We start from the raw sequence: 225145 nt of genomic DNA, 5'->3' as shown, positions 1-225145 counted from the left end.
CGAAGGAACTGCTGTCGCCCGTCCGGCGCGGCACCGCGCGCTTTTACACCTATCGCGACCGCGCGCGGCTGAAGTTGATCCTGCGGGGCAAACGCTTCGGCTTTTCGCTGGAGGATATCCGCCAGCTGCTGGACATGTACGACCGCGACGGCCGCCAGCAAGAGGCCCAACTGCGCCGCACCTTCGAGGTGGCACAGGACAGGCTGGCCCAGATGGAACGCCAGCGCGCCGAACTGGATGAGGCGATTGCCGAACTGAAAGACCAGATCGCCTGGGGAGAGGGCATGTTGGCCGCTTTCCAGAAGGCCGCCGAATAGCGCCGCAAGGCCAGAAACAGAACACGACCGCCCGAATTTCGACCGGAGGAGACCGCCGATGCCCAGCTACACCGCGCCCGTCAAGGACATGCAATTCGTGCTCCATGACCTGTTGCAGATCACCACATCTGATATTCCCGGCTATGCCGATCTGGATGCGGGTTTCACCGCCGCCGTGCTGGAGGAAGCGGGCAAGCTGGCATCAGACGTGCTTGCACCCCTGAACGCGGTGGGGGATCGTGAGGGTTGCGTGCTGGAAAACGGCGTGGTCCGCACGCCCACGGGGTTCAAGGCGGCCTTCGATCAGTTGAAAGAAGGCGGCTGGACCGCGCTGGATTGCGATCCTGATTATGGCGGGCAAGGGCTGCCCTACCTCATGGGCACCGCGGTGGGCGAGATTTTCGTGGCCGCCAACATGGCGCTGAACATGTATCAGGGCCTGACCCACGGCGCCTATTCCGCGATCCATGTGCATGGCACGGCCGACCAGAAGGCAACCTATCTGCCCAAGATGGTATCCTGCGACTGGACCGGCACCATGAACCTGACCGAGCCGCATTGCGGCACCGATCTGGGGATGATGCGCACCAAGGCCGAACCGCAGGCGGATGGCAGCTACAAGATCACCGGACAGAAGATCTTCATCTCAGCCGGTGAGCATGACATGGCCGAGAACATCATCCATCTGGTGCTGGCCAAGGCCCCGGGCGGGGGTGAGGGGACGAAGGGCATCTCGCTTTTCATCGTGCCGAAGTTTCTGGTCAATGCCGACGGGTCGCTCGGGCAGCGCAACAGCCTTTCGGTCGGCAAGATCGAAGAAAAGATGGGCATTCACGGCAATGCCACCTGCGTGATGAACTATGACGGGGCGACCGGCTGGCTGCTGGGCGATCTGCACAAGGGCATGCGCGCCATGTTCACCATGATGAACGAAGCCCGCATCGGCGTGGGCGTGCAGGGCTATGCCGTGGCCGAGGCCGCCTATCAGAACGCGGTCGCCTATGCCAAGGACCGGCTTCAGGGCCGCGACGTGACCGGGGTGAAGAACCCCGCCGGTCCGGCCGATCCGCTGATCGTGCATCCCGATATCCGCCGCAACCTGATGGATCAGAAAAGCTTTGTCGAAGGCGCGCGCGCCTTCACCTTCTGGGGCGCCTCGTTGATCGACCGGGCGCACCGCACCGGCGATGACAGCGCCGAGGGGCTGATTTCGCTGCTTACACCCGTCATCAAGGGCTTCCAGACCGACAAGGGGTTCGATGTCGCCGTCGCCGCGCAGCAGGTCTATGGCGGGCATGGCTATATCGAGGAATGGGGCATGTCCCAATTCGCCCGCGATGCCCGGATCGCCATGATCTATGAAGGTGCCAACGGGATTCAGGCGCTGGATCTGGTGGCGCGCAAGCTGGCCGCGGATGGCGGCAAGCATGTGATGGCCTTCTTTGATCTGGTGAAGACCTTCGTGAAGGAAAACGAAGAGGACACCCGGCTGAAAGCAGGCTTCCTTGACCCGCTGAAACAGGCGTCCAAGGCGATGCAGGGCGCGGGGATGTATTTCATGCAGAACGGCATGAAATCGCCCAATGCGGCGCTGTCGGGCAGCTATGATTTCATGCATCTGATGGGCCATGTCTGCCTTGGCCTGATGTGGGCCAAGATGGCCAAGGCCGCCTATGCGGCGCTGGATGCAGGGGCCGCGGATCGCGACTTCTACGAGGCCAAGATCGCCACGGGCCGCTACTACATGGCCCGCCAACTGCCCGCCTGCGCGATGCATCTGGCGCGGATCGAGTCCGGCGCGGAACCGGTGATGGCGCTGACGGCAGAGGCGTTCTAAGGTTCGGGGGCAACATATCCGGGGGCCACGAATTTTCTGCGAAAATTCAGCCCCCGCGCCCCAGATCAAAGGAGGCCTCATGCCAAAACGCTTTCGCCTGACCCGCCGTTTCCCCGTCGCCATGACCGAGGACGGCTATCGCAAGCTGAAGCGCTTTGCGCAGGAGGCAGGGCTGGATGAGGGTGAGGCGCTGTCGTTCCTGTTCGAGAATTTCGACAGCGTGACGCATACGGAAAACCTGACCCACCGCCTGCGCCTGTTCAATTCGGAACTGGAAGACCGAAAGCGGTAGTGCGGGATGGAGAGGGAGGAATTGGGTATTTGGGCCAAGATGAAAGGGCAAGGTCACGCTGCATCCCGAGCCTGGGGTTTGGCTAACCTTCGGGCGGAATGCAGCGCTTCACCTTGGGCGGTCATCGGCTCCCCAGCCTGTACCGCGAGACAGACTCTGACGCTTAAAGATTAAGGAAATGTTGCTTCATCTTGGCGAAAATACCCTGGGGGTCCGGGGGTGAAACCCCCGGGTGCCGGGGCAGGGAGGGACGGATGACGATGAAGCTCTATTGTTTTGGCGAAAGCGGCAATGCGTATAAATGTGCGCTGGCCTTGACGCTGACCGATACGGAATGGACGCCAGTTTTCGTGGACTTCTTCAAGGGCGAGGCGCGCAGCGACGCCTTTCGCGCCATCAACGCGATGGGCGAGGTCCCCGTTCTGGTGGATGGGGATACCACTCTGTCGCAATCGGGCGTGATCCTGGACTACATCAGCTCCAAGACCGGCAAGATGGGCGGCCGGTTGGCGGCGGAACGGCGCGAGGTGTTGCGCTGGCTGTTCTGGGACAATCACAAGCTGTCCACCCAGATCGGGACGACGCGGTTCCTGTCCAACTTCCTGCCTGCCGACAAGCGGCCCGAAGGCGTGATCCCCTTTCTGCAGGGGCGGCTGAAGGCGGCCTACACGGTGCTGAACGATCATCTGGCGGGGCGGACATGGATGGTGGGCGATGCGCCGACGATCGCTGATCTGTCCTGCTGCGGGTATCTTTATTACCCCGAACCCTACGGCTTTGACCGCAAGGACTGGCCCCATATCGACCGTTGGCTGGATGGCATCGCCGCCCTGCCCGGTTGGAAACACCCCTATGACATGATGCCCGGCAACCCCAGCGACCGGGCATAAGGAGACGACGATGATCGACGCATATATCTATGACACCGTCCGCAGCCCGCGCGGCAAGGGCCGCGCAGATGGGGCGCTGCATGAGCTGACCTCGGTCGCGCTGTCGGCCAAGGTTCTGAACGCGATCAAGGATCGCAACGGGCTGGAGGGGCACGCCGTCGAGGATGTGATCTGGGGCAATGTCACCCAGGTGGGCGAACAGGGCGGCTGTCTGGCGCGGTCTGCGGTGCTGGCCTCCGACCTGGATCAATCGATCCCGGGTTTGGCCATCAACCGGTTCTGCGCGTCGGGGATGGAGGCGGTGAACCTTGCCGCCAATCAGATCCGGGGCGGCGCCGGGTCGGCCTATATCGCCGGCGGGGTCGAGATGATGGGCCGCGTTGCAATGGGCAGCGATGGCGCAGCGATTGCCGTGGACCCGAGCCTTGCGATGAAGACCTATTTCGTCCCGCAGGGCATCAGCGCCGATATCATCGCCACCGAATATGGCTTTACCCGCGACATGGCAGATGCACTGGCCGTGGAATCCCAGCGCCGGGCGGCGGCGGCCTGGGCCGATGGGCGGTTTGCGAAATCCGTCATCACCATCCGCGACCAGAACGGTCTGCCGATCCTGTCCACTGACGAATACATGCGCCCCGGCACGGATATGCAGAGCCTGGGCGCGCTGAAGGCCAGCTTCAAGGACATGGGCGAGGTGATGCCCGGCTTCGACAAAATCGCCCTGATGAAATACCCGCATCTGGAGCGGATCGAGCATATCCACCATGCCGGAAATTCCAGCGGCATCGTGGACGGGGCCGCCGCCGTGCTGATCGGCGATGCCGAATTCGGCCGCGCCTATGGGTTGAAGCCGCGGGCGCGCATCCTGTCGACGGCCAAGATCGGCACTGATCCCACGATCATGCTGACCGGGCCGGTGCCGGTGACAGAGAAAATCCTGCGCGACAGTGGCATGGCGATTTCAGACATTGATCTGTTCGAGGTGAACGAGGCTTTTGCGTCGGTCGTGCTGCGCTTCATGCAGGCCTTTGATGTGGACCCGGCGCTGGTGAACCCCAATGGCGGCTCTATCGCCATGGGTCACCCGCTGGGCGCGACCGGGGCGATCATCATCGGCACCCTGCTGGATGAGCTGGAACGTACGGGCAAGGGTGTGGGTCTGGCCACGCTGTGCATCGCATCCGGCATGGGTGCGGCCACGATCATCGAGAGGGTGTGATGCCAAAGCTCGACCTGTCCGCTGTTCCGGTTAAGACCGGATCGATCTACCCCGCGCCCTATGCGGCGATGATGGAGGGGCGGTCCTCGCTGCGTCTGGGGCAGGCGGGCGGGTTGACGCAATTCGGGGTGAACCTTGTGACGCTGGAGCCCGGCGCGCTGTCATCGCTGCGGCACTGGCATCTGCACGAAGACGAGTTCGTGATGGTGACAGAGGGCGAATGCGTGATGGTCACCGATGCGGGGGAAGAGGTGATGCGCCCGGGCGATTGCGCGGCCTTTCCGGCGGGTCTGGCGGACGGGCATCATTTCATCAACCGCAGCGCGGAGGTGGCGCGGTTCCTTGTCGTGGGCAGCAAGGCCCCGCGCGAGGTGGCGACCTATTCGGATGTGGACCTGATGGTCGAGATGGCGGGGGGGAAGGCCACCTTCACCCACAAGGACGGATCGCCCTATGTGCCGGAGGATGCAGGGAAATGACGGGCCGCTGCGCCAGCCTTGCGGGGGGCCGCGGATGAAGGTCGATCCTGCCCGCGCGCCACGGGACGAGGCCGGGGATGGCGGCCTGTTGCTGCGCCTGTCCGATGCGGGCGGGGCGACGCAATTTGGTGCCTATCTGGACCGCCTGATGCCGGGAGGCGTTTCTTCGCAACGGCATTGGCATGATGCCGAGGATGAGATGGCCTTCATCCTGTCCGGACAGGCTGTGCTGATCGACGATGCGGGGGAAAGCCCGGTCGGGCCGGGGGATGCGCTCTGCTGGCCGCATGGCTGCCCGAATGCGCATCATCTGGCCAATCGGGCGGAGGAGCCCTGCACCTATGTGATCGTGGGCACGCGGGTGGCGGCGGATGTCTGCTATTACCCCGACCTTGGCCATCATCTGGTCAACGGGGCGACGGATTGGCGGGTGGAGGATGCGGAAGGGCGTATCCTGCGTTCCGGCACGCTGCCTGCGGAGCTGCTGAACCTGCCGCCGGTCTGGGGCCGCGACTTCGACCCAACCGATCCGGGGCAGCGCGTGCTGCGCGGCGCGGATGCGGTTTGGGAGGAGGTGGCGCTGGACCATCACCCGATCCTCGGCCCCGGCCCCGGCCCCTATCGCTATCGCCTGCTGTCCGATCCCGGCGGGATCACCCAGTTCGGCGCGTTCCTTGAGGAACTGCCGCCCGGTTCCCGTTCCGGCCACCGCCATTGGCATGAGGCCGAGGATGAGATGATCCTGATGCTGTCGGGCGAGGTGGTCCTTGTCGAAGAGACAGAGACGCCGCTGCGCGCGGGCGATGTGGCCTGCTGGCCTGCGGGTGCGCCCGTCGGGCATCGGCTGGACAATCGCGGGTCGGGCCCGGCCCGCTACCTTGTCATCGGGACGCGCGCCCAGCGCGACCGCATTCATTACACCGACCATGACCTGATCACGGAAAAGGACGGCGCCGCGCGCCGCTATCTGCACCGCGACGGCACCCCTTACGGAGGAACACCATGACCGATTTCACCTATGCCGTAGACGCCGATGGCGTGGCCACGCTGACTTGGGACGTGAAGGCCAAGTCGATGAACGTCATGTCGACCGAGGCGTTCGCCCTGCTCGACAGCCTGATCGACAAGGCCTTGGCCGACCCCGCGGTAAAGGGGATCATCCTGACATCCGGCAAAAGGGATTTTGCAGGCGGGATGGATTTGAACGTCATCGCCCAGATGCGGGCGGGCGGGGCCGAGGCGATTTTCGCGGGCGTGATGCAGATGCACAGCGTCCTGCGCAAGATCGAACGCGCCGGGATGGACCCCAAGACGAAAAAGGGCGGCAAGCCCATTGTCGCCGCCCTGCCCGGCACGGCGCTGGGGATCGGGCTGGAACTGCCGCTATCCTGCCACCGGATCATCGCCGCCGATAACCCGAAGGCCAAGATCGGCCTGCCCGAGATCATGGTCGGCATCTTTCCCGGCGCGGGCGGCACCACACGGCTTGTGCGCAAGATGGGGGCGATGATGGCAGCGCCCTTCCTGCTGGAAGGCAAGCTGAGCGATCCGAAATCCGCCAAGGCGGCAGGGCTGATTGATGAGGTTGTTCCGGCCGAGGAGTTGCTGGCGCGGGCCAAGGAATGGGTGCTGACGGCAAAAGAGGCCGATCTGGTGAAGCCCTGGGATGACAAGGGCTACAAGATGCCCGGTGGTGCGCCCTATCATCCGGCGGGGTTCATGACCTTTGTCGGCGCATCGGCCATGGTGATGGGCAAGACGATGGGGGTTTACCCCGCCGCCAAGGCGCTGCTGTCGGCGGTCTATGAAGGCGCGCTGGTGCCCTTTGACACCGCGCTGAAAATCGAGGCGCGGTGGTTCACCTCGGTTCTGATGAACCCATCCTCGACCGCGATGATCCGGTCCTTGTTCATCAACAAGGAGGCGTTGGAAAAGGGCGCGAACCGGCCCAAGGTGGCGGATCAGACGGTGCGGAAGGTGGGCGTCATCGGCGCTGGCATGATGGGGGCGGGAATCGCCTATGTCAGCGCCAATGCCGGCATCGAGGTGGTGCTGATCGACGCCGCGCAGGAGGCGGCGGATCGCGGCAAGGCCTATTCCGAAGGGCTGCTCGACAAGGGTATCGCGCGGCGCAAGGTGACGGTTGAAAAGAAGGCCGAGGTGCTGGCCCGCATCACCGCCACCACCGATTACGCCGCGCTGGCGGGGTGTGATCTGATCGTGGAAGCGGTGTTCGAAGACCCCAAGATCAAGGCCGAGGTGACGGCCAAGGTAGAGGCGGTGGTGGGCGCAGACTGCATCTTTGCGACCAACACCTCCACCTTGCCGATATCTTCGCTGGCCAAGGCCAGCGGGCGGCCTGCGAACTTCATCGGCATCCATTTCTTCAGCCCCGTCGACAAGATGATGCTGGTGGAAATCATCCGGGGGAAAGAGACGGGCGATGTGGCCGTGGCCAAGGCGCTGGATTACGTCCGCCAGATCCGCAAGACGCCCATCGTGGTGAACGACGCGCGGTTCTTCTACGCCAACCGCTGCATCATCCCCTATATCAACGAAGGCATCCGCATGCTGGCCGAAGGGGTGGAGCCGTCGCTGGTTGAGAATGCCGCGAAACTGGTGGGTATGCCCTTGGGGCCGCTGCAATTGGTGGATGAAACCTCGATCGACCTGGGCGTAAAGATCGCCAAGGCCACGAAGGCCGCGATGGGCGACGCCTATCCCGATGGCGCGGTGGATGAAGTGCTGTTCTGGATGGCCGATCAGGGGCGCATGGGCAAGAAATCCAATGCGGGCTTCTATGCCTATGATGCGGCAGGCAAGCGCGAAGGGCTTTGGGACGGGCTGGCCGCCCAATATCCGGTGGCCGACGACCAACCCGATCTGACCACCGTGCAGCACCGCCTGCTGATGGCGCAGGTGCTGGAGGCCGTGCGCGCGCTGGAGGATGGGGTGCTGACCGATATCCGCGAAGGCGATGTCGGCGCGATCCTAGGCTGGGGCTTTGCGCCCTGGTCGGGCGGGCCGTTCGGCTGGCTGGATATCATCGGGGCCGCGCGTGCGGTGGAAATCTGCGACCGGCTCACCGCCAGCGAAGGCGCGCGCTTCACCGCGCCGCAGATGCTGCGCGACATGGCGGCGAAGGGTGAGGCGTTCTACAGCAAGGGCGCAGGCGCAAAGGCCGCCTGAGCGGGCGGCAGGAACCGCGCGCGTTCGCCCTCGGCAATCAGGCCCGCTACAAGTTGGCGGGCCTCTTTCAACCCAAGCGACGTCATGCCGTCGCCGCGAAACATGTTGGCCGCAGCGTTGCCGATGCCGGCACAGCCCAGCATCAGGCAAGGCCCGGCAAAGACGACCTGTGGCGTGTCAAATTGGAGATGCACCATCTCTACCTCGCGCGGGGCGCGGCGGGTGATGCCATTCCAGCCCAGCAGGGCCAGCGCGGGCACCATGACAAAGGGCTCGCCATACATCTCTTCGGCCAGTTCGCTTTCCAGCATCACCATCTGTGCGGGCAACAGCTCCACCGGGTGATCGTTCGCCATCACGCCCTCGGGCAGAAGCAGCGGCCAAAAGGCCGGGGGCACCCAAGCCGCCTGGGCCGAGCGGAAGACAGCGGCCACGGGCATTTCGCCCTGTTCAAAGGTCAGCACCGGATCGCCGGGTTCCAGATCGCCCGCCTCGACCCAACCATCCGGCGTGGCGAGGGATTGCGAAGCCGGCAGCCCGTCCACCAGAATGGCCGGGACTGCCGATCCACCTTTTGCAACTGATGACTGCACCTGACCTGCCTTCACTCAAGGGTCCACAGCCTGCAACCTGCAGGGGAGATTGGGCAAGCGAGGGGCGAAAGACGGGCATTGCTGCGATAGATTGTGTCGGAAACGGGAACAGTCAGCCCGGATCGAAACCGTATCCAAAGCGCGCGATATCCGCCGCGCAGAGGCGGGCCACCAGCGCGGCATCGCCGTCGCTGTAATAGGGCCGCCAATCCCGCGCGCGCGCGCTGTCATTGGCGCGGGGCAGCGGCGTCAGGCGAAAGCCCAGATGCGTCTCGAACGGGATCAGGTCTTCGTCCAGCCGCTCCAGCCGCGCATAAAGCGTGGCGCGGTCCCGCCCCTGCGCATCGCGCAGATAAGCGGCACAGGGCCATGCGGCAAAGGCGGCCTGCGTGTCGGGATGGTTGAGAAAGGCGCTGAAATCGGTGGTCTTGGCCACCCCCACCGCCGGATGGGCAAAGGATTGGCCCCGCAGCCAATGGTAATAGCTGACCATGCGATCCCAAGGGTTGCGGACAAGCGTCAGGATGAAGAACGCGTTCAGGTCTTCAGGCGTAAGCAGCCCGTCAAGATCGGCCAGCGTGGAATGTTTCCACAGCCGCCCCTTGGCGGGCAACCCCGCCAGCCGCCCCCGCCGCGCCCGCGCCTTGGGCGTGTCGCCGATCAGGATGTCATCCTTCATCGCACGGGCCTCCAGCGCCAATGTCAGCGCCGTGCCCCCGGTCTTGGGGATATGGACAAAGACATAGCGCCGCCCGCGTGACAGGATCACGGCTGCCCCCGGCGGAAGCGGAATTTGAACGCAAATTCCGCGCCGGAAAATGCGCGCATTTTCCGATGCGATTTCTGCGTGCAGAAATCGCCCCCCGGCATCAGTTCACGCGATTGGGCAGGTCGCGCCCGTCGAGATGGGCGATCAGGTTCTCCACCGCCATCATCCCCATATTCTCGCGCACCTCCAGTGCCGCCGTGCCCAGATGGGGCAGCAGCGTCACATTCTCCATCGCCATCAGGGCGGCGGGAACCTGTGGTTCGAACTCATAGACATCAAGGCCCGCCCCCGCGATCCGCCCCTCGGCCAGCGCGGCAATCAGCGCCGTCTCATCCACCACATCGCCGCGCGCGATGTTGATGAAAATGCCCGTGGGCTTCATCGCGGCAAAGGCGGCGGCGTTGATCAGGTGATGGGTGGCCTTACCCCCCGGCACGGCGACCACGACGAAATCCTGCGCCATCGCCTCTTCCATCGCCACCTGCCGCGCGGGAACCCCGGTATCCGTTACGGGGGATCGGTTGTGGAACACCACCTCCATCCCAAAGCCCGCCTGACAGCGCCGTGCGATGGCCTTGCCGATACGGCCCATGCCGATGATGCCGACCGATTTGCCGCTGACATGGGTGCCCAGCATCTGCGTCGGCCCCCAACCCACCCAGTTGCCCGCGCGCAAGATCCGCTCGCCCTCGCCCAGCCGCCGCGCCGTCATCAGGATCAGCGACAGCGCGATATCCGCCGTGGCATCCGTCACTGCACCGGGGGTGTTGGTCACCGCCACGCCTGCGGCCTTGGCAGCCTCAACGTCGATATGGTTATAGCCCACCCCGAAATTGGCCAAAAGCTTGCAGCGGGGGCTTGGGACATCGGCAAAGACATCGGCCTGAAACCGGTCGCCCAGCGTGGGCATCACGGCATCATGGTCGCGCAACGCGGCGCGCAGTTCATCGGGCGTCAGAACCCGCGCCTCTTCCTCTCGCAGGGTGACGTCAAAGCGCGCCTTGGCGGCGGCCAGCACCCGCGCGGGCATCCGCCGTGTGATCAAGAGTTTCATCATTCAGAAAAGCCTCCCCCCCAGCGGGACATCCTGCCCCGGACCGATCAGCACCACCTCACCGTCGGCATCCGGCACGCCCAGCACCAGCACCTCAGACATCACCTTGCCGATCTGGCGCGGCGGAAAGTTCACCACGGCCAGCACCTGCCGACCGACCAACCCTTCGGGCGAGTAATGCCGGGTGATCTGGGCCGAGGATCGTTTCTCGCCGATCTCGCCCCCAAAATCGACCCAAAGCTTGATCGCGGGCTTGCGCGCCTCGGGGTAGGGCTCGGCGCGGGTGATGCGGCCCACGCGGATATCGACCTTGGCGAAATCGTCATAGGTGATGGTCATTTGCCAAGCTCCCGCCCGCGATCCGCCGCCGCCTTCACCGCGCGGACCATCAGCCCCGGCAGTTCCGGCATCAGCACGGCCAGCGCCGCCGCCGTGGTGCCACCGGGTGAGGTGACGTTGACACGCAATTGCGCCGCGCTGTCGGGCGAGCGATGCGCCAATTCCCCCGCCCCGCAAACAGTGGCGCGGGCCAGTTGCATCGCCACCTCAGGCGACAACCCCTCGGCCTCGCCCGCTGCCGCCATCGCCTCGATCAGGTGGAACACATAGGCGGGGCCGGACCCGGACACGGCGGTGACGGCATCAATCTGATGCTCGCCGTCCAGAAGGACCGTCTCACCCACCGCCGCCATAAGCGCCACGGCCAGCGCCATATCGGCATCTGACACATGGGCATTGCGGCACAGCGCGGTGATGCCCCGGTTCACCATGGCGGGCGTGTTGGGCATGGTGCGCACGATGGGGGTCCGGTCGCCCAGTGCGGCCTCAAACGCCGCAATCGTGGTGCCTGCGGCGATCGAGACGAAAAGCGTCGTCCCATTGCCCAGCGCCTGCAAGGCGGGCAGCGCCGCCCCCATCATCTGCGGCTTGACCGCCAGCAGCGCCACGGCGGGCGCAGGCGGAACCCCTTCGTTCAGATGCACGCCGCTGCCACGCAGCCAATCCGACGGGTTGGGTTCAATGACCCAGACCGAGGCCGCAGGCACACCAGCGCCCAACCAGCCCGTCAGCAGGGCCGTTCCCATCTTGCCGCATCCCAGAAGAACCAGCCCGTCTTGGGCCACCCGCTCCAACGTCATTCACCGCCCCTGTCTGTCTTCGCAGGGCAGGTTAGGCGCGACCGTAAGCCTCGGCAATGGCGACCTTCATCGCGTCTGCCGGGGCCTTGTCGCCCCATGAGACAAGCTGGAAGGCCGGATAGAACCGCTCTGCCGCGCCCACGGCGGCGGCGATCAGGCGGTCGATCTGATCGGCGGTCACATATTGCCCGCCCGATAGCAGCAGACCATAGCGCCAGACCATCAGCTTCTGGTCTTCCCAATAGGTGAAGGCCCCGGTCCAGACCATGTCATTGCAGCGGTTGAGCACATCATACAGCGCGCCCATCCGCGCGGCGGGGGGCTCCATCTCGAAGGTGCAGATCAACCGCAGCGTTTCATCCTGCGCCGACCAGGCCAGCGTCAGGCTGTAGGTGCGCCATTGCCCCTCGACCGCCATGGCGATCTGGTCATCGGTGACGCGGTCAAATTCCCAATCGTGATGCTCGGCAAGGGTTTCGACAATGTCGATCGGGTGCAGATCGTCGGTGGTCAGAAAGTCTTCAACGAACGACATTACCCGGCCTCATCATGATGCTTCCTGCGGGGGAATACCCACAAGAAGCTGGGCGTCTGGCAAGGATCAGCGTCTGCCCGACGTGACCTATACTAGATATGGTGTGACAGAAGGGGAAGTCTGTAAAGCGATTTCTGGCGAAATCTTCTGTGGACAAATGGTTCTTAACGGGGCTTTCCGGCCCATGATCGGGCAGGTTGAAAACCCAATCGGTGATCGGCAACCTGCGCGTGTAGCGGCAGCTTTCACACGGTCACTTTGGAAGAAGCCAGGAGTTTCTGGCGGCGCGGGTAGCGCATCCGCACCCAACGCAAAAGGCGGCCCGCAGGCCGCCTTGGTCGCCTTACCCTGACAGGTAACGCTTACTCCGGCTTCTTCTTCGCGGCCTTGGGCGCATCGCCGGCCAGCTTGGCCTCCAGCGCGGCCAGACGGGCTTCAAGCGCGGCGTTTTCTTCGCGGGCTTTCACGGCCATGGCGCGTGCGGCGTCGAACTCTTCGCGGGTCACGAAATCACGGTCGGCCATCCAGCGGTCGATCATGCCTTTCATGGCCGTCTCGGCCTCGGTCTTGGCGCCCTGTGCCACGCCCATGGCGTTGGTCATCAGTTGCGACATGTCGTCAAAGAACTTGCTGCGCGTCTGCATGGCCGCACTCCTTTTGCTTGTCCTTCTATATGGCCCTGATCCCCCCGGACACAACCCTGTCAGGCTGCTTCATCTTGGCACAAATACCCAACTTCCACCGTCACCCCCCGCGCATGGCCACAGAAAAGGGCACGCTCCCTCCCCCGCCGGGGGAGGGCCGGGGTGGGGGTCCGCCCGGCAAAGGGCGCAGTGGTTGACTTCCCGCGCCCCAGCCCGGAAAACCACCCCGTCCGCGTGCAAGAGGCATCATGTCCTATATCCCCTTCCCCGACCTCTCGCCCGAGATCTTTCGGATCGACCTTGGCGGCTTCTCCTTCGCCCTGCGCTGGTATGCGCTGGCCTATATCGTGGGGCTGGTGGCGGGGTGGAAGCTGATCGCGCGGATTGTCAGCACCCCACGGCTTTGGCCCGGCCGCGCGCCGATGACGGCAGAGCAGGTGGAACGGCTGCTGACATGGGTCATCGTCGGCGTCGTGCTAGGCGGGCGGCTGGGCTTTGTGCTGTTCTACCAGCCGGGATTTTACCTGCAAAACCCCGGCCATATCCTGCGGGTCTGGGAAGGCGGGATGTCCTTCCATGGCGGGTTCCTTGGCGTGGTCGTCGCGGGCATCCTGTTCTGCCGCCGCGAGGGCATTCCGATGCTGTCCGCCGCCGATCTGATGGCGGTGGTCGCCCCCATCGGCATCGGCCTTGGGCGGCTGGCCAATTTCATCAATGCAGAACTTTGGGGTCGGCCCACCACCCTGCCTTGGGGCGTGGCCTTTCCGGGTGAGGCGGCGCAAACCTGCCCCGGCGTCGTGGGCATCTGCGCCCGCCATCCGTCGCAGCTTTATGAAGCGATGCTGGAAGGATTTCTGCTGTTCCTCGTGCTGCTGTGGGTCGTCTATCGGCGCGGCTGGCTGGCTTGGCCGGGCCGGACGGCAGGGCTGTTCTTCGCGGGCTATGGGCTGGGGCGGTTCGTGGTGGAATTCGTCCGCCAGCCCGATGCGCAATTCGTGACACCCGGCAATCCGCTGGGCCTTGCGCTGCATATGGGCGGCTATGGGCTGACCATGGGGCAGATCCTGTCGCTGCCCATGATCGTGGCGGGGGTCTGGTTCATCGCCCGCGCGCGGCGCAGCGCGCCCTCCCCGGCATGACGGCTCTGGCGGACCTGCTGATCCGCCGGATCGCGGCCACGGGGCCGCTGACGCTGGCCGATTATATGGCCGATTGCCTGCTGCATCCCGATCACGGCTATTACGCGACGCGCGATCCGTTCGGCGCGGGTGGCGATTTCACCACCGCCCCGGAAATCAGCCAGATGTTTGGCGAGTTGCTGGGTCTGTGCCTTGCCCAGACATGGCTCGATCAGGGTGCGCCCGCGCCTTTCACGCTGGCCGAGCTTGGCCCGGGACGCGGCACGCTGATGGCCGATCTTCTCCGCGCCACCCGCACTGTCCCCGGGTTTCATGCCGCCGCCCGCGTGACGCTGATCGAGGCGTCGGCCACCCTGCGCGGCATCCAGCGCCGGACGCTGGGCGATCATCCAGTCACCTGGGCCGATAGCGTTGAGGCGCTGCCCGAAGCGCCGCTGTTCCTGATCGCCAACGAATTCTTCGACGCCCTGCCGATCCGCCAGTTCACCCGCCAGAGGGAGGGTTGGGCAGAAACGGTGGTGGGTCTGGACGGGGATCGCCTGTCCCTTGGCCGCACGCCGCCTGCGCCATTGGCAGCCCTCGATCACCGCCTGCCCGACACCGCGCCGGGGGACATCGTGGAGATCTGCCCCGCCGCCGCGCCGATCATGGCGCGCATCGGCGGCCTGATCGCCCGCCATGGCGGCGCGGCGCTGGTGATCGACTATGGCGGCTGGCAATCGCGCGGCGACACGTTTCAGGCGTTGCAGGATCACCGCCCCACCGATCCGTTGGCCGCCCCCGGCCGGGCCGATCTGACGGCGCATGTGGATTTCGCGGCCCTCGCGCACGCCGCCCCGCCCGCCCGCGCCAGCCGGATGATCGAACAGGGCGCGCTCTTGCAGCGCCTTGGGATTGATCAGCGCGCGGCGCGGCTGGCAACTTCGCTGACCGGCGCGGCGCAAGAGTCGCATCTTGCGGCGCATCGGCGCTTGACCGACCGGGCGGAAATGGGTTCGCTGTTCAAAGCGCTGGCGGTCTATCCGCCGCATCGGATGCCCCCGCCCGGATTTGACGCCTGACATGCTGGAAAAGATCACCTCTGACGCGCTGCCCGTGCATCACGGCTTTTTCACCCGCAAGGGTGGGGCGTCTTCGGGCATCTTTGCAGGGCTGAACTGCGGCCCGGGATCATCGGATCAGGCCGAGGTGGTGGCGATCAACCGCGCCCGCGTGGCCGAGGCGATGGGTGTGCCGCACGATCACCTTGTGTCCATCCATCAGGTGCATTCGGCAAATGTGGTTCATGTCACCGCCCCCTTGGCCGACCGCCCGCTTGCCGATGGCATGGTCACCGCCACCCCCGGCATCGCGCTGGGTGTGCTGACTGCCGATTGTCAGCCGGTGCTGTTCGCCGATGCAGAGGCCGGGGTGATCGGCGCGGCCCATGCCGGGTGGCGCGGCACCCGCGATGGCGTGCTGGAGGCCACGGTCGAGGCGATGGTCGCCCTTGGCGCGCGGCGCGAAAAGATCGCCGCCGTGATCGGCCCCACGATCAGCCAATCCGCCTATGAGGTTGGGCCCGAGTTTTTTGAAACCTTCACCGATGATGACCGCGACTCTGCGCGCTTTTTCATCGCGGGGCAGGATGGGCGCTATCTGTTCGACCTGCCCGCAATGGGCCTGTCGCGCCTGCGGGCGGCCGGTGTGGGCCATGCCGAATGGACGCGGCACTGCACCTATCGCGATTCGGAGCGATTCTTTTCCTATCGCCGCACCACCCATGCCGGTGAGGCCGATTACGGGCGATTGATGTCGACCATCCGCCTGTGATTGCGGCGAGATTCCGGCAGGCCTTCGCCACGGCATTGTCGCATTTTAGGAAACAATCCATGGCGATTGGCGCGTCATTGGAAACGCATAAATGAAATCAATGGCTTACGCCATTTTAGTCATTTTGGCATCGCCGCCACAATCCGCCCGCGCCACAAGGGTTTGATCCACGCATTTCCGGCCCAAACGCCAAAACCCTGCCGCAAAGCACCGTCAGATTTTGTCTCAACAGGGCGCAACGGCCCAAGGGATGAAAGACGGAGACGGAAGATGAAAAAGGAACGCCGCTGGCTGAAATCGGTCCTCGCTGCCAGCCTCGAGCCGCAGCCCGCCCTGCCCTGGCAGCGCGGCACCCGTCGCCGCCCCGAGGCGGTGAAGACCGCCGCCCCCACGATCAAGCCGCGCGCCATCGCCGCCCGCTGATCCGCCACCCATTCACGCAAAAGGCCGGGCATAGCGCCCGGCCTTTTTGCATCCCAACCAGAGGCGCGCGTCAGGCGCTGCGCGCCAGTCGCGCCTCCAGCACATCAAAGGGAACGCCGGGCTGATCCTTGGCGCAGCGGATCACGAGGCTGGTCTTTACCGTCGCCACATTCTCGGCCTTCAACAATTCACCGGTCAGAAAGCCCTGAAAGGTGGAAAGGTCCGGCGCCACGCATTTCAGGATGAAATCAATCTCGCCGTTCAGCATATGGCATTCGCGGACCAGCGGCCATTGGCGGCAGCGTTCCTCGAAGGTGGCAAGGTCGGCCTCGGCCTGCGATTGCAGGCGGACCATCGCAAAGACCTGCACCTCGAACCCCAGTTCGCGCGCGTCGATATCGGCGTGATAGCCCTTGATATACCCCGCCTCTTCCAGCGTGCGCACGCGACGCAGACAGGGCGGCGCGGAAATGCCCACACGTTTGGCCAGTTCCACATTGGTCATGCGGCCATCAGCCTGCAACTCGGCAAGGATATGACGGTCGATCGGGTCGAGCTTCGATCCGGCCATGGTGCGGCTCCCCTTGTTCCGGTTCTTGAAGGCAGTCCGGATATGGGGCCTAGATAGGCGCGTCGGTGGCCCCGCGCAATATTGTTTCAACAACGCGCAAGAAAAATCGCACACCTTTCAACCAAGTGATCAAAATTGCGCCTTCCGCTGCCGGGGAAAGGCGGGCGAAAAACGGGTGGTCCCCGCCCCTTTCCCCCGCCTGCGGCTTTGCCTATATGGAAGGCCCGGATGGGCATGGGGAATGAAATGGGCACGACGCGGCATACCAAGGTTCTGATCATCGGCTCCGGCCCGGCGGGCTACACCGCCGCCGTCTATGCCTCGCGCGCCATGCTGGAACCGATCCTTGTGCAGGGTCTGCAACCCGGCGGGCAGCTGACCATCACGACCGAGGTGGAAAACTGGCCGGGTGACAGCCATGTGCAGGGCCCCGATCTGATGGTGCGGATGGAAGACCATGCCCGCGCCATGGGGGCCGAGATCATCAGCGATTACATCACCTCGCTTGACCTGCAAAAACGCCCCTTCACCGCGCAGGCCGACAGCGGCACCACTTACACGGCGGATGCCGTGATCCTGGCCACCGGGGCGCAGGCGAAATGGCTTGGCCTGCCGTCTGAAGAACGGTTCAAGGGCTTTGGCGTATCCGCCTGCGCCACCTGCGACGGGTTCTTCTATCGCGGCAAAGAGGTGGTGGTGATCGGCGGCGGCAATACGGCCGTGGAAGAGGCGCTGTTCCTGACCAACTTCGCCACCAAGGTGACCCTGATCCACCGCCGCGACAGTTTCCGTGCCGAGAAGATCATGCAGGACCGGCTGTTCAAGAACCCCAAGGTCACGGTCCTGTGGAACCATTCCGTGACCGAGGTGCTGGGCGATGACACGCCGCTGGGCGTGACCGCCGTACGCGCGCAGAACGTACACACGGGCGAGACGACGGATATCCCCTGCGCGGGCTTCTTCGTGGCCATCGGCCATGCCCCGGCCTCCGAACTGGTGAAGGATCAGCTGGAGCTGCACAATGGCGGCTATGTGGTGGTCGAACCCGGCACGACGCGCACCTCGATTCCGGGCGTGTTCGCGGCGGGCGACCTGACCGACCACGTCTATCGTCAGGCAGTGACCAGCGCCGGGATGGGCTGCATGGCCGCGCTGGATGCGGAACGGTTCCTGGCCGGGCACTGACCAAATTTCTTCGAAGAAATTTGCAAAAGTTTTCGAAAACTTTTGCGCCCGGCGGGCCGCCTGTCCCCACGAACCCTGAACCGGGCAAACGCCCTTCGCCGCAGATGCGGGGCGCTGGAACAGCGTTCCGCGTTGCGACAGAAGCGCAGCATTTCCGCCCTTTTCGTTCGGTTTAACCCTTGTTTGCTGGAAATTCATTCGCCAAGGGCGTAAAGCGCCCGGCGACAGGCGGGGTTCGTCCCGCCCAAGAACACCCACCAGAGGCCCGTTTCAGATGACGCTGTCCAACCTTGCCCCGATCCCGGAGCTTTATGTCTCCCACGACTCCGCCCTCAAGCTTAAGCATGAGGCGGCGAATTTGCCGTCCTGGGATCTGACCGCGCGTCAGGTCTGCGATCTGGAGCTTTTGATGAATGGCGGGTTCTTCCCGCTGAAGGGCTTCCAGTCCGAGGCCGATTATAACGGCACGGTCGAAAACATGCGCACCGCCGATGGCACGCTGTGGCCGATCCCGGTGACGCTGGACGTGTCCGAGAAATTCGCCGAAGGCGTCGCGCCGGGGCAGGACATCGCCCTGCGCGATCAGGAAGGCGTCATCCTTGCCATCATGTCGGTGTCCGACAAATGGGTGCCGAACAAGGCCAAGGAAGCCGAGCATGTGTTTGGCGCCGACGATCTGGCCCATCCGGCTGTGAACTATCTGCACAACGTGGCTGGCCCCGTCTATCTGGGCGGCCCGATCACCGGCATCCAACAGCCCGTGCATTACGACTTCCGCGCCCGTCGCGACACGCCCAACGAATTGCGCGCCTTCTTCCGCAAGATGGGCTGGCGCCGCATCGTGGCTTTCCAGACCCGCAACCCCCTGCACCGCGCGCATCAGGAACTGACCTTCCGCGCCGCGAAAGAGGCCGAAGCCAACCTCCTGATCCATCCCGTTGTCGGCATGACGAAGCCGGGCGATGTGGACCATTTCACCCGCGTCCGCTGCTATGAGGCGGTGCTGGACCAATACCCCGCCTCCACCACGCACCTGTCGCTCCTGAATCTTGCCATGCGCATGGGCGGCCCGCGCGAGGCGCTGTGGCACGCCATCATCCGCAAGAACCACGGGTTGACCCATTTCATCGTGGGCCGCGATCATGCCGGTCCGGGCAAGAACAGCCAGGGCAAGGATTTCTACGATCCCTATGCAGCGCAGACGCTGGTGGCGGAACATCAAAAAGAAATCGGCATCGAGATGGTCGATTTCAAACAGATGGTCTATGTGCAGGAAAAGGCACAGTATTACCCCGTGGACGAGGTGCCGGAAGGGTCCACCGTCCTTGATATTTCGGGGACCGAACTGCGCCGCCGTCTGCGCGAAGGGCTGGAGATTCCGGACTGGTTCTCCTTCCCGCAGGTGGTGACGGAACTGCGCCGCACCTCGCCCCCGCGCGCCAAGCAGGGCTTTACGGTGTTCTTCACCGGCCTGTCGGGTTCCGGCAAATCCACCATCGCCAACGCGCTGATGGTCAAGCTGATGGAAATGGGCGGTCGCCCCGTCACGCTTCTGGACGGCGACGTGGTCCGCAAGCACCTGTCGTCGGAACTCGGCTTCTCCAAGGAACACCGCGACATCAACATCCGCCGCATCGGCTATGTGGCAAGCGAGATCACCAAGAACGGCGGCATCGCCATCTGCGCCCCCATCGCGCCCTACACCGCCACGCGGCGGGCGGTGCGCGAGATGGTCGAGGCTTTCGGTGCCTTCATCGAGGTGCATGTCGCAACCTCGATCGAAGAATGCGAACGCCGTGACCGCAAGGGGCTCTACAAGCTGGCGCGCGAAGGCAAGATCAAGGAATTCACCGGGATCTCCGATCCCTATGAAGCGCCGACACAGGCCGAACTGGTGGTCGATACCGAAGGCGCAGACGTGGATTACTGCGCGCAACAGGTGATCCTGAAGCTGGAAAGCATGGGCCTGATCAAAGCCTAAGCTGAAGCGGACCGAAACAACAAAGCCCCGCAGCGATGCGGGGCTTTTTCATTCGCCAAGCTGTGTGTCGGGATCTTGACGGACATGCAGGATGCGGATGACTTCGATCCCGCCCGGCCCTGGTCGATAGAACACGACGTGGGATGCAACGACATAGCGGAGCAGACCGTGACTTGCCCCCACGCTGCGGCCATGCATTTCACCCAAGGCAAGACGGCGGCATGCCGCGCGGATGGCAAGGGTATAGTCTATGGCGCGTCGCTCGCCCCACCGATCAACGGTATAATCCCAGATACCATCCAAATCCCCGACCGCAGCCGGGGTAAACGCAACCGAGGTCACTCTATACTCCGACCCGTCTCTTTACGCTTCCGCGCTATGAACGCGTCAAAATCAAACGGTTCGGCGGGGCCGGACCTTTCGCCTTCGTCCAGCGCCTCATGCAGGGCCTTCAGCCTCGTCTCGTAATCTTCCAGCATCCGCAGGCCTGCGCGCACCACTTCACTGGCTGATCCATAGCGCCCGGATTCGACCTGTTCGCCGATGAATTGCGAGAAATGGTCACCGATCGTGACCGATGTATTGCGCGGCATGTCCTGTCTCCAACCTCGACACCGCGGCAAAATATACCAACAAGTATTACAGGACAAGCGCGTGCTACGGGCCGCCGCCTGCCACATCAGGATTCCCGACGCCCGCTCTACCGCTCCAAGGCGCCCTTCCCGGCGAGGATCTGCGTGCGAAAGCCCGCGATGCGGCGGTGTCGCGTCTCGGCCGTCTTGGCGGTGGACAGGTTCACCACATAGCTGCGCTGCCGCCCTGGCGTCAGGGCATGAAACGCCTCGGCCAGTTCGCCATCAGCATCCAGCGCCTGCACCAGTTCATCGGGCAGATCGGGCGCATCTGCCGCCTTGGGCGCTTTGATGCCCGCCTCGGCATAACCCATCGCCTCGGCCAGATAGGCGCGGATCGTGGCGGCCCGGGCCATGACCTCTGCGCTGTTGGCAAAGCGCATCACATCAGGGTGCGGCGTGTTCGGCCCCTGCCGTTCCAGCACCCCATCCGGATCGCGCATCAGGGCGGCGTTGAAGAAGGACAGCCGGAAATCCCCCCGCAGCGCCCCGATCAGCGCGACATTGCGCCCCGCATGGATATAGCAGGGGTGGCCCCATTTCACCGTCTCGACCAGCCCCGCACCCCGGCACAGATCGCGCAGCGCCAGCAGGCCGGGCAGCCACTGGCGCACCGAACAATCAGCCGTGTCGAACCGCGCGCACCGCCCGCAGCCCTTGGCGAAATAATCTTCGATGTCGGTGATCATTCCAAACCCCCGAACAGCAGCCTATCGCAGCATTCGGGATCGGCCAACAGCGGAAGGCCGGGCGGGGGCGAACCCCGCCCCCCACGCCTTCAGTGCACGTTCACCGGTGCCATGTCGTTCTGGCGGGCCAAGGCAAAGGCCAGTTCGCGATCCTTCACCAGCGCCAGCCGATCCCCATCTTCGCCATGCAGCGCGTAGATCGTCTTCAGACCCCCGGCATGGGCCTGCACCTCGGCGGGCAGGTCGACCACGTTCACCGGGCGGATATAGACGATCCGCGTCGCGCCTTCGGGAAGGCCTTCATATTTCGCATCCATCCTGACACCTCATTTCCGACCGTTGCGCGACGTGATGGCGATGGTCTGCACCACGGTTTCGGGCACGGCCCGTTTCAGATCGATATGCAACAGGCCGTGTTCCATATTGGCCCCCGCCACCTCGACCCCGTCCGCCAGCACGAAGCTGCGCTGAAAGGCGCGGCTGGCGATGCCCCGGTGCAGAAAGACCCGGTCAACCGGCTCCTCGCCCTGACGGCCACGGATCACAAGCTGGCGATCCTCGACCGTGATGGCCAAGTCGTCCTCGCGGAACCCCGCGACGGCCAGCGTGATGCGATAGGCGTTTTCCGAGGTCGCCTCGATATTGAACGGCGGATAGCCTTCGGTGGATTTGGCGGTGCGTTCCACCAGCCGTTCCAGCTGCTCGAACCCCAACAGGAAGGGATGGGTCCCAAAGCTCAGTTTCGTCATCGGTCATGCCCTTGTTGCAAAGCGACATTGCGGCGGGGCCCCGGTATCGGCAGCCCCGTCACCTTGAAATATGGGGCCGCGGGGGCAGCATCGCAAGGGCCACGGCGCAAAGCCGGCCCGGCGGGGCAAGGCTGCGGAATTCCGCGTTTTTCCGACAGAATCCTTCCCGCAAAGCCAGAGAATCACTATATTGTCCTTAGGCAAGAAGAAGCCCCTCTCGTCCAAGGCAAGGCCATGAACGCGCCCAGCGAAATGAATTTTGAAGACATGCTGCGTATCCGGCTTGAGGTGCTTCGTCGTGAGCATCGCGATCTGGATGAGGCGATCCATGCGCTGGAAACCGCAGGGCGGCCCGATCAGCTTACCCTGCGGCGGCTGAAAAAGCAGAAGCTGGCGCTGAAGGATCAGATCGTGAAGCTGGAAGATCAGCTGATCCCCGACATCATCGCCTGATCGCAAGGCGGGGTTCCCCCCGCCGCCATGGGGACCACGTCTGCCACAGCCGCTTGCCCCCACAGCCCAATCCACTATACCCGCGAAATTCGCACAATCCGGGGGCGCTCATGGCCGTTGACGTTGGAATCATCATGGGGTCGCAATCCGACTGGGCCACGATGAAAGAGGCCGCCGCGATCCTTGATGACCTTGGCATCGGCTATGAGGCAAAGATCGTCTCGGCCCATCGCACGCCCGACAGGCTCTGGTCCTATGGCAAGACCGCCGTGGATCGCGGGTTGAAGGTCATCATCGCGGGCGCAGGCGGTGCCGCGCATCTGCCCGGCATGATGGCCTCCAAGACACGCGTCCCGGTGATCGGCGTGCCCGTGCAGACCAAGGCCCTGTCTGGTGTCGACAGCCTTTATTCCATCGTCCAGATGCCCAAGGGCTTTCCCGTCGCCACCATGGCCATCGGCGCGGCGGGTGCGGCCAATGCAGGGCTGATGGCGGCGGGCATCCTTGCGCTGAACGACCCCGCCCTCGCGGCGCGGCTTGACGCATGGCGCGATGCGCTGTCGGCCTCGATCCCCGAGGAGCCTTTGGATGACTGATCCCCTCGCCACACCCCTCGCCACGGGCGCAACCATCGGCATCCTCGGCGGCGGCCAGTTGGGGCGGATGCTGTCGGTCGCGGCGGCGCGGCTTGGCTTTCGCACGCATATCTTTGAGCCTAGCGCAAACCCACCCGCCGCCCATGTGGCGGATAAGGTAACGACCGCAGGCTATGACGATCTGGCCGCGCTCGCGGCCTTCGCGGCCTCGGTCGATGTCATCACCTATGAGTTTGAGAACATCCCCACCGCCGCGCTGGATGTGCTTGAGGCGACGCATCCCATCCGCCCGAACCGCCGCGCACTGGCCGTGTCGCAGGACCGGATCGCCGAGAAAGATTTCCTCACTTCTCTTGGCCTGACCACCGCGCCCTATGCGGCGGTGAGCAGTCTGGATGATCTGCACCACGCCATTGCCCGGATCGGGGTGCCCGCTATCCTGAAAACCACGCGACTGGGCTATGACGGCAAGGGTCAGGCGCGACTGCGCAGCCTGGGCGATACCGAGTCCGCCTTCGCCGCCATGAATGGTGCCCCTGCGGTGCTGGAAGGCTTCATCGATTTCAGCCATGAGGTCAGCGTGATCGCCGCGCGCGGGCTTGACGGATCGGTCGCCTGCTACGACCCCGGCGAGAATGTGCATAAGGACGGCATCCTTGCCACCACCACCATTCCCGCCCGCCTGTCCCCGTCACAGCGGACCGATGCCATCCTGTTGGCCGCGCGCATCCTGAACGCGCTGGACTATGTGGGTGTGATGGGGGTGGAGCTGTTCGTCACCCGCGCCGGGCTGATCGTGAACGAGATCGCGCCCCGCGTGCACAATTCCGGCCATTGGACACAGAATGGCTGCGCGGTGGATCAGTTCGAACAGCACATCCGCGCCGTGGCGGGCTGGCCCTTGGGCGACGGGTCGCGCCATTCCGACGTCGTGATGGAAAACCTGATCGGGGATGACATCCTGCGCGTGCCTGCCATCGCGCGGGAAAAGAACGCCGCCCTCCACCTCTACGGCAAGGCCGAGGCGCGGCCCGGCCGCAAGATGGGCCATGTGAACCGGATCGTCAGTTAAGCCACCACCCCACCAGCCCCGGCACGATCAGCGCCGTCATCACCGCGTTCAACCCGATGGCGATGCCTGCAAAGGTGCCCGCCACCGGGTCTACCTGAAAGGCCCGCGCCGTGCCAATCCCGTGCGAGGCAAGGCCCACCGCAAAGCCCCGCGCACGGTAATCCCGGATGCCAAGCCCGTTCATCAAGGGCGTCACAACCACCGCTCCGATCATACCCGTCAGGATCACCAGCACCGCCGTCAGCGCGGGATCACCGCCCAGCCCTTCGGTGATGGACATGGCCACCCCAGCCGTCACCGATTTCGGCGCAATCGCCACCAGCACCGCATCCGATGCACCAAAGGCCCAGGCCACACCCAAGGCCGACACCGCCGCCGTCACACTGCCCGCCACCAGCGCCGCCAGCATCGGCAAGGCCGACCGCAGGACCGTCGCGCGATGCTCCCAAAGCGGCAGGGCAAGGGCCACCGTGGCAGGCCCAAGCAGGAAATGGATGAACTGCGCGCCTTCGAAATAGGTCGGGTAATCGGTGCCCGATGCCAGCAGCAGTCCACCGACCAGCACCACGGCAATCAGCACCGGATTGGCCATCGGATGCCGCCCCGCCCGTGCGGATGCCCAATCCGCCACCGCATAGGCTGCCAGCGTCACCGTCAGCCACAGAAGCGGCCCTTCCGTCAGATAAACCCAAAGCGCAAAGTCCGTCGCCATCACGTCTGCCCCATCATCCGCGCCACCAGCCGAAAGGTGACAACCGACACGATCAGCGTCAGTACGGTTGACACCACCAGCGCCGCCGCCAGCGCCAGCCACGCCCCGGCCAGCACCTCCAGATTGCCCACCACGCCCACCCCCGCCGGCACGAACAAAAGCGACAGATGCGCCAGCAGGAACCGCCCCGCCGGCTCCACCCCCGCCAGGACGGGCGGCGAAAACCGGTCGCGCAGCCACAGCACCCCCAGCATCGCGGCCATCCCGATCACCGGCCCCGGCACAGGCAGGCCAAGGCCCCGCGCGACAACCTCACCCAGCAACTGACAGCCAAGAATGACCGCAAGACTTCCGATCATGCCAGTCTCTCCCTTTCCCTACCCAATTCCTTGCGCCCCCTGTTCCATCTCCGCTGTCCAAATATCCCACGGGGGGTGCGGGGGGTGTGAAACCCCCCGCTCCGACAGGGGCCACAAGGCATCAGGCCTCCGGTGTATCCGTATCCGTCTCGCCCCGCTCCAGCCGCTGGCGTGCGGCGGCGGCCAGCTTTTCATAGCGCGCGCGGAAGGCCTCGATCTGGCGTTCCTCAAGCTCTTCCAGATCCATCAGCGCGTTATGCGCGCCCTGTGTGGCCCGGATCAATTCATCCAGTTTCAGCTGGATCGCCGCCGTGTCGCGGTTCTGGGTGTTCTGGATCAGGAAGACCATCAGGAAGGTCACGATCGTGGTGCCGGTATTGATCACCAACTGCCATGTGTCGGAAAAGCCGAAGATCGGCCCGGTCACGATCCAGACCGCGATCACCCCCAGCGCCAGCGAAAAGGTCACGGGTCGCCCGGCGAAGCGCGACACCCGCTTGGACCATTCGCCATAGAAATTGCTCATCTCATTCCACCCCCAAGGTTTCCTCGACCGCCGCGCCATAGCCCAGATCGGGATCGAACCGCCCGGTTTCGAGGAAGGTCATCACCTCGGCGATCACCACCGGGTTCATCATCATGAAAGTGTGGGTGACGGGCAGGATAATGTGATCCGTCATCCCCGCCACCCGCGTGCGGGCGACCGATACCTTGCCGTCATCCGGCCCCGGAATCACGGTGGAATAAATCGGGTTCAGCGACCGGTCTCCCGCGATCACGCCCAGTTCGTAATCCGGCAAAGGCAGCGCCAGCGGCACCGATCCCGCCCCCGTGCCCAATTGCAGGCCCGCAGGCCCGTTCATCCATTCAAAGGCCCCGATCTGGCCAAAGGCATCCACCAGTTCCGACCCCCGGTTCGGCGGGGCCAGCATCACCACACGGCCCATCTCGTCGGGGCGGTTCCGCGCCAGCCAGGCCCGCGCCAGAATCCCGCCCATCGAATGCGTCACGAAATGCACCGGCCCTGCGCCGCATTCCGCCACCGCCGCGCCCACGCGCGGCACCAGTTGGGCAATCGGAAATTCGGTCGAGGGATAGCCCTCGTTGACCACCTGATAACCCTTCCCCTCCAGCGCCGCCGCCATCGGGGCCAGCGACACCTCGCTCCGCGCCAGACCGTGCAGCATCACCACGCAATCGGCCAGCGCGGGGGCGGGCAGGATCAGCAACAGGGGGATCATCCACTTCATGCCGCCACCATAGCCATATCCCCGCCGGATGGACAAATCGCATCTCCCGCGCCACGGTAACGGGTATGAGATACCGCCCCCACCGCATCGCCGCCCGCGCGCTGATCCTGCTGGAAGATCGGCTGCTCCTTGTGAACGCCTATCCCGGCGGCAAATCCGATCTGTGGTGCGCGCCGGGTGGCGGGGCCGAACCCGGCCATTCCCTGCCCGACGCCCTGATCCGCGAGGTGATGGAGGAAACCGGCCTGTCCATCACCGTCGGCCCCCCGGCATTGATCAACGAATTCCACGATCCTGACCGGGGCTTTCATCAGGTGGACCTGTTCTTCCGCTGCACCATCATCGGCGGCCAGATTGATACGCGCTGGAAAGACCCGGAAGGGGTGGTCACCGACCGCCGCTTCTTTTCCCGGCAGGAACTGGAACAGGGCCATATCCGGTTCAAACCCGACAGCCTGCCCGCCGTCGCCTGGGGCAACCAGATGCTCTATGATCCGCTGGAAAGGATCGTGCGATGAGCCGCGCCTTCGTGAAGGAAGGCGACGGCTCGCTTGATCCGCTGCCCGATCTGCCGATCAGCCCCCATCCCAACCACGTCACCCCCGCAGGCCTTGCCGCGCTGCAATCGCGCCTGCTGGAAACGCAATCCCGACTTGCTGCGCTGAAAGCCCGGCCTGACCGGCTGGACAAACTGCCCGAAGCGGCGGCCGAGCGGGACATCCGCTATCTTGAGGCGCGTCTGCGCACCGCCATCCCCATCGACCCCGCCACCCTGCCGCTGACCGAGGTGGCCTTTGGCCTGATCGTCACCGTGGCCGATGAAGACGGGGCCGAACACCGCTTTCAGATCACGGGCGAGGATGAGGCCGACGCCGCGCAGGGCAAGATCACCCCGCAATCCCCGCTGGCCCGCGCGATGCTGGGCGCGCAGCCGGGCGATGTGGTGCGCTGGCGCAAACCCAACGGTTCCGTTGATCTTGAAATCCTGCATATCGGCCACCCATGATCCGCGACCTGCACCCCGACACCGACCTTGCCATCGTCGCCGCCTTTCTGGCCGAGGCGGCGGATTACTGGATCATGGCCGAAGGCGCCGCCCCCGGCCCCGATGCCGCGCAGGAGTTCTTTACCGATGGCCCCCCCGGCCGCGACCCGGCGCAATCGCGCCATCTTGGCCTGTTCCATGAAGGCCGCCTGTCCGGCCTTGCCGAGTTGAGCTTCGGCTTTCCCGATGCGGGCGATGCCTATCTGGGCCTGATGATCCTTGCCCCGCGCCTGCGCAGCCACGGGCTGGGCCCCGGCCTGCTGGCGCATGTGGAAACGCTCGCCCGCGCCGCCGCCGCCCCGAACCTTTATCTCGCCGTGCTGGGGGCAAACACCCGCGGCCGCGCCTTCTGGGACCGGCACGGCTTCCGCCCCACCGGCATCAGCCGCGATGACGGGCGGCACATCATCCATCGCCTCGTGAAGCCGCTTTAGGCAAGCTCGCCCGGGCGACACCGCCCAGCACCAGCGCGGCGGCCAGCGCAAAGCGCCATCCCACCGCCTCACCGATCAGGGCTGCGCCCCCCGCCGCCGCGATCAACGGCACGGTCAGTTGCGCCACCGCCGCCCTCCCCGCGCCCAGCGCAGGCAGCACCGCATACCACAGCGCATAGCCCAACCCCGATGTCACCGCGCCCGACAGCACTGCCAGCCCAACCCCGCGCAGGGACGCCGCGCCGAGATCCACCCCGATCAGCAGGGCAATCACCACCCCCGGCACCAAGGCCAGCGCGAAATTCCCCGCCGTCGCGCCCAGCGCATCCTGCGCGCCGCGCCCGGCCAGCGAATAGAGGCCCCATCCCACCCCCGCCGCCGCCATCGCCGCGAACCCGGCCCAGCCGCCGCCCGCGGGTGCGACAAGCACCGCCAACCCGCCCAGCGCCAGCCCCGCGCCCACCCAGCGCCGCGCCGGCACGCCTTCGCCCGCCAACAGCGCGCCAGTAAACATCGTCACTTGCACCACGCCAAACAGAACCAGCGCCCCGGTCCCCGCATCCAGCCGGCCATAGGCCAGCGAAAACCCGAACAGATAAATCACCAGCCCCGCCACGCCCGCCACCGTAGCCCCGCGCAAGCCCCGCCCGCGCCACAGGACCAGCGCCAAAAGCACCCCTGCCCCCGCCGCCAGCCGGATCACCGCAAACTCCACCGCCCCGATATCGCCCCCCGCCACTGCCATCCGGTTCAGCACCGAATTGGCGGCAAAGGCCAGCATCACCAGCGCCGTCAGCAGGAACAGCCTCATCCCTGCGCCGCCGACGGGGGGGAGGAGGTCGCGAACAACACCCCGCCCAGCGCCACGGGAAAGCCGATCAGGTGGAATACCTCCAGCCGTTCATCCAGAAAGATCATCGCCAGCCCCGCGCCAAAGACCGGCATCAGATGCAGGAACATGACCGATCGCGACGGCCCGATCCGCGCCACCGCCGCGTTATAGGCCAGAAGCGCCACGACAGAGGCAAACACCCCGGTATAGGCCACCGACCCGATCCCCGCCGCCGTCAGCGGCACGGTCTGCCCGCGCGACACTTCCCACAGATGCAAAGGCAGGATGAACCCCGCCCCCATCACCGCGATGAAAAACGTCAGCCCCACCGGCGACAACCCGGCCGGCTTGAACTTCAGCAGTACGGAATACAGCCCCCAGACCACCAGCGCCGCCAGAATCCACGCATCCCCCACATTCAGATGCAGGTCCAGCAATCGCCCCGGCTCACCCCGCGCGATGATATAGGCCACGCCGCAAAAGCTGACGCCGATGCCTGCCGCCTGCCGCGCCGTCAACCGCTCGCGCAGCACGATCCAGGCGATGATCACCATGAAGACCGGCATCGTGGCGCTCACCAGCAGCGCGTTCACAGCCTCGGTCGAATGCAGGCCGATATAGGTCATCGATTGGAACATCGCCGCCGACAGCAGCGCCATCCCCGCGATCAGCGGCAGATGCGCCCGCACCACCACCCAATCGCTTTGCAACCGCGCGCGGGCAAAAGGCAGCAGGATCACCGCCGCCAGCGTCCAGCGCCAGAAGGTCAGGCCAAAGGGCGGCACATCCGCCCGGATCGCCCGCCCCAGCACCCAGTTCCCTGCCCAACAGAGCGAGGCAAGGGCGGCCAGCGCCGCCGCGATCATGAAATTCCGGCTCATGCCGCCAACCTAGCGACAGCGCGGTCCTGCCGAAAGCCCTTTCCCCGTCCAAGGGCTTTGGTCAGGCTCAGGCCGCCTGCACTTCCACCGTCACATGCGACAGCTCGGTGATATGGGCCAGCCGGGCGCGATAGGCATCAGGCGTCTGCGGCGTGGCCGAACGCAGCGCGATGATCGCGCCGTGATGCCCCGGCCCCAACTGCCAGATGTGCAGATCGGTGATGCGGTCGCCCCCTGCCTCCAGCGCCGATGCGATTTCGGACGGCAGGTCTTCATCGGCGGGGATGTAATCCACCAGCACCGCGCCTGCCTCTTTCATCAACCCCCAGGACCAGCGCGCAATCACCACCGCGCCCAGAATGCCAATGGCCGGGTCCAGCCAGTTCCAGCCATAAACCCGCCCCGCCAGCAGCGCAGCAATCGCCAGCACCGATGTCAGCGCATCGGCCAGCACATGCAGATAGGCCGCGCGCAGATTGTTGTCTGTCGCTGCATGGTGGTGATGCCCATGTGAATGCCCATGCCCGTGTCCGTGCCCATGTCCGGCACCGTGCGAATGCCCCTGATGCAGCAGCGCCGCGCAGCCCAGATTGACCACCAGCCCCACCACCGCCACCACGGTCGCCTGCCCGAAATCAATGGCAACCGGGTTGCTCAACCGCATCAGGCTTTCCCAGCCGATCAGCAGCGCCACAATCCCCAGCACCACCGCGCTGGCAAACCCCGCCAGATCGCCGATCTTGCCGGTGCCAAAGGTAAAGCGCGGGTTGCGCGCATTGCGCCGGGCATAACCATAGGACAGCGCCGCAATCAGCAGCGCCGCCGCATGGGTGGACATGTGCCAGCCATCCGCCACCAGCGCCATCGACCCATAGATCGTGCCGGCCACAATCTCGACCACCATCATGGCCGAGGTGATGGAGATCACCGCCCAGGTGCGGCGGGCGTTGCGGTCATGGTCCGCGCCCAGAAACACATGGTCATGCGCGCCATCGACACGCGGCAAGGCTCCGGTCGCCGTGGCGGCGTGGGGGTGGTCATGGTCGTGGTCATGGTCGCCATGGTGGTGGGGATGATCGTGCATGGCCTGTCCTATTTCAAATAGCTGCGCAGCGCGCGCGCCAGCGCGTCGCTGCCCGCGATGCGGGCCTCGGGATCAGCTTCATCCCGGATGTGATGGATCAGATGTTCGTCGATCAACTCGGCCGTCAGCCCGGTGACCGATCCGCGTACCGACGCCACCAGATGCAGGATCGTGGCGCAGTCGCGGTCAGCCTCGACTGCGCGCTCCACCGCTTCGATCTGCCCGCGCAGGCGGCGCACCCGCGCCAGCAGCTTGGTCTTGTCATGGCTCAGATGCGACATGCCACCCCCAAAATACCCATAGGGGGTATAGGTATCATCCCGTTCCGGTCGCCGCAACGAAAAAGGGGCGCACCCTGCGGTGCGCCCCCCTTGTCTGCTAAGAAAAGCAGTCTGCCACGGTGGCAGGGATGATTACATCATCCCGTCCATGCCGCCCATTCCGCCCATGCCGCCAGCGCCACCAGCCGATTCCTTGGCCGGACGATCCGCGATCATGGCTTCCGTCGTGATCAGCAGCGACGCGACCGAGGCCGCATCTTCCAGCGCGGTACGGGTCACCTTGGCCGGGTCGATCACGCCGAACGCGAACATGTCACCATATTCTTCGGTCTGCGCGTTGAAGCCAAAGTTCTTGTCGCTGGATTCGCGGATCTTGCCCGCAACCACAGCGCCGTCCACACCGGCGTTTTCGGCGATCTGGCGCAGCGGTGCTTCCAGCGCGCGGCGCACGATGGCGATACCGGCGTTCTGGTCGCTGTTCGCACCGGTCAGGCCGTCAAGCGACTTGCCAGCCTGGATCAGTGCCACGCCGCCGCCGACAACGATGCCTTCCTGCACGGCGGCACGGGTCGCGTTCAGCGCGTCATCAACGCGGTCCTTGCGCTCTTTCACTTCGACTTCGGTCATCCCGCCGACCTTGATCACCGCAACGCCACCGGCCAGTTTGGCCACGCGCTCTTGCAGCTTTTCACGGTCGTAATCCGAGGTGGTTTCCTCGATCTGGGCGCGGATCTGCGACACGCGGGCCTCGATCTCGGCCTTGTCACCATTGCCGTCGACGATGGTGGTGTTGTCCTTGTTGATCGAGATCTTCTTGGCGCGACCCAGCATGTCGATCGTGACCGACTCCAGCTTCATGCCCAGATCATCGCTGATCACCTGACCACCGGTCAGAATGGCGATGTCCTGCAGCATGGCCTTGCGACGGTCGCCAAAGCCCGGCGCCTTGACGGCGGCGATCTTCAGGCCACCGCGCAGCTTGTTCACCACCAGCGTGGCAAGGGCTTCGCCTTCCACGTCTTCGGCGATGATCAGCAGCGGACGCTGCGACTGGATCACGGCTTCCAGCAGCGGAACCATCGGCTGCAGCGACGACAGTTTCTTTTCGTGCAGCAGGATGAACGCGTCGTCCAGATCGGCGATCATCTTGTCGGCATTGGTCACAAAGTAGGGCGACAGGTAGCCGCGGTCGAACTGCATGCCTTCGACGACGGTGGTTTCCGTCTCAAGGCCCTTGTTCTCTTCGACGGTGATCACGCCTTCATTGCCGACCTTCTGCATCGCATCAGCGATCTGGCGGCCGATTTCAGCCTCGCCATTGGCCGAGATAGTGCCGACCTGTGCGACTTCGGCGCTGTCCTTGACGGGGCGCGAAGCGGCCTTGATGGCAGCGACCACCTTGGTCACGGCCAGATCGATCCCGCGCTTCAGGTCCATCGGGTTCATGCCGGCGGCAACGGCCTTCAGGCCGTCCTTGATGATTGCCTGCGCCAGAACGGTGGCGGTGGTGGTGCCGTCGCCGGCTTCGTCATTGGTGCGGGAAGCAACTTCCTTCACCATCTGCGCGCCCATGTTCTCGAACTTGTCGGCCAGTTCGATTTCCTTGGCAACGGTCACGCCGTCCTTGGTGATGCGGGGCGAACCGAAGGATTTGTCGATCACCACGTTGCGGCCTTTCGGGCCCAGCGTCACCTTCACCGCATCGGCGAGGATGCTGACGCCGCGCAGCATGCGGTCACGGGCATCGGTATCGAAACGTACGTCTTTAGCAGCCATGTGAAAGCTCCTTTGAATGGGTTGGGGAAAGCGGGCGGCGGGGGCTACCCCGCCACATCCATCAGGCGATGATGCCGAGGATGTCGCTTTCCTTCATGATCAGCAGGTCTTCGCCATCGAGTTTGACTTCGGTGCCCGACCACTTGCCGAACAGGATGCGGTCGCCAGCTTTTACCGACGGTGCGATCAGCTCGCCCGAATCCTTGCGTGCGCCTTCACCGACCGAGACGATTTCGCCCTCAGCCGGTTTTTCCTTGGCGGAATCGGGGATGATCAGGCCGCCCTTGGTCTTGTCTTCGCCTTCGATGCGGCGGACCAGCACACGGTCATGCAGCGGTTTGAATGCCATCTGAGAACACTCCCTAGGTTCCAGGTTGAATGAAGATTAGCACTCATAACGGGTGAGTGCTAATGACCGGACAGGTAGGCACAGCCGCGCCGTATGTCAACACCCGGCCCTTCGGGGTGCTGATGAAAATTTGATGACATCTGCCCCGCCTTTGCGCCATGGCCCTTGGCAGGGGAGCGTGGCGGTGCCACCTTTACAGGCCACATCCCTTGCCGGTTTTTCCCATGCCCCGCCCCGTCCTTGCCACCCTTGCCGCCGCGCTGATTTCCGCCTGCCTCGTCGGCAGCGCCTCGGCGCAGGCCGAGGCGGTTGCTGTCGGGGCGCGTTGTGACGGGATCAACCTTCTCGACACCATGGCCGAGGCTGACCGTCGCGCGCTGATCGCGGCCACCGATTCCGTGCCCTATCCGCGCGGGCATCTGTGGCGGGCCACGCGGGGCGATGCGGTGATCCATCTGGTGGGCACCTATCACCTTGATGATCCCCGCCACACGGCCACCATGGCCCGCATCACCCCCCTGCTGGATGCCGCCACGACGGTGATGGTCGAGGCGGGCCCGCTGGAAGAAGCCGCGCTGATGGCCGATCTGGCGCGCGACCCGTCGCTGATGGTGAACACCGATGGCCCCACCTTGCGTGAGGCACTGACCGATCCGGAATGGCAACTGCTGGCCGATGCAATGCGGGCGCGCGGGATGCCGCCCTTCATGGTGTCAAAGTTCCGGCCCTGGTATGTGTCGATGCTGCTGGCCCTGCCCGCCTGCGATATCGGCAGCATGGCGCAGGGCAAGGGCGGGCTGGACGGCATGGTCATCGACTATGCCCAGACACAGGGAAAACCGCTTCAGGCACTGGAATCGCATGACACCGTCTTTCGCCTGTTCGAAGGCATGCCGATGGACGAACAGCTTGGCATGATCCGGTCATCGCTGGCGCTGGAACCCTATGCCGCCGATTACGCGGTGACGCTGGCCGATGCCTATTTCGCGGGGGAATCGCGGCTGATCTGGGAATTGACGCGACAGATGACGCTGCGGATGCCGGGGCAGGATATCGCGCAGGTCGAGGCAGACTTCGCCCAGATGGAACAGGTCCTGATGACCGATCGCAACCGCGCCTGGATCCCGGTGATCGAGGCCGCCGCCAAGGATGGCCCCGTCGTCGCCGCCTTCGGCGCGCTGCACCTGCCCGGCGAAACTGGCGTGCTGCGCCTGATGGAACAGGCGGGCTTCACGCTGGAAGAACTGCCGATGTAGCGGGCACCATCCGTGGGGCGCGGCATCTTGCTGCGTTGCAGCAATACGCCACCGCAGCACGTGACAAGCCAAGCCAGCTTGCCTATAAGCGCGCCAAACCCATCCCCTAGCGTTCAAGGCGTATCCCATGACCACCCTCGTTTTCGGCCACAAATCCCCCGACACCGATTCAACCGGGTCGCCCATCATCTGGGCCTGGTATCTGACCGAAGTGAAAACCACCCCCGCCACACCCGTGCTGCTGGGCGAACCCAACACCGAAGCGGCCTTCGTGCTGCGGCACTGGGGCCTCGACAAGCCCGCGATCATCGCGGACGTGACGGCTGAAGATAAGGTCGTGATCGTCGACACGAACAACCCTGCCGAACTGCCCCCCTCGATCAACGAGGCAAAGATTCAGGGCATCATCGACCACCACCTTCTGGTCGGCGGCATCAAGACCAAGAACCCGATCGACATCACCATCCGCCCGCTGGCATGCACCGCCACCATCATGCACGATCTGATGGGCGATGCCGTCGTGGCCGCTGCGCCCCGGTCGATCAAGGGCGCGATGCTGTCTTGCATCCTGTCCGACACGCTGGAATTCCGCTCGCCCACCACCACCCCGCATGACCGCGCAGTTGCGGAAAAGCTGGCCATTGATCTGGGCGTCGACATGGCCGATCTGGCCACCCGCATGTTCGAAGCGAAATCCGACGTCTCGGCCTTCTCGGATGCCGAACTGCTGCGTATGGATTCCAAGGAATACACCGTCGCGGGCAAGGAACTGCGCGTCTCGGTGCTGGAAACCACCGCGCCCAAGATCGTGCTGGACCGCAAGGACAGCCTGATGGCGTCGATGGTGGGCGTGGCCAAGGAAGACGGTGCCGATCAGGTGCTCCTTTTCGTGGTCGACATCCTGAAGGAAGAGGCCACGCTGCTGGTGCCCAACGATCTGGTCAAGCAACTGGCCGAAGCCTCGTTCGGCTGCACCGTCACCGGCGATACCGTGGTTCTGCCCGGCATCATGTCGCGCAAGAAGCAGATCATCCCGGCGCTGAAACTCTGATCTGACAGCCCTTCCCCGACCCTTTCCCGCTGCCGGGCAAGGGTCGGCGTGGGCGTCACCGCCAAAAGCACAGCCGGAAAGGCCAAAGCATGACCGACCTCATCGCCAGCCTTGCCACCGTCTCCGGCCGATATGACGCGGTGTTCTGCGATCTCTGGGGCTGCCTGCACAATGGCAAGACCCCCTTCCCCGCCGCCGTCGCCGCGCTGCGCGCGTTTCGCGCCAACGGTGGTTACGTCGTCCTGCTGACCAATTCCCCGCGCCCCCGCGCCAGCGTCGCAGCCCAGATCGCCACCATCGGCGTGCCGGAAGATTGCTGGGATGACATCGTCTCCTCCGGCGATGCGTCGCAATATGCCATGCTCTCTGGTGCCGTCGGCCCCCGCGTCCACCACATCGGCGCAGACAAGGACGACACCTTCTTCACCGACCTGCCCACGGATGCCCATGACCCGATCAAGATCACCCGCGTCCCCCTGAAGGATGCGACAGGTGTGGTCGTCACCGGCCTGCGCGACGATCTGACCGAAACCCCCGACGATTACCGCGCCACGCTTTTGATGATGAAGGCCAACGACCTGCCCATGCTCTGCGCCAACCCCGATCTGATCGTCGATCTGGGCGAGCGGCGGCTTTATTGCGCGGGCGCGCTGGCCCAGGCCTATGAGGCGATGGGCGGCACCGCGCTCTATTACGGCAAGCCGCACCCCCCGATCTATGACCTCGCCCGCCGCCGCATGGCCGAACGGACCGGGCGCGAAGATGCCGCGATTCTGGCCATTGGTGACGGGATCAACACCGATATTCAGGGCGGCATCGGCGAAGGGATCGACACGCTGTTTGTCACCGGCGGCATCGCCGCCGCCGCCTTCGGCCCCGATCACGCCCAGCCGGACCCGGCCCTTCTGACGGCATGGCTAGAAGAGCAGCAACTGTCTCCCACCCATGCCATCGCCTTCCTCGGCTGACCGCTCCGCAACAATCTTGCGTGAAAAGTCACGGTTGAGATAAAAAGTTACCCAACGGAATTGCGCCGCACTGCGGCGCAGGCTATGGTCGCGCCAGATCAAAGGGGATTCGGCCATGTTCGCCAGAGCCATCGACAATCAGCCGCGCGGCACGATCTGCATCGAGGATCTCGAAATCGGGATGACTCGTCACCTGATGAAAACCGTGACCGACCGCGACATCGAAATGTTCGCCGAGGTGTCGACAGACCGCAATCCCGTGCATCTGGACGAATCCTATGCCCAAGACACCATCTTTCAGGGCCGCATCGCCCATGGGATGCTGACCGCGGGGCTGATTTCCGCCGTGATCGGCGAACAGCTTCCCGGCCATGGCACCGTCTATCTGGGCCAAAGCCTGAAGTTCATGGCCCCCGTCCGCCCCGGCGATACCGTCCGGGCCGAGGTGAAGGTCGTGGCGATCGATCACGCCAAGCGCCGCGTCACCCTTGAAACCCACTGCGCAGTGGGTAATACGGTCGTGCTGAAGGGCGAGGCGCTGGTTCTTGCGCCCAGCCGCAAGTTCGACTGACGGCCAGGACGACGGGGCAGGCCCCCGCCTCGGGGGAAGATGCGCGTTCACCATCATTGGCAGAACATCGACCACGCCGCCCGCGGTGCCTCTGTCGCCATGGGCAATTTCGACGGCCTGCATCTGGGCCATCAATCGGTGATCGACCTTGCCCGCCGCCCCGGCGCGCCCCTTGGCATTGTCACCTTTGAACCCCATCCCCGTCAGGTCTTTGCCCCCGATGCCCCGCCTTTCCGGCTGATGAATGCCGAGGCGCGGGCCAACCGGCTGGCCAAGATCGGGGTGGATCAGCTGTATCAACTGCCGTTCGACCGCGCCCTCGCCGGCCTCACGCCCGAGGCCTTTGCCCGCGACGTTCTGGCCGATGGCCTTGGCATCTCGCATGTCGTCGTCGGGTCGGATTTCTGCTTTGGCAAAGGCCGCGCCGGCACTGCCGCCGATCTGCGCATCCTTGGCGCGACGCTGGGCTTTGACGTCACCATCGCCCCGCTCGTTGCCATTGCGGGGATCGAGGTCTCCTCCACCGCCATCCGTCAGGCTCTGACCGATGGCCGCCCGCGCGATGCCGCCGCCATGCTGGGGCATTGGCACCGGATCGAGGGCGAGGTGATCCACGGCGAAAAGCGCGGCCGGGAACTGGGCTATCCCACCGCCAACATGTCGGTCGACGGGCTGCACCTGCCCCGCTTCGGCGTCTATGCGGTCAAGGTCGACATCCTGACCGGCCCACAGGCGGGCAGCCATATGGGCGCGGCCAGCCTGGGCGTGCGGCCTATGTTCGGGGAGAACCGGCCCAACCTTGAAACCTTCCTCTTCGATTTCAAAGGCGACCTCTATGGTCAGCACCTGTCGATCGCCTTTGTCGATTTCCTGCGCCCCGAATTGAAATTCGACGGGCTTGAGGCGCTGATCACCCAGATGGACGCCGATTGCACCCGCGCCCGCGCGATCCTCTCGGCACTGTAGGTGAGCGGCGAAACTTTTCCCCGAAAAGTTTCGCCGACTCTCTGCCCAAAATTTTTCCAGAAAAATTTCGGGCCTGCCGCGCCAAAATTTTGCTCGCAAAATTTTGGCGCTCCCCCGCTTCCCTTTCCCCGGCCAAAAGCGCACCTTCGCGGCCATGACAACGAAACTCCGCCCCCGCTTCTGGGAGACTGTCCCCCTCACCAAGATGACCGCCCCGGAATGGGAGGCGCTCTGTGATGGCTGCGGCAAGTGCTGCCTGAACAAGATCGAATATGAAGACACGGGCGAGGTGGATTACACCCGCGTCGCCTGCCGCCTGCTGGATGGCGAAACGTGCCGTTGCAGCCAATATGCGATCCGCCATCAATTCGTGCCCGATTGCGTGCGCCTCACGCCCAAGACCCTGCCCAAGGTCGCCTATTGGATGCCCCGCACCTGCGCCTATCGCTTGCTCCATCAGGGCGGCACCTTGCCCGACTGGCACCCGCTGCGCACCGGTGATCCCGAAAGCACCCATACCTCCGGCAATTCGGTGCGCGGCATGACCGTGCCGGAATTCGAAGTCCCTGAAGAAGAATGGGACGACTATATCATCGACGAGAAGCCCTGACATGTTCTTCGCCTCAGACAATACCTCCGGCGCGCCGCCCGAAGTCATGCAGGCGCTCTTGCGCGCCAACGAAGGCTTCGCCCGCAGCTATGGCGGCGATGACATCATGGCCCGCGTCACCGCGCAGATGCGCGCCCTGTTCGATGCACCCGAAGCCTCGGTCCATCTGGTCGCCACCGGCACCGCCGCCAATGCGCTGGCGCTGGCCACGCTGACCGATCCCTGGGGCGCCGTCTTCTGCCACCGTCACGCCCATATAGCCGAAGATGAGTGCGGCGCACCCGAATTCTATACAAACGGCGCGAAACTGGTGCTGATCGACGGCGCGCATGGGCGCATCACGCCCGACGCGCTGACCGAGGCGCTGGCCACCACCGGAGCATCCGGCGTACATGGCGTACAGCGCGGTTGCCTGTCGCTGACCAATGTCACAGAGGCAGGCACCGTCTACACCCCGGCCGAGATTGCCGCCCTGACCGCCATCGCCAAATCCCACGGCCTGCCTTGCCATCTGGACGGCGCGCGCTTTGCCAATGCGCTTGTGGCCACCGGGGCCAGCCCGGCCGACATGACATGGCGCGCCGGCATTGATGTGCTGTCCTTTGGCGGCACCAAGAACGGCTTGCTTGGGGTCGAGGCGGTGGTGCTGTTCGATCCCACAAAGTCCTGGGAACTGGAACTGCGCCGCAAACGCGGCGGGCATCTCTTCTCAAAGCACCGCTTCCTGTCGGTACAGATGGAGGCCTATCTGACCGATGGCTTGTGGATGCGCCTTGCCGCGCAGGCCAATGCCATGGGGCAGCGGCTGGCGCAGGGCATCGCGGGCCTCAACCACGCCGCGCTGACACATCCGTCGCAGGCGAACATGATCTTTGCCAACTGGGAACCGGGCGGCCACGCACATCTGCAAGCGGCGGGTGCGGTTTATTACGACCTGCGCCCCCTGGCCGATGGCCGCGAAACCGCGCGGATGGTCGCGTCATGGAACACGACCGAGGATCACGTCGACCACTTCCTCGGGCATCTCAAGGCCTGACCCTGCCGTTTCATCTTGGCCCAAATACCCAACTGCGACGGCACCACCACCACAGCGTTTGTCTGATGGCGCCCTACCGCCCCGCCAGATGATCCTCCAACAGGTCCAGCCTGTCCTGCCCCCAGAAACGCTCTTCGCCCACGATATAAAAGGGCAAGCCGAACACCCCGCGCGACACGGCCTCGTCCAGATTGCGGACATAGGTATCGGCGGCCATGAACATGCCTCGGTCGGCAATGGCGGGATCAAAGCCGTTCTCTGCCATGATCTCTTTCACCACCGCATCATCCGCGATATTGCGCCCCTCGGACCAGACCGCGCGGGGAAAGGCCCGCACCAGCCCGGCCAGATCGCCACCCCCCGCCGCAGCCGCCGCGATGATGGCATAGGATGCCGGCGCCGGGTTCACCGGAAAATACGCGGGCTGCAGGTCCAGCTTCATCCCCAACCGCCGCGACCACCGCGCCAACTCCTGCAAGCGATAGGCTTTGCGGCTTTCATGCCGCTCCGCCAGCACCTGCCCACCCGTGCGCGGAAACAGCGCCGGCCCGTCGATCGGGATATAGCGGATCGTCGCCCCCTGCCGTTCCGCGATCTGTTCCAGCCGGTCGCCCGCCAGATAGACAAAGGGCGAAATCACCGCGAAAAAGTAGTCGATCTGCACCATTTGCCCACCCCCGGTTCAGCCTTGGTTTGCAAGACCGTAACGCAGTGATAAGGCGTGTCCAGCGCCGAATCCGTGTCGCATCCGCCCTTGCGTCCCCTCAGAATCCGAAGGCCCCGGAGTCCCAAATGCCCGCCATCACCGAACCGAAGCTGATCTCCGGCAATGCCAACCTGCCGCTTGCCAAGGCCATCGCCCGACGCATGTCGATGCACCGCGGCATGTCGGTCAATCTGGTGGATGCCCGCATCGAACGCTTCAACGATCAGGAGATTTTCGTCGAGGTGTTCGAGAATGTCCGGGGCGAGGATATGTACATCATCCAGTCCACCTCGAACCCGGCCAATGACAACCTGATGGAACTCTTGATCATGACCGATGCGTTGCGCCGGTCGTCGGCGGCGCGCATCACCGCCGTGATCCCCTATTTCGGCTATGCCCGTCAGGACCGCCGCGCCAAGGCGCGCACGCCCATCAGCGCCAAGCTGGTCGCCAATCTGATCACCCGCGCGGGCGTTGACCGCGTGCTGACGCTCGACCTGCACGCGGCGCAGATTCAGGGGTTCTTCGACATTCCGGTGGACAACCTCTATGCCAGCCCGGTCTTTGCACTGGACATCGAACACCACTTCAAGGGCCAGCTGGAAGACCTGATGATCGTCTCGCCCGATGTGGGTGGCGTGGCCCGCGCCCGCGAACTGGCCAAGCGGATCAATGCCCCCCTTGCCATCGTGGACAAGCGCCGCGAAAAGGCGGGCGAAGTGGCCGGGATGACCGTGATCGGTGATGTGCGTGGCCGCAAATGCATCATCGTGGACGATATCTGCGACACCGCCGGAACGCTGTGCAAGGCGGCAGAGGTGCTGATGGAAAACGGCGCGACCGAGGTTCACAGCTACATCACCCACGGCGTCCTTTCCGGCCCGGCGGTGGAGCGAGTGCAGAATTCGGTGATGAAATCGCTGGTGATCACCGATTCCATCGCCCCCACGGATGAGGTCCGCGCGGCATCGAACATCCGCATCGTCCCCACCGCCCCGGTCTTTGCCCAGGCGATCCTGAACATCTGGAACGGCACCAGCGTGTCATCGCTGTTCGAAACCGATACGCTCGTCCCGATCTACGAAGGCATGTATGTGCGCGGGTGATCGGCGCCGATACGGCCCTGTCTGACCACTACAGCAAAGCTGCGTTCAGTTGGCGACGGTGACAGCGGGCGGCCAGGCCCCTGTCACGCGATGTCCCAGTCGTCCTCGTCCCGCACCGGGCCGATGGCTGTCCAATCCGCGCGAATGCGGGCGATGCGCGTGTCGCCCCATGTGCGGAACACCAGCTGAAACCCCTTTTCCGATACATTCTCGGCGGTCAGGTCGGCGCGCATGTTGGTCTTGTGGTCCATGTCCCACAGGGAAATGCCCACCATCACGGCGGGGGGCGCGCGAAAGGCTTCGTTGAAGGTCACATGGAACCGGCTTTCGCGGTCGCCGCTGCCCGTCCACATCACGCCATCCGACGCAAAATCCGAAAACAGGATGCGGCTGCCCTGCAATATCCCGATCCTGCTGGCTGACATGCGCTTCATCTTTGGCTGTTTCATCCGGACTCCGGTCACCCCTTACTTGGTCATGCAACACGCAGGACCACCATAAGAAAAGGCCCCGCCATGACAACGGGGCCTTCACGATTGCATCAGACCTGCGCGCCTATTGGCCCACCGCCGCGCGCATGGCCAGAATGTCGGCGACCAGTTTGTCGGCGCTATCCTTGTCGGCTGACGTGGCGGCGGCTTCGCGCGCCTCGGCCAGCAGACCGTCAAACAGGGCGGCATTGGCCTCTTCCACCGGCACCGCACGTTCGGCCAGAACCGAAACGCTGCTGGCGGTGATGTCGGCAAAACCGCCGGTCACTACATAGGACTTCGCCCCTTCGGCCGAAACCGCCTTCAGAATGCCGGGGCGCAGCGTGGTGATGGTGGGCGAATGCCCCTCCATCGCCGTCAGGTCGCCATCGGCCCCCGGGATCTGAACCTCGCTCGCGGCAACAGAGGCAAGCCTCCGCTCCGGCGAGACAAGGTCGAATTGCAGCGTGCCTGCCATTGGCTTGCCCCCTTATGCCGCTGCCGCAGCAAGACGCTGGGCTTTGGCCACGGCCTCATCAATGTCGCCAACCATGTAGAAGGCGGCTTCCGGCAGGTGATCGTATTCACCGGCGACCACGGCCTTGAACGACGCGATGGTCTTTTCCAGCGGAACCTGCACGCCATCCGAACCGGTGAAGACCTTCGCCACGTCGAACGGCTGCGACAGGAAACGCTGGATCTTGCGCGCCCGTGCCACGGTCAGCTTGTCGTCTTCGCTCAGTTCGTCCATCCCCAGAATGGCGATGATGTCCTGCAGCGATTTGTAGCGCTGCAGGATGCCCTGCACCGAACGCGCCACGTTGTAATGCTCTTCGCCCAGAACCGCCGGGTCCATCAGACGCGAGGTGGAGTCGAGAGGGTCCACCGCCGGATAGATGCCCAGTTCCGAAATCGCACGCGACAGAACGGTCGTGGCGTCAAGGTGCGCGAAGGAGGTCGCAGGTGCCGGGTCGGTAAGGTCGTCGGCCGGAACGTAGATGGCCTGAACCGAGGTGATCGATCCTGCCTTGGTCGAGGTGATGCGTTCCTGCAGCGCGCCCATGTCGGTGGCCAGCGTCGGCTGATAACCCACGGCAGAGGGGATACGGCCCAGCAGAGCCGACACTTCCGAACCGGCTTGGGTAAAGCGGAAGATGTTGTCGACGAAGAACAGAACGTCCGTGCCGGACTGGTCGCGGAACTGTTCGGCCAGCGTAAGGCCGGTCAGCGCCACACGGGCACGCGCGCCCGGCGGTTCGTTCATCTGGCCGTAGACAAGGGCCACTTTCGATTCCGCCAGATTGTCGATCTTGATAACGCCGGATTCCATCATCTCGTGATAGAGGTCGTTGCCTTCACGCGTCCGTTCACCCACGCCCGCGAACACGGAATAGCCCGAATGCACCTTGGCGATGTTGTTGATCAGTTCCATGATCAGAACCGTCTTGCCCACACCGGCGCCGCCGAACAGGCCAATCTTGCCGCCCTTGGAATAGGGGGCCAGCAGGTCGATCACCTTGATCCCGGTCACCAGGATGTTGGACGAGGTCGCCTGTTCCGCAAAGGACGGGGCAGGCTGGTGGATCGCACGCATCGTGGTCGATGCGATGGGGCCCTTTTCGTCGATCGGCTCACCGATCACGTTCAGGATGCGGCCCAGCGTGGCATCGCCCACCGGAACCGAAATCGGCGCGCCCAGATCGCGCACAACCGCACCACGGACCAGACCTTCGGTCGCGTCCATGGCGATGGTGCGCACGGTGCTTTCGCCCAGATGCTGCGCCACTTCCAGAACCAGACGCTTGCCGTTGTTTTCGGTTTCGAGTGCGTTCAGAATCGCCGGCAGCGCGCCGTCGAACTGAACGTCCACCACGGCGCCGATCACCTGCGTGACTTTGCCTTGTGCCATGTTGTCTCTCCGCTAACTCAGAGCGCCTCGGCGCCCGAAATGATTTCGATAAGCTCTTTGGTGATCGCCGCCTGCCGCGAACGGTTGTACTGGATCGTCAGCTTGTTGATCATGTCGCCCGCATTGCGCGTGGCGTTGTCCATCGCCGACATCCGCGCACCCTGTTCGGATGCCCCGTTCTCCAGCAGCGCAGTGAACACCTGCGTTGCAACACCGCGCGGAAGCAGGTCCGCAAGGATGGCTTCTTCGCTCGGCTCATAGTCATACAGCGACGACACGCCGCCGCCTTCGAACTTGGCCGGGATCACCTGCTGCGCGGTCGGGATCTGGCTGATCACCGACTGGAACCGGTTGTAGAACAGCGTCGCCACGTCGAACTCGCCCGCTTCAAAGCGCGCCAGCACTTCACGCGCGATGGACTGCGCATTGACATAGCCCACACGCTTGACCTCGCTCAGGTCAACATGGCCCACGAAATGCGCGGCCAAATCACGCTTGAGCTGTTCCCGCCCCTTCTTGCCGACGGTCAGGATCTTCACCGTCTTGCCCTGCGCCAGCAATTCCTGCGCCCGCACTCGCGCCAGACGCGCGATGGACGAGTTGAAACCGCCGCACAGGCCACGTTCGGCGGTCATCACCACCAGAAGATGCACCTTGTCCGCCCCCGTCCCCGACAAAAGCCGGGGGGCCGATGGGGACTGGCCGACCGATGCCGCCAGCCCCGCCACAACGGCATTCATCCGTTCGGCATAGGGGCGCGCGGCTTCCGCAGCCTCTTGGGCGCGGCGAAGTTTCGCCGCCGCGACCATCTGCATCGCCTTCGTGATCTTGCGCGTGTTCTTGACGCTGCCGATCCGGTTTTTCAGGTCCTTAAGGCTGGGCATCTGCCTACTCCCTCAGGGCCAAAATCAAGCGAAGTCTTTGGCGAACGCATCAAGCTCCGCACGGATGGCCTTTTCCAGGTCGCCCGAAACCTTGCGGTCGTTCTTGGTGATGTCTTCCAGCAGCGCCGCGCCCTTGGTGCGCAGGTGCTTCAGAAGGCCCGCCTCGAAACGGCCCACATCCTTGACGCCGATCTTGTCCAGATAGCCGTTGGTACCGGCAAAGATCACGCAAACGATTTCCGCATTGGTCAGCGGCGAATACTGCGGCTGCTTCATCAGCTCCGTCAGACGCGCGCCACGGTTCAGCAACTGCTGGGTGGATGCGTCAAGATCAGACCCGAACTGCGCAAAGGCCGCCATTTCGCGATACTGCGCCAGTTCCAGCTTCACCTTGCCCGCGACCGACTTCATCGCGTTGGTCTGGGCGCTGGAGCCCACACGCGACACCGACAGACCGGTGTTCACAGCCGGGCGGATGCCCTGATAGAACAGTTCCGTTTCCAGGAAGATCTGGCCATCGGTGATCGAGATCACGTTCGTCGGAATAAAGGCCGACACGTCGCCGCCCTGCGTTTCGATGATCGGCAGCGCGGTCAGCGAGCCGGCCCCGAAATCCTCGTTCAGCTTGGCCGAACGCTCCAGCAGGCGCGAGTGCAGATAGAACACGTCGCCCGGATAGGCTTCACGTCCCGGCGGACGGCGCAGCAAGAGCGACATCTGGCGATAGGCAACGGCCTGCTTGGACAGGTCATCATAGATGATCAGCGCATGACGGCCATTGTCGCGGAAGAACTCTGCCATCGCGGTGGCCGAATAGGGCGCCAGGAACTGCATCGGCGCCGGGTCGGATGCGGTGGCTGCCACGACGATCGTGTAGTCGATCGCCCCGGTTTCCTCCAGCTTCTTCACCAGCTGTGCCACGGTCGAACGCTTCTGCCCGATGGCCACATAGATGCAGTACAGCTTCTTGGATTCGTCGTCGCCAGCGGCCTCGTTATAGACCTTCTGGTTCAGGATGGTGTCCAGCGCCACGGCAGTCTTGCCGGTCTGGCGGTCACCGATGATCAGTTCGCGCTGGCCACGGCCAACGGGGATCATCGCGTCCACGGCCTTCAGGCCGGTCGCCATCGGCTCATGCACCGATTTGCGCGGGATGATGCCGGGGGCCTTCACATCGGCCACGCGACGCTCGGTCGCCGCAATCGGGCCCTTGCCATCGATCGGGTTGCCAAGGCCGTCCACGACGCGGCCCAGCAGGCCGTTGCCCGCGGGCACGTCCACGATGGACTTGGTCCGCTTGACGATATCGCCTTCCTTGATGTCCTGGTCGGACCCGAAGATCACGATACCGACGTTGTCGACTTCCAGGTTCAGCGCCATCCCGCGGATACCGCCGGGGAATTCCACCATCTCGCCGGCCTGGACATTGTCCAGCCCGTGCACACGGGCGATCCCGTCACCTACGGAAAGAACACGGCCCACTTCGGCCACTTCGGCATCCTTGCCGAAATTCTTGATCTGCTCTTTCAGGATCGCAGAGATCTCAGCAGCCTGAATTCCCATCACCCAACCTCTTTCATTGCATTCTGGAGAGCCGCGAGCTTTGCCTTGACCGACGTGTCGATCATGGTCGAGCCCAGCTTGACGACAAGACCACCGATGAGCGTTTCATCGACAGCCACTTTCAGTTTCACATCCTTGCCGACACGCGTCTTCAGCGTCGCGGCCAGTGCCTTGGTCTGCGCGTCCGACAGCGCAGCAGCCGAGGTGACCTCGGCCGTCACTTCGCCCCGGTCCGCCGCGATGCGCGCCAGCACATCAGCCACCAACTGCGGCAGCACGAACAGCCGCCGCTTGCTGGCCATCAGCGCCAGCGTGTTGGCGGTCAGCGCCGACAATTTCATCTTCTTGGCAATCGCGGCAATCGCCGCCGCCTGATCCTCGCGCGATACGACGGGCGAGGCGATCATCGCGCTCAGGTCCGGGCTTACCGCAAGGGCTGCCGCCAGCGCTTCGGCATCTGCCTCAAGCGCCTTCAGTCCCTTGTCTTCCTTCGCCAACTCGAAAAGAGCGGTGGCGTAGCGTGCGGCAATGCCGGAGGAGATCGAAGCTGGTTCGGACACGTCAACCCTTCCGCTGTCTTGGCCCCCGCGCCCGCGCAAAGCTTGCACAGGCCAAGGGCATCCCAGGGCGCAGGGAAGCCCCTGCGTCTGTCAATTCGCGCGGTCTGTAGCAGAGGTCCACCAAGCCCGCAACCGGGAAGGTCGCGCCAACGTGATTGTTCCACGCAGCTTTTACAAAGCCCCGCACCACCCCCGCCCCGCCTGCGGCTTTTTGCATCAGGCAAAGGCGCCGTCCGGCCGCCCCATCCCCATGCCGCAGCGCAGAATCGGCCCCCACTCTGCGGCAAGATGCGATGCGGGACATGGGCGCCCCGCGACAGTGTCACCCGCCCCCACCTTACCCCTTCATCTTGGCCCCAAATACCCCGGGGGGAGGGCGCGGCACGCGACCGGGGGGCTGGCCCCCCTCACGCCCGCAGCGCGCGGCACGCGCGATGCGGGGAAAATGTCTCATGCCGTCCCCGCCTGCGGGGGCGGCATTCCTTTGGATTTCGGGCATCAACATATCGGCCCGCAAGATCACTCGCGCTCGCGCGTCACCCCCGGCATCTGGTTCATCGCGGGTTCAGGCACGCCCTTGCCCACGCCTTCCAGCACCTTCAAAGGCCGCCGCGCCAGTGCACTCAACCCCCCGCGTGTGGGGGCATAGACCTGCTTCGTCGCCTCCACCATCAGCACGCCGCCTGCCAGCCACGGCCCAAAGCGCCGCCCCAGCCCTTCCCAGAAATCCGCCGTCCGCAGCCAGAACCGGCTTTGCGATGGCGGGGTGAACAAGGCCGCGCAGGTGCGTTCCGGCGTGAAGCCGTGCCGCTTCAACTGCGCCTCCAGCTGCGTCATCGAATAGGGGCGGCCAAAACCGAACGGCGTGATATCCCGCCGCGACCACAGCCCAGATCGGTTCGGCACCACGATCAGCGCCTTCCCCCCCGGCCCCAGAACGCGATGCGCTTCTTCCAGCACGGCACTGGGATGTTCCGATGTCTCCAGCCCATGCATCAGCACCAGCCGGTCCACCATACCCGTCGGTACCGGCCAATAGGTTTCCTCACAAAGGACGCTGACATTCTCCATCCCCGCAGGCCAGGGCATCACCCCCTGCGGGCCGGGCATCAGCCCGATCACCCTGCGGCTCTCGGTCAGATAGGGGCGCAAGAGCGGCACCGCAAAGCCGAAGCCCGCCACCGTATGTCCCTGCTGCACCGGCCACAGCCGCAGCACCTGATCGCGGATCGCCCGCTGCGCCACGCGGCCAAGCTGCGTGCGATAATAGAAGTTCCGCAGATCGAGCACATCAAGGTGCATTGCGCTTGGCTTCCCCGCCGGTCCAGTCTGGGCGCAGCATAGCGAAACACGGATCAAAGACCATGCCGCTCGAACTCGTCACCATCCCCTGCCTGTCGGACAACTACGCCTATCTGATCCACGATCCCGAAACCGGCGCAACGGCGGTGGTCGATGTCCCCGATGCCGCGCCGATCCTCGCTGCCCTGGGGGAACGCGGCTGGGCCCTCACCGACATCTGGCTCACCCATCACCATTCCGATCACATCCAGGGCGTGGCCGACCTGCGCGCCGCCACGGGCGCGCGCGTCACCGGGGCGGCTGCGGATTCCCACCGCCTGCCCCCGCTTGATCACGCCCTGCCGGATGAGGCGAGCTTCCCCTTCGGCGGCCATCCCGTCCACGCCTTCCCCGTTCCCGGCCACACCATTGGCCACATCGCCTTTCACATCCCCGCTGCCGCCCTTGCCTTCACCGGCGACAGCCTGATGTCCGCCGGCTGCGGCCGCCTGTTTGAAGGCACGCCCGCCCAGATGCACGCCTCGCTGACCCGCCTCGCCGCGCTGCCACCACAAACGCTCATCTGCTCGGGCCACGAATACACCGCCTCCAACATCCGTTTCGCCCTGACCCTTGAACCCGGCAACGCCGCGCTTATCTCCAGAAGCAATCGGGTGTCAGTGGCGCGCGGAGAAGACCGTCCCACCGTCCCCGTCGCTCTTTCCGAAGAACTGGAAACCAACCCCTTCCTGCGTGCGCATCTGCCCGACCTGAAAGCCGCGATTGGCCAGCCAAATGCCAGCGCTGAAGCCGCTTTCGCCGAAATCCGCGCCCGCAAGGACAGGTTCTGACCAAACTCTGCATCTTGCCGGTCACTTTTTGCGGCAAGCCTGCAGCAAACCGCAACGGAACCCAAAAAACCCTTGAAGTGCGGCGAAATAAGCCGAACTCTGAGGGGCATGAGGCCGCGGTTCGGCGGGCAATCCCCGCGAACCCTGATGAACAGGAGCACCAGAACGTGCCATCGTTTTCAACGACTCTCGAGCAGGCCATCCACGGCGCCCTGGCCCTTGCCAATGCCCGCCGCCACGAACTCGCCACGCTGGAACATCTTCTGCTGGCGCTGATCGACGAACCCGACGCCGCCCGCGTGATGAAGGCGTGTTCGGTCAATCTCGATGACCTGCGCAAGACGCTTGTCGATTTCATCGACGACGATCTGTCGACGCTGGTCACCGATGTCGAAGGGTCCGAGGCTGTGCCAACAGCCGCCTTCCAGCGCGTCATCCAGCGCGCGGCGATCCACGTCCAATCCTCCGGCCGGACCGAAGTGACAGGGGCCAATGTCCTCGTCGCCATCTTCGCCGAACGCGAAAGCAACGCGGCCTACTTCCTGCAAGAACAGGACATGACGCGCTATGACGCGGTCAACTTCATCGCGCATGGCGTGGCGAAAGACCCGTCCTATGGCGAAAGCCGCCCTGTTTCCGGCGCCGATGAAGAACGCCACGAAACCCCCAAGGCCGAAGCCGGCGAGGCGAAGGAATCCGCCCTCTCCAAATATTGCGTCGACCTGAACGTGAAGGCCCTCAAGGGCGACGTCGACCCCCTGATCGGGCGTGAGGCCGAGGTGGAGCGCGCCATTCAGGTGCTCTGCCGCCGCCGCAAGAACAACCCGCTTCTGGTGGGCGATCCCGGCGTGGGCAAGACGGCCATCGCCGAAGGTCTGGCGTGGAAGATCGTCAAGAAAGAAGTGCCCGAGGTTCTGGCCCATGCCACGATCTACAGCCTCGATATGGGCGCGCTGCTGGCAGGCACCCGCTATCGCGGTGATTTCGAAGAACGCCTGAAGGCCGTGGTCAAAGAGATGGAGGATCACCCCGACGGCATCCTCTTCATCGACGAGATTCACACCGTGATCGGTGCAGGTGCCACCTCCGGCGGCGCAATGGATGCCTCCAACCTGCTGAAGCCCGCGCTTCAGGGCGGCAAACTGCGCACCATGGGTTCGACCACCTATAAGGAATTCCGTCAGCACTTCGAAAAGGACCGCGCCCTGTCGCGCCGGTTCCAGAAGATTGACGTGAACGAACCTTCGGTGCCGGACGCCATCAAGATCCTGATGGGCCTCAAGCCGCATTTCGAAGAACACCACGACCTGCGCTACACCGCCGATGCCATCAAGGCGGCGGTGGAACTTGCCGCACGCTACATCAATGACCGCAAGCTTCCCGACAGCGCCATTGACGTGATCGACGAAGCCGGTGCCGCACAGCACCTGCTCCCCGAAGGCAAAAAGCGCAAGACGCTGGGCACCAAAGAGATTGAGGCCGTGGTCGCCAAGATCGCCCGCATCCCGCCGAAAAACGTGTCCAAGGACGATGCCGAAACCCTGCGCGACCTTGAGAAAACCCTCAAGCGCGTGGTCTTCGGCCAGGACAAGGCCGTCGAGGCCCTGTGTTCCTCGATCAAGCTCGCCCGCGCGGGCCTGCGCGAACCGGAAAAGCCCATCGGCAACTACCTGTTCGCTGGCCCCACCGGCGTCGGCAAAACCGAGGTGGCCAAGCAACTGGCATCCTCGCTGGGCGTGGAACTGCTGCGTTTCGACATGTCGGAATACATGGAGAAGCACGCGGTTTCCCGCCTGATCGGCGCACCTCCGGGCTATGTCGGCTTCGATCAGGGCGGCATGCTCACCGATGGCGTCGACCAGCACCCGCATTGCGTGCTGCTGCTCGACGAAATGGAAAAGGCCCACCCGGATGTCTACAACATCCTGTTGCAGGTCATGGATCACGGCAAACTGACCGATCACAACGGCCGGTCCGTCGATTTCCGCAACGTGATCCTGATCATGACCTCCAACGCAGGCGCGTCGGACATGGCAAAGGCCGCCATCGGCTTTGGCCGCGAACGCCGCACGGGCGAAGACACCGCCGCACTGGAACGGATCTTCACCCCCGAATTCCGCAACCGTCTGGATGCGGTGATCAGCTTTGCCCCGCTGGGCAAGGAAGTCATCCTTCAGGTGGTCGAGAAATTCGTGTTGCAGCTTGAGGCACAGCTTCTGGATCGGAACGTTCACATCGAACTTACCCCCGAAGCCGCGCTTTGGCTGGGCGACAAGGGCTATGATGACAAGATGGGTGCGCGCCCGCTGGGCCGCGTGATCCAGGAATACATCAAAAAGCCGCTGGCCGAAGAACTGCTGTTCGGCAAGCTGACCAAGGGCGGTGTCGTCCGCGTGGCGGTCAAGGATGATGCGATCGACCTGCAGGTGCAGGAACCGCAGAAGCCCCGCCTCACGGGCCAGAAACCGCCGCTGCTCACGGCGGAATGATCCGCCACGCGGCAATCGTGACATTGGCCCTCGCCGTTCCGGCGGGGGCCTTTGACTTTGGCCAACCCATCGCCTGCACCCTTGGGGTGGATTGCCATATCCAGAACCATTTCGACCGCGATCCCGGCCCCGGCATGGCGGATGTGGCTTGCGGCCACCTTACCTATAATGGCCATGACGGCACCGATTTCGCCCTGCCCACATTGGCCGCCATGCAGGCGGGCGTGGCGGTGCTGGCCGCCGCCCCCGGCACCGTGCGCGGCATCCGCGACGGGATGCCCGATATCGCCATCTCCGACCCCGCCGCCCCCGCCTTGCAGGGCCGCGATTGCGGCAATGGCATCGCTATCGACCATGGCGATGGCTGGGAAACCCAGTATTGCCACCTGAAACAGGGCAGCCTGCGCCTGCAACCCGGCGATAGGGTGGAAGCAGGGCAGGAAATCGGCCTTGTCGGCCTGTCGGGCAACACGGAATTTCCCCATGTCCATCTGGCGATCCGCAAGGATGGGGTGGAACTTGATCCCTTTGCCCCCGACGCCGCCGCCACCTGCGGCGCACCTGCCGATGATCCGCTCTGGGCAGACCCCATCGCCTATGATCCTTTCGGCTTTACCGCCACTGGCTTCGCCACCGCCATCCCCGAGTTTTCAGCGATCAAGGCAGGCCTCCCCTCCCCCGCCGCCCTGCCCACCGACGCCCCCGCTCTGGTGATCTGGGCCGCCTATTTCGGCCCCCACGCGGGCGACCAACTCACGCTTTCGATAACCGGCCCGCAAGGCGAGGTGATAAGCCAGACCATCGCCATAGACCGCACCCAGGCCCTCGCCTTCCGCGCCATCGGCAAACGCCTGCCCCCCGGCGGCTGGCCTGCGGGGGATTACAGCGGCGCGGTGGTGATGATGCGCGGTGCCGATGAACTGGGCCGTGAAGCGATCACGATCACCCTCACACCCTGACCGCGCGCCCCAAAATTCTTCGAAGAATTTTGCAAATTCCTTCCAAGGAATTTGGCCCCATTCGGCACCAGCGCACGCTTAACCATGAATCGGCCCCGCGCCCTGCCCATATTTGTATGCACAGCCGTCTGCACCACCATCTGCACCGGGCGCTGCACGGCCAAAACCCCGCAAGCCCCTGTCAGAAAAACAGAATTAACGCTCGGTCAGCTTCAATTCGATCCGCCGGTTCTGCGCCCGCGCCGCCGCATCGTCGCCCGCCGCCACGGGCCGGTATTCGCCAAACCCCGTCGCCGCCAGACGCTCGGGCGGGAAGCCAAGGCTTTCCTGCATGTAGCGCACAACCGACAGCGCGCGCCCTTGCGACAGTTCCCAGTTGTCGCTGAACTCCCCCGCACCCGACAGCGGCACATCGTCGGTATGGCCGTCCACGCGGATGATCCAGTCGATCTCGGGCGGGATATCCCCCCTGATTTCATTCAGGATTTCCACCACCCCGGCAATCTGTGCCTGCCCTTCGGGGGCCAGTTCCGCCGCGCCGGGCTGGAACAGCACCTCGCTAGAGAACAGGAAGCGGTCGCCCACCACCCGCACGCCTTCGCGCCCGTCCAGCAGTTCCGACAGCTTGCCAAAGAACTCTGACCGATACCGCGCCAGATCGGCATTTTCCGCCGCCAGCCGCGCCGCCTCGGCCGCTTCCAGCTCTGCCCGCCGCCGCTGCTCTGCCGCCACCTGCGCCAAGGCCGCGTTCAATTGCGTGCCCAGCGATTCCATCTGCACCTGCGCCGCCTCATCCCGCGCCGCGCTCTCGTCCAGGATGGATTGCAACTGTGCCAGTTGCGACCGCAGCGCCCCGATCTGTTCGTTCAGCAGTGCCACTTTCCGCTCTGCTTCCAATGACTTGGATTGCTCCTCGGTCAGCGCGCGCTCTGCCGCCACCAGCGCCGCATCGCGCGAATCCTGCCCTTCGACCGCCCGCGCCGCATCGGTCTGCGCGGCGGCCAACAGCGTCAGTGTCTCCTCCGCGCGCTTCCTCTGTTCTTCCAGCGCCAGCGTCATCGCCGCCAATTCGTCATCCGCGCCGTTCAGCCGATCGCGCAATTCCTCCAACGCCGCCGCATCTACCAGACGCGCGGCTTCCGCCTCGGACAGTTGCGCCTCGGCCCCCTGCGCCCGGCTTTGCAGGCTGGCGATCAGTGCCTCGACCGCCGCCCGCCGCGCCGCCATCAGACGGGCCGCTTCGGCATTGGCATCCACCTCATCGCGCGCCTTGGCCAGCGCAAGCTGCATCGCCTCTTGCTCGGAAATCAGCCTTTTCTGCGCATCTTCAAGCTCTTGGACAGAGGCGGTCAGGTCCGTCACCTGCCCCCGCGCCGCATCGCGTTCGGCCAGCAGCGATGCCACCTGCGCCTCGAAACTCGCGATCCGCCCCTGCGCATCGGCCAGTGCACCCTGCGCGGTGGACAACTGCCCCGTCAGGGTGGTGATCAGCGTTGCCTGCCGCTCCCCCTCTGCCTCGGCGGCGGTGAGCGAGGCGGTCAACTGCCCCACCTGCGTTTCCAACCCCGCCGCGCGCTGGCGTTCCAGCCCCAGCTGATCGGCCAGTTGCGCGATCTGGTCTGTCAGGCTGTCCAGCTCATTCGATTGCGTGGTGATCGTATCGCGCAACACCACCTGCATCACGGTAAAGATGGTCAGCACGAACATCATCACCATCAGCAGCGTCGTCACCGCATCCACAAAGCCCGGCCAGATGATGGATGAATCGCGGCGGCTGCGCAGGGCCATGCCTTACCCCCGCCCGACCGTGCCGCGCGACAATTGCCGGATCGCCGCCGTCAACGCCCCGATATCCCCGCGCAGATCGGCCAGAGATTCCTGCCGCCCGGCCGACATTTCCTCAAGGATTTTCAACAGTTGCACATCAATCGACCGCAAGCGCATCCGGCTTTCGGCATCCGCCCCCATCGCGCCCGATGCGGCATCGCCCGATACTGCCGCGATCAACCGTTCCTGCCCTTCGGCAATCCGCGCCAAGGCGGCGGCCATATCTCCACCCCCGCCCCCTTCGCGCCGTTCGGCCAGCTTGGTGATGGCGCGGGCCAGATCGTCGATCTTGTCCTCGACCATCACCCGCGTGATATCGGATTGGGTATAAAGCGATTGCAGCGCATCCATTTGCGCCTGCACCTGATCCAGCACCGCCGCCATCGCTGCCGTATCGCCACCCTCGCCATCACCCGATGACAGGCTGACCCGCGTGATGGATGACAGCCATTCCTCCAGTTCGCGGAAGAACCGGTTCTGCCCGTGGCCTGCAAACAGTTCCAGAAGGCCGATCACCAGCGATCCCGCCAGCCCCAGAAGCGAGGATGAAAACGCCGTCCCCATCCCGCCCAACTGGCTTTCAAGCCCCGACATCAGCTTTTCAAAAACCTGCAACCCCGTTTCGCCATCCTGGGGGGCGAGCGAGCGGATGGTTTCCACCACCGCCGGAACCGTGGTCGCCAGACCATAGAACGTGCCCAGAAGACCAAGGAAAACCAGCAGGTTGCCCATATAGCGCGTGATATCCCGCGCCTCATCTATCCGCGTCGACACCGATTCCAGAATGGACCGTGACGATGACGCCGATATCTGCATCTTTGCCCCGCGCGAACGCAGAAGCGAAGCCAGCGGCGCCAGCAGGCGCGGCGGCTTGGTCGCATCATGGCCCGGAACGTGGCGAACGAAATCCTCGATCCAGCTGACCGATTGCGCAAGGATCAACACCTGCCAGAAACAGGTCAGCACCCCGAACAGGAACACCGCCGCGATGAACCCGTTCAGCAGCACATTGGCCTGCAGAATTTCGGCCACCTGCGTGTGGATCAGCCATGCCCCGCTGCCCACCAGCACCAGCACGATCAGCATCGACACGATCTGCCGGATCGGTTGGCTGAAGGTTGGTGACGCCTCTGCGCGTGTCTTGTCCATCCGTCCTGCCCGTACCCAGTCTATGTCTTGCCCGCGTTCACCATAACAGGCCAATTGCCCCTGCCAAGCCAGCGCAGATCAGCCTTCCGTCATCAACACGATGGCGCGCACCCTGTCTGCCAGCCAATCCAGATCGGCATCGGCAATGCCAAGCTCGGCCAGATGCGCGGCGGTGGACCACAGGTAATCGCGGTTTGGTCCCCGCCCGCCGATGGCGCGGGCGATGATCTGCGCCTGTTCCTCCAGCGCCAACCCGCCGCAATACTGCACATGGACCGGGTCGATCACATAGGCCAGCGCCCGCACCCCGCGCCCATCCGCCAGCCGCAGGGGCAGCCATTCCTCGACATAGGCCGATGAGATCAACTCCCGTTCGCGCAGCGCGGCAAGGGTGGCGTCCTCTTCCCCCGGTTCCACGCGAAAGGCCACGCCGTCGCAATGCGCACCCCCGGCCCGGTCCAACGCCAGCACCAATCCGGGCGTTTCAACCGTGCCGCGATGGTGGATCGACCGCATGCAAAAGGACCGGTGCCACCCATCCAGCCGCGCCACAGCGCGTTCGGCCACGGCAAAGCCAGGATGCCAGATCAGCGACCCATAGCCGAAGACCCATAACGGTTCCGTCATCCACTGGCCCTCCCTTCACCCCCCCTGTAAACAGCAGGGAAGACGCGAAGAAAAGGGTGCAAGATGCGTGCAGTTTTGGTGATTGTCCTTGTTTTGGCCGGCCTTTGGGGCGGCTACTGGTTCGTGGGATCGCGGGCGATGGATCAGGCGGCGACCGGCTGGTTCGCCGCGCAGCAGGGCCGCCCGCTTCTGGCCGAACAGCAGGGCATCACTGTCTCCGGCTTTCCCAACCGCTTTGACCTGACGGTGACCGCACCCCGGCTGACCGATACCGAAACCGGCATCACCTGGGCCGCGCCTTTCGCGCAGGTCTTCATGATGAGCTGGAAACCCTGGCACGTCATCGCCACCCTGCCGCAGGAACAGACTGTCACCCTGCCGGGGCAGGATGTGACGCTGACCTCCACCCTTATTCAGGGCAGCGTGATCGTCACCCCCGGCACCGCGCTGACGCTGGACCGCACCGCCATAACGGGTGATGGCCTTGCCCTGCGCTCCACCGCCGGGTGGGAGGTGGCGGCCACCTCGGCCCGCTTTGGCACCAGACAGGCCACTGGCCGCGCCCTCGCGCATGAGGTGGGGCTGGAACTGACCACGCTCACCCCCGATGCCGGTTTCCGCATGGCGCTGGCGCAGCGGTCCGATCTGCCTGAACAGATTGATCTGGTCCGTCTGGACACGGTGCTGGGCCTGTCGGCCCCGCTCGACCGCCACGCCGCCACCACCCGCCCAAGGCTGACCGACATCACCCTGCGCGAAGGTCTGATGCGCTGGGGCGATCTGGTCCTGTCGGCGGAGGGCAGCCTGACCCCGGCCAGCGATGGCACGCCCGAAGGCCGGATCGAGATCCGCGTTGAGAACTGGCGTGAACTGGTCCCGGTGCTCATTGCATCCGGGCTGGTGACTGAAGAGTCGTCGCAAACCGTCACCCGCGCGCTGGAGCTTTATGCCCAGCAGGGCAGCGATCCCACGGTGTTGACGCTTCCGCTCAGCTTTCAGCAGGGCCGCATGAGCCTTGGCCCCCTGCCGCTTGGTCCCGCGCCGCGCATCTTCTAGCGGCAGTAAGACCCGTTGCGATGGGTTGCCGTGTCGAAATGCAGGTGATCTTCGTGATAGCCGTCCGATCCCGGCCCCAGCGTGGTGCCGAAAATCCCGCAGGCCGCGCGATAGGCCTGCCGCATCTGGCGGTTATAATTCCCCGCCACCGACAGTTCACGCCCGTCGGATAGGATGAATCCTGAAATATCAATCGCCTTGCCGCGCCCATGTTCGCTGATCTTGGCCCCGCGCACATTGTTGCGGGGGCGACAGATATAGCTTGCCGCAACGCGCAACTCGACAACCTCTTGCCGCCCAAAGGCCGGGCGGACGCCCGCGTTGATCCAATCCTTCAACGCCGATGCCGTGGCGCAATCAATCGTCGCGGGCGTGGTCAGGCGGATGCCATCCACCTGCGTCACCCGCACCGGTTCCGCGATCCCGCAGCCTTGCACCTTTGACGAAATCCGCGCCAGTTCCTCACCCCGGATGGCGCGGTCACCACAGACAAAGCCATCGACCGGCGCAGCGCGTTCGGATTGTTCTTCGCGATCACGGCGCTGGAACAGCCCGCCGAACAGGCCGCCCCGCCGTTCGCGCTGTGCCGCCGGGGGCGGGTTCGCCGCCGCCGCTTCGGTCACCGGGGCCGCCGCTTGCGGGGCCGCGTTGGCCCAGCTTTCCGGGCGCGCCCTTGGCCGCAGCACGGGCAGCGACAGCATCATCCCCGGCTGGGGCGGCAGCGCCTGCGTCTGCGGCAGCGCCTCTGCCGCCAGACGGGGGCGCGGTTTGGGGGCAATGGTGGGGACTGCTGCTGCCGCAACGGACGGGGCCGCCGCTTCTGGCGCCGGATCAATCTGCACGCCGGGGCGCGGCATGGGGCGGGGTGACGTCGTCACCTCTTGCGCGATGGACGCGCCCGCCAGAAGGGAAACCACAACACACAGGAACCCGGCACCGAAGCGCATTCAGCCGCCCTTCGGCGCGACCTGCGCCGCGCGGCCGAAATCGGGCGCGGCCGTATCCTGCCCCGCCTCGATGATCCCGCGCCGGATGGCCCGCGTGCGGGTGAAATAGGCATGCAGATGGTCGCCATCGCCCAGCCGGATGGCCCGTTGCAGGGCGAACAGTTCTTCGGTGAACCGGCCCAGAATATCCAGCGTTGCTTCCTTGTTGGTCAGAAACACATCGCGCCACATGGTTGGGTCCGACGCCGCGATCCGGGTGAAATCCCGAAACCCCGCCGCCGAATAGTTGATCACTTCGCTGTCCGTCACCCGTCGCAGGTCATCGGCCACGCCCACCATCGTATAGGCAATCAGGTGCGGGGTGTGAGAGGTGACCGCCAGCACAAGGTCGTGATGGGCGGCATCCATCTCATCGACGCGTGCCCCCATCCCCTCGCACAGCGCGCGCAGCCGCGCCACGGCCCCTGCATCCGCGCCTTCCGGCGTCAGCAGCCACCAGCGGTTTTCAAACAGCGTGGCAAAACCGGAACGCGGCCCGGAATGTTCGGTCCCCGCAATCGGGTGGCCTGCGATGAAATGCACACCGTCCGGCATATGCGGGGCCACGGCGGCAATCACCGCCTGCTTCACCGATCCCACATCCGTGACCGTGGCACCCTTTGCCAGATGCGGCCCGATCTCTTCGGCAATCGCGCCCATGGCACCCACGGGCACTGCCAGTACCACCAGATCGGCACCCTGCACCGCCTCGGCCGCCGTCGCTGTCACCCGGTCGCAGAACCCGATTTCCAGCGCCGCCGCGCGCGTTTCCGCGCTGCGGGCATAACCCACGATCTCGCCCGCCAGACCCTTGGCCTTCATCGCATGCGCCATGGAGGATGCGATCAGACCCAGCCCGATCAGCGCTACGCGATCATAGATCACGGCCATCACTTCACGCCCTTGAACTGCGCCACCGCATGCGCCACCCGCCGGCAGGACGATTCATCCCCCACCGTGATCCGCAGGCAATGCGGCAGTTTGTATCCCGCCACCCGCCGCACGATCAGCCCCTGCTGCTGAAGAAAGGCATCACAGGCAATCGCCTCATCCTCGGAGGCAAACCGCGCCAGAACGAAATTCGCCATCGATGTGTCCGACGGCACGCCCAGTTCGGCCAGCGCCTCGGACAGCCAGTGCCGCATCCGGGCGTTGTCGGTCCGGCAGCGGTTGACGAAATCCTGATCCCGCACCGCCGCCTCGGCCGCCTCAAGCTGCGTCGACGACAGGTTGAACGGCCCCCGGATACGGTTGAGCACGTCAATGATCGCCTTCGGGCCATAGCCCCAGCCGATCCGCAGCCCGCCCAGACCGTAAATCTTGGAAAACGTCCGGGTCATCACCACGTTGCTGCGCGCCTCAAGGATCGCCAGCCCGCCATCATAGCCTTCGACATATTCCGCATAGGCCCCGTCCAGCACGAGGATCGCCTGACGCGGCATCCCGTCGGCCAGACGCGCGATTTCGGCCAGCGAAATCATCGTGCCGGTGGGGTTGTTGGGGTTGGCGATGAACACCAGCTTTGTCCGCCGGTTGCAGGCCGCCAGAATGGCATCCACATCCGTCGTCCGCTCGCGCTCGGCCACTTCAATCGGGGTCGCCCCCACGGCCAGCGCGCTGATGCGATACATAAGGAAGCCGTGTTCGGTGAACACGACCTCATCCTTCGGCCCGGCATAGGCCTGGCACAGGAAGGTGATGATCTCATCCGATCCCACGCCACAGATCACCCGGTCGGCATCCAGACCATGCACCTCGGCAATCGCGTCGCGCAGGCTGCGGTGATCGGTCGACGGATAGCGGTGCAGCGTGTGAACGCTGCGCTGAAACGCCTCTTTCGCACGATCCGACGGCCCGAACGGATTCTCGTTCGACGACAGCTTGACCACATTGGTCATGCCCGCGACATGCGCCTTCCCGCCTTCGTAAAGCGCGATGTCAAGGATACCGGGCTGCGGTCGGATGGCGTCAGTCATGATTGCGAATGTCCCCTCATGCTGCGGGGTTCTAGCGGCGGGCGGGCGGCATTGCCAGACGGATTATTGCCGCCCCGCACACAAGCCCGCATCACTTTGACGACCGCGCCTGAAGCCAATCCATCAGCGCCAGCAGCACCCCCGACAGAACGAATGTCATGTGAATCACCGTCAGCCACATCAGCGTGCGGTCATCCATCGCAGGCGTCTTGGGATCGCCGATCTCCATGAACCGCTTCAGAAGATGAATGCCCGATATCGCCACGATCGAAGCGATCAGCTTCATCTTCAACCCGCCGAAATCCACCTTGCCCATCCAGCCCGGCCGATCATCGCCCGCGTCGAAATCGAACTTCGACACGAAACTCTCATATCCCGAAAACATCACGATCAGCAGCAGGTTCGCGGCCAGCGTCAGATCAATCAGCGTCAGCGCGACAAGGATCACGGATTCAGCCGACAGCGTCATCATCTGCGGCACATAATAGGCCAACTCGCGGAAAAAGATCACCACCAGCATCAGCAGCGCCACCACCAGCCCCAGATACATCGGTGCCAGCAACCAGCGCGAGGCGAACAGCCCCCGTTCCAGAATGTCTTCCGCAGTTCGCTTCCTGTCCATGATCGCCAACCTGTAACATCCACCACCAAAAGCAAGAGGCCCGCATCGCTGCGGGCCTCCAAAATTCCAGCGCAAAGGCCGAAATCAGTTCTTTGCGTAGTATTCGACGACCAGGTTCGGTTCCATCTGCACCGGATAGGGCACATCGCCCAGGCCCGGGGTGCGAACGAACTTCACCGTCATCTTGGAATGGTCGACTTCCAGATAATCCGGAACGTCCCGCTCAGTCAGGGCGATGGCTTCCAGAACCAGCGCCATCTGCTTGGACTTCTGGCGCACCTCGATCAGATCGCCTTCCTTCACGCGGTAGGACGCGATGTTCACGCGGGTACCGTTCACGGTCACGTGGCCATGGTTCACGAACTGGCGCGCGGCGAACACGGTCGGCACCAGCTTGGCGCGGTACACGACGGCATCCAGGCGGCGCTCCAGCAGACCAACCAGCATCTCGCCGGTGTCACCCTTCACACGCTCGGCTTCGGCAAAAATCTTGCGGAACTGCTTTTCCGTCAGATCGCCGTAGTAGCCCTTCAGCTTCTGCTTGGCGCGCAGCTGCGTGCCGAAATCCGACAGCTTGTTCTTGCGGCGCTGGCCGTGCTGGCCGGGGCCGTATTCACGCTTGTTCACCGGGGACTTCGGACGGCCCCAGATGTTTTCGCCCATGCGGCGGTCAATCTTGTACTTGGCAGAGGTGCGTTTGGTCACCGCTGATCTCCTTCGTAGTTTATGAAGGGCGTTGTCCTTTCCGGGTCTCCCCGGCGACAGGCATCCCCTTGCGAGGGCCACCAACACCAATGAAAAACCCCGGCCTTTCAGCCGGGATCGGTGGCTTATACAGCCAGTCGTCGCAGAGTCAACGCCCCTTGCGCCGCCCCTTACACCACCCCTTACGCGGCGATGTCATGGCGCAGCAACGCGGCCTCACTGGCCGAAAGGTTGCGCCGTGCATAATCGCCATAGGCTTCGGGGTTGATCGCCACCTGCGGCATCACCGCCATCAGCACGTCACGCTGCGCGGGGTCGATCATCTCCAGCGCGGTGTTGGACGGGTGAAAACTTTCCGTCTCTACCCCGTTGGCAAAGACGATGTTGTGCCGCTCCAGCAGGATATGAATATAGGTCACTTCGCGCAGCACATGGTCCACGGTGATCGTGGTGTCATTCAGTAGATCCTCGGCCCGCACCAGCACCTCGGTCGTGCCGAACAGTGTCTGCGCCGCAGCGCCCTTGATCAGCATCCGATGCGCGGGCGACACGATCAGATCGGGATCGGGGCGGTCATTGCCAAAGGCACCGGCCCGGAACCGGATCGGCCGCAGATGGGGCATCGCATAAAGCCGCGCGCCCGACATGCGGCGGCTGCCGGTCCACAACACCTCTTGCGCGCCATCATCCTTGGTCAGCACCCGGTCACCCGGGCGCAGCGACTGAATGAGCTTTGGCCCGTCGGGCGTGGCGATGCGCGTGCCGGGGGTGAAACAGATCACGCCCCCGCCTTCGCGCCCGCCTGCCGCCACCCGCGCCCGGTCGATGGATGTACGCACCACCCACAGGTCGCGATTGGCCGGCGGCACATCGCCCATCATCATGACCAGCCGCGCGCCGCTGTCGGGCACGGGGATGATGGTCAGCGCAAAGCTCTGCACCCCATCGGTGACAATAAATCCCTGATCCGGCAGATCGTCGAATTCCTCGGCCTTTTCTTCGGGCCGATCCTCCGCCGCCTTGCCAACCGCTGATCCGATAAGTCGGCGCACCATGCGCGCCGCACGTTTCTGCATCTCCGCCTTGCCCTCGGCACCTTCCAGAAGCAGCAGGTCTGTCTGGCCATCCACCCGCACCAGTTCCCCGGTCCAGCGCCACGCGGCACCAACCGAAAGAAGGTCAAGCGACGCCCCTTTCACCCCATCAACTTCTGTCTGTGTCCAAGAGATGACGAACGTGCCACGAGAGCCCGTTATCATTGCCTGTTTGCCTGCTCGTTTAGTCTTTTTATGTCTGCAAATGCTAGCATCAGACCCGTGGTCTGACTATGGCATCAGCGCAACAGATGCAAATTCGCATAGGGTCAGAACTGCAACCGCAGATTGATAGACCCAAGCACCTGTTCATCCGGCTGTTCTTCGAATTCTTTGCCCAGCCAGGTCAGGCCGTAAAAGACTTCGCTTTGCGCGCCCTGCCAATGCATCCCGGCCCGCAACCTCCGGCGCGTGTCGGTTGGCGTGATGGCATCCGTGGCAAGGAAGTATTCGCTGTCGTAGACCTTGGCGATATCACCGCCCAGCATCACGCTCAGGCCTTCCACCCGGTCGCCCGCCGCCGCGCGATAGCGCTGTCCGGTCGCGCTGTCGCGCAGCATCAGCGCCTCGGTCGCGAAACCGCCAAAGGTCATGTCGCCGCCCACGCGCACCAGCGTTTCGGCACCCGCTTGCGCCTCGATAAAGGGGCGGACCTGTGCATTCGCGCCCAGCGGCAGCGTCCGCCCGAATTCCGCCGTCAGCGTCAGGAACACGTCATCCGCGATCTGCCCGCCAAACACGGTGGGGTCCGGCAGGCCCAGCAGATCATGCAGGTCACCATGCAGCGAGCTGATCCCCGTCTGCGGCCCCACGATCACCGCATCCATACCGATGCTGGATTCCACCCCCGCCGTTTCAAAATGCGTGTGCATCCCCAACGACAGCGCGCCGACATAGCGGCGGTCCAGCGGGTTTGCGACCACCAGATCCGCCGGGGCGATCGTTTCCAGCCGCATCCGGAATTCCAGAATCTCGCCCGGCCGGCCCGGCAGGCTGCCCGACCAGTTCGGCCCGCGCACCCGGCTCAGGACATAGGAACCCGTGCGCCAGCGGTCCTTGCCATCGCCGATGGCATCATTCGTCAGCAACCGCCCCCAACCCAACGTGACGCGCTCCTGCGCGACAGCGGGCACAGCGACCATAGCGGCGCTGGCAAGTGCGAAAACAAAAGCGGGAACCGCCATAGGGGGCTTGGCCATTATGCATATCCAATCATCAGCCCCCCCAGGCTTGGAAAAAGATTAACCTTTCCGAACGGTCAATTCTAGTGCCATCGGGCAACACCTCCCGCCAGAGTTCGATTCGTCGCGTTCGGGGCGGGTTCGGGGCCGAAATTGCCAGTTTTGGCACGAACCGCCGTTCCCGACAGCAAAGCGCGGCGTTTTGGCGGGAAAATTCGATGATGAAGCCAACAATTTCATATAACGAAATGATGAATTCGTCCTGTCAGAATGACGAATTCGTCATGTTCATCAGTTTCGAACGGCTTTCGTCATCTGCCGCCTTCACGATCCGGAACGCTGTGATAAACGTTTCCGTGATCGCCGCCAGCATGTGTAGTTGGTGACCTCAGTATGTAGCCAAAAGCGCCTGCAGCGCGAAAGGTTCATGTGGGCTGGCGGCGATCATGTTCCCGCTTTTTCAGCCCCGTCCCGCCGCCGCAGCGCCCAGAATGCTGCGCCTGCGGCCATCGTGGCCACGGCCACCGGCCACAACACCGCGCCCGGCACCGCCACCACGCAGCACAACATCACCCCAAAGACCAACCCCGCCACAGGCGGCGTCGCCACCCGCAGCACAGGCCCCGCATTGGCCACCGCTGCCACCGCCACCAGCGCCCGCAATTCCGCCATCGCCGGGGTCAGCCATATAAACAGCGCCCAAAAGGCGATTCCCATCGCGACAATCCCGGCAACCTGGCGCACCCCATCCGCCCCGCGCCCCCAAGGCAGGCCCCGCCGCACCAACGGCAGCGCCAGCAACAGCGCCGCCACCGCCCACAGCACCCAATTGCCCAGAACTCCGGTCACCGCGCCCGCAACCTCGGTCTGCGCGCGGTTCACCGCGCCAAAGGCGAACATGAACAGGATCACCCGCCCCGCCCGCACCAGCCCCGCCACCCGGCTGGGCGATGGCCCCTCCACCGCGCCGCGCAGCAGCATCAGCGCCCCCAGCAGCAGGATCAGCGCATCCCAATCCGCCCCCGGATAGCCCCGGACAGACAGGCCCAACCCCACGGCAACACACAGGATGCCGAACACCCGCGCCCAATCCCGTTGCCGCATCGCCCTTAACCGATCCATCGCCGCCCCGCCTTGGCCATCATCACGCTCAGCACAATCCGCGCCACATGATGCACGGTCACATAGACCACGCTCATCTGCAGGCTCAGCGCAATCAGGCTCATTTCGGCCAACCCGCCGGGCGCAAAGGCAAGAAAGACCGCCGTCAACGGCTCGCCCACCCAAGGCGCCAAGGCCCAGGCAAAGCCAAAGGCCATCGCCAGCGCCACCCCGGCATTGATCACCGCCAGCCGCGCCGCGCGGATCAGCATGCGCCGTTCGATCCCGGCAAAGCGCGCGCCCAGACCGCAGCCCACCACCACCTGCGTCACCCCCACCAGCCAGCCGGGCGGCACCCCATGCACCAGCCCCGCCGCATGGGCCACGGCGGAAAACAGGATCGGCCCGGTCATGATCGCCGCAGGCAGGCGCAGCAACCGCCCCACCCAAACCCCCAATCCGCCCACCGCCAGCAGCACCACCACCTCATAGGCGCTCAGCGGCACCGCCGCCGCAGGCAGCACCGCGCCACTGGCCGACCCAACCGCCACCCCGGTCACGGCAGTAAAGATCAGCGGCACCGCCACGATGGTCAGGATCAGGCGCAGGAATTGCAGCACCGTCATCAGACGGACATCGCCGCCCGCTTCTTCGCCCATCTGCACCGTTTCAATCAGCCCGCCGGGAACCCCGCCAAAAAAGCTCTCCAGTCGGGGCAATCCCCCGCGCGTATAGATGAAATAGGCCACCGCATGGGTCAGCGGCAGAAATAGCAGCAGCGCCAGCAGCGACGGCCACCAGGCCCCCGCCTCGGAAATCACCGCCGGGGTAAAGGCCCCGCCGATAGATACCCCGATCACCGGCACAAAGGCCGACCGCAGCTTCATCGGCAACAAAACGGCCCGGCCAAAAGGCCGCCACCCCGCCGCCGCCACCACCCCCGTCACCAGAAGCGATCCCAGCAGCAACGCCAGCGGCAGATGCAGCAGGCTCGCCGCCAACCCGCCCGCCGCGCCCAGCATCAAGGTCAGCAGCAGCGCCGGATAATCGACGCCCCTCAATCGAGAGAAAAACCTATCCATAAGGTCAGTTGGTGCCGCGCGCGGATCAGGGATGCAACCCCCCTCACCAATGCGGCGGCCTCACATTCGCGGCAGGCCCGTCCCCGGCCATCGCCTCGCGCTCGGCCTCGCGCTCCACCAGCAGCGTCACCAGCCGTGTCAGCCGCTCGATCTCTTTCGCGTGGCTGGCCACCACATCCGACAGATCGTCGACCGCCCGCATCAGATGCGCCACCTTTTCTTCCAGCGCCTTACCGTCTGCCATACCACCCTCCGCCGCTTGCCGACCTTGGCCCCATCCGATACACGGGCCGCGACAAAAAGCGAAGGTCCGACCATGGCACAGCCTGACGCGAAAACCCGCCGCCCCCGCGCCGAAACCCCCAAAGGGTTCCGCGACTATTTCGGTGCCGAAGTCACGGAACGCAAGGCGATGCTGGACAAGGTGGCCGAGGTCTATCACCGCTACGGCTTTGACCCGCTGGAAACCAGCGCCGTGGAAACGGTTGAGGCATTGGGAAAATTCCTCCCCGATGTCGACCGCCCGAACGAAGGCGTCTTTGCCTGGCAAGAGGATGATCAGGACTGGCTCGCCCTGCGCTATGACCTGACTGCCCCCTTGGCCCGCGTCGCCGCGCAGTTCCGCAACGACCTGCCCTCGCCCTATCGCCGCTATGCGATGGGCCCGGTCTGGCGCAACGAAAAGCCGGGGCCGGGCCGCTTCCGGCAGTTCTATCAATGCGACGCCGATACCGTCGGCGCGCCCAGCGTCGCAGCGGATGCCGAGATTTGCGCCATGCTGTCGGACGCGCTGGAAACCGTCGGCATCCCGCGCGGTGACTATGTGGTGCGCGTCAACAACCGCAAGGTTCTGAACGGCGTGATGGAAGTGGCGGGCGTGCTTGATCCGTCAGATCCCGACCGCTTCGCCAATGAGCGCGGCATCGTCCTGCGCGCCATCGACAAGATCGACCGTCTGGGTGATGCAGGCGTCCGCGCCCTGCTGGGCGAAGGCCGCAAGGATGAGTCCGGCGATTTCACCAAGGGTGCAGGGCTGGGTGCCGAACAGGCCGAGGTTGTCATGTCCTTCATGGCCGCCCGCCGCGCCACGGGGCTTGAGACCACCGCGCGCCTGCGCGAACTCGTCGGCCCCTCCGTCATCGGGCAGGAAGGCGTGCAAGAACTCGAAACCATCGCCGACCTCCTCGACCGTCAGGGTTACGGCCCCGACCGCATCCTCATCGACCCCGGCGTCGTGCGCGGCCTCGGCTACTACACCGGCCCCGTGTTCGAGGCCGAACTGACCTTCGAAATCCTTGATGAAAAGGGCCGCAAGCGCAGCTTCGGCTCTGTCGCGGGTGGCGGGCGCTATGACGATCTGGTCAAACGCTTCACCGGCCAATCCGTCCCCGCCACCGGGGTTTCCATCGGCGTGGACCGCCTGCTTGCCGCGCTGCACGCCAAGGGCCGCAGCACCGCCAACACCACCGGCCCCGTCGTCGTCACCGTGATGGACCGTGACCGCATGGCCGATTACATGGCGATGGTGTCCGACCTGCGCAACGCGGGCATCCGGGCCGAGGTCTATCTGGGCAACCCAAAGAACTTCGGCAACCAGCTCAAATACGCCGACAAACGCCAATCCCCCGTCGCCGTGATCCAGGGGGTCGATGAAGTGGGCAAGGGCACCGTCATCCTCAAAGACCTTATCCTTGGAGCGCAAATCGCGCAGAATGCGACGCTTGCAGAATGGAAGGATCGCCCCGCACAGATCGAGATTCCCCGCGCCAAAATGGTGTCCGAGGTAAAGAACATGCTGTTCAGCTTGGAAAAGTTTAAGTGACCGCAAAAGCCGCGATCCGGGCCGAGGCCGAAACCCTCTTCGCCGCATTCCGCGCCGAAGGGGCGGTTCCGGTCGAGGCTGACATCCTGCAACCTTCGGAAACCCTGCTGGACCTGTACGGCGAAGACATCCGCGCCCGCGCCTATGTCACGACCGATCCCCTGCGCGGCGAAATGATGCTGCGCCCCGATTTCACCCTGCCCGTCGTGCAGGCCCATATGGCCCATGGCGCAGACCCGGCCCGCTATTGTTATATGGGCGAAGTGTTCCGCAAACAGGACGTGGCCGGTCCCCGCGCCAATGAATACCTGCAAGTGGGCTTTGAACTGTTCGACCGCGCCGCCCCGGAACAGGCCGATGCGCAGGTCTTCGCGCTCTTCTCCCGCTTGCTTGCGCCCCTGAACCTGCGCGCCGCCACGGGCGATATCGGCATCCTTATGGCTGCCGTGCGCGGCCTGTCCACCACCGACCGGCGCAAGGCCGCGCTCCTGCGCCACATCTGGCGCCCCAACCGCTTCCGCGCCCTGCTCGACCGCTTCTCAGGCCGCGCCCCCCTACCCGCCGCCCGCGCCGCCCTGCTGCAACGCCTTCAACAAGACAGCCCCGAAGCGCTCATCGACGCTGCCGGAACCCTTGTCGGCCTGCGCAGCGCCGAAGACATCGCCGCCCGCGCCCGCGCCCTGATCGACGATGCCGCCACCGCCCCCATCGCCGCGCCGGAAGCCGCGCTTCTTTACGACCTCCTGTCGCTTCAGGCCCCCGCCCGCGCCGCGCTGAACCACCTGCGCGGCATCACGCCCATGCTGCCTGCCATCGCCACCGCCGTGGACCGTTTCGCCACACGGCTCGACGCGCTGGATGCCCTTGGCACAAACACCGAAACCCTCCCGTTCGAGGCAAGCCACGGCCGCACCAGCCTCGAATACTACGATGGCTTCGTCTTCTCCTTCCACGCGGCAGACCCGGCCCTGCCCCCCGTCGCCTCGGGCGGGCGCTATGACGCGCTCACCGCCGTGCTGGGCGCTGGCCGCTCCATCCCCGCTGTCGGCGGTGTCATCCGCCCCGGCCTAGTCGCGCGCCTGAAAGGGGTGATCTGATGCTGAAAATCGGCGTCCCCTCCAAAGGCCGGTTGATGGAGAAAACCTTTGACTGGTTCGGCACGCGCGGCATCACCATGCGCCAAACCGGGAATGACCGCGAATATTCCGGCGCTGTCGAAGGGATCGACGGGATCGAACTCGTCCTCCTGTCCGCGGGCGAAATCCCGCGTGAACTGTCGGCAGGCCGCATCCACCTTGGCGTGACCGGGTCCGACCTCGTGCGCGACAAGCTGGCCGACTGGCCCGCACAGGTGGCGGAACTGGCGCCGCTCGGCTTTGGCCATGCCGATCTGATCATCGCCGTTCCCGTGGCCTGGATCGACGTCGACACGCTGGATGATCTTGATGCTGCCGCCTCTGCCTTTCGCGCCGCGCATGGCCACCGCCTGCGCATCGCCACGAAATACCACCGTCTGGTGCGCGATTTCCTCACCACCCACGGCGTCGCAGATTACCAACTGGTCGATAGCCAGGGCGCAACAGAGGGCACCGTCAAGAACCTGACGGCCGAGGCGATTGCCGACATCACCTCAACCGGGGAAACGCTGCGCGCCAACCACCTCAAGGTGCTGTCCGATGCGCTGATCCACCAGTCGCAGGCGGTGCTTTACCTTGCCCGCGCGGCCGATTGGCCGCAGGCCACGCGCGCCACGCTGGAAACCTTGGCCGCCCGTCTGGGCGTGCCGCTGCCTGCCGATCTCTAGGGCATCTTGACGCAGGCCGTTCGGCACTACCTTCCCCGTGGGTTAACAAAAGGGAAATCCCACATGTATCTTCGTGCCGCTTTTGCCTCGCTCTTCCTCGCCCTTCCCGCCTTCGCCCAAGACCTCGCCACCGGCGATGCCATCAAGGCCGCCATTGCCGACAAGACGGTGCAGGGCTCCATGGTCGAATCCGGGGCCTATACCGAGTTTTACGCCGCCGACGGCACCATCAAGGGCGACGGCTATACCGGCACCTGGACGGTCGAAGGCGATCAGATGTGCTTCAACTATGGCGAAGGGGCCAGCTGCTGGTCGGCCCGCCTGTCGGGTGAAACCGTCACCTGGGTCAAGGATGGCAAGGATGATGGCACCGGCACGCTGATCGCGGGCAACGTCAACAACTACTGACCGCAGATCAGAACCAAGATTTTCTGATCAATCGCGTCCGAAAATTCGTGGTTAACGCGCGCAGCGGATGGTTAATGGGCCACAAAACCCCCGTTCGCTGCGTGCATACCATGTGCTGCACAGCCGTCTGCACCGGCTGCTGCCAGGGCAAAGCCCAAGGTTAATTCAATAATCCGCTTACCTTAACGCCGCTGACGTTAACCTTAACGCAGGCCGATCTCGGCCAGCGCCTGCGCCAGATCAGGCGGCAGCGCCTCTTCACGTTCCCGCCCTTTTGGCAGGTCGCGCGGGCTTTCCGCCGGGTCCAGATAGCGCCAGCCCTGGAACGGGCGGCGCTGCGCGCCCTCGGTTCGGATCACCTCTGCGTCCAGCACCAGCGCGCAGCGCAGAATGCCATCCGCGCCTTCCACTTTCTCAAGCCCCACAATGCGTTGGCGGGCCAGGATCACGCCCTTAATCACCCAATACAGCGATCCACCCGACAGGATTTCCGCCTCGCGCTTGGGCCACATCCGCGTCACATGCACGGCCCGCCCCGCAGGCCAGCGATGCCTCTGGCTCTCCTGCCAGTCGGTCAGATCCTCAACGCTGTCCGCGCCGACACAGAGCTTCAAGATGTTAATATGCGCCACGATTCCCCCGAACCAACCCGCGTGGACTCTAGTCTTAACAAAGCCACCCGCAAGGTTTGACGCACCGCCCCAATAGGCCTATCTTGTGCGCTTCTCCGCAAAGACCGCAAAACCAAGGAAAATCGCATGTCCCGATTCGCTGCACCCATCGCCGAGCAGATCTGGGACATGAAGTACCGTCTTAAGGAAGCGGACGGCACTCCGATCGACGGTTCGGTCGAAGATACGTGGCGCCGCATCGCCCGCGCTTTGGCCGAGGTAGAGGCCGATCCCGCCCATTGGGAACAGGAATTTTTTGCCGCGCTTGAGGATTTCAAGTTCCTCCCCGCAGGCCGCATCACAGCTGGCGCAGGCACGGGCCGCAGCGTCACGCTCTTCAACTGCTTTGTCATGGGCACCATCCCCGACAACATGGGCGGCATCTTTGACGGGCTGAAAGAAGCGGCCCTGACCATGCAGCAGGGCGGCGGAATCGGCTATGATTTCAGCACCATCCGCCCCCGCGGGGCCGAAGTGAAGGGCGTCGCCGCAGATGCCTCCGGTCCCCTGTCCTTTATGGATGTCTGGGATGCGATGTGCCGCACCATCATGTCGGCGGGCAGCCGCCGGGGCGCGATGATGGCCACCATGCGCTGCGATCACCCCGATATCGAACAGTTCATCGAGGCGAAGAAAGACCCCGCCCGTTTACGCATGTTCAACCTTTCGGTGCTAATCACCGATCCCTTCATGGCGGCGGTCAAGGCCGATGGTCCGTGGGAACTTGTCTTTGATGGCAAGGTCTACAAAACACTTCAGGCGCGCGATCTGTGGAACCGGATCATGCGCAACACGTTCGATTTTGCCGAACCGGGCGTGATCTTCATCGACCGCATCAACGCGATGAACAACCTCGCCTATTGCGAAACCATTGCCGCCACCAACCCCTGCGGCGAACAACCCCTGCCCCCTTATGGGGCCTGTCTGCTGGGCTCTATCAACCTGGCGAAACTGGTTAACGGCGCGTTTACCAAAGACGCCACGCTGGACCTGCCCGCGCTCGATCACCTCGTCCGCACTGCCGTCCGGATGATGGATAACGTGGTTGATGCCAGCCGCTTCCCGCTGCCGCAACAGGCACAGGAAGCGCAGGCAAAACGGCGCATCGGTCTTGGCGTCACGGGTCTGGCGGATGCGCTTTTGATGGTGGGCCTGCGCTATGGCTCTGAAAAAGCGGCAGAAATCACCGATGAATGGATGCAGGCCATCGCCCGTGCGGCCTATCTCGCCTCGGCCGATCTGGCGGCTGAAAAGGGGGCCTTCCCCCTGTTCGACGCCGACAAGTTCCTCTCCTCCGGCGCGCTGGCCCATATGCCGGATGATGTGAAATCCGCGATCCGCAAGAAGGGCATCCGCAACGCGCTCCTCACCTCCATCGCCCCCACCGGCACCATAAGCCTTTATGCTGGCAACGTTTCTTCCGGCATCGAACCGGTCTTCGCCTATGCCTATACCCGCAAGGTGCTGCAAAAAGACGGATCGCGCACGGAAGAAGAGGTCGTCGATTACGCCGTCCGCCTGTGGCGCGAAACCCATGGCGACGCGCCCCTGCCCGACTATTTCGTCAACGCCCAGACCCTGCCCCCGCTGGACCATGTCCGCATGCAGGCGGCGGCGCAGAAATGGGTGGACAGTTCAATCTCCAAAACCATCAACTGCCCGGAAGATATCAGTTTTGAAGATTTCCAAGAGGTCTACATGGCAGCTTGGGACCAAGGCTGCAAAGGCTGCACCACCTACCGCCCCAACGATGTGACAGGCTCGGTCCTGACCGTATCCGAGTCGTCGGAAAAGACCCCGGCCGAGGCCCCCGCCGCCCTGCACCAGTCCGGCGACGGGGCCGAAGTTGTGTACCTGTCCGAACCGCTCGACCGCCCCGCCGCGCTGGAAGGGGCGACGTACAAGCTGAAATGGCCGGGATCAGAGCACGCGCTTTACATCACCATCAACGACATCGTCATCGCAGGCCACCGCCGCCCGTTCGAGGTGTTCATCAACTCGAAGAATATGGAACACTTCGCCTGGACCGTGGCCCTGACCCGCATGATCAGCGCCGTCTTCCGGCGCGGCGGCGACATCTCCTTCGTGGTCGAGGAACTCAAGGCCGTGTTCGACCCCCGCGGCGGCGCCTGGATGGAAGGCCGCTACATCCCGTCGATCCTCGCCGCCATCGGCGGTGTGATCGAACGCCACCTGATCGACATCGGCTTCATCGCGGGCGAAGGCCTCGGCCTGAAATCCGACCCCAAGGCCGAAGTGGTTGCCCTCGGCACCCCGCGTGGCAAGTCCTGTTCATCCTGCGGCAGCTTTGAGATGCGGATGGTCGAAGGCTGTATGACCTGCGCCTCCTGCGGCTATTCCAAATGCGGCTGATGGGCGGCTGATCGGCAAGCAGAACTTGCCGATTGCCCGCCGAACTTGGTTTTCCTTGGCCCCCAGAGCGGGCATGCTTGTCACGACAGACTCACGCGTCGTGAAAGGAATGCCCGATGCAGAATGGCGGCCAGCTTCTGGTGCAATCGCTTGTGGCGCTTGGCGCGACCCGCGCCTTTGGCGTGCCCGGGGAAAGCTATCTTGCCGTTCTGGATGCCCTGCACGATACGGGCGGTCAGCTGGATTTCACGCTCTGCCGGAATGAGGGCGGCGCCGCTTTCATGGCCGCCGCCTGGGGCAAGCTGACAGGAAGCCCCGGCATCTGCATGGTCACGCGCGGGCCGGGGGTGACCAATGCCTCGATCGGCATTCACACCGCGATGCAGGATTCCGCCCCCATGATCATCTTCGTGGGTCAGGTCGGAACTGACATGCTGGGACGTGAGGCGTTTCAGGAAATCGACTACCGCGCCGTCTTTGGCACCATGGCGAAATGGGCGACAGAGATCACCCATGTCGACCGGATTCCCGAAGTGCTTTCAAGGGCAAGGATCACCGCCCTGTCCGGCCGCCCCGGCCCTGTGGTGATCGCACTGCCCGAAGATATGCTGACCACCCTTACCGACACCGCGCCGCTGGCCCACGCCGCCACGATCCGTGAACCGGCCCCCGATGCCGCCACGATGGCGGATACGCTGGCCCTGCTGCGCGCATCGCAACGCCCCCTGATCCTGCTGGGCGGCTGCAACTGGACGGATACCGGGCGGCAAGCAATGCAGGCCTTTGCCGAGGCGTCCGATATCCCCACCATCGCCGCCTTTCGCTTTCAGGACCGCTTCGACAACCATTCCCCGGTCTATGCGGGCGAGGCTGGGGTGGGCATGCCGCCCCATGTGAGCAAGCTTATCCTTGAGGCCGACACGATCCTCGCGATCAACGTCCGTTTCGGCGAGATGACAACCGATGCCTATACCCTTCTGGACGTGCCGGTTCCCAAACAGCGGCTGATCCATGTCCACCCATCAGACCGCGAGATTGGCAAGATCTATCAACCCATCCTTGGCATTCAGGCCGGGCCCAACGCCTTTGCAGCCGCGCTTTCCCCGGTTTCCGGGTCCTGGGCCGCGTGGCGCGAAACCGCGCGCGCGGGCTATGAGGCCAGCTTTGACGCCCCCGCGCAGCCGTCGCCGGTCGACATGGTCGCCGTTACCGCCCATCTGCGCGCGATCCTGCCCGATGACGTGATCCTGACGAATGGCGCGGGCAATTTCACCGTCTGGCCCAACAAATTCTTCAAGTTCGGGCGCAAGGCCCGGCTGCTGGCGCCGCAATCCGGCGCAATGGGCTATGGCCTGCCTGCCGCCATCGCGGCCAAGGTTGCCTATCCGGAACGGACCGTGGTCTGTTTTGCGGGCGACGGGGATTTTCAGATGAACTGCCAAGAGCTTGGCACCGCCATGCAGGCGGGCGCGCAGCCCATCGTGTTGATCCTGAACAACGGCACCTACGGCACCATCCGCGCCCATCAGGAACGCAACTACCCGGCCCGCGTCTCCGGCACCGATCTGGAAAACCCGGATTTCAGCGCACTCGCCCGCGCCTATGGGTTCCATGCCGAACGGGTGGACACGACCGCCGATTTCCCCGCCGCCTTTGCCCGCGCGCTGGCGTCGAAAACCGGGGCGGTGCTGGACCTGAACATTTCGGCCGAGGCAATCACCCCGCGGGTGACCCTGTCGCAGATGCGCGCCAACGCCCTTGCGGCAAAGGAAAAATCCTGATGTCCCCCGCTCGCCCCCCCGTCCGGCTTGGTGCCGATATCGGCGGCACATTCACCGATATCGTGCTGGAGGTGGGCGAAACGCTGCATTCCACCAAGATCCTGACCGATTACACCGCCCCCGAACAACCCATCCTTGACGGCATCACCCTGCTATTGGGCGAGGCCGGGCTTACCCCGGCCGATCTGGAAATCGTGATCCACGGCACCACGCTGGCCACCAACGCCCTGATCGAACGGCGCGGCGCGCGCACGGCCTTTGTCACGACTGAGGGCTTTCGCGATGTGGTGGAAATGCGGACGGAAAACCGCTTTGACCAGTACGATCTGAATATCCGCCTGCCCGCGCCGCTTGTCCCGCGTGAGGATCGCTTCACCGTCTCAGGCCGCATCGGGGCCGAAGGGCAGGAACTGGCCCCGCTGGACGAGGCCGCGTTGGCAACGCTGGCCGACCGCATCGCCAAAGGCGGTTATGGGGCGGTGGCCATCGGTTTCATCCATTCCTACATGAACCCCGCCCATGAACGCCGCGCGCGGGATATCATCGCCGCCAAGGTGGGGGTGCCGATCTCCATCTCTTCCGAAGTCTCGCCCCAGATGCGGGAATTCGAACGCTTCAACACCGTCTGCGCCAATGCCTATGTCCGCCCGCAAATGGCCGATTACCTGAAGCGGTTGCAAATCCGGCTGGCAGACATGGGGGCGGGCTGCCCGGTCTACATGATCCATTCCGGCGGCGGGTTGATCGATGTGGACACCGCCGCCGAATTTCCGGTGCGTCTGGTGGAAAGCGGCCCCGCCGGCGGGGCCATCTTCGCCGCCGACGTCGCGCGGCGCTTTGGGCTGGACCGGGTGGTCAGCTACGATATGGGCGGCACCACCGCCAAGATCTGCCTGATCGAAGATTTCGCCCCGAAAACCGCCCGCAGTTTTGAGGTCGCGCGCACCACCCGTTTTGCCAAGGGATCGGGGATGCCCATCTCTATCCCGGTGATCGAGATGATCGAGATCGGCGCAGGCGGCGGCTCCATCGCCTGGGTCGACAGCATGGGCCGCATCCAGACCGGCCCGGAATCCGCCGCATCGGAACCCGGCCCTGCCTGTTATCAGCGCGGCGGTGATCGGCCTGCCATCACCGATGCCGATCTGGTGCTGGGCAAGATCGACCCTGAAAATTTCGCAGGCGGGGCGATCCGCCTGTCGCCCGCTGCAGCCAAAGCCGCCATCACCCGCGATGTGGGCGACCGCCTGTCCTTGCCGGTCGAGGCTGCGGCCTTTGGCATCTGCGAGGTGGTGGATGAAAACATGGCCAATGCCGCCCGCGTCCATGCGGTCGAGAACGGCAAGAATATCGCCGACAACATGATGATCGCTTTCGGCGGGGCCGCCCCCCTGCACGCCGCGCGGCTGTGCGAAAAGCTGGGCATCGACCGCTGCCTTGTGCCGCCCGGCGCGGGGGTGGGCTCTGCCATCGGCTTTCTGCGCGCGCCCTTCGGGTATGAGGCGCTGATGTCCAAGGTGACCCGCCTGTCGCGTTTTGATATCGCGGGGGTCAATGCCATGCTGGCCGACCTCACCGCCACTGCCGAAGGCTTTGTCCGCGCCGGCAGCGCGGGCGTGGTGCATCGCGAGATCACCGCTTTCATGCGCTATGTCGGTCAGGGCTGGGAAATCCCGGTTCCTCTGCCAGACCGACCTTTCACCGCCGATGACATCCCCACCCTGCGAACGGCCTTCCGCGAAAACTATGCCCGCTTCTTCGGTCGCGCCATCGACGGGTTGGACGGGCTGGAGATCGAGGTCGTCACCTGGTCGGTCAAGGCGCAGGATGAACGCCCCGCGCCGCCGCGCCAGACCCTGACCATGGGCAACGGCACCGTTGCCCCGTCGCAAACCCGCGCGGTCTTTGACCCGACCGCTGGCCGTGCCCTGCCCTCCGCGATCCATGACCGCGGCGCCCTTTCACCCGGCGCCCGCATCATTGGCCCCGCCGTGATCGTCGAACGCGAAACCGCCACCGTTGTCACCGCGCCCTTTGATGCGGTGATGCAGGATGACGGCTCCCTCCTCCTCCTCCGCAAGGACGTGACGCCATGAGCGACTCTACGATGGAAATCCGGATGCAGGTCATGTGGAACCGCCTGATCTCGGTCGTGGAAGAACAGGCGATGACCCTGCTTCGCACTGCCTTTTCCACCAGCGTGCGCGAGGCGGGCGATCTTTCGGCGGGCGTGTTTGATCCGCAGGGGCGGATGCTGGCGCAGGCGGTGACCGGCACGCCGGGCCATGTGAACACGATGGCCGAGGCGGTGGGTCATTTCATCGAAGAAATCGGCCGCGCCAACATGTTCCCCGGCGATACCTATGTGACCAATGACCCGTGGAAGGGCACCGGCCACCTGCATGACATCACGATGGTCTCACCCTCATTCCTTGGGGAAACTCTGGTGGGGTTCTTTGCCTGCACCGCCCATGTGGTGGATGTGGGCGGGCGCGGGTTCGGGGCGGATGGCAAGTCGGTCTATGAGGAAGGCATCCAGATCCCCATCATGAAATTTGCCGAACGGGGCGTCGTGAATGCCGATCTGGTGCGCCTGATCCGCGCCAATGTGCGCGAACCCAATCAGGTGGTGGGGGATTTCTATTCGCTGGCCGCCTGCAATGATGTGGGCCATCGCCGCCTTACGGGCATGATGCAGGAAATCGGCCTGCCTTCGCTGGATGCGCTGGGGGAATTCATCTTTGCCCGCACGCGCGCCGCCACGCTGGACCGCATCCGCGCCCTGCCGCAGGGGGCATGGGACAATGTGCTGGATACGGATGGCTATGATGAACCCGTCCGCCTTGTGGCGCGGGTGTCGGTGGCGGGCGATGCGGTGAATGTCGATTTTACCGGCAGCGCCCCGGTCAGCCGCTGGGGCATCAACGTGCCTGTGATCTATACCAAGGCCTATGCCTCCTATGCGCTGAAATGTGTGATCGCGCCGGATATTCCCAACAACTGGGCGTCTTTGCAGGCCTTCACCATCTCGTCCCCCGAAAACATCCTGAACGCGCCGCGCCCTGCGCCCGTGTCCGTACGCCATGTCATCGGCCATCTGGTGCCCGACCTTGTGCTGGGCGCGCTGGCCAAGGCCCTGCCGGGGCAGGTGCTGGCCGAAGGGGCGGCGTCGCTGTGGAACATCCACATGTCGGTGCGCCCGGTGGCCGGGCAGGCCGGGCGGCGGGCCGAGATTTTGATGTTCAACTCGGGCGGCATGGGCGCGCGGCCTGGGCTGGATGGCCTGTCGGCCACGGCCTTCCCGTCCGGCGTGATGACCATGCCGATCGAGGCGACGGAACATACCGGCCCCATCACCATCTGGCGCAAGGAGTTGCGCCCCGACAGCGGCGGCGATGGCGCGCATCGCGGCGGGCTTGGCCAGATCATCGAGATTGAACCCGCACCGGGCCATGAGTTCGACTTTTCCGCCATGTTCGACCGTGTGAACCATCCCGCCAAGGGCCGCGATGGCGGCGGGCCGGGGGCGGCGGGCCGCGTCGCGCTGGATGATGGGACGGTTCTGAAACCCAAGGGCTGGCAGCATGTTCCGGCGGGGAGAAAGCTGATTTTGCATCTGCCAGGCGGCGGCGGCTTTGGCGACCCCGCCCAGCGCAGCGCGGAGGACCGGCAGGCCGACCGCATCAAGGGCTATGTGACGGCACCCGCCACCGGAGAGACCAAATGACCACCCCGCCCTTTGACACGATCCTCATCACCGGTGCCGCAGGCCGCCTTGGCACCCAGCTGCGCCGTGGCCTTGCGCCCCTTGCCCGCCATCTGCGCCTGACAGACCGGGTCGCCATCAACGATCTGCAACCCAACGAATCCGCCTTCCTCGCCGAACTGGCCGATGAGGCTGCGGTTCATGCCATGTGCGAAGGGGTGGATGCCATCGTCCATTTTGGCGGCGCACCGATGGAACGCCCTTGGGAAGAGGTGCTGAATTCCAGCATCCGGGGCAGCTATCACATCTATGAAGGCGCGCGGAAGGCTGGGGTGGGGCGCATCGTCTATGCATCCTCCGTCCACGCCATCGGTTACCATCGGCTGGAAGATCAGATTGATGCAGAAAGCCCCCATCGCCCGGATAGCCTCTATGGCCTGTCAAAATGCTTTGTCGAAGATCTGGGCCGACTATACTGGGACAAGTTCGGGGTTGAGACCGCCGCCCTGCGCATCTTTTCAAGCTTTCCCGAACCGGCGGATCGGCGAATGCTGTGGTCGTGGCTATCCTACGAGGATTGCATCCGTCTGGTGACTGCCGCCCTGACCGCGCCACGCGTGGGGTTTACGGTGTCTTTCGGCATGTCGGACAACGCGGTGAAACCGGTCGATAACCGGCTGGCGGATCACCTTGGCTATTTCCCGCAAGACAATACCGAACCCTATCGCGCTGGGGTCGAGGCGAAGACGCCAATCCCTGATCCCAAAGCCCCCGCCGTGCAACATCTGGGGGGCTGGTTCGTCGATCTGGGCCACCCGGATGATGAGGCCGCAAAATGAAGCCGCATTACGATGTGGTCATCGTGGGCGGGGCCGTCATCGGATCATCGGTCGCCTATTTCCTGACCGCCAACCCCGATTTCCGCGGCTCCGTTCTGGTGGTGGAGCGCGATCCTACCTATCGCTTTGCCTCCACCTCGCTGTCCTCTTCGTCAATTCGCACGCAGTTTTCCAACCCGATCAACGTGAAGATCAGCCAGTTCGGCTCTGCCTTCATCCGTGATTTCGCGCGAACGATGCAGGTGGCAGGCGAGGCACCGCCCGATCTGAACTTTCATCAGGGCGGCTATCTGTTCCTTGCTGCCACGGAAACGCAGGAACAGACCCTGCGCGAAAACCACGATGTGCAGATCGAATGCGGTGCGGATGTGGTGCTGTGGGATCAGGCAGAACTGCATCGCGCCTTTCCGCATCTGAACGTGGATGACATCCGCCTCGCGTCCTATGGCCGGTCGGGCGAGGGGTGGTTTTCCAACACCGGACTGATGAACGGCTTCAAAGCCAAGGCCCGCGCGCAGGGCGCTGAGTACGTGACGGATGAGGTGGTGGGGATCGACCGCACAGGCGACCGGGTGACGGGTGTTCGCCTGAAATCCGGCGCGGTCATCGGCGCTGGCACCATCGTCAACGCCTCTGGCCCGCGTGCGGCGCTGACGGCGCGGATGGCGGGGCTGGATGTGCCGGTGGAACCGCGCAAGCGTACGTCTTTCGTGTTCGACTGCGCGCAAACCCCCGAAGGCAGCGCCGCCGTGAACCATGGCCGCCTGCCCCTGATGATTGATCCGACCGGGGTGTTCTGCCGCCCGGAAGGCCGGTTCTTCCTGACGGGTGCCTCACCCCCCCATGACCCGGCGGTGGATTGGGATGATTTCGAACCCCGCTATGAGGAATTCGAGGAAATCATCTGGCCCGCCCTTGCCGCCCGCTCCCCTGCGTTCGAGGCGATCAAGGTCGTCAACCAATGGGCGGGCCATTACGATTTCAACAGCCTTGACCACAACCTGATCGTGGGCCGCCACCCCGAGGTGCGAAATTTCATCTTTGCCAACGGCTATTCCGGCCACGGCTTGCAGCAATCCCCCGCCGCCGGGCGGGGCGTGGCGGAACTGATCATCCATAACGGCTATCGCACGCTGGACCTGTCCGAAGTCGGGTATGAGCGTATTGTCGAAGGCCGCCCCTTCCTTGAAAAGGCTGTGATCTGAACCCGCCATGACCGATCGCCCGCTCCGCCTGCCCTCGCTCAACGCGCTGCGCGTCTTTCAGGCGGTGATGCAGCATCGCAGCTTTCGCGCGGCAGCGGATGAATTGCTGGTCTCACCTCAGGCCGTCAGCCTGCAGATCAGGGGGCTGGAAGATGCGCTTGGCGTGACCCTGTTCGAACGCAAAGGGCGCAGCATCGAACCGGGCGAGCAGGCGATCCTGCTGGCGCATTTCGTGAATGCGGGGTTTGATGAAATCGGCGAAGGCATTCGCCGCGTCACCCGCAGCACCCAGCGCAACCGCATCAATGTGAATGCCAGCCCCTATTTCGCCACCCGCCATCTGCTGGATCGTCTGGCACGGTTCCGCGATATCCTTCCTGACGCCGATCTGCGCCTTACCACGATGGTCGATCTGCCGGATTTCGCCCGGGATGATGTGGATGTGGCCATTCAATGGGGCTTTGGCGGGTGGAAACCGCATGACTCCAGCCTGCTGTTGCGCGACCTGAAGGTGATCTGCTGCACGCCGGAAATTGCGGGCAGGCTGCACCGCCCTGCTGACCTTTTGGCAGAAACGCTGCTGCACCCGATCCTGCATCACGGGCTTTGGTCCGATGTGCTGGCGCATCTGGGTGTGGCGCTGGCGGTGGAAACCCGCGCGATCCGGTTTCAGGATGCCGCCACGATGCGCCGTGCCACGCTGGCGGGTCTGGGCGTCGGCCTGATCTCCAGCATTGATGCGGGCGAAGACCTTGCCTCGGGACGACTTGTCGCGCCCTTTGGCACCGGGGTCATGGCCGGGATGCCCGCCGAACAGGTGCCGGGCTTCTATCTGGTGGTGCCGAAATCGCACCGCCGCGTGAAACAGATCGCCGCTTTCTGTGACTGGGTCGAAGCCGAGGATTGGGCGACAGAGGGGGTGACACCATGAAACAGGCGCTTGTCACCGGGGCGACGGGCGGCATTGGCCGCGCCATCACCCTTGCCCTGCGCGATGCGGGCTATCAGGTGGCTGCCCTTGGCCGCGATCCTGCGGCGCTTCAGGCGCTGTCGCGCGAAGAAGGCGTCACGGCGGTGCAGGTTGATCTGACCGACCGCGCCGCCCTGCGCGCTGCATTACAGGGGTTAACCCCCGATGTGCTGGTGAACAATGCCGGGATGATGCCGCCGCTCGTGCCCTTCCCGGATATGACCGAGGCCGACATCGACCGCACCATCGCCACCAACCTGACCGCCGTTCTGGCGCTGACGCGGATGATCACGCCGGGGATGCGCGACCGGGGCCGGGGGCATGTCTTCTTTACCGGCTCAACAGCCGGACACGCGCCCTTTGCCAACCTCGCCGTCTATTCCGCGACCAAGGCCGCCATTGGCGGCTTTGCCGGGTCGCTGCGGCTGGACATGGCCCCCTCTGGCGTGCGGGTGACGGAAATCGTGGCAGGCCGCGTGGAAACCGGGCTCTACCGCGACATCCTCCCCAAAGGTCAACGCGCGGCGATGTATGCGGGCGGCGGCGCGGTGCAGCCGCAGGATGTGGCCGCCATGGTCATGGCCGTGCTGGCCCTGCCGCCCCATGTGGATGTCGCCCGGTTCGACATTCTTCCCACGCATCAGGCCACCGCCACAGGGGCCAAGGTAAAGGACCGCTAGCATGAAGGACCTGAGGATTGTCATCGTCGGCGGTGGGGCGGGCCTTGGCGCATTGCTGGCCGATATGGCCGTGACAGAGGGCGCAGCGGGCATCGGGATCATCGACCTGAACGGCGAAGCCGCCGAGGCCGCCCTTGCCCCCGCCCGCGCGGCAGGCATCGCCACCGCCTTTGCCACATGCGACATCCGCACCGCGCCAGCCGCCCATGCCGCCTTTGCCGAAGTGGCGGCCAAGCTGGGCCGCGTTGACACGCTGATCAATTCCGCCGCGATCTACCCGCGCAAACCGATCCTTGAGATCACGGATGCCGATTGGGATGCCTCCAACGCCATCAACGTGAAAGGCAGCTATCACATGATGGTCGCCGCGATCCGCCAGATGCGGGGGCAAGACCTGCGCGGTCCGGTGCGCGGGCGGATCGTCAACATCACCTCGGTCGATGCGTTCAAGGCCCACCCGCAGAACGCCCATTACGCCGCGACCAAGGCCGCCGTCGTCAGCCTCACGCGCAGCATGGCGCAAGAGGTGGCCCCGGATGGCATATTGGTGAACTCTGTCGCCCCCGCCGGGATGGCCACAGACAAGGCCCGCGCGGCAGGGTTCCTGCCGGAACTGGCCAAGGCCAGCCCGCTGGGCCGTGGGGGCGAGCCGCGCGAGATGGCGGAATGGGTGTTGATGGCGGGCGGGCCGCGCAACACCTACATGACAGGCGAAAACATCATCGTGTCAGGCGGCTACATTTACGCCTGATCAGATTTCCTCGACCATTAACACGCCGGGCATGGCCTTGATCGCCCCCTTGATCTGGGGCGTCACGGGATAGGGTTGCGGCAGGATCACGTCGATCTCACAGCCCGTGTCATCCGGCACGCAAATCGTGATCTGCGCCTTGGCCCGCCCTTCCAGCTTGGACAGCAGCGCCGCCACCGACCCCGCCGCCTCGGCCCGGTTCAGGTGGATGCGCAGATCCGATGCCCCCGCTTCGGCGGCCATGGAATCGATGGGCTGCACCGCATTGGCCAGCAACTTGACCGAATCCCCGTCCGGGTCTGCCCGCACCGTCAGCACGATGTTGCGCCCCGGTTCCAGATGATCGCGCGATGCCTCCAGCACGTCCGAGAACACCGTCACCTCATACAGCCCCGTCGGATCGGACAGGGCGACAAAGGCAAACCGGTTGCCCTTGGCCGATTTGCGTTCCTGCCTAGCCGAGACGGACCCCGCCATTTTTACCACGCAAGTGCCGCGCTGTTCAGCCATGCGCGTGACCTCGGCCAGCGTCTTCACATCCATACGCCGCAGGGCACCCATGTAATCATCCAGCGGATGGCCTGACAGGTAGAAGCCAATCGCCTGATGCTCTTGCGCCAGCCGTTCTGTCGCCAGCCAATCGCCGCGCCCGGCCAGACGGGGCTCGGGGATATCCGCGCCCGCCTCGCCAAACAGCGACACCTGCGATGATCCCTTCGCCTCATGGATCGCGGCGGAATAGGCCACCAGCGCATCCAGAGCCTCGAACACCCGCGCGCGGTTGGCATCCAGCGCGTCAAAGGCCCCGGCCCGCGCCAGCATCTCCAGCGGCCGCTTGCCCACGCGTTTCAGGTCGACCCGCCGCGCAAAATCGAACAGGGTGGCAAAGGGGCGTTCGCCCGTATCGGTTCGCCGCGCCTCGACGATCATCTTCATCGCCTCGACGCCCACATTCTTCAATGCGCCCAAAGCATAGACGATCTGGCCGTTCACCACCGTAAAGGTCGCCAGCGACCGGTTCACGCAAGGCGGCACCGTGGTCAGGCCAAGCTTGTCCACCTCGCGCTTATAGACGGCCAGCTTGTCGGTCAGATGGATATCGCAGTTCATCACGGCGGCCATGAACTCGACCGGGTAGTTCGCCTTGAGGTAAGCCGTCTGATAGCTGACCACCGCATAGGCGGCGGCGTGGGATTTGTTGAAGCCGTAATTGGCGAACTTCTCCAGCAGGTCGAACACCTCGCCCGCCTTCTTGACGTCGATATTGTGGGTGGCCTTCGCGCCTTCGATGAACTTGGGCCGTTCCTTGGCCATCTCTTCGGCGATCTTCTTGCCCATCGCGCGGCGCAGCAAGTCGGCCCCGCCAAGGCTATAGCCCGCCATGACCTGCGCGATCTGCATCACCTGTTCCTGATAGACGATGATGCCCTGCGTTTCGGCCAGGATATGGTCGATGGTGGGATGGATGGATTCCAGATCCTTGAGGCCGTTCTTCACCTCGCAATAAGTGGGAATATTCTCCATCGGGCCGGGGCGATACAGCGCCACCAGCGCCACGATATCCTCGATACAGGTGGGCTTCATGCGCCGCAGCGCATCCATCATCCCCGAACTTTCCACCTGAAACACCGCAACCGTCTTGGCAGCCGCGTAAAGCTCATAGGTCGGCGTGTCATCCAGTGGGATCAGGCTGATATCCAGCGTCACCCCGCGCAGGGCCAGCAGGTCCAGCGCGTTCTGGATCACGGTCAGCGTCTTCAGACCCAGAAAGTCGAACTTCACCAACCCCGCCGCCTCGACCCATTTCATGTTGAACTGGGTGGCGGGCATATCCGACCGCGGGTCCTGATAAAGCGGGACCAGCTCATCCAGCGGTCTGTCCCCGATCACCACACCGGCGGCATGGGTGGATGCGTTGCGATAGAGCCCCTCGATCTGTTCGGCATAGGTCAGCAGGCGACCCACCACCTCTTCCTTTGCCGCCTCGCGCAAGCGCGGCTCATCGGCCAGCGCCTTGGTGATCGAGACGGGCTTCACCCCCTCCAGCGGGATCATCTTCGACAGCCGGTCCACCTGCCCATAGGGCAGTTGCAGAACGCGCCCCACATCGCGCACGGCGGCCTTGGACAGCAGCGCGCCGAAGGTGATGATCTGCCCCACCTTGTCGCGGCCATAGCGATCCTGAACGTAAGAAATCACCTCTTCCCGGCGGTCCATGCAGAAGTCGATGTCGAAGTCGGGCATCGACACGCGTTCGGGGTTCAGGAACCGTTCAAACAGCAGCGCATAGCGCAGGGGATCAAGGTCCGTGATAGTCAGCGCATAGGCCACAAGGCTGCCCGCCCCCGACCCGCGGCCCGGCCCCACGGGAATACCATGGTCTTTGGCCCATTTAATGAAGTCGGCCACGATCAGGAAGTAACCGGGGAACCCCATCTTTTCGATGATGCCCAGCTCGAAATCCAGCCGTGCCTGATACTCTTCCACCGTCGCGGCATGGGGGATGATCGCCAGCCGCGCCTGCAACCCCTCATTGGCCTGACGGCGCAATTCCTGCACCTCATCATCGGCAAAGCGCGGCAGGATCGGCGCGCGCTTATGCGCCATAAAGGCGCAGCGCCGCGCAATCTCGACCGTGTTCTCCAACGCTTCCGGCAGATCGGCGAACAGCGCGCACATCTCTGCTTCGGTTTTCAGGTAATGCTGTGGCGTCAGGCGGCGGCGAGGGTGCTGCTGATCGACATAGGCCCCTTCGGCGATACAGATCAGCGCGTCATGCGCCTCGTACATAGACGCCTTGGGGAAATAGACATCATTGGTCGCCACCAGCGGCAAGCCCATCGCATAGGCCATTTCCACGAAACCGCGCTCGGTTGCGGCCTCGGCCTCTGTCAGGCGCCCGCCCTCACCCGGATGGCGCTGCAATTCCACATAAAGCCGGTCCCCGAAACAGGCAGCCAACCGGTCCATCAAGGCCTGCGCCTTGGCGCCCTGCCCCTGTTGAAGGAACCGCCCCACCGGACCATCCGCCCCGCCCGTCAGGCAGATCAGCCCAGACGAATACCGCTCCAACTCCTCGACTGTGACCTGATTCAGCTGCCCGCCCTTGTCCAGATACAGGCAGGAGTTCAGCTTCATCAGGTTCATATAGCCCGCTTCGGACTGTGCCAGCAGCACCACCGGTGCGGGCATCCGCAGCTTTTCCCCCGGCTGGGCCGGATCATGGGCCACCGCCACCTGACACCCCACGATGGGCTGCAGCCCGGCATCCTTGGCCAAAACCGAAAACTCCAGCGCGCAGAACATGTTGTTGGTATCGGTCACCGCCACGGCGGGCATCTCTGCCGCGGCGCAGAGCTTGACCAGTTTCTTGACCGGGATCGCCCCTTCCAGAAGCGAATGTTCGGTATGGACGCGCAGATGAATGAATCGGGGAATGCTGGACATGGTCACAGCCTAGCGAAGCGTCAGGCGCAGGGAAAGGCCGCCCCTTCTTTCGGCAAAAGACGAAACTGCTTCCGCGATATGCAAAAAGGTTCTTCTTGCCATGTGGCAAGGCGGCGGGCTTCACTGATAGAAAGGATACAGGCCCGAACCGGATAACGGGGGGCATGGGGCGCGTGGCCCGCTTTACGCCGCATCGGGCGGCCACGCAAAACGCCTCGAACGGGGAGAAGGCGGCGGGTTGAGACATGGCCGGGATCGCGTTTCTGCTGAACGGAACGCCGGTTTGCGTCACGGGGGAACCCCCGACGCGGACACTTCTCGATTGGCTGCGCGACGGGCGCGGCCTGTGCGGCACCAAAGAGGGCTGCAATGAAGGCGATTGCGGTGCCTGCACCGTGATGGTGACGGATGAGGATGGCAGCCGCGCGCTGAATGCCTGCATTCTGTTCCTGCCGCAACTGGCGGGCAAGGCCGTCCGCACCGTCGAAGGCATCGCCGCGCCGGATGGCACGCAGCACCCGGTGCAAGCGGCCATGGTCACTCATCACGGGTCACAATGCGGCTTCTGCACGCCGGGCTTTGTGGTGTCGATGGCGGTGGCCCATCTGAACGGCCAGACCGACCATGACGATGCGCTGGCGGGCAACCTGTGCCGCTGCACCGGCTATGCCCCGATCATCCGCGCGGCGCAGGCCGCCGAATCCGCCCCCGTGCCGGATTGGATGAAAGACGACAGCCGCTTCATCTTGGCCCAAATACCCAAAGACAACGCCTCCGCAGCCTCCACCCTTCAGGAGAAAACGCCCGGCGGGTCCGGGGGGACGGATGTCCCCTCGGCCTTCCAACCCCAATCCTCGGACGAACTGGCAGATTGGTACCTCGCCCATCCCGATGCCACGCTCATTGCCGGGGCCACCGATGTTGGCCTGTGGGTCACCAAACAGCTGCGCGACCTGAAACCTGTCGCCTTCCTCAACGGGATGCGCGACCTGCAACAGATCGAGGTTCAGGGCGGCATGCTGCATGTCGGCGCAGGCGTGACCATCGCCGCGCTGCGCGCGGCGGTGGCCGCACGCCTGCCCTCTTTCGCGGAACTGCTGCGCCGCTACGCCAGCGAACAGGTCCGCAATGCCGCCACCATCGGCGGCAATATCGCCAACGGCTCGCCCATCGGCGATGGCCCGCCCGCGCTGATCGCGCTGGGGGCGACGCTCCACCTGCGCCGCGGCGATGACATGCGGTCCATCCCGCTGGAGGATTTCTTCCTCGACTACCGCAAGCAGGACCGCCACCCCGGTGAATTCGTGGCCGGGATCAGCTTCCCCGAAACGGCCCCCGCCCTGCGCTGTTACAAGATCTCCAAACGCTTTGATCAGGACATCTCGGCCGTCTGTGGCTGCTTCAACATCACCGTCACCGATGGCCGCGTCACCTCTGCCCGCATTGCCTTTGGTGGCATGGCGGGCATCCCGAAACGCGCCGCCCATGTCGAACAGGCCCTGATTGGCCAACCCTGGACAGAGGCGACAGTTACCGCCGCCCTGCCCGTCTTTGCGCAGGATTTCACCCCGCTCTCCGATATGCGCGCCAGCGCGGGCTATCGGTTGGAAACGGCGACGAACCTGCTGATCCGCTATTTCCACGATCTGAACGGCGCCCCAGTGTCGGTGCTGGAGGTCGCGCCATGACCATGGGAAAATCCCTCCCGCATGACGCGGCCCCGCTGCATGTCACCGGACAGGCGCGCTATGTGGATGACATCCCGCTTCCATCCAACGCCCTGCATCTGGCCTTTGGCCTGTCCAGCATTGCGCATGGCGATATCACGGCGATAGACCTTTCCGCCGTGCGCGCCGCTCCCGGTGTCGTTGCAGTCTGGTCATCGGCGGATTTCGACGAGATGCCGGATTGCAGCCCCTCGGTCCATGACGAACCGCTTCTGGCCACGGGCCGGGTCCATTACCTTGGACAGCCCATCTTCATGGTCGTGGCCGACAGCCACCTAGCCGCTCGCCGCGCGGCCCGTCTGGCCAAGGTCACCTATGCGGAACTCCCTGCCCTGCTCACGGTCGATGACGCGCTGGCGGCCAACAGCCGGTTCGAACAAGGCCCCGTCGTCTGGACAAAGGGCGATCCCGCCGCTGCGCTGGCCTCCGCGCCCCACATGGTCGAAGGCCAGTTCGAGGTGGGTGGTCAGGAACATTTCTACCTCGAAGGTCAGGTCGCCGCCTGCCTGCCGCTGGAAGGCGGTGATGTGCTGATCCATTCCTCCACCCAGCACCCGACCGAGATTCAGCACAAGGTCGCCCACGCCCTGCATATTCCGATGAATGCGGTCCGGGTTGAGGTGCGGCGCATGGGCGGCGGCTTTGGCGGCAAGGAAAGCCAGGGCAACGCGCTGGCCATTGCCTGCGCCATCGCGGCCACCCGGCTGAACCGCCCGGCCAAGATGCGCTATGACCGCGACGATGACATGATGATCACCGGCAAGCGGCACGATCTGCGCATCCTCTACCGCGCCGGGTTTGATGATCAGGGGCGTGTGACGGGGCTGGAATTCACCCACCTGTTCCGCTGTGGCTGGGCGCAGGATCTGTCACTGCCCGTGGCCGACCGCGCCATGCTGCATGCCGACAACTGCTATCACCTGCCGGACATCCGTATCGAAAGCCACCGCCTGAAAACCAACACCCAAAGCGCCACCGCCTTTCGCGGTTTCGGTGGCCCGCAGGGGATGGTGGGCGTGGAACGGGTGATGGATCACATCGCCCACGCCCTTGGCCGTGATCCGCTGGTCGTCCGGCGCGCGAATTTCTATCGCCCGATGGGCCAGCCGGGGCCAGAGTCACACCGGGTGCAATCCACCCCCTATCATATGCCGGTCGAGGATTTCGCCGGCCATGACCTTGTGGCCGAACTGGAAAAGACCAGCGATTACCAGAAGCGCCGGGCCGATATCGCCGCTTGGAACGCCACCAGCCCGATCCTGAAACGTGGGCTGGCGCTGACGCCGGTGAAATTCGGCATCTCCTTCACGCTGACCCATCTCAATCAGGCGGGGGCGTTGGTGCATGTCTATCAAGACGGGTCGATCCACCTGAACCATGGCGGCACCGAAATGGGGCAGGGTTTGTTCCAAAAGGTTGCGCAGGTAGTGGCGGCCGTGTTCGGCGTGGGAACGGACCTCGTCAAGATCACTGCCACGGATACGGCCAAGGTGCCCAACACCTCGGCCACTGCCGCCTCGTCAGGGTCTGATCTCAATGGCATGGCGGCGCAGGCGGCGGCGGAAACGATCCGTACGCGGTTGGCCGATTTCATCGGTGAAAAACATCAGGTCCCCGCTGCCAAGGTTCGCTTTGCCGATGGCGCGGTGCATGTGGCCGGGGAAAGCTATGATTTCGCCCGCGTGGTGATGTGGGCCTATCAGGCGCGGGTGTCGCTGTCGGCCACAGGCTTTTACGCCACGCCCAAGATTGTGTGGGATAGGATGCGCGGCACAGGCCGCCCCTTCTTTTACTTCGCCTATGGCGCGGCGGTGACCGAAGTGGTGATCGACACGCTGACAGGCGAAAACCGCATCCTGCGCGCCGATCTGCTGCATGATACCGGCAACAGCCTGAACCCCGCGCTGGATATCGGGCAGGTCGAAGGCGCCTATGTCCAGGGCGCAGGCTGGCTGACGACCGAGGAACTGGTGTGGGACGGCAAGGGTCGCCTCGCGACCCATGCCCCCAGCACCTACAAAATCCCCGCCTGTTCCGACCGCCCCCGCGTGTTCAACGTGGCCCTCTGGGGCCGCCCCAACCCCGAAAACTCCGTCGGCAAATCCAAGGCCGTGGGAGAGCCGCCCTTCATGCTGGGCATTTCCGCGCTTTATGCCCTGTCTGATGCCGTGGCCGCCTGCGGGGATGGGTCAGTCTACCCCGCACTCGACGCGCCTGCCACGGCAGAGCGGGTGCTGGCCGCCGTGAAACGGGTGCGCGGGCATGTTTGACCTCTCCGCCCTGCAATCCGCCATCGCGGCCCATGGGCCTGTCGCCCGCGTGGTGATTGCCGCCCATGATGGCAGCAGCCCGCGCGAGGTGGGGGCGGCGATGCTGGTCTGGCAGGGCGGGCAATCCGGCACCATCGGTGGCGGCGCGCTGGAATGGGATGCCACGACCCGCGCCCGCGCCATGCTGGCCGCAGGCGGCACGCGGCTGGACCGTGAGGCATTGGGGCCAAAGCTGGGCCAATGTTGCGGCGGCGCGGTTACCGTGCTGACCGAGGTTTTCGATACCGCCAACCTGCCGCAACCAGAGGCAGGCGTCATCGCCCGCAGGGCCGACGGCCGCGCGATGCCCCTATCCGTCAAGCGCCTGCTGGCGCGGGCGCGGGGCGAAGGCGTGGCCCCACGGGCGGTGCTGGTCCAAGGCTGGATGGTGGAACCCCTCGCCCGGGCCGAGCGTGAGGTCTGGATCTGGGGCGCAGGTCATGTCGGCCGCGCACTGGTGGATGTGCTGGCCCCCCTGCCCGGCGTGGCGATCACCTGGCTGGATATCGCCGCCGAGCGTTTTCCCGCAACGCTGCCACCGAATGTGACAGCACGCTCCGCGCCCGATCCGGCAGCGCTGGTGGCAGATGCCCCGGCGCGGGCGGAACACTTGATCCTTACCTTTTCACATGCGATGGACCTGGAACTCTGCCACCGTCTGCTGGGTCACGGGTTCGCCACCTGCGGGTTGATCGGTTCGGCAACAAAATGGGCGCGGTTCCGGTCGCGACTGGCGGGGCTGGGCCACAGCCCGCAATCCATCGCGCGCATCGATTGCCCCATCGGCGACCCCGGCCTTGGCAAACATCCGCAGGCCATCGCTGTGGGCGTCGCAATGGCCTTTCTTCGACACGGAAAAAACAACGCGTCACGACAGGAGAACGCGGGATGACAGGGACAAAGACGGGGACAGAGACGGTTACGAATAAGGAACTTCTGGCCGTCATCGGCGTGACGAAGGCCTATCCCGGCGTGGTGGCCAACAGCGACGTGTCCTTCAGCATCGCCGAGGGCGAGGTTCACGCCCTGCTGGGCGAAAACGGTGCGGGCAAATCCACGCTGGTCAAGATGATCTATGGCCTTGTGAAACCCGACAGCGGCCAGATGCGCTTTCGCGGCCAGCCCTACCAACCGTCGGAGCCAAAGGCCGCAAGGGCCGCTGGCGTGGCGATGGTGTTTCAGCATTTCAGCCTGTTCGAGGCGCTGAGCGTCGCCGAAAACGTGGCGCTGGGCATGGAGAACCCGCCCCCCATGCGCGAACTCGCCGGCCGCATCAAATCGGTGAGCGAGGCTTATGGCCTGCCGCTCGATCCCGGCCGGATGGTGGGCGATCTATCGGCGGGCGAACGCCAGCGCGTGGAAATCATCCGCTGCCTTTTGCAGAACCCCAAGCTGCTGATCATGGACGAACCCACCAGCGTGCTGACTCCGCAAGAGGTGGACATCCTGTTCACCACCCTGCGCAAGCTGGCATCTGAGGGCACAGCGATCCTCTATATCAGCCATAAGCTGGAAGAGATCCGCGCGCTATGTGATGAGGCCACGATCCTGCGGCGCGGCAAGGTGGTGGCAACCTGCACCCCGCGCGACCGGTCGGCGCGCGAAATGGCCGAACTCATGGTCGGTGCGACGCTGACCCCACCCGCCCGCGCCGCCCTGCCCAAGGGCGATACCGCGCTGGAGGTGACAGGGCTTTCCGTGAACTCCCCCATCCCCTTTGGCATGAGCCTGAAGGACGTCAATTTCCGCGTGGCGCGGGGCGAGGTGCTGGGCATCGCGGGCGTGGCAGGCAACGGGCAGGATGAATTGCTGCTGGCGTTGTCGGGGGAACTGCGCACCGACCCGGGCGCCGTGAAGATCGACGGCAAGCCGATGGGGGCCACGGGGCCAAACGCGCGGCGCGCGGCGGGGCTTGTTGCCGCGCCCGAAGAACGGCTGGGCCATGCCGCTGCACCCGACATGAGCCTTGTGGAAAATGCGCTGCTATCGGGCGTGGTGCGCAAGGCGCTGGTGAAGAACGGCTTCATCGACTGGGCCGCCACCGGGCGCTTTGCCGCCGAAATCGTGAAAGATTTCGACGTCCGCACCCCCGGCACCCATGTCGCGGCGCGGGCGCTGTCGGGGGGGAACCTGCAAAAATTCGTGGTCGGGCGGGAACTGTCGCAATCGCCCAGCGTCATTGTCATCAACCAACCCACCTGGGGCGTCGATGCGGCGGCGGCGGCGTCGATCCGGCAGGCGATCCTTGACCGCGCGGCAGAAGGCGCGGCCGTGGTGGTGATCAGTCAGGATCTGGATGAACTGCTGGAAATCGCCGACAACTTCGCCGCCCTGAACACCGGGCGGCTGACAAAGCCGCGCCCTGTCGAGGGGCTGACGATTGATGAGATCGGCCTGATGATGGGCGGCGCGCATGGGATGGAGGTGGCACATGTGGGCCAGTGATCCCCCATCCTTTGCCCGCGCAGGGGGCGGTCGCTGCCTGCGGCAGGTCGACCACCCAAGCCAGAACGTCACCGGGAGAGTGCAATGGTAAGACTGGAAAAACGTCCCTCTCCCAGCGCCTTCTGGCAATGGGCGACCCCGGTTCTGGCCGTGGTGCTGACGATGATCGCAGGCGGCATCATGTTCGCCATCCTTGGCAAGAACCCGTTTGAGGCGATCCGGACCATCTTCTGGGACCCTTTGTTCAACGAACAATTCGCCTCTTATTCACGGCCACAGCTTCTGGTGAAGGCAGGGCCGCTGATCCTGATCGCAGTGGGCCTGTCGCTGGGGTTCCGCGCCGGTATCTGGAACATCGGGGCCGAGGGGCAATATATCATGGGCGCCATCTTTGGCGCGGCGGTGGGTCTGGCGCTTTATCCCATTGAAACGCGCTGGGTATTTCCGCTGATGGTCTTGGCGGGCATCTTTGGCGGCTGGCTTTGGGCCATGATCCCGGCCATCCTGAAGACGCGCTTCAACACCAATGAAATCCTTGTCTCGCTTCTGCTGGTCTATGTGGCGCAGAACATCCTCGCCTCCATGTCCATCGGCCTGTTGCGCAACCCCGAAGGCGGCGGCTTTCCCGGCAGCCGCAACCTGAGCCAGATCCCTTCCATGGCCAATCCGGAACTGATCCCCGGCACGGGCCTGCATTGGGGGGTGATCCTTGCCTTCGTCGTGGTGATCGCCGCCTATATCCTGCTGCAACGCCACATCCTTGGCTATCACATCAAGCTGGCCGGGCAGGCCCCCAAGGCCGCGCGCTTTGCCGGGGTCAGCCCGAACCGCCTTGTCGTGCTGTGCATGGGCCTGTCGGGCGCCTTGGCCGGCATGGCGGGGCTGTTTGAGGTGACGGGGCCGTCCGGCCAGATCAGCATTGATTTCAACGTGGGCTATGGCTTCACCGCCATCATCGTGGCCTTTCTTGGCCGGTTGAACCCCATCGGCATCCTGCTGGCAGGCCTTCTAATGGCGCTGACCTATATCGGCGGCGAACTGGCCAGTTTCATGCTGGGCCTGCCCGCCGCCGCAATTCAGGCCTTTCAGGGGATGCTTCTTTTCTTCCTGCTGGCGGTCGATCTGCTGACGAACTTCCGCATCCGCTTTGGCACCACAAAGGAGGCGCACTGATGGATCTCGGTGGCATCAATCCGGCAATCCTGATCGCCTCGCTCATGGTGGCGTCCGTCCCGATCATCCTTGCCGCACTGGGCGAGTTGGTGGTGGAAAAGGCGGGCGTCCTGAACCTCGGTGTTGAGGGTATGATGATCATGGGCGCGATCTGCGGCTTCGCCACGGCGGTCGCGACCGGCAACCCCTATCTGGGTTTTCTGGGCGGTGCGCTTGGCGCAGCTTGCCTGAGCCTTGTCTTTGCGGTGCTGACGCAGTTCTTCCTTGCCAATCAGGTGGCGACGGGGCTTGCGCTCACGCTGTTCGGGTTGGGGCTGTCCAGCCTGATCGGGCAAAGCTATGTGGGCATCAAGCCGCCGCTGACGGGCACCGTTCCCCTTGGCCCGTTGGCGGATATCCCCTTCTTCGGCCCGGTCCTGTTTGACCATGACTGGATGGTTTATCTTTCCATCGCCGCCTGCGGCGCAGTCTGGGCCGTTCTGAAATACAGCCGCATGGGCCTTGTGCTGCGTGCGGTGGGCGAAAGCCACGATGCCGCCCATGCGCTGGGCTACAAGGTGGTGCGTATCCGCGTGCTGGCGATCCTCTTCGGTGGGGCGCTGGCGGGGCTGGGTGGCGCCTATATCAGCCTGATCCGCGTGCCCCAATGGACCGATGGCATCACCGCCGGTGCCGGCTGGATCGCGCTGGCCATTGTGGTCTTTGCCAGCTGGAAACCCTGGCGTATCCTGCTTGGTGCCTATCTTTTTGGCGGAATCACCGTGTTACAGCTTAACCTGCAGGCAGCTGGGGCCAGAATCCCGGTCGAATACTTGTCGATGAGTCCGTATCTGATAACCATCCTCGTGCTGGTCATCATGTCTTCGGGCAAGGGCAAGGCAGCACTGAACGCGCCTGCCGCGCTGGGACAGAACTTCCACGCCTCACGCTGAGGCATAACGAAACACCGGGGCCAGATGCGCCCCGTAACAGGGAGCAAGAAATGCAGAGAAGAACAATCCTCAAAGGCGGCGCGGCGCTTGGCTTTGCCAGCATGGTCGGCGGCACCGCGGCCTTTGCGCAGGGTCTGGAAAAGGTCAAGGCGGGCTTCGTCTATGTCGGCCCCATCGGCGATGGCGGCTGGACCTTCCAGCACCACGAAGGCGCGCTGGCCGTGCAAGAGGCCTTTGGCGACAAGGTTGAAATCGTCTGGCAGGAAAACGTGCCCGAAGGCGCGGATGCCGAACGTGTGCTGACGCAGATGGCGCTGTCGGGCTGCAACATCATCTTCACCACCTCTTTCGGTTTCATGGACCCGACCAATGCGGTCGCCGCCAAGTTCCCGGACGTGAAGTTTGAACATGCGACGGGCTACAAGCGCGACCATGCGAACGTGTCCACCTATAACGCGCGCTTCTACGAAGGCCGCGCGGTGCAGGGCCATATCGCGGGCAAGATGACCAAGTCGAACAAAATCGGCTACATCGCATCCTTCCCGATCCCCGAAGTGATCATGGGCATCAACAGCTATTACCTGCACGCCAAGAAGGTGAACCCGGCTGTCGAACTGTCCATCGTCTGGGCCTTCACCTGGTTCGATCCGGCGAAAGAGGCCGATGCCGCCAAGGCGCTGATCGATCAGGGCGTCGACGTGATCGCCTCGCACACCGACTCGACCGCGCCTCTGGCCGAAGCGGCCAAGACGAACGGTGCCGTGATCGGCTTTGGTCAGGCCTCCGACATGGCCGACTACAAGCCCAGCCCGCGCGTTTCGTCGATCATCGACAACTGGGCGCCCTATTACGTAAAGCGTGTGGGCGCGCTGCTGGATGGCACCTATGCCCAAGCTGATGCATGGGAAGGGATCGCCGGGGGCGAAGTGGAAATCGGCGAAATCACCGACGCCGTTCCCGCCGAAGTGAAGGCCGAAGCCGAAGCGATGCGCGATGCGATTGCCGCTGGCACCTATCACCCCTTCACCGGGCCGATCAACAAGCAGGACGGAACCGCGTGGCTGGCCGAAGGCGCAACCGCGCCGGATGGCGATCTGCTGGGCATGATGTTCTATGTCGAAGGCATCACGGGCGACATCCCGTCCTAATCGGGCGCGCCTGAACCAAACAAAAAGGCCCGCTTCGGCGGGCCTTTTTCATGGCTGCGGAATCTGCCGCCCGCATGATCCAGATCAATTATATTTAATTTTTTGAATGTATATTTCCTCCAGCGCAACTTCGCACGGGAGGAAACGGCATGGCACATGTCGTCGTACTTGGGGCAGGGCTTGGCGGGGCTATCATGGCCTATGAGCTGAAGGACCAACTGCGCAAGGAAGACACGGTCACCGTGGTGACCAAGGATCCGCACTATCACTTTGTGCCGTCCAACCCATGGGTTGCCGTCGGCTGGCGCGAGCGGGAAGAGATCACCGTCGATCTTGCGCCCACGATGGCGAAAAAGAAGATCAACTTCATCCCCGTCGCCGCCGAAAAGCTGCATGCCGATGAAAACCGCATCGCGCTGGTGAATGGCGAGTCGGTTTCATACGATTATCTGGTCATCGCCACCGGGCCGGAACTGGCCTTCGACGAAATCGAAGGCTTCGGCCCGCATGGCGGATTCACCCAATCGGTCTGTCATATCGACCACGCCCTTGCGGCGAAAAAGGTCTTTGAAGAACTGGTCAAGAACCCCGGCCCCGTCATCATCGGTGCGGCGCAGGGGGCAAGCTGCTTTGGCCCCGCCTATGAATTCCTTTTCATCCTGGAAACCGCCCTGCGCCGTGCCAAGGTGCGCGACCGCGTGCCGATGACCTTTGTCACCCCAGAACCCTATATCGGGCATCTGGGGCTGGATGGGGTCGGCGATACGAAGGGGCTTCTGGAATCTGAGATGCGCGCCAAGCACATCAAATGGATCACCTCGGCCAAGGTGAAAAAGGTCGGGCCCGGCAAGATGACGGTCGAAGAGATCGCCGATGACGGCACCTCCAAAGGCGAAAAGGAACTGCCCTTTGCCTTTTCCATGATGCTGCCCGCCTTCCGGGGCATCAAACCCGTGGCCGGGATCGAAGGCCTGTCCAACCCACGCGGCTTCACCATCGTCGACAAGCATCAGCAGAACCCGAAATATCCCAACATCTTTGCTGTCGGTGTCTGCGTCGCGATCCCGCCGATGGGGCCAACCCCCGTGCCTGTGGGCGTGCCCAAGACCGGCTTCATGATCGAATCCATGGTCACCGCCACGGCGCATAACATCGGCAATATCGTGCGCGGCAAAGAGCCGGATCGTGTCGGCACCTGGAACGCTGTCTGTCTGGCGGATTTCGGCGATGGGGGCATCGTCTTTGTCGCCCAGCCGCAGATTCCGCCGCGCAACGTGAACTGGTCCTCGTCCGGCAAATGGGTCCACATGGCCAAGATCGGGTTCGAGAAATACTTCCTGCGCAAGCTGCGCAAAGGCGTGTCTGAACCCTTCTATGAAACCCTCGCACTCAAGACGTTGGGGATCGACAAGCTCAAAGAGACACAGGAAGGCTGACGTCCCCCAGCTTTCCTGTCGGGGGTCGTCGCAAAAGCGGCGGCCCCCGCCTTTTCAACCGCCGCGCGCCGTGGCAGGTTCACGCCCATGAACGCCCCTTCCCCCCTTGCCTTCGGCTGTATGCAGTTCGGCGGTCGTGCCGATGCACAGGCCGCCCGCGCCATGTTCGATGCCGCCCGCGCGGCCGGGCTTACCCATTTCGATACGGCACATGTCTATACCGACGGCGCGTCCGAACGACTGATCGGTGAGTTCGCGCAAGGCGATGGCGAAGTCACAATCGCCACCAAGGTCGGTTACACTGGCGGCGCGGGCCGCGCCAACCTGACCGCCCAGTTCGACGAAAGCCTGCGCCGCCTTGGCACTGATGCCGTGGACCTGCTCTATCTGCACCGCTTCGACCCCGCGACATCGCTGGAAGAAACTATTGGCCTCTTCGTCGAATGGAAGGCCGCCGGGCGCATCGCCCGCATCGGCCTGTCCAACTTCGCCGCCTGGCAGGTGATGAAAGCGCAGGCCGTCGCTGCCCGGTTCGGCAGCCGGATTGATGTGATCCAACCGATGTACAATCTGGTGAAACGGCAGGTGGAGGTGGAACTTCTGCCCATGTGCGCCGATCAGGGGATTGCGGTTCACGCCTATTCGCCCCTCGGCGGCGGCTTGCTGACCGGGAAATACGCAAGTGGCGGCGCAGGTCGCCTGTCCGAAGACAGCCGCTACGCCGCCCGCTATGCGCCGGAAGCCATGCACAAGGCGGCAACCGGTCTGGCGGCACTGGCCGCTGACCTGGGCACCCATCCCGCCACGCTGGCCGTGGCTTGGGTCATGTCCTGCCCCATAACGCCCGTCATCCCGCTGATTTCGGCCCGCGATACGGCGCAGATTGCGCCCTCGCTTGCGGCGCTGACCTTGCCCATGACTGCCGACCTGCGCGCCTGCCTGTCGGCACTGTACCCCTCACCACCCCCGGCGACCGACCGTTTGGAGGAAGAATGACCGATTTCCTGATCATCGGCGGCGGCATCGCCGGTATCTCTGCCGCTGCCCGCCTGTCCGAACTGGGTTCCGTCACCGTGCTAGAGGCAGAAGCCGCCCTCGCACACCATGCCTCGGGCCGGTCTGCCGCGCTTTATGAACCGCGCTATGGCGCGCGCGCGGTGGTGGATTTGTCGCTGGCCTCCGAGGATCACTTCCGCGCGGCGGAAAACGTGCTGTCCCCGCGCGGCTTGATGATCGTCGCGAAGGCGGATCAGCAGGACGATTTCGATACCGAGGTTCGCGACATGCAGATGACACGCTGCACTGTGGACGAGGCGCGCGCCATTGTTCCGATCCTGAACCCGGAAAGCGTGGCCATGGCCGCCATCGCTGATCACGCTTGGGATATCGACACCGACCTCTTGCTTCAGGGCTTCGCGCGCGAAGCGAAATCGCGCGGCGCGCAGATCGTGACCGGCGCGCGCGTAACCACCATCGCACGTGGCGGCGACGGCTGGACCGTCACCACGGCGGCAGGTGAATTCACCGCCAAACTGCTTATCAACGCCGCCGGGGCATGGGTGGACGAGGTCGCCACAATGGCCGGGGTGCGCCCCTTGGGCTTTGTTCCCAACCGCCGCTCCATGGCGCGCATCCCGGCGCCGGGCGGCCATGACATCAGCAAATGGCCCATGCTCTTTGGTGCGGGCGAGACGTGGTATGCCAAGCCCGACGCAGGTGCCCTGATCGTGTCCCCGGCCGAAGAAGACCCGCAATCCCCGCACGATGCCTGGGCCGATGATATGGTGCTGGCCGAAGGGCTGGCGCGTTATGAGGAAATGGTGACCGAACCCGTCACCCGCCTGATTTCCAATTGGGCCGGTCTGCGGACCTTTTCCCCCGACCGGGTTCTGGTGATCGGGCGCGATCCGCGCGAGTCTGATTTCTTCTGGCTGGCCGGTCAGGGCGGCTATGGCTTTCAGACCTGCCCCGCCGCCAGCAGGCTTGCCGCTGATCTGATCGGGGGGCGTGCAACGGGCCTTTCCCCCTGCCTTGTCCACGCACTCGATCCGGCGCGCTTTGGCTGAAACGCGAAGAACCGCCCGGTCTGGCAATCAGGCGTGACAGCCGCACGCAGATCGGTCAGCATCCCGCCCATGCTGATACGCCCGCTTCTTGCCGCGCTCGCCCTTTCCCTCGCCGCTTGTGGTGGGCCATCGGATCGTGAAACCCTGTCCACCGGCGCAGGCGCGATTGCCAACCCGGCGCAATTCCGCGTGGTGCCCCCGAATTTCAGCGATGCCGACCCGGCTAGTTTCGGCCGCCGCGGGCCCGAGGATCATCAGGTTCACGGCATCGATGTCGCCCGGTTCCAGACATCCATAGATTGGCAACAGGCCCGCGCGAACGGGGTGAACTTCGCCTTCATCAAGGCCACCGAAGGCGGCGATCTGGTGGATCCGATGTTCCGCGACAATTGGCGTGGCGCGGCCCGCGCGGGTGTGCCGCGCGGGGCTTATCACTTCTTCTACCATTGCCGCCCCGCCGCCGAACAGGCCGCCTTCTACATCCGCAACGTTCCGCGCAGCCCCGGCGCGCTACCGCCCGTGTTGGATATGGAATGGACGCCGTTTTCCCCAACCTGCACCATCCGCCGCGCGCCCGCGGTGCTGCGGTCCGAGGCGAAGATTTTCCTCGACATCGTGGAACGCCATTACGGCCAGCGCCCGATCATCTATTCCACCGTGGATTTCTACCAAGAGAATGAGATGTGGCGCGTCGGGAACTATCCCTTCTGGCTGCGCGCCGTCGCCGCCCACCCGGATGAGGTTTACGGCGGCCGTCACTGGACCTTCTGGCAATATACCAGCACCGGCCTGATCCCCGGCATCGCCGGAGAGGTGGATATCAACGTCTTTGACGGCAGCGCATCAGACTGGGCGGCGTGGCTGGCGGCGAACCGCCACCCCTAGGTGCCAAAGCAAAAGGCACCGAAGTTGCCCTTGGTGCCTTTCGATCTGATGCTTAGCTCAACCGTCGATGCGAATGCGTGCATTCTTGGGGTCGAACGGGCTGTCTTCAACCACCGTCACATCCCACAATTCGCGGTTGATACGGACTTTCAGCTTCTGCCCCACGCTTGCCAGATCGGGGCGCACATAGCCCATGCCGATCTGCTTGCCAAAGGCCACCGAATAGCCGCCCGACGTCAGACGCCCGATCTTTTCGCCATCCAGCAGTAGCGCCTCTTTCCCCCACGGGTCGGTGTCATCCGGCCCGTCGATCAGCACCGTCACGCACATCGACCGGATGCCGGTATCCAGCATGGCCTGCTTGCCCTGAAACTCCTTGTTCAGATCAACAAAGCGGTCCAGCCCAGCCTCCAGCGGGGTCGCGTCGCGGCCCAACTCGTTGCCGAAGGCGCGATAGGATTTCTCCTGCCGCAGCCAGTTCTGCGCCCGCGCACCGACCAGCTTCATCCCGTGCTTTTCGCCCGCCTTCAGCAACTGGTCGAACAGATAGCGCTGCATCTCGATCGGGTGGTGCAGTTCCCAACCCAACTCGCCCGTATAGGCCACGCGGATCGCGTTCACCGGGCACATGCCCAGTTCGATCTTGCGCGCCGAAAGCCAAGGGAATCGCTTGTTGGACAGCGCGGTTTCCGGCTCCGCATCGCGGATCAGTTCGGCCAGGATCTTGCGGCTGTTCGGCCCGGCAATCGCAAAGACGCCCCATTGCGTGGTGACATCGTGGATGTCGATGTAACCACCGCCACCGGCCATGTAATCCTCGGCGCATTTGCGCAGGTAATCGGCGTCATAGGCCGTCCATGCGCCCGCCGAGACGAGGTAATAGTCATTCTCACCATTGCGGACGATGGTGTATTCCGTGCGCGTCGTTCCCGTGGGCGTCAGCGCATAGGTCAGGTTGATGCGGCCCACCTTGGGCAGGGCGTTGCAGGTGAACCAGTCGAGGAAGGCCGTGGCACCGGGGCCGCGCACCAGATGCTTGGTAAAGGCGGTGGCGTCGATCAGACCCGCCGTTTCGCGGATCGCCTTCGCCTCATCCACAGCATATTGCCACCAGCCACCGCGGCGGAAGCTGCGGCTGTTGTGATCGAAATCTTCCGGCGCGTCCTTGGGGCCAAAGTAGATCGGGCGCTCCCAGCCGTTCACTTGGCCAAACTGCGCGCCCAGCGCCTTTTGCCTGTCATAGACCGGCGCAGTGCGCAGCGGGCGGCAGGCTTCGCGCTCTTCATCCGGGTGGTGCAGGATGAAGACATGCTCATAGCATTCCTCATTCTTGCGCGCCGCATATTCGGTGGTCATCCAGTTGCCATAGCGGCGTGGATCGAGGCTGGCCATGTCGATCTCGGCCTCGCCTTGGGTCATCATCTGGGCAAGGTAATAGCCCGTACCACCGGCGGCGGTGATGCCAAAGCTGAAGCCTTCGGCGATCCACATGTTGCGCAGGCCCGGCACCGGGCCGACCAGCGGGTTGCCATCGGGGGTATAGCAGATCGGGCCGTTGTAATCGTCCTTCAGACCCACGGTTTCCGAGGACGGCAGGCGGTGGATCATCGACATATACTCCGCCTCGATCCGCTCCAGATCCAGCGGGAAGAGGTCGGCGCGGAACGACTGCGGCACGTCATAAAGGAACCGCGCCGGGGCGTTGCGCTCGTACGGGCCAAGGATCCAGCCGCCGCGTTCCTCACGCACATACCATTTGGCATCGGCGTCGCGCAGCACGGGATGCTGTGGGTTGGTCTTGCGCCATTCTACCAGCGCCGGATCAGGTTCGGTCACGATATACTGGTGTTCCACCGGGATGGCCGGGATCTTGATCCCTAACAGCCGCGCCGTGCGCTGCGCATGGTTGCCCGTGGCGGTGACCACATGTTCTGCCGTGATCTCGAACTTATCGTCCGAAGCCACGAGATTGCCCCCGGTTTCCACCATCCGCGTGCAGGACACGATCCATTCCGACCCGGTCCAGCGATAGCCGTCGACCTGAATCTTCCGCTCGATCGTGGCACCGAGTTGCCGCGCGCCCTTGGCCATGGCCTGCGTCACGTCGGCGGGGTTAATATAGCCGTCCTGCGGGTGGTAAAGCGCGCCGACAAGGTCTTCGGTGCGCAGAAGCGGCCAGCGATCCTTCATCTCCTTGGGCGTCAGAAACTCGTGATACACCCCGGCGGTTTCCGCGACCGAGGAATAGAGCATGTATTCATCCATGCGTTCCTGACGCTGCGCCATGCGCAGGTTGCCCACGACATAGAAGCCGGGGTTCAGGCCGGTTTCCGCCTCCAGCCCCTTGTAGAAATCCACGCTGTATTTGTGGATATGGGTGGTGGCATAGGACATGTTGAACAGGGGCAGCAGCCCCGCCGCATGCCAGGTGGACCCAGCGGTCAGTTCATCCCGTTCCACCAGCATCGTATCCCAGCCTGCCTTGGCAAGGTGATAGGCGATGCCGTTGCCGACGGCACCACCGCCGACGACGAGGGCTTTGACATGGGTCTTCATGGGGCGACTCCCGGGAATTGGTGTTTGACCCTATCTGCCCGAACGGACGGGAAAGGGGCAAGACAACCCGACCCTTGGCAGACGAAAACGACATGGGTAGCAGATTAGCGACCGTTCCGTCTGTGACCACCCCCGGGGGTTTCACACCCCCGGACCCCCGTGGGATATTTTTCCAGAGAAGATGGGGGCGAGTGGACAGAGCTACGGGCGGCGCATCCGACCGAAGAGGACGGAAAGGGTGAACAGGATCGCGGCCGCAGCGATGATCGATGGTCCCGCCGGCGTATCCTGCCAAAGCGACAGTTGCAGCCCCCCGATGCTGGCGGCGGCGCCAATCACCGTGGCCATCATCGCCATGGATTCCGGCGTCCGCGCCAATCCGCGCGCGGCAGCCGCCGGGATGATCAGCAGCGCCGCGATCAGCAGCGCGCCCACCACCTTGATCGCCACGGCAACCACAACCGCCAGCGCCAGCGTCAGCACCAGCCGCTCCCGCGCCGGGTTCAGCCCCGAGGCATGGGCCAGATCCTCATTCAGCGTGCTTGTCAAAAGCGCCTGCCAGCGCCAGGCCAGCAGGCCCGCCACAAGCACCGCACCAACCCAGATGAAGACCAGATCGGCCCGCGACACGGCGAGGATGTCGCCAAAGAGATAGGCCGAAAGATCCGTCCGCGCGCCCGGAACAAAGCTGACCGCCACCAGACCAAACGCAAGCGCCGAATGGGCCAGCACACCCAGCGTCGTATCCATCGCCCAGCCCCGGGCTGCCAGCACCGACACGGTCAACGCCATGGCCAGCGCCACCACCAGCGTGCCAAAGGTGACCGGAAGATCAGCCGCCAGCGCCAGCGCAACCCCAAGGATCGCCGCATGGGCGGTGGCATCACCGAAATAGGCCATCCTGCGCCAGACGACAAAAGAGCCCAGCGGTCCGGTCGCAAGCGAAAGACCAACCCCGGCCAACGCCGCACGGATCAGGAAATCGTCAAGCATGGCTGTGATCATGGGCATGGGGGTGGTCGTGGTCGCGGGAATGGTCATGGCCGTGATGGTCATGTCCCTGTCCGCCGCCATCATGGCTGTGGTCATGCACATGCTGGTACAACGCCAGCGCGCCTTGTGTGCCCAACCCAAACAACGCCCGGTATTCCGGCGCGGTCGACACCACGCGTGGCGTGCCTTCACAGCAGATATGCCCGTTCAAGCAGATCACGCGGTCAGAGGCCGCCATGACCACATGCAGATCATGGCTCACCATCAAAATCGCCACCCCCGTCTCGCGCCGCACCTCTTCGATCAACCGGTAGAAGGCCGCCTCGCCGGGCTGGTCCAGCCCCTGCGTCGGTTCATCCAGAATCAGCAGCCCCGGCTTTGCCAACAAGGCCCGCGCCAACAGCACGCGCTGGAACTGCCCACCCGACAGATCGGCCATCTGCCGCCCGGCCACATCGGGCACCCCCACCCGCGCGAGTGCAGCGGTGGCATCCCCGTCCCCCACCCGTTTGGGCAGCGACAGGAATCGCCGCACCGTCATCGGCAGCGTCCGGTCAATCGCCAACCGCTGCGGCACATAGCCGATGACCAGCCCGTCACGCCGCGCCACTGCGCCGCCCGTCGCAGGCACAATCCCCAACAACGCCCGCAGCAGCGTCGACTTGCCCGATCCGTTGGGGCCAAGGATGGTGACGATCTCACCCGGTTGCACGGTCAGGCTGACATCGCTCAGCACCGGATGCCCATCCAGCGCCACCGACAGGTGGCTGGCGGTGATCAGTCCCGTCATTCCGCGGCCCCCTTGCAGGCAGGGCACAGCCCCAGCGCCTCGATGTTCGACCGTTCGATCACAAAGCCCAGCGCCGCCGCCGCCGTGTCCAGAGCCGCGCGCACCGGGGCGGCGGGCGCCTCGGCCACATGGTTGCACTGGCGGCAGATCAAAAAGGCCGGGGCATGCGCCTCGCCCGGATGCATGCAGGCGGCAAAGGCATTCAGGCGGCGGATGCGATGGGCGAGCCCGTTCTCCACCAGAAAATCCAGCGCGCGATAGGCCACCGGGGGCTGATTGCCGAACCCTTCGGCCGCCAGCCGTTGCAGCACATCATAGGCCCCCAGCGCGCGGTGTTCCTCCAGCAGGATTTCCAACACCCGGCGACGCACCGGCGTCAGCTTCACCCCCTGTGCCAAGGCCAGCGCCTCGCCCCGCGCCAGCACGTCATCGGCGCAGTTGCTGTGGTCATGCCGGGCAAAGGCCACCTCTGGCGTCGCGGCGCAACCGGGGCAGGCGTCGGAATGGGTGTGGGGATGCGACTGCGCCATGGGGCCTCTTGACATGTTATTGTATAACATACATAGCCCCCCGTGACCAGCACAGGAAGGGCCATCCCGATGCGTTATATCATATCCCCCGCCGTTGCCAGCCTCGCCTTCGCCCTGCCCGCCATCGCCGAAGTGCCAAAGGTCATCACCGACATTCACCCCGTCCACGCGCTTGTGGCGCAGGTGATGGGCGATCTGGGAACGCCGGAACTGCTGCTGGAACGCGGTGCAAGCGAACATGATTTCCAGTTGCGCCCGTCTCAGGCGGCGTCCTTGGCGGATGCGGATCTTGTGGTCTGGATCGGCCCGGAACTGACCCCGTGGCTGGACCGCGCGCTGGATGGCATCGGCGAGAACGGCGCGCGGCTTGGCCTTCTGGCCGTGCCGGGAACCGAAACCCGGGCCTTCTCCGAAGATGGCGCGCATGCAGGCCATGACCATGGGGCCGAGGAGCAGGCAGCGGCTGAGGAAGAGCATGATCACGGCCATGACCATGCCGCCGAAGAAAAGGCAGCGGTCGAAGAGCACGACCACGGGCATGAGGAAACCGCAGAAGCCGCGCATGACCACGGGCACGAAGAAACTGCCTCGGCAGAAGGCGATGATCATGGTCACAACCATGAGGGTGCCGATCCCCATGCCTGGCTTGACCCCGCCAATGCGCAGGTCTGGCTGGCGGCCATCGCAGCGGAACTTGGCCGTCTGGACGCGGAGAACGCGGCGACCTACACCGCCAACGCCGAGGCCGCCATCGCCCGGACCAAGGCCCTCGATGCCGAGGTGGCGCAGATCCTTGCCCCGGTGCAGGGCAAGCCGGTGGTCGTTTACCATGATGCCTATGGCTATTTCGCCGCCCATTACGGGCTGGAGGTGTTCGGCTCGGTCGCCCTTGGCGATGCCACCGCCCCCGGCGCGGCGCGGTTGTCCGAACTCCGCGCAGGGGTGGAGGCTGGCACCCCCGTCTGCCTGTTCCCCGAGGCGCAGCATGATGCCGCGCTGATCACGCAACTGGCCGATGGCACAGGCGCAAAGGTGGGCGCGGCGCTGGATCCGAATGGCTCCATGCAGGAACCCGGACCGGGCGCTTATGACGGGCTGATGCGCAGCCTTGCGCAGGCCATGGCCGATTGCATCACGGCAACGCCCTGACCAATGCACTTGACCGTTCCCTCGACAATCTCCACCACTGGCGCAGGGCGGAGACGAGGGGACGAATGACGGATCGGCAGTTGGGGATATCCCCGTTCGGCGTGACAGCGAATGGCACGTCCGTTCAACGTGTCACCATCGGGCGCGATGGTTTGTGTGTTTCGGTTCTGACCTGGGGCGCGGTTCTTCAGGGTGTCTGGCTCGAAGGGGCAGACCGTAACCTGACGCTGGGGTCGGATCGGCTGTCCGATTACGAAGGCGCGATGCGCTATCACGGATCGCTGATCGGCCCGGTCGTGAACCGCTTCACCGATGCCCGCGCGCCGCTTGCCGGGCGCAGCCTGCCGTTCGAGGCCAATCAGGACAACCGCCATTGCCTGCATTCCGGCTCTGCCGGTACCCATCTCAAGGTGTGGCGTCTGGCCGAAGCGACCGAGGATTCGCTGCGTCTGGAACTGGACCTTCCCGATGGCGAAGGCGGCTTTCCTGGCAATCGCCGCGTCACGGCGGCGTTTCAGGTGGATGGCGTCAGCCTGCACCTGCGGGTGCATGTCACCACCGACAAGCCTACATTCGTGAACTTCGCCAATCACAGCTACTGGAACCTTGACGGCTCGCCAACATGGGCCGGTCACCGCCTGTGGGTCGATGCCCCCTATTTCCTGCCTACCACGCCGGATTTCACCCCCACCGGCGAAATGCGCCCCGTCGAACAGGACGGCATGGATTTCCGCAAGACCCGCCGCATCGACCCCGACATGAACCCCTTCGACAACTGCTTCTGCCTGTCAGATGAACCCGGCCCCCTGCGCGAGGCTTTGCGCCTGAACGGCCAGTCCGGCATCGGCATGGTCGTCTCTACGACCGAGCCGGGGATACAGGTCTATGACGGGCGCAACGCCTTTCGCCCCGGCCGGCGCGCCTATGAAGGGCTGGCGATCGAGGCGCAGGGTTGGCCCGATGCGCCCAACCACGCAGGCTTTCCCTCGATCGTGCTGGAACCCGAAGGGGAATACCGCCAGCACACGGTCTGGCGGTTCACCCGGGGTTAACCGTCCACCCCACCCTGCCCGGCATCGCGGAACCACTCCACAATGGCCGCCCGTTCGGCGGGTTCCATATAGCTCAGGTTCGCGGGCGGCATGGCGTGGGACAGGCCCGATTGCAGATAGATCCGCCGCGCCTCTTGCGCGATCTGCGCGGGTGTTTCCAGCACCACCCCCTTGGGCGGCCAATACATCCCCTCCCACACCGGTTCCGCCGCGTGGCACATGGAACAGCGGCCTTGCACGATGCTGACCACATCGTCAAACCCGCTGGCCGAGGCATAGGTCAGCGCCGCACCTGACAGTTGCGCCTGTTCTTCCTCACCCGCCCGCAGCGCCATCGGCGCGGTCGACAGCCAGGCGATGATCAGGAACAGCACCGCTGTGGCCGCCCATGTCCAATGCGGGCTGCCTTTGCGCGCGTGCTGGGTGTTGAACCAATGCCGGATTGTCACCCCCATCAGGAACACCAGCGACGCGATCAGCCAGTTCCATTCTGTCGCAAAGACCAGCGGGTAATGGTTCGACAACATCAGAAACAGCACCGGCAGCGTCAGATAGTTGTTATGCGTGCTGCGTTGCTTGGCGATCTTGCCGTATTTGGGGTCCGGCGTGCGACCTGCCTTAAGATCGGCCACCACGATCTTCTGGTTCGGGATGATCACCATGAACACATTGGCCGACATGATGGTCGCCGTGAACGCCCCCAGATGCAGCAGCGCCGCGCGCCCGGTGAACACCTGCGTATAACCCCAGGCCATCGCCACCAGCACCGCAAACAGCGCCACCATCAGCACCGTCTGGTTCGCGTTCACGAATACCCGGCACAGCGTGGTATAGATCCCCCAGCCCAGCGCCAGCGATCCCACCGAGATTGCCACCGCCTGCCAGACCGCCAGATCCATCACATTGGCATCAATCAGATACAGGTCCGCGCCCAGATAATAGACCAGCACCAGCATGGCAAAACCCGACAGCCAAGTCGCATAGCTTTCCCATTTGAACCATGTCAGATGCTCGGGCAGGCGCTCGGGTGCCACCAGATATTTCTGGATGTGATAAAACCCGCCCCCATGCACCTGCCATTCCTCGCCATGCGCAAGTTCAGGCATACCGGGCGCCTTGCGCAGACCAAGGTCGAGCGCGATGAAATAGAACGACGATCCGATCCAGGCGATGGCCGTGATCACATGCGTCCAGCGGGCGGCAATCTCGACCCATTCCCACAACACGGCCCAATCATAGATGCCTTCCATCGGCGCGGCTCCCTTGCTTTTCCTGAAAGGCTATACCGGGCCGCATTCCCCTGTTAATCCTTCAAATGCCCAATCACTTTCAAACCATGGCAAAGAATGGGGCCTGGCCGCGATGTCCTATGTGAACAACATCAGAATGTTCGTGCGTGTCTATGAATTGGGCAGCATGAGTGCGGCAGCGCGCGATCAGCGCTGTTCGCCCGCTGTCGCTTCGGCCCGGATTTCGGAACTGGAAAAGCATCTCGGTGTGCGCCTGTTCAACCGCACCACGCGGTCGCTGCAACCCACGGAAAACGGTCGCATCTTCTATGACGGCGCGCGCAAGGTGCTGGAATCGATAGATGAGGCAGAGGCCGCGGTGATGGACGTCACCCAGAACCCGCGCGGCACCATCTTTGTCGCCGCCCCCCTTGGCATCGGGCGGCGCTTCATCGCCCCCCATGTCCCCGCCTTCAAGGATCAATACCCCCAGATCGACGTCCGCCTGCGCCTATCCGACCGGGTGATCGACGTCACCGCCGAAGGGCTGGATATCGCCTTCCATCTTGGCCTGCTGGAGGATTCCACGCTCAAGGTCCGCCTCATCGCCGATTGCCCCCGCATCCTCTGCGCCGCACCCGCCTATATCTCGCGGCGCGGGATGCCCACCGATGGCGCAGCGCTGGTCAATGACCGGCATGATTGCCTGAACCTGCGCTTTCCCGGGGCCAAGGAATTTCAGTGGAACCTTGCCACCCCTGACGGCCCGCGCCGGTTCGAAATCACCGGGCCTTTTGAATCGGATGATGGCGATGTCCTCACCGGCTGGGCGCTGGATGGCTGGGGCATCGTGATGAAACCGATCTTCGAGGTGGCAGAACACCTCAAGGCAGGCCGCCTCGTCCCCGTGGCACAGGCGACCCCGCCGCTGCCCACGCAGCTGTCGGTCCTGTCCCAGCACCGCCGCCTGAAAGATCCGAAGGTGCGGCTCTTCACCGATTACATCATCGCCCGCATCAAATCCGATATGGCCGAACGCATGGCCGGGCTGCCCGTCTTTGCGGCATGATCCTGCAAACGGTCCATGACGCCCCGCCGTGGCAGGTCGCCCTTGCGCCCGGTACGGGCGATGATCTGATCCTGTCCTTCGCCAGCATAGGCCACGATCCGACCCGTCCCTCGTCCCCCGAATTCGTGGCGTCTGCCACCACGGCGAACAGGCGCGCGCTGTTCTTCACCGATGCAAGCCGAAGCTGGGGCCTTGATCCCGGCTTCGCCCCCGCCGTTCAGTCAGGCGTGGCCGCCGCAGGCCCCGCAAACCGCAGCATCGCCATCGGCTCCTCCATGGGGGCAGTCTGCGCCCTGCGCGCGGCCTACCTTGCCCCCATTGCCGCCGTCTTGGCCTTTGGCCCGCAATCCACCCTGAACGATCCGCGCTGGGACAACTGGACCGCGCGCCTTGGCACCCCCGCCCCGCCCGCCTTTGCCCCCGGCATCTGGCATATCCTGTTCCACGGCCTTGCAGATGATCGCGCGCAGGCCCTAGGCTTCCCCGAAGCCGCGAATGTCGACCACATTCTCTATCCCGGCGTCCGCCATTCCGACCTTGGCCCGCATCTGAAGTCAAAAGGCGCCCTGACCGGCCTGATCGACGCAGCCCTCGCCGGAGATCGCCGCCGCCTTCTGCGGATCACCACATCCACAGGTGGGGTTCAGCGTCGCAAAAGTATGGGTCTCTGACACCCGGCCCGGAACTTGCCGTACTTCCCAGTACAACCGCAAGGAGAACGCGCCATGACCACCCTGGCCCCGCGCAAGACGCGCCCCACCCAAACCGCACCCGCCGCACAGCAAGCCAAGGCCCCCCGCCCCGCCCTGCGGCAGCTCATCGCCGCTCAATTCGCCGCGCGGACGGTCACCCTGCCGCGGATGTCGCACAGCGCCTGATCAAGACCCGCGATAGGTGGAATAGGCAAAAGGCGAAATCAGCAGCGGCACATGATAGTGCTGCGCCGCATCCGGCACGCCGAACCGGATCGGGATCTCGTCCAGAAACAACACGTCACCGTCTGCCTGCCCGGTGGCGCGCAAATAATCCCCTGCGCAGAACACCAACTCATAGCTGCCCGCGGTGAAATCCTTCCCCGTCAACATCGGCGCATCCGTGCGGCCATCAGCATTGGTCACCGTCTCGGCGATCTTGCGGTGGGAATTCCCGCTCACCCGATACAGCATGATCTTCACTCCCGCCGCAGGCTTTCCCCGCGCCGTATCCAGAACATGGGTCGTCAACCGTCCACCGCTCATGCCGGCCTCCTCTATTGCCGCCCCATCCTAACCCGATCCGCGCGCCACAAGCGACGCCACAGCAGCCGATAAGGTCTTTCTGACATTTTTTGATAAAGCCTGCCGGAAAAGCGGCCTAAGCTGCCGCAACCTATGACAATCGGGGAAGAGTCTGTTGAACCGTTACCCGCGCGATTTCCGTGGCCATGGCCCCAACCCACCCGATGCCAAATGGCCCAATGGTGCCAAGATCGCCATTTCACTGGTCCTGAACTATGAAGAAGGGGGCGAGAACAACATCCTCCACGGCGATGCCCAGTCCGAGGCGTTTTTGTCCGACATCGCCGGTGCCGCCCCTTGGCCGGGTCAACGCCACTGGAACATGGAATCGCTTTACGATTACGGCGCCCGCGCGGGGTTCTGGCGGCTTCACCGCCTGTTCACCGAACGCAACTTGCCCGTCACCATCTACGGCGTCACCACCGCCCTCGCCCGCAACCCCGAACAGGTGGCGGCGATGAAATCCGCCGGGTGGGAAATTGCCTCACATGGCCTGAAATGGGTCGATCACCGCGACATGGACGAAGCAACTGAACGCGCCCAGATCGCCGAATCCTTCCGCCTGCATGAAGAGGTGACAGGCCAACCCCCGCGCGGCTGGTATACGGGCCGCTGCTCCATGAACACGGTCCGGTTGACCGCTGAAACCGCCCGCCTCGACTGGATTTCCGACACCTACGATGACGACCTGCCCTATTGGATGGAAACCGGCGACCGCGACCAGCTGGTCATCCCCTACACGCTCGAAGCCAACGACATGCGCTTCGCCACAGCGCCGGGCTATATCGAGGGCGAGCAGTTCTTCACCTACCTGCGCGACACGTTCGACACGCTTTATGCCGAAGGGCAAGATGGCCGCGCCAAGATGTTCTCCATCGGCCTGCATTGCCGCCTGATCGGCCGCCCGGGCAAGATTGCCGGGCTGAAACGCTTCCTCGACCATGCGGCAGCCCATGATGGTGTCTGGTTCGCCCGCCGCATCGACATCGCGCAGCACTGGGCCGCCACCCACCCGCATCGCCGCCTTGAACGCCCCTCGCAGATGACGCGGGATCGCTTCGTCGAACGCTTCGGCGGCATCTTTGAGCACTCCGCATGGATCGCCGAAGGCGCGTGGTCGCTGGAACTCGGCCCCGCGCATGATTGCGTGACCGGGCTGCACAACGCCCTTGCCCGCATCTTCCGCAGTGCGACGCCGGATCAGCGCATGGCGGTGCTACGCGCCCACCCCGACCTTGCGGGAAAACTCGCCGCTGCCAAGCGCCTGACCCCGGAATCCACCGCCGAACAGGCCAGCGCCGCGCTGGACGCGCTGACCGATAACGAACGCGCGCGCTTCACGGAACTCAACACCGCTTACGTAGCCAAGCACGGCTTTCCCTTCATCATCGCCGTACGCGACAACACCAAGGCCTCCATCCTCCAGGCCTTTGAAACCCGCATCTCGAATGACACCGCGACCGAATTTTCCACTGCCTGCGCGCAGGTGGAACGCATCGCCGAACTTCGCCTGAAGGACATCCTGCCATGACCGGCTACTACGCCCCCCCCGGCGGCCTGCCCCCGCAAACCAGCCTGATGACAGGCCGCGCCGTCTTTACCGACGCCTACGCCTTCCTGCCCAAGGGCGTGTTCTCCGACATCGTCACCAGCTACCTGCCGGGCTGGTCCAAGACCCGCCTCTGGCTGATCGCCCGCCCCATGACCGGCTTTTCGGAAACCTTCAGCCAGTATGTGATGGAGGTCGCCCCCGGCGGCGGCTCCGACGCGCCCGATCCCGATGCCGGGGTGGAACATTGGCTGTTCTTCACGGGTGGCCTCGCCACCGTCACTGTCGGCGGCCAAGGCCATGATGTCGAGGCGGGCAGTTACCTCTACATCCCCGCCGGAACCCCTTGGAAACTGCTGGCCGAAGGCGCGGAACCCACGCGCTTCCACTGGCTGCGCAAGCTCTATGAACCCGCGCCCGGCCTGCCGCATCCGGAACCCATCTTCATCAACGAACGCGATGTCGCCCCCATCGCCATGCCCGATACACAGGGCCGCTGGGCCACCACCCGCTTCGCCGATCCCGCCGATCTGCGCCATGACGCGCATGTCAACATCGTCACCTTCCAACCCGGCGGCGTGATACCGTTCGAGGAAACCCACGTCATGGAACACGGGCTTTACGTGCTGGAAGGCAAAGCCGTCTACAAACTGAACAAAGACTGGGTCGAGGTCGAGGCAGGCGATTTCATGTGGCTCCGCGCCTTCTGCCCGCAGGCCTGCTATGCCGCAGGCCCCGGCCCCTTCCGCTATCTCCTTTACAAGGACGTCAACCGCCACGCCAAACTGCGCGGGCCGTTCTCATTCCCGCGCTAACCCATCCCTTTCTTCTCTGCTAAAATATCCTGCGGGGGTCCGGGGGCGCAAAGCCCCCGGTCCTGCGCTCAGAAAAGGCGCAGCATGCAACAGATCAGGACCGAACCGCTCACCACCACAGCCTTCGCCCCCTTCGGCGATGTGCTGGATGCGACCGGCGATTTCCGCCTGATCAATGCCGGCCTCTGCCAGCGTCACCACGACCGCGCGCAGCTTGATTTCGGCCCCGATGGCCGCGCAGGTATCTCCATCTTCAAGGCCGAACCGCGCGCGCTGCCCTACCGTTTTGATCTGATCGAACGCCACCCCGATGGCGCGCAGGCCTTTCTGCCGATGTCGGAACATCCGTTCCTTGTGATCGTATCCGCAGGCCCCGACGCCACGCCCCGCGCTTTCCTCACCAACGGCGCGCAAGGCATCAACCTGCATCGCGGCACCTGGCACGGTGTCCTGACACCGCTTTACGCCCCCGGTCTCTTTGCCGTGGTCGACAGGATCGGCCCCACACCGAATATCGAGGAATACCGTTATCCGCAGCCTTGGGTCGTGTCCGCTTAAGGATCACCCCATCCGCAACGCGACGTCCAGCATCCGGTTGGAAAAGCCCCATTCGTTGTCGTACCAACCGAACACGCGCAGCATCCCGCCCGCCGTCACCCGCGTTTCCGGGCAGGCCATGACGATGCTCTCTGCCCGCGCCCGCAAGTCGGTCGATACCAGCGGTTTGTCGGTCGCCCCGATCACCCCGCCCGCTGCCCGCAAGGCGGCATTCACCGCCGCCACATCGGCGCGCCGCTCCGTCATCACGGCAAGGTCCACGCACGAGACCGAGGCGGTCGGCACCCGCACGGCCGACCCTTCGATCCGCCCCGCAATCTGCGGCAGGACCCGGTCCAGCAACCGGCTGGCCGAGGTCGTCGTCGGCACCATCGACAGTGCCGCCGCCCGCGAACGGGGATAATCGGCCGCCGGCGCATCCACCGTGGGCTGACTGCCGGTATAGCAATGGATCGTCGTCATCGACCCGGTCACCACGCCCCAGTGATCGTCGATCAGCCGCGCCAGCGGTGCCAGCGCGTTGGTCGTGCAGGACGCGTTCGACACAATCGCCTGACCCGCAAGCTGATCGTCATTCGCCCCCAGCACCACGGTCAGATCCGCTGCCTGCGATGGCCCCGACACCAGCACCCGCCGCGCGCCCGCGCGCAGCCCCCGCTCCGCCACCTCGCGCGCATCCGCCCGCCCGGTGCATTCCATCACCACGTCGATCCCGTGCAGATCAAGCGAAGCGATATCCGGCGTCCGGTGCAGCGGAATGGCCCGCCCATCCACCACCAACGCCCCCGCCTCCAGCATGACCGTCCCGCGCCAAGGGCCAAAGACGCTGTCATATTCAAACAGATAGGCGCACATCTCCGGCGCGGCGATGTCGTTGATCCCCGCCACCTGCAACCCCGGCCAACGCTCGGGTGATTGCAGAAAGGCCCGCAGCACCGACCGCCCGATCCGCCCGAACCCGTTGATAAAGACACGCATCGCCGCAGCCCCCCGCCCCTTGGCGCACAGTCAGACCACGCCCGGCGCGGGGGTTCAATGCCTGAAACAAGATATGATCAAATGCCGGGGTTTCCCTCGCAAGACGTCAATGGCACCCGCTTCTGACGGGGTCACCGCCGCTAAACCTGCACCTCAACTCCCAGCCCGCGCTCAATCGCCCGCGCCACGGCCACCGCCGCCACGGCCAGATCCTGCAACCCAACACCCGTGCCATCGAACAGCGTGATTTCGTCAGCCGATCCCCGCCCCGGATGCGCCCCCGTCAGCACATTGCCCAAAGGCGTGATGTCGCCCTCGGCCACCAGCCCCGCCGCCAAGGCATGCTGCGCCTCACCGATGGAAACCGATTGCGCCACCTCATCGGTGAACAGCCGCGCCTTGGCCACCAGCGCAGGCTCCACCTCCTGCTTGCCCTTGGTATCCGTCCCCATGCAGGCCAGATGCGTACCGGGCGCCACATGCGCCGCCATCAGCGATGCGGCGGGGGATGAGGTGATGGTGATGATCGCATCCGCCTCGACCATCCGCTCCAGCCCCACCGCCTCGAACGGCAAGCCCAGTTCCGCGGCCACCTCGCCCAACTTGGGCAGCATGTCGGGATGCAGGTTCCAGGCGATCACGCGATCCCAGTTCCGCACCCGCGCTGCCGCACGCAGCTGGAACCCCGCCTGATGCCCCGCCCCCACAATGCCCAACACCCGCGCATCCGCCCGCGCCAGCCGGTCGATGGACAGGGCGCTTGCCGCTGCTGTCCGCAGCGCCGTCAGCAGGTTGCCCCCCACCATCGCCGTCGGCCGCCCACTGTCGGGATCGAACAGATATACCGTCGACTGATGGTTGGTGATCCCCCGCGCGGCATTGCCGGGAAAATACCCCCCCGCCTTCACCCCCAGCATCCCGCCTGCCCGGTCGAGGCCCGACTTGAACCCGTACTGCCGCCCCTCGCCCAGCGCCTCGCGCACGACGGGAAAGTTATAGGCCTCACCCCGCGCCATGGCGGCAAACGTGGCCTCCACCGCCGCAAAGGCATCGGCGGGCGACACCAGCCCCGCAATCAACGCTTCGGGAACAACCAGCATGGGCAAGCCCTTTCATCTGTTCAAAAACATCCCCGCCAGAGGCTTTGACCGCATCGCCAAAGCCTCCGGTTGCGCGGATCAATAGGCCTTGCCGCGCGCCGATACGGGCCAGACCACCTCGACCTTGCCACCCCGGACGCCCACATACCAATCATGAACGTTGCAGGTCGGGTCGCAATGGCCGGGCACCAGACGCAGCTTGTCATTCACCTTCAGCACGCCTTGGGGATCGTCGATCACCCCATGCTCATCGCTGCACTTGACGTACTTCACATCCGTGCGCCCAAAAATCACCGGCAACCCGCTATCCACCGACTGCGCCTTCAGCCCGGCATCGCAGATCGCCTTCTCCGCCTTCGCATGGCTCATAACGCTGGTCAGGATGAACAGCGCATTCTCCCATTCCCCCTGATCAATCCGCTTGCCATCCTTGTCCAGAATGCGCCCGTAATCGGCATCCATAAAGGCGTATGACCCGCATTGCAGCTCGTTATACACCCCCGAATTGCCCTCAAAATAATAGGACCCCGTCCCACCCCCGCCCACGATATCGCAGGCGATCCCTTCGGCCTTCAGCGTATCAACAGCATCCCGCACCATCGCCACCGCAATGTCGATCTTGGCCTTGCGATCTTCATACTTGTCCATGTGCTGCATCGCGCCCTGATAGGCCTGAATGCCGCTGAACTTCAGCCCGGGCGCCGCGTCAATCGCCTTGGCCAAAGCCACCACCGCGGGCGTCGTCGTCACGCCGCAGCGCCCCGCGCCGCAGTCGATCTCCACCAGACATTCGATCGTGGTGCCATGCTTCACCGCCGCCGCCGAAAGGTCCGCCACATTGGCCAGATCATCCACGCAGCAGATCGCCCGCGCCCCCAGCTTTGGTATCCGCGCCAGACGGTCAATCTTGGCCGGATCGCGCACCTGATTGGACACCAGCACATCCTTGATCCCGCCGCGCGCAAAGACCTCGGCCTCGCTCACCTTCTGGCAACACACGCCAACCGATCCGCCCAGCCGCTCCTGCAACAGCGCCACATCCACGGATTTGTGCATCTTGCCATGCACACGGTGCCGCACGCCCATATCCCGCGCGAACTTGCCCATCTTCGCAATGTTGCGCTCCAGCGCATCCAGATCCAGCACAAGGCAGGGCGTCTGAATATCCGCCTCACTCATCCCCGGCAGGGCCGGGATGTCATAGCCCACTTCCAGCCCGTCGAAATCCGTTCTTCCGTCCATCGTCGTCACCCTTTCATCCAAGGCAGCTTGTCCAGATCCACATTCCCGCCGGTCAGGATCACCCCCACCCGTTTGCCCCGGAACCGATCCGGGTTCTTCAGGATCACCGCCAGCGGGACCGAACAGCTGGCCTCGATCACGATCTTCATCCGCTTCCAGTGCAGCTTCATCGCCTCCACGATCTCATCCTCCGTGGCGGTCAGCACATCGGTCACGTGGTTCTTCACGAAATGCCAGGTCAGGTCCTTCAATGGCACCTTCAGCCCGTCTGCCACCGTATCGGGCGCATCATCGGCGATGATGTGCCCCGCCCGGAAACTGCGCGCCGCGTCATCGGCATTCACCGGCTCTGCTGCAAAGATCTCTACCTCCGGCGCGGTCGCAGACAGGGTCAGGCAGGTGCCCGAAATCATCCCGCCCCCGCCAATCGGCGCGACCACGGCCTCCAGCCCCGGCACCTGCTCCATCAACTCGCGCGAACATGTCCCCTGCCCGGCAATCACGCGCGGGTCGTTATAGGGATGCACGAAATCCGCACCCGTCCGCGCCTGCACCTCGGCGAACACCGCCTCACGGCTGCTGGTCGATGGCTCGCATTCCACGATCACCCCGCCATAGCCCCGCACTGCATCCTTTTTGGCATCCGGCGCCGTGCGCGGCATCACCACCGTGCAGGGAATCCCCCGCCGCCCCGCCGCATAGGACAGGCTCAGCGCATGGTTCCCGCTGCTATGCGTCGCCACCCCCCGCGCGAGTTGATCCTCGCGCAGCCCAAAGACGGCATTCGACGCCCCCCGCACCTTGAACGCCCCGGCCTTCTGAAAGTTCTCGCATTTGAAGAACAACTCAGCCCCGGTTAGCGCGTTCAGATAGCTCGACGTCAAAACCGGCGTCCGGTGGATATAGGGCGCAATCCGCGCATGCGCCTCCAGAACATCGTCAAAGGTCGGCACCATCAGGCCCTGAAAATCCTTCATCCTGCCCATTCTCCTTTGTGCAAGTATCCTCCGGGGGTCCGGGGGTGGAAAACCCCCGGTCCCGCACCCACCGCTACTCCGCCGCCAAGGCCATCGGCACCGCCGACCCGCGATAAAACTCCGCCGCCGCCGCCACCCCGGACCCCAGCTTCACCGGCCAGCCCAGATCGGCCATGCACATCTCGGCTGTGGCCAGACCCGCCAGCACCATCACATCGGTCAGCATCCCCAGATGCCCGATGCGGAACACCTTGCCCGCCACTTCGCCCAGCCCCACACCAAAGGCCACGCCGTATTTGTCAGCCGCCAGCTTCACCAGATCGGTCCCGTTGCACCCGTCCGGGACCACCACCGCCGTCACCGTGTCGGAATACAGATCCGGCGACACCGCGCAGGGCCGCATCCCCCAGGCCGCCACCGCACGGCGCACCCCTTCGGCCAGCCGGGCATGGCGGGCATAGACGGCCTCAAGCCCCTCATCCTCCAGCATCTCCACAGCCTTGGCCAAACCGGAAATCAACCCCACTGCGGGCGTGTAAGGATACCCCCCCGCCGCATAGCTTTTCAGCATGTCTCGGAAATCGAAAAAGGTGCGCGGCAGCCCCGCCCCTTCCATCGCCGCCAGCGCCTTGTCGGAAACCCCAAGGATCGCCAGCCCCGCCGGCAGCATGAAACCCTTCTGGCTGCCGGCCACGGCTACATCAACGCCCCAACCCGCCATCTCAAACGGCATCGACCCGATGGAAGAAACGCCGTCCACAAACAACAGCGCGCCATGCCCCGCCGCATCCATCGCGCGGCGTATCCCCGCGATGTCCGACTTCACCCCTGTCGCCGTCTCATTATGCGTGGCCAGCACCGCCTTGATCCGCCCCGCCCCATCGGCCCGCAATGCCGCCTCGATGGCCGCCACCGGCGCACCCTGCCCCCAAGGCGTCTCGATGATCTCCACGTTCAACCCGTGCCGCTGGCACAGGTCGATCCAGCGATGGCTGAACATCCCGAACCGCGCCGCCAGCACCGTATCCCCCGCCGACAGCGTGTTGCTGATCGCGGCTTCCCAACCACCCGTCCCGGTGGACGGCAGGATGATCACCTCACCCCCGCCCATCCGCAGCACCCGCCGCACGCCTTCCACCGCAGGCTTGAACAGCCGCGCAAAGGCGGGTGACCGATGGTCGATCGTCGGCATATCACAGGCCTTGCGGATCGCTTCAGGAATATTGGTGGGGCCGGGAATGAACAGCGGATTCTGGAACGACATCGGCGCTTCCTCTGAAATCTATGCTGCGACTCTAGGCGCGGCATCCCCACTGCACAATTTTTTCGAAAAGATTTTTCAAAAAGCGGAAAATGTCCTATTCTCCATATAAATCAGACACTCCCGCTTTTTCACCCACAACCACCCCATCGCAGTCAGGCCCGAACATGCCCACAACACCCCGCCCCCGTGGCCGCCCTAAGGCCTTCAACGATAAGACCGATCAGAACACCGTACAGGCGCTTGACCGCGCACTTGGCCTGCTGACCACACTCGCCGCCGCCCCCGGCCTGACGCTCTCGGAACTGGCCGAGACCTCCGGTCAGGCCGTCGCCACCGTCTACCGCGCCCTCGTCACGCTTCAGGGCCATGGCATGGTCGAACTCGAAGAACCGGGCCAAATCTGGCATATCGGCCCCGGTGCCTTTCGCGTCGGCTCCGCCTTCCTACGCCGGACAAAGGTCGTCGAACGCTCCCGCGCCCCGATGGATCAGTTGATGCGCGACAGCGGCGAAACCGCCAATCTGGGGGTGGAGGTCGGCGATCAGGTCCTGTTCTTGTCGCAGGTCGAAACCCATCAGGCCATCCGCGCCTTCTTCCCGCCCGGCACCATGGCCCCCATGCATGTCTCCGGCATCGGCAAGGCCCTTCTCGCCTGGTATCCCGAAGAGAAAACCCGCGGCATCCTCGCCCGCCGGGGGCTCGAACGCTTCACCACCCTCACCCACACCTCCGAAACCGCCCTCCTGCGCGACCTCGCCCGCGCCCGCGAACGCGGCTTCGCAATCGATGATCAGGAACGCGCCGAAGGCATGCGCTGCGTCGCCGCCCCCATTTTCAACAGCCATGGCGAACCCATCGCAGGCCTTTCCGTCAGCGGCCCCGCCTTCCGCATGGGCCTGTCCGACGCCACCCGCATCGGCACCCTCGTCCGCACCGCCGCCGACAAGGTGACAGAGGCGACAGGCGGCACCCGTCCCTGACCCCTGCAATTCTTCTCTGCATAAATATCCGCGGGGGTGAAGCGCGCCCGGACGGCCTTTCTGTGAAAGGCCGTCAGCGCCGAACGCACGATGGCCATGCCATCGGGCCGGGTTGGGCGCGCGAACGCGCGACCGGGGGCGGCAGCCCCCACCCCCTTCTGACGGGGCGAAGTCCCCGGCAGAAGGTCAAGAAAAATGCCGCGGCACGCGGCGCCGCTCAACAGCCGCTATTGCAGGTCGCGAAACGCAGCCTGCATCCGCGCCACTGCCTCAACCACCTGCGCGCGGGGCGCGGCGATGTTGAAGCGCAGGAAATGCTCCCCGCCCAGACCAAAGCTCACCCCGTGATTGGTGGCGATCCGCGCCTCCTTCTCTACCCGCGCGATGAACTCGGCCGGCGCCATGCCGGTGCCGGAAAAATCCAGCCAGGCCAGATAGGTCGCCTCCAGCTTCATCGACCGCAGCCCGGGAATGGCAGCCATGCCCTCATCAAACACCTGCCGGTTGCCATCCAGATAGCCCATCAAGCCATCCACCCATTCTGCCCCCTCGGGCGAATAGGCCGCCGTCGCCATATGCATGCCAAAGCTGTTGCCCGAAATGCCCAGCGCCGCCATCCGCCCCGCAAACTTCGCCTTCAGCACCGGATCTGTGATGATCACATTCCCCGTATGGCTTCCCGCGATGTTGAAGGTCTTGGTCGTCGCCGTCATCATCACCAATCGGTCCGCAATCTCCGGCGCGGCCAAAGGCATCGGCACATGCTTTTGCCCCGGAAAGACCAGATCATGGTGAATCTCGTCCGACACCAATATCAAGTCATGCCGCACACAGAACTCCGCCACCCCGCGCAATTCCGCCGCCGTCCAGACCCGCCCCCCCGGATTGTGCGGCGAGCAGAGGAGGAACATCCGCTCCCGCCCCGTCATCATCGCGTCCCAGACGGCGAAATCCATCTCGTAGCGGCCATCCACCATCGCCAGCGGGCATTCCACCACCACTCGCCCCGCCGCTTTGATCGTGCGGGCAAAGGCGTGGTAAACGGGCGTCGTCAAAACCACCCCATCCCCCGGCGCGGTGAACGCGTCCAGACACAGGCCCGTGCCGTTCACCAACCCATGGGTGGTGAAGATATCCTCGCGCGCCACAGCCCAGCCATGCCGTGCCTGCATCCACCACTGGATCGCCTCCAGATAGGCGCTGTCATCGCCGAAATAGCCGTAAACCCCATGCTCGGCCATCCGCTCCACCGCACGCTGCACGCAGGCCGGCGGGCGAAACTCCATGTCGGCGACCCACATGGCCAACCCGCCCTCGGCAGGCACACCATAGAGTTTCTCCATCATGTCCCATTTCACGCAATGCGTGCCACGCCGGTCAATCGGGGTATCAAAGCTCATCTCGGCCCTCTGTTCTGTGGTCCCGGACAGGAATAGCAACGCCGGACGCTTGTTCCAACCCAGATTTTCAAACGTGAAAAATTTTCTTTCATATTCGATTATAGAGAGAAATTTTTCTGACAACCCGCGATAAATCGAAACTTACTTCCCGACAAATTACCCTCTGCGCCCCTCACGCCCCGCCATTGCGCGAAAGGCCGGTTTTCCGTAAATCATGCGACATGATCCGCCCCATCCTGCTCCATCCCGACCCGCGCCTCAAGAAGCTCTGCGATCCCGTCGCCGAGATCACGCCCGAACTTGGCCAACTCGCCGAAGACATGCTGCAAACCATGTATGCGGCACCGGGTATCGGCCTTGCCGCGCCGCAGATCGGGGTGATGAAACGGCTGGTCGTGATGGATTGCGTCAAGGGCGACACCGATCCCCCCCGCCCCATCGCCCTGTTCAACCCGGAAATCACCTGGGTTTCCGAAGAACTCTCCAGCTATGAGGAAGGCTGCCTTTCCATCCCCGACCAATATGCCGATGTGCAGCGCCCCGCCGAGGTGCGCGTCCGCTGGCTGGGTCTTGATGGGAAACATCAGGAAGAGCAGTTCGCCGGCCTCTGGGCCACCTGCGTGCAGCATGAAATCGACCATCTCAACGGCAAGCTGTTCATCGACTATCTCGGCCCCCTGAAGCGCCAGATGATCACCCGCAAGATGGAAAAGCTGAAACGCGAACGTGCGCGGTTCGGGGAATGACCGTTCTGCCCATCCTGCATTGGCCCGATCCGTGCCTGTCCACCCCCTGCGCACCCGCCCCGCTGACCGACGCGGTCCGCAAACTCGCCGCCGACATGCTGGAAACCATGTATGCCGCCCCCGGCCGTGGCCTTGCCGCACCTCAGGTGGGCCATCCGATCCGGCTCTTCGTGATGGATGTCACATGGAAGGAAGGCACCCCCGCCCCGCGCATCTGCCTGAACCCCGAAATTCTCTGGCGCTCTGACACCACTGCCACCGGGATCGAAGGTTGCCTCTCCATCCCCGGCATCACCACCGATATCACCCGCGCCACCGACATTCACCTGCGCTGGACCGATCTTGATGGCACCACCCAAGACGAAACCCTCTCCGGTTTCGCCGCGATCTGCGCACAGCACGAATATGACCATCTCGATGGGATCGTGACCTTCGACCGCCTTTCACCAGCCGCCCGCGCGACCGCGCTTCATGCCTATTCCGCAGCGCAGGCCCCGGCATGACCGCGCGCCCCTGTCTGCCCTGGCCGCACCCGATCCTGAAAACCCCCGCCGCCACCGTGGCCGCCATCACCGATGACATCCGCGCCATCTGGGCCGACATGATCGACACGATGGAGGCCATGCCCGGCTACGGACTCGCCGCCGTGCAGATCGGTATCCCCCTGCGTCTTGCCGTCGTGGATTGTTCCACCGAACGCGGGCAGGCCATCCGCATGGCGAACCCCGAAATCCTGCATGCCAGCGTGCAACCCCGCGACCACGAGGAAGCCTCGCCCAACCTTCCCGGCGTGTCGGCCCTCATCACCCGCCCCCGAGCCGTCACCGTCCGCTACCTGAACGAAAAGGGCGAAATCGAAGATCGCGATTTCGTCCATCTCTGGGCAACCTCGGCGCAGCATCAGATCGACCATCTGGCCGGCAAGATGTATTTCGACCATCTCTCACCACTCAAACGCAAGATGCTGCTGGCCAAGGCGGAAAAGCTGCGGAGGCGGGGATGAAGATCGTTTTTTTGGGCACGCCGGATTTTTCGGTCCCCATCCTCGACGCCCTCACCGCAAAGCATGATATCCTCGCCGTCTACACCCAACCACCCCGCCCCGCGGGCCGGGGAAAGGAGCTTCGCCCCACCTCAGTCCATGCCCGCGCCACTCAGCTCGGCCTGCCCGTCCGCCACCCCATCAGCCTGAAATCCCCCGAAGACCAAGCCGCCTTTGCTGCCCTTGGCGCGGATATCGCGGTCGTCGTCGCCTATGGCCTGATCCTGCCCCAAGCAGTGCTAGATGCCCCGCGCCACGGCTGCCTGAACATCCACGCCTCGCTCCTGCCCCGCTGGCGCGGCGCGGCCCCAATCCACCGCGCCATCATGGCCGGCGACGCGGAAACCGGCATCTGCATCATGCAGATGGAGGCGGGCCTTGATACCGGCCCCGTCCTGCTGCGGGAATCCACCGCCATCGGCATCCAAGAAACCACGCAAGACCTGCACGATCGCCTGTCCCAGATGGGCGCGCGCTTGATCCTCGACGCGCTCGACGCCCTTCCCACCCTCACCCCCGCGCCACAACCGGCCGAGGGCATCACCTACGCCACCAAGATCGACAAGCTTGAGGCCCGCATCGACTGGACCCGCCCCGCCCCCGAAATCGACCGCCAGATCCGCGCCTTGTCGCCCTTCCCCGGCGCATGGTGCATGGCGGGGGGTGAGCGGCTGAAACTCCTGCGCTCCCGACTCGCCCCCGGCAGCGGTGCCCCCGGCACCGTCCTCAACGGCCTGACCATCGCCTGCGGCACGGGCACGGTGCAGATCACCCTCGCCCAGCGCGAAGGCAAGAAACCGCAAGACCCCACCGAATTCCTGCGCGGCTTTACCCTTCCCGAACTGCTGGACTGAACCGCCCACCCGCGCCATGATCTGCGCAGCACACGCGTTCACAGCAAAGGTCGCCATGCCCATCCTCATCCTGATCGTCATCGGTGCCGCAGCAGGCTTTCTCGCCACCCGCTTCATGCGGGTTCAGACGGATGTACCCACCACCATCGCCATCGGCATCGGCGGCGCGCTTGTCGGCTGGGGCATCCTGCGCTTCTTGGTTTCAGTCACCGGCTGGGTTGCAGCCTTTGTCGGCGCAATCATCGGGGCCATGGCGCTGATCTGGCTCTGGCAGAAATACGTCTCGAAATAGGGCAGCCCAGATTGCCTAACCCAGCCGCCGCGCGGCATCCTTCAGCTTGAACCCCGCTCCGCCCGCCGGTTCCCAGATCAACCGCCCCTGCCAGGCCGCAAACATCATCGCCGCCGCCTCGTCGCGACAGCCCAGCTTTGCCGCCAGCACACGCTCCACCGCGTGCCGCCACTCTGCCGCACGCGCGGCCGCCACCGGATCGGACAGGCTCGCCAGCACCAGCGCGGGCGGCAAGACGCCCGCCAGCGCCTTCAGAAATCCCTGCGCGCTTTCCTCTGCGGCGGCAAAGCGCTCGCCCGCCTCCATCACGCAATCCCAGCCCTGCGCCAAAGCCGCGCGCAGCATCCCGGCCCGGTCACCATAGCGCTGCACCAATGTTGGCGGGGCCAATCCGCAAACCTTCGACACGGTCCCAAAGGACACAGCGCCCTCTCCCCCTTCGGCCAAAAGGCCAAGGATGGCTGAAAACACCTCATCATCCGGAACGCTGCGCGGTCTACCCATGGTAAACGAATAACCGTTCACCTAAAGCCTGACAAGTCTCACCGTTTGGGCGATCCCGGCCGCGGCGGCCGCGCCTTGTACACTGGCAACCGCCAGCCAAAGCGCAAACTCCCCGCCCGCAGGATCAGCGTCACCACCGCACAGCCCAGCAACGCCTGCCACCCCTCGGCCCCGGCTCCACCCAGCAGCACCGCCACCCCCGCCCCGCAAAAAGCGCAAGTCACGTAAAGCTCGCCCTGCTTCAACACCAGCGGCACCTCGTTGCACACCACATCGCGCATCAGCCCGCCCATGCAGCCTGTCACCATCCCCATCACCAGAACCACAGGCCAGCCCAACCCTTCGGCCAGCGCCACCCCCACCCCCGCCGGCACCGCCACGGCAAGCGCAAAGGCATCCAGCCACTCCAACGCGCGATAACGGCTTTCCAGCCGATGCGCGCCAAAAAACACCAGCACCGCCGCCACCGTCGCCACCAAAAGCAGCAACGGATCCGAGGTCCACAGTGGCGCGCGATCCAGCAGCACATCGCGCAGCGTGCCACCCCCCACCGCGGTCAGGCAGGCCACAAAGATGAACCCCACGATATCCAGCTGCGACCGGCTCGCCACCAGCGCACCCGTCAGCGCGAATATCGCGACCGATGCGTAATCCAGCGTCGACAGCAGCGCCTCGGCCGGCAGGGCAAGGCCCGGCGCAATCATGCGCTCTTCGCCTTGAACGGGGCCATCCCCGCCCGCGCCAGCGCATCGGCCCGCTCGTTTTCCTCATGCCCGGCATGGCCCTTGATCCAGCGCCAATCCACCTTGTGGCGCGCCTGCGCCGCATCCAGCCGCTGCCACAGATCGGCATTCTTCACTGGATCACGCCCCGCTGTGCGCCATCCATTGCGCTTCCAGCCATGGATCCATTCCGTCACGCCATTCTTCACATAGGCGCTGTCGGTCACGATGATGATCTCCGACGGGCGCGCCAGCGTCTCCAGTGCCGAAATCGCCGCCAGCAACTCCATCCGGTTGTTGGTGGTCATCGCCTCGCCGCCCTGCAACGTGCGCTCCTTCACCACCGCCCCCGACTCTCGCGCCAGCAAAAGCACACCCCATCCTCCGGGGCCCGGATTGCCCGAACAGGCACCATCGGTATAGGCGTAAAGTTCTGGCATGGCGGCTCCTTTTGACCTCGTTTAGGCAGCCGTCCCCCAACCGTCAACCAAGCCCCTCTTCTCTGCCAAAATATCCTCAGGGGGTGAGGCCGCAGGCCGAGGGGGCGGAACGCCCCCTGATTTTTCGCAGAAAAATCGTTCACTCAAGCAGAATGGGCACCGCCAGACAGGCCAGCACCACCGCCGTCAGCAGCCCGCGCAGCCGCATCCACCATGGCGGCGTCAGCCCCTGCCGCGCAAAGAACCCGTCCAGCATCAACAGCCCGGCAAAGCCTGCGAACAGGTTCACCGCCGCATCGCCCGGATCGCCATTCACCATGAAAAAGGCCCAAAGCGCCGGGATCACCGACAGCCCATATCCCAGCGCGGCCGCCTGCCCCTCGGCCCGCGTTGCAAAGCCCCATAGCACGCCCGACATGAAAGACAGGATCACCGTCCCATAGGTCAGGCTGACATAGGTGCCCATGAACAACGGGCTCATCCACTGCCCGCCCCAGCCCACTGTCGCGGGAAACAGCACATTCGCCGCCCCCCAGAGGAACGGGATCAACCCGGCAAGACCCAGCATCAGCGCAGAACGGGGAATGGATGTCATGTCAGGCTCTTGATCAGGGCATCAATGCGCTTGGCGCGCGTGGGGGCGGTCTTGGCCGTGCCGATCTGATACAGCAATCCGCGCCGCTTGCCAGCCGTCAGCCCCTCCCAGACCGCGGTCAGGTCAGCATGCCGCAGGGCCAGCGCCACATCCTCAGGCGTGTCCACCTGATCGTCCGGCGCAGGCCGCAGCCGCACCTCCAGCACCTCGCCGGGGCTGATCCCCAACCGATCCAGCAGCGATGCCCCCGCCCAGAGGAACACCCCCTCCACCACCGGCGCGCGCGACAGGGCAAGGTTCACCGGATGCTCGTTGATCTCGCCCTCCACCCGCTTGGCGCCCTGTGCCAGCAGGGCCTCGGCTGCGTCCTCAGGCAAACGCAGCAGGGTATAGGTCGCGCGGCCCCACTCCACCGGCTCAACGGTGGCCTCAAAGACCACCCAATCGCTCATGCAGGCTCGCGCAAGATGCGGGGCACCTTGAACTCCACCGTCTCCACCGCGGTCTCCACCGGCTCCACCACCGTGTCGAACCGCGCACGGAAGGCGTCGATCACCTCATTCACCAATACTTCCGGCGCGCTCGCCCCCGCCGTGATCCCGACGCTGCGAATACCCTCCAGCGCCCGCCAGTCGATATCCGTGGCCCGCTGGATCAGTTGCGCATAGGCGCAGCCTGCATTGGCCCCCACCTCCACCAGCCGCTTGGAGTTGGATGAATTCGGCGCCCCGATCACCAGCAGCGCGTCAATCTTGCCCGCCATCGCCTTCACCGCCATCTGGCGGTTGGTGGTGGCATAGCAGATGTCGTCATGCGCCGGCGCCACGATGGCCGGGAACCGCGCCGTCAGCGCCGCCGCGATATCCGCCGTGTCATCCACCGACAGCGTGGTCTGGGTGATAAAGGCCAGCTTGCCCGGGTCACGCACCACCAGCCCCGCCACATCCTCGACCGTCTCGACCAGCAGCACCTCGCCCTCCGGCAACTGCCCCATGGTCCCCACCGTTTCGGGATGCCCTGCATGACCGATCATGATCATCTGCAACCCGTTCTCGCTGTGCCGCGCCGCCTCGTTATGCACCTTGGTCACCAGCGGGCAGGTCGCATCCACCGCGATCATCTCGCGCCGCGCCGCCTCGGCCGGCACGGCCTTCGGCACGCCATGGGCGGAAAACACAACCGGCCGGTCAAGCGGGCAGTCATCCAGCTCCTCGACGAACACAGCCCCCTTGGCGCGCAGCCCGTCGACCACGTATTTGTTGTGCACGATCTCATGCCGCACAAAGACCGGCGCACCCCATTTTTCGATCGCCATCTCGACGATCTTGATCGCGCGGTCCACTCCGGCGCAAAACCCGCGCGGCGCGGCCAGATACAGGGTCAGGGGCGGAAGGGTCATCAGGCGGCCTCGTGCTCGGTTATCCCTGATTTAGGGCCAAACTCGGCCTTGGTAAACCGCAACCTGCCGCCTCGCCTTACCCCACGAACCCCAGCGTGATCAGCCCAAGCACCAGATACCGCCCCGTCTTGGCGATGCTCACCAACAGCGCAAACAGCCAGAACGGCGTGCGCAAGGTGCCTGCCACCACCGTCAGCACATCGCCCAGCGGCAACCATGACAGCAGCAGCGACCACACCCCCCAGCGGCGAAACCACGCCTCGGCCCGGCGCAGCGCCTCCTCCGGGATGCGGAACCGCTCCATCACGCGCAGCTGCATCAGCCCGCGCCCCAGCGCATAGTTCAGGCAGGACCCCAGCACATTGCCCACCGACGCCACCAGCAGGATCACGCCAAAGCGTTCCGGCTCGGCCACGATCATGCCCGCAAAGATGATCTCGGATTGAAAGGGAATCAACGTCGCCGCGACAAAGGCGGCAAGGAACAGGCCAAACAGGGCGGAGCCAAGGATCATGCGCCCCAGATGGACCGCCGCGCCCCGCGCGACAAGGCGTCAGCCAATCTTTGCGCGCCAATGCGTGACAAAATCCGCTTTCGCCGCAGGCGTTGCAAAGGCGCGGGCGGGCAGGATCACCACATCTTCACGCCCAAAAGTCAGGAACACATGATCCCGCGTCTCGCGCAGCGCGCGCAGCGACCGCCCGCCCAGAACCAGCGGCTCGCGCCGGTCTGTGCGATGCTCGATCATCCGGTCGGGCCAAACCTCCAGCCGCATCTCACCGCTCGCCCGCGCCTTCGCACGCTGCCGCCGGTCATGGTATTGAAACAGCCCCACCATCACCAATGGCAGCGCCATAAGGATGAAAGCCGCAGGCAGGCTGTGCAGACCCGGCACATCCTCCAGCTTACCCGACAGCATCTTCAGCAGACCAAACCCCGCAAACAGGCTCGCCGCTAGCGCCAGCCTGTCCCGCTTGCGATAGGCAGGCGACACCCGTTCCCATGCCAGCGCATCCCCCGCCTCCAGCGTGTAGTCAAACACGTCGGGCGCGGGGTCCGCAGCTTTGGATGCCGCAATCACTTCACGTCTACCGCAACCTCTTCCCGCTCACCCGGGCGCGGCTCACGCGGCGGGCGACCGATCACGTCACGCAATTCGTCCAACTCGATGAAGTTGTCCGCCTGCCGCCGCAATTCATCTGCGATCATCGGCGGCTGGCTGCGGATCGTGGATACGACCGACACCCGAACCCCCTGTCGTTGCAGGCTTTCCACCAGCGGGCGAAAATCCCCATCGCCCGAAAACAGCACGATATGATCCACCCGCGGCGCAAGCTCCATGGCATCGACCGTCAGTTCGATATCCATGTTCCCCTTCACCTTCCGCCGCCCCTGGCTGTCGGTGTATTCCTTGGCGGGCTTGGTCACCATGGTAAAGCCGTTGTAATTCAGCCAGTCCACAAGCGGGCGGATGGGTGAATAATCGTCATTCTCCAGCAGCGCGGTATAGTAGAAGGCCCTCAGCAGCTTCCCCCGCCGCATGAATTCCTGCCGCAACAGCTTGTAGTCGATGTCAAACCCAAGCGCCTTGGCCGCGGCGTAAAGATTTGAACCGTCGATGAACAGCGCAAGCCGTTCGTCCTTGTAAAACATTATGAGTTCCCCTCAAAACAAATCCCCGAACACTTTCCATGAGTGGACTGCGACAAAGCAGGGAAATATCCGAGAAACATTGCCAAGTTATCAGCGCTCCTAGAAATCATTCAAGTTCCGCTATACGAAAGTGTATCCAAGGTGACGAACAGCAGCCAAAGATTGCTCATCGCGCTCGGGGCAAACCTGCCGCAGAACGGGCATCCGCCCGAAATCACCCTGCGCAGCGCCTGCGATGACCTTGCCGCATCTCTCGGCCCTCTCATCTCCAGCCTCATATATGCAACGCCTTGCTTCCCTGCAGGGGCCGGTCCCGATTATGTGAATGCCGCAATTTCGGCACCCCTTCCCGCCGACCTTGGCCCGCAGCAGGTGCTGGCCCTGCTGCACCGCATCGAAGACCGGTATGGCCGCCACCGCGAAACCCGCTGGGGGATGCGCACGCTGGACCTTGACCTGATCGCCTTCGGTGAAACCGTGCTGCCCGACCCGGCCACCCACCGCCAGTGGCGCGACCTGCCCGCTGACGACCAGCGCACCCTTGCACCGGACCGGCTGATCCTGCCCCATCCCCGCCTGCAAGACCGCGCCTTCGTCCTCGTCCCGCTCTGCGACGTGGCCCCCGACTGGCCCCACCCGATCACCGGCCTCACCGTGGCGCAAATGGCCGCCGCCCTGCCCGCCGCCGACCGCGCCGAGGTTCGCCCCACCCTGCACCGATTCAACGCTTGTCAATAATGGATGATGCGACTAAGTAAGCCACTCTATGCCCCCCATCCGAACTGGAGCAGCCCATGGCCCGCGTGACGGTCGAAGATTGCGTTGACAAGGTGCCCAACCGTTTTGAACTGGTGATGCTCGCCGCCCATCGGGCACGCGAAATTCAGGCCGGTTCTCCGATTGGCATCGACCGCGACAATGACAAGAACCCGGTGGTCGCCCTGCGCGAAATCGCCGAGGAAACCCAGTCGGCCGAGGTTCTGCGCGAGCGGATGATCGAATCGCACCAGACCCAGATCGAAGTTGACGAACCCGAAGACGACCAGATGGCGCTTCTGATGTCGGGCGAGATTGACCGCCCGATGCAGGACGACATGTCCGAAGAGAAACTCCTGCGCGCGCTGATGGAAGCGCAGGGCGACAACTGATCCGGGCGAAAGCCCGGCCCCCCGCCGGATAAACACTCAGGGCGATGATGATCGACGTCGAAGACCTCATCGCCCTTGTCCGAAACTACAATCCGCGCACGAATGCTGATCTGATCCGCAAGGCCTATGCCTATGGGTATCAGATGCATGATGGCCAGATGCGCAAATCGGGCGAACCCTATTTCACCCACCCCGTCGCTGTCGCGGCCATCCTGACGGAACAGCGGCTTGATGATGCCACCATCATCACCGCCCTTCTGCATGACACGATCGAAGACACCCGCTCTACCTATACCGAAATCGCCCAACTGTTCGGCACCGAAGTGGCCGAACTTGTCGATGGCGTGACCAAACTCACCAATATCGAACTGTCCTCGGCACAAAGCCAGCAGGCGGAAAACTTCCGCAAACTGTTCATGGCCATGTCAAAAGACCTGCGCGTCATCCTGGTCAAGCTGGCCGACCGGCTGCACAACATGCGCACGATCAAAAGCATGAAGCCGGAAAAGCAGGCGCAAAAAGCCCGCGAAACCATGGAAATCTTCGCCCCCCTCGCCGGCCGCATGGGGATGCAGTGGATGCGCGAAGAACTGGAAGATCTCGGCTTCCGCGTCCTGAACCCCGAGGCGCGCAATTCCATCATCCGCCGCTTCATCACCCTGCAGCGCGAAGCGGGCGACGTCGTCCACAAGATCACCGCCGACATCCGCAATGAACTGGAAAAGGTCCAGATCGAGGCCGATGTCTATGGCCGCGCCAAGAAACCCTATTCCATCTGGCGCAAGATGCAGGAGAAGGACCTCGCCTTCTCGCGTCTGTCCGATATCTACGGCTTCCGCGTCATCTGCGGATCGGTCGCCGATTGCTATCGCATCCTTGGCGTGATCCACCAACGCTGGCGCGCCGTGCCGGGCCGGTTCAAGGATTACATCAGCCAGCCCAAATCCAACGGCTATCGCTCCATCCACACCACCGTCTCCGGCCGCGATGGCAAACGGGTCGAGGTGCAGATCAGGACCAGCGAAATGCACGAAGTGGCCGAGGCCGGCGTCGCCGCGCATTGGTCCTATCGCGAAGGCGTCCGCGCGCGGAACCCCTTCGCCGTCGATCCCGCGAAATGGATCGCCACGCTGACCGAACGCTTCGACGAAGGCGATCACGACGAATTCCTCGAACACGTGAAGATGGAGATGTACTCCGATCAGGTGTTCTGCTTCACGCCCAAGGGCGATGTTGTGCAACTGCCGCGCGGCGCGACGCCCCTTGATTACGCCTATGCCATCCACACCCGCATCGGCAATTCCTGCGTCTCGGCCAAGGTCGACGGCATCCGCGTGCCGCTCTGGACCCGGCTCAAGAACGGCCAGTCGGTCGAAATCATCACCGCCGAAGGCCAGCGCCCGCAGGCGTCTTGGATCGACATCGTGACGACAGGCCGCGCCAAAGCCGCGATCCGCAAATCCCTGCGCGAAGAAGACAAGGGCCGCTTCGTCAAGCTCGGTCAGGAACTCGCCCGCGCCGCCTTTGACCATGTCGGCAAGAAGGCCACCGACAAGGCCCTGCGCACCGCGGCCAAGATGCTGGGTCTGGCCGATGAAACCGATCTGCTCGCCCGTCTGGGCAGCGCCGAAATCACCGCCCGCCGGGTGGTGGAAACGCTCTACCCCGAACTTGCCCGCGCCCAGGCAGATGAGGTGGATGCCTCCCGCCCTGTCGTGGGCCTGTCGGATGACCAATCCTTCCGCCGCGCCCCCTGCTGCCAGCCGGTACCGGGCGAACGCATCGTCGGCATCACCTATCGCGGGCAGGGCGTGGTGGTCCATGCCATCGACTGCCCCGCGCTTGAGGAATTTGAAGAACAGCCCGGCCGCTGGGTCGATCTGCATTGGCATTCCGGCCGCCACGCCGCTGTCCACACCGTCAGCCTTGAAATAACCATTTCCAACGATGCCGGGGTGCTTGGTCGCATCTGCACCTTGATCGGCGAGCAGAAGGCCAATATCTCCGACCTCAGGTTCACAGACCGCAAACCGGATTACTACCGGCTCATCATCGACGTGGACCTGCGCGATGTCGAACATCTGCACATGGTCATGACCGCACTCGAGGCCGAGACCGATGTCGCCCAGATTTCACGACACCGCGATATGACGCGTAAGCCCTGATCGGGCGCGGGGGGCTAGGTTTTGGTTTTCAAGCGGCGCAACCCACGGACCCTATGGGGATGGACCCGCGAAATGGTCTACCCCCAGGGCGGATTCCGGCGTGCCACCCAATATGTCCTGCACCGCATGCGCCGCCTGCCCGACAGCCCGCACCGCATCGCACGCGGCGTCTTTGCCGGGTCCATGGTGGGCTTCCTGCCGCTGCCGGGGATGCAGTTCGTGGCGGCTTGGCTGGCGTCACGGGCCGTGAAGGGCAACCTGCTGGCCGCGCTTCTGGCCACCTTCAACACCAACCCGATCACCACGCCCTTCTTTGCCGTGCTTGCCATGTCGCTGGGCCACTGGATGCTGGGCATCGAAAAGCCGCTCTCGCCCGAATATATCGGCATGGCCTTTGCCAATGCCGGGGCCGATCTGTGGTTCAACATCAAGGCCATCTTCGGCCCTGAACACGCCCGCTGGGCCGGGCTCGGCCAGTTCTGGCACGAAATCTACCTGCCCTACTTCCTCGGCGCGCTGGGGCCGGGTTTCCTTCTGTCGGGTCTGTTCTACTATCTGACCATCCCGCTCGTGATGGCCTATCAAAAGGCGCGCGACGCCAAATCCAAGGAACGCAGCGAACGCCGTCACAAACTCCGCGAAGCGCTCGCCAACGCCGCGGCCAAGCTCAAGCATCGGGGCGAAAACACCACTGCTCCGGGGGATGACGACGCCGCCGGTCCACCCTAATCTGCCGCTACGACTCGGAACCAGAAGGACAGGCGCGACATGAAACCTCAAGGCTCGCTCAGGCTGGGCGTCAACATCGACCACGTGGCCACCGTCCGCAACGCCCGCGGCAGCGCCTGGCCGGAACCCCTCCGCGCCGCCCTGCTGGCCGAAGCGGCAGGGGCCGACGGCATCACCGCCCACCTGCGCGAAGACCGCCGCCATATCCGCGACGCCGATATCGAGGCGCTGGTCGCCGGCTTGTCGATCCCGCTGAATTTCGAATGCGCCGCCACGGCGGAAATGCAGGCCCTCGCCCTGCGCCACAAACCCCATGCCGTCTGCCTCGTGCCGGAAAAGCGCGAAGAACGCACCACCGAAGGCGGGCTTGATGTCGCAGGCGATGACAGCCGCCTTGCTGACTATATCGCCCCCCTGCGTGAGGCTGGCTGCCGCGTCTCCATGTTCATCGGCCACGACCCCCGCCAGATCGAAGCCTCCGCCCGCATCGGCGCGGCGGTCGTGGAACTGCACACCGGCCACTATTCCGAACTTCTGGCCGACGGGCATGATGAGGCTGCCGCCGAGGAACTCGAAGGCCTGCGCCGGGGAGCCAAACTCGCCCACGCGCTGGGGCTTGAGGTGCACGCAGGCCACGGCCTGACCTATGACAACGTGGCCCCCATCGCAGCCATGCCCGAGGTGATGGAACTGAACATCGGCCATTTCCTGATTGGCGAGGCGATCTTCCGCGGCCTCGGCCCCGCCATCGAAGAAATGCGTCGCCGCATGGACGAAGCCCGCATGGGCCAAGCATGACACGCCCCCCGCACATGGGGGCGCACGATTTTCCTGCGAAAAATCACGCCCCCACCCCCACCCCCGGCCCTGAATTTTCGCAGAAAATTCGTTGGGCCGAAAAACCCTTGGACCGCAGCAGATGATCCTCGGTATCGGCACCGATCTCGCCAATATCGACCGGATCGAGGCGACCATCGCCCGCTTCGGCGACCGCTTCAAGGATCGGGTCTTCACCGAACGCGAACAGAAGAAAGCCGAATCCCGCCCCCGCGCCATCGCCGCCACCTATGCCAAACGCTGGGCCGCGAAAGAGGCCTGCTCAAAGGCGCTCGGCACCGGGCTGCGCATGGGCATCTCGTGGAAGGATATGGCGGTCACCAACCTCCGCTCCGGCCAGCCTGTCATGCACCTCACCGGCTGGGCAGCCGAACGCCTGCGCGACATGACGCCTGCGGGGCACGAGGCGACAATCCATGTCACCCTGACCGATGATCACCCCTGGGCGCAGGCCTTTGTGGTGATCGAAGCCCGCCCGATCCAGCCCCTACAACCCCCCGGAACTTGACTCCCCCGCCCGCTGCGCGCAATTAGCGCCGATCCGGACAGACGGACCCCAATCAGAGTGGACAAAATGGCAGGCAACAAGGCCAAGACCGAAGGCGGCATCGTCGAAACGATCAAGACGGTGCTCTGGGCGCTGGTGATCGCGGGCGTCTTCCGCACCCTGTTCTTCCAACCGTTCTGGATCCCGTCGGGTTCGATGAAGGATACGCTGCTGATCGGCGATTTCCTTTTCGTCAACAAGATGGCCTATGGCTATTCGCGCTATTCCTGCCCCTTCTCGGCCTGCCCCTTCTCGGGCCGCCTGTTGGCCTCCGATCCGGAACGCGGCGATGTCGTCGTGTTCCGCCACCCGGTCAACGGCACCGATTTCATCAAGCGCCTGATCGGCCTGCCCGGCGATACCGTGCAAATGCGCGATGGCATCCTCTATCTGAACGGCGAGGTCGTCCCGCAAACGCCCGCCGGGACATTCGAGGAAATCTATGAAAAGCAGGGCCCGATGGGCCAGCTTCCCCGCTGCGAAAACGGCCCCGTCGGCGAAGGCGGCATCTGCACCTCGTCGCGCTACACCGAAACCCTGCCGGGCGGGCGCACGCATAACGTGCTCAACATCGATACCGGCGGTTTCGCCGATAACACCGATGTCTTCACCGTGCCCGAAGGCCAGTTCTTCTTCATGGGCGACAACCGCGACAACAGCCAAGACTCGCGCTTTGGTCAGGCTGTCGGCGGCGTCGGCTTTGTTCCCGCCGAATTCCTGATCGGCCGAGCCGACCGGATCATCTTCTCCTCTGCCGGCCGCTCCATGCTGTTCTTCTGGACATGGCGCGCCGACCGTTTCTTCAAGGCGGTCGAATGATCGGGCCAAACGTCAGGGCGGTGTTGTGACGACTCAGCGGGTCAAGCTGGCTGCGGAACTCGCGGCCTTCGCGGCCCGGATCGGGCATGACTTCCGCCGCCCGGACCTGCTGGTCCGGGCGGTTACACATTCGTCGATCTCGTCGCAAACCCGCCCTTCCAACGAACGGCTGGAGTTTCTCGGCGACCGCGTCCTTGGCCTGTCCATCGCCACAGCCCTGTTTCAAGCCGACGGTCACGCATCCGAGGGCACCCTCGCCCCGCGCTTCAACGCGCTGGTGCGGCAGGAAACCTGCGCCGACGTGGCCCGCGACACGGGCCTTGGCGAGGTGCTGAAACTCGGCCGTTCGGAAATGCTCTCGGGCGGGCGGCGGAAAGAGGCGCTGCTGGGTGATGCGATGGAAGCGGTGATCGCCGCCGTCTATCTGGATGCCGGTTTCGACGCCGCGCGCGATGTGGTCCTGCGTCTCTGGGGCCCGCGCATCGCGGCGGCCTCGCTTGCCGAAACGCGCGATGCCAAATCCAGCCTGCAGGAATGGGCCCAGGCCCGTGGCCTGCCGCCCCCCACCTATACCGAAACCGGGCGCGAGGGGCCGGATCACCAACCCGTTTTCACCGTCGAGGCACGGCTGGAAAACGGTCAAGCCGCAACCGGGCGGGCAAACGGAAAACGGGCAGCCGAACAGGCAGCAGCGCGCGCGCTGCTCGACCGGATGGAGAAGACCAATGACTGAACCCACCACCAGCGCCAACCCCACCAGCGCTGGCCCCACCCGCGCCGGCTTCGTCGCCCTGATCGGCGAACCCAATGCTGGGAAATCCACGCTCCTCAACCGGATGGTGGGTGCCAAGGTGTCCATCGTCACGCACAAGGTGCAGACGACCCGCACCCGCATTCGCGGCGTCTGCATGGAAGGCGCGGCGCAGATCGTCTTCGTCGATACGCCCGGCCTGTTCCGCCCCCGCCGCCGGCTGGACCGCGCCATGGTCGCCGCCGCATGGGGTGGTGCTGCGGATGCCGATATCATCGTTCTGCTGGTCGAGGCGCATCGCGGCCTGACCGGCGGGGTCGAGGCGATTGTCGACAACCTCAAGGACAAGATCCCCACCGGCACCCGTGTCGCCCTGGCCATCAACAAGATCGACAAGGTCAAGGCCGAAACCCTGCTCGCGCTCACCGAAAAGCTGAACGGCGCCTTCCCCTTTGCCAAGACCTTCATGATCAGCGCCGAACGCGGCTATGGCGTGGATGATCTGCGCGAATGGCTGGCGGCTGAGTTGCCCGCAGGCCCGTGGTTCTATCCCGAAGACCAGATCGCCGATCTGCCCATGCGCATGATCGCGGCGGAAATGACCCGCGAAAAGCTGACCCTCCGCCTGCATGAGGAACTGCCCTATCAGCTCACCGTGGAAACCGAAAAATGGGAAGACCGCCCCGACGGATCGACCCGGATCGACCAGATCATCTATGTCGCCCGCGATGGCCACAAGGGCATCCTCCTTGGGGCAAAGGGCGAAACGATCAAGGCCATCGGCCAACAGGCGCGCGCCGAAATCTCCACCTTCCTTGATCGCCCGGTCCATCTGTTCCTGACGGTGAAGGTCCGCCCGAACTGGCTGGAAGAGGCCGAGCGCTATTCCGAAATGGGGCTTGATTTCAAGGATGGCGATTGATCCAACCCCGGAGAGGGCAACAGCCCTCCCCGGCCCCCTTTCATCGCCCAGCCGACAGACCGTCACCCCCGCAGTGACCACAGGTTGCCCATGCGCCTGACCACCGATCTTTGGGTTTCCGCCTACCTCACCCGGCTGCGGCTGGCCGACATTCCCGTCTATGTCACCGCCAAGGGCGATGCCACGGCAGGCGCGGTGATCGTGAAATCCGCCACGCTGGACGGGCAGGCAAAGGCCATGCAGCGCAGCTATGACCTGATGACCGGCGCGCGCGTCTGGGTCACCTTGACCGAAGGACCAGAGGTTGAGGTTGACGCCCTTCTCCGCCGCCAACGCGACCGCGACCCCGATCTCTGGGTGATCGAGGTCGAGGATCGTCAGGGCCGCACCCTGCTCGATGAACCGGGCCTGTCCGACTGATCCCGCACAGACGGGCGCTTGCCCTTCCCGCGCCCCGCGCCGATAGTCGCGCCCATGGAATGGCGGGACGAAGGCGCGCTCTTGTCGGTCAGGCCGCACGGCGAAAGCGCAGCGATCATCGAGGTCTTCACGGCGGAACATGGCCGCCATGCCGGTGTGGTGCGCGGTGGCACCTCGCGCCGCATTGCGCCCATCCTGCAACCCGGCGCGCAGCTGGATGTGGCTTGGCGCGCAAGGCTGGATGATCACATCGGCACCTTCACCGTGGAACCCCTGCGGTCCCGCGCGGGGGTGCTGTCAGACAGGCTGGCGCTGGCAGGCCTGAACGCCATCTGCGCCCTGCTGCGGGTGGCCCTGCCGGAACGCGAATCCCACCCGCTTTTGTGGCGCGCAACCATGCCGCTTCTCGATGCACTGGAACGCAGCGCCGATTGGCCCGCCGATTACCTGCGCTGGGAACTGCTGCTGCTCGAAGAGCTTGGCTTCGGCCTCGACCTCGGCTCCTGCGCGGTCACCGGCGCACGCGACGACCTCGCCTATGTCTCGCCCAAATCCGGCCGCGCCGTCAGCCGCGCGGGGGCGGGCGACTGGGCCAGTCGTCTCCTGCCCTTGCCGCAGGTGCTGATGGGCCAAGGCAGCGGCAGCGGCACCGAGATCACATCCGGCCTCGCCATCACAGGCCATTTCCTGACGCGCGGGTTGGAGCCCCTGCTGAACGGTCGCCCCCTGCCCGACTCCCGCGCCCGCCTGCTGGACCTGCTGTCACGTCAGGCGTGACGCTCAGCCCTGCCGCGCCTTCACACGCTGCCGCCACAGCGTGAACAGCCCCGCCGCCACCACCAGCCCCGCGCCGATGGCCACGTTGGTCCGCAACTCCTCACCGAACAGGAACAACCCGATCCCCGATGCCCAGACCAGTTGCAGATAGGCAAAGGGCTGAATCGCCGACGCCTCGGCCACCGCAAAGGCCTTGATCAGCAGCCAATGCCCCACAATCGCCGTGCAGCACAACGCCCCCATCCAGCCCCAATCCGGTGCCGTCATCGGTTCCCAGAACCAAACGCCCACCAGCGTCATCGCCGCTGCACCCACCGTCCCGGTCCAGAAGAACGACACCGCCGCACTGTCGCCCCGCGCCACATAGCGCGTCATCAGCCCATAGATCGCAAACAGCAGCGCAGAAAGCAGCGGCACCAAAGCCCAGGGCGAAAACACCGCATAGCCCGGCTGCAAAATGATCAGCACACCGACGAACCCGATCATGATCGCCGTCCAGCGCCGCCAGCCGACCTTTTCCCCCAGAATGGGGCCGGACAAGGCCGCGATCAGCAGGGGATAGCAGGTAAACACCGCATGGCTTTCCACCAGCCCCAGCTTCACAAAGGCAATCACCATCACGCAGACCTCGGTCACCAGCAGCACGCCGCGCACCACCTGCAACCACGGATAGCGCGACCGCACCGCCGCCCGCAGCCCGCCGCCCTCCCGCGCCGCCTCACGCGCAGCCAGCGCCATGACAAAGGCCGCAAAGAACCAGAACCGGATCATCACCACCATGTAGACGTTGTATTCCGTCGCCAGATGGCGCGAGATTCCGTCCTGCACGGCAAAAACCACCGTGGTGGCGATCATCAGCCAGATGCCCAGCGTCGTGTTCTGCACGGTGGCATTGCTGTTCCTGTCCAGCTTCGGCAACCCGCTCATGCCAGCACACCCCCAAGAACCCCAACCGTCATATGCCGTTTCCTTCCATGCCCCGGCAGTCGCTCCACCGTGAACCCCGCTTCCGCCAAGGCGCGCCGTACATGGCCCGCCGCCGTATAAGTGGCGAATGTCCCGCCCGCGCCCGTATGCGCCGCCACCGCGCGCATCAGATCGTCTGACCACAGTTCCGGGTTCTTCGCGGGCGAAAAGCCGTCCAGAAACCACGCATCCGCAACCCCGCCCCATCCCGGCAAAGTCTCGCGCGCATCCCCGATAATGACCTCTGCCTCAACGCCCGGCAGATGCAACTGCCGCGCCCCCGTAGCCCATTGCTCCAGCAACGGCCCCGCCACCGCCCGCGCCTCGGGAAATGCCTCCAGCGCCCGCGCCATATCGCCCGCCTCAAGCGGATAGGCCTCGAATGATGTAAACCGCAGCACACCCGGCGCGCCTGTCCCCGCCCATGCCATCATCAGCGCCAGCAGGTTCAGCCCCGTCCCGAACCCCAGTTCCGCCACATGAAACCCGTCCCGCAACCGCGCGGGCAGGCCATTGCCGCGCAGGAACACATGCCGCGTCTCGGCCAAACCATCGGCAAGGCTGAAATACGGGTCGTCGAACCGCTGCGACACCGGCACGATCCCGTCGCGCCAGTCCAGCCCCGCCGATCCCTGTTCCCCGCCCGTCATTTGCCCTAAACCCCAGATTGCGGCGGACCATGGGCAAGGGCGCAAGGAATGGCAAGGGTCGATCTTACAGTCATGGGCGGGGGCATCTTCGGCCTGTCCTGCGCATGGCAAGCCACCCGCCGGGGCGCCCGCGTGCGGGTGATCGACACCGCCCATATCGGTGCCGGATCGTCCGGCGGCCTTGTCGGTGCGCTCGCCCCGCATGTGCCGGAAAATTGGAACGACAAGAAGCAGTTCCAACTGGAAAGCCTCCTCATGGCCGAAAGCTGGTGGTCTGATGTGGCCCAAGCAGGCGGCGTTGATCCGGGCTATCTCCGCTCTGGCCGCCTGCAACCCATCCCCGATGACCGCGCCCTGCACAACGCCCGCGCCCGCATCGCGGAAGCCCAAACCCTCTGGCAAGGCCGCGCCGATTGGCGCGTCATCCCCGCCACCGGGGCCGCGTGGGAACCGCACAGCCCAACCGGCTGGCTGATCCACGACACGCTCACCGCCCGCCTGTCACCCCGCCTCGCCTGCGCCGCCCTCGCCGCCGCCATCCGCGCACAAGGCGGAGAGGTCACTGACAGAACCTCCACATCCGAAGGCCCCACCCTTTGGGCCACCGGCTATGCCGGGCTGGTAGACCTGTCCCAAACCTTCAACCAACCCGTCGGTGCGGGCGTCAAAGGGCAGGCCCTGCTCCTGCAACACGATGCCCGCGACCTGCCCCAGCTTTTCGCCGATGCCCTGCACATCGTTCCCCATGCCGACGGCACCACCGCCATCGGCTCCACCTCGGAAAACACATGGACCGATCCCACCGCCACCGACGCGCAGCTTGACGACATCCTCACCCGCGCCCGCGCTGCCCTGCCCATTCTCGCCGATGCCCCCGTCATCGACCGTTGGGCCGGCATCCGCCCCCGCGCCCGCTCGCGTGCGCCGATGCTGGGCGCATGGCCCGGCAGGCCTGGGCAGTACATCGCGAATGGCGGCTTCAAGATCGGCTTCGGCATGGCCCCCAAAGTGGCCGAGGTGATGGCAACCCTGATCCTCGACGGGCAGGACAGCATCCCTCCCGGCTTTCGCGTCACCGCGAACCTGGATCAGGCCTTGGGCAAATAACCTACCGGCGCGTTCTCATCGCGCCAATAGTCCAGCGCCGGGCGGTCCAGCACGGCGGTCGATCGCTTGAAGTCACAGATCAGCTCGCCATTGTCGGTGGTCGATGCGACGATCAGGCACTGAAAGATATGGTTCGCCCCGTCATAGACATCGACCAACCCACGCAGATTGGGCGTCAGCGACGCATCCAGCGCGAACCCCTCATCCCAGAACCGCAGGACAGGGAAAACCGCATGGCCCACCTGCACCCGAAGGCGCGACTTCCGCCGCAGCTCCCGCTTGCGCGCGGCCTCAAGCCCGTCCCGTATTTCTTTCGGCAGAAACTCGAGCATGACAACCTCCGACCCCCAATTCCAAATCTGCGGTGCAGACGGGCAAAATCAAGGAAACCCCAAGGCGTAACCGGGACGTTAACACTGCGTGACAGTTTTACCGCAGCGCGCACAACCAGCGGTAATCCGCCCGCGGGTTTTGGCGCACGCACCGCCCCTCCCCCAGTGGACAGCCCCCGCGCAATCGGTTCACTGCCCCCATGACCACGGATCACACCCGAATCGCCCCCCCCGATCATGGCGGCGGAATAGATGCCGCCTGCGCCCGGTGGGGCGGCGCGCGCGGTGATTGGCTTGACCTGTCCACCGGCATCAACCCGCGCCCCTACCCGATCCCGCCTTTGCCTGCGGATGCATGGACCGCGCTCCCCGACCACGCCGCCCATGCCGCGCTGGAACAGGCCGCCCGCCGCTTCTGGGCCATTCCCGACAGCGCCTCCGTGATCGCGGCCCCTGGTGCCTCTGCCCTCATCGCCCGCATCCCGGCCTTGCTGCCGCCCGCCCAAGTCGCCATTCCCGGCCCCACCTATAACGAACACGCCCGCGCCTTCCGCGCCTCCGGCTGGACCGTTACCGACAGCGCGACCGAGGCCACAGTCATCGTCCACCCCAACAACCCCGACGGTCGCCTCCACCCCGCGCCTGACACCCCATTCCGCGTGATCGACGAAAGCTTCTGCGACGTGATGCCCGACGCCACCCATATGGGCAAAGCCACCCGCCCCGGCACCCTTATCCTGAAAAGCTTCGGCAAATTCTGGGGCCTCGCAGGCGCGCGCCTCGGCTTTGCCATCGGCGACCCCGCCCTGATCGCCCGCCTGCACCCGATGCTCGGCCCATGGGCCGTCTCCGGCCCCGCGCTGACCATCGCCACCGACGCGCTGTCAAACCCGGCATGGGCCGATGCAACCCGCGCCCGCCTTGCCACAGATGCCGCCCGCCTTGACGCGATGATGCTCACCGCTGGCATCGCACCGCTTGGCGGCACCCCCCTCTTCCGCCTTTATGACACGCCCGATGCCGCAGCATGGCAGGACCGCCTCGCCCGCCATCGCATCCTTGCCCGCATCTTTCCCTATTCGACCCGCTGGCTCCGCCTCGGCCTGCCCGATGGCGCAGGCTGGGCCCGCCTTCAGGATGCCTTGGCATGAGCGCGACACTCCTCATCCCCGCCTTGCTGCTGGATGCCGCCTTGGGCGAACCCAAATGGCTCTGGAACCGCTTCCCCCATCCCGCCGTCCTTATGGGCCGCGCCATCGGCTGGGCCGACCGTCGCTTCAACACCGGCCCCCACAAACGCCTCAAAGGCACCGCCACCATGGCCGCTCTGGGGCTTGCCGCTATGGCGCTGGGGCAGATCATCCACCTGATCCCCGATTTCGGTATCCTTGAAATCATCGCCGCCGCCATCCTGCTGGCGCAGAAATCCCTTGTGCAGCATGTCCGCGCCGTGGCCGATGAACTGCGCCTTTCCCTGCCGGGCGGTCGCCGCACCGTGGCCATGATCGTGGGCCGTGACACCGCCAATCTCGACCGTGCAGGCGTCTCCCGCGCCGCCATCGAAAGCGCAGCGGAAAACCTGTCCGACGGCGTCATCGCCCCCGCCTTCTGGTTCCTGATCGGCGGCCTGCCGGGGCTGATGCTCTACAAAATCACCAATACTGCCGACAGTATGATCGGCCACCGCACCCCCCGGCACGAAGAATTCGGCTGGGCCGCCGCCCGCTTTGACGATCTGCTGAACCTGATCCCCGCCCGCCTGACCGCGCTGCTGATCGCGCTCACCCATGGCTGGACCGATCCCCGTCCGATCCTGCGCGACGCGCCCCTCCACCGCTCCCCCAATGCCGGCTGGCCCGAGGCGGCGATGGCCGTCGTCCTGAACACCGCGCTATCCGGCCCCCGCGCCTATCACGGCGAGATGCGCGATTATCCGTGGGTCTGGGCCGAGGGCCGCCGCGACCCCGGCCCCGATCAGATCGACGCCGCCTGTTCCGCCCTCTGGCGCACATGGGCGGCCTTCCTTGCCCTCACCACCCTCATCGCGATCATCTGATCACGCCCCGGTTGCGGCCCCTTGCCCCAGCGCATACCCTCGCCCCACCTTGCCAGAGTGATCAAATGCGCCTTATCGCCACCCTTGCCGCCCTTGCCCTGCCCATTCCCGCCCTTGCCGCCCCCTGCGGCGGCGAATTCGGTGACTGGGTCAACGCCACCAAGGCCGAGGCCATCGCTACCGGCATCCCCGCTGAAACCGCCGATGCCTTCTTTGCAGGCCTGACCCCCGATCCCCGCGTGATCAAAGCCGACCGGTCCCAAGGCGTGTTTCGCAAAAGCTTTCTGGAGTTTTCGCAAAGCCTGATCTCGCGCGATCGTCTGGTCCGTGGCCGCGCGCTGGCAGACCAATGGGATACGATCTTTGACAGGGCCGAGTCCGAATACGGCGTCTCGCGCGGTATCCTCTTGGCCTTCTGGGCCTTTGAAACTGATTACGGCGCGGTGCAGGGCGATTTCAACACGCGCCGCGCACTGGTCACCCTCGCCCATGATTGCCGCCGCCCCGAATTGTTCCAGCCACAGGTCATGGCCGCGCTGGAAATGCATCGGCTGGGCGAGTTCGACCTTGAAACCAACGGTGCCTGGGCGGGCGAAATCGGCATGGTCCAGATGCTGCCGGGTGACATCCTCGCCCGTGGTGTGGATGGCGATGGCGACGGTCTGGTCACGCTGAAAACATCGGTCCCCGATGCGCTTTTGTCCGGGGCCAAGATGCTGCAACACCACGGCTGGCGCGCGGGCGAGCCTTGGCTGCAAGAGGTAATCCTCCCCGAAACCTTCGATTGGGATCTGACCGGCCTTGATACCGAACTTCCCGCCGAACAATGGGCGGCGATGGGCGTGCAGATCCGCGGTGGTGTGGTGGAAAACGGCCTTCCCGCCTCGATCCTGCTGCCGCAAGGACGCAAGGGACCGGCCTTCCTCATTTACCCGAATTTCCGCACCCTGTTCGACTGGAACAAAAGCTTCGTCTATGTCACCACCGCCGCCTATTTCGGCACCCGTCTCATGGGGGCAGAGCCCTATCTGGCCGGCAACCCCGACCCCGCTCTCAGCCTTGACCAGATGAAAGCGCTGCAAACCCGCCTTGCTGCGCTGGGCCATGATGTCGGCGCCATCGACGGCATCCTTGGTGCCGCCACCCGCATCGCGGTGCAAAAGGAACAGTCCCGCCTTGGCCTGCCCGCCGATGCCTGGCCTACCGCCGACCTTCTTGACCGTCTCTAGACAGGCAGAAACCACAGCGCCAGAAACGGCCCCTTGCCCGACCGCATCGCATGGCGAATGCCGGGCGGGTTATAGACCGCCCCCGTCATGCCCGGATCGCTCCAGTCCATTTCGGCATTCCACCATTCGCCCGGGGCCAGCGACAAATAGACCTCCTCGGGCGGGTGGTCGTGATCGACATAGGTCACGCCGGGGGCCATGACCGTGGCCCCGATCCACAGATCGCCCCGCTCCTCCAACCCGCCCGGCCCAAGGATCATCGCATTGGCATGGCCGTCCCAGAACGCCCGGTCCGCCGGATCAGCCGACAGCCGCCGCTTCCATTCCAGCCCGTCCACCAGCGCGCCCAGCGCATCCGACAGCGCCTCTCGCGGGCTTCCCGCTGCCGCATCCAGCGCCGCATCCAGCCATCCGCAAACGGGCAGAGCCACGGGCGAAACCGCACCTGCATCACCCACCCCGTCACGGCACCGTCCGAACACCCGCGCGCCTGCCGCCGCCGCCGCAGAACCCGCCCCGACCGACGCCAGCATCGCCGCCTCTGCCGCCTCAAGAAATCGCTGAACCGCCGGATCGCGCATCACACCCACCACGCTTGCCACCTTGCAAAACCCTGCCTCGCCCCCGCGCGCACCGCAACTCCGTTTCCGACACAGCCCGTTAACCAACGCAGCAGTCCAGCCTTTACAACCCACCGCGCCGTTGCCATCTTGGCCCTACGATAGTCCAACTTCAGAACGATCACCAAAAAAGAACCCGGCGCAGGTGCTACTGCGCCGGGTTTCCTTTTTCACGGGCTTACTGCCCGATCCAAAGGCGCAGAACGGAAACCAGCAGCGTTCCCGCCGCAATGATGACCATCCACTTCCGATAGGCCTCCAACTTCAGCCCAATCACCTCCGTCCACCGCAAAGGATTGCGGCAAGGGCATGCTAACCGGGCGAATGTGAATAAAACCTTAGGGATCACATCCCGTGCAGGGGCTTTTGCCGCCGCCGCCAGACCACCGCCGCCTGTGCCGCAGCGCGTGTCAGGCCCAGCCAATCCTGCACAACCACCGCCAGATCGGCCCCGTCCGGCACCACCAGCGAAAGCTGCGTCTCGCCTTCGGCAATCTCCAGCCGCCCCTGCGGATGCGCCCGCATCCACGCCGCCCGCTCGGCCTCCGTCGCGCGCACGGCAAAGCGTTGCGTCAACCGCACTCTGCCCCCTGCCTCTTCTGCCATGAACTCCGGCGCTTCGGCCCCGTCGCGGGCAAAGACCACCGCCCCAACCCGCTCCACGCCCACACAGCCCGCCGCCCGCAATGCCGCCTCGATCGTCACGCGACCAAGGCCTCGGCCTTCTTCAGGTCAACGCTCACCAACTGGCTCACGCCCTGCTCCTGCATCGTCACGCCAAACAGCCGGTCCATCCGCGCCATCGTCACCGCATGGTGGGTGATGATCAGGAACCGCGTCTCCGTCCGCCGCGCCATCTCATCCAGCAGATCGCAGAACCGCGTCACGTTGGCATCGTCCAGCGGCGCATCCACCTCATCCAGCACGCAGATCGGCGCGGGGTTTGCCAAAAACACCCCAAAGATCAGCGCCAGCGCCGTCAGCGTCTGCTCCCCCCCGGACAGCAGCGACAGCGTGGCCAGCTTCTTCCCCGGCGGCTGGCACATGATCTCCAGCCCGGCTTCCAGCGGATCGTCGCTTTCCACCAGCACCAGCCGCGCCTCGCCGCCGCCGAAAAGATGGGTGAACAGCGTGGTGAAATTGGCATTCACCTGCTCGAACGCGGTCAAAAGCCGCTCCCGCCCTTCACGGTTCAGGCCCGAAATCCCGGCCCGCAGCTTCTTGATCGCTTCTTCCAGATCAGTCTTTTCGCCAAGCAGCGCGTCATATTCGTCCGACACCGCCTTGGCATCTTCCTCGGCGCGCAGGTTCACGGCCCCCAGCGCCTCGCGCTGCCGCTTCAACCGGTTCACTTCGGCATCCAGCGTCTCGGCATCCGGCATCTTGTCCGGGTCCGCCTTCAGCGTGTCCAGCAATTGCTGCGGCTCGCTGTCCGTCTCTTCCAGAATCCGCTCGGCGGCATAGGCTACCGTTTCACGCGCCGCATCCATCCGCGCTTCGGCCCGCGCCCGCGCCTCGCGCGCCTCACCTGCCGTGCGCTCGGCCTCGCGCTCTGCGGTCATGGCCTCGCGCAGCGCGGCCTCCGCCTCGGCCAGCGCATCCGCCGCCACCCGCCGCCGTTCTTCGGCCACGGCAATCGCCTCGGCCAATTCCTCGCGCTTGATCGCAATCTCTTCCGGCGCAGCGCTGGCCTCGGCCAGTTCCTCCTCGGTCTCTGCCTTGCGTTCGGCCAGTTCGGCAATGCGCTTTTCGGCTGTCTCCAGCCGGTGCTTCCAGCCCGACAGTTCCTTCACCGCTTCCTGCCGCCGCCGCACCCGCGCCTCGCCCTCGCGGCGCAACTCGTCCAACGCCGAACGCCGCGTCAGCATGGCCAGACGCGCCGCCTCCACCGCCACTTTGGCCGCTTCCACAGCATCCCGCGCGGCGTCCAGATCGCCCAGATCGCCCATCGCCGCCTCGGCCTCGCGCAGACGCGCCCGCGCGGCCATCGCCTCATCCTCATAGCGCGACACTGCCAGCCGCGCCGCCTCCAGCTTCCCCCCGGCAATCGACCGGTCCGCCTCGGCCCGCGCCGCCGCACGGTTCGCCTCGGTCACCCGCCCGTCCGCCGCCCGCCGCGCATCGCGCGCCATCTGATCGGCGCGCGACAGATCCATGAGCCGCCCCTGCAAGGCCTCATGCGCTTGCCGCGCGCCCTCGGCCTTGGCGGCCACCTCTTCCAGATCGCGCTTCAACTGCACAAGCCGGTTCAACTGTTGCAACCGCAGCGCCGCCGCTGACGGCGCATCCTCGGCCCCCGCGCGGAACCCGTCCCAACGCCACAGATCGCCCTCGCGGCTCACCAGCCGCTGCCCGGGCAAAAGCGCGGCCTGCAACGCCGCCCCCTGTGCCCGGTCCACCAACCCGATCTGCCCCAACCGCCGCGCCAGCACGCCGGGCGCCTTCACATGGGCCGACAGCCGCGCCACCCCGGCAGGCAGGCCCTGCGGCACAGCATAATCCGCCAGCACCGCCCAGCCCGACCGTGCCTCTGCCCCCACTTCCGGCGCGCGCAGATCATCGGCCAGTGCCGCGCCCAGCGCCTTCTCAAACCCCGGCTCCACCTCCAGCCGGTCAAGCAACTGCGTCCCCGCGCTGCTTTCCCGCTCGACCAGACGCGCCAGCGCCGCCACCTCGGCGCGCAGCGCATTGGCCTCGCCCTCGGCCGATGACCGCGCCGCCCGCGCCTCGGCCTCGCGGCTTTGCGTCTCGGCCCGCGCCACCTCGGCCTGCTCCAAAAGTGCCTCGGCCTCCTCGGCCTGCGCCATCGCCACAGCCTGCGCTTCTTCGGCCGCCTCGAACGCCTCGGCCGACAGCGCCAGCGCCTCGGTCGCGCCCTCCACCGACTCGCGCGCGCCGCCCGCCTGCGCCTCGGCCTTTTCCAGCGTTGCCCGCGTATCGGCCAGCAGACGCTGCGCCGATTGATACCGCGCCGCCAGCCGCGCGCTGTCTTCGGTCGCCTGCGCCAACAGCGCCTCGCGATCCCCCAGCACCGCCCCCGCCGACCGGGCCAACTCGCCCGCCTCGGCCAGCTTGTCCTCATGCCCGTCATGGGCGCGGACCAGCTGATCAATCTCCCAATCCAGCCGCGAAATCGTTTCGCCCGCGTCGCGGTTCAGCCCCGCCTCGCGCTCCATGTCGCGCACCAGCTGCTCGATCCGCCCGCGCAGCGTGTCGATCATCTGCCGCGCCCGCGCCTCCTGCTCGGCCAGCCCGTCGCGCTGCACCGACAGCCGTTGCAGGATGGCGCTGGCAATGGCCTCTTCCTCGCGCCGCGACGGCAGCACATCCTCGCGCCCCTCGCGTGCCTTGCCCGCCGCCCGCGCCGCCGCCTCGGCCTGGCTTGCCGCCACCAGCCGCGCGCGCAGCACGCCCTCGGCCTCGGCCCGCGCCATATCCGCCTCACGCCAGCGCCGATACAGCAGCATCCCCTCCGACCGGCGCAACTCTTCGCCGATCTCGCGATAGCGCGCCGCCTGCTTGGCCTGCCGGGTCAGGGTCGACAGTTGTTGCGCCAGCTGCTCCAGCACATCATCCACGCGCAGCAGGTTCTGCTCCGCCCCCTGCAGCTTCAACTCCGCCTCGTGCCGCCGCGCATAAAGGCCCGAGATTCCCGCCGCCTCCTCCAGCACCCGCCGTCGCGCCTTGGGCTTGGCGTTGATCAGCTCGGAAATCTGCCCCTGCCGCACCAGCGCCGGGCTGTGCGACCCGGTCGAGGCATCCGCAAACAGCATCTGCACATCGCGCGCCCGCACGTCCTTCGCGTTGGCCTTATAGGCCGAACCCGCATCCCGCGTGATCCGCCGCACGATCTCGATCTGATCCGCCTCGTTGAACCCCGACGGCGCCAGCCGGTCCTGATTGTCGATCACAATCGCCACTTCGGCGAAATGCCGCGCGGGCCGCGTGGCGGCGCCGGCAAAGATCACATCCTCCATCCCGCCACCGCGCATCGCCGTGGGCCGGTTCTCGCCCATCACCCAGCGCAGCGCTTCCAGCAGGTTGGACTTGCCGCATCCGTTCGGCCCGACCACACCCGTCAAACCCTCATGAATCACCAGATCCGTGGGGTCGACAAAGCTTTTGAAGCCGTTCAGGCGCAGCCGGGTCAGGCGCAAGGCGGGCAATCCCTCGTGATTCCGTCAAACCCGCATGGTCCCCGCGATCCCCGCCCCCGTCAACCGCCCCAACCCCGCATATCGTCAGTCCCGCGCCCTTATCCCCAAGATATTGCGAAAACTGGCGGCAACCTCGATCCTGTAACACAATCTCGCACCCGCCGCTTCATCTTGGCTCAAATACCCAAATGCCACCAAAGCCCCATAGAAACCCGGCCCGAAAAGAAGCGCTTCCCTCTCCCTTCTTCGGGGCGAGGGAGAGGGGTCTCCCCTTCCAACGGCCACTGAACCGCATTACCCTCCCCCCATGACCCTAGCCTTCACCGGGCGCTGCCTCTGCGGTGCCGTCATCTATCGCTGCGATGCCCCGCCGCTCTGGCAGATGCACTGCCACTGCGACAGTTGCCGCCGCGCGACCGGGGCGGCCTTTGCCTCCTTCTTCGGCGTGGCCGATGGCGCATGGGCCTGGACAGGCATCACCCCCGCCACCTTCACCTCTTCCCCCGGCGTCACACGGCAGTTCTGCCCGACCTGCGGCACGCCCATGGGCTACCGCGCCGATCGTTTTCCCGGTGAACAGCACTTCTACGCGGGCACCCTCGATGATCCCGCCCTCTACAAACCCAGCGCCCATGTCCATTTCGCCGAACACCTCGCTTGGGCGAACCTGCAGGATGACCTGCCCCGCCATGACCGCACCGATGACACCCCAGCGCGCGGTTGATCCCTATGACTGGTCCGCGCTGCTGTCCCTGCTCCACCGGGCCTTCGCCAGCATGGAGGGCATCATTGACCCGCCTTCGTCGCTCCATAGCCTCACCGCCACAGGCATCGCCGAACAGGCGCGCAAGGGTGAGGTTTGGGTGATCGGCCAACCCGCCCTTGCCTGCGTCTTCCTCACACCGAAACCGGACGCGCTCTATCTCGGCAAACTGGCCGTGGACCCCACGCATCAGGGCCACGGCCATGCCCGCGCGCTTGTGGAACTTGCTGCACACCGCGCCCGCGCCCTCGGCCTGCCGGTGCTGGAACTTCAGACCCGCATCGAACTCACCGCCAATCATGCCGCCTTCCGCCGCATGGGTTTCGTCAAGACCGCCGCCACCGCCCATCCCGGCTACAACCGCCCCACCACCCTGACCTTTCGCCGCGCGGTCTGACAGCCTGTCAGGGCGACCCGGATCAGGGCGCTCCAGAGCTGAACACCCCGAGTTCCGGCACTCCGGATCAAGGCGTTAACCTTAACGATTTCCGGACAGAGAGCCCGCTGCGTATGCACAGCTGTCTGCACCAAGCGCTGCACGGCCCAAACCTGCCATCCCGCCCTTGCAGCCGCAGGTTAACCATATACCTTTCGGGTCCACAGCAACCGACAGGCGATCCTCGCATGCTTACCCTTCTCGGCATTCCCGGCGCATTGCGCGCGGCCTCCACCAACCGCCTCCTGCTGGCCGAGGCCCGCCGCGCCTTTGGCGATGCCAACCACACCGAAGCCGATCTTCGCTTGCCGCTCTTTGATGAAGACCTTGAAATCGCAGAAGGTTTTCCTCCCGGCGTGCTGGCGCTGCATGCGCAGATCACCGCCGCCGACGCCATCGTCATCGCCACACCCGAATACAACAAGGCCCTGCCCGGCGTGCTGAAGAACGCGCTTGATTGGGTCTCCCGCGTGCCGGGCGCGGCGTGGCGCGACAAACCGGTTGCCATCATGTCCGCAGCCGATGGCCGCGCCGGGGGGGAACGGTCGCAATACTCCCTCCGCCTCTGCCTAACCCCCTTCCGCCCCCGTCTGATCACCGGGCCGGAAGTGATGATCGCAAGCTCCAGAAAAGCCTTCGATGACAATGGCTTGCTGACCGATGACCGCAGCCGGAAAACGCTGTCGGAACTCATGTCCATCCTGCGGGCCGAGGCGATGCGCCCCCCCGCTTGACCCCACTACCCGCGGATACGGTCCAGTTCTTCCAGCACATCCAGCAACTGCACGGTCGATACTGGCTTGGTCAGCACCCGGTCCGTTCCCGCCTGTTCGAACCGCGTGCGCTCATCACCGATGGCGGCCGCTGTCATGCCGATGATAGGGCAGGTCACCCCCCGCGCCCGCAGCAGCGATGTCAGATCATCACCCCCCATTTCGGGCATGAACAGATCCGTCAACACCACATCTGGCTGAAACGTCTCTTGCATGGCCAGCGCGGCAACTCCGTTGCGCACCCATTCCACCTGCCCGAACACCCGGCGCAAGCGGGCGACCAGAAGCTCGCCGATCAGATCGCTGTCCTCTACGATCAGCACCCGCCGCGAACGCCAGGTTGCCGTCCTGTCCACCACTTCACCCGGGCCCGGTGCCACAACCGCCTCTTGCGGTGGCGGTTCGGCCAACGGCACGGTCAGGCAGAACACCGATCCCCCGCCATCGCCATTCCGATGCTGCACCGTCCCGCCCAGCAATTCGATCGAGGATTTGGTGACATAAAGCCCAAGCCCCGACCCATCGACCTGCGCCGTCCGCGACCCTTCGCCCCGCCGAAAGGCCGCGAACAGATGCAGCTGCATCGCTTCCGGAATCCCCGCGCCATCATCGCTGACCTGCCACAGCGACCGGCCCCCCGCACCATCTGACACTTCGCTGTAACTCACCGTAATCGCACGGCAACCGGAATGCAGGATCGCATTTTTCACCAGGTTCGACAGCGCCTGCATCAGGCGCACCCGGTCGGACAGCCGCAGCAATCCCGCCTCGGGCGACAGCACAAGATCAAACTTGATCCCCTTCGGCTCGGCCATCAGCAGAAAGGTATTCCGCACCGTTTCCGCAAGATCCTTAGGTCGGAACGGCTCCATCCGCACTGGCAGGTTCTCCAGCGGCCGCACGGCCTGTCGCATATCGGCCAGCACCGACAGCAACTGCTCGCTCACGGCCCGCAGGCGCGGCCCCATATCCTCCCAGCGCGCGCCGCCCTCCAACTCTTCGACCAGCATCGAAATCACCGATGCCGGTGTCCGCAACTCATGCGACACGATGGAGAACATCCGCGTCTGCCGGTCCTGCTGTTCCGACAACCGCGCCAATGCCTCGGCCAACGCCTCCTCGCGCCCATGATCCGCCGTCAGGTCGATCAGGGTGCCAAAGGCAAGGTGGCGGTCGCCATTCCCCCGGTCATAGGCCGCATGAACGCTCAGGTATTTCTTTGGCGCGTCATCCTTCCAGACTGTCGCATCGGCCAAAAGAAAGGACAGCGTCCGCGTCGGGCTTGTCCGGTCGGCCATGGCCAGTTGGATGTCGTGCCGATCCGCAGGTGCCACGCGCCCCAGCAGGTCATCCAGGCAGAACCGCGCCGGCATCCCAAGCATCTCTGCCGCCACCTCATCAACCTGCACAGCACCAGAGTTGGTATTCACTACGAAATGCCCGATCGTCGAAAGCGCATGCACCCGCACCATCCGCTCGATCGTCTCAAGGCTTTCGCGCCGTTCAGTCGTTGCCTGATGGCGTTGCAAGAGCAGCACATAAATCAGCGCCAGCAGCAGAAGCGAAATCACCTCCAGCCGCATCACATCGGGCGAAGTGACCGGGATCTGCACCAGAAACTCACCCGTGATCGCAACATAGGCGATCACCCCGATCACATTGGCCAGGATCGCGGCATAGACCGGGGCCAGCAGCGTGACAGCCAGCGCCAGCAATTCCACATCCAGCGTCGGATGTACCGAGTAGCCCATCACCCGCAGCACGCCCAGCACCACAAAGGCCGGCAGCACCAGTTGCGCCACCCGCAGGTTGCGGCGATTGGGCCGGTCCAACAGCACAAGCGTCAGCACCGCCCCGCACAGCGCGATCCGCACGGTGCGAAACAGGCCGATCTGCAACATCGTCAGCGTTCCAGTGCTCGGTCCGGTCCAGGCCGGATCGTACACCAGCGCCAGCACGCCCGCGACCACCAACCCCGCAAAGACCACATAAGCGCCGGTTGTGGACAGGGACAGGATCAGATCATACCGCAGCGCCCCTTTGGCCCACCGCGCCCCCACATAGCGACCGACCAGCCCTGCCAGCACCGCCGGAACGGCATTGAGCACCATCGACCATAGCAAAAAGGACAACACCCCCGGCCCAGCGGGCAGATAATCCGCTTCCAATTGCCAGCGCAGCAGAAAGGCCAGCGTGAAGGCCAGCGCAAACGCCACCAGCGGCACAAAAAGCAACCGACGCGGAAAGACCGCCATGCCCAGCAGGATCGCAAAGACAGACTCGCTCGGCAGCAGGTCCAGCACCGCCCCATGATCCGCAGCGCGCACCTCGGCCAACGCCAGAAAGACGGTCAGCACAACCGATGCCACCACGAACAGCAGCGACGCGCGCAGCGGTGCCTGCATCAGCGATTGTCGGAAAAAGGCAAGCCTCGGCGCCGCAAGGACCGCAAAAAGCCCTTCCGGCCCGGTTCGGCCCGGCGCGCTGCTTGTCCGCATGTCGTGCCTGTCCTGACCCTTTCAACGCCCCTACGTCAGTGTAGCCTGATTGTTTGTCCATTAGAAATGCCAACAAAAGGATGCCCACGCCTGCCTTTGGCCGGGCCATCAAAGGCCGGATCAGGCTTCCGCTAACGCTGAAAGGCGCGGCTCTTTGCAGGCGCAGCATCGGTTTTGTTCAAATTCTGTGCAGTTTTGTCCGCTGGTCTTGGCAATTTCACGCCATCCAATTCACGCCCAGTTGAACGCGCCTTGCAGTCGGCTTCCCCTGTCCCCTATATCCGCCGCTGAGTCGCGCGGTCTGAGGCGCGGGAAAAAACCTTTGGGTTATAGACCTCTATGACGATTACAGGCACCACCACCTCCGGGCTGTCGCGGCGGGACTTCCTCTCTGTTGCAGGGGCTATGCTGCCCGTCTCACTGGTCGCGCTGCCCGCGACGGCCTTTGCACAAGAAACGACCACCGCGCCCGCCGCCGCCCCGGTTGCGGCAGCGCAGCAATTTTCCTTCGATCTTCTGACCGAAGAGATGCGCGTCCTCAGCACGCAGCCGCATGTCACTGCCGCCGCGCCCGAAGGGTTTCTTGGCGATCTGGATTACGATGACTATCGCCTGATCCGCTTCAATGATGACAGCTCGCGCTGGACCGGAGAGAAAACCCGCTTCCGCCTTGCTGCCTTCCATATGGGCTGGCTGTTCCCCGAACCCGTCCGCCTGTTCGAAGTTTCCGGTGGTCTTGCGTCCGAGATGCTGTTTTCCACCGATGATTTCGAATACCTCAACGATCTGGCCGACCGCGTGCCGGAACATGCCGAACTGCCCGGCGTGGCCGGGTTCCGGCTGAACCATCCGCTCAACCGCCCCGATAAATGGGATGAACTGGTGGCCTTCGTAGGCGCGTCCTATTTCCGCGCGCTTGGCCGCAATTCGGCCTATGGCCTGTCGGCACGGGGTCTGGCGCTGAACACCGCCACCGCACAAAGCGAAGAATTCCCCCGCTTCTCACGCTTTTACATGGAACGTGACGTCGCCGGCGGCGACAGCATCACCGTCTATGCCACGCTCGAAAGCCCCAGCGTGACCGGGGCCTACCGCTTCGTCATCACCCCCGGGACAGAGACGGTGATGGATGTCACCTGCCGGCTGTTCTTCCGTCAGGACGTAGCCGAACTGGGCGTCGCACCGCTCACCTCGATGTTCCTCTTCTCGGAAAAGAACCGCGCGGAGTTTGATGACTACCGCCCCAATGTCCATGACAGCGACGGTCTGCGCATCCTGCGCGCCGATGGCGATGTGATCTGGCGGCCGCTGAACAACCCGCCGCGCCTGACGGGCAGCTATTTCGCGGAAAAAGCGCCGCGCCGGTTCGGCCTGCACCAGCGCGACCGCAGCTTTGACAGCTATCAAGATACCGGCGCGCGCTATGAACGCCGTCCGTCGCTGGATGTCGAACCGCTGGGCGATTGGGGCGCGGGCAATGTCCGCCTTGTGGAAATCCCGTCGGATCTGGAAGCCAACGACAATATCGTCGCCTATTGGGTGCCCGAAGCCCCGGCCAAAGCCGGTGATGCACGGGAATTCGCCTATCGCCTGCACTGGGGCGACCTTGCCCATGACTCGGGCGAACCCTTGGCCTATGTATTCGAAACGCGCTCTGGCCATGGCGGCTTTGCCGGGGTCGAAGTGCAGCAGGGCACGCGCAAATTCGTGGTGGACTATCGCGGCGGGCTGATCGGCCCGCTGGGTGGTGACACCGAATTGGAACCCGTTGTCACAATCGCCAACGGGGAAGTGACCAGCAAGGTGCTGGAAAAAATCGCCGACACAGATATCTGGCGTCTGGTGATCGACATTACCGCCGAAGACGACGCTGTCGTCGAACTTTCGGCGCATCTGGCGGGGTTTGACCGCCGCCTGACGGAAACCTGGCTCTATCAGTGGATCAACGCGAAATGATGGAAGTCGCGAAGCCGGAACAGTTCGACCTCGACCGTTTGGCCGAGCAGTTGGGAAAACTTCCCGACGCGCCGCTTGCAATGCCGGTGCAGCAACTGGAAGCCGCCCCGCAGGCCGCAGGCCTGTTCGCTGCCCTGCGCCCGCGCTTTGCGCGCTTGCGGAAGGCCGGGCACTAGGGCGTGGGGGCCAAGGTCGATCCTGACCGCCGGGTGTATGTGACGCGCACCCTGACCCTGACGGCCTCTTTCCTTGCCGCCGGGCTTGGTTTCATCGTCTTTCTGCAATTCGGCGCGTCAGACGGGTTTGACAGCTTTGATGTGCTGCGCGCCGCCCTGATCTTTGCCTCCACCTTCTGGCTCGCATGGGGGGCCTTCACCGCGCTTCTGGGCCTGACGTCCCGCCCGCCCGCCGTGCCGCGCGATCCCGGCCCGATCCGCGCGATGACCGCAATCCTTGTCCCCGTCTACAACGAAGACCCGGTCGCCACTTTCGCCCGCATCGCCGCGATGGATGCCTCGCTGCGCGCCACAGGCTTTGGCGACCGCTTCCATTTCGCCATCCTGTCCGACACCCGCAATGATGAGGTGGCAGCCCGCGAACGCATATGGTTCTTGCGCCTGCTGGCCGACACGCATGGCGAAGGCCGCATCTTCTATCGTCGCCGCGCCCAGAACAAAGGCCGCAAGGCCGGCAATATCGAAGATTTCATCAAACGCGCCGGGGCGGGGTATCAGTATGCCATCATCCTCGATGCCGACAGCCTGATGGAAGGCGCGACGATGGTGGAAATGGTCCGCCGGATGCAGGCTGCGCCCGATCTTGGGCTGTTACAGACCCTGCCCACGATCATCCGCGCGAAATCGCGTTTTGGCCGCACGATGCAATTCGCCGGGGCCTTCTATTCCCCCATCTTCGCGCGCGGTCTGGCCATGATGCAGGGCCGCACGGGCCCCTTCTGGGGCCATAACGCCATCGTCCGCATGGATGCATTCGCCCAAAGCTGCGGCCTGCCGGAACTGTCGGGCCGCCCGCCCTTTGGTGGCCATATCCTGTCGCATGATTATGTCGAAGCCGCCCTCCTTGCCCGCGCGGGCTGGACAGTCCGGGTGGATGACGATCTGCAAGGCAGCCATGAAGAAGCCCCCGAAAACATCATCGACCACGCCAAGCGCGACCGCCGCTGGTGCCAGGGCAACCTGCAACATTCCCGCCTGATCTTCGCCCCCGGCCTGAAAGGGTGGAGCCGCTTCGTCTTCCTGCAAGGCATTCTCGCCTATATCGCCCCGGTGTTCTGGCTGGCCTTCCTTGCCGCCTCCATCGCTGCGCCGCTCTTTGCACCGCCGATCGACTATTTCCCCATCGAATACTGGCCCTTCCCGGTGATCCCAGTCAGCCAGGTGTCCAAGGCACTGCTGCTGGCGCTTGGCGTGGGCGGTCTGTTGTTCCTGCCCAAGATGCTCATTCTGCTGGATGCCGCCCTGCGCCGCCGCGTGCGCGGCTTTGGCGGCATGATCCGCGCCTTGCAATCGACGCTGACGGAACTGCTCTTCTCATCCATCACCGCCCCCATCTTCCTGATGTTCCAAACCCGCTCGGTGCTTCAGGTGCTGCGCGGGGCCGATGGCGGCTGGCCGTCGCAGACGCGCGGCGATGGCACCCTGTCCTTCCGCGATGCCTGGGCCGCCTCGCATTGGATCGTCACCACCGGCGCCATAGTTCTGGCCTTCGCGCAGGCGCTGTCGCCGCAGCTGGTGCCGTGGCTTCTTCCCGTCGCGCTGCCCATGGTTCTGGCGCCCCTGCTGATCTCGTGGTCCTCGCGCCCCAGCCGGACCGCGCTTTTCGCCATTCCCACTGAACAGCAACCCCCGGCCATCATGGCCCTGCATGACCGCATCCTCGCCCGGTGGGAGGCTGATCTGCCGGACCGTGCCGCTGCCTAGGCGGCCTTCGCGCAGCATTCTGCCGCCGCACCGCAGCGCCCCTTGCACATAATGGCCAGAGCGGGCAAGACCCCCGCCAGCCCGGAGATACCCGGCCAAGCGGTGACCCATGCCCGACTCTGCCACTCCCGTCCGGATCCCTTCGACCCGCGATCCCCGCCTTGATGTGTTTCGCGGCATCTGCCTTGTGATGATCTTTCTCAACCACGTCCCTGGCACGGTGTTCGAAGATTACACGTCGCGCAATTTCGGCTTCTCCGACGCGGCCGAGGGGTTCGTCCTGATGTCTGGCATCGCGGCAGGGCTGGCCTATTCCGCCGATTTCCGGGCCACCTCAATGCGGCTCTGGACCGGGCTCGCCCGCGTGTGGCGCCGGGTGTGGACGCTCTACCTCGTGCATATCCTGGCCACCTTTGCCGCCCTTGCTGCCGCCTCGGCTGTGGCGCTCTGGCTGGGCAATTCGGAGCTGCTGTTCGAGAACCAGATGAAATGGGTCTGGCTCGACCCGCTTCGCACCCTGATCGGTCTGGTGATCCTGACCCACCAGTTCGGCTATGTGAACATCCTGCCGCTCTACCTCGTGCTGCTGGCTGTCGCACCCGTGCTGCTGTACCTGGCATGGCGCACTCCGCTCTGGCTGATGGCCGTGTCGGTCGCGGTGTGGCTGGCTGCGGGCATCTGGCGGCTTGGGCCGCCCAATTACCCAACCTCGGGCGTGTGGTTCTTCAACCCGCTGACATGGCAGGTGATCTTCATCACCGGTCTGCTCACCGGGGTGGCGATGAAAGACGGGCGGCGCTTCGTTCCCATCCGCCGGTGGCTACAGGTTCTGACAGGTATCTTCCTTGTCTATGCCGCGCTGTCGGTGCAGTTTCCGGCGGTGTCAAAGGTCACCGGCCACACGCTCTGGCTGGCCAAGGAAACATTCCACCTGCCTTGGAACCTGACCGCCTTCGACAAGACCTATGTGACAGGCCCGCGCCTCCTGCACATCCTCGCGCTGGCCTATTTCCTGTCGTCCTTCGCCTTCATCCGCCGCGCCTGCGCGCATTGGATTGCCACCCCCTTCGAACTGCTGGGCCGTCAGGCCCTGCCGGTCTTTGCGCTCGGCTCGGTGCTCTGCATCGGATTGCAGGGGGTAAAGCATGTCACCGGCGAAGATTTCACCACCGATGCACTGATCATCGCGGGCGGCCTTGCGCTGCAATTCGCGCTGGCCGCCGCACGGCAGTACTGGCCGAAACCGCCAAAGATCAGTTGAACTTTGCCGGGTCCGGCCCCGTCCGCTCGCCCGCATCCAACGTGGCGATGGCGGCCATCTCGGCCTCGGTCAGGGTGAAATCAAAGATGTTCAGGTTCTCGGCCAGCCCCGCCGCGCGGGTGGATCGCGGGATCACCGAACAGCCAAGCTGCACATGCCAGCGCAAGATCACCTGCGCCGGGCTGCGCCCCGTCCGCGCGGCGGCGGCCTGAACCGGGGCGGCGTCGAAAGACCGGCCCTGTCCCAGCGGTGTCCAGCTTTGCGTCACGATCCCATGCTTGGCATGGAATGCCCGCAACTCGGCCTGCTGCAATCGCGGGTGCAACTCGATCTGGTTCAACACCGGCACCACCCCGGTTTCCCCGATGATCCGCTCCAGATCCGCCAGCCGAAAGTTCGACACCCCGATGGATGCCACCTTCCCCGCCTCACGCAGCGCGATCAGCGCCTTCCACGTATCGACAAACAACCCCTGTTCGGGGCAGGGCCAGTGGATCAGCATCAGGTCGGCCTGCGCCAGCCCGATCCGTTGCAGGCTGTCCTCCACCGCCCTCGCGGTTTCATCGCGCCCCTGCCTGTCATTCCAGACCTTGGTGGTTACAAACACCTGATCGCGCGGCACATCCGCCGACCGCAACCCTTCGCCCAGCCCCACCTCATTGCCATAGATCGCCGCGCCGTCGATCAGCCGGTAGCCCGCCGCCAGCCCTTCGCGCACCACCCGCGCGGTTTCATCCGCCGGCACCTGCCACAGGCCAAAACCCACCTGCGGAATCGTGCGCCCATCGTTCAGCGTAAGGATCGGGTGTGTCATGAAAATCTCCGGTCATAATGATTATGACCATAAGACATGCCACGGCGCCAAGCGCCACCCCGCAGCCTTTCCGTTCACGCGGACATGACCTTTCACCCGTCCCCGCCCCGCATCACGACACGGCAGCAAGGCCCATCACGGCTTCACTGCACGCTTGCCGCCGGAATCACAGTCGCATCGAAGCTGGCCTTTTCATCTTCGGGCTCTGCACCTTCCACGGATTGCCCAAGGCTCCAGTGTCGATTGTAAAGCCGCACCAGCTTCATCCCCAGCGCGGCGGTGTCCTTGCTTCCGCGATGCAGGGCGACAAGCCGATAGGTGCCAAACCCCTTGGCTCGTGGATGATCGGTGGATTGCAGAAGAACGGACGTTCCCACCTTGGCATGTGACCCCGCCACCGCAACCTGCCCCTCGGCGGCCTCTGGCGCAGCAAGCGGATAGATCCGCGTATTGGCCACGGCAACGGCGGCCAGAACCTGCCTGCGGTGATAGACCAGATGCAAATACTCGGTCATCGAAAACCGGGTCGTTCCAAAGAACAGGTTGCATTCGAACTCGCCCCCCGGAAACCTGATGCCCAACGCACGCCGCACCGCAGGCAGCACGGGAAAGTTGATCCCCGCCTGCGTTTCGACCGTCGATTCCAGAAAGGCCGGGTCCAGCGTGCAGCCGATCTTTTGCGCGATCTGGCTGGCCACATGCTTGTACAGCTCCACCCCCGCATGATCCGGGGTCAGAAACATTCGATGGTTGCGAAAATTCTCAAGGATGAAATCGGCCATGCGAACATCGCAGTCCTCCTCCTCAATCCGCATCCTTTCAGTGGTCAGGTCAAAGTTACGAAGGGCCTCTTCATGCAGCACTGAACCGTCGTAGACTGCTGCGCGAAACTCTTCAAAGGTTCCAAACTGCTCACTTGCCGCCTCAAGCGCGGTGGGCCACCACCCGCTATACCATGGCAAACTGACACGGCTCATGCCGGGGAAGTAGCCTTCCCATTCCAGCCATGGAAACTTGATAAAGCGCACCCCTTTGCCGGACAGATATTCTTCCAGATGCACGGTGTTATAGTCGGCCTTATTCCGGATGGGGCTAAAGACCACCACGTCAAAGGCCGTGAATTGCTCATAAGGAACAGGCAGGTTCTTTCGGATCAGCTGAAAGTTCGTCAGGTGGTCGACATGGGTCAGACCATCGCCGAAACGTTCGAATATCCGGCGCAGCGCGGCACCGTGGCAGCCACCGTAAAACAGAACACGCATCACCCACACTCCACAGCCACCGGCACACACACGCCGACAGCAAAGTTTACGGCGCGACAGGGCAGTCCTGCAAGCATTCTGCCCGGCATTCGGCACCGCCCGGATTTGGCTCCACCGCGCCAAACGCCCAGCGAATGACGCTTGCAGAACATACAAAGCAGGGGTCGTGGCGAGGAAGCGCAGGTCCCAATCCACACGCCATTCCGGCGCTCCGCTCATCGAAAATCAACGTCGGTCTTCAGGGAAAAGCACCCGTAAGGGGGCAAACCCTGCAACACCCACCCCTGTTTGGAACAGGAACCACTTGAACCTCACGCTCCATTAATAAAGGTTAACGCCAAATTTGGCACAACGTGGGGAACGTCCGAATGAAACTATCCAAAGCAACAGCGCTGGCTGTGGCAGCGACTTGGGCCGCGATGCCCGCGCTGGCAGGCGGCCTGGCCGAAGCCTTCAATGAACCCTCGGTCGCACCGGCAGCGGTCGTTGCCGCGGCACCGGCGGCGGCTGCCGTACCAAACCGGAATTGGAGCGGCTTCTATTTCGGTGCCCAGTTTGGCACGGTCGATATCGTCGCGTCGGACAAAAGCTTTAACGGCGACAAATCCACAAATGGCCTGTTCGCCGGTTACCGCGCGGACCTGGGCAAGGTGGTCGTCGGTATCGAAGGAAACTCCGACAAGATCGACCTCGATCTGAACGGCGGCGCCGTGACGGTGAACAATGTCAAACGTCTGAAGCTGATCGGTGGCTATGATCTGGGTCCGGTGCTGGTTTACGGTACGGTCGCAGCCGTGCGGGCCGAAAGCACCATCGGCAACGATGATGGCTATGCGATGGGTGTTGGTGTGGATTACGCCCTGACACGCCGCGTCACGCTGGGCGCGGAAATTCTGGAGCATCGCTTCGAAAACTTCTCCGGGTCGGGCATCAATCTGGACGCCACCACGGTAAACGCGCGCATCGCCTTCCGCTTCTAAGGCAGGAACTGCCGGGTTGCGGGTTTCCTTGATGCAACCCCATCAGACGAATGAACGGGCGCTCCCTCGGGGGCGCCCGTTTTCTTTGGATCAACCCATCCACCTGCCTGCCTCATCCTCACCCTCAACACGCGCGACAGCGCCCCAAGGCGCGCCGGAACGGTGACCGCAGACTGTGGTTCGCCTCGTCGACGATCGGATAAGGGACACTTCCGGAATGGTTTGTGACGAAGCGGCGGAAGCCCCGGCCTCGGTCTGACGACAAAAGTGGATCATCTGCCGCCAGCAATCTGCCGATCATCCCCGTGGCAGACATGATCCGGCGAGTGAGCAGCCAAAAATCCCAAGATACAGCCCGATCATCGCCCCACCGAGAAGAGTGGGGCCATAGGCTGCTTGCAGTAGATCCATGGTCATCTGCCGCATCGCCGCAAGTCCGCTTTCCGCCCCATGTGACGAACCGGTTGAACTAAGCCCGAAGCGTGATGTGGCGCACGCGACGTGTCGACGACCTTCTTCCAAAGACGAACGGCGGATGTCTCCTCGTGCACTCTTTGGATGGGCGGACATAGCCACCCTTCATCCGGCTTTGCTTGCCAGCCAGTCCTTGCGCATCATCATATGAACGCCCTTTTCGCCATCGACGACCTGCGTAATCCGCAAATCGCCTGCAAGGCTCAGAAGCATGTAGGCTTCATCCCGGCTGATGCCTGCACGCGCAGATACAAGCCCGATCATCTGGCGCACGGCGCGGCGCATCGCCTCGTCGAGCGATTCATGAAAGCCCATGGAAATCAGATGGCTGTCGGATTCTGCAAAGGGGCCGGTAAGTTCCATATCCTTGCGCACCGTCAGGCGAAACCGCCCGCGCAAGGCGGTTTCCAGGGCGGCGATGGACACTTCGCCATCGCCCTGCCGCCCGTGCCCGTCTCCCGCCGAAAACAGCGCGCCCGGCTGATGAACAGGCAGATACAGCGTCGTTCCAACCTGCAACTCCTTGTTGTCCATATTACCGCCATGCGCACGCGGCTGGGGTGATCCGATCCGCCCCCAGGACGAAGGCGGAGCCACACCCATCACGCCAAAGAAAGGCTCCAGCGGCATCGTCAGGCCCCATGGCATGGTGCAGGTGCCCGCGGTCCGGTCAATCGACAGGAACATGTTCTGATAGTTGGTGAATTCATCGGGAAGCGCGCCCAACCACGGCAAGATCGCCGTAAAACCCCAATCCTGCATCGGCGTCGCCTCAAGGATATCCACCTGCAGCACATCGCCCGGTTCCGCGCCGCGCACGTAGACTGGCCCAGTCATGAAATGCGGTCCGGGACCCATCCGCGTGGCATGGGCCTCAAGGGCCGCAAGATGTTCCGGCAGCACGCCCACATGACCGGGCGGCAAGTCGGCCATCACGCAGGCCGGAAGGCAATCCAGCGTCACCTCATCCCCGCTATCGACTTCCAGCACTGCCGGTGTCGTCGCATCGAAATAGCCCCAGAACAGGTTTTCAGGGCGCCAATCAAGATGATGAGACTTGGGCATGTTCGATATCCTTTGCGTTCAGACCGACAAAAGGCGGGATACGCCATCGGCTTCCATAGTGTTTCCCGCCCCGCTTTGGGCGACGCGACCACGATCCAGCACGACGTAGGCATCCGCCAAAGATCGTGCAAATTCATAGTATTGCTCAACCAGCAAGATCGCCATCCGGCCCTTTAGCGCCGCAATGGCCGCCTCGATCGCCTCGACGATGGATGGCTGCACGCCTTCGGTCGGCTCATCCAGGATCAGAAGCTTTGGCCGGGGCGCAAGCGCGCGCGCAATGGCCAATTGCTGTTGCTGCCCACCTGACAGATCACCTCCGCGCCGCCCCCACATCTGGCCCAGCACCGGAAACAGGGCCACCACCTCATCCCGCGCTGCATCTGGTTCCGGGGTGCCGTGGTTGCGCAGAACGATCTCGATGTTCTGGCCCACGGTCAGATCGGCAAATATCTCGCGCCCTTGCGGCACATAGCCCATGCCTGCCCGCGCGCGGACATGGGACGGCGCGCGCGTCATGTCTGCACCGTCAAAGGTGATGGTTCCCCCATCGCAGGGCATGATGCCCATCAATGTGCGCAGCAGCGTGGTCTTTCCCGCCCCGTTGCGGCCCAACAGCGCCATGCAGGAGAACGGCGCGATCTCGAACCCGACCCCTTCCAGGATCAGGGCCGACCCATAGCGTTGACGAAGTGATGATACGGTCAGCGGCATCAGTGGCGCCCCAGATAAACTTCGCGCACCCGCGTGTCGGAACGCGCATCCGCCATCCGCCCCGCAAAGATGGGCGTGCCTTCGTGCAGCACCGTGACGCGGGTCGCGATTTCTTCGACAAAGGCCATGTCGTGTTCGATTACCAGAATGGCGCGGTCGGGCGCACGCAAACGGCGCACCAGATCGGCGGTATGGCGGGTCTCAGACTCGGTCATGCCTGCCACAGGTTCATCCAGCATCAACAGTTTCGGGCGTTGCATCAGCAGCATGCCAATCTCCAGCCATTGCTTTTGCCCATGCGCCAGAATGCCCGCTGGCGCATCCGCCCGGTCGGACAGGCCGATTTCGGCAAGCACCTCATTCACCCGTGCCGCGCGGCGCGGATCGGCCCAGCCCCGCAATTCCGACAGAATTGATCGGACGTGCAACCGCAGCGCCAGTTCAAGGTTTTCACGCACGCTCAGCGCTTCGAAGACGCTTGGCTTTTGAAACTTGCGTCCCACGCCGGCCAAGGCGATTTCCGGCTCTGACAACCGGCACAGGTCGATCTTCCCGTCCAGCAACACGGTCCCCGCCTTGGGCAGCGTCTTGCCGGTGATCACGTCCAGCAGAGTGGTCTTTCCCGCGCCGTTCGGCCCAATCACCCCGTGAATCTCGCCGTAGCTGGCGATGAAGGTCAGGTTCGGGATGGCGACAAAATCGCCAAAGGTGACGCGCAGCCCTTCAACCTGAACAGCGTGGGCGCCCCGGATCTCAGCGGTCATCGCGCGCCCTCCGCCAGAAGGGTAGCCGCAGGTCCGTCAGCCCGTTTGGCAGGCCAACCACCACAAGCAAAACCAGAAGCGACAGGATGAACGGCCACAGGTCAGGCGCAAATCCGGTCAACCAGAACTTCAAGGCCGAGATCACAACCGCCCCGATCACCGCCCCCGACAGCGTGCCGCGCCCGCCCAGCGCCACCCAGACCGCGATTTCGATCGACACTTCGGGCGACAGAAGGCGCGGGTTGATGATCCCCACCTGCGGCACATACAGCGCCCCGGCAATGGCAGCGATCACACCTGACAACGTCCATGCCGCGAGTTTTGGCCAGACCGGATCGTAACCCAGAAAGCGCAACCGCGCCTCGTCATCGCGCACGGCAATCAGCATCCGGCCATAGGGCGACCGGACCAGCCGCCCGCACAGAAGAAAGGCCACCAGCGTCGCGGCGGTTGAGGCCGTGGCCAGCCAGACGGCAGTTTGCGGCGCGCCCATCTGCAAGCCCAGCAGGCTGACGAACCCGGTCATCCCGTTATTGCCGCCGAACCCGGTATCGTTGCGGAACATCAACAGCATCGCCACATAGGTCAGCGCCTGCGTGATGATGGCAAAATACACCCCGCTCACCCGGCTGCGAAACGACATCCAGCCATAGGCAAAGGCCAGCAGGCCGGGCAGGATCAGGATCAGTGCGGCCGCGTAGGGGAAGCTTTCGAAAAAGGCCCAATAGCCCGGCAGGTCGGTCCAGCCCATGAAGGTCATCAGGTCAGGCACCACGCCTGCATTCACATACCCGTCCTTGAGCATATGCATGGCGATCAGATAGCCGCCCAGCGCAAAGAACAGCCCGTGACCCAGCGACAGCACCCCGGCAAAGCCCCAGATCAGGTCCAGCGCGATGGCCAGCAGGGCGAATGTGGCGATCTGGCCGATGATATTGGCGAGATAAGGCGAAATGCCGATACCACTGCCCGCAAGCGGGCCACCAAGGATCGGCAAGGCCAAGGTCAGCACAGCCAGCGCGAACGCGACGATCCGGAACAGCATCCCCCCGCCCATCATCGCCGCCCCTTGGGCGCAAAAAGCCCTTCCGGCCTGCGCTGGATAAAGGCGATCACCAGAAGCAGGACCACCACCTTGGCGGCCACCGCGCCGTAAAGCGGCTCCATGATCACGTTGATCTGTCCGATCCCGAACGATGCCAGCACCGCGCCGGCAAGACTGCCCACGCCGCCCAACACCACCACCATGAAACTGTCCACGATAAACCCCGTCCCCATGTTCGGATTGACGTTGTAAAGCGGTGCCAGCGCCACCCCGGCCAATCCGGCAAGGCCTGATCCCAGCGCAATCGCCATCCGATCGGTGCGGCGCGCATCGATCCCCGCCGCCCCGGCCATCGCCCTGTTTTGCGCCACAGCGCGCATGTTCAGCCCGAAGGTGGTAAAGCGCAGCACCAGAACCACACCCACAAAAGCCAGTGCGGCAATGGCAATCGCGAAAAGGCGGTTCAGCGTGACGATGAAATCACCCACCACCGGTATCCCGCCCACCACGTAGAACGGCTGATGGAACTCCAGGTTCTGTGTGCCGATGGTGACACGGACCAGATTGATCAACAGCAGGCTGACCGCCCATGTGGCCAGCAGAGTCATCAGCGGGCGGTCATACAGGCGGCGCAGCACCAGCGCCTCCATCACCACACCCACCAGCGCGGCGGCAAGGAAGGATACGGGCAAGGCCACGATCAGATACCAGTCAATCAGCCCCGGCATCACCGCGCGGATGGCGTTCTGGACGAACCACGCCGCATAGGCGCCGATCATGATGAACTCACCCTGTGCAAGGTTGATCACCCCCATCAGCCCGAAGATGATGGCAAGCCCCAGCGCCGCAAGCAGCAAGACGCTGGCATAGCTCAGCCCGCTATACAGCGTGGACAGCCCCTGCCCTATGGCCACCTGCCGGTCGATCTGCGCAATCGCCGCGGCACCGGCGGCCTGAACGCTCGGCTCGGGCTCATCGGTCAGGGCCTCTTCAATAAGGGTGCGGTTGCGCAATGTGGCCTCGGCTGCAATCGCCTCGATTGCGCGGATGCGGTTGTCCGGGTCGGGATCGGCCAGCATCATCCGGGCGCGCAGCGGCTGCAGAACCGCCAGAACCGCAGCATCGGTTTCCTGCGCAAGAGCCGCGTCCAGAATAGGCAGGCTCAGCGCCTCTCGCCGCCGTTCCAGCGCGGCTGCCGCCTTGGCGCGGGCGGTCGGATCGGCATCTGAAAACAGGGTCAACGCGGCGGCAGCAGAGGCAGCAGCAGCGCGCAAACGATTGTTGATGGGCATCGCGACTGCATCCACAGGCGCAGGTGCGGGGGCCAGCGTAGCGGCATCCAAGGCGTCTGGGCCCTCGCCGATGAACGCGCCTGTCGGGGTGCAGCGCAAACTCCGCGCTTCCACCGCATCGACCACGGCCAGCGCCCATGTCGCCTCATCCGCGCCGCCCGCAGCACCGGCCTCGGCCAAGGCCCGCAACGCCGTGACCTGTTCGACCACCGACCCCGCGCAGAGCGCGCTGCTCAGCGCCGCGCGGTCTGCATAGGCGGGGGAACCGATCAGGGCCGCCAGAAAGATGAGTGCTCGTATCAGGGGCATCCGGCATGTTCCTCTGCGCTGCGGGTCAAGCCCGCTACGCGTGACAACAGGGCTGTGCGGCGGGGATGCGCGGCGGGATGGCCCGCCGCGCAGAACATCGTCAGCCCTGCATGTAGGGGCTGAAGGGCAGCGGATCGGGGGTGCCTTCGGACTGCCACAGCACGTCAAAGCCCTGCGTTTCATTCAGCGACCCGATGAAGACGCCCCGTTTGACATAGGTGCTGTCGGCCATCATCGAAATCTCATACCCCGACGGGCAGGCAAAGCTGACCGAGGGGCTGGCCGCCCGGACCTCGGGCACCGCAAAGGACCCGGCTTTCTCTGCCGCCAGCGCCCACAGATGCACGCCGTCATAGGTAGACACCATCGGGTCGATCGCCACATCGCCACGGTAGGGCACGCCGGTATCGGCCACATGCTTGGCCCAGGCGGCCTTGAACGCGTCGTTGCCCGGGCCTGCCACGGATTGCAGATAGGCCCAGCAGTTCAGGTGACCGGCCAGCGCCGAGGTATCCAGCCCTTCGAAATCCGCCTCCAGCGCATCCAACCCCAGCACCGGCACGTCCAGCGCCGAGATGCCCTGATTGGCAAACTCGCGGAAGAAGTCGGGGATCGAGTTGCCCACCACCGTCAGGATCACCACCGGCTGACCGCCCGGCTGGTCGGCGAATTCCCGGATCTGATTGACCAGCGTCTGGAAGTTGGAATGGCCCACCGGCACATATTCCTCACGCCAGTCGGTTTCGGGAATGCCCTTCGATGCCCAATAGCCCTTGAGTTGCTGGTTGATCGTGCGCGGCCAGACATAGTCAGACCCCAGCATGAAGAACCGCTTCGCCTCACCGCCATCCGGTCCCATCAGGTACTCCACGGCCGGCAATACCGACGACGACGGGGGCGAGTTCAGGTAGACGACGTTCTTGCTGTTCTCTTCGCCTTCAAAGTGCAGCGGGTAGTAGAGCAGCGCATCAGACTGTTCCACGACCGGCAAAACCGACTTGCGGCTCACCGATGTCCAGCAGCCGAACAGCGCAGCAACCTGATCCTGCTCGATCAACTGGCGGCCCAACTGGGCGTAAAGCGGCCAATCGGATGCCGGGTCCGTCCCCACCACCTCGACTGTGCGGCCCAACACGCCGCCGGCGGCGTTCAACTCTTCCGCAGCCATGCGCACAACCGATGTCAGGCGGCCTTCAACATTGGCCATCGCCCCCGAGGACGAAAACAGGCACCCCAGTTTCACGGTATCGGCAGCGCGTGCACTACGGATCAGTGCGGGCATCGGAAAGCTTGCGGCACCGACACCCAGCAGCGAGGCGCCAGCAGTTTTCAAAAGACGACGACGGGTCAGTCCGAGGGTCATTCCACTCTCCATGTTGTGCGCCCAGTTGTCGGGCGGTTTGTCTGCGGCTAGGCTTGTCTACGCACTCAGGAAGTTTGCTGACTTGAATTACAGTCAACGTTTTTGCCGTACAGAAAAACTCATGGATTCGAACGTGATGAAAGAATTTGCGAATATCGCCCATTTTTGGGATGTTTTCGGGCGCGCAGCACAAGTTCCGAGGTTGGGAGCAAACTGGTGACTTTATCAAAATTCAAGAAACTTGAATCATCCGAATCTCGGCCGACGGAACATGTCGGTCACACCCTGCGTGCCCGCAGGCGACTTCTGGACTTAACGCTGGATCAGGTTGCGACCCGTGCCGGGTGTTCGGAAAGCATGCTGTGCAAGATCGAAACGGGCAAAGTGAACCCGTCAATCACCCTGCTGCGGCGGCTGGCACAGGCGCTGTCCGTCAACATCGCAGCCTTGTTTGATGATCAAAGCAGCCCTGAAATCGTGCAACGCGCGGGCCGACGCCCGCGTCTGAACGATGGCAACCTGCGGCACGGCGACGGCGTGGTGCTTGAACGTGTGATCCCCCACGCCCCAGGCGTCACCCTGCAGGCTGACATCCATGAAATTGCGCCCGGCGGGGCTTCGGATGGCCTGATCTCGCATCAGGGCGAGGAAGTGGGCTATGTTCTGGACGGCCTTGTGGAACTTGTCGTGGACGATCAACGTTGGCAATTGGGGCCGGGCGACAGCTTTCACTTCCGGTCCGAGCGGCCGCACGGCTATCGCAACATCGGCAGCACGCTTGCACGCATCCTGTGGATCAATACCCCACCTACGTTCTAAGAACCGTCGGTGATCATAAAGGACAACGCCATCCGCTTGATGCAGCCCTAACGCAGGCCAGTTCGTTTAATTCACCTACCCAGGTGGCAACGAATGTCAGCTTCCGCCGCATTCAGCGCAAATGGCGCAAAAGGCCGGCTGATGTTCTCCACCCCTTGCGTCGAACGCGCTGTTTTGAACGAACACGGCTGAACACTGCCCTTCGGCAAGAACGGTTTCAGCGGCAGTTTTGTGGGATCCCGGTTTGTGGCATTCGCCAGAACCAATGGCCAAAGGACGCGGGACGGAAGTCGATCCTTCATCAACCCCTTCTCAGCTTTGGCTGAACGTTTCGATCCATTGCCGACATCGAACCGCAAATCTCGATGCCGTCAACACCGTCAAGCAGTCGGTGGAACAATCCCCAAGTAACCGCCCGTCGCTATTCTTCTGCCACGACTGTATCCGGCAACTCCCCGATGAAACGGTATCGGCCTGTCTGCGTTGCCTCTGGAAGCGCGGCCACTTTTGCCCGCTAACTCTGAGGCAAAGTCAGGTCCCCTCAAACAAAGCTTGGTCTATTGTTGCGCAATATACCGCAGCACGACCGGCCCGATCGTCACGATCAAGAGCGCCGGCATCATCAGTCCCGCCATGACCGCAGACATCAGCACCGGCAAACGGTTCGCCTTTTCCTGCGCTCGCAACTCGCGGCGCTGGCGCATGTCGGCCGAATAGGCCAGCAACGCGGTGCTCATACTCGTGCCAAAGCGCATGGATTGCATCACGACGTTGACGAACCCATAAGCCTCGTCGATCCCAAGCCGATCCGCCATATCTCGATAGGTCGACTCCCGATCGCGTCCTGCAAGAATCTCTTTCTGCACGACATGGAATTCGGTGCAGATATCAGGGGCCACCTCCATCAACTCATCCCCAACACGCGCAAGCGCCGCGTCGAAGGCGAGTCCCGCCTCAACCCCCACCTGCAACAGGTCCAGCGTATTGGGAAAGGACATCTCGATCCGGGTCCGCCGCTCGGAGGCGCGCGCAGCAAGCCAGATGCTTGGCCCATAGAAACCAACCGTCAGGATAAGCGCGCAGATAAGCATTACCTGTTCAAGGCTAAGCGGGGGCAACCGCGCCATGAGCACAACCGGCAAATGCAGCTTGGTCGGGAACAGATAGATCAACGCAATAACCAGTGGCAGAACAACCCCAACCCCGAACCGGATAAGGTTGAACATCAGCGCCGCATTCGGCGCGCGAAACCCGGCATGGGCCAGATCGCGCCGCAGCTTGCCGCGCTCCTCCGCCGCACTTGGAACAAAAACCCGGTCCAAAACCCCATCCGCAGCTTCAACCTCGCGCAGCACCGGCAACGCCGATCCGTCGCTCCCCCGCAGCCTGCGCAGAACGCGGCTGCGGTTGCGGTCGCGGACCACAAGCAGCGCCGCGACCGCCAACAGCACAAGGCCGAAGATAAAGACCCCCGCCACCAGCAGGATCGGCGGAACCCCGCTTTTCAGGATGAACGCTTCCAGCCAGACCATGGCACTCCCTCCCGCTCAGATCTTGAACGACACCAGTTTCGCCATGACCAGCGCATTGGTCACGATCAGGCCGATTGCGACGCCCGCCAGCGGCAGAAACATCGGATCCTCAACGACACCGCCATAGTATTCCGGCGTGATGATCGAATTCAGACCCACCATCAGAAAGGGGATGCACGACAGGATCAGCGCCGATATGCGGCCTTCGGCCGACATCGCCTTGATCTTGCGCCGCATCATGGCCCGACCCCGGATCACTTGTGACAACAGGGTCAATACGCGCCCCAGATTGCCACCCGTTCCGTGCTGGATTGCTACGCTGGCGGCCAGATAACGGAAATCCTCGGTCGGTACGCGACCCGACAACTTCCGCATGGCGACGACCAATTCATCGCCATAGGAAATCTGATCCACCACGATGCCGAACTCTGTCGCAATCGGATCCTGCATCGACTCGGCCACCGTCCGGATCGATGCGCTCAGCGGGTATCCCGACCGCAGGCTCCGCGCCATAAGGTCAAGCGCATCGGGAAGCTGTTGGACCAGCCGCTGCCGCCGCTGGTCGCGAATACCCAGCAAGACAAGGGTCGGCACCCCGAAGGACACCGCAAAGGCAAGCGGAAACACTGCTGGCCCGGGCGCGAACTGGCTCGCCACCCCGGAAATCAGCAGGCAGGACATACCCATCCCCGCAAGCCACAGCCCCGGCTGCACCGACATGCCGGCTTCCGCCAGCAGCGTCTCCAACTCTCGCCAGCCCGGAATGGGTGATCCCTTCCGCTGTGGTGTCAGCAACTCCAGCCGCTCGGTCAGCCCCTGCCCGGAAACGATCATCTTCATCCGTCGCGACCGGGCCTCACCCGTTGTTTCGCGCCGGGAAAGCAGTTGGCGCAAGCCCTCCATCAACAGGATGACGCCAAGGAATACGCCCCCCATCAACAGGATTTCCGGATTGATCTGCGACAGCATGATGGTTCCCTACACCCCTTCGGCAAAAATCTCGCCCGCCAGGCTGAAGCCGGATGCTTCCAGCCGTTCGGCGAATTTTGGGCGAATGCCTGTTGCGGCAAACCCGCCTAGGATGGTTCCATCCGACGCCCGCCCCGTCTGGCGAAAGCGATAGATGTCCTGCATGCTGATGACGTCGCCCTCCATCCCGGTTATCTCGGAAACGGAAATCACGCGCCGCGATCCATCGGGCAGACGCGCAAGCTGCAGCACGACATTGATCCCCGATGCGACCTGCTGGCGCACCACCGATATGGGCATCTCGCCCCCCATCATCGCCACCATCTGCTCCAGCCGCGATAGCGCGTCCCGCGCCGTATTTGCGTGGATGGTCGTCATCGATCCGTCATGGCCGGTGTTCATCGCCTGCAGCATGTCAAACGCCTCGGACCCGCGCACTTCGCCCACAATGATCCGGTCAGGCCGCATCCGCAGCGCATTGCGGACCAGATCCCGCTGGGTGACGGCGGCTGCGCCTTCAAGATTTGCAGGGCGCGTTTCCAGACGAACCACATGTTCCTGCCGCAACTGCAATTCGGCGGCATCCTCGATCGTGACGATCCTCTGGCGGGGGTCGATGAAGCTGGACAACGCGTTCAGCATCGTGGTCTTGCCAGATCCGGTTCCCCCCGAAATCAGAACGTTCAGCCGCGACTCGACCAGCGCCATCAACACCCGCACGGCCTGTTCGGATAAGGCACCACGTTCCACAAGCCGTTCAAGCGTCAGCGGATCGCGTGAGAATTTGCGGATCGAAAGCGTCGGCCCATCAATGGCGCAGGGGCGGATGATCGCGTTCACGCGGCTCCCATCTTCCAGCCGCGCATCCACCCAGGGCTGGCTTTCATCCACCCGACGTCCGACCCGGCTGACGATCTTGTCGATGATCCGCAGCAGGTGCCGTTCGTCCCGAAATTGCACCGGAACCCGTTCCAGCAGACCATGCCGTTCGACATAGACATTGCGGTAAGAGTTCACCAATACATCCGCCACGCTGGGATCGGCCAGCAGCGGTTCCAGCGGCCCCAGCCCCATCACTTCATCCAGAAGCTCATCCGTCAGCTTCTCGGCATCCTCTGCCCGCATGGGGCGGTTCTCGGTCGCCAGAAAATCCTGCACAAGCGCACCGATTTCCGCCTTCAGTTCTGACCGTTCGACCCGGTCCAGCACCGAAAGGTTCAACCGGCTCAGCAACACCTCATGCAGCCGCGACTTCAGATCAAGCCGCGCGCGCAACGTGGCATCCACCTCGTTCAGACGCTGTTTCGGCGCAACGTCGGTCTGGGCTGGCACCACGCGCAGCGCCCCCGATACCGCCTCTTGCTTTGATGCCTCGGCCCTTGCTTCCGCGCGCCGGCTTACAAAATCCCTGAACATGGCGTCATTTCCTGTTTCGGTTGGGTTGGGCATCGCGCAGGACCATCACTCAAGCCCTCCCACAATCTTGCGAATGCCCCGCGACCAGGCACCACGCGGCTGCATCTTCAACAGCGGTTCGCCACGATCGAGTGCCAGCCGTGCCCGCTTCGGATCAAAGGGAAGCCAATGGCGCAGCGGCTGATTGAGGGCCGTCACAATCTCACGGTGAAGCCGCCCGCCAAACAGCGGCTTCTTTTCGCGCCCCACGATGATATCGACCCGCAACTCTGGCGCATCCTCACGGAAAGTGTCCAGAATGCGCTTGGCACAGTCGATCGACGTGACGGCAAGGTCGGTCACCATGAACAGCCGCTCTGCCCGTCGCAGCAGCGGCTCAAGCCAGTCAACCAGCGCGGGCGGCAGATCGACCACAACAGCATCATGGCTCTCCAGCAGGGCGTCGATGATCGATTGCACGCGCGCCGCATCCAGCGCATCCAGCGGCACGGGATGACGCGGTGCAGGCAGAACCGAAAGCCCGCTCTCGTGCAATTGCAGGGCGGCACGGATGGCATGCACATCGGGTTCGTAATCCAGCTGCGCAAGCGCCAGAAGCCCGCCTTTATCTGCAAGATCGAGGCTGCTTCCCAGCGTGCCAAACTGCAGATCAAAGTCGACAATCGCCACGCGCCGTTTCGCTTTCTGCGTCGTCTGACACAGGCCAAGCGCAAGGTTCACCGCAAAAGTCGTGGCCCCCACACCACCGCGCGACCGCGACACAAGGTACAAACGCCCCCGATTGCGAAACACGGGGTCAGCTGGCGACGTCGCAACCGCCTGCGGCTTCTCTTTCACGGCAGGTGCGATCGGGCCTTCGGCATTGGCAGGCGCTTCCTGCAGCGGCGCGGATGCTGGGCTCACCCGCGGAATCGGCGCCGCCTCGTGCCCCGGGCCCTTGGCCAGGTCAAGCTGGGCCCGGTGCAGCGCCAGCGGGATCACCGCATCGTTCAGCCCGTCCTCCCCTCGCAGCGGGGGCATTTCACGTTCGGCGCGGCTTGTTCTGAAGAAAAGACTGTCGCTCATAACCATCTCCTGTCGCGTTCCCTACCCGGCCGTTCCCAGCGCCAGGTCCTCGCCCGGCACCGAAATCGACATCCGGGGCAGCGGGATGTTTGCCCCCAAAGTTGTTGGCTGGCCTGTGATCGGCGTGATCATCAGGCCAAGGTTGGACACGAAGACGAACTCCAACCCCTGTAGATCGACCGTCACCATCGGCACATAAGGCCCACCCAAGAACCCGAGGTTCGGATCGAACCGATAGGTGAACCGCAGGTTGCCTTCGGTCGCCCCGGCCGGCAGCAGCGGGCGGATCTTGGCAAAGATCTCGGCGGTCGTCGCATTCGTGCTTACCCCGGAACAACTGGCAGGCCCCGGATCGGCGCAGATGCCCGCCCCCGCCCGGCACAAGGTACCAAACGTGATCCCGGCCCCCGCCGCCCCCCGGCTGTTCAGCACCGGAACACCCGCACAGGCCGGTGGGCGCACTGCCGCGATCCGTGCCGCGACCTGCGTGGCCTTTTGCGCGGCGGCCCAGGTGTGGGCAAGCCGCCCGAAATCGATGATGGCAAACAGCAGGAACAGAAAGAGCAACACCACCAGCGAAAACTCGATCAGCGTGGCACCGCCCTCATCCCCGGCAAAGCGGCGCAGGCGTGCAGCAAGGCGATGACGGGCGCGCAGCGGGGTCATAGTCCGTAAACCCTCGCCTGTTCCTCGATCCGCGCCGTAAAGACCGCCGCATCCGTTCCTGCCAGCTGCGACAAGACAAGGTGAAGCGGCAGGAACATGCGCAGATCAGCCGATACTGTCACCACAGGCACCTGAGGTTGCCGCAATCCCGCATCCGCCACGCAGCGGAGGCTCGTCGTCACCCCCAGCAGTTCGGCATCGCGACCAAACACGCTTTGCCCGCCGCCTGCACCATCGACCATGGTGAACAGCGCCGCGTCAAAACTGCTCAGCGTCCCGCCCGTTTCGCAGATATCACCCGGAGCCACGCGCGCCAGATAGCGCGTCGCTTCATGCACCCCCGCGGTTGCAGCCTGATAAGACCACATCAGCCGCAGCCCATCGATGCTGATATAGCTCACCAGAATGATCAGCGGCAGCGCCAGAGCGAATTCGACCAGCGCCGCGCCCGAACGGTCGTTTGCAAAGCGGCGGAGGTGGGGGAACAGCGCCATCGCGATCACCGATACAACTGTACGATTTCGCGGTAGGTACCCGTCGTCGCGCCGGAGCCAAGACCCCCCGCGCTGCGAATGACCTCGACCATGATTTCGGCGTCCGAGCCGCCGCCCGGGGTGGCGACGGGTTCTGTCATGAAAAGCTGGACATACTCCAGCGGCACGACATTGCTGGTGCTTCCACGAATGTCGTTGGCCGCACAATCGATCGCCGCCGCAATCACTGTCCGTCGGTCCGGATCGTTTGTCGGGCCAAGCGCGTGGCATTGCGGTGCCCCGGTTTCCTGCCGGCCCGGAAGGGGCACGTTGTTCGGTGCCGTCCTGCTGCGCGCGGCCGCAATCTCGGCCAGATACATCGCATAGCGGGTGCTGGTCGCGTTGGTTCCCGCAGGATACACGCCGTTATGGTTCATCGCGACATAAGCGCCGCGGTTCCAACTGCCATCCCCGAACCGCCCGCAAGTCCCTGATACAATGCAGGTATCACGCGGCAAGGCCATCGCATCCGACACCTCGACGTTGTTCCCGCGGCAGGCCGGGCGGGGTGCGTTGCCATTGCCCGGCCGCCTCGGCAGCGTGCCTTGCACGGTGTTGGGTGCCGGACGATAGGCCGGATCGTTTCGCAGGGTCTGCATCGACCCGCTGAAATGGTCAAATCGGGTATTGAATGCCTCGGCCAAGCCCACACGCTGCCCGGTCAGGGTGTTGACGCCCTGATCGGTGCGGATACAGGCCGTGACGGCCCGTTCCGCCCCGACAAGGCAGCGATAGAGTTGCGCGCCGGTCGCAAGGGCGCATGGGCCTTCGGCATCGGTCGGCAGGCTGGACGGATCAAGAAAGCCGAAATTCCCGGGCCCCCAGGCCGCGCCTTGCCCACCCGACCGCAGGGTGATCTGATCGCCGCGATTGGCATCCGCCCGCCATCCGCTCGGAACACAGAACATCAACGGCGTCACGTCGCAGGCATAGGCAGCCGGACCCGCCGTCGCCGAGGCCGCCACTTCGAAATTTGATGTCACGGCCGCACCGCGCAACGTCGAGGCCACCGCCGCAAAGGGAGTGGGCACCGTCGCGGTTGCCACGGTCACCTGAACATAGCGCGCCAGCCGCGCATCGGCGGTCGTGGCCGCGGCGGCCGCCGTATCGCTGCTGGGCAATGTGGTCAGAAAGGCCAGTCGGAAGTCCGCTGCCCCCCCAAGCGCACGGTCGCCCGCAGCATAGGTCTGCCAATCCCGGATCAAGCGATCCGCCGCAACCGTGGCGCGGGTGATGGAGTCCGTCCGCCCGTCCAACTCGCCCGCAGCGGCAAGCGCTACCTGATCAGCATAGGATTGCATCTCGCTCTGGGTACTGGCCACGCGGCCGAAATCCACCGCGAGCGCCAGAAACCCGAAGGCCACCGCCAGAAACATCCCCCACATCACCAGAACAGCCCCGCCCTGATCCGCCGCAAAGCGGCGCAGGCAGCCCGGCATTCGGAACAAGGGGAAAGGCAGGCATGACATGGCGGGTTCACCTCATGAGGCTCGGGGGTTGAACTCGGGGGCTGGATTCGGAGGGGCTGAACGGGGGCCGCACTCGGACGCAAGGCAAAGTCAGTTTCTCAGGGTCACTTCTTCCTGCGCATCCGTTCCGCGCCGGATCACAACCGTCTTGCGCGGCGGCGGAGCGGGGGCCACGGCCACGACCGGGGCCGCCTCGACGACCACAGGTTCCGGCGGTGGTGGGGCCGGCTCCGGCACCAGATCGCTCAGCCGCAGCCGGTCAATCGGCGGGCCTTCGGCGGTATCAGGCGTCCGCAAAGCCAGGCTCAACGAACCCGCCCTCTGGGCCAGCGCCAGAACCTGCCCTTCCTCCGGCGTGACCTCCACCGTCACGGTAGCGGCAATCTCCGGGGCTTCATTCAATTCGTCCGAGCTTTGGTCAACGGCCAGAACCTTGACCTTGCGCATGATCGTGTCTGTCACCAGCGTGGCATCGTCCCCCCGCGTCAGCAGAATGTCGACGAAATCGCCCGGCGTCACCAAACCGCCCACCGCAGTGACCGCATCGACCTTGATCGACATCGCCCGCGCTCCGGGCGTGATCGACTGCACAATGGTCACCTTCTCACCAAAGTCCGAAACCTTTGACGCCAGCACGACCTCGCCCGCCACCATCGACCGAAGGGCCCGGCGCGGCTTGCCGTCCGGGGGCGGCAACAGATCCTCCAGCTCGGTAAAGGCATCCACCGGCAGCGCTGACCGCGGCCAGACCTGCGTGGTAAAATGCTGCGCCTGCAACACATCGCCCCGCCCGATTTCTTTCGATGTCGTGACGATCGTCACCAGGTCAGGCTTCTCCGAACTGGCCGTCGCCGCTGGCGTAACCAGCAGATCCCGCGCCAATTGCGCCGATCCGGCAGCAACGCCAAGGCCTACAAGGGCAAACAGGATCGAGGTTACACGCATGGTTGCCTCCAGAGGGAGCTGGGATCTTTGTGAGCACCCGACCAAGTTTTTCAGGCCGTGTGCTCACAGTTTTTTGAGCTTAGGGGCCAGCCGGAGGAACTGCGGCGCGTACTGCATCTGTCGCGCGTCCAGCGTCGGTGAACTGAGCACCCGTATCCTGTGCCACGTTGATCAGTGCGACCGTCCCCACGAGGATCACCACCAGCAGCGCCACGCCGTATTCCACGAGCGCCGCGCCGTCCTCGTCCTTCCAGAAAGTCTTGAGCATCTTCTTCATGATCTGTTTCCATTCCCAGGTTGCGATGGAACGGCGTTCTGCACGCCGCTACCCCGGCAGGTTCTTCGCCGGAATGAGGGCATGATAGGGGATGGATCAGACCGCTTGGATCGTCTGAACCTGTGAAGAATGACGATGCAGGGTTGTGTCAGCGCGCCCGAATTTACGCCCTAAGATTGCAAAACAACGGATTGCGCAGATGCAAAGACCATCATTCGGATGCAGTGATTCGCACTTTTGAATATTGGCCAACAACCGTTGGTGGCAGAACTATGGCGAAATCATGGAAAATACACGCTCCGCGCCAGCATTGATCCCGGCGGATCAGCCAAAGGTCTTGTAACCGCGAATTTTCTTTGGCCGCCCTCCGACACCGCCTAAGTTTGTTAACAATAATAAATACAGCCACAGACGATCGGGTGCTGCCATGCCACGACCGCTCTCAGCCACACCAGTTTCCACCTCGGTCACGCTGACCGAAGCCGCGATTCTCTGGACCGAATGCCTGCACGGCACCGGCGATCTGCGCGCCGCGATGAGCAGCCTGTCCCGTTGCGTGCGGGCGGATTGCGCTGTTCTGATCCGCGCCCACATCCCATCCGGCAAACATCGCATCCTGTCGTCCTACGATTGCAAGGCTGCGACCGGCGCTTTCCCAATGACGCGGCCGCTGGGCCTTGACCTCATCACGATACCACCGCACCGCGCCCGCGGCGGCAGCCTCTGGTCCTTGCGCGACCCGAGCCATGCCGAGGACGACCGTCTCGATCCGCAACAGCATCATTGGCTTACACAACGCGCGATTGCCGACGTGATCCTCGTCGTTCTGGGTCATGCCACCGGCGTCATTGATATGCTGGAATTTCACCTGCCGCGCCGCCTTGACCGGCATCATTACGATCAATTGGACACTCTGGCCCAAGCCATCGCCTTTGCTTGGAATCGCCGCCCGGAGGGGCGCATCGCGCGCCTGATGTCGAACACGCCCAGCGTCACACGGCGAATGGCCCCCGATCCGTCTTCCGCCCCCGAAGCGCTGTCCAGCGCAAATCCCTGGCAACTGACCGCGACCGAACTGCGCATCTGCACCCTGATCCGAGACGGCCTCGCCGCAACCGACATCGTCTCTGCCTTTGGCGTGGCCGAGTCCACGGTCAGGTCGCATTTGCGAAACATCTACGCCAAGGCAGAGGTTACCGGACAAGTGGGCCTGATCCACAAGCTCTTGGACGATCAGGCGGCACAACGGGCCGTGCGCTGATTGAATACGTGGTTACCGCACTAGGGCTACCAAACTGCTGCCGAAAATCCTGCGCATACCACTTAGTCATGGATGATGCTGTTACAGGCAATAACCCGCCTACACGCCCCTGCATCCCCGGCCGGAAGTCCCGCAGCAAGACTGTCCGCTATGACAAGCTGCGCTTTCGGCATAAACCCAAACGACGCGGGCTCGAAGGACCTGAAAAAGATAGCCTCCGGCCTGAAACACATTGTCGACGGCACGACATTCAAAGGCATAAGAAGAACAGAGCGCATAGCCGCACCAAAGTGCACCCTATCGAACACGCAGGTCGGCCACGTCACCTACGTTTCGTAATCCACTCCGCTGATCCTTTGGCAATACATGCGTAGGAGCGTCTGCAAGGAGACAGCCAAAAGCCATAAGGCTCGATTCCGTGTGACCATCATCACTGGTCAGACTGGCAGGCCAGAATGCCGCGCCCAGCTCTGCCCGATAGAAACCTGTCACGTTCAATATGAACGATAATCTTGATAGAACGGGAAAGTGGTGGCGAGGGGGGGACTCGAACCCCCGACCCTGCGATTATGAGTCGCATGCTCTAACCAACTGAGCTACCTAGCCATTGGCGCGCTGCCTACAGTGCAGCAAAGGTGGCGTCAAGTCACGATCCGTGCCCGTTTCTCAGCCATGCGCCACGCGCGGGCGGCCGGATGCGGTGGCGGTCACCTGCGCCTCGATGAACATCGCGCGGCCCTCCACCTCGGCCTCGCGAATGTCGCGGCTGACTGTCACGTGCAGTTCCTCGGCCCCCGCCGCGCGGGCGCGGGTGCTGGCCTCTGCAACCAACGCAGCCTCAAGCGCGGCCATCGCCGTTTCCCGCTCGGAAAACTGCTGCACCCCATCGGCCAGATGCACCACGAACCGGCCTTCGCTGGGCGAGGTGACTGTCCCCGTCACCCGCTGGCTCACCTGCCCCACCACCGCGCCGATGGCGTTGGCCACACCCGCATGTTGCGGCAACACCATCCGGCAGCCAAGCCGTTCCCCAACCGCGCCATAGTAAGACCCGGCCGAAGCGCCCAGCCCGATCACCGGCACGCCAAGCCGCGCGGTGATCTCGACGATCCCGCGATGCTGCGACAACCCCACCGATGTCAGCCGATGCCGCGCCAGCGTTTCCGGCACCTCGCCAGCAAAGGCACTGTCCTCGGCAAAGGCGGCCTCCAGCAGGCAATCCACCGTCTGCTGTGTCAGCTGATCCACGATCGCCTGCGCCAGCGTCGCTGCATCAGGCGCGAACCGCTCGCCCCGCCCGTTGCGCCGCCGTGCCAGCAGCCGCACTGCCTTTTCCGCCGCCGCACTGTCCCATGCCTCCAGCCGCCCCAGCACATGGCTGGCATCCGACGGCGTCACCCCGGAAATCATCACCAGCCCGCGCGCCACCAGCCGCTCCAGCGCCGCCACCTCCAGCCGCGATGTCAGCGCGTTGCCCACGGCCATCGGCCCCGTCACCCGCCCCAGCACCGCCAGATCGCGCGGCCCCAGCCCGCCCGTATTTCCCCCCATCGGGATCACGAACCGCCCGTCATATTCGCCCACCGCATCCGCCGACAGCCAGCGATCCAGCGCCGCATGCACCATCGGCCCATGCTCCACCGCCAAAAGCGACACCGGCACCAACCGCCGCGGCCCCAGCCGCAGCCCGCCGTTCAGCCCTTCGGTGATCAGATGCACCTCGCTGTCACCGCCCAGCCCCGTGGTCCGCATCGCCACCGCCTCGACCATGGTGCGGAACCCGCCCACCCGCGCGCCTTGCGGGTCAATCTCCGGCAGCCCACCGCGCAGCAGGGCCACATCCGTCGTCGTGCCCCCGATGTCGGATACCAGCGCATCGGATTCCCCGGTCAACCACCGCGCGCCAACGATGCTAGCGGCCGGGCCGGACAGGATGGTTTCAATCGGCCGCTCCCGCACCATCGCCGCAGAAATCAGCGCCCCGTCGCCGCGCACCACCATCAGCGGCGCCACAATCCCCACCGCATCCAGATGCCGTTCGCAGGCCGCCACCAGCCGGTCGATCATCCCGATCAGCCGCGCATTCAGCACCGCCGTCAGCGCCCGCTTCGGCCCGTTCAGATTGGCCGACAGCTCATGCGAACAGGTCACCGGCCGCCCCGTCACCCGCCGGATCACCGCCCGCGCCGCCACTTCATGCGCCGGGTTGCGGGTGGCAAAACTGGCGGCCACCGCAAAGCCCACCACCTGATCGGCAAGCGCAGCCACCTCGGCCTCCAGCCGCGCCAGATCCAGCGGCGCGATCTCTGTCCCCGCATGGCTGTGCCCGCCCGCCAGATGGATCACCGGATCGCCCTTCAGCGCTTCGACAAGACCCCCGCGTTCCAGGTCGGCCGCATCAAACCCGATAAAGACCAGCGCCACGCGCCCGCCCTGCCCCTCGACCAGCGCATTGGTGGCCAGCGTGGTAGACAGCGACACCAGCGACACCTGCCCCGGCGCAACCCCCGCCCCGGCCAGTGCCGCATCGACCGCCCGCCCGATCCCCAGCGCCAGGTCCCCCCGCGTGGTCAGCGATTTGGCCGATCCGATCACCCGCGTCGCAGCCTCATCCACGATCACCGCATCGGTGTAGGTGCCGCCTGTATCCACGCCCAGAAAATACGCCATCGCCGACCTGCAAGACTGTTCCGCTCCGGCACCTAATCCGAAGTCTGTCCAAGATCACCCCCGAAGGCGACCCAACAGGTCGCCAAAACGGTTTCTGGCACAGAAACCGCCCCGGAATTTGACGCAAATTCCGGCCCCTTCACGCTGTGCCGCGCGGAAAAGGCGATTTTTGCGTTCAAAAATCGTCGCGAAATCTGCGTCAGATTTCGCCCCCCTTACACCACGTGCAGATAAGGCACCCCTGCCTGAACCACCCCGATCCGCACCGCAGGCACCCCCGCGTCCACCAGCGCCGCCAGCACCGCCCCGGCCCGATCCTCCGGCACCGCGGCCAACAGCGGCCCCGCCGTCTGCGGATCGAACAGCAACGCCCCGCGCGGCCCCCCCGGCACGCTCATCCGCCCCATCACGGCAGCCCGGTTCGCAGGCGCAAGCGTGCTTGCCACACCCTGCGCCGCCAATGCCTCGGCACCCTGCATCAACGGCAGCTGTGCCAGCGAAATCTGCGCCGCCACACCCGATGCCTCCAGCATCTCCAGCAGATGCCCGGCAAGCCCGAACCCCGTCACATCCGTCATCGCATGGGCCACGGGGGCGAGGGCCGCCGCCGCCCGCTCCTGCGGCACGGCCATGGCCGCCCAACAGGCCGCCACCGCCTCGCCCAGAATTGCACCGGGGATACGCGCCAGCGCCATATCCGCCGCCATGATCGTGCCCGACCCCAGCGCCTTGGTCAGGATCAGCACATCCCCCGGCCGCGCCCCCGCCTTGGTCACAGGCCGCGCCGCCAACCCCGTGATGGTGAACCCGATCGTCAGTTCCGCCCCCACGGTCGTATGCCCGCCCACCACATCCGCCCCGGCCGCGCCGAATACCTCACCCGCCGCCGCCATGATCTCGGCCAGCATGTCGGCCTGCAACACCTCGGAAAGGCGCGGCAGCGTCACCTGCGCCAGCGCCGCCTGCGGCGCAGCCCCCATCGCCCAGATGTCGCCCAGCGCATGAATCGCCGCGATCCGCGCCATCAGGCGCGCATCCGCACAGGTCGCGCGCAGATGATCGGTGGTGATCACCTGCACCCCCTCGCCATGCCGCAGCACCGCCGCATCATCCCCCGGCCCTGACAGCACATCCCCCCGCACGGGCACCGGCAGTCCCCGCAGCGCGGCGCTCAACGCCCCCGGCCCGACCTTTGCCCCGCAGCCACCGCAAAGCGGCTTTTCCCCCATCGCCTCGGCCAGCCCCAATGCGCCGGGCGCAGGCACCACCCGCGACATGACGGGATAGGCGTCGAACTTCGCCATGAACTTGCGGTCGATCCGGTCCTTCAATCGCCACAGCCACGCCCCGCCCGACCGCAGGCCGAACTTGTCCGCCACCGCCTCGCGGGGCCCCAGCGAGACCAGCTTCAGATAATCCCGCTGCGGGTGGAACGGCTGCAAGGGCAATCCCGCCGCCGCTGCCCGCAGATTGTGCAGCAGCACCGGTGCTGCCCGCACCGCATAGACCCCGGCCTTGGGCCGCGGCGCATGGCTCAAAAAGGCGCAATCGCCGGCCGCAAAGATCGCCGGGTCCGACGTTTGCAGATGCCGGTCCACGGTGACAAAGCCCTCGTGCATCATCAGCCCCGTCTCGGCCAGCCAACCCTGTGGCCGCGCCCCCGCCACCGACAGGGTGAAATCCGATGCCAGCCTCGCTCCATCCGACAGCATCACATGATCGGCCCCCACGGCCACGGGCCGAACCCCCGTCCTGATCACCACACCCGCCGCGTCCAGCCGCGCCAGCAATGTGGCCCGCGCCCGCGCACCGATGTTTGGCAAGACTGCCGCGCTTTGTTCCAGCAGCGTCACCTGCGGCACCCTCCCCGCCGCGCGCAACCGATGGGCCGAGGCCAGCGCCAGTTCCACCCCGCCAACCCCGGCCCCGATCAGCACCAGCCGCGGCTCCGCCGGGGCCTTGGCTACAAAGGCCCCCCACCGCCGGGCGTAATCCCCCAAGGGCTTGGCCGCCACCGCATGTTCGGCAAATCCCGGCACATCCGGCAGGTCCGACCCGATCCCGATATCCAGCGACAGCAGGTCATAGCGCAGCGCCCCGCGCCCGGCCAACAGCACCTTCTTTGCCGCCCGGTCGATCCCCACCGCCCGGTCCAGGATCACCCGCGCCCCGGCAAAGCGCGCCAGCCGGACCAGATCAATCATGATCTCATCCGCCCGGTAATGCGCCGCGATCAGCCCCGGCAACATGCCGGTATAGGGGGCCGCCGGGTTCGGATTGATCACCGTCAACCGCACCCCCGGCAGCGGGTCCATCGCCCACATCCGCAGCACCAGAGCATGGGCATGGCCCCCGCCCACCAGTACGATATCCTGAACAAGGGGGATCGGATCCTGCATCTTCGCCTGTCTGTCGCCATCCACCCGGCACCCTACCCCCCGCCCCCGCGAAAGGTAAGGGGGGCCACCAGCGCCCGATTGTCCCGCCCCGCCACAGGCTGCAGCACTGTTGCGCCACGCGCCCCGCAGCCCTAGAAAACCCCATGGCCACCAATCAGCGGATCGAAGTCACCACCACCCAGCGCCTGCACCTCTCGATGGCGCTGCAATCCTCGCTGCGCCTGCTCAAGGCCGATGCCGCAGGCCTGACCCGCTATCTCGAAGAACAGGCCGCCGAAAACCCCGCATTGCAGCTTGGCCCGCCGCCCGCCGGCGACTGGCTTCCCCGCTGGGACAGCATGTTTCGCAGCGATGATCCCCCGCCCAGCCTGGCCGAATCCGCCCCGCCCAGCTTGATGGCCCATGTCACCGACTGGATCGCCCGCCAATCCCTGTCCAGGCTTGACGCCCGCATCGCACTTGCCCTTGCTGATGCGCTTGAACCCTCCGGCTGGCTGGGCCAACCCCTGCGCCAGATCGCAGCCGATGCTGGCGTGAACGTGGCACAGGTCGATGTCGTCCTCACCCGTCTGCACAGCATCGAACCCGCAGGCCTTTTCGCCCGCTCCCTGTCCGAATGCCTGCGGCTGCAAGCCCGCGCCGAAGGCCCCGCCGATCCCGTCCTGCTGGGCGTCATCGACAACCTCGATCTGGTGGCCACGAATGACACCGCCCGTCTTGCCCGCAAGCTCGGCGCAACCGAAGCCGAAATCGCCCAGGCCATCCGCGCCATCCGCGCGATGAACCCCAAACCCGGTGCCGCCTTCGACAGCCTCGCCGCCCCGATCCGCGAACCCGATCTTATCGCCCGCAGGGGCGATCTGGGCTGGACCGTCGCTCTCAACCGTTCCGCCCTGCCCAGCGTCACCGTCACGCCCGGCCGTGGCAAAGGTCAGGGCCCCGCCCGCGCCCTGCTCCGTCTGGTCGAGGCGCGCAACGCCACCCTCTTGCGCGTGGGCCAGGAAATCCTGCGCCGACAAGAGGCCGCGCTTGATCACGGCCCCGCCCGCCTCTTGCCCATGACCATGGCCGATGTCGCCGACGCCCTCGAACTGCACGAAAGCACCATCAGCCGCGTGGTCTCCGGCACCAGCGTCGACACCCCGCGCGGCACCTTCTGGCTGCGCGCGCTGTTCTCCGCCCGCCGGGGCAGCGACGCCGCCCCCGATCTCTCCGCCGCCGCCCTGCGCGCCCAACTCGCCACGCTCATCGCGCGCGAGGACCGCCGCAATCCCCTCTCCGACGATGCCCTCGCCCGCGCCCTGTCGGACGAAGGCGCGGTGATCGCCCGACGCACCGTCGCCAAATACCGCGCCGTACAGGGCATCCCCCCCGCCCATCGCCGCAAGGCCTGACCCCGCCGCTTCATCTTGGCCCAAATACCCAAAAAACCCTGAGCCAAGCGCGAACGCGCGCTGGCGAGGCAAAAGCCGTGCGGGCGCATGCCCGCTCAATTCAATAGGCCGCGATCAACCCCGCAATCCGGTCGGTCAGCGATTCCAGATCGTCCAACGCCTCCACCGCCACCTCCGTCACCGGCACCTCCATTCGCGCGCGGTGCTTGCCATAGCGCGGGTCATAGTGCCGCGCCATCAACCCCTCGGCCAGATCGACAAACGCCCCCGCCGCCGCCATCGCCCGCCACTCGGCAATCACTTCGCGCGGATGGGCGGGCGCCAGCGACGCCACCACCGCATCCAGCCGCGCCACATCCGCCACCAGATCGGCATAGGCGCGCACCAGATATTTCGCCCGCGCCGCGCGCGGGGCCTCGATCGAAATCCGCGGCGCCGTCACCATCGCCCGCCACAGCTTGGGCGGCAGGCGGCACTCACCCACCTTCGCGCTCTCGGCCTCCACCACGACCGGGCGGCTTGGGTCCAGCCGCGCCAGCGCCAGCGCCAGCCGCCCCTCAAATGCCTTCTGGCTCGGCTGTTCTCCCATATGGCCGAACAGCGATCCGCGATGATTGGCCAACCCCTCCAGATCCACCACCTGCACGCCCCGCGCCGCCAGCAGGGCCAGCACCTCGGTCTTGGCCGTTCCGGTATTGCCGTCCAGCACCATCAACCGATGCGCGAACGGCTGGTCATACAGCGCCTCCACCACCAGCCGCCGCCAGCTTTTGTATCCGCCCTGCACCACCTCCACGCGCCAGCCGATCTGGCTCAGGATCGACGCAAAACTCCCCGACCGCTGCCCACCGCGCCAGCAATAGACCAAGGGCTGCCACCCCCCCGGCTTGTCGGCCAGCGGTCCTTCCAGATGCGCGGCGGCATTCTTGGCCACCAGCGCCGCGCCCACCTTGCGCGCGGTAAAGGGGCTCACCTGCTTGTAGATCGTCCCCACCCGCGCCCGCTCGGCATCATCCAGCACCGGCAGCGATATCGCGCCGGGGATATGGTCCTCGGCCCATTCCGCAGGCGCGCGCACATCGATGATGTCATCGAACCCCAGCGCCAGCACATCGGCCAGACTGTCCAGCTTCACCACCATCAGAACCCCGCCTCGCAGGCCGTGACCAGCGCCGCCAGCATTGCCTCGCAGCGCGCCATCTGCTCCACGCTCACATATTCATCCGGCTTGTGCCCCTGCGCCATCGACCCCGGTCCGCAAATCACCGTGGGCACCCCCAGCCGCGCGTCGAACAATCCGCCTTCCGTGCCAAAGGCCACCTTGATCGTCCCATTCGCCCCGGTCAGGCCCTTCACGAAATTCACCACCTCCGCATCCGACGGCGTCCCCAACCCGGGATAATCCCACAGCCGCTCGATCCGGATATCTGCCTCGGGGAACTCCGCCCGCAAGGGTGCCACCACCGCCGCGCATCCCGCACGAACCTCCTCGATCAGCCCCGCCACATCCTCCCCAGCCAGGGACCGGATCTCCCAATCCGCCACTGCCGTCTGCGGCACAATATTCACCTGCACCCCGCCCGCCATCTTGCCCACATGCAGCGTGGTGTAGGGCACGTCATAATCCCCGTCCCGCATCCCCTCAGACACCACCCGCGCCTGCACACCGCGCAGCACACCCACGAAATCCGCCGCCAGATGCAGCGCGTTCAACGCCAGCGGCGCCAGCGCCGAATGCCCCTCGCGCCCCACGCAGGTCGCCCGCAAGGCGACCTTGCCCTTATGCCCCGTCGCCACGGCCATCCCTGTGGGCTCCCCCACGATGCACATGCGCGGCCGCACCGGCGCGCCTTCCAGCATCTCGATCATCGACCGCACGCCCATGCAGCCGATCTCCTCGTCATAGGACAGCGCCAGATGCAGCGGCACGCGCAAATCCCGCCGCGCCGCGCCCAGCATGGCCGCCACCGCACAGGCGACAAAACCCTTCATATCCGCCGTCCCGCGCCCGAATAGCCGCCCCTCGCCCTCGGTCAGTTCAAATGGCGGCCGCGTCCAGGCCTGCCCTTCAACGGGGACCACATCCGTATGCCCTGACAGCATCACCCCGCCCACATCCGCAGGCCCCACCGTGGCATAGAGATTGGCCTTCCCGCCGCCCGCATCCGGGATCAGCACCGCCTCTATCCCCGCCCCGGCCAGCACGCCTGCCACCCAATCCATCAGCGCCCGGTTGGGCCGGTCGCTCACCGTGTCAAAGGCGATCAGCCGTTCCAGTATCGCACGCGCATCCATCGGGCAGTCCTCCATTGGCGCCGTCACCTAATCGCATAAGCGCGCCAAGCGGAAGGCCCGCCCCTTCCCCCCACCCCTGCCCCGGTGCAAAACAGGGTCAGACCCTGACGAAAGCGATTCCCATGCGCCTGCTCACCGCCGCCCTTCTGGCCATCCTCGCCGCCCCCGCAACGGCGCAGGAAACCGCACCGCAGCCGCCCCGCGATGCCGGGGCCGTGGCGCAACTCATGGCCGCGCAGGCGCTGCTTGATCTGGGCCTCGCGCGCAAGGATCCGCTCGCCATCCTCGCTGCCGCCCGCCTTGCCGCCGGCATCACCGCCACCGACAGCGACCGCCTTCCCGATCCCTCCGGCGACGTCGTTCCTGCCTCCTATCCGGGTGCCGAATTCATGTTCACCGCCGCCCGCGCCTTGGCAAAGGAAGACGACCTCGCCACCGACCTCATCGCCCGAACAGAGGCCGAGGTCACGCGCACCCCCACCCTTACCGTCATCCGCTCCTCCCGCGGCATCGCGGGCGGCGCGGTGCAGGTCTACACCCTGCCCTTCTTCGCCGCCGCACTGGCCGAGGTGGGGCTGCTGGGCGATGGCAAATCCAATCTGGACCTCTCCGTCGCTCTGCCCGACGGCACCCCCGTCTGCCTCGACACCGCCCCCTCCGACCGCGCCCTGTGCAGCTTCACCCCGCCAGAAAATGCCACCCTCTCCATCACCGTGACCAACCGCAGCGAAGCCGCCGCAAGCTACAGCCTGCTCACCAACTAACCCATTGATATTATATAATTGCTGCGCAGCGAAGACCGCAGCATTTTCGCGCAATGCTGCGCAGCGAAAACGAACTTACCCTGCCAATTTCACCTTGGCCCAAATACCCATTTCCACCTGATCGCAAGCGCACCGAAACGCATGCCAGGCGCCCCTTCCTCGCCGCGTTCTTGGTAAACGAAGGCGCCAAAATGAAAATGCCGCGCAGTTTCCTGCGCGGCATCCTGCATCCGTCAGACAGATGTCAGAGAACCTCTGCCATCTTCACCACGCGCCCTTCGGCCACCGACTTTACCGCCGCATCGGCCAGCGCCAGCGCGATCAGCCCGTCCTCGCCCGTCGGTTCCGCCTTGCCCGTCCCGGCCATCGCCGCGATGAAGGTGGCGATCTCGGCCGCATAAGCCTCGGTGTAGCGGGTCATAAAGAAATCATGCAGCGGCGGGCGGGTGTAACCCAAACCGGTCGCCACCTCGATGGACACCGGGCGCTGGTTCTCCGCTGAAACCGCCCCCTTCGACCCATGCACTTCGATCCGCTGGTCATAGCCATAGGTCGCGCGGCGCGAGTTTGAAATCATCGCCTGCTTGCCCGACGCCGTCTTCAGCAGAACCTGAACAGAGTCGAAATCCCCCGCCTTGCCAATCGCCGGGTCCACCAGAACCGCCGCCGTCGCCACCACCTCGGTGATCTCCTCACCCAGCAGGAAGCGCGCCATGTCGAAATCATGGATGGTCATGTCGCGGAAAATTCCGCCCGACCGTTTGATGTAATCCACCGGCGGCGCGCCCGGGTCGCGGCTGGTGATGACCACCATTTCCACATCCCCGATGGTGCCCTTGTCGATCTCGGCCCGCACGGCGCGGAAATGCGGGTCAAAGCGGCGGTTGAAGCCCACCATCAGCGTGCCCTTATGCGCGCGGACCACCTCAAGGCAGGCTTTCACCCGCGCCAGCGACAGATCGATGGGCTTTTCGCAGAACACGGCCTTGCCCGCTTTCACGAACCGCTCGATCAGATCGGCATGCGTATCGGTCGGCGTGCAGATCACCACCGCGTCGATATCCTTGGCCGCTTCAATCGCCTCGATCGTGCGCACGTCACAGCCATACTGATCGGCAATCGCATGTGCCGCCGCCGGCATGGCATCGGCCACCGCCACCAGCTTTGCCTGCGCGTCGCCCGTCACGGCCTTTGCATGAACCTTGCCGATGCGCCCCGCACCCAGCAGCCCGAACCTGATCGCCATCTTCCTACTCCTTCGCCCGTTCAGGGCCTTTCCATGCCAAAAGGGGATCACTCCCCATAGGCCCCATTCACATTCTGGTCAAAGTCCACCATCGCCCCGGTCATCACGCCGGACTCGTCCGACAGAAGATAGGACACCAGCCCCGCCACATGCCCGGGCTTGACCAGCATCCCAAACGGCTGCGCCGCTTCGGCCCGTGCCAGCCAGCCATCATCCGATCCATGAAACCCGCGCTGAATGGCATCTTCGCCCGGCGTATCCATCCAGCCCACATTCACCCCGTTCACCCGGATGCGATGGGTCCGCAGCGCATTGGCACTGTTCTTGGTGATATTGGCCAGCGCCGCCTTGCTGGCCGCATAGCCCGCCAGAAACGATTGCCCGCAATGGCTGCTCATCGTCACGATGTTCACCGCCGCTGCCGGATGGCCCGCAACCACCGCCGCCTGCGCAAAGCGCTGCAACGCAAAGAACGGCCCCTTGGCATTGGTGTCCATCAATTCGTCCCACCCCTCCGGCGTGGTATCCAGAATGGACCCCCGCGCCGTGGATGCCGCCGAATTCACCAGCGCATTCACCGGCCCGAACCGCTTCAGCGCCCGCTCCACCAGTTCCACCGCCTCGCCCGCATCCTTCATGTCGGCAGGCAAGAAGCGCACATCCGCGCCCTTTGCGCGCAACCCTTCGGCCGCGGCCTCGCCCTTGGTCACGTTGCGGCCCGAAATCACCAGCTTGCGGCAGCCGTCTGCCACCAGCCGCTCGGCAATGGCCAGACCCAACCCCTGCGCCCCGCCGGTGACAACGGCCACGGTTCCCGAATGATCCGGCATGATCCCCCCCATGGAACAGCATGTCCCTCAAAACGGAACTTCTATTCCAATTCATCCCCGGTTCAACCGGAATGTTCCACATGAACGCGTCCGACTGACGAAGATCGTCAGGGCCGCACCCCTATTCCTGTGACCGCAACACCTGCGCCGGACGCGCCGCCAGTGGGCGCAGCGCGAACAAAAGCCCCGCCGCCATGGTGGCCAACACCCCGCCCAGCACGATGGCAAAGGCCGATACCGGCTCGAACCGGTAACTCGCCTCCATCACGAAAACCATCACCGCCCATCCGGCAATGCCCCCCGCAACAATCGCCACCACGCCCGCCGCCGCCCCCATCAGCGCCGACCGCAGCGCAAAACTGGCCAGAATCTTCCCCCGCGTCGCCCCCAGCGTCTTCAGCACCGCCGCCTCATAGACGCGCGCCCGCTCCCCCGCCGCCGCCGCACCGATCAGCACGACGAACCCGGTCACCAGCGTCGCTGCCGCAGCCCAGGCCGTTGCCGTGGCAATCGCCTCCAGCGCCTCGGTCACGCGGTCAATCGCCTCGCGGATGCGGATGGCGGTCACGTTGGGATAGGCCTTCGACACATCCCGCAGGATCGCCGCCTCGGCCTCTTCCTCGGCATAGACTGTGGAAATGAACGTATGCGGCGCCCCTTGCAGCGCGGTTGGGTTCATCGTCATCACGAACCCCATCCCCGCGCTGGAAAAATCCACCTGCCGGAAACTGGTGATCGTCGCCGGGATGTCGCGGCCCAACACATTGACCACCAACTCATCCCCCAGCTTCAGCCCGATCTCCTCGGCCTCCTCGGCGGCAAAGGACACCTGCGCAGGCCCCGTGTAATCTTCGGGCCACCACTCGCCCGCCACCACCTGCGCGTTTTCCTGCGGCTGGGTGGCATAGGTGATCCCCCGGTCGCCCCGCACCACCCAATGCTCGCCGGCCACCTCTTTCGCAGGTCGACCGTTGATCTGGGTCAGCACCGCGCGCAGCATCGGTGCGCTTTCCACCTTGCTCACCGCAGGGTCACCCTCGACCCGCGCCAGAAAGCCCTCGATCTGGTCGGGTTGGATATCGACAAAGAAATAGCTCGGCGCGCGTTCCGGCAGATCGGTTTCAATCGCCGACCGCAGGTTGGAATCGATCTGCCCCACCGCCGCCAGCACCGAAAGCCCCAGCCCCAGCGACAGGATCACCGCCCCCGCCTCTTCGCGCGGCCCGCCAATCGCGGCCAGCGCCATGCGCAGCGGCACCCGCCCCCGCGCCAACCCGGCCCGCGCCGCCGCCCTTGCACCCCAGCGCAGCCCGATTGCCGCCAGCGCCAGCACCAACAGCGCGCCGATCACACCGCCCGCCGAACCCAGCGTCAGCTCCCATGTTCCCGAAAACCATACCGCGCCGCCCACCAGCAGCACGGCCAGCGCTGCAATCGCCCACAGATGCCGCGCCACAGGCCAACCGCCCCGCCCCGCCCCACGATACAACGCTGCCGCCCGCACCCCTTCGGTCCGCGCCAGCGGCCACAGAGTGAACAGGAACGCCGTCACCAACCCATAAAAGGCCGCCTCCATCAACGGCATGGGATACAGCCCGATCTCTGCCGGGAAAGGCAGCGCCGCCTCGATCACCCCGCCGAACAGAATGGGCAAACCCGCCCCCAACAACAGGCCCAGCACCACGCCGACCCCTGCCAGAACCGCAATCTGCAAAAGGTAGATGCGGAAAATCAGCCGCCCTTCGGCACCCAGCGTTTTCAGCGTGGCAATCGTCGCCACCTTGCCATCCAGATAGGCCCGCACGGCCGCCTGCACGCCCACGCCGCCCACGGCCAACCCGGCAATCCCAACCAGAATCAGGAAAGACCCGATCCGTTCGACAAACCGCTCCACCCCCGGCGCGGCGCGGCGGCTGTCATCCCAGCCCATCCCGGCATTGGCAAACTCTGCCTCTGCCCGTCGCTCCATAGCGGCAAGGTCCGTGCCCGGCGGCAGCACCAGCCGGTATTCCGTTTCAAACAGCGATCCGGGTTCCAGCAACCCCGACCCCGCCAGATCGGCCGTCCGCACAATCGTGCGCGGCCCCAGTGAAAAGCCGCCATTGGCGCTGTCCGGCTCGCGCAACAGCACCGCGCCCAGCCGGAATTCCTTCACACCCAGCCGGAACCTGTCACCGGGGGTCAGCCCCAGCCGATCCACCAGCACCTTGTCCATCACCGCACCGGGCGCCCCATCCTGCACCGCCAGCGCTTCGGCCAGCGTTCCGGCCTCAAGCTCCAGCGCGCCCAGCAACGGATAGGCGTCATCCACCGCCTTGATCTGCGTCAGCGCGGTTTCCTCGCCCACCACCGCCATCGACCGGAAATCCACGATCTCCGACACGCGGTCTGCGATGCCGTCCATCCAGGCCCGTTCCTCGGGCGTGGCGAAACGATAGGTAAACTCCATCTGCGCATCGCCGCCCAGCAGCACCGCGCCTTGATCCTCCAGCCCCTGCTGGATCGCCGCGCGCACCATGCCCACCCCGGCAATCGCCGCCACCCCCAGCGCCAGACAGGCGAGGAACACGCGAAACCCCTTCAACCCGCCGCGCAACTCGCGCCGGGCAATCGTCCAAGCGAGGCTCATACGATGCCCTCGCCCACCACACGCCCGTCGGCCAGCCGCACCACCCGGTCACAGCGCGCCGCCAGTTCTGGCGCATGGGTCACCAGAACCAGCGTCGCGCCATGCTTGTCGCGCAGGCCGAACAGCAGGTCCATGATCGCCTGCCCGTTCACCCCGTCCAGATTCCCCGTCGGCTCATCCGCCAGCAGGATCGCCGGGCGCGGTGCCGCCGCCCGCGCCAGCGCCACGCGCTGCTGCTCACCCCCCGACATCTGGCTGGGATAGTGGTCCATCCGCGCGCCCAACCCCACCGACTGCAACTCTGCCTCGGCGCGGACAAAGGCATCTGCCACGCCCATCAACTCCAGCGGCACCGCCACATTCTCCAAGGCCGTCATCGTGGGCATCAGATGAAAGGACTGGAACACCACCCCCATCTTGCCGCGCCGGAACCGCGCCAGCCCATCCTCATCCATCGCCGTCAGATCCTGCCCCAGCGCGTGAACCGACCCGCCCGTCGCCTGCTCCAACCCGCCCATCAGCATCAGAAGCGATGATTTCCCCGATCCGCTCGGCCCGATCAACCCAAGCGTCTCGCCCCTATGAACTTCCAGTGATATACCCTTGAGGATATCGACCGGCCCCGCATTTCCCGCCAAGGTCAACCGTGCATCCCTCAGCGTAAGAACCGAATCCACCATGAAAATCGCCTCTGTATCTCTGCCCAAAGCCACATATGGCGCGCGCACGCTGCGGCGCAACATCACATTGGCGACAGTGGCTGTAACGCTTGCGGCCCTCATTCCCGTCGCGGCCAGCGCCGAACCCGTCACCATCGTGGCGCTGGGTGACAGCCTGACCGCAGGCTATGGCCTGCCCGAAGGCGAAGGCTTCGTCCCCCAACTGCAAAGCTGGCTCACCGCACAGGGGGCCGATGCCACGGTGATCAACGCAGGCGTCTCGGGCGACACCACCGCCGGGGGCCTCTCCCGCCTCGACTGGTCGCTCACCCCCGAAACCGATGCGCTCATCGTCACCCTCGGCGGGAATGACCTGCTCCGCGGCCTGCCGCCCGAAGAAACCCGCAAGAACCTTGATGCCATCGTCAAACAAGCCACCGACCGCGGGCTGGACGTGCTGGTCATCCCCATGCAGGCCCCCGGCAATTACGGCCCCGAATACAAGGCCGCCTTCGATACCCTCTACCCCGACATCGCCCAAACCTACGGCGCGCGCCTCGCCATTCCCTTCTTCGCCCCCCTCGCGCCCGATGCCACCAATCTGGCCGACCTCACCCCCTGGATGCAGCCCGACGGCATCCACCCCAACAAGGATGGCGTGGCAAAGATCGTCGCAGGCCTCGGCCCCGCTGTGCTAGAACTAGCAATGTCAACGGAGTGAACGCCCCATGGTCCCAGCCCTTGTCGAAACCCTCTTCTTCATAGGTTTCTTTGCGCTCTGGCTCGGCTTCGTCCTTATCTTCATCTCGATCGCTATCCCGGTCTTTTCCCATCCGGCCTATTGGAAAACTCTCTTCGCCCCCTTTTACGAACGTTCCCGCATCGGGGTCGAGGTGATCAATCACGCCTTCCAGACCGCCGGAAAATCCCGCCTTAACCGCGTAGGCCAAGCCCTCGGCGCCATAGGCATCTCCCTCCTAATCCTCACCTTCCTTCTCTGGTTCGCCCTCCGCATCGCCCAAGGCCCGACCGCCTGATCTTCATCTCGGCCCAAATACTCACCTTCACCCAGCCACCCACCCCGTGCCACGCCGGGGCCTTCATTCCCCCTTGCAACTCCCCCGCCCCCGTCCGATCACTCCGCCATCAGACGGAGCCGCCTCCCATGTCCCTCATCGCCGATCTCTCCACCCTTCTCGGCGCGTCCAACGTCGTGACCGGCCCCGACATGGAACGGTTCTCGCGTGACTGGATGGGCAATTACCACGGCACCCCCATCGCCGTGGCCCGCCCCGCCACCACGGCCGAGGTGTCGGAAACTGTCCGCATCGCCGCCCGCCACGCCATCCCCGTGATCCCCGTCTCCGGCAACACGGGTCTGACCGGCGGCACCTATACCGAAGGCGGCCTCCTCCTCTCGACCGAGCGGCTGAACCGCATCCGCGACCTGCGCCCCGATGCCCGTATCGCGATTGTCGAAGCCGGGGTCATCCTGTCCAAACTCCACGATGCCGCCGCCGACCACGGCCTCTACTTCCCGCTCTGGTTCGGCGCGCGCGGCTCGGCCATGATCGGCGGCGTGCTTTCGACCAATGCCGGTGGCTCCAACGTCCTGCGCTACGGCTCCACCCGCGCGCTCTGTCTGGGGCTTGAGGTTGTGCTGCCCGATGGCCGCGTCCTCACCCTCATGTCCGAACTGCACAAGGACAATTCGGGCTACGACCTGAAGCAGCTTTTCATCGGGGCCGAAGGCACGCTTGGCATCATCACCGCCGCCGTGATGAAACTCGTCCCCGCCCCCCGCGCGCAGGCCACGGCAACGCTTGCCGCCCGGTCCCTTCCCGACGCGCTGATCCTTCTGAACCGCCTGCAAGCCGCTTCCGGCGGGCTGGTCGAGGCCTTTGAATACATGCCCGCCGATTACATGCGCCGCCTGCTCAAGGTCCGCCCCGACATAGGCCAACCCTTCACCCAACCGCATGACTGCACGATCCTCGTGGAACTTGCAGCCACCTCGCCCGCGCTGACGACCGCACAGGCAGATGGCACCATCCCGCTGGCCGATCTGCTGGAAACCACCCTCGCCCAACTCATGGACGAAGGCCTGATCCTGGACGCCCAGATCGCCCGGTCCGATGCCCAGCGCAGCGCCATGTGGGCACGGCGCGAAGCCGCTGCGGAAATCGGCGCTGCGGTCAAACCCATGATCGACAGCGATATCGCCGTGCCATTGGACAAGGTCGCCACCTTCCTTGACCGCATCACCCCCCGCCTTGCCGATATCGCCCCCGGTGCCGACACTGTCACCGTGGCCCATCTGGGCGATGGCAACCTGCATTTCTCGGTCTATCCGGGTGATCCGTCCAAGGCCGTCTATGACCGCGTCATCCACGCGATCGAAGATATCGTGCAAGACCTCGGCGGTTCCTTCTCGGCTGAACATGGCGTCGGCCTGTCCAAGCTCAACTCGATGGACCGCCGCAAAGACCCCGTCGCGCTGGATGTGATGCGCGCCATCAAGGGCGCACTGGACCCGAACAACCTGATGAACCCCGGCAAGGTCATCCCCGCGGCAAAGGCCTGATCCATGTCCTCGCTTGCCGTGCTGCGTGACCCGACCCTGCGCCTGATCGCCATTGCCCTGCTGCTGCTGGGGGCGTTGAACGCCTCGGTCTATCCCTACCAATCGCTGGTGGGGATCGAACGCATCGGCATGAGCGAGACAACCTTCGCCCTCGTCCTCGTGGCCGCCTCTGCCGTGTCCGTCACGGCCTCGGTCCTGCTGGGCATCCTCACCGATCAGGGCGCAGGCCGCCGCCGCATCGCGCTTCTGACCACCGCCTCCGGCACGGCGGGCGTAGGGTTGATGTATCTGGCCCCCTCGCCCCTGACCTTCGCCCTGTGCCACGGCCTGCTGTTCCCCGTCGCCACCTCGCTTTACGGCCAGCTTTTCGCCCTCGCCCGCCTTGCCCGCTCCGATGACGGGGCCGCCCGCGACGCCATCCTCGCCACGATCCGCGCCGCGCTTTCGCTCAGCTTCCTCGCCATGCTGATCTTCTGGACCTTCGCCTTCGGCGCGGGCTTGGATGTCATGGCTGTCTACCTGTCAGCCACCATCGCCGCGGTCGCCCTGTCGGCGCTGCTGCACCTTTATTGGCCGCGCGACGGGCAGACCACATGGGAAGACCGCCCCTCCGGCCTCAACTTCCGCCGCGCCTTGGGAGAGGTCGCCTCACCCCCCATCCTGCTGCGCCTGCTGCTGCTCGGTGCCATCGCCTCGGCGGGCAACCTCTACATGATCCTGACCGCGCTGGTCTTTGATGCATCACCCACCCGCGATGCGGGGGATGTGGCGCTCTATATCGGCCTCGTCGCCGGGTGGGAGGTGCCCTTCATGCTCCTGCTGCCGCTGATCACGCACCGCTTCCGCCGCGAAACCCTGATCGGGGCGGGAACGCTGCTCTATTGCACCCATCTCGCTTTGATGCCGGTGCTGACGGAAACCGCTTGGCTCTGGCTGCTGACCCTGTTCGCAGGGCTTGGCGGCGCGGCCATCCTGACCCTGCCCATCGCCTATTATCAGGACCTGCTGGCCGGTCGTCCCGGCACGTCGGGGGCGATGATCGCGCTGCAACGGCTGGTGTCGGAACTGCTTGCCGCCGCCGCCTTCGCCATGGGCGTGGTGGTCGGCGGTTACGCCTTCACCGCCATCGTCGGCGCGGCCATCGCCATCACCGCCGCTGGCACCCTGATGTGGGTCGACCGCGCCCGCAGGTAGGCGTTTTTTGCCACAAAAAACGCGCCGGAATTTGACGCAAATTCCGCCAGCGCCTCAATCAGAACCCGTTTCCTGCGTCAGGAAACGTCGCGAAATCTGCGTCAGATTTCGCCCCCGCTCACCAACATGGCAAAGCCGCTGCTGCAAATTCCGGGTGGTCTGCCTTATGATTAACGAATGAAGCAGGCACCGCGCGTATGCACAGCCGTCTGCACCGGGCGCTGCACCGCCAGCGGCACGGCCATTCTCAGAAAAACGGAAAAATTAACGCGCCGTATCAGGGGCTTAACGCCAGCTAAAGAACCCCGCCGGCGCCCGCCCCAGCAATTCCTCCGCCAGATCGCGCCCCAGCGCCGCCGCATCGGCCACGCCACCCCGCCGCTCTCCGGTGATCGACTCGCTGCCATCGGGCCGCAGGATCTCGCCCCGCAGCCAAAGCGCATCCCCGTCCAGCATCGCCAACCCGGCAATCGGCGTCTCGCAAGACCCGTCCAGCCGCGCCAGCATCCCGCGCTCGGCGGCCAGCCGCAGCCCGGTTTCCTTGTGGTGAATGGCGGAAAGCAGCCACTCAACCCGTTGATCCGCAACCCGTCTTTCGATACCGATCGCGCCCTGCGCCACCGCTGGCAGCATTTCCTCGGGCGCAATCGCCGCCCGCGCCACATGCGCCATGCCCAGCCGGTTCAGCCCCGCCATGGCAAGGAAGGTGGCCACCGCCACCCCTTCCTCCAGCTTGCGCATCCGCGTCTGCACATTGCCGCGGAACTCCACCAGCTTTAGATCCGGCCGCCGCAACGCCAGCTGCGCCCGCCGCCGCAACGATGACGACCCCACCACCGCCCCCTGCGGCAGATCGGCCAGCGACGCCACGCCGGGTGAAACGAACCCATCCCGCACATCCTCGCGCGGCAGATAGCAATCCAGCACCAGCCCCTCAGGCTGCGCCGTCGGCATGTCCTTCATCGAATGAACCGCTATATCTATGGTCCCTTCGATCAGCGCCTCCTCGATCTCGCGTGTGAACAACCCCTTGCCACCGATCTCTTTCAGCGGCTTGTCTAGGATCTGATCGCCCGTCACCTTGATGACCACGATCTCGAACGCCTCATCCGGCAGGCCGAACGCCTCCCCCAGACAACGCCGCACCTCATGCGCCTGCCACAGCGCAAGGGGGGAACCACGGGTGCCGATCTTCAGCGGTTGGGCGGGGGAGGGAAGCGGATACATCATGCCCCAAGGCATACAACTGTCATCTTTGCCTGACAACTCTTGACAAGCCCGCGCCGCCAGCCGACCCATGACAGCATGACGCTGTTCCTGTTCTTCGCCCTGATCGCCTCTGCTGCGCTGCTCTCTCTCGCGTTCTGGATGGAACGCAGCGCGATCATTGGCGGGATCAACGGCGCGAACGGCCTCACCATTCTCGTGGCCTTCATCGTCTCGGCCAGCGCAACGATTCCCGTCGCCGCCATCACCTGGTGGGTGCAGGGCGCGCTTTGGGCGGCAGCGGTGATCCTGATCTCTTCCCTCTGGCATCTGGGCGCATGGCGCTTTGCCATGTCCTCCCTGCAATCCATCGCCCATCGCTCCAATGGCGACATCAGCCCGAAAGTCCGCCCATGACCAAACCCGCCAAGACGATCCTGCGCGCCCTCGCCGGGGAAACCCTGCCCACCCCGCCGATCTGGATGATGCGTCAGGCAGGCCGCTACCTGCCCGAGTACCGCGCCACCCGTGCGCAGGCGGGTGATTTCCTGAAACTCTGCTACAACCCCGAACTCGCGGCCGAGGTCACGCTGCAACCGATCCGCCGCTACGGGTTCGACGCCGCAATTCTGTTTGCCGATATTCTTCTTCTACCCCAAGCCCTTGGCCCAAAGCTCTGGTTCGAAACCGGCGAAGGCCCGCGGATGGAAACCACCACCACGATGGATCAGGTCAAGGCGCTCAAGCCGACCGATGCCATCCATGACACGCTGTCACCCATCTACGAAACCGTCCGCATCCTCGCCCGCGAACTGCCCACCGAGACCACGCTGATCGGCTTTGCCGGCGCCCCGTGGACCGTTGCCACCTACATGATCGCCGGCCAAGGATCGAAGGATCAGGCCGCCGCCCATGCCCTGAAAAACAACGACCGCGCCACCTTTCAGGCCCTCATCGACCGCATCACCGATTCCACCGTCGAATACCTCTCTGCCCAGGTGAATGCCGGGGCCGAGGTGGTAAAGCTCTTTGATTCCTGGGCAGGCTCGCTCAAGGGTCAGGATTTCGAAGATTTCGCCGTCAAACCGGCGGAACGGATCATCTCTGCCCTCAAGGACCGCCACCCCGGCCTGCCCATCATCGCCTTCCCGCGCGAGGCGGGCGATGGCTATATCGGCTTTGCCGCCAAGACCGGGGCCGATTGCGTGGCGCTCGACAATTCCATCACCCCCGAATGGGGCGCGGAACATGTGCAACCGGGCGGTTGCGTGCAGGGCAACCTTGCCCCGGAACACATGGTCACCGGGGGTGAGGCGCTGGTCCGTGAAACCCGCCGTGTGGTGGATGCCTTCCGCAAGGGGCCGCATATTTTCAACCTGGGCCATGGCATCACACCCGACGCCAACCCCGACAATGTGCAACTGATGATCGACACGGTCCGCGGGGCCTGACATGACGCTTCCGCTCTGGGTCTGGGCCGCCGTGATGGGGGCCATAGCCCAGACCGGGCGCAATGCCACACAGGCGGGGCTGACCACGGCGCTTGGAACAGTCGGCGCAACACAAGTCCGCTTCCTGTTTGGCCTGCCTTTCGCCGCGCTGTTCCTGCTTTTCCACGCCTTATGGTCTGGCGACCCGATCCCCCTGCCCGGTCCCGCCACCCTTGGGTGGACGGCGCTTGGCGCTTGGGCGCAGATCGCAGGCACGGCACTCATGCTTTTGCTGATGCGGGATCAATCCTTCGGTGTCGCCACCGCATGGCTGAAAACCGAGCCCGTCCTCGTGGCACTGCTCGGCACGGCCCTGCTCGGCGATCACCTCACCCCCGGCACCTTTGCCGCCATCGCCATCGCCGTGGCGGGTGTTCTGATCCTGTCGGTCAAGCCCGGCCCCACCTTGGGGCACTTCTTTCACGCCCGCCCTGCCGCCCTCGGCCTGCTGGCGGGCCTCGGCTACGGCCTTGCCGCCATTGGTTTTCGTGGCGGCATCACCGCCCTGCCCGATGGCAGCTTCCTCACCCGCGCGCTGACCACGCTCACACTGGCCCTCACCATCCAGACAGCCACGCTTCTGATCTGGATGCTGCTCTTCGACCGCACTGCGCTGGCCGGTTCCTTCCGCGTCTGGCGCTCATCCCTTGCCGCGGGCTTCCTTGGCGCTTTCGCCTCGGCCTGCTGGTTCACCGGCTTTTCCCTCACCAGCGCCGCCAATGTCCGCACCCTGGCCCTGATCGAGGTGCCGATGGCCCAACTCGTCTCATGGGTCCACTTCCGGCAAAAAACCACCCCGCGGCAACTGCTTGGGATGGCTGTCATCCTGTCCGGCGTCGCCGCCCTGCTCTGGCAGCAGGGCTAGGCCTTGCAGGCCGGGGATCAGGTCAACAGGCTCAGCCCAACAGCCCCTTCAGCACCGCCAGCGCCGCCTGACCATCGGCGTCATCCGCCCGCACAATGACAGCGACCTCGCTCACCATGCCCAGCTTGGCCACCATGCCCGGCCGGATCGTCAGCGTGAATCCCTCATCGCCGAAAACCACTGTCTCCACGGCATCTTTCGCGGCAAAGATGTCGTCCGACACCTCCAGATACAGCCCCTTCCGGTCCCCCGGTCGGCCTTCAAAGATCACATAGCCATCTTCCGGGTCTTCGCTCGCCGCAAAACCGACGGCGTGCTCCGCCCCCTCGACATCCGTCCAGAAGGCCCGCGCCCGTATCTCGATATCCGCCACGCCCTGCTCCCTTGTCATCCTGCCACCGGCCCGCGCGGGCAGGTCACGTCCATTTCGCGATCGGCGGCAGGCTCATCAGCACGGCATTGGCATCATGCCCCGTTTCCAACCCGAACTTGGTGCCACGGTCATAGACAAGGTTGTATTCCGCATAAAGGCCGCGATGGATCAGCTGGGTTTCCCGATCCGCGTCGGTGAACGGCGTATCAACCCGCCGCTCGGTCACCGGCACGAAAGCGGGCAGGAAATGCCGCCCCACCTCTCGCGTAAAGGCGAAATCCGCCTCCCAGTCGCCGGTATGCAGGTCATCATAGAAAATCCCGCCCACACCCCGCGCCCGCCCGCGATGGGGCACAAAGAAATACTCATCCGCCCAGGCCTTGAACTTCGGGTAATAGCCAGCGTCATGCAGATCGCAGGCCGCCTGCATCTGGCCGTGGAAATGCGCGGTATCCTCGGCGTATTCGATGGCCGGGTTCAGGTCAGACCCGCCCCCGAACCACGCCGCATGCGGCGTCCAGAACATCCGCGTGTTCATATGCACCGCAGGCGCATGGGGGTTCACCATATGCGCCACCAGCGAAATACCGGATGCCCAGAACCGCGGGTCCGTATCCATTCCCGGCACGCCACGCGCGGCCATCGCCTTCTGCGCCCGCTCGCCCAGGGTGCCATGCACCTCGGACACGTTCACGCCCACCTTCTCGAACACACGCCCGCCGCGCATCACGCTCATCAACCCGCCGCCGCCATCAGCCCGCGTCGTGGGCGTCACCTCGAACCGCCCCGGTTCGCCCGTCCCATATCGGTCCTCCAGCCCCTCGAACGCTGCCACGATCTGATCCCGCAATTCGCGGAACCATGCGGCGGCACGGGCTTTACGGGCATCAAACGGGTCGGTCATCGGTGTCTCTCCAAGTTTACACCGCCATGCCTAGCACTGGAAAACCCCGCGCGCCAACATGGCATTTGGCACCATCCGCCCAAGCGCGTAAAATGCCCGCAAACCAAAGGACATCGCCATGAGCCGCCGTCTTCTGCCTGCCCTTCTGATCCTTATCGCCTGCGGCACCCCGCAGGAACAATGCATCAACCGCAACACCCGCGATCTGCGCACGATGCAAAGCCTTGTCGATGAAACCCAAGCCAACCTCGCCCGTGGCTACGCGATCGAGGAATACACCGTCTGGGTTCCCGTCTGGCAAATCTGCGAGGTTCAGCCCTCCACCGATCCGGCCCAGCCCGCCCCGCCGCCGCGCTATTGCTTTGAAGAAGAACCGCAGACGAAGACCCGTCCAAAGGCCATCGACCTAAACGCCGAACGGGCCAAGCTGGAAAGCCTGTTGCAACGCCGCGATGAACTGGCCCGCGCCGCGCAGCCCGTCATCGCCCAATGCAAGGCGCAATATCCCGAATGATCAAAACGTCGGCGCGGCCACCGCATCCAACAGGCCGCGCCCGCCATCCAGCGTCAGCACCTGCCCGGTCATGAAGCCAGACGCGTCGGATGCCAGAAAATGCGCCGCCTCTGCCACCTCATCGGCGCTGGCGATCCGGCCCAGCGGCGTACCAGCCTCGATCAGATCGCGCCAATCCGGGTGTTCGCGCAGCTCACCCTGCAAAGACGCGCTCATCACCGATGCAAAGGACACTGCGTTCACGCGAATCCCCTTCGGCGCCAGCGCCACCGCCAGCGACCGCGTCATCTGCTCCACCGCCGCCGAACTGATCGAATAGCCCAAAAGCTGCGGCTGCGTCCGCACCGCCGCCAGCGATGACAGATTGATGATCGACCCGATCATCCCCTCAACCCCGGTCTTTTCCGCCTTCTGGATCATCCGCTTCGCTGCCATCTGGCTCAGCCGCAGGCTGGTCAGCAGGTTCTGCTCCAGCAGATCCTCCACCGCGTCCTTTTCCGGGTCCAGCTCATCGGACAATGCGCATTGGCGGCTGGCATTCACCAGAATGTCGATCCGGTCAAAGGCATCCACGGTGGCCGACAGCAGGTTCGCCATGGTCAGCTTCTGGCGCAGATCGCCTGCGAACATGCGCACCTGCCCTTCCGCCCGCGCATCTTCGCCCACCTCATCATCCAGCCGCACCTCATCCATGTCGGCGAACATCACATTCGCCCCCTTGTCCAGAAAGTGCCGCGCGATGGCCAGCCCGATCCCGTTGGCCGCCCCCGTGACGATGGCCGTCTTGCCCGAAATGGAAAAGCTCATGGGATTCCCTGTTTACCGCGCCCGCAGCGGGTGCGAGGCCCGTATTACCCGAAAGGCCGCGTCGCCGCCAATATCCTGCACCTCGCGGAACAGGGCCGTCAGCGCGCGATCATAGGGCAGGTGCCGGTTTGCAACCAGCCACAGCACCCCCGGCGGCGAAAGCATGCGCGCCGCCGCGCCGATAAAGGCGATCCCCAGCCCCGGATCGGCATCCCGTCCCTGATGGAAGGGCGGGTTCATCACCACATGATCCATCACGCGCGGCAGTTTCACCGTGGTCGCATCGGCCCAATGGAACACCGCCCGCTCATCGGTCACATTGGCCCGCGCGCAATCCAACGCATCTGCCTCGGCCTCGACCAGATGGCATTCCTTCACGCCCGCGAGCGCCAGCACCGCCTGCGCCAAAAAGCCCCAGCCCGCCCCCAGATCAGCGACGCGCCCCTTCATCTCACCCGGCAGGGCAGCGGCCAGCAAGGCCGACCCCAGGTCAATCCCATCGGCGGAAAACACCCCGGCCACCGTGCGGAACCCGGCGACGTCCACCGCCACATCCGCCCAATCTTCCAGCCCCGGCCCAGCAGGGAACACGGCCAGCTTGCCATGCGCCTTGGACAGGGCCTCGGACAGGCCCACCCGCCCGCGCAATTCCTTCAGCAGCGCATCGATGCCATCGGTCTTTTGCCCGTCCACCGCCACAGGCCCGCCCGGCACCACCATCGCCGCCGCCTGCGCCACCAGCGCGCGCGCCTGCGCCTTGGCGCGCGGCAGGCAGACCACCGCCGCCGCATAAGGCCCCGCCGCGTCGCGCAGCGCCGCATTGCCCCGCGCCGCAAACCAATCGAAATCCGGGCGGAACCCGGTGATCACTTCCACCCGGTCCTTGGGCAGATCGGCCAGATCATCCCCGATCCGGGGCCGGATCACCGCCACCTTGCCCTCGGCAGGCACCACGAACAGCCCGCCTTCCAGCGCCATGGTCAATCGGGCAGATCGCATCATTCATCCTCTCGAAAAGCACCGCGCACCATAGGCGGCAAAGGCGCGCAAGCCAACCCAAGGCGAAATCTGACGCAGGAAACGAAAAACCGCCCCAAGGGCGGTTTCACCGGAATTTGCGTCAAAGATCGCCATGCGCAACGGTGTGACCCGTCACTCCTTCTCCATCGTGCATTGCAGCGGGTGCTGATGGCGGCGCGCGAAATCCATCACCTGCGCCACCTTCGTCTCGGCCACTTCGAACGAAAACACACCCACCACTGCCAGCCCCTTCTTGTGGACCGTCAGCATGATGTCAAAGGCTTGCGCATGGCTCAGTCCAAAGAACCGCTCCAGCACATGCACGACGAATTCCATCGGCGTGTAATCATCATTCAGAAGCATCACCTTGTACAGCGGCGGGCGCTGCGTCTTCGACTTGGTCTTGGTCAGCAGACCTGCGTCATTCCCCGGCCCCTCAGGGGTTCCAGACAGGATGATGGGGCTCAGGTTCACTGGCGGGTACTCCGGTCAGACAGGGGATTCGCAAAGTTCTTTGGTGGTTGGAATATAATCCATTCCCGCGCGGCGAAAAGGGGGCCTTCTGCCCTGCGGCCTCAGGCTTGCGCCGGGCGCGGCCTCAGGGCATCACAAAGCGACGAACAGGGAACCCACGCCATGCCAGCCGACCGCCGCATCACCACCATCGGCTTTGATGCCGACGATACGCTTTGGCAGAACGAATCCTTCTTCCGCCTGACCCAGGACCGTTTCACCGCCCTGCTGGCCGACTATGCCGATCCCGACCACCTGCATGACCGCCTGCTCGCCGCCGAACGCCGCAACATCGGCCATTACGGCTTTGGCGTCAAAGGCTTCACCCTGTCGATGATCGAAACCGCCATCGAGGTGACCGAAGGCCGCGTCCCCGCCGCCGTCATTGCCGATCTGATGGCCGCTGGGCGCGAGATGCTGGAACATCCCATCGAACTTCTTCCCCATGCCCGCGCGGCAGTCGAGGCGATGGCACAAACCCACCGCGTCCTGCTCATCACCAAAGGCGACCTCTTGGATCAGGAACGCAAACTCGCCCAATCCGGCCTTGGCGATCTGTTCTACGGGGTGGAAATCGTGTCGAACAAGACCGCCCCCGCCTATGCCACGATCTTCACCCGCCATGGCCACGGCCCGGACCGCGCGCTGATGGTGGGCAACTCGCTCAAATCCGATGTCATCCCCGTGATCGAGGCGGGCGGCTTCGGTGTCCACGTCCCCCATGGCCTGACCTGGGCACTGGAACAGGCCGATCCACCCAGCGACCACCCCCGCTTTGCCGCGCTGGACCACCTCGGCCTCCTCCCCGATCTTGTGGCAAACCTCGGTTGACACACCACACCTAGCGCGCCCACACCACGCCTAGGCGGCTTTGCAACACCTAAGCTTTGCGGTCAAAGTCATTGAAATTCAGGGGTTTTCCGCGTGAAACCCATGTGCTACCTTTCTCTTAGCAGACAAGCCCCACAAAAAACCGGGGCATCCAGAGGCAGGAACAAGGAACCAGCGACGTGGCATCGCTCATTGGGCATTTCGCCCGCTTGCTTTCGTTTTCGATACTCGCGGCCATCACGGCCCTTCTCGCCGCGTCACCGCTGCGCGCCGCCCCTTATGCCTCGATCGTGATCGACGCCCGCACCGGCGAGGTCCTGTATTCCGAAAACGCCGACACCCGCCTGCACCCCGCCTCGCTCACCAAGATGATGACGCTCTACATCGCGTTCGAGGAAATTCAGCGCGGCAATATCTCGCTCGATACGATGGTCACCATCTCAAAGCACGCCGCCGCGCAGCCCCCATCGCGGCTTGGCCTGCGGTCCGGGCAAAAGATTTCGCTGCGCAACCTGATCCGCGCCGCTGCCATCAAATCTGCCAATGACGCCGCCACCGCCATTGGCGAGGCGATCAGCGGCAATGAACCCGATTTCGCCCGCCGCATGACCCGCACCGCCAAGGCGCTGGGGATGACCAACACCACCTTCAAGAACGCCAACGGCCTTACCGCGCAGGGTCACCTATCCTCCGCCCGGGACATGACGATCCTTGGCCGCCACCTGTTCTATGATTTCCCGCAGTATTATAACCTGTTCTCGCGCCGCTCGGTTGATGCGGGGCTGGCCACGGTGAACAACACCAACCGCCGCTTCCTTGATGCCTATGAAGGCGCGGATGGGATCAAGACAGGCTATACCGTCGCTGCGGGCTTCAACCTGACCGCCTCGGCAGATCGCGGCGGCAAGCGTCTGATCGCCACGATCTTCGGCGGCAAATCGACCGCCGACCGCAACGCCAAGATGATGAAACTGCTCGACCTCGGCTTCGGCAAGGCGCCGCGCAACGCGCCCGTCAACCCGCCCGACGCGCCCAGCTATCAGGGCGGCGAGGAAATGCTCGTCGCCGATACCGATCTTCCCGTCACCGCCGATGGCGCGGGCAAAACCGTCCGCGCCTCCATGCAGATCACCACATCTCTGCGCCCGCAGGCCCGGCCCGGCGCGGCGAGCGCACCCCCCGAAACCGTGGTCGCCACGGCCGAGGCAGTGGATGCCATGCAATCAGGCATCGAAGGCGCGCTCGCCGCCGCCCTTGCCCCCGAAGACAGTCTTGAGGCACAGGCCGCCGATCTGGCACAGGCAGCCGCACCCGCCGCCGCCCTTGCGGTGGATGATGTCGAACTCGCCTCTGCCGGCACCAGCGCCACCGATGCGCTGCCGGATGCCGATGCCCTCGCCGCCGCGCTTGCCCCAAGCACGCCCGAAGGCACCGCCACATCAGAGGCGATGGCCGCAGCCACCCCGACAGAACCGGAACCCGAAATCATCCCCTTCCAGGTCGTTTCCGCCGCAGGCGTGGCCGTCTCGCCCCGCCCGCAAAAGCGCAACGCCCCGATCTTTGATGATGTCAGCGCCCCCGCCACCACCGACCTCCCGGCAGAGCCGGAGGTGATCTTGTCCATCTCCACCTCGGGTGACAGGCATTGGGGCGTGAATGTTGGCCGCTTCGGATCAAGCTATGATGCCGAACGCGCCCTGCTCCGCACGCAGCTGGTGGAAAGCGCCACGCTGAACGGATCGCTGCGCAAGGTGATGCCGCGCAGTGGCGGGTTTGACGCCACCTTCGTCGGGCTGACGCAGGATCAGGCCGATCTCGCCTGCCGCCGCCTTCAGGCCCGCGCGATCCAATGCTTCACGATGGGGCCGTAACGGCCACCGTCCCGTTATCAATAATCTTGAAAGATTTTTGCCTGCGCCTTCGGGCGCAGGTCACGGCTTGGGATGATCGTCCCATTCCTTGGTCAGGATGCGGTTCGCATCCCCTTCCGGGTCGTCATACTGCTTGTTCTTCATGGCCCAGAAGAACGCCACCAGCCCAAGCCCGCCCAGAAACAGCGACATCGGGATCAACAGGCTCAGGATCGACATTTCCTATCCTTCACTTCAACCGCAGCGCATTCAGCGAAACGGTGATCGACGACAGCGACATCGCCGCCGCCGCCGCCAACGGCGTTGCCATTCCGACCAAAGCCAGCGGCACCGCAATCACGTTATAAGCCGCCGAAATCCCGAAATTCTCGACAATCCGGCGCGAGGCCTGACGGCTGATCCGCAGCGCATCGCCGATAGGTGCCATATCCTGCCCAAGCAGCACGATATCCGATGCCACCCGCGCCGCATCCAGCGCGCTTGCGGGCGATACCGACACATGCGCCGCTGCCAGCGCCGCCGTGTCGTTCAGCCCGTCGCCCACCATCAGCACCCGCCGCCCCTCAGCCGTCAGCCGCGCCACCGTCGCGGCCTTCTCGGCGGGCAGCGCGCCCGCGGTCCAATCGGCAATCCCCAATCGTCCGGCCAGTTCGCCCACCGCACCCGCCACATCGCCCGATACCAGCATCACGCGCAGCCCCTGCGCCCGCAGCGATGCCACTGCTTCTGCCGCGCCGGGGCGCAGGCTGTCGGCAAAGGTAAAGGCCCGCGCCGCGCCCTCTCCGGTGCACAGATAGGTGGCCGTCACGTCCAGCGGATCGCTCCCGCACCATTCCGCCCGGCCCAGCCGCACCTTGCGGCCTTTACAGACGCCCTCAACCCCATAACCCGGAACCTCGCGCAACTCCTCCACCCGTGCCGGGTGAATACCCGCCGCCCGCGCCCCGGCCACCAAGGCCAAGGCCAGCGGATGCGACGAAGCCGCCGCCAGCGCTGCCGCCACCTCTACCGCGGTCACCGGGTGCTCGCCCAAATTCGTCACCTCCGGCGCGCCCATGGTCAGCGTCCCGGTCTTGTCGAAGACCACCGTATCCACCTCGGCCAGCCGCTCCAGCGCGGTGCCATGCTTGATCAGCAATCCTTTGCGAAAAAGACGGCCCGACGCCGCCGTCACCACCGCAGGCACGGCAAGGCCCAAGGCACAGGGGCAGGTGATGATCAGCACGGCGGCAGAGATATTCACCGCAAAGCGCAGATCGCCCCCGGTTTTCCACATCCAGAAGCCAAAGGCGCTGAACGACAGGATATGCACCAGCGGCGAATACAGCCGCGCCGCCCGTTCCGCCAATGATGTATACCGCGTCTTCGCACTCTCCGCGATCGCCACCAGATCGGCCATCCGGTGCAAGCTCGACGCCCGCCCCGCCGCTGTGACGCGCACCACCAGCGGCCCGGTCAGGTTCACCTCACCCGCCGACACCACCACGCCCTCCCCGGCAAAGACCGGCAGGCTTTCCCCCGTCAACAACGACCGGTCCAGTTCCGACTGGCCCTCCAACACCACGCCATCTACCGGCATCCGTCCGCCCGGCCGCACCCGCACCAGATCGCCCACCGCCACCTCGGCAATCGGCAGCACCACCTCGGCCCCGTCGCGCAGCACGGTTGCGCGCGGCACTTCCAGCGCCGCCAACTCCTCTGCCGCAGACCGCGCCACTGCCCGCGTGCGATGGTCCAGATAGCGCCCCGCCAGCAGGAAGAACGACAACATCACCGCCGCGTCGAAATAGGCGTGATGGCCCGAATGCCACGTCTCGAACAACGAAATCCCGGATGCCAGGATCAGCGCAAGGCTGATCGGGACATCCATTCCCAGCCGCCCCACCCGCAAACTGGCCCAGGCCGATTTGAAGAACGGCTGCCCCGCAAACACCACCGTGGGCAGCGCAATCGCGGCGGAAATCCAGTGGAACAGATCCCGCGTCGCATCCCCCGCGCCCGACCAGACGGCAACAGACAGCAGCATGACATTCATCATGCTGAACCCCGCCACCCCCAGCCGCATCAACAGATCGCGCCCCTGCCGGTCCGTCTCGGTCGTGCTGAGCAAACCGGGGTCCAGCTCATGCGCCTCATACCCCACACCCTTCAGCGCGGCGATCAGCGGCTCCGCTGTCACCTCGGCACCTGCATCCACGCTCACCCGCCGAAGCGACAGGTTCACCCGCGCGCTCCGCACACCCGGCACGGCTTGCAGCGCTTGCTCCACTGTCACCATACAGGCCGCGCAATGCGCCGTGGGAAGGGACAGCATCAACCGTGCCCCCTGCATCTCGGCCGCCATGGCAGCAATGCTCTGCGCGCTGGGTGCGGCAATGCAGGCCGGGCAGGCCGCAGCCTGCACATGCTCAGTCACCGGGCCGGACAAAGCGCCAGACAAAGGACCAGTCAATGAGCCGGAAAGGGGCGCGGAAACCGTCATCGCCTTACCCCTGCGCCTCATCCATCACGAACAGCTCCAGCCGCTGCTTGAACTTCGTGCCATCCTGCGCTTCGGCTTCGACCACCAGCATCCACTTGCCCCGCGCCAGCGGCACATCGGCAGACCATACCCCCGCCACCCGCACGAATTCCGGCCGCACATCCTGCTTTGTCTCGGTTGCCCGGCCCACCAGCACCTCAAGCGACCGCATCGCCGCAGGCAAGCCCTCGGCATCGGTCACATCCAGCGTCAGCCTGCCGCCCGTGTAATCAGTGGCCACAGTCCAGCCCAGCGCCTCTTGTGCCTTGCGCTCGGCATCAAAGGTCTGGCTCGCCACATATCCATTGGCCACTTCCAGCCCCGGAAAGGTGCTGATGGCCTGATAGGCCATCACCAGATTGACCGCGATGATCACGCCAAAAGCGCCCACCGCGATTGCCAGCACATGCCTGCCCTTCAGTTCCGCCATGTCACTGCCCCCTGCCGTTGAACACGGTATCATGATTGACCCGCGCCGTCCCCCGCGTGTCGGCGATCCACAGGCGCAGGTCGGTCCGATCTGTCACCGCCGCCGGCGATCCCGGAGCGGCCTCGATATAGACACGCTGCTGTAAGGTCTCATTCGCGGGCACCCGCACCAACGCATCCTCGCTGCCTTCCAACCGCAGCACCAACCCCGCCTCCGATGTGACGGAAACCGAGAACAGCGCATCATCGCCAGTCTTGTTGCGCAACCGCATGTCATAGGTGTTGCGGATCGTGCCATCCGACAGCGTCACATAGGTCGGGTTCCGCACCGGCGACACGTTCACATCGATCTCTGACCGCATGAACAAGGCCACCACCAACCCCACGCCGACCCCGGCCCAAAGCACGGTGTAAAGCACCGTCCGCAGCCGGAACACATGGCTCCACACCGATTTCGGCGTCTGCCCCGCCTTTTCCCGCACCTCATCGGTCAGCGCCATATACCCGATCAGGTCGCGCGGCTTGCCGATCTTGTCCATCGTGTCGTTGCAGGCATCGATGCACAGCCCGCAGGTGATGCAGGCCAGTTGCTGCCCGTTGCGGATATCAATTCCCATCGGGCAGACATTCACACAGGCCATGCAATCGATGCAGTCACCCTGCCCCTCGGGCACTTCACTCTTATGCAGCTTGCCACGCGGCTCGCCGCGCCATTCGCGATAGGCGATGGTCAGCGTATCCTCATCCATCATCGCCGCCTGAATCCGCGGCCAAGGGCAGGCGTAGATACAGATCTGTTCCCGCGCGAACCCGCCAAAGGCAAAAGTCGTCAGCGTCAGGATCAGCATGGTCAGATAGGCAACCGGATGGGCCGTCCCCTGCACCAGATCGACGGCCAGCGTCGGCGCATCGGTAAAGTAGAAGATCCACGCCCCGCCTGTGGCCAACCCGATCAGCAACCAGATCGACCATTTCACCGCACGTTTGCGGATCTTCTCGCCATCCCAGCCCTGCCGATGCAGGCGGATGCGCGCGTTGCGATCCCCCTCTACCCAGCGTTCGACAAGGATATAGAGGTCGGTCCACACCGTCTGCGGGCAGGCATAGCCGCACCAGACCCGCCCCGCCGCGCTGGTGAACAGAAACAGGCCCAGCCCCGCCATGATCAAGAGCCCGGCCACGAAATAGAATTCATGCGGCCATATCTCGATCATGAAGAAAAAGAACCGCCGGTTCGCCATGTCGATCAGTACCGCCTGATCCGGCAAGTTCGGCCCCCGGTCCCAGCGGATCCACGGCGTCAGGTAATAAATCCCCAACGTCACCGCCATGATCCACCATTTCATGGACCGGAACGCCCCCTTCACCCGGCGCGGAAAGATCGGCTCGCGCGCGGCATAAAGGCTTGGCGGTTCGACATCTGGGCTGCTCACGGTATTCTCCCGGGATTCTGTTGCCCCCGGTATCCTGCACCGGGGGCTCGCGCACATTGACATGCATCAATCCAGCATCCGCGATGCACCTTTGTCGCATCTGGCACAAAGAACCAAAGACCAGTTCCAAGAATTTTCCCGAAAATTCTTGGAACTCTCCGGCGGAAAATTTTGCATGAAAAATTTTCCGCCCTGCCGCCCGAAAATTTTCTGCAAAAATTTTCGGGCCTTGGCGGACGAAACGGTCCTGCACAGCCCGGCGATCACCGTTGCGTGACCGCAAGAAACGCAGGGCCCGCGCGCGCGTATGGACAGGATAACACGGGGGTGGGACGCGCCCTGTCCCCGCCCCCATCGAAAGCACCACCCTGATGCTGCAACTTCTTCTTGCCTATGGCGCTGGTCTGCTCACGCTGATCAATCCTTGCGTCCTTCCGGTGCTGCCCATCGTGCTGGCCTCGGCCTTGTCAGCAGACCGGCGTGCGCCGCTGCGCCTTGCCCTTGGCATGAGCCTGTCTTTCGTCGTGCTGGGTGTCGGTCTCTCCGCCGCGGGGTCCAGCCTTGGCCTGTCACCCGAACGCGCGGCGCAGGGGGCGGCGCTTTTGATGGCTGTCTTCGGCCTGTTCATGCTGGTTCCCAGCCTGTCAGCCGGTTTCGCAACAGCCACGGCTGGCCTCGCCGCCCGCGCCGATCAGTCCATCCGCACCGATTGGGCGGCCTCACCCAAAGGTCAAATCCTTGGCGGCCTTCTCCTCGGCGCGGTCTGGAGCCCCTGTATCGGCCCCACGCTCGGCGCGGCCATCTCGCTCGCGGCCCAACGCACCGATCTTCTGGGCGCAACGCTGGTGATGATCGCCTTCGCCGCCGGCGTCTCGACCCTCATCCTTGCGCTGGCCTATGGCGCGAAATCCCAGCTTCAGGCGCGCAAGGCGCTTCTGGCCCGCCTCGCCCCCAAGGCCAAGCCGATCCTCGGCGCAGCCTTCCTCGCCGTCGGCCTCTTCCTCTGGTTCGGCCTCAACCACCCGGTCGAGGCCTGGCTGCTCGACACGCTTCCCCCGTGGCTGACCGATCTTTCGGTCGCCCTTTGATCCATCCCACAAGAAAGGCCCATTCCATGATCACCCGCCGCACCCTGCTTGCCTCTGGCGCTGCCCTGCTTGCCCTGCCCATGGCAGCGCAGGCCGAAATGGCCAAGCTGTTCTACACCCCCGGCCTTGCCGAAAAGGACATGGCCGATGGCCGCGTGATCCTGCTCGATTTCTGGGCCAGCTGGTGTTCCACCTGCCGCGCACAAGTCCGCGTGATGGATGAACTGCGCGCTGAGAACCCCGCCTATGACGCTGCCATCCGCTTCATCACTGTCGATTGGGATGAACATGGCGAAGGCGAATTGTCCAAAAGCCTGAACATCCCGCGCCGGTCGACGCTCGTTCTGCTCAAGGGGAAAACCGAACTCGGCCGCAGCGTCGCAGGCACGTCGCGTGACGAAATCAAGGCGCTGCTAGATGCAGGTCTGGCCGCCGCCGGGGCCTGACCGCCGCACAGGAAAAAGGCGGGGTCAACCGACCCCGCCTTTCCCAGGTTTTGTAAGATCGATCAGATCACTGACCGCCGCCGCGCGAATGGACATAGGCCGCCACCGCCCGGATCTCATCCTCACTCAGCCGCCCGGCCCAGTTCGGCATCACGCCGAACCGCGCGTAAAAGATCGTTTCCTTGATCTTCTCGCGGCTGCCGCCATAAAGCCAGATCGCATCGTTCAGGCGCGGCGCACCCTGCGTCGGATCGCCCTCGCCCACCTCCATATGGCAGGCAACGCAATTCTCGGCGTAAAGCGTGGCCCCTTCGGTGGCGAGCGTCGCATCATGCTCCTGCCCGGAAATGGCCAGCACATGTTCCACCACCGCATCAATCTGCGCGGGTTCCAGCAATTCATCCACCCCGAAGGCAGGCATCTGCGAATAGCGCGCATCCGGATCGGTCGTGTTGCGGATGCCATGGGTGATGGTCAGGTGGATATCCTCGATCGTGCCGCCCCACAGCCAATCATCATCCAGAAGGTTCGGGTATCCTTTGCCTTCCACCCCCGCCGCACCCGACCCATGGCAGGTCGAACAATTGGTGCGGAACACCGATGCCCCGGCCGGTTCGGCATAGGCCATCAGCGCGGTATCCGTCGGGATCGACGCCAGCGGCGCCGCGATCAAGGCCGCCTTGATCTCGGCATTGGCCGCATCAAAGCGCTCAATCTCCTTGACCACATCCGCCCGGGTTGAAGCGCCCAGAACCCCCGGCGTTGCCCCGTTGATCAGCGGCCAGGCCGGATAGGCGATCATGTATCCCACTGCCCAGACGATACAGGCATAGAAGGTCCACACCCACCAGCGCGGCATCGGGTTGTTCAGCTCTTCGATCCCGTCCCACTGATGCCCCGTCGTGCCGACTGGTTCAGACGGTTTCTTCGTCACTTGCTTGGCGCACATCTCTCACGCCTCCTTCTGGCTGCTGGCGGGGGCGCGATCCGTATCGCGCCCGGCCTCGCCCGCCGGTTTCGTCTCGTTTCGAAAGATCTGCATGGCGGCTTCGTCATGCACAGGGCGACTGCCGGGACGAAAGGCCCAGATCACCACCCCGATAAAGATCAGCGTCAGCGCCACCAGCGCCCAACTGTCCGCGAATTCCCTCAGAAAGCTGTAGGTTTCCATCTCGCCCCCTTACCGGCTCGCATCCGGGGTAAAGGTCGAAAAGTCGACCATCGTCCCCAGAACCTGCAGATAGGCGATCAGCGCGTCCATCTCGGTCAGTTGCGGTTGTCCGTCGAAATTCGACACGTTCGCCTTGGCATAACGCTCCTGCAACCCGGCATAATCGCTGTTCGGGTCGCCCTGCGCCGTGAAATCCGCCACCGCGTTTTCCATCATCGCTTCGTCATATGGCACGCCCACGAAACGATGGGTGTTCATGATTTGCGTGATATAGCGCCCGTCGATTTCGCGGTTCAGCAGATAGCCATACTTAGGCATCACCGATTCCGGCACCACCGATTGCGGATCGGTCAGGTGATCCACATGCCAGGCGTCGGAATAGCGGCCGCCAACGCGGGCCAGATCGGGCCCGGTCCGCTTTGACCCCCACTGGAACGGATGGTCGTACATCGACTCTGCCGCCAGCGAGTAGTGGCCATACCGCTCCACCTCATCCCGCATCGGCCGGATCATCTGGCTGTGGCAGACATAGCAACCCTCGCGGATATAGATGTCGCGCCCGGCCAGCTCCAACGGTGAATAAGGGCGCACCCCTTCCACCTTCTCGATCGTGTTCTCCAGATAGAACAGCGGCACGATCTGCACGATCCCACCGATGCTCACCACCAGAAGCGACAACACCAGCAGCAGGGTCGCATGGGTCTCAATCGCTTTATGCTTATCAAGAAAAGCCATCTCTCATGCCCCCCCTTACTCTGCCGGAACGAAGTTGTTGGCGTTGACGGGGGCCTTTGCAGGCTGCGCCCGCACCGTCATCCACAGATTGTAGGCCATGATCAGCGCGCCCGTCAGGAACATCGCCCCACCCAGACCCCGTACCACATACATTGGGAACTTTGCGGCCACCGTGTCGGCAAAAGCGTTCACAAGGAACCCGTTCGCATCCACTTCACGCCACATCAGGCCTTCCATGATGCCGGTCACCCACATCGACGACGCGTAAAGAACGATCCCGATCGTCGCCAGCCAGAAGTGCCAGCTTACCAGCTTCAGGCTGTACAGCCCTTCCCGGTTCCACAGGCGCGGCGTCAGGAAATACAGCGCGCCAAAGGTGATCATCCCGTTCCAGCCCAGCGCACCGGAATGCACGTGGCCGATGGTCCAGTCCGTATAGTGGCTAAGTGAGTTGACGGCCTTGATGCTCATCATCGGGCCTTCAAAGGTGGACATGCCGTAAAAGCCCACCGATACCACCATCATCCGGATGATCGGATCGGTCCGCAGCTTGTCCCAGGCGCCCGACAGCGTCATCAGCCCGTTGATCATGCCACCCCAGCTTGGCATCCACAGCATGATCGAAAAGGTCATGCCCAGCGTCGATGCCCAATCCGGCAGCGCGGTGTAATGCAGGTGGTGCGGACCGGCCCAGATATACAGGAAGATCAGCGCCCAGAAGTGGATGATCGACAGCTTGTAGGAAAACACCGGCCGCTCGGCCTGCTTGGGAATGAAATAGTACATCATCCCAAGGAAACCTGCGGTCAGGAAGAAGCCCACCGCGTTATGCCCATACCACCACTGGATCATCGCATCCTGCACGCCCGCCGTGACCTGCACGGATTGCGAAGAAAAGATCGACACCGGGATCGCCAGGTTGTTGCCCACATGCAGCATCGCGATGGTCACGATAAAGGCCAGCAGGAACCAGTTCGCCACATAGATGTGCGGCTCTTTGCGGTTGATCAGCGTGCCCATGAACACGGCCAGGAACGACAGCCAGACCACCACGATCCACCAGTCGATATACCAGACCGTCTCTGCATATTCCTTGGATTGCGTGCCGCCCAGAACATAGCTTGTCGCCGCCAGCACGATCATCAACTGCCAGCCCCAGAACACGAACCACGCGAGGTTCCCGCCCCACAGCCGCGCCGCGCTGGTGCGCTGCACGATGTAGAAGGACGACATGATCAGCGCATTGCCACCAAAGGCAAAGATCACCGCGCTGGTGTGCAGCGGCCGCAGGCGGCCAAAGTTCAATATCCCCTGCGCCCATTCAAAGTTCAGCGCCGGAAAGGCCAGCTGAAAGGCGATCCAGACCCCCACCAGGAACCCGACCACGCCCCAAAAGGTCGTGGCAATCACCCCGGCGCGCACCACGCCATCCAGATATTCATTCGGCGTCGCCCGCTTCGGCTCGCCCATCATGCGCAGCGTCCACATGAACGTAAGCCCTGCCGCCAGCATCACCACCAGCGCGTTGACCTGATAGGCCAGGTCCCATGCATAATTGGTGGCAATCGCGGCGAAAACCGCAATGACCCCCAGCACGACCAATTTCGTGTAATCCCACATTTCGCGTCCCTTCGTCTCGTGTCCCGGCCATGATCTTGAAAATCTGATCCAGCGGGGCCTCTTGCGACTGGAACGCTTTTGCAGCGCCCGGCCAAATGATGCCTTGATCCATATCAACAATCTGTGCGCCCCGGATTGACCTCTGTCAAAGCAATCCCCGCCACGCGGCGTTATGGCTGTCTCATCCAATGGAAGGAGGCACCCCATGGCCTACAAGACCCTGCTGACCGTCGCGACCCGCGCCGACCGCTGCGAGCTTGCAATTACAGGCGCGGCGACCCTCGCCACGGCCCATGACGCCCATCTTGATATTCTCGCCCTTGGCGTTGATGTCACGCAGATCGGCTATTCCTATGTCGGATCGGGGGCCGTCATCCTGCAAGCCACGCTTGACCGCGCGGAACAGGAAGCGAAAGAAATCGAAAAGGCCGCCCGCAAGGCGCTGGCCGAACAGGATCCCACCCTGCGCTACGCGCTTGAGGCGGCCATGACGCAGCTTGGCGCCCTTACCGAACTGGTGGCCCAGCGCGCGCGCTTTGCCGATCTGGTCGTCCTGCCGCGCCCCTATGGGCCGGGACAGGGCACCGAATCCGAAGCCGTCGTCGAAGCGGCCCTGTTCGAAGGCCATGCGCCAGTGCTGATTCTGCCCGACAGCGGCGCAGGCCACGCCGCCTCCCCCCGCCGCGTCGTAATCGCCTGGAACCAAAGCGCCGAGGCGATGGCCGCCGTGCGCAAGGCATTGCCCATCCTCAAACAGGCCGATCTGGTCAGCATCACGGTGATCGACCCGCCGCAGACGGGCGTCGAACGCTCTGATCCGGGCGGGATGCTGTGCCAGATGCTCGTGCGCCACGGGGTGAAGGCCGAGGTGACGGTGCTCGCCCGCACCCTGCCGCGCGTGTCGGATGTGCTGGCCCGCCATGTGCGCGACAGCAACGCCGACCTGCTGGTGATGGGCGCCTATGGCCATTCCCGCTTCCGCGAGGCGATCTTGGGCGGCGCCACGCGCAACATGCTTGAACAGGCCGAAATCCCGGTCCTGATGGCGCGCTAAGGCAAAAGACCCGCCCCGGATCACGTCCGGGGTGGGGATGCCCGCCCCTGACACAGCAGCGCACGCGCGATTAGTGCAAGCGAAACAGATGTCGGAAACCATCCCGAAATCCCGCTGGGTCCGCGCACCCGCACAAACCCCAACCTGCGCACCTGCGCACCGTTAACCACGAACCGCCGCCCCTCTCTGCGCAAATTTGTATGCACACTTTGCTGCACAGCGTGCTGCACACAAAGCTGCACAGGCGCACACGCCGATGCCTGCCACAATACCCATATAATTCAGAAGGTTAGATCAGTTCAGATAGCCGCCATCGCTATCATCGCCGGTCTCTTCCATCAACCGGTCGAAATCCGGCACGATGATGTGGCGCTTGCCTTCCAGCTCGATCACACCATCCCGCTTCAACGCGCTCACCTGACGGCTCACTGTCTCCAGCGTCAGGCCCAGATAATCCGCCATCTCTTCCCGCGTCAGCGGCAGATCGAACACGATGCCGCCTTTCGCGGTTTTGGGCTTCAGGCTGGCATCCCGCCGCGCGATGATCGCCAGAAGCGACGCGATCTTTTCCCGCGCCGTCTTCCGCCCCAACAGCAGCATCCACTCCCGCGCCGCATCCAGCTCGTCCAGAGTCATCTCCAGCAACCGCTGCGCCACATGCGGCGTGGATTGCATCAGCTCCTCAAAGGGTTTCTTGCGGAAACAGCACATGACCAGATCGGTCGTCGCCGTCACATCATAGGCCGCTGTCGACCGCCCCGGCCGCCCCACGAAATCCGATGGCAACAGCAACCCAACCATCTGCCGCCGCCCGTCTTCCATCGTCTGGGTCAAAGTGGCGATCCCGGTCACAACCGACGCCACGAAATCCATCCGGTCGCCCGACCAGATCACCGTCTGTCCGGCCTGATAGCTGCGGTAATACTTGATCTGTTCCAGCTTCGCCAACTCATCCGCTTCACAGCGCGAACAGACCGCACGATGCCGGATCGGACAATCCCCACAGTCATGCGACGCGATTTGCAGGTCATGATGGGCCATATGCAGCCTTTCCGTCCCGGCCCAGATCCCCCCGCGCTGCGATTTGATCTGAATCAAGGCTTAACTTTCGTTCACATCAGAAGCTATGCGAATGACACATGAATCGCAACTCACCCGCCTTGGTCTTTTTGACGCGCGCGTTCCGCGGTACACCAGTTACCCCACCGCGCCGCACTTCGCGCCGGGTGTCGGTGAAAGCGCGTTTGTTGAGTGGATACAGGCAATCCCGGCCGGTTCGGCTATCTCGCTCTACCTGCATGTGCCCTTCTGCCGCCGCCTGTGCTGGTTCTGCGCCTGCCGCACACAGGGCACCTCCTCCGATATCCCCGTCCGCGCCTATGCTGCCACGCTCAAGGCGGAAATCGCGCTGCTGAAACGCCACCTCGCCCCCGGCATCACCCTGTCGCGGCTGCATTGGGGCGGCGGCACGCCCACCCTTCTGCCGGCCGATCTGATGCGCGATCTGGCCGACACGATCTTTGCCACTGTCCCCATGGGCGACGGCGCAGAATTCTCGGTCGAGATTGACCCGAACGAAATTGACGAAGACCGCCTCGACGCACTCGCCGCCTCGGGCATGAACCGCGCCTCCATCGGGGTGCAGGATTTCGACCCCGAGATTCAAAAAACCATCGGCCGCGAACAAAGCTACGATCTGACCCGCCGCGTCGCCGACATGATCCGTGCGCGCGGCGTGCGCAGCCTGAACGCCGATATCCTTTATGGCCTGCCGCATCAGACGCGCACGCGGATCGCGGATTCGGTCCAGAAACTGCTCACCCTGACCCCCGACCGTGTGGCGCTTTACGGCTATGCCCATGTCCCATGGATGAGCCGCCGCCAACAGATGATCCCGTCCGACGCGATGCCCACACCGGAAGAACGCCTCGGCCTGTTCGAGACCGCGCGGCAGCTGTTCACCTGGGATGGCTATCAGGAAATCGGGATCGACCATTTCGCTCGCCCCGATGACAGCATGGCTATTGCTGCCCGCAACGGCACACTGCGCCGCAACTTTCAGGGCTATACCGATGACACCGCCCCCGTCCTGATCGGCCTCGGCGCTTCATCCATCAGCCGTTTTCCGCAGGGCTATGCGCAGAACGTCTCGGGCACCTCTGATTACACCAAGGCCATCCGCGCTGGCCATTTCTCCACTCATCACGGCCATGTCTTCGCGGGCGAAGACTTGCTCCGCGCGCGGATCATCGAAGCGCTGATGTCGGATTTCCACGTCAGCCGGGATGAGCTGTTGCGCAGCTTCGCCACCCCCGCCGACCGGGTCGATCAACTGCTCCGCGCGGCCAGCGACGCCTTCCCCGGCATGGTGGATCTGTCCTCCGATGGGCTGTCCATCCCGCCCAAGGCGCGGCCCCTGACCCGCATGATCGCCCGCGCCTTTGATGCCTATGATCACAGCAAGGCACAGCACTCTGCCGCGATCTGATCGCCTGCCTTACGGCGCAAAGCTTTCCACATGGGCCACCATGCGCGGCAGGCAGACACTGCGCAGGTCATACCGTTCCACCGCCGTTCGCCGCGCCGCATCGCGCAGGGGCTGAAACCGCGCAGGTTCGGCCAAAGCCTCGGTCAGCGTTCTTGACCATCCGGCAATGTCAAAGAAATCCACCAACAGCCCGTTCTCGCCATGCTGGATCACCTCGCGCACCGGGGCAGTGTCCGACCCGATCACCAAAGCCCCCGCCGCCATCGACTCCACCATCGACCATGACAGCACGAAGGGATAGGTCAGATAGGCATGCGCCCGGCTGACCTGCAGCAGGCTGGTAAAGGTCGCATAGGGCACCTTGCCGATGAAATGCACGCGGCTCAGGTCCAGCCTGTCGCGCACCTCATCCAGATAGATATCCTTCCAGCGCCGCCCGTCCTTGGGGGGCGGGCCATAGCTCACCTCATCCCCGCCCACGATCACCACCTGTGCCTCAGGCCGCGCCGCCATCACGTCGGGCAGCGCCCGCATGAAGGTGTGATAGCCGCGATAGGGCTCCAGATTGCGGTTCACGAAGGTCAGCACTTCCTCGCCCGCGTGCAGCACCCGCCCATTCGGCAGAGTGACCTGCGCCGCCGCATCGGGCCGAACCGCCTCGGTATCCACCCCGTCAAAGATCACCTCGATCATCCGCCGCAGCGCGGGCGGATAGGTGGATGCCTGCCATTCGGTGGGCGAAATCCCCGCATCAGCATGCAGCAGGGATTGCCCCAGATGCGCCGTCCGCCCCTGCGCGATCAGCACCTGATCGAACCCGGCATCGCCTGCCTCGGGGTCGAAGCCCACATCCGCGCCCCGCCCGCGATAATAGAACTCGGCATAGACGATCAGCTTCGCCTCGGGCCAGACCTCCTTCAGGAACAGCGTTTCGCCCCATCCGGAATGCCCGACAATCACATCCGGCACATAACCTGTCTCGCGCCGCAGCCGCAGGCAGCAGCGCGCCACCGTCACCCCCCGGTCGCTTTGCGTGGTGTAATTCCGCCCCAAACGCGACATGGCGGCATCCACCTTCGGGGCCTCGTGCTTGTAGCGCAGGGTCTGGGTCCGCGTTTCGCGCTTGTTGACCGCATCGGTCAGCGCCATCACCTCATGCCCGCGCCGCGCTAATTCGGGGGCAAGGTGCAGAAACTGGCCGGGGAAATTCTGGTGAACCAGCAGAACCTTCACGCCGCCGCCCCCCCGAAGGCCGCAGCCATCAGGGCAATCGTGTACGCATTCTGCGGCGATCCGAAAACCGCCGCGCTGTCGCCCGCCTCAACCACATCACCAGACTTCATCACCATTACCCTGTGCGAAAGCGCCTTCACCACACGCAGATCGTGGCTGATGAAGATATAGGCCAAACCCCATTTCCGCTGCAATGCCCGCAGCAGATCCACGATCTGCACCTGCACTGTCATGTCCAGCGCCGATGTCGGCTCATCCAGCACCACCAGCTTTGGCCGCAGGATCATTGCCCGCGCAATCGCGATGCGCTGCCGCTGCCCGCCCGAAAACTCATGCGGGTAGCGCCCCATCCAGGCCGGGTCTAGGCCCACCTCAGCCATGATCTCGGCCACCATCTCGCGCCGGTCGCGCCCGGGATCCACCCCATGCACGCCCAGCCCCTCGGCAATGATCTGCTCTGCCGTCATGCGCGGCGACAGGCTGCCGAACGGGTCTTGAAACACCACCTGCATGTCGCGCCGCACCGCGCGCAACTCACGCCCGCCCGCCTGCCGCAGGTCGCGGCCCATGAACACGACAGGCCCCTCCGATTGCGTCAGCCGCAGGATCGCCAGCGCCAGCGTCGTCTTGCCCGAACCGCTTTCGCCCACGATCCCCAAGGTCTCGCCCGCCCGCACCGAAAGCGACGCGTCATTGACTGCCTTCACATAACCCACCGTCTTGCGCAGCAAACCGC

General features: G+C 64.6%; 228 protein-coding genes and 1 tRNA gene (2 of these 229 only partly in view). 112 read left to right on the top strand and 117 right to left on the bottom strand.

What is annotated here, in order from left to right; all coding sequences use genetic code 11:
- From RSE12_04630 to RSE12_04595, 8 genes are all read left to right on the top strand, one after another.
- On the top strand, nucleotides 1–317 hold the 3' portion of the coding sequence (locus RSE12_04630) for a MerR family DNA-binding transcriptional regulator (GenBank protein ID WRH63625.1). Its footprint begins 97 nt before the window's first position; 317 of the gene's 414 nt are visible here — the last part of the coding sequence; its start codon lies off the left edge, out of view; the stop codon is at nucleotides 315–317.
- 58 nt (nucleotides 318–375) lie between these two features.
- Nucleotides 376–2154, top strand: a complete 1779-nt coding sequence (locus RSE12_04625) for an acyl-CoA dehydrogenase C-terminal domain-containing protein (protein ID WRH63624.1) — start codon at nucleotides 376–378, stop codon at nucleotides 2152–2154.
- A 79-nt stretch (nucleotides 2155–2233) separates the two neighbouring features.
- The gene (locus RSE12_04620; GenBank protein WRH63623.1) at nucleotides 2234–2446 is read left to right on the top strand and encodes a hypothetical protein; all 213 of its coding nucleotides are present in this window, start codon (nucleotides 2234–2236) and stop codon (nucleotides 2444–2446) included.
- 254 nt (nucleotides 2447–2700) lie between these two features.
- The gene (locus RSE12_04615; protein ID WRH63622.1) at nucleotides 2701–3336 is read left to right on the top strand and encodes a glutathione S-transferase family protein; all 636 of its coding nucleotides are present in this window, start codon (nucleotides 2701–2703) and stop codon (nucleotides 3334–3336) included.
- Nucleotides 3337–3346: 10 nt separating this feature from the next.
- Nucleotides 3347–4558: an acetyl-CoA C-acetyltransferase gene (locus tag RSE12_04610; GenBank protein ID WRH63621.1), complete on the top strand. Its 1212-nt coding sequence runs from the start codon at nucleotides 3347–3349 to the stop codon at nucleotides 4556–4558.
- The gene (locus RSE12_04605; protein ID WRH63620.1) at nucleotides 4558–5037 is read left to right on the top strand and encodes a cupin domain-containing protein; all 480 of its coding nucleotides are present in this window, start codon (nucleotides 4558–4560) and stop codon (nucleotides 5035–5037) included. The genes RSE12_04610 and RSE12_04605 overlap by 1 nt, the downstream gene beginning before the upstream one ends.
- A 34-nt stretch (nucleotides 5038–5071) precedes the next feature.
- A complete protein-coding gene (locus RSE12_04600) occupies nucleotides 5072–6043 on the top strand; it encodes a cupin domain-containing protein (protein ID WRH63619.1) in 972 nt (323 codons plus the stop codon).
- The gene (locus RSE12_04595; GenBank protein WRH63618.1) at nucleotides 6040–8226 is read left to right on the top strand and encodes a 3-hydroxyacyl-CoA dehydrogenase NAD-binding domain-containing protein; all 2187 of its coding nucleotides are present in this window, start codon (nucleotides 6040–6042) and stop codon (nucleotides 8224–8226) included. Before RSE12_04600 ends, RSE12_04595 begins: the two co-directional genes overlap by 4 nt.
- Here RSE12_04595 and RSE12_04590 read toward each other — a convergent pair.
- The 7 genes from RSE12_04590 to RSE12_04560 all read right to left on the bottom strand — a co-directional run bounded on the left by RSE12_04590 (nucleotide 8193) and on the right by RSE12_04560 (nucleotide 12960).
- Complete coding sequence (locus tag RSE12_04590; GenBank protein ID WRH63617.1) at nucleotides 8193–8771, bottom strand: Hint domain-containing protein; 579 nt, start codon at nucleotides 8769–8771, stop codon at nucleotides 8193–8195. The two genes, RSE12_04595 and RSE12_04590, sit on opposite strands and share 34 nt — an antisense overlap.
- A gap of 160 nt (nucleotides 8772–8931) precedes the next feature.
- The gene (locus RSE12_04585; protein WRH63616.1) at nucleotides 8932–9588 is read right to left on the bottom strand and encodes a sulfotransferase family 2 domain-containing protein; all 657 of its coding nucleotides are present in this window, start codon (nucleotides 9586–9588) and stop codon (nucleotides 8932–8934) included.
- A gap of 100 nt (nucleotides 9589–9688) precedes the next feature.
- On the bottom strand, nucleotides 9689–10642 hold the full coding sequence (locus RSE12_04580) for a D-glycerate dehydrogenase (protein ID WRH64740.1): 954 nt from the start codon (nucleotides 10640–10642) through the stop codon (nucleotides 9689–9691).
- Nucleotides 10643–10645: 3 nt separating this feature from the next.
- On the bottom strand, nucleotides 10646–10981 hold the full coding sequence (locus tag RSE12_04575) for a tRNA-binding protein (GenBank protein WRH63615.1): 336 nt from the start codon (nucleotides 10979–10981) through the stop codon (nucleotides 10646–10648).
- On the bottom strand, nucleotides 10978–11781 hold the full coding sequence (gene proC, locus RSE12_04570; protein WRH63614.1) for a pyrroline-5-carboxylate reductase: 804 nt from the start codon (nucleotides 11779–11781) through the stop codon (nucleotides 10978–10980). The genes RSE12_04575 and proC overlap by 4 nt, the downstream gene beginning before the upstream one ends.
- Nucleotides 11782–11812: 31 nt before the next feature.
- The gene (locus tag RSE12_04565) at nucleotides 11813–12316 is read right to left on the bottom strand and encodes a YbjN domain-containing protein (GenBank protein WRH63613.1); all 504 of its coding nucleotides are present in this window, start codon (nucleotides 12314–12316) and stop codon (nucleotides 11813–11815) included.
- 362 nt (nucleotides 12317–12678) lie between these two features.
- Entirely contained in the window at nucleotides 12679–12960 is a 282-nt protein-coding gene (locus RSE12_04560; GenBank protein WRH63612.1) for an accessory factor UbiK family protein, read from the bottom strand.
- Between the two features lie 248 nt (nucleotides 12961–13208).
- On the opposite strand from RSE12_04560, the gene lgt reads away from it, so the two are divergent.
- From lgt to RSE12_04540, 4 genes are all read left to right on the top strand, one after another.
- Nucleotides 13209–14099, top strand: coding sequence for a prolipoprotein diacylglyceryl transferase (gene lgt, locus RSE12_04555; protein ID WRH63611.1), 891 nt, complete (start codon nucleotides 13209–13211; stop codon nucleotides 14097–14099).
- Nucleotides 14096–15160: an SAM-dependent methyltransferase gene (locus RSE12_04550; protein ID WRH63610.1), complete on the top strand. Its 1065-nt coding sequence runs from the start codon at nucleotides 14096–14098 to the stop codon at nucleotides 15158–15160. The genes lgt and RSE12_04550 overlap by 4 nt, the downstream gene beginning before the upstream one ends.
- 1 nt (nucleotide 15161) lies before the next feature.
- Complete coding sequence (gene pgeF, locus RSE12_04545; GenBank protein WRH63609.1) at nucleotides 15162–15911, top strand: peptidoglycan editing factor PgeF; 750 nt, start codon at nucleotides 15162–15164, stop codon at nucleotides 15909–15911.
- Between the two features lie 270 nt (nucleotides 15912–16181).
- Nucleotides 16182–16334, top strand: coding sequence for a hypothetical protein (locus RSE12_04540; GenBank protein ID WRH63608.1), 153 nt, complete (start codon nucleotides 16182–16184; stop codon nucleotides 16332–16334).
- Nucleotides 16335–16404: 70 nt separating this feature from the next.
- Here RSE12_04540 and RSE12_04535 read toward each other — a convergent pair whose 3' ends face one another.
- Nucleotides 16405–16905 (bottom strand): Lrp/AsnC family transcriptional regulator, encoded by a 501-nt coding sequence (locus RSE12_04535; GenBank protein WRH63607.1) that lies wholly within the window; start codon nucleotides 16903–16905, stop codon nucleotides 16405–16407.
- Nucleotides 16906–17151: 246 nt separating this feature from the next.
- Between RSE12_04535 and trxB the strand changes: the two genes are divergently transcribed.
- Both trxB and RSE12_04525 read left to right on the top strand, forming a co-directional pair.
- Nucleotides 17152–18090, top strand: a complete 939-nt coding sequence (gene trxB, locus RSE12_04530) for a thioredoxin-disulfide reductase (protein ID WRH63606.1) — start codon at nucleotides 17152–17154, stop codon at nucleotides 18088–18090.
- Nucleotides 18091–18364: 274 nt separating this feature from the next.
- Nucleotides 18365–20071 (top strand): bifunctional sulfate adenylyltransferase/adenylylsulfate kinase, encoded by a 1707-nt coding sequence (locus tag RSE12_04525; GenBank protein ID WRH63605.1) that lies wholly within the window; start codon nucleotides 18365–18367, stop codon nucleotides 20069–20071.
- Nucleotides 20072–20119: 48 nt separating this feature from the next.
- On the opposite strand, the gene RSE12_04520 is transcribed toward RSE12_04525, so the two are convergent.
- The 5 genes from RSE12_04520 to RSE12_04500 form a co-directional block, all read right to left on the bottom strand.
- The gene (locus tag RSE12_04520; GenBank protein WRH63604.1) at nucleotides 20120–20413 is read right to left on the bottom strand and encodes a type II toxin-antitoxin system RelE/ParE family toxin; all 294 of its coding nucleotides are present in this window, start codon (nucleotides 20411–20413) and stop codon (nucleotides 20120–20122) included.
- On the bottom strand, nucleotides 20410–20664 hold the full coding sequence (locus RSE12_04515; GenBank protein ID WRH63603.1) for a type II toxin-antitoxin system ParD family antitoxin: 255 nt from the start codon (nucleotides 20662–20664) through the stop codon (nucleotides 20410–20412). The genes RSE12_04520 and RSE12_04515 overlap by 4 nt, the downstream gene beginning before the upstream one ends.
- A gap of 107 nt (nucleotides 20665–20771) precedes the next feature.
- Nucleotides 20772–21392, bottom strand: coding sequence for a YdeI/OmpD-associated family protein (locus tag RSE12_04510; protein ID WRH63602.1), 621 nt, complete (start codon nucleotides 21390–21392; stop codon nucleotides 20772–20774).
- A gap of 89 nt (nucleotides 21393–21481) precedes the next feature.
- Nucleotides 21482–21709, bottom strand: coding sequence for a DUF1150 family protein (locus tag RSE12_04505; protein ID WRH63601.1), 228 nt, complete (start codon nucleotides 21707–21709; stop codon nucleotides 21482–21484).
- A 9-nt stretch (nucleotides 21710–21718) separates the two neighbouring features.
- Nucleotides 21719–22141 carry an Hsp20 family protein gene (locus RSE12_04500; GenBank protein WRH63600.1) on the bottom strand — a complete coding sequence of 141 codons (423 nt, stop codon included), beginning with the start codon at nucleotides 22139–22141 and terminating at the stop codon, nucleotides 21719–21721.
- 234 nt (nucleotides 22142–22375) lie between these two features.
- Here RSE12_04500 and RSE12_04495 point away from each other — a divergent pair, with 234 nt between their 5' ends.
- The 3 genes from RSE12_04495 to RSE12_04485 all read left to right on the top strand — a co-directional run bounded on the left by RSE12_04495 (nucleotide 22376) and on the right by RSE12_04485 (nucleotide 24262).
- Nucleotides 22376–22594, top strand: coding sequence for a DUF465 domain-containing protein (locus RSE12_04495; protein WRH63599.1), 219 nt, complete (start codon nucleotides 22376–22378; stop codon nucleotides 22592–22594).
- A gap of 110 nt (nucleotides 22595–22704) precedes the next feature.
- Entirely contained in the window at nucleotides 22705–23190 is a 486-nt protein-coding gene (gene purE, locus RSE12_04490; protein ID WRH63598.1) for a 5-(carboxyamino)imidazole ribonucleotide mutase, read from the top strand.
- Nucleotides 23183–24262: a 5-(carboxyamino)imidazole ribonucleotide synthase gene (locus RSE12_04485; protein WRH63597.1), complete on the top strand. Its 1080-nt coding sequence runs from the start codon at nucleotides 23183–23185 to the stop codon at nucleotides 24260–24262. The genes purE and RSE12_04485 overlap by 8 nt, the downstream gene beginning before the upstream one ends.
- Here the strand turns inward: RSE12_04485 and RSE12_04480 are convergent.
- The 4 genes from RSE12_04480 to RSE12_04465 form a co-directional block, all read right to left on the bottom strand.
- Nucleotides 24255–24974 carry an LrgB family protein gene (locus RSE12_04480; GenBank protein ID WRH63596.1) on the bottom strand — a complete coding sequence of 240 codons (720 nt, stop codon included), beginning with the start codon at nucleotides 24972–24974 and terminating at the stop codon, nucleotides 24255–24257. The genes RSE12_04485 and RSE12_04480 overlap by 8 nt on opposite strands.
- Nucleotides 24974–25333 carry a CidA/LrgA family protein gene (locus RSE12_04475; protein ID WRH63595.1) on the bottom strand — a complete coding sequence of 120 codons (360 nt, stop codon included), beginning with the start codon at nucleotides 25331–25333 and terminating at the stop codon, nucleotides 24974–24976. The genes RSE12_04480 and RSE12_04475 overlap by 1 nt, the downstream gene beginning before the upstream one ends.
- A 121-nt stretch (nucleotides 25334–25454) precedes the next feature.
- The gene (locus RSE12_04470; GenBank protein WRH63594.1) at nucleotides 25455–25859 is read right to left on the bottom strand and encodes a low affinity iron permease family protein; all 405 of its coding nucleotides are present in this window, start codon (nucleotides 25857–25859) and stop codon (nucleotides 25455–25457) included.
- A 1-nt stretch (nucleotide 25860) separates the two neighbouring features.
- Nucleotides 25861–26583 (bottom strand): alpha/beta fold hydrolase, encoded by a 723-nt coding sequence (locus RSE12_04465; protein WRH63593.1) that lies wholly within the window; start codon nucleotides 26581–26583, stop codon nucleotides 25861–25863.
- A 65-nt stretch (nucleotides 26584–26648) separates the two neighbouring features.
- Between RSE12_04465 and RSE12_04460 the strand changes: the two genes are divergently transcribed.
- The 3 genes from RSE12_04460 to RSE12_04450 are packed head-to-tail and all read left to right on the top strand — an operon-like array spanning nucleotide 26649 to nucleotide 28062.
- Nucleotides 26649–27101 (top strand): NUDIX hydrolase, encoded by a 453-nt coding sequence (locus tag RSE12_04460; GenBank protein ID WRH63592.1) that lies wholly within the window; start codon nucleotides 26649–26651, stop codon nucleotides 27099–27101.
- Nucleotides 27098–27589 carry a GreA/GreB family elongation factor gene (locus RSE12_04455; protein WRH63591.1) on the top strand — a complete coding sequence of 164 codons (492 nt, stop codon included), beginning with the start codon at nucleotides 27098–27100 and terminating at the stop codon, nucleotides 27587–27589. The genes RSE12_04460 and RSE12_04455 overlap by 4 nt, the downstream gene beginning before the upstream one ends.
- Nucleotides 27586–28062: a GNAT family N-acetyltransferase gene (locus RSE12_04450; GenBank protein WRH63590.1), complete on the top strand. Its 477-nt coding sequence runs from the start codon at nucleotides 27586–27588 to the stop codon at nucleotides 28060–28062. Before RSE12_04455 ends, RSE12_04450 begins: the two co-directional genes overlap by 4 nt.
- Here the strand turns inward: RSE12_04450 and RSE12_04445 are convergent.
- The 6 genes from RSE12_04445 to RSE12_04420 all read right to left on the bottom strand — a co-directional run bounded on the left by RSE12_04445 (nucleotide 28034) and on the right by RSE12_04420 (nucleotide 33265).
- A complete protein-coding gene (locus RSE12_04445) occupies nucleotides 28034–28873 on the bottom strand; it encodes a DMT family transporter (GenBank protein WRH63589.1) in 840 nt (279 codons plus the stop codon). The two genes, RSE12_04450 and RSE12_04445, sit on opposite strands and share 29 nt — an antisense overlap.
- Entirely contained in the window at nucleotides 28870–29775 is a 906-nt protein-coding gene (locus RSE12_04440; GenBank protein ID WRH63588.1) for a DMT family transporter, read from the bottom strand. Before RSE12_04440 ends, RSE12_04445 begins: the two co-directional genes overlap by 4 nt.
- A 67-nt stretch (nucleotides 29776–29842) precedes the next feature.
- Nucleotides 29843–30859, bottom strand: a complete 1017-nt coding sequence (gene dmeF, locus RSE12_04435; GenBank protein WRH63587.1) for a CDF family Co(II)/Ni(II) efflux transporter DmeF — start codon at nucleotides 30857–30859, stop codon at nucleotides 29843–29845.
- Between the two features lie 8 nt (nucleotides 30860–30867).
- Nucleotides 30868–31140: a metal/formaldehyde-sensitive transcriptional repressor gene (locus tag RSE12_04430; GenBank protein ID WRH63586.1), complete on the bottom strand. Its 273-nt coding sequence runs from the start codon at nucleotides 31138–31140 to the stop codon at nucleotides 30868–30870.
- Nucleotides 31141–31272: 132 nt separating this feature from the next.
- Nucleotides 31273–32916: a chaperonin GroEL gene (gene groL / locus RSE12_04425; protein ID WRH63585.1), complete on the bottom strand. Its 1644-nt coding sequence runs from the start codon at nucleotides 32914–32916 to the stop codon at nucleotides 31273–31275.
- Between the two features lie 61 nt (nucleotides 32917–32977).
- Nucleotides 32978–33265, bottom strand: coding sequence for a co-chaperone GroES (locus RSE12_04420; protein WRH63584.1), 288 nt, complete (start codon nucleotides 33263–33265; stop codon nucleotides 32978–32980).
- Nucleotides 33266–33489: 224 nt separating this feature from the next.
- Between RSE12_04420 and RSE12_04415 the strand changes: the two genes are divergently transcribed.
- The 7 genes from RSE12_04415 (at nucleotide 33490) to RSE12_04385 (ending at nucleotide 39723) form a co-directional block, all read left to right on the top strand.
- Nucleotides 33490–34521 carry a TraB/GumN family protein gene (locus RSE12_04415; protein WRH63583.1) on the top strand — a complete coding sequence of 344 codons (1032 nt, stop codon included), beginning with the start codon at nucleotides 33490–33492 and terminating at the stop codon, nucleotides 34519–34521.
- A 127-nt stretch (nucleotides 34522–34648) separates the two neighbouring features.
- Nucleotides 34649–35572 (top strand): manganese-dependent inorganic pyrophosphatase, encoded by a 924-nt coding sequence (locus RSE12_04410; protein ID WRH63582.1) that lies wholly within the window; start codon nucleotides 34649–34651, stop codon nucleotides 35570–35572.
- Nucleotides 35573–35661: 89 nt separating this feature from the next.
- A complete protein-coding gene (locus RSE12_04405; protein ID WRH63581.1) occupies nucleotides 35662–36540 on the top strand; it encodes a TIGR01459 family HAD-type hydrolase in 879 nt (292 codons plus the stop codon).
- Nucleotides 36541–36655: 115 nt separating this feature from the next.
- Nucleotides 36656–37111, top strand: coding sequence for a MaoC family dehydratase (locus tag RSE12_04400; protein WRH63580.1), 456 nt, complete (start codon nucleotides 36656–36658; stop codon nucleotides 37109–37111).
- A gap of 39 nt (nucleotides 37112–37150) precedes the next feature.
- Nucleotides 37151–38077 carry a bifunctional riboflavin kinase/FAD synthetase gene (locus tag RSE12_04395; protein WRH63579.1) on the top strand — a complete coding sequence of 309 codons (927 nt, stop codon included), beginning with the start codon at nucleotides 37151–37153 and terminating at the stop codon, nucleotides 38075–38077.
- 154 nt (nucleotides 38078–38231) lie between these two features.
- Nucleotides 38232–38687, top strand: a complete 456-nt coding sequence (locus tag RSE12_04390) for a YcgN family cysteine cluster protein (protein ID WRH63578.1) — start codon at nucleotides 38232–38234, stop codon at nucleotides 38685–38687.
- A gap of 1 nt (nucleotide 38688) precedes the next feature.
- The gene (locus RSE12_04385) at nucleotides 38689–39723 is read left to right on the top strand and encodes a beta-eliminating lyase-related protein (GenBank protein ID WRH63577.1); all 1035 of its coding nucleotides are present in this window, start codon (nucleotides 38689–38691) and stop codon (nucleotides 39721–39723) included.
- Nucleotides 39724–39796: 73 nt separating this feature from the next.
- On the opposite strand, the gene RSE12_04380 is transcribed toward RSE12_04385, so the two are convergent.
- On the bottom strand, nucleotides 39797–40390 hold the full coding sequence (locus RSE12_04380; GenBank protein WRH63576.1) for a 2-hydroxychromene-2-carboxylate isomerase: 594 nt from the start codon (nucleotides 40388–40390) through the stop codon (nucleotides 39797–39799).
- 125 nt (nucleotides 40391–40515) lie between these two features.
- Here RSE12_04380 and RSE12_04375 point away from each other — a divergent pair, with 125 nt between their 5' ends.
- A complete protein-coding gene (locus tag RSE12_04375) occupies nucleotides 40516–41535 on the top strand; it encodes a ribose-phosphate pyrophosphokinase (protein ID WRH63575.1) in 1020 nt (339 codons plus the stop codon).
- Between the two features lie 83 nt (nucleotides 41536–41618).
- On the opposite strand, the gene RSE12_04370 is transcribed toward RSE12_04375, so the two are convergent.
- The 7 genes from RSE12_04370 to RSE12_04340 form a co-directional block, all read right to left on the bottom strand.
- Entirely contained in the window at nucleotides 41619–41969 is a 351-nt protein-coding gene (locus tag RSE12_04370) for an H-type lectin domain-containing protein (protein WRH64739.1), read from the bottom strand.
- A gap of 121 nt (nucleotides 41970–42090) precedes the next feature.
- The gene (locus RSE12_04365) at nucleotides 42091–42483 is read right to left on the bottom strand and encodes a F0F1 ATP synthase subunit epsilon (GenBank protein ID WRH63574.1); all 393 of its coding nucleotides are present in this window, start codon (nucleotides 42481–42483) and stop codon (nucleotides 42091–42093) included.
- A 12-nt stretch (nucleotides 42484–42495) separates the two neighbouring features.
- Nucleotides 42496–43914, bottom strand: a complete 1419-nt coding sequence (gene atpD / locus RSE12_04360; protein ID WRH63573.1) for a F0F1 ATP synthase subunit beta — start codon at nucleotides 43912–43914, stop codon at nucleotides 42496–42498.
- 17 nt (nucleotides 43915–43931) lie between these two features.
- Nucleotides 43932–44798, bottom strand: a complete 867-nt coding sequence (locus RSE12_04355) for a F0F1 ATP synthase subunit gamma (GenBank protein WRH63572.1) — start codon at nucleotides 44796–44798, stop codon at nucleotides 43932–43934.
- A 24-nt stretch (nucleotides 44799–44822) separates the two neighbouring features.
- Nucleotides 44823–46361: a F0F1 ATP synthase subunit alpha gene (gene atpA / locus RSE12_04350; GenBank protein ID WRH63571.1), complete on the bottom strand. Its 1539-nt coding sequence runs from the start codon at nucleotides 46359–46361 to the stop codon at nucleotides 44823–44825.
- Nucleotides 46361–46921: a F0F1 ATP synthase subunit delta gene (locus RSE12_04345; protein WRH63570.1), complete on the bottom strand. Its 561-nt coding sequence runs from the start codon at nucleotides 46919–46921 to the stop codon at nucleotides 46361–46363. Before RSE12_04345 ends, atpA begins: the two co-directional genes overlap by 1 nt.
- A 519-nt stretch (nucleotides 46922–47440) precedes the next feature.
- The gene (locus RSE12_04340) at nucleotides 47441–48223 is read right to left on the bottom strand and encodes a methyltransferase domain-containing protein (GenBank protein ID WRH63569.1); all 783 of its coding nucleotides are present in this window, start codon (nucleotides 48221–48223) and stop codon (nucleotides 47441–47443) included.
- Between the two features lie 62 nt (nucleotides 48224–48285).
- Between RSE12_04340 and gloB the strand changes: the two genes are divergently transcribed.
- The 3 genes from gloB to RSE12_04325 all read left to right on the top strand — a co-directional run bounded on the left by gloB (nucleotide 48286) and on the right by RSE12_04325 (nucleotide 52501).
- A complete protein-coding gene (gene gloB / locus RSE12_04335; GenBank protein ID WRH63568.1) occupies nucleotides 48286–49053 on the top strand; it encodes a hydroxyacylglutathione hydrolase in 768 nt (255 codons plus the stop codon).
- Nucleotides 49054–49220: 167 nt separating this feature from the next.
- Nucleotides 49221–51542: an ATP-dependent Clp protease ATP-binding subunit ClpA gene (gene clpA / locus RSE12_04330; GenBank protein ID WRH63567.1), complete on the top strand. Its 2322-nt coding sequence runs from the start codon at nucleotides 49221–49223 to the stop codon at nucleotides 51540–51542.
- Nucleotides 51539–52501 (top strand): M23 family metallopeptidase, encoded by a 963-nt coding sequence (locus tag RSE12_04325; protein ID WRH63566.1) that lies wholly within the window; start codon nucleotides 51539–51541, stop codon nucleotides 52499–52501. Before clpA ends, RSE12_04325 begins: the two co-directional genes overlap by 4 nt.
- Before the next feature lie 195 nt (nucleotides 52502–52696).
- On the opposite strand, the gene RSE12_04320 is transcribed toward RSE12_04325, so the two are convergent.
- From RSE12_04320 to RSE12_04310, 3 genes are all read right to left on the bottom strand, one after another.
- The gene (locus RSE12_04320) at nucleotides 52697–54289 is read right to left on the bottom strand and encodes a peptidoglycan -binding protein (GenBank protein ID WRH63565.1); all 1593 of its coding nucleotides are present in this window, start codon (nucleotides 54287–54289) and stop codon (nucleotides 52697–52699) included.
- Between the two features lie 3 nt (nucleotides 54290–54292).
- Nucleotides 54293–55477, bottom strand: coding sequence for a biopolymer transporter ExbB (locus tag RSE12_04315; GenBank protein WRH63564.1), 1185 nt, complete (start codon nucleotides 55475–55477; stop codon nucleotides 54293–54295).
- A 78-nt stretch (nucleotides 55478–55555) separates the two neighbouring features.
- On the bottom strand, nucleotides 55556–56104 hold the full coding sequence (locus RSE12_04310; GenBank protein WRH63563.1) for a gamma-glutamylcyclotransferase: 549 nt from the start codon (nucleotides 56102–56104) through the stop codon (nucleotides 55556–55558).
- Nucleotides 56105–56167: 63 nt separating this feature from the next.
- Here RSE12_04310 and RSE12_04305 point away from each other — a divergent pair, with 63 nt between their 5' ends.
- Nucleotides 56168–57160, top strand: coding sequence for a DUF2125 domain-containing protein (locus RSE12_04305; GenBank protein ID WRH63562.1), 993 nt, complete (start codon nucleotides 56168–56170; stop codon nucleotides 57158–57160).
- On the opposite strand, the gene RSE12_04300 is transcribed toward RSE12_04305, so the two are convergent.
- The 10 genes from RSE12_04300 to RSE12_04255 all read right to left on the bottom strand — a co-directional run bounded on the left by RSE12_04300 (nucleotide 57157) and on the right by RSE12_04255 (nucleotide 66151).
- Nucleotides 57157–58107 carry an extensin family protein gene (locus tag RSE12_04300; protein ID WRH63561.1) on the bottom strand — a complete coding sequence of 317 codons (951 nt, stop codon included), beginning with the start codon at nucleotides 58105–58107 and terminating at the stop codon, nucleotides 57157–57159. The genes RSE12_04305 and RSE12_04300 overlap by 4 nt on opposite strands.
- The gene (locus tag RSE12_04295; GenBank protein WRH63560.1) at nucleotides 58108–59037 is read right to left on the bottom strand and encodes a prephenate/arogenate dehydrogenase family protein; all 930 of its coding nucleotides are present in this window, start codon (nucleotides 59035–59037) and stop codon (nucleotides 58108–58110) included.
- A complete protein-coding gene (gene hisC, locus RSE12_04290) occupies nucleotides 59037–60122 on the bottom strand; it encodes a histidinol-phosphate transaminase (GenBank protein ID WRH63559.1) in 1086 nt (361 codons plus the stop codon). The genes RSE12_04295 and hisC overlap by 1 nt, the downstream gene beginning before the upstream one ends.
- Nucleotides 60123–60213: 91 nt before the next feature.
- On the bottom strand, nucleotides 60214–60744 hold the full coding sequence (locus RSE12_04285) for a TIGR00645 family protein (GenBank protein WRH63558.1): 531 nt from the start codon (nucleotides 60742–60744) through the stop codon (nucleotides 60214–60216).
- 84 nt (nucleotides 60745–60828) lie between these two features.
- Complete coding sequence (gene rpsD / locus RSE12_04280; protein ID WRH63557.1) at nucleotides 60829–61449, bottom strand: 30S ribosomal protein S4; 621 nt, start codon at nucleotides 61447–61449, stop codon at nucleotides 60829–60831.
- Nucleotides 61450–61631: 182 nt separating this feature from the next.
- Nucleotides 61632–62708 (bottom strand): Hint domain-containing protein, encoded by a 1077-nt coding sequence (locus RSE12_04275; GenBank protein WRH63556.1) that lies wholly within the window; start codon nucleotides 62706–62708, stop codon nucleotides 61632–61634.
- A 104-nt stretch (nucleotides 62709–62812) separates the two neighbouring features.
- A complete protein-coding gene (locus RSE12_04270) occupies nucleotides 62813–63685 on the bottom strand; it encodes a DUF2219 family protein (GenBank protein ID WRH63555.1) in 873 nt (290 codons plus the stop codon).
- Nucleotides 63686–64168: 483 nt separating this feature from the next.
- On the bottom strand, nucleotides 64169–64828 hold the full coding sequence (locus tag RSE12_04265; GenBank protein ID WRH63554.1) for a hypothetical protein: 660 nt from the start codon (nucleotides 64826–64828) through the stop codon (nucleotides 64169–64171).
- Nucleotides 64829–64833: 5 nt separating this feature from the next.
- Nucleotides 64834–65886 (bottom strand): AbrB family transcriptional regulator, encoded by a 1053-nt coding sequence (locus RSE12_04260; GenBank protein WRH63553.1) that lies wholly within the window; start codon nucleotides 65884–65886, stop codon nucleotides 64834–64836.
- Nucleotides 65887–65950: 64 nt separating this feature from the next.
- The gene (locus tag RSE12_04255; protein WRH63552.1) at nucleotides 65951–66151 is read right to left on the bottom strand and encodes a SlyX family protein; all 201 of its coding nucleotides are present in this window, start codon (nucleotides 66149–66151) and stop codon (nucleotides 65951–65953) included.
- 72 nt (nucleotides 66152–66223) lie between these two features.
- Here RSE12_04255 and hisS point away from each other — a divergent pair, with 72 nt between their 5' ends.
- From hisS to RSE12_04235, 4 genes are all read left to right on the top strand, one after another.
- Complete coding sequence (gene hisS / locus RSE12_04250) at nucleotides 66224–67729, top strand: histidine--tRNA ligase (GenBank protein WRH63551.1); 1506 nt, start codon at nucleotides 66224–66226, stop codon at nucleotides 67727–67729.
- Nucleotides 67726–68826: an ATP phosphoribosyltransferase regulatory subunit gene (locus tag RSE12_04245; protein ID WRH63550.1), complete on the top strand. Its 1101-nt coding sequence runs from the start codon at nucleotides 67726–67728 to the stop codon at nucleotides 68824–68826. Before hisS ends, RSE12_04245 begins: the two co-directional genes overlap by 4 nt.
- Entirely contained in the window at nucleotides 68823–69533 is a 711-nt protein-coding gene (gene hisG, locus RSE12_04240) for an ATP phosphoribosyltransferase (GenBank protein WRH64738.1), read from the top strand. Before RSE12_04245 ends, hisG begins: the two co-directional genes overlap by 4 nt.
- 63 nt (nucleotides 69534–69596) lie before the next feature.
- Nucleotides 69597–69941, top strand: a complete 345-nt coding sequence (locus RSE12_04235; protein ID WRH63549.1) for a hypothetical protein — start codon at nucleotides 69597–69599, stop codon at nucleotides 69939–69941.
- A gap of 203 nt (nucleotides 69942–70144) precedes the next feature.
- On the opposite strand, the gene RSE12_04230 is transcribed toward RSE12_04235, so the two are convergent.
- A complete protein-coding gene (locus RSE12_04230) occupies nucleotides 70145–70576 on the bottom strand; it encodes a DUF1489 domain-containing protein (GenBank protein WRH64737.1) in 432 nt (143 codons plus the stop codon).
- 123 nt (nucleotides 70577–70699) lie between these two features.
- On the opposite strand from RSE12_04230, the gene RSE12_04225 reads away from it, so the two are divergent.
- The 9 genes from RSE12_04225 to RSE12_04185 all read left to right on the top strand — a co-directional run bounded on the left by RSE12_04225 (nucleotide 70700) and on the right by RSE12_04185 (nucleotide 82917).
- Nucleotides 70700–72985, top strand: coding sequence for an adenosylcobalamin-dependent ribonucleoside-diphosphate reductase (locus RSE12_04225; GenBank protein ID WRH63548.1), 2286 nt, complete (start codon nucleotides 70700–70702; stop codon nucleotides 72983–72985).
- Between the two features lie 116 nt (nucleotides 72986–73101).
- Nucleotides 73102–74766, top strand: a complete 1665-nt coding sequence (locus tag RSE12_04220) for a thiamine pyrophosphate-binding protein (GenBank protein ID WRH63547.1) — start codon at nucleotides 73102–73104, stop codon at nucleotides 74764–74766.
- The gene (locus RSE12_04215) at nucleotides 74766–76862 is read left to right on the top strand and encodes a hydantoinase/oxoprolinase family protein (GenBank protein ID WRH63546.1); all 2097 of its coding nucleotides are present in this window, start codon (nucleotides 74766–74768) and stop codon (nucleotides 76860–76862) included. Before RSE12_04220 ends, RSE12_04215 begins: the two co-directional genes overlap by 1 nt.
- On the top strand, nucleotides 76859–78493 hold the full coding sequence (locus RSE12_04210; protein WRH63545.1) for a hydantoinase B/oxoprolinase family protein: 1635 nt from the start codon (nucleotides 76859–76861) through the stop codon (nucleotides 78491–78493). Before RSE12_04215 ends, RSE12_04210 begins: the two co-directional genes overlap by 4 nt.
- Nucleotides 78490–79311, top strand: a complete 822-nt coding sequence (locus RSE12_04205; protein WRH63544.1) for an NAD(P)-dependent oxidoreductase — start codon at nucleotides 78490–78492, stop codon at nucleotides 79309–79311. Before RSE12_04210 ends, RSE12_04205 begins: the two co-directional genes overlap by 4 nt.
- On the top strand, nucleotides 79308–80516 hold the full coding sequence (locus tag RSE12_04200) for an FAD-binding oxidoreductase (GenBank protein ID WRH63543.1): 1209 nt from the start codon (nucleotides 79308–79310) through the stop codon (nucleotides 80514–80516). The genes RSE12_04205 and RSE12_04200 overlap by 4 nt, the downstream gene beginning before the upstream one ends.
- Before the next feature lie 7 nt (nucleotides 80517–80523).
- Complete coding sequence (locus tag RSE12_04195) at nucleotides 80524–81447, top strand: LysR substrate-binding domain-containing protein (GenBank protein ID WRH63542.1); 924 nt, start codon at nucleotides 80524–80526, stop codon at nucleotides 81445–81447.
- The gene (locus RSE12_04190; GenBank protein ID WRH63541.1) at nucleotides 81444–82166 is read left to right on the top strand and encodes an SDR family oxidoreductase; all 723 of its coding nucleotides are present in this window, start codon (nucleotides 81444–81446) and stop codon (nucleotides 82164–82166) included. The genes RSE12_04195 and RSE12_04190 overlap by 4 nt, the downstream gene beginning before the upstream one ends.
- A 1-nt stretch (nucleotide 82167) precedes the next feature.
- Complete coding sequence (locus tag RSE12_04185; GenBank protein WRH63540.1) at nucleotides 82168–82917, top strand: SDR family oxidoreductase; 750 nt, start codon at nucleotides 82168–82170, stop codon at nucleotides 82915–82917.
- Here the strand turns inward: RSE12_04185 and dnaE are convergent, their stop codons facing one another.
- Nucleotides 82918–86364: a DNA polymerase III subunit alpha gene (gene dnaE, locus RSE12_04180; protein ID WRH63539.1), complete on the bottom strand. Its 3447-nt coding sequence runs from the start codon at nucleotides 86362–86364 to the stop codon at nucleotides 82918–82920.
- Nucleotides 86365–86609: 245 nt separating this feature from the next.
- On the opposite strand from dnaE, the gene xdhA reads away from it, so the two are divergent.
- From xdhA to RSE12_04125, 11 genes are all read left to right on the top strand, one after another.
- Complete coding sequence (xdhA, locus tag RSE12_04175) at nucleotides 86610–88052, top strand: xanthine dehydrogenase small subunit (protein WRH63538.1); 1443 nt, start codon at nucleotides 86610–86612, stop codon at nucleotides 88050–88052.
- Nucleotides 88049–90361, top strand: a complete 2313-nt coding sequence (gene xdhB / locus RSE12_04170; GenBank protein WRH63537.1) for a xanthine dehydrogenase molybdopterin binding subunit — start codon at nucleotides 88049–88051, stop codon at nucleotides 90359–90361. Before xdhA ends, xdhB begins: the two co-directional genes overlap by 4 nt.
- On the top strand, nucleotides 90354–91292 hold the full coding sequence (gene xdhC, locus RSE12_04165) for a xanthine dehydrogenase accessory protein XdhC (protein ID WRH63536.1): 939 nt from the start codon (nucleotides 90354–90356) through the stop codon (nucleotides 91290–91292). The genes xdhB and xdhC overlap by 8 nt, the downstream gene beginning before the upstream one ends.
- A complete protein-coding gene (locus tag RSE12_04160) occupies nucleotides 91289–92845 on the top strand; it encodes an ABC transporter ATP-binding protein (protein WRH63535.1) in 1557 nt (518 codons plus the stop codon). Before xdhC ends, RSE12_04160 begins: the two co-directional genes overlap by 4 nt.
- Before the next feature lie 84 nt (nucleotides 92846–92929).
- Entirely contained in the window at nucleotides 92930–94018 is a 1089-nt protein-coding gene (locus tag RSE12_04155; protein WRH63534.1) for an ABC transporter permease, read from the top strand.
- Nucleotides 94018–94950 carry an ABC transporter permease gene (locus RSE12_04150; GenBank protein ID WRH63533.1) on the top strand — a complete coding sequence of 311 codons (933 nt, stop codon included), beginning with the start codon at nucleotides 94018–94020 and terminating at the stop codon, nucleotides 94948–94950. The genes RSE12_04155 and RSE12_04150 overlap by 1 nt, the downstream gene beginning before the upstream one ends.
- 50 nt (nucleotides 94951–95000) lie before the next feature.
- On the top strand, nucleotides 95001–96098 hold the full coding sequence (locus RSE12_04145; GenBank protein ID WRH63532.1) for a BMP family ABC transporter substrate-binding protein: 1098 nt from the start codon (nucleotides 95001–95003) through the stop codon (nucleotides 96096–96098).
- A 149-nt stretch (nucleotides 96099–96247) separates the two neighbouring features.
- Nucleotides 96248–97534 (top strand): FAD-dependent oxidoreductase, encoded by a 1287-nt coding sequence (locus RSE12_04140; protein ID WRH63531.1) that lies wholly within the window; start codon nucleotides 96248–96250, stop codon nucleotides 97532–97534.
- Nucleotides 97535–97621: 87 nt separating this feature from the next.
- Nucleotides 97622–98530, top strand: coding sequence for an aldo/keto reductase (locus RSE12_04135; GenBank protein WRH63530.1), 909 nt, complete (start codon nucleotides 97622–97624; stop codon nucleotides 98528–98530).
- On the top strand, nucleotides 98527–99600 hold the full coding sequence (locus RSE12_04130) for an FAD-binding oxidoreductase (protein ID WRH63529.1): 1074 nt from the start codon (nucleotides 98527–98529) through the stop codon (nucleotides 99598–99600). Before RSE12_04135 ends, RSE12_04130 begins: the two co-directional genes overlap by 4 nt.
- Before the next feature lie 69 nt (nucleotides 99601–99669).
- On the top strand, nucleotides 99670–100485 hold the full coding sequence (locus RSE12_04125; GenBank protein ID WRH63528.1) for a GH25 family lysozyme: 816 nt from the start codon (nucleotides 99670–99672) through the stop codon (nucleotides 100483–100485).
- 57 nt (nucleotides 100486–100542) lie between these two features.
- On the opposite strand, the gene RSE12_04120 is transcribed toward RSE12_04125, so the two are convergent.
- From RSE12_04120 to RSE12_04105, 4 genes are all read right to left on the bottom strand, one after another.
- Nucleotides 100543–103041 carry an FAD-dependent oxidoreductase gene (locus tag RSE12_04120; GenBank protein ID WRH63527.1) on the bottom strand — a complete coding sequence of 833 codons (2499 nt, stop codon included), beginning with the start codon at nucleotides 103039–103041 and terminating at the stop codon, nucleotides 100543–100545.
- Between the two features lie 201 nt (nucleotides 103042–103242).
- Entirely contained in the window at nucleotides 103243–104034 is a 792-nt protein-coding gene (locus RSE12_04115; protein ID WRH64736.1) for a metal ABC transporter permease, read from the bottom strand.
- Nucleotides 104027–104824: a metal ABC transporter ATP-binding protein gene (locus RSE12_04110; GenBank protein WRH63526.1), complete on the bottom strand. Its 798-nt coding sequence runs from the start codon at nucleotides 104822–104824 to the stop codon at nucleotides 104027–104029. The genes RSE12_04115 and RSE12_04110 overlap by 8 nt, the downstream gene beginning before the upstream one ends.
- Nucleotides 104821–105354, bottom strand: coding sequence for a Fur family transcriptional regulator (locus tag RSE12_04105; protein ID WRH63525.1), 534 nt, complete (start codon nucleotides 105352–105354; stop codon nucleotides 104821–104823). Before RSE12_04105 ends, RSE12_04110 begins: the two co-directional genes overlap by 4 nt.
- A 69-nt stretch (nucleotides 105355–105423) precedes the next feature.
- On the opposite strand from RSE12_04105, the gene RSE12_04100 reads away from it, so the two are divergent.
- Both RSE12_04100 and RSE12_04095 read left to right on the top strand, forming a co-directional pair.
- Nucleotides 105424–106503 (top strand): zinc ABC transporter substrate-binding protein, encoded by a 1080-nt coding sequence (locus RSE12_04100; protein WRH63524.1) that lies wholly within the window; start codon nucleotides 105424–105426, stop codon nucleotides 106501–106503.
- Nucleotides 106504–106568: 65 nt separating this feature from the next.
- Nucleotides 106569–107555 (top strand): aldose epimerase family protein, encoded by a 987-nt coding sequence (locus RSE12_04095; GenBank protein WRH63523.1) that lies wholly within the window; start codon nucleotides 106569–106571, stop codon nucleotides 107553–107555.
- On the opposite strand, the gene RSE12_04090 is transcribed toward RSE12_04095, so the two are convergent.
- Nucleotides 107552–108796 carry a urate hydroxylase PuuD gene (locus RSE12_04090; GenBank protein ID WRH64735.1) on the bottom strand — a complete coding sequence of 415 codons (1245 nt, stop codon included), beginning with the start codon at nucleotides 108794–108796 and terminating at the stop codon, nucleotides 107552–107554. The two genes, RSE12_04095 and RSE12_04090, sit on opposite strands and share 4 nt — an antisense overlap.
- Before the next feature lie 121 nt (nucleotides 108797–108917).
- Between RSE12_04090 and RSE12_04085 the strand changes: the two genes are divergently transcribed.
- Genes RSE12_04085 through RSE12_04075 form a run of 3 tightly spaced genes read left to right on the top strand, consistent with a single transcriptional unit; the run spans nucleotide 108918 to nucleotide 110731 of the window.
- Complete coding sequence (locus tag RSE12_04085; protein ID WRH63522.1) at nucleotides 108918–109853, top strand: LysR family transcriptional regulator; 936 nt, start codon at nucleotides 108918–108920, stop codon at nucleotides 109851–109853.
- Nucleotides 109850–110524, top strand: coding sequence for a hypothetical protein (locus RSE12_04080; GenBank protein WRH63521.1), 675 nt, complete (start codon nucleotides 109850–109852; stop codon nucleotides 110522–110524). Before RSE12_04085 ends, RSE12_04080 begins: the two co-directional genes overlap by 4 nt.
- A gap of 54 nt (nucleotides 110525–110578) precedes the next feature.
- A complete protein-coding gene (locus RSE12_04075; protein ID WRH63520.1) occupies nucleotides 110579–110731 on the top strand; it encodes a hypothetical protein in 153 nt (50 codons plus the stop codon).
- Here RSE12_04075 and uraH read toward each other — a convergent pair whose 3' ends face one another.
- The gene (gene uraH, locus RSE12_04070; protein ID WRH63519.1) at nucleotides 110732–111091 is read right to left on the bottom strand and encodes a hydroxyisourate hydrolase; all 360 of its coding nucleotides are present in this window, start codon (nucleotides 111089–111091) and stop codon (nucleotides 110732–110734) included. It abuts the gene before it with no gap.
- Between the two features lie 154 nt (nucleotides 111092–111245).
- Between uraH and puuE the strand changes: the two genes are divergently transcribed.
- The 3 genes from puuE (at nucleotide 111246) to RSE12_04055 (ending at nucleotide 114052) form a co-directional block, all read left to right on the top strand.
- Nucleotides 111246–112661, top strand: a complete 1416-nt coding sequence (gene puuE, locus RSE12_04065) for an allantoinase PuuE (GenBank protein WRH63518.1) — start codon at nucleotides 111246–111248, stop codon at nucleotides 112659–112661.
- The gene (locus RSE12_04060; GenBank protein WRH63517.1) at nucleotides 112658–113494 is read left to right on the top strand and encodes a bifunctional allantoicase/(S)-ureidoglycine aminohydrolase; all 837 of its coding nucleotides are present in this window, start codon (nucleotides 112658–112660) and stop codon (nucleotides 113492–113494) included. Before puuE ends, RSE12_04060 begins: the two co-directional genes overlap by 4 nt.
- An 84-nt stretch (nucleotides 113495–113578) precedes the next feature.
- Nucleotides 113579–114052: an ureidoglycolate lyase gene (locus RSE12_04055; GenBank protein WRH63516.1), complete on the top strand. Its 474-nt coding sequence runs from the start codon at nucleotides 113579–113581 to the stop codon at nucleotides 114050–114052.
- A gap of 3 nt (nucleotides 114053–114055) precedes the next feature.
- On the opposite strand, the gene RSE12_04050 is transcribed toward RSE12_04055, so the two are convergent.
- From RSE12_04050 to RSE12_04030, 5 genes are all read right to left on the bottom strand, one after another.
- On the bottom strand, nucleotides 114056–115030 hold the full coding sequence (locus tag RSE12_04050; GenBank protein WRH63515.1) for a glyceraldehyde 3-phosphate dehydrogenase NAD-binding domain-containing protein: 975 nt from the start codon (nucleotides 115028–115030) through the stop codon (nucleotides 114056–114058).
- Nucleotides 115031–115170: 140 nt separating this feature from the next.
- Nucleotides 115171–116130, bottom strand: a complete 960-nt coding sequence (locus RSE12_04045; GenBank protein WRH63514.1) for an ornithine cyclodeaminase family protein — start codon at nucleotides 116128–116130, stop codon at nucleotides 115171–115173.
- Between the two features lie 78 nt (nucleotides 116131–116208).
- Nucleotides 116209–117372: a DSD1 family PLP-dependent enzyme gene (locus RSE12_04040; GenBank protein WRH63513.1), complete on the bottom strand. Its 1164-nt coding sequence runs from the start codon at nucleotides 117370–117372 to the stop codon at nucleotides 116209–116211.
- A 5-nt stretch (nucleotides 117373–117377) separates the two neighbouring features.
- Nucleotides 117378–118349, bottom strand: a complete 972-nt coding sequence (locus RSE12_04035; protein WRH63512.1) for a pyridoxal-phosphate dependent enzyme — start codon at nucleotides 118347–118349, stop codon at nucleotides 117378–117380.
- A gap of 73 nt (nucleotides 118350–118422) precedes the next feature.
- The gene (locus tag RSE12_04030; GenBank protein ID WRH63511.1) at nucleotides 118423–119613 is read right to left on the bottom strand and encodes an aminotransferase class V-fold PLP-dependent enzyme; all 1191 of its coding nucleotides are present in this window, start codon (nucleotides 119611–119613) and stop codon (nucleotides 118423–118425) included.
- Nucleotides 119614–119777: 164 nt separating this feature from the next.
- Here RSE12_04030 and RSE12_04025 point away from each other — a divergent pair, with 164 nt between their 5' ends.
- Nucleotides 119778–120593 carry an IclR family transcriptional regulator gene (locus RSE12_04025; protein WRH63510.1) on the top strand — a complete coding sequence of 272 codons (816 nt, stop codon included), beginning with the start codon at nucleotides 119778–119780 and terminating at the stop codon, nucleotides 120591–120593.
- A 227-nt stretch (nucleotides 120594–120820) separates the two neighbouring features.
- Here RSE12_04025 and RSE12_04020 read toward each other — a convergent pair whose 3' ends face one another.
- Nucleotides 120821–121993 (bottom strand): MalY/PatB family protein, encoded by a 1173-nt coding sequence (locus tag RSE12_04020; protein WRH63509.1) that lies wholly within the window; start codon nucleotides 121991–121993, stop codon nucleotides 120821–120823.
- A 221-nt stretch (nucleotides 121994–122214) separates the two neighbouring features.
- Between RSE12_04020 and def (RSE12_04015) the strand changes: the two genes are divergently transcribed.
- Genes def (RSE12_04015) through RSE12_03995 form a run of 5 tightly spaced genes read left to right on the top strand, consistent with a single transcriptional unit; the run spans nucleotide 122215 to nucleotide 124927 of the window.
- The gene (def, locus tag RSE12_04015) at nucleotides 122215–122739 is read left to right on the top strand and encodes a peptide deformylase (protein WRH63508.1); all 525 of its coding nucleotides are present in this window, start codon (nucleotides 122215–122217) and stop codon (nucleotides 122737–122739) included.
- Nucleotides 122736–123242 (top strand): peptide deformylase, encoded by a 507-nt coding sequence (gene def, locus RSE12_04010; GenBank protein ID WRH63507.1) that lies wholly within the window; start codon nucleotides 122736–122738, stop codon nucleotides 123240–123242. Before def (RSE12_04015) ends, def (RSE12_04010) begins: the two co-directional genes overlap by 4 nt.
- A complete protein-coding gene (def, locus tag RSE12_04005; protein ID WRH63506.1) occupies nucleotides 123239–123742 on the top strand; it encodes a peptide deformylase in 504 nt (167 codons plus the stop codon). The genes def (RSE12_04010) and def (RSE12_04005) overlap by 4 nt, the downstream gene beginning before the upstream one ends.
- The gene (fmt, locus tag RSE12_04000) at nucleotides 123739–124635 is read left to right on the top strand and encodes a methionyl-tRNA formyltransferase (GenBank protein ID WRH63505.1); all 897 of its coding nucleotides are present in this window, start codon (nucleotides 123739–123741) and stop codon (nucleotides 124633–124635) included. Before def (RSE12_04005) ends, fmt begins: the two co-directional genes overlap by 4 nt.
- Before the next feature lie 55 nt (nucleotides 124636–124690).
- Entirely contained in the window at nucleotides 124691–124927 is a 237-nt protein-coding gene (locus tag RSE12_03995; GenBank protein ID WRH63504.1) for a GlsB/YeaQ/YmgE family stress response membrane protein, read from the top strand.
- 15 nt (nucleotides 124928–124942) lie between these two features.
- Here RSE12_03995 and RSE12_03990 read toward each other — a convergent pair whose 3' ends face one another.
- From RSE12_03990 to RSE12_03950, 9 genes are all read right to left on the bottom strand, one after another.
- A complete protein-coding gene (locus tag RSE12_03990) occupies nucleotides 124943–125431 on the bottom strand; it encodes a transcriptional regulator (protein WRH63503.1) in 489 nt (162 codons plus the stop codon).
- Between the two features lie 38 nt (nucleotides 125432–125469).
- Complete coding sequence (locus RSE12_03985; protein ID WRH63502.1) at nucleotides 125470–126135, bottom strand: trimeric intracellular cation channel family protein; 666 nt, start codon at nucleotides 126133–126135, stop codon at nucleotides 125470–125472.
- Nucleotides 126132–126593: a ribonuclease HI gene (rnhA, locus tag RSE12_03980; protein WRH63501.1), complete on the bottom strand. Its 462-nt coding sequence runs from the start codon at nucleotides 126591–126593 to the stop codon at nucleotides 126132–126134. The genes RSE12_03985 and rnhA overlap by 4 nt, the downstream gene beginning before the upstream one ends.
- A gap of 139 nt (nucleotides 126594–126732) precedes the next feature.
- Nucleotides 126733–127188, bottom strand: coding sequence for a DUF3429 domain-containing protein (locus RSE12_03975; GenBank protein ID WRH63500.1), 456 nt, complete (start codon nucleotides 127186–127188; stop codon nucleotides 126733–126735).
- A complete protein-coding gene (locus RSE12_03970; GenBank protein WRH63499.1) occupies nucleotides 127185–127640 on the bottom strand; it encodes a YdeI/OmpD-associated family protein in 456 nt (151 codons plus the stop codon). The genes RSE12_03975 and RSE12_03970 overlap by 4 nt, the downstream gene beginning before the upstream one ends.
- On the bottom strand, nucleotides 127637–128587 hold the full coding sequence (gene ispH, locus RSE12_03965; GenBank protein WRH63498.1) for a 4-hydroxy-3-methylbut-2-enyl diphosphate reductase: 951 nt from the start codon (nucleotides 128585–128587) through the stop codon (nucleotides 127637–127639). The genes RSE12_03970 and ispH overlap by 4 nt, the downstream gene beginning before the upstream one ends.
- 76 nt (nucleotides 128588–128663) lie before the next feature.
- On the bottom strand, nucleotides 128664–129101 hold the full coding sequence (locus tag RSE12_03960) for a YqaA family protein (protein WRH63497.1): 438 nt from the start codon (nucleotides 129099–129101) through the stop codon (nucleotides 128664–128666).
- Nucleotides 129102–129140: 39 nt separating this feature from the next.
- Nucleotides 129141–129629, bottom strand: coding sequence for a hypothetical protein (locus RSE12_03955; GenBank protein WRH63496.1), 489 nt, complete (start codon nucleotides 129627–129629; stop codon nucleotides 129141–129143).
- Nucleotides 129630–129664: 35 nt separating this feature from the next.
- Nucleotides 129665–130240 carry an NYN domain-containing protein gene (locus RSE12_03950; protein ID WRH63495.1) on the bottom strand — a complete coding sequence of 192 codons (576 nt, stop codon included), beginning with the start codon at nucleotides 130238–130240 and terminating at the stop codon, nucleotides 129665–129667.
- Nucleotides 130241–130381: 141 nt separating this feature from the next.
- On the opposite strand from RSE12_03950, the gene folK reads away from it, so the two are divergent.
- The 11 genes from folK to recO all read left to right on the top strand — a co-directional run bounded on the left by folK (nucleotide 130382) and on the right by recO (nucleotide 139355).
- Nucleotides 130382–130978, top strand: a complete 597-nt coding sequence (gene folK, locus RSE12_03945) for a 2-amino-4-hydroxy-6-hydroxymethyldihydropteridine diphosphokinase (GenBank protein WRH63494.1) — start codon at nucleotides 130382–130384, stop codon at nucleotides 130976–130978.
- A gap of 56 nt (nucleotides 130979–131034) precedes the next feature.
- Complete coding sequence (gene rpoZ, locus RSE12_03940) at nucleotides 131035–131388, top strand: DNA-directed RNA polymerase subunit omega (protein ID WRH63493.1); 354 nt, start codon at nucleotides 131035–131037, stop codon at nucleotides 131386–131388.
- A gap of 47 nt (nucleotides 131389–131435) precedes the next feature.
- Nucleotides 131436–133553 carry a bifunctional (p)ppGpp synthetase/guanosine-3',5'-bis(diphosphate) 3'-pyrophosphohydrolase gene (locus tag RSE12_03935; protein ID WRH64734.1) on the top strand — a complete coding sequence of 706 codons (2118 nt, stop codon included), beginning with the start codon at nucleotides 131436–131438 and terminating at the stop codon, nucleotides 133551–133553.
- A 72-nt stretch (nucleotides 133554–133625) separates the two neighbouring features.
- The gene (locus tag RSE12_03930) at nucleotides 133626–134282 is read left to right on the top strand and encodes a DUF2062 domain-containing protein (protein ID WRH63492.1); all 657 of its coding nucleotides are present in this window, start codon (nucleotides 133626–133628) and stop codon (nucleotides 134280–134282) included.
- 39 nt (nucleotides 134283–134321) lie between these two features.
- Nucleotides 134322–135080, top strand: coding sequence for a pyridoxine 5'-phosphate synthase (locus RSE12_03925; protein WRH63491.1), 759 nt, complete (start codon nucleotides 134322–134324; stop codon nucleotides 135078–135080).
- Nucleotides 135081–135201: 121 nt separating this feature from the next.
- A complete protein-coding gene (acpS, locus tag RSE12_03920; protein WRH63490.1) occupies nucleotides 135202–135627 on the top strand; it encodes a holo-ACP synthase in 426 nt (141 codons plus the stop codon).
- Nucleotides 135628–135693: 66 nt separating this feature from the next.
- Nucleotides 135694–136485, top strand: coding sequence for a signal peptidase I (gene lepB / locus RSE12_03915; protein ID WRH63489.1), 792 nt, complete (start codon nucleotides 135694–135696; stop codon nucleotides 136483–136485).
- A gap of 25 nt (nucleotides 136486–136510) precedes the next feature.
- Nucleotides 136511–137218, top strand: coding sequence for a ribonuclease III (gene rnc, locus RSE12_03910; GenBank protein ID WRH63488.1), 708 nt, complete (start codon nucleotides 136511–136513; stop codon nucleotides 137216–137218).
- The gene (gene era, locus RSE12_03905; protein WRH63487.1) at nucleotides 137211–138158 is read left to right on the top strand and encodes a GTPase Era; all 948 of its coding nucleotides are present in this window, start codon (nucleotides 137211–137213) and stop codon (nucleotides 138156–138158) included. The genes rnc and era overlap by 8 nt, the downstream gene beginning before the upstream one ends.
- An 84-nt stretch (nucleotides 138159–138242) precedes the next feature.
- Entirely contained in the window at nucleotides 138243–138578 is a 336-nt protein-coding gene (locus tag RSE12_03900; GenBank protein ID WRH63486.1) for a DUF1491 family protein, read from the top strand.
- A gap of 54 nt (nucleotides 138579–138632) precedes the next feature.
- Complete coding sequence (recO, locus tag RSE12_03895; GenBank protein WRH63485.1) at nucleotides 138633–139355, top strand: DNA repair protein RecO; 723 nt, start codon at nucleotides 138633–138635, stop codon at nucleotides 139353–139355.
- Nucleotides 139356–139358: 3 nt separating this feature from the next.
- Here the strand turns inward: recO and RSE12_03890 are convergent, their stop codons facing one another.
- Together RSE12_03890 and mnmD are read right to left on the bottom strand one after the other, a co-directional pair.
- Nucleotides 139359–140282, bottom strand: a complete 924-nt coding sequence (locus tag RSE12_03890) for a DMT family transporter (GenBank protein WRH63484.1) — start codon at nucleotides 140280–140282, stop codon at nucleotides 139359–139361.
- Nucleotides 140279–140971, bottom strand: coding sequence for a tRNA (5-methylaminomethyl-2-thiouridine)(34)-methyltransferase MnmD (gene mnmD, locus RSE12_03885; GenBank protein WRH63483.1), 693 nt, complete (start codon nucleotides 140969–140971; stop codon nucleotides 140279–140281). The genes RSE12_03890 and mnmD overlap by 4 nt, the downstream gene beginning before the upstream one ends.
- Nucleotides 140972–141019: 48 nt before the next feature.
- Here mnmD and RSE12_03880 point away from each other — a divergent pair, with 48 nt between their 5' ends.
- The gene (locus RSE12_03880; protein ID WRH63482.1) at nucleotides 141020–142078 is read left to right on the top strand and encodes an FAD-dependent oxidoreductase; all 1059 of its coding nucleotides are present in this window, start codon (nucleotides 141020–141022) and stop codon (nucleotides 142076–142078) included.
- Here RSE12_03880 and RSE12_03875 read toward each other — a convergent pair.
- Nucleotides 142060–142410: a hypothetical protein gene (locus tag RSE12_03875; protein WRH63481.1), complete on the bottom strand. Its 351-nt coding sequence runs from the start codon at nucleotides 142408–142410 to the stop codon at nucleotides 142060–142062. The genes RSE12_03880 and RSE12_03875 overlap by 19 nt on opposite strands.
- A gap of 200 nt (nucleotides 142411–142610) precedes the next feature.
- Here RSE12_03875 and RSE12_03870 point away from each other — a divergent pair, with 200 nt between their 5' ends.
- From RSE12_03870 to RSE12_03860, 3 genes are all read left to right on the top strand, one after another.
- Nucleotides 142611–143561 (top strand): threonine-phosphate decarboxylase, encoded by a 951-nt coding sequence (locus tag RSE12_03870; protein ID WRH63480.1) that lies wholly within the window; start codon nucleotides 142611–142613, stop codon nucleotides 143559–143561.
- The gene (cbiB, locus tag RSE12_03865) at nucleotides 143558–144466 is read left to right on the top strand and encodes an adenosylcobinamide-phosphate synthase CbiB (GenBank protein ID WRH63479.1); all 909 of its coding nucleotides are present in this window, start codon (nucleotides 143558–143560) and stop codon (nucleotides 144464–144466) included. The genes RSE12_03870 and cbiB overlap by 4 nt, the downstream gene beginning before the upstream one ends.
- Nucleotides 144467–144531: 65 nt before the next feature.
- On the top strand, nucleotides 144532–145695 hold the full coding sequence (locus RSE12_03860; protein WRH63478.1) for a lytic murein transglycosylase: 1164 nt from the start codon (nucleotides 144532–144534) through the stop codon (nucleotides 145693–145695).
- On the opposite strand, the gene RSE12_03855 is transcribed toward RSE12_03860, so the two are convergent.
- The 3 genes from RSE12_03855 to smc all read right to left on the bottom strand — a co-directional run bounded on the left by RSE12_03855 (nucleotide 145692) and on the right by smc (nucleotide 150472).
- Nucleotides 145692–146297 carry a dimethylsulfonioproprionate lyase family protein gene (locus RSE12_03855; GenBank protein ID WRH63477.1) on the bottom strand — a complete coding sequence of 202 codons (606 nt, stop codon included), beginning with the start codon at nucleotides 146295–146297 and terminating at the stop codon, nucleotides 145692–145694. The genes RSE12_03860 and RSE12_03855 overlap by 4 nt on opposite strands.
- 363 nt (nucleotides 146298–146660) lie before the next feature.
- A complete protein-coding gene (locus RSE12_03850) occupies nucleotides 146661–147020 on the bottom strand; it encodes a hypothetical protein (protein ID WRH63476.1) in 360 nt (119 codons plus the stop codon).
- Complete coding sequence (gene smc / locus RSE12_03845) at nucleotides 147017–150472, bottom strand: chromosome segregation protein SMC (GenBank protein ID WRH64733.1); 3456 nt, start codon at nucleotides 150470–150472, stop codon at nucleotides 147017–147019. Before smc ends, RSE12_03850 begins: the two co-directional genes overlap by 4 nt.
- A gap of 307 nt (nucleotides 150473–150779) precedes the next feature.
- Here smc and RSE12_03840 point away from each other — a divergent pair, with 307 nt between their 5' ends.
- The 3 genes from RSE12_03840 to RSE12_03830 all read left to right on the top strand — a co-directional run bounded on the left by RSE12_03840 (nucleotide 150780) and on the right by RSE12_03830 (nucleotide 152405).
- Complete coding sequence (locus tag RSE12_03840; GenBank protein ID WRH63475.1) at nucleotides 150780–151196, top strand: GFA family protein; 417 nt, start codon at nucleotides 150780–150782, stop codon at nucleotides 151194–151196.
- Nucleotides 151174–151632 (top strand): GNAT family N-acetyltransferase, encoded by a 459-nt coding sequence (locus RSE12_03835; GenBank protein WRH63474.1) that lies wholly within the window; start codon nucleotides 151174–151176, stop codon nucleotides 151630–151632. Before RSE12_03840 ends, RSE12_03835 begins: the two co-directional genes overlap by 23 nt.
- A 227-nt stretch (nucleotides 151633–151859) precedes the next feature.
- Complete coding sequence (locus tag RSE12_03830) at nucleotides 151860–152405, top strand: NADPH-dependent FMN reductase (GenBank protein WRH63473.1); 546 nt, start codon at nucleotides 151860–151862, stop codon at nucleotides 152403–152405.
- 5 nt (nucleotides 152406–152410) lie between these two features.
- On the opposite strand, the gene RSE12_03825 is transcribed toward RSE12_03830, so the two are convergent.
- Nucleotides 152411–154849, bottom strand: coding sequence for a hybrid sensor histidine kinase/response regulator (locus tag RSE12_03825; protein WRH63472.1), 2439 nt, complete (start codon nucleotides 154847–154849; stop codon nucleotides 152411–152413).
- A 432-nt stretch (nucleotides 154850–155281) separates the two neighbouring features.
- Between RSE12_03825 and RSE12_03820 the strand changes: the two genes are divergently transcribed.
- From RSE12_03820 to RSE12_03805, 4 genes are all read left to right on the top strand, one after another.
- Nucleotides 155282–156898 (top strand): glucan biosynthesis protein G, encoded by a 1617-nt coding sequence (locus tag RSE12_03820; GenBank protein WRH63471.1) that lies wholly within the window; start codon nucleotides 155282–155284, stop codon nucleotides 156896–156898.
- Nucleotides 156895–157074, top strand: a complete 180-nt coding sequence (locus RSE12_03815; GenBank protein WRH63470.1) for a hypothetical protein — start codon at nucleotides 156895–156897, stop codon at nucleotides 157072–157074. The genes RSE12_03820 and RSE12_03815 overlap by 4 nt, the downstream gene beginning before the upstream one ends.
- 33 nt (nucleotides 157075–157107) lie before the next feature.
- Complete coding sequence (mdoH, locus tag RSE12_03810) at nucleotides 157108–158838, top strand: glucans biosynthesis glucosyltransferase MdoH (protein WRH64732.1); 1731 nt, start codon at nucleotides 157108–157110, stop codon at nucleotides 158836–158838.
- A 109-nt stretch (nucleotides 158839–158947) separates the two neighbouring features.
- Nucleotides 158948–160099, top strand: coding sequence for an OpgC domain-containing protein (locus RSE12_03805; GenBank protein WRH63469.1), 1152 nt, complete (start codon nucleotides 158948–158950; stop codon nucleotides 160097–160099).
- Here RSE12_03805 and RSE12_03800 read toward each other — a convergent pair.
- Both RSE12_03800 and RSE12_03795 read right to left on the bottom strand, forming a co-directional pair.
- Complete coding sequence (locus RSE12_03800) at nucleotides 160092–160913, bottom strand: aldo/keto reductase (protein WRH63468.1); 822 nt, start codon at nucleotides 160911–160913, stop codon at nucleotides 160092–160094. The two genes, RSE12_03805 and RSE12_03800, sit on opposite strands and share 8 nt — an antisense overlap.
- A gap of 143 nt (nucleotides 160914–161056) precedes the next feature.
- Nucleotides 161057–162175, bottom strand: coding sequence for a WcbI family polysaccharide biosynthesis putative acetyltransferase (locus tag RSE12_03795; protein WRH63467.1), 1119 nt, complete (start codon nucleotides 162173–162175; stop codon nucleotides 161057–161059).
- A 368-nt stretch (nucleotides 162176–162543) separates the two neighbouring features.
- On the opposite strand from RSE12_03795, the gene RSE12_03790 reads away from it, so the two are divergent.
- A complete protein-coding gene (locus RSE12_03790; protein ID WRH63466.1) occupies nucleotides 162544–163155 on the top strand; it encodes an outer membrane beta-barrel protein in 612 nt (203 codons plus the stop codon).
- A gap of 579 nt (nucleotides 163156–163734) precedes the next feature.
- Here RSE12_03790 and RSE12_03785 read toward each other — a convergent pair.
- From RSE12_03785 to RSE12_03760, 6 genes are all read right to left on the bottom strand, one after another.
- Nucleotides 163735–164694, bottom strand: a complete 960-nt coding sequence (locus RSE12_03785; protein ID WRH63465.1) for an acetamidase/formamidase family protein — start codon at nucleotides 164692–164694, stop codon at nucleotides 163735–163737.
- 18 nt (nucleotides 164695–164712) lie between these two features.
- Nucleotides 164713–165408, bottom strand: coding sequence for an urea ABC transporter ATP-binding subunit UrtE (gene urtE, locus RSE12_03780; protein ID WRH63464.1), 696 nt, complete (start codon nucleotides 165406–165408; stop codon nucleotides 164713–164715).
- The gene (gene urtD, locus RSE12_03775) at nucleotides 165408–166172 is read right to left on the bottom strand and encodes an urea ABC transporter ATP-binding protein UrtD (GenBank protein WRH63463.1); all 765 of its coding nucleotides are present in this window, start codon (nucleotides 166170–166172) and stop codon (nucleotides 165408–165410) included. The genes urtE and urtD overlap by 1 nt, the downstream gene beginning before the upstream one ends.
- Nucleotides 166162–167232, bottom strand: coding sequence for an urea ABC transporter permease subunit UrtC (gene urtC / locus RSE12_03770; GenBank protein WRH63462.1), 1071 nt, complete (start codon nucleotides 167230–167232; stop codon nucleotides 166162–166164). The genes urtD and urtC overlap by 11 nt, the downstream gene beginning before the upstream one ends.
- On the bottom strand, nucleotides 167229–168818 hold the full coding sequence (gene urtB / locus RSE12_03765; GenBank protein ID WRH63461.1) for an urea ABC transporter permease subunit UrtB: 1590 nt from the start codon (nucleotides 168816–168818) through the stop codon (nucleotides 167229–167231). Before urtB ends, urtC begins: the two co-directional genes overlap by 4 nt.
- A gap of 100 nt (nucleotides 168819–168918) precedes the next feature.
- Complete coding sequence (locus RSE12_03760; protein ID WRH63460.1) at nucleotides 168919–170181, bottom strand: transporter substrate-binding protein; 1263 nt, start codon at nucleotides 170179–170181, stop codon at nucleotides 168919–168921.
- Between the two features lie 216 nt (nucleotides 170182–170397).
- Between RSE12_03760 and RSE12_03755 the strand changes: the two genes are divergently transcribed.
- Nucleotides 170398–171000, top strand: coding sequence for an XRE family transcriptional regulator (locus tag RSE12_03755; GenBank protein ID WRH64731.1), 603 nt, complete (start codon nucleotides 170398–170400; stop codon nucleotides 170998–171000).
- 557 nt (nucleotides 171001–171557) lie between these two features.
- Here the strand turns inward: RSE12_03755 and RSE12_03750 are convergent.
- The 9 genes from RSE12_03750 to RSE12_03710 all read right to left on the bottom strand — a co-directional run bounded on the left by RSE12_03750 (nucleotide 171558) and on the right by RSE12_03710 (nucleotide 179872).
- Nucleotides 171558–172532 carry a type II secretion system F family protein gene (locus RSE12_03750; protein ID WRH63459.1) on the bottom strand — a complete coding sequence of 325 codons (975 nt, stop codon included), beginning with the start codon at nucleotides 172530–172532 and terminating at the stop codon, nucleotides 171558–171560.
- 15 nt (nucleotides 172533–172547) lie between these two features.
- Complete coding sequence (locus RSE12_03745; protein ID WRH63458.1) at nucleotides 172548–173501, bottom strand: type II secretion system F family protein; 954 nt, start codon at nucleotides 173499–173501, stop codon at nucleotides 172548–172550.
- 9 nt (nucleotides 173502–173510) lie between these two features.
- On the bottom strand, nucleotides 173511–174917 hold the full coding sequence (locus RSE12_03740; protein ID WRH63457.1) for a CpaF family protein: 1407 nt from the start codon (nucleotides 174915–174917) through the stop codon (nucleotides 173511–173513).
- A gap of 45 nt (nucleotides 174918–174962) precedes the next feature.
- Complete coding sequence (locus RSE12_03735) at nucleotides 174963–175982, bottom strand: AAA family ATPase (protein ID WRH63456.1); 1020 nt, start codon at nucleotides 175980–175982, stop codon at nucleotides 174963–174965.
- A 21-nt stretch (nucleotides 175983–176003) separates the two neighbouring features.
- Nucleotides 176004–176648, bottom strand: coding sequence for a TadE/TadG family type IV pilus assembly protein (locus tag RSE12_03730; GenBank protein ID WRH63455.1), 645 nt, complete (start codon nucleotides 176646–176648; stop codon nucleotides 176004–176006).
- A complete protein-coding gene (locus tag RSE12_03725) occupies nucleotides 176645–177142 on the bottom strand; it encodes a TadE/TadG family type IV pilus assembly protein (protein ID WRH63454.1) in 498 nt (165 codons plus the stop codon). The genes RSE12_03730 and RSE12_03725 overlap by 4 nt, the downstream gene beginning before the upstream one ends.
- Before the next feature lie 5 nt (nucleotides 177143–177147).
- Entirely contained in the window at nucleotides 177148–178650 is a 1503-nt protein-coding gene (locus tag RSE12_03720; GenBank protein ID WRH63453.1) for a pilus assembly protein TadG-related protein, read from the bottom strand.
- A gap of 90 nt (nucleotides 178651–178740) precedes the next feature.
- The gene (cpaB, locus tag RSE12_03715) at nucleotides 178741–179595 is read right to left on the bottom strand and encodes a Flp pilus assembly protein CpaB (GenBank protein ID WRH63452.1); all 855 of its coding nucleotides are present in this window, start codon (nucleotides 179593–179595) and stop codon (nucleotides 178741–178743) included.
- Nucleotides 179596–179674: 79 nt separating this feature from the next.
- Entirely contained in the window at nucleotides 179675–179872 is a 198-nt protein-coding gene (locus tag RSE12_03710; protein WRH63451.1) for a hypothetical protein, read from the bottom strand.
- Between the two features lie 427 nt (nucleotides 179873–180299).
- On the opposite strand from RSE12_03710, the gene RSE12_03705 reads away from it, so the two are divergent.
- Entirely contained in the window at nucleotides 180300–181133 is an 834-nt protein-coding gene (locus RSE12_03705; GenBank protein ID WRH63450.1) for a helix-turn-helix transcriptional regulator, read from the top strand.
- Nucleotides 181134–181662: 529 nt separating this feature from the next.
- On the opposite strand, the gene RSE12_03700 is transcribed toward RSE12_03705, so the two are convergent.
- The 3 genes from RSE12_03700 to selD all read right to left on the bottom strand — a co-directional run bounded on the left by RSE12_03700 (nucleotide 181663) and on the right by selD (nucleotide 186202).
- Nucleotides 181663–181739, bottom strand: a tRNA-Met gene (locus RSE12_03700).
- Nucleotides 181740–181799: 60 nt separating this feature from the next.
- Nucleotides 181800–183803: a hydantoinase/oxoprolinase family protein gene (locus RSE12_03695; protein ID WRH63449.1), complete on the bottom strand. Its 2004-nt coding sequence runs from the start codon at nucleotides 183801–183803 to the stop codon at nucleotides 181800–181802.
- A gap of 215 nt (nucleotides 183804–184018) precedes the next feature.
- Nucleotides 184019–186202, bottom strand: coding sequence for a selenide, water dikinase SelD (gene selD, locus RSE12_03690; GenBank protein WRH63448.1), 2184 nt, complete (start codon nucleotides 186200–186202; stop codon nucleotides 184019–184021).
- A gap of 143 nt (nucleotides 186203–186345) precedes the next feature.
- Here selD and rpoN point away from each other — a divergent pair, with 143 nt between their 5' ends.
- Nucleotides 186346–187596, top strand: a complete 1251-nt coding sequence (rpoN, locus tag RSE12_03685; GenBank protein ID WRH63447.1) for an RNA polymerase factor sigma-54 — start codon at nucleotides 186346–186348, stop codon at nucleotides 187594–187596.
- Between the two features lie 100 nt (nucleotides 187597–187696).
- Here the strand turns inward: rpoN and mnmH are convergent, their stop codons facing one another.
- On the bottom strand, nucleotides 187697–188737 hold the full coding sequence (gene mnmH, locus RSE12_03680; protein WRH63446.1) for a tRNA 2-selenouridine(34) synthase MnmH: 1041 nt from the start codon (nucleotides 188735–188737) through the stop codon (nucleotides 187697–187699).
- Nucleotides 188737–189891, bottom strand: coding sequence for an acetylornithine deacetylase (gene argE, locus RSE12_03675; GenBank protein WRH63445.1), 1155 nt, complete (start codon nucleotides 189889–189891; stop codon nucleotides 188737–188739). Before argE ends, mnmH begins: the two co-directional genes overlap by 1 nt.
- Nucleotides 189892–190013: 122 nt before the next feature.
- Here argE and RSE12_03670 point away from each other — a divergent pair, with 122 nt between their 5' ends.
- Complete coding sequence (locus tag RSE12_03670) at nucleotides 190014–190655, top strand: hypothetical protein (GenBank protein WRH63444.1); 642 nt, start codon at nucleotides 190014–190016, stop codon at nucleotides 190653–190655.
- Nucleotides 190656–190899: 244 nt separating this feature from the next.
- On the opposite strand, the gene iolG is transcribed toward RSE12_03670, so the two are convergent.
- The 4 genes from iolG to RSE12_03650 all read right to left on the bottom strand — a co-directional run bounded on the left by iolG (nucleotide 190900) and on the right by RSE12_03650 (nucleotide 196040).
- Nucleotides 190900–191901: an inositol 2-dehydrogenase gene (gene iolG / locus RSE12_03665; protein WRH63443.1), complete on the bottom strand. Its 1002-nt coding sequence runs from the start codon at nucleotides 191899–191901 to the stop codon at nucleotides 190900–190902.
- Nucleotides 191902–191948: 47 nt separating this feature from the next.
- On the bottom strand, nucleotides 191949–192731 hold the full coding sequence (locus RSE12_03660; protein WRH63442.1) for an SDR family oxidoreductase: 783 nt from the start codon (nucleotides 192729–192731) through the stop codon (nucleotides 191949–191951).
- 121 nt (nucleotides 192732–192852) lie between these two features.
- A complete protein-coding gene (locus RSE12_03655) occupies nucleotides 192853–195360 on the bottom strand; it encodes an FtsX-like permease family protein (GenBank protein ID WRH63441.1) in 2508 nt (835 codons plus the stop codon).
- Nucleotides 195357–196040, bottom strand: a complete 684-nt coding sequence (locus tag RSE12_03650; GenBank protein ID WRH63440.1) for an ATP-binding cassette domain-containing protein — start codon at nucleotides 196038–196040, stop codon at nucleotides 195357–195359. Before RSE12_03650 ends, RSE12_03655 begins: the two co-directional genes overlap by 4 nt.
- Here RSE12_03650 and RSE12_03645 point away from each other — a divergent pair.
- From RSE12_03645 to RSE12_03630, 4 genes are all read left to right on the top strand, one after another.
- Entirely contained in the window at nucleotides 196039–196740 is a 702-nt protein-coding gene (locus RSE12_03645) for an arylesterase (protein WRH63439.1), read from the top strand. The genes RSE12_03650 and RSE12_03645 overlap by 2 nt on opposite strands.
- Before the next feature lie 7 nt (nucleotides 196741–196747).
- Entirely contained in the window at nucleotides 196748–197056 is a 309-nt protein-coding gene (locus RSE12_03640) for a hypothetical protein (GenBank protein WRH63438.1), read from the top strand.
- Nucleotides 197057–197184: 128 nt separating this feature from the next.
- A complete protein-coding gene (locus RSE12_03635; protein ID WRH63437.1) occupies nucleotides 197185–198603 on the top strand; it encodes an FAD-binding oxidoreductase in 1419 nt (472 codons plus the stop codon).
- A 3-nt stretch (nucleotides 198604–198606) separates the two neighbouring features.
- Nucleotides 198607–199797: an MFS transporter gene (locus tag RSE12_03630; protein ID WRH63436.1), complete on the top strand. Its 1191-nt coding sequence runs from the start codon at nucleotides 198607–198609 to the stop codon at nucleotides 199795–199797.
- 285 nt (nucleotides 199798–200082) lie between these two features.
- Here the strand turns inward: RSE12_03630 and hemC are convergent, their stop codons facing one another.
- Complete coding sequence (gene hemC / locus RSE12_03625; GenBank protein ID WRH63435.1) at nucleotides 200083–201027, bottom strand: hydroxymethylbilane synthase; 945 nt, start codon at nucleotides 201025–201027, stop codon at nucleotides 200083–200085.
- A gap of 39 nt (nucleotides 201028–201066) precedes the next feature.
- Here hemC and RSE12_03620 point away from each other — a divergent pair, with 39 nt between their 5' ends.
- From RSE12_03620 to RSE12_03610, 3 genes are read left to right on the top strand one after another with little or no spacing between them, the layout of a single operon-like run.
- Entirely contained in the window at nucleotides 201067–201420 is a 354-nt protein-coding gene (locus RSE12_03620; protein ID WRH63434.1) for a hypothetical protein, read from the top strand.
- Nucleotides 201417–202454 carry a uroporphyrinogen decarboxylase gene (gene hemE / locus RSE12_03615; GenBank protein ID WRH63433.1) on the top strand — a complete coding sequence of 346 codons (1038 nt, stop codon included), beginning with the start codon at nucleotides 201417–201419 and terminating at the stop codon, nucleotides 202452–202454. The genes RSE12_03620 and hemE overlap by 4 nt, the downstream gene beginning before the upstream one ends.
- A 1-nt stretch (nucleotide 202455) precedes the next feature.
- On the top strand, nucleotides 202456–203358 hold the full coding sequence (locus RSE12_03610) for a DMT family transporter (protein WRH63432.1): 903 nt from the start codon (nucleotides 202456–202458) through the stop codon (nucleotides 203356–203358).
- A gap of 31 nt (nucleotides 203359–203389) precedes the next feature.
- Here the strand turns inward: RSE12_03610 and RSE12_03605 are convergent, their stop codons facing one another.
- Together RSE12_03605 and hemF are read right to left on the bottom strand one after the other, a co-directional pair.
- A complete protein-coding gene (locus RSE12_03605; protein WRH63431.1) occupies nucleotides 203390–203749 on the bottom strand; it encodes a hypothetical protein in 360 nt (119 codons plus the stop codon).
- Between the two features lie 25 nt (nucleotides 203750–203774).
- On the bottom strand, nucleotides 203775–204635 hold the full coding sequence (gene hemF / locus RSE12_03600; protein ID WRH63430.1) for an oxygen-dependent coproporphyrinogen oxidase: 861 nt from the start codon (nucleotides 204633–204635) through the stop codon (nucleotides 203775–203777).
- Between the two features lie 118 nt (nucleotides 204636–204753).
- Between hemF and RSE12_03595 the strand changes: the two genes are divergently transcribed.
- Nucleotides 204754–205149 carry a hypothetical protein gene (locus tag RSE12_03595; protein ID WRH63429.1) on the top strand — a complete coding sequence of 132 codons (396 nt, stop codon included), beginning with the start codon at nucleotides 204754–204756 and terminating at the stop codon, nucleotides 205147–205149.
- On the opposite strand, the gene RSE12_03590 is transcribed toward RSE12_03595, so the two are convergent.
- The 3 genes from RSE12_03590 to clpS all read right to left on the bottom strand — a co-directional run bounded on the left by RSE12_03590 (nucleotide 205150) and on the right by clpS (nucleotide 207450).
- Complete coding sequence (locus RSE12_03590) at nucleotides 205150–205956, bottom strand: SDR family oxidoreductase (GenBank protein ID WRH63428.1); 807 nt, start codon at nucleotides 205954–205956, stop codon at nucleotides 205150–205152.
- 12 nt (nucleotides 205957–205968) lie between these two features.
- On the bottom strand, nucleotides 205969–206955 hold the full coding sequence (locus tag RSE12_03585) for a methyltransferase (GenBank protein WRH64730.1): 987 nt from the start codon (nucleotides 206953–206955) through the stop codon (nucleotides 205969–205971).
- Between the two features lie 153 nt (nucleotides 206956–207108).
- Nucleotides 207109–207450, bottom strand: coding sequence for an ATP-dependent Clp protease adapter ClpS (gene clpS / locus RSE12_03580; GenBank protein WRH63427.1), 342 nt, complete (start codon nucleotides 207448–207450; stop codon nucleotides 207109–207111).
- A gap of 162 nt (nucleotides 207451–207612) precedes the next feature.
- On the opposite strand from clpS, the gene RSE12_03575 reads away from it, so the two are divergent.
- Nucleotides 207613–208320, top strand: a complete 708-nt coding sequence (locus RSE12_03575) for an HAD family hydrolase (GenBank protein WRH63426.1) — start codon at nucleotides 207613–207615, stop codon at nucleotides 208318–208320.
- 209 nt (nucleotides 208321–208529) lie between these two features.
- Nucleotides 208530–210191 carry a D-alanyl-D-alanine carboxypeptidase family protein gene (locus tag RSE12_03570; protein ID WRH64729.1) on the top strand — a complete coding sequence of 554 codons (1662 nt, stop codon included), beginning with the start codon at nucleotides 208530–208532 and terminating at the stop codon, nucleotides 210189–210191.
- 60 nt (nucleotides 210192–210251) lie between these two features.
- Here the strand turns inward: RSE12_03570 and ccoS are convergent, their stop codons facing one another.
- Genes ccoS through ccoG form a run of 4 tightly spaced genes read right to left on the bottom strand, consistent with a single transcriptional unit; the run spans nucleotide 210252 to nucleotide 214574 of the window.
- Nucleotides 210252–210410 (bottom strand): cbb3-type cytochrome oxidase assembly protein CcoS, encoded by a 159-nt coding sequence (gene ccoS / locus RSE12_03565; protein ID WRH63425.1) that lies wholly within the window; start codon nucleotides 210408–210410, stop codon nucleotides 210252–210254.
- A gap of 10 nt (nucleotides 210411–210420) precedes the next feature.
- Nucleotides 210421–212673 carry a heavy metal translocating P-type ATPase gene (locus RSE12_03560; protein WRH63424.1) on the bottom strand — a complete coding sequence of 751 codons (2253 nt, stop codon included), beginning with the start codon at nucleotides 212671–212673 and terminating at the stop codon, nucleotides 210421–210423.
- A 4-nt stretch (nucleotides 212674–212677) separates the two neighbouring features.
- A complete protein-coding gene (locus RSE12_03555) occupies nucleotides 212678–213142 on the bottom strand; it encodes a FixH family protein (protein WRH63423.1) in 465 nt (154 codons plus the stop codon).
- A 1-nt stretch (nucleotide 213143) separates the two neighbouring features.
- On the bottom strand, nucleotides 213144–214574 hold the full coding sequence (gene ccoG, locus RSE12_03550) for a cytochrome c oxidase accessory protein CcoG (protein ID WRH63422.1): 1431 nt from the start codon (nucleotides 214572–214574) through the stop codon (nucleotides 213144–213146).
- Between the two features lie 61 nt (nucleotides 214575–214635).
- Between ccoG and RSE12_03545 the strand changes: the two genes are divergently transcribed.
- From RSE12_03545 to RSE12_03535, 3 genes are all read left to right on the top strand, one after another.
- A complete protein-coding gene (locus tag RSE12_03545; GenBank protein ID WRH63421.1) occupies nucleotides 214636–214851 on the top strand; it encodes a hypothetical protein in 216 nt (71 codons plus the stop codon).
- A 94-nt stretch (nucleotides 214852–214945) separates the two neighbouring features.
- Nucleotides 214946–215662 carry a cytochrome c biogenesis protein CcdA gene (locus RSE12_03540; GenBank protein ID WRH63420.1) on the top strand — a complete coding sequence of 239 codons (717 nt, stop codon included), beginning with the start codon at nucleotides 214946–214948 and terminating at the stop codon, nucleotides 215660–215662.
- A 26-nt stretch (nucleotides 215663–215688) separates the two neighbouring features.
- Nucleotides 215689–216108 carry a thioredoxin family protein gene (locus tag RSE12_03535; GenBank protein ID WRH63419.1) on the top strand — a complete coding sequence of 140 codons (420 nt, stop codon included), beginning with the start codon at nucleotides 215689–215691 and terminating at the stop codon, nucleotides 216106–216108.
- 67 nt (nucleotides 216109–216175) lie between these two features.
- Here RSE12_03535 and ccoP read toward each other — a convergent pair whose 3' ends face one another.
- From ccoP to ccoN, 4 genes are read right to left on the bottom strand one after another with little or no spacing between them, the layout of a single operon-like run.
- Nucleotides 216176–217057: a cytochrome-c oxidase, cbb3-type subunit III gene (ccoP, locus tag RSE12_03530; GenBank protein ID WRH63418.1), complete on the bottom strand. Its 882-nt coding sequence runs from the start codon at nucleotides 217055–217057 to the stop codon at nucleotides 216176–216178.
- Between the two features lie 3 nt (nucleotides 217058–217060).
- The gene (locus tag RSE12_03525) at nucleotides 217061–217279 is read right to left on the bottom strand and encodes a cbb3-type cytochrome c oxidase subunit 3 (GenBank protein WRH63417.1); all 219 of its coding nucleotides are present in this window, start codon (nucleotides 217277–217279) and stop codon (nucleotides 217061–217063) included.
- A gap of 9 nt (nucleotides 217280–217288) precedes the next feature.
- Nucleotides 217289–218014: a cytochrome-c oxidase, cbb3-type subunit II gene (ccoO, locus tag RSE12_03520; protein WRH63416.1), complete on the bottom strand. Its 726-nt coding sequence runs from the start codon at nucleotides 218012–218014 to the stop codon at nucleotides 217289–217291.
- Nucleotides 218015–218029: 15 nt separating this feature from the next.
- The gene (ccoN, locus tag RSE12_03515) at nucleotides 218030–219634 is read right to left on the bottom strand and encodes a cytochrome-c oxidase, cbb3-type subunit I (GenBank protein WRH63415.1); all 1605 of its coding nucleotides are present in this window, start codon (nucleotides 219632–219634) and stop codon (nucleotides 218030–218032) included.
- A 205-nt stretch (nucleotides 219635–219839) separates the two neighbouring features.
- Here ccoN and RSE12_03510 point away from each other — a divergent pair, with 205 nt between their 5' ends.
- Nucleotides 219840–220688 (top strand): universal stress protein, encoded by an 849-nt coding sequence (locus tag RSE12_03510; GenBank protein WRH63414.1) that lies wholly within the window; start codon nucleotides 219840–219842, stop codon nucleotides 220686–220688.
- Nucleotides 220689–220982: 294 nt separating this feature from the next.
- On the opposite strand, the gene RSE12_03505 is transcribed toward RSE12_03510, so the two are convergent.
- Nucleotides 220983–221729 (bottom strand): Crp/Fnr family transcriptional regulator, encoded by a 747-nt coding sequence (locus RSE12_03505; protein ID WRH63413.1) that lies wholly within the window; start codon nucleotides 221727–221729, stop codon nucleotides 220983–220985.
- Between the two features lie 91 nt (nucleotides 221730–221820).
- On the opposite strand from RSE12_03505, the gene hemN reads away from it, so the two are divergent.
- A complete protein-coding gene (hemN, locus tag RSE12_03500) occupies nucleotides 221821–223176 on the top strand; it encodes an oxygen-independent coproporphyrinogen III oxidase (protein WRH63412.1) in 1356 nt (451 codons plus the stop codon).
- A gap of 9 nt (nucleotides 223177–223185) precedes the next feature.
- Here hemN and RSE12_03495 read toward each other — a convergent pair whose 3' ends face one another.
- Both RSE12_03495 and RSE12_03490 read right to left on the bottom strand, forming a co-directional pair.
- Entirely contained in the window at nucleotides 223186–224409 is a 1224-nt protein-coding gene (locus RSE12_03495; GenBank protein WRH63411.1) for a glycosyltransferase family 4 protein, read from the bottom strand.
- Nucleotides 224406–225145 carry the end of an ABC transporter ATP-binding protein gene (locus tag RSE12_03490; GenBank protein WRH63410.1) on the bottom strand. The gene runs 856 nt beyond the window's last position, so the window shows 740 of its 1596 coding nt (coding positions 857–1596); the start codon falls outside the window, past its right edge; the stop codon is at nucleotides 224406–224408. The genes RSE12_03495 and RSE12_03490 overlap by 4 nt, the downstream gene beginning before the upstream one ends.

The organism is Fuscovulum sp., assembly GCA_035192965.1.
GTDB lineage: Bacteria > Pseudomonadota > Alphaproteobacteria > Rhodobacterales > Rhodobacteraceae > Paragemmobacter.
The sequence above is the reverse complement of the archived record's forward strand: the minus strand, read 5'-3'. Positions and strand labels throughout refer to the sequence as shown.

What these genes read in the sequence shown, in the direction of transcription:
- RSE12_04625 (WRH63624.1), top strand. Translation starts at nt 376, where the DNA reads ATGCCCAGCTACACCGCGCCCGTCAAGGACATGCAATTCGTGCTCCAT.
- RSE12_04620 (WRH63623.1), top strand. Translation starts at nt 2,234, where the DNA reads ATGCCAAAACGCTTTCGCCTGACCCGCCGTTTCCCCGTCGCCATGACC.
- RSE12_04615 (WRH63622.1), top strand. Translation starts at nt 2,701, where the DNA reads ATGACGATGAAGCTCTATTGTTTTGGCGAAAGCGGCAATGCGTATAAA.
- RSE12_04610 (WRH63621.1), top strand. Translation starts at nt 3,347, where the DNA reads ATGATCGACGCATATATCTATGACACCGTCCGCAGCCCGCGCGGCAAG.
- RSE12_04605 (WRH63620.1), top strand. Translation starts at nt 4,558, where the DNA reads ATGCCAAAGCTCGACCTGTCCGCTGTTCCGGTTAAGACCGGATCGATC.
- RSE12_04600 (WRH63619.1), top strand. Translation starts at nt 5,072, where the DNA reads ATGAAGGTCGATCCTGCCCGCGCGCCACGGGACGAGGCCGGGGATGGC.
- RSE12_04595 (WRH63618.1), top strand. Translation starts at nt 6,040, where the DNA reads ATGACCGATTTCACCTATGCCGTAGACGCCGATGGCGTGGCCACGCTG.
- RSE12_04580 (WRH64740.1), bottom strand. Translation starts at nt 10,642, where the DNA reads ATGAAACTCTTGATCACACGGCGGATGCCCGCGCGGGTGCTGGCCGCC.
- RSE12_04575 (WRH63615.1), bottom strand. Translation starts at nt 10,981, where the DNA reads ATGACCATCACCTATGACGATTTCGCCAAGGTCGATATCCGCGTGGGC.
- proC (WRH63614.1), bottom strand. Translation starts at nt 11,781, where the DNA reads ATGACGTTGGAGCGGGTGGCCCAAGACGGGCTGGTTCTTCTGGGATGC.
- RSE12_04565 (WRH63613.1), bottom strand. Translation starts at nt 12,316, where the DNA reads ATGTCGTTCGTTGAAGACTTTCTGACCACCGACGATCTGCACCCGATC.
- RSE12_04560 (WRH63612.1), bottom strand. Translation starts at nt 12,960, where the DNA reads ATGCAGACGCGCAGCAAGTTCTTTGACGACATGTCGCAACTGATGACC.
- lgt (WRH63611.1), top strand. Translation starts at nt 13,209, where the DNA reads ATGTCCTATATCCCCTTCCCCGACCTCTCGCCCGAGATCTTTCGGATC.
- RSE12_04550 (WRH63610.1), top strand. Translation starts at nt 14,096, where the DNA reads ATGACGGCTCTGGCGGACCTGCTGATCCGCCGGATCGCGGCCACGGGG.
- pgeF (WRH63609.1), top strand. Translation starts at nt 15,162, where the DNA reads ATGCTGGAAAAGATCACCTCTGACGCGCTGCCCGTGCATCACGGCTTT.
- RSE12_04540 (WRH63608.1), top strand. Translation starts at nt 16,182, where the DNA reads ATGAAAAAGGAACGCCGCTGGCTGAAATCGGTCCTCGCTGCCAGCCTC.
- RSE12_04535 (WRH63607.1), bottom strand. Translation starts at nt 16,905, where the DNA reads ATGGCCGGATCGAAGCTCGACCCGATCGACCGTCATATCCTTGCCGAG.
- trxB (WRH63606.1), top strand. Translation starts at nt 17,152, where the DNA reads ATGGGCACGACGCGGCATACCAAGGTTCTGATCATCGGCTCCGGCCCG.
- RSE12_04525 (WRH63605.1), top strand. Translation starts at nt 18,365, where the DNA reads ATGACGCTGTCCAACCTTGCCCCGATCCCGGAGCTTTATGTCTCCCAC.
- RSE12_04515 (WRH63603.1), bottom strand. Translation starts at nt 20,664, where the DNA reads ATGCCGCGCAATACATCGGTCACGATCGGTGACCATTTCTCGCAATTC.
- RSE12_04510 (WRH63602.1), bottom strand. Translation starts at nt 21,392, where the DNA reads ATGATCACCGACATCGAAGATTATTTCGCCAAGGGCTGCGGGCGGTGC.
- RSE12_04505 (WRH63601.1), bottom strand. Translation starts at nt 21,709, where the DNA reads ATGGATGCGAAATATGAAGGCCTTCCCGAAGGCGCGACGCGGATCGTC.
- RSE12_04500 (WRH63600.1), bottom strand. Translation starts at nt 22,141, where the DNA reads ATGACGAAACTGAGCTTTGGGACCCATCCCTTCCTGTTGGGGTTCGAG.
- RSE12_04495 (WRH63599.1), top strand. Translation starts at nt 22,376, where the DNA reads ATGAACGCGCCCAGCGAAATGAATTTTGAAGACATGCTGCGTATCCGG.
- purE (WRH63598.1), top strand. Translation starts at nt 22,705, where the DNA reads ATGGCCGTTGACGTTGGAATCATCATGGGGTCGCAATCCGACTGGGCC.
- RSE12_04485 (WRH63597.1), top strand. Translation starts at nt 23,183, where the DNA reads ATGACTGATCCCCTCGCCACACCCCTCGCCACGGGCGCAACCATCGGC.
- RSE12_04480 (WRH63596.1), bottom strand. Translation starts at nt 24,974, where the DNA reads ATGGCGACGGACTTTGCGCTTTGGGTTTATCTGACGGAAGGGCCGCTT.
- RSE12_04475 (WRH63595.1), bottom strand. Translation starts at nt 25,333, where the DNA reads ATGATCGGAAGTCTTGCGGTCATTCTTGGCTGTCAGTTGCTGGGTGAG.
- RSE12_04470 (WRH63594.1), bottom strand. Translation starts at nt 25,859, where the DNA reads ATGAGCAATTTCTATGGCGAATGGTCCAAGCGGGTGTCGCGCTTCGCC.
- RSE12_04465 (WRH63593.1), bottom strand. Translation starts at nt 26,583, where the DNA reads ATGAAGTGGATGATCCCCCTGTTGCTGATCCTGCCCGCCCCCGCGCTG.
- RSE12_04460 (WRH63592.1), top strand. Translation starts at nt 26,649, where the DNA reads ATGAGATACCGCCCCCACCGCATCGCCGCCCGCGCGCTGATCCTGCTG.
- RSE12_04455 (WRH63591.1), top strand. Translation starts at nt 27,098, where the DNA reads ATGAGCCGCGCCTTCGTGAAGGAAGGCGACGGCTCGCTTGATCCGCTG.
- RSE12_04450 (WRH63590.1), top strand. Translation starts at nt 27,586, where the DNA reads ATGATCCGCGACCTGCACCCCGACACCGACCTTGCCATCGTCGCCGCC.
- RSE12_04445 (WRH63589.1), bottom strand. Translation starts at nt 28,873, where the DNA reads ATGAGGCTGTTCCTGCTGACGGCGCTGGTGATGCTGGCCTTTGCCGCC.
- RSE12_04440 (WRH63588.1), bottom strand. Translation starts at nt 29,775, where the DNA reads ATGAGCCGGAATTTCATGATCGCGGCGGCGCTGGCCGCCCTTGCCTCG.
- dmeF (WRH63587.1), bottom strand. Translation starts at nt 30,859, where the DNA reads ATGCACGATCATCCCCACCACCATGGCGACCATGACCACGACCATGAC.
- RSE12_04430 (WRH63586.1), bottom strand. Translation starts at nt 31,140, where the DNA reads ATGTCGCATCTGAGCCATGACAAGACCAAGCTGCTGGCGCGGGTGCGC.
- groL (WRH63585.1), bottom strand. Translation starts at nt 32,916, where the DNA reads ATGGCTGCTAAAGACGTACGTTTCGATACCGATGCCCGTGACCGCATG.
- RSE12_04420 (WRH63584.1), bottom strand. Translation starts at nt 33,265, where the DNA reads ATGGCATTCAAACCGCTGCATGACCGTGTGCTGGTCCGCCGCATCGAA.
- RSE12_04415 (WRH63583.1), top strand. Translation starts at nt 33,490, where the DNA reads ATGCCCCGCCCCGTCCTTGCCACCCTTGCCGCCGCGCTGATTTCCGCC.
- RSE12_04410 (WRH63582.1), top strand. Translation starts at nt 34,649, where the DNA reads ATGACCACCCTCGTTTTCGGCCACAAATCCCCCGACACCGATTCAACC.
- RSE12_04405 (WRH63581.1), top strand. Translation starts at nt 35,662, where the DNA reads ATGACCGACCTCATCGCCAGCCTTGCCACCGTCTCCGGCCGATATGAC.
- RSE12_04400 (WRH63580.1), top strand. Translation starts at nt 36,656, where the DNA reads ATGTTCGCCAGAGCCATCGACAATCAGCCGCGCGGCACGATCTGCATC.
- RSE12_04395 (WRH63579.1), top strand. Translation starts at nt 37,151, where the DNA reads ATGCGCGTTCACCATCATTGGCAGAACATCGACCACGCCGCCCGCGGT.
- RSE12_04390 (WRH63578.1), top strand. Translation starts at nt 38,232, where the DNA reads ATGACAACGAAACTCCGCCCCCGCTTCTGGGAGACTGTCCCCCTCACC.
- RSE12_04385 (WRH63577.1), top strand. Translation starts at nt 38,689, where the DNA reads ATGTTCTTCGCCTCAGACAATACCTCCGGCGCGCCGCCCGAAGTCATG.
- RSE12_04380 (WRH63576.1), bottom strand. Translation starts at nt 40,390, where the DNA reads ATGGTGCAGATCGACTACTTTTTCGCGGTGATTTCGCCCTTTGTCTAT.
- RSE12_04375 (WRH63575.1), top strand. Translation starts at nt 40,516, where the DNA reads ATGCCCGCCATCACCGAACCGAAGCTGATCTCCGGCAATGCCAACCTG.
- RSE12_04370 (WRH64739.1), bottom strand. Translation starts at nt 41,969, where the DNA reads ATGAAGCGCATGTCAGCCAGCAGGATCGGGATATTGCAGGGCAGCCGC.
- RSE12_04365 (WRH63574.1), bottom strand. Translation starts at nt 42,483, where the DNA reads ATGGCAGGCACGCTGCAATTCGACCTTGTCTCGCCGGAGCGGAGGCTT.
- atpD (WRH63573.1), bottom strand. Translation starts at nt 43,914, where the DNA reads ATGGCACAAGGCAAAGTCACGCAGGTGATCGGCGCCGTGGTGGACGTT.
- RSE12_04355 (WRH63572.1), bottom strand. Translation starts at nt 44,798, where the DNA reads ATGCCCAGCCTTAAGGACCTGAAAAACCGGATCGGCAGCGTCAAGAAC.
- atpA (WRH63571.1), bottom strand. Translation starts at nt 46,361, where the DNA reads ATGGGAATTCAGGCTGCTGAGATCTCTGCGATCCTGAAAGAGCAGATC.
- RSE12_04340 (WRH63569.1), bottom strand. Translation starts at nt 48,223, where the DNA reads ATGCACCTTGATGTGCTCGATCTGCGGAACTTCTATTATCGCACGCAG.
- gloB (WRH63568.1), top strand. Translation starts at nt 48,286, where the DNA reads ATGCCGCTCGAACTCGTCACCATCCCCTGCCTGTCGGACAACTACGCC.
- RSE12_04325 (WRH63566.1), top strand. Translation starts at nt 51,539, where the DNA reads ATGATCCGCCACGCGGCAATCGTGACATTGGCCCTCGCCGTTCCGGCG.
- RSE12_04320 (WRH63565.1), bottom strand. Translation starts at nt 54,289, where the DNA reads ATGGCCCTGCGCAGCCGCCGCGATTCATCCATCATCTGGCCGGGCTTT.
- RSE12_04315 (WRH63564.1), bottom strand. Translation starts at nt 55,477, where the DNA reads ATGGACAAGACACGCGCAGAGGCGTCACCAACCTTCAGCCAACCGATC.
- RSE12_04310 (WRH63563.1), bottom strand. Translation starts at nt 56,104, where the DNA reads ATGACGGAACCGTTATGGGTCTTCGGCTATGGGTCGCTGATCTGGCAT.
- RSE12_04305 (WRH63562.1), top strand. Translation starts at nt 56,168, where the DNA reads ATGCGTGCAGTTTTGGTGATTGTCCTTGTTTTGGCCGGCCTTTGGGGC.
- RSE12_04300 (WRH63561.1), bottom strand. Translation starts at nt 58,107, where the DNA reads ATGCGCTTCGGTGCCGGGTTCCTGTGTGTTGTGGTTTCCCTTCTGGCG.
- RSE12_04295 (WRH63560.1), bottom strand. Translation starts at nt 59,037, where the DNA reads ATGGCCGTGATCTATGATCGCGTAGCGCTGATCGGGCTGGGTCTGATC.
- hisC (WRH63559.1), bottom strand. Translation starts at nt 60,122, where the DNA reads ATGACTGACGCCATCCGACCGCAGCCCGGTATCCTTGACATCGCGCTT.
- RSE12_04285 (WRH63558.1), bottom strand. Translation starts at nt 60,744, where the DNA reads ATGGACAGGAAGCGAACTGCGGAAGACATTCTGGAACGGGGGCTGTTC.
- RSE12_04275 (WRH63556.1), bottom strand. Translation starts at nt 62,708, where the DNA reads ATGATAACGGGCTCTCGTGGCACGTTCGTCATCTCTTGGACACAGACA.
- RSE12_04270 (WRH63555.1), bottom strand. Translation starts at nt 63,685, where the DNA reads ATGGTCGCTGTGCCCGCTGTCGCGCAGGAGCGCGTCACGTTGGGTTGG.
- RSE12_04265 (WRH63554.1), bottom strand. Translation starts at nt 64,828, where the DNA reads ATGCGGCAACGGGATTGGGCGCGGGTGTTCGGCATCCTGTGTGTTGCC.
- RSE12_04255 (WRH63552.1), bottom strand. Translation starts at nt 66,151, where the DNA reads ATGGCAGACGGTAAGGCGCTGGAAGAAAAGGTGGCGCATCTGATGCGG.
- hisS (WRH63551.1), top strand. Translation starts at nt 66,224, where the DNA reads ATGGCACAGCCTGACGCGAAAACCCGCCGCCCCCGCGCCGAAACCCCC.
- RSE12_04235 (WRH63549.1), top strand. Translation starts at nt 69,597, where the DNA reads ATGTATCTTCGTGCCGCTTTTGCCTCGCTCTTCCTCGCCCTTCCCGCC.
- RSE12_04225 (WRH63548.1), top strand. Translation starts at nt 70,700, where the DNA reads ATGTCCCGATTCGCTGCACCCATCGCCGAGCAGATCTGGGACATGAAG.
- RSE12_04220 (WRH63547.1), top strand. Translation starts at nt 73,102, where the DNA reads ATGCAGAATGGCGGCCAGCTTCTGGTGCAATCGCTTGTGGCGCTTGGC.
- RSE12_04215 (WRH63546.1), top strand. Translation starts at nt 74,766, where the DNA reads ATGTCCCCCGCTCGCCCCCCCGTCCGGCTTGGTGCCGATATCGGCGGC.
- RSE12_04210 (WRH63545.1), top strand. Translation starts at nt 76,859, where the DNA reads ATGAGCGACTCTACGATGGAAATCCGGATGCAGGTCATGTGGAACCGC.
- RSE12_04205 (WRH63544.1), top strand. Translation starts at nt 78,490, where the DNA reads ATGACCACCCCGCCCTTTGACACGATCCTCATCACCGGTGCCGCAGGC.
- RSE12_04200 (WRH63543.1), top strand. Translation starts at nt 79,308, where the DNA reads ATGAAGCCGCATTACGATGTGGTCATCGTGGGCGGGGCCGTCATCGGA.
- RSE12_04195 (WRH63542.1), top strand. Translation starts at nt 80,524, where the DNA reads ATGACCGATCGCCCGCTCCGCCTGCCCTCGCTCAACGCGCTGCGCGTC.
- RSE12_04190 (WRH63541.1), top strand. Translation starts at nt 81,444, where the DNA reads ATGAAACAGGCGCTTGTCACCGGGGCGACGGGCGGCATTGGCCGCGCC.
- RSE12_04185 (WRH63540.1), top strand. Translation starts at nt 82,168, where the DNA reads ATGAAGGACCTGAGGATTGTCATCGTCGGCGGTGGGGCGGGCCTTGGC.
- dnaE (WRH63539.1), bottom strand. Translation starts at nt 86,364, where the DNA reads ATGTCCAGCATTCCCCGATTCATTCATCTGCGCGTCCATACCGAACAT.
- xdhA (WRH63538.1), top strand. Translation starts at nt 86,610, where the DNA reads ATGGCCGGGATCGCGTTTCTGCTGAACGGAACGCCGGTTTGCGTCACG.
- xdhB (WRH63537.1), top strand. Translation starts at nt 88,049, where the DNA reads ATGACCATGGGAAAATCCCTCCCGCATGACGCGGCCCCGCTGCATGTC.
- xdhC (WRH63536.1), top strand. Translation starts at nt 90,354, where the DNA reads ATGTTTGACCTCTCCGCCCTGCAATCCGCCATCGCGGCCCATGGGCCT.
- RSE12_04160 (WRH63535.1), top strand. Translation starts at nt 91,289, where the DNA reads ATGACAGGGACAAAGACGGGGACAGAGACGGTTACGAATAAGGAACTT.
- RSE12_04155 (WRH63534.1), top strand. Translation starts at nt 92,930, where the DNA reads ATGGTAAGACTGGAAAAACGTCCCTCTCCCAGCGCCTTCTGGCAATGG.
- RSE12_04150 (WRH63533.1), top strand. Translation starts at nt 94,018, where the DNA reads ATGGATCTCGGTGGCATCAATCCGGCAATCCTGATCGCCTCGCTCATG.
- RSE12_04145 (WRH63532.1), top strand. Translation starts at nt 95,001, where the DNA reads ATGCAGAGAAGAACAATCCTCAAAGGCGGCGCGGCGCTTGGCTTTGCC.
- RSE12_04140 (WRH63531.1), top strand. Translation starts at nt 96,248, where the DNA reads ATGGCACATGTCGTCGTACTTGGGGCAGGGCTTGGCGGGGCTATCATG.
- RSE12_04135 (WRH63530.1), top strand. Translation starts at nt 97,622, where the DNA reads ATGAACGCCCCTTCCCCCCTTGCCTTCGGCTGTATGCAGTTCGGCGGT.
- RSE12_04130 (WRH63529.1), top strand. Translation starts at nt 98,527, where the DNA reads ATGACCGATTTCCTGATCATCGGCGGCGGCATCGCCGGTATCTCTGCC.
- RSE12_04125 (WRH63528.1), top strand. Translation starts at nt 99,670, where the DNA reads ATGCTGATACGCCCGCTTCTTGCCGCGCTCGCCCTTTCCCTCGCCGCT.
- RSE12_04120 (WRH63527.1), bottom strand. Translation starts at nt 103,041, where the DNA reads ATGAAGACCCATGTCAAAGCCCTCGTCGTCGGCGGTGGTGCCGTCGGC.
- RSE12_04115 (WRH64736.1), bottom strand. Translation starts at nt 104,034, where the DNA reads ATGCTTGACGATTTCCTGATCCGTGCGGCGTTGGCCGGGGTTGGTCTT.
- RSE12_04110 (WRH63526.1), bottom strand. Translation starts at nt 104,824, where the DNA reads ATGACGGGACTGATCACCGCCAGCCACCTGTCGGTGGCGCTGGATGGG.
- RSE12_04105 (WRH63525.1), bottom strand. Translation starts at nt 105,354, where the DNA reads ATGGCGCAGTCGCATCCCCACACCCATTCCGACGCCTGCCCCGGTTGC.
- RSE12_04100 (WRH63524.1), top strand. Translation starts at nt 105,424, where the DNA reads ATGCGTTATATCATATCCCCCGCCGTTGCCAGCCTCGCCTTCGCCCTG.
- RSE12_04095 (WRH63523.1), top strand. Translation starts at nt 106,569, where the DNA reads ATGACGGATCGGCAGTTGGGGATATCCCCGTTCGGCGTGACAGCGAAT.
- RSE12_04085 (WRH63522.1), top strand. Translation starts at nt 108,918, where the DNA reads ATGTCCTATGTGAACAACATCAGAATGTTCGTGCGTGTCTATGAATTG.
- RSE12_04080 (WRH63521.1), top strand. Translation starts at nt 109,850, where the DNA reads ATGATCCTGCAAACGGTCCATGACGCCCCGCCGTGGCAGGTCGCCCTT.
- RSE12_04075 (WRH63520.1), top strand. Translation starts at nt 110,579, where the DNA reads ATGACCACCCTGGCCCCGCGCAAGACGCGCCCCACCCAAACCGCACCC.
- uraH (WRH63519.1), bottom strand. Translation starts at nt 111,091, where the DNA reads ATGAGCGGTGGACGGTTGACGACCCATGTTCTGGATACGGCGCGGGGA.
- RSE12_04060 (WRH63517.1), top strand. Translation starts at nt 112,658, where the DNA reads ATGACCGGCTACTACGCCCCCCCCGGCGGCCTGCCCCCGCAAACCAGC.
- RSE12_04055 (WRH63516.1), top strand. Translation starts at nt 113,579, where the DNA reads ATGCAACAGATCAGGACCGAACCGCTCACCACCACAGCCTTCGCCCCC.
- RSE12_04050 (WRH63515.1), bottom strand. Translation starts at nt 115,030, where the DNA reads ATGCGTGTCTTTATCAACGGGTTCGGGCGGATCGGGCGGTCGGTGCTG.
- RSE12_04045 (WRH63514.1), bottom strand. Translation starts at nt 116,130, where the DNA reads ATGCTGGTTGTTCCCGAAGCGTTGATTGCGGGGCTGGTGTCGCCCGCC.
- RSE12_04040 (WRH63513.1), bottom strand. Translation starts at nt 117,372, where the DNA reads ATGGACGGAAGAACGGATTTCGACGGGCTGGAAGTGGGCTATGACATC.
- RSE12_04035 (WRH63512.1), bottom strand. Translation starts at nt 118,349, where the DNA reads ATGAAGGATTTTCAGGGCCTGATGGTGCCGACCTTTGACGATGTTCTG.
- RSE12_04030 (WRH63511.1), bottom strand. Translation starts at nt 119,613, where the DNA reads ATGTCGTTCCAGAATCCGCTGTTCATTCCCGGCCCCACCAATATTCCT.
- RSE12_04025 (WRH63510.1), top strand. Translation starts at nt 119,778, where the DNA reads ATGCCCACAACACCCCGCCCCCGTGGCCGCCCTAAGGCCTTCAACGAT.
- RSE12_04020 (WRH63509.1), bottom strand. Translation starts at nt 121,993, where the DNA reads ATGAGCTTTGATACCCCGATTGACCGGCGTGGCACGCATTGCGTGAAA.
- def (WRH63508.1), top strand. Translation starts at nt 122,215, where the DNA reads ATGATCCGCCCCATCCTGCTCCATCCCGACCCGCGCCTCAAGAAGCTC.
- def (WRH63507.1), top strand. Translation starts at nt 122,736, where the DNA reads ATGACCGTTCTGCCCATCCTGCATTGGCCCGATCCGTGCCTGTCCACC.
- def (WRH63506.1), top strand. Translation starts at nt 123,239, where the DNA reads ATGACCGCGCGCCCCTGTCTGCCCTGGCCGCACCCGATCCTGAAAACC.
- fmt (WRH63505.1), top strand. Translation starts at nt 123,739, where the DNA reads ATGAAGATCGTTTTTTTGGGCACGCCGGATTTTTCGGTCCCCATCCTC.
- RSE12_03995 (WRH63504.1), top strand. Translation starts at nt 124,691, where the DNA reads ATGCCCATCCTCATCCTGATCGTCATCGGTGCCGCAGCAGGCTTTCTC.
- RSE12_03990 (WRH63503.1), bottom strand. Translation starts at nt 125,431, where the DNA reads ATGGGTAGACCGCGCAGCGTTCCGGATGATGAGGTGTTTTCAGCCATC.
- RSE12_03985 (WRH63502.1), bottom strand. Translation starts at nt 126,135, where the DNA reads ATGATTGCGCCGGGCCTTGCCCTGCCGGCCGAGGCGCTGCTGTCGACG.
- rnhA (WRH63501.1), bottom strand. Translation starts at nt 126,593, where the DNA reads ATGCCAGAACTTTACGCCTATACCGATGGTGCCTGTTCGGGCAATCCG.
- RSE12_03975 (WRH63500.1), bottom strand. Translation starts at nt 127,188, where the DNA reads ATGACATCCATTCCCCGTTCTGCGCTGATGCTGGGTCTTGCCGGGTTG.
- RSE12_03970 (WRH63499.1), bottom strand. Translation starts at nt 127,640, where the DNA reads ATGAGCGATTGGGTGGTCTTTGAGGCCACCGTTGAGCCGGTGGAGTGG.
- ispH (WRH63498.1), bottom strand. Translation starts at nt 128,587, where the DNA reads ATGACCCTTCCGCCCCTGACCCTGTATCTGGCCGCGCCGCGCGGGTTT.
- RSE12_03960 (WRH63497.1), bottom strand. Translation starts at nt 129,101, where the DNA reads ATGATCCTTGGCTCCGCCCTGTTTGGCCTGTTCCTTGCCGCCTTTGTC.
- RSE12_03950 (WRH63495.1), bottom strand. Translation starts at nt 130,240, where the DNA reads ATGTTTTACAAGGACGAACGGCTTGCGCTGTTCATCGACGGTTCAAAT.
- rpoZ (WRH63493.1), top strand. Translation starts at nt 131,035, where the DNA reads ATGGCCCGCGTGACGGTCGAAGATTGCGTTGACAAGGTGCCCAACCGT.
- RSE12_03935 (WRH64734.1), top strand. Translation starts at nt 131,436, where the DNA reads ATGATCGACGTCGAAGACCTCATCGCCCTTGTCCGAAACTACAATCCG.
- RSE12_03930 (WRH63492.1), top strand. Translation starts at nt 133,626, where the DNA reads ATGGTCTACCCCCAGGGCGGATTCCGGCGTGCCACCCAATATGTCCTG.
- RSE12_03925 (WRH63491.1), top strand. Translation starts at nt 134,322, where the DNA reads ATGAAACCTCAAGGCTCGCTCAGGCTGGGCGTCAACATCGACCACGTG.
- acpS (WRH63490.1), top strand. Translation starts at nt 135,202, where the DNA reads ATGATCCTCGGTATCGGCACCGATCTCGCCAATATCGACCGGATCGAG.
- lepB (WRH63489.1), top strand. Translation starts at nt 135,694, where the DNA reads ATGGCAGGCAACAAGGCCAAGACCGAAGGCGGCATCGTCGAAACGATC.
- era (WRH63487.1), top strand. Translation starts at nt 137,211, where the DNA reads ATGACTGAACCCACCACCAGCGCCAACCCCACCAGCGCTGGCCCCACC.
- recO (WRH63485.1), top strand. Translation starts at nt 138,633, where the DNA reads ATGGAATGGCGGGACGAAGGCGCGCTCTTGTCGGTCAGGCCGCACGGC.
- RSE12_03890 (WRH63484.1), bottom strand. Translation starts at nt 140,282, where the DNA reads ATGAGCGGGTTGCCGAAGCTGGACAGGAACAGCAATGCCACCGTGCAG.
- mnmD (WRH63483.1), bottom strand. Translation starts at nt 140,971, where the DNA reads ATGACGGGCGGGGAACAGGGATCGGCGGGGCTGGACTGGCGCGACGGG.
- RSE12_03880 (WRH63482.1), top strand. Translation starts at nt 141,020, where the DNA reads ATGGCAAGGGTCGATCTTACAGTCATGGGCGGGGGCATCTTCGGCCTG.
- RSE12_03875 (WRH63481.1), bottom strand. Translation starts at nt 142,410, where the DNA reads ATGCTCGAGTTTCTGCCGAAAGAAATACGGGACGGGCTTGAGGCCGCG.
- RSE12_03870 (WRH63480.1), top strand. Translation starts at nt 142,611, where the DNA reads ATGACCACGGATCACACCCGAATCGCCCCCCCCGATCATGGCGGCGGA.
- cbiB (WRH63479.1), top strand. Translation starts at nt 143,558, where the DNA reads ATGAGCGCGACACTCCTCATCCCCGCCTTGCTGCTGGATGCCGCCTTG.
- RSE12_03860 (WRH63478.1), top strand. Translation starts at nt 144,532, where the DNA reads ATGCGCCTTATCGCCACCCTTGCCGCCCTTGCCCTGCCCATTCCCGCC.
- RSE12_03840 (WRH63475.1), top strand. Translation starts at nt 150,780, where the DNA reads ATGACCCTAGCCTTCACCGGGCGCTGCCTCTGCGGTGCCGTCATCTAT.
- RSE12_03835 (WRH63474.1), top strand. Translation starts at nt 151,174, where the DNA reads ATGACACCCCAGCGCGCGGTTGATCCCTATGACTGGTCCGCGCTGCTG.
- RSE12_03830 (WRH63473.1), top strand. Translation starts at nt 151,860, where the DNA reads ATGCTTACCCTTCTCGGCATTCCCGGCGCATTGCGCGCGGCCTCCACC.
- RSE12_03825 (WRH63472.1), bottom strand. Translation starts at nt 154,849, where the DNA reads ATGCAGGCACCGCTGCGCGCGTCGCTGCTGTTCGTGGTGGCATCGGTT.
- RSE12_03820 (WRH63471.1), top strand. Translation starts at nt 155,282, where the DNA reads ATGACGATTACAGGCACCACCACCTCCGGGCTGTCGCGGCGGGACTTC.
- RSE12_03815 (WRH63470.1), top strand. Translation starts at nt 156,895, where the DNA reads ATGATGGAAGTCGCGAAGCCGGAACAGTTCGACCTCGACCGTTTGGCC.
- RSE12_03805 (WRH63469.1), top strand. Translation starts at nt 158,948, where the DNA reads ATGCCCGACTCTGCCACTCCCGTCCGGATCCCTTCGACCCGCGATCCC.
- RSE12_03800 (WRH63468.1), bottom strand. Translation starts at nt 160,913, where the DNA reads ATGACACACCCGATCCTTACGCTGAACGATGGGCGCACGATTCCGCAG.
- RSE12_03795 (WRH63467.1), bottom strand. Translation starts at nt 162,175, where the DNA reads ATGCGTGTTCTGTTTTACGGTGGCTGCCACGGTGCCGCGCTGCGCCGG.
- RSE12_03790 (WRH63466.1), top strand. Translation starts at nt 162,544, where the DNA reads ATGAAACTATCCAAAGCAACAGCGCTGGCTGTGGCAGCGACTTGGGCC.
- RSE12_03785 (WRH63465.1), bottom strand. Translation starts at nt 164,694, where the DNA reads ATGCCCAAGTCTCATCATCTTGATTGGCGCCCTGAAAACCTGTTCTGG.
- urtE (WRH63464.1), bottom strand. Translation starts at nt 165,408, where the DNA reads ATGCCGCTGACCGTATCATCACTTCGTCAACGCTATGGGTCGGCCCTG.
- urtD (WRH63463.1), bottom strand. Translation starts at nt 166,172, where the DNA reads ATGACCGCTGAGATCCGGGGCGCCCACGCTGTTCAGGTTGAAGGGCTG.
- urtC (WRH63462.1), bottom strand. Translation starts at nt 167,232, where the DNA reads ATGATGGGCGGGGGGATGCTGTTCCGGATCGTCGCGTTCGCGCTGGCT.
- urtB (WRH63461.1), bottom strand. Translation starts at nt 168,818, where the DNA reads ATGCCCCTGATACGAGCACTCATCTTTCTGGCGGCCCTGATCGGTTCC.
- RSE12_03760 (WRH63460.1), bottom strand. Translation starts at nt 170,181, where the DNA reads ATGACCCTCGGACTGACCCGTCGTCGTCTTTTGAAAACTGCTGGCGCC.
- RSE12_03750 (WRH63459.1), bottom strand. Translation starts at nt 172,532, where the DNA reads ATGGTCTGGCTGGAAGCGTTCATCCTGAAAAGCGGGGTTCCGCCGATC.
- RSE12_03745 (WRH63458.1), bottom strand. Translation starts at nt 173,501, where the DNA reads ATGCTGTCGCAGATCAATCCGGAAATCCTGTTGATGGGGGGCGTATTC.
- RSE12_03740 (WRH63457.1), bottom strand. Translation starts at nt 174,917, where the DNA reads ATGTTCAGGGATTTTGTAAGCCGGCGCGCGGAAGCAAGGGCCGAGGCA.
- RSE12_03735 (WRH63456.1), bottom strand. Translation starts at nt 175,982, where the DNA reads ATGAGCGACAGTCTTTTCTTCAGAACAAGCCGCGCCGAACGTGAAATG.
- RSE12_03730 (WRH63455.1), bottom strand. Translation starts at nt 176,648, where the DNA reads ATGACCCCGCTGCGCGCCCGTCATCGCCTTGCTGCACGCCTGCGCCGC.
- RSE12_03725 (WRH63454.1), bottom strand. Translation starts at nt 177,142, where the DNA reads ATGGCGCTGTTCCCCCACCTCCGCCGCTTTGCAAACGACCGTTCGGGC.
- RSE12_03720 (WRH63453.1), bottom strand. Translation starts at nt 178,650, where the DNA reads ATGTCATGCCTGCCTTTCCCCTTGTTCCGAATGCCGGGCTGCCTGCGC.
- cpaB (WRH63452.1), bottom strand. Translation starts at nt 179,595, where the DNA reads ATGCGTGTAACCTCGATCCTGTTTGCCCTTGTAGGCCTTGGCGTTGCT.
- RSE12_03710 (WRH63451.1), bottom strand. Translation starts at nt 179,872, where the DNA reads ATGAAGAAGATGCTCAAGACTTTCTGGAAGGACGAGGACGGCGCGGCG.
- RSE12_03705 (WRH63450.1), top strand. Translation starts at nt 180,300, where the DNA reads ATGCCACGACCGCTCTCAGCCACACCAGTTTCCACCTCGGTCACGCTG.
- RSE12_03695 (WRH63449.1), bottom strand. Translation starts at nt 183,803, where the DNA reads ATGGCGTATTTTCTGGGCGTGGATACAGGCGGCACCTACACCGATGCG.
- selD (WRH63448.1), bottom strand. Translation starts at nt 186,202, where the DNA reads ATGCAGGATCCGATCCCCCTTGTTCAGGATATCGTACTGGTGGGCGGG.
- rpoN (WRH63447.1), top strand. Translation starts at nt 186,346, where the DNA reads ATGGCCACCAATCAGCGGATCGAAGTCACCACCACCCAGCGCCTGCAC.
- mnmH (WRH63446.1), bottom strand. Translation starts at nt 188,737, where the DNA reads ATGGTGGTGAAGCTGGACAGTCTGGCCGATGTGCTGGCGCTGGGGTTC.
- argE (WRH63445.1), bottom strand. Translation starts at nt 189,891, where the DNA reads ATGGATGCGCGTGCGATACTGGAACGGCTGATCGCCTTTGACACGGTG.
- RSE12_03670 (WRH63444.1), top strand. Translation starts at nt 190,014, where the DNA reads ATGCGCCTGCTCACCGCCGCCCTTCTGGCCATCCTCGCCGCCCCCGCA.
- iolG (WRH63443.1), bottom strand. Translation starts at nt 191,901, where the DNA reads ATGGCGATCAGGTTCGGGCTGCTGGGTGCGGGGCGCATCGGCAAGGTT.
- RSE12_03660 (WRH63442.1), bottom strand. Translation starts at nt 192,731, where the DNA reads ATGCCGGATCATTCGGGAACCGTGGCCGTTGTCACCGGCGGGGCGCAG.
- RSE12_03655 (WRH63441.1), bottom strand. Translation starts at nt 195,360, where the DNA reads ATGAGCCTCGCTTGGACGATTGCCCGGCGCGAGTTGCGCGGCGGGTTG.
- RSE12_03645 (WRH63439.1), top strand. Translation starts at nt 196,039, where the DNA reads ATGAAAATCGCCTCTGTATCTCTGCCCAAAGCCACATATGGCGCGCGC.
- RSE12_03650 (WRH63440.1), bottom strand. Translation starts at nt 196,040, where the DNA reads ATGGTGGATTCGGTTCTTACGCTGAGGGATGCACGGTTGACCTTGGCG.
- RSE12_03640 (WRH63438.1), top strand. Translation starts at nt 196,748, where the DNA reads ATGGTCCCAGCCCTTGTCGAAACCCTCTTCTTCATAGGTTTCTTTGCG.
- RSE12_03635 (WRH63437.1), top strand. Translation starts at nt 197,185, where the DNA reads ATGTCCCTCATCGCCGATCTCTCCACCCTTCTCGGCGCGTCCAACGTC.
- RSE12_03630 (WRH63436.1), top strand. Translation starts at nt 198,607, where the DNA reads ATGTCCTCGCTTGCCGTGCTGCGTGACCCGACCCTGCGCCTGATCGCC.
- hemC (WRH63435.1), bottom strand. Translation starts at nt 201,027, where the DNA reads ATGATGTATCCGCTTCCCTCCCCCGCCCAACCGCTGAAGATCGGCACC.
- hemE (WRH63433.1), top strand. Translation starts at nt 201,417, where the DNA reads ATGACCAAACCCGCCAAGACGATCCTGCGCGCCCTCGCCGGGGAAACC.
- RSE12_03610 (WRH63432.1), top strand. Translation starts at nt 202,456, where the DNA reads ATGACGCTTCCGCTCTGGGTCTGGGCCGCCGTGATGGGGGCCATAGCC.
- RSE12_03605 (WRH63431.1), bottom strand. Translation starts at nt 203,749, where the DNA reads ATGACAAGGGAGCAGGGCGTGGCGGATATCGAGATACGGGCGCGGGCC.
- hemF (WRH63430.1), bottom strand. Translation starts at nt 204,635, where the DNA reads ATGACCGACCCGTTTGATGCCCGTAAAGCCCGTGCCGCCGCATGGTTC.
- RSE12_03595 (WRH63429.1), top strand. Translation starts at nt 204,754, where the DNA reads ATGAGCCGCCGTCTTCTGCCTGCCCTTCTGATCCTTATCGCCTGCGGC.
- RSE12_03590 (WRH63428.1), bottom strand. Translation starts at nt 205,956, where the DNA reads ATGAGCTTTTCCATTTCGGGCAAGACGGCCATCGTCACGGGGGCGGCC.
- RSE12_03585 (WRH64730.1), bottom strand. Translation starts at nt 206,955, where the DNA reads ATGCGATCTGCCCGATTGACCATGGCGCTGGAAGGCGGGCTGTTCGTG.
- RSE12_03575 (WRH63426.1), top strand. Translation starts at nt 207,613, where the DNA reads ATGCCAGCCGACCGCCGCATCACCACCATCGGCTTTGATGCCGACGAT.
- ccoS (WRH63425.1), bottom strand. Translation starts at nt 210,410, where the DNA reads ATGTCGATCCTGAGCCTGTTGATCCCGATGTCGCTGTTTCTGGGCGGG.
- RSE12_03560 (WRH63424.1), bottom strand. Translation starts at nt 212,673, where the DNA reads ATGACGGTTTCCGCGCCCCTTTCCGGCTCATTGACTGGTCCTTTGTCT.
- RSE12_03555 (WRH63423.1), bottom strand. Translation starts at nt 213,142, where the DNA reads ATGGCGGAACTGAAGGGCAGGCATGTGCTGGCAATCGCGGTGGGCGCT.
- RSE12_03545 (WRH63421.1), top strand. Translation starts at nt 214,636, where the DNA reads ATGCATCAATCCAGCATCCGCGATGCACCTTTGTCGCATCTGGCACAA.
- RSE12_03540 (WRH63420.1), top strand. Translation starts at nt 214,946, where the DNA reads ATGCTGCAACTTCTTCTTGCCTATGGCGCTGGTCTGCTCACGCTGATC.
- RSE12_03535 (WRH63419.1), top strand. Translation starts at nt 215,689, where the DNA reads ATGATCACCCGCCGCACCCTGCTTGCCTCTGGCGCTGCCCTGCTTGCC.
- ccoP (WRH63418.1), bottom strand. Translation starts at nt 217,057, where the DNA reads ATGTGCGCCAAGCAAGTGACGAAGAAACCGTCTGAACCAGTCGGCACG.
- RSE12_03525 (WRH63417.1), bottom strand. Translation starts at nt 217,279, where the DNA reads ATGGAAACCTACAGCTTTCTGAGGGAATTCGCGGACAGTTGGGCGCTG.
- ccoO (WRH63416.1), bottom strand. Translation starts at nt 218,014, where the DNA reads ATGGCTTTTCTTGATAAGCATAAAGCGATTGAGACCCATGCGACCCTG.
- ccoN (WRH63415.1), bottom strand. Translation starts at nt 219,634, where the DNA reads ATGTGGGATTACACGAAATTGGTCGTGCTGGGGGTCATTGCGGTTTTC.
- RSE12_03510 (WRH63414.1), top strand. Translation starts at nt 219,840, where the DNA reads ATGGCCTACAAGACCCTGCTGACCGTCGCGACCCGCGCCGACCGCTGC.
- RSE12_03505 (WRH63413.1), bottom strand. Translation starts at nt 221,729, where the DNA reads ATGGCCCATCATGACCTGCAAATCGCGTCGCATGACTGTGGGGATTGT.
- hemN (WRH63412.1), top strand. Translation starts at nt 221,821, where the DNA reads ATGACACATGAATCGCAACTCACCCGCCTTGGTCTTTTTGACGCGCGC.